Source organism: Pseudomonas sp. TE3552 (assembly GCF_056278945.1).
In genome coordinates this window covers 2,754,900-2,983,436 of record NZ_JBWBQJ010000001.1, presented here as the reverse complement: position 1 = coordinate 2,983,436, position 228,537 = coordinate 2,754,900, and the positions used below count along the sequence as shown (strand labels likewise).

Genomic DNA, 228,537 nt, shown 5'->3' with positions numbered 1-228,537 from the left:
AACCAACAGCTGGTTTTGTCGTCGGCCTGGCCTTCGCGATCCCAGTGGAACAGCACTTTGACGCGGCCGTATTGGTCGCAGTGGATCTCTTCACCTTTGGGCCCGGTGACCACGGCGCTTTGGCTGCCGAGGATCCGTGGTTTGGGGTGGTTCAGCGGCGGGCGGTTCGGGACGTCCCAGGGGGTGGCCTGGAAGCGGTTGCGGTAGCCCTGATGGAAATCGTCTTTCAGGTTGGTGGTGCTGCTGGTGACCGACTCTTCCAGCACTTGCGGCTGTTTGCCTTCGTGGAGGATTTCGGTCAGCAGCCACAGGTCGTTCCACTTGGCCTTGGGGTGTTGGGTCAGGGCCAGGAAGTGGCCGCTGACCAGCAACGGCTGATCGCTTTTGCCTTCGACGAGCTGGAAGTCGCTGCGGTGACGCTCGAGGGCGCGTTTGGCCAGGTGCTTGCCGCGTTCGCGGTCGATGAAGCGACCGGGGTAGTCGTAGTCTTCGAGGTCGGGCAGGGCGTCGCCACGGTGTTCGCTTTCCAGGGTCAGGCGCGGTTTTTCGAAGTCGTAGTCGCGGCGGGTGGTGCGGCTGGTGCGGGTTTCCAGGCGCAGGTCGAAGCGCTTGATCACCGGGTCGTTGGCGACCATGCCGGAGTCTTGCTGATAGGCCACGGGTGCGAGTTTCGGGAACACCGTCTGGTCATCGCCAAACACCAGCTTGTGGGCCGTGGCGCTGTGCTGGAAGTGGTAATGAATACCTTCTTCCTCGCACAGGCGCTGGATGAATTGCAGGTCCGATTCATCGTACTGGACGCAGTAAATGCGCTCGGGATAAATCGCCCCGACTTTGAATTCGTAGGCGTTGCTCTGGATGCCATGCTCTTCAAGGACCATGCCGATGATTTTCGGTACGGTGAGGTTCTGGAAGATGCGTTGGTTGATGCGGTGCGCCAGGTAAGACAGCTGCGGACGCAGGGTCACGGCGTAACGGGTCAGGCGTTTGCCGGAATCGCCCTGGGCGGCGCGGTAGATCTGGCCATGGATGCCGCTGCCGTCAGGCGAGAGCTGCAAAAAGGCCGGTTTGTGCAATAGCGTTTCGAGGTCCAGGGATGGCTGTTCACTCACCAGATCCACCTCAAATACAAAAGGCTGGCTGATGGCTTCCCGACCTTGCAGGGCAAGGACCTGGAGATCGTTTTCCAGACCTTCGACAGTCAGGGCAAAGTGAGTCTGATTGGCCGGCGCGAACATCCCTTGTTCCTCGTGCAGTGCTGCGGCGCACGCCGGCACCCAAACGGGTGCTTGCGGACGCGAAAATTCCTGGAAGGCGCAAATGACATCGACCAGCAGAGCTGGCCGATGTTTGGAACCGTCAGCCGCGATTAAGCGACTGGAACACGCCAGTCATCGGAACCCGAAGTACCGGATACTTCGTGGGTCCAGGTGATTTTGCGGTAGGTGAATTGCACTTCTTCCAGGTGCGTGAAGTGCGAGTTCGACGGATCCTGGCAGTTGTGCATTTTGTTGTTGATGGCGACGATGATCGCGTCTTCCAGTTTGGTGGTGTAGTAGTGCTCTTGGGTACCTTGAGCCGAAGTGCGGTACCACTGGATAACGATTTCGCTCATGCGCTCGCCGGAGGTCAGCGCCGCTTGCAGCAGTGGCGAGGACTTGTCGTAGACCTTGGTGATCACGACTGGCTTGTGTACACGCTGACCGGTCGGTTGGCCGGACTGTGGGTCACGCGGGATGATCACGTCGTGGCTGAAAGCCTGAACCATGACCTGGTCTTCGTGGCCTTCCTGGTAGGTGTTGCCAACGGAGTCGGCGGTGAATGCGCCGGCAGTGATCAGGCCTTGTTTCTCGCCGGTAACGGACATGTACGCTGGTGTAGCCATGGATGTGCTCCTTGCTAAAAGTTAGGGTGCCCGGGAGGCGGTATCGCCCGGTGGGTGCCTGACTGTTATCAAGGAGCGTGCCAGAAATTATTAAAGCTATATAAATCAGGTGGTTGAGGTTATTTTTCCAACGCTGAAGAGATTTTTGGCAAAGATCCGCTGAAAAAGTGCGCAAGAAGTTGCGCACCACTGCGCAACTTCTTGCGCACTCGGCCGGAGGGCTTGATAAACCTGACGTCCAGCCTCGCTCGAGGACTTTTCACCGACACGGTTGCGCAACTTCTTGCGCATCAAGGCCATGAGCCGTCACCCCCGACAATGGGCGCAACGAACAGCGCTGTCCGATGGTCAAACCCAGCGCCGAGATCATTGAATAACCCGGACATCGACTGGAGAACGACATGAAAATCCTGATGGTTTTAACGTCCCACGATCAATTGGGTAACACCGGTAAGAAAACCGGCTTCTGGCTCGAGGAGTTCGCCGCACCGTATTACACCTTCAAGGACGCTGGCGCGCAGCTGACCCTGGTCTCACCCAAGGGTGGCCAGCCACCGCTGGACCCCAAAAGTGATGAGCCAGACGCGCAGACCGCGGCCACCGATCGCTTTCGCAAGGATTCTGCTGCCCAGTCTGCATTAGTGTCTACCGGGTTGCTGAGTACCGTGAGGGCCGAAGATTACGACGCTGTTTTCTATCCAGGCGGGCATGGACCGTTATGGGATCTGGCTGAAGACCCCTTTTCAATTGCGCTGATCGAGTCGTTTTACAAGGCGGGCAAACCGGTGGCGGCGGTCTGTCATGCGCCGGGGGTATTGCGCCACGTCAAGGATGCGGACGGCCAGCCATTGGTCAAAGGCAAGCGAGTGACAGGCTTCACCAACTCCGAAGAAGCCGCTGTGCAGCTGACGGATGTCGTGCCGTTTTTGGTGGAGGATATGCTCAAGGCCAACGGTGGCCTTTACTCCAAGGCCGATGACTGGGCGAGTTACGTGATAGCGGATGGTCTGTTGCTGACCGGTCAGAACCCGGCGTCTTCTGAAGCGACCGCCAAGGCGTTGTTGGCGAAGCTGGGTTAAGCGATGAAGCCTGCGGGTCGACACTTTTTATGTGGCGAGCGAGCTTGCTCGCGCTGGGCTGCGCAGCGGCCCCAAAACTCTGCGTACAAGCGGAGATTTTGTGAGTGCTACGCACTCAAGCGGGAGCAAGCTCCCTCGCCACAAGGTGTGTCTGACTGGTCAAGTCAGACTCGGTAATCCCAATGTCTTGCAGCATTCCTCAACCGACCGCCGCTGCGTCTCGGCATACAGCCCCAATTCATCAATCGTCGAACGCCCCAGCGCTTTTTCAAACGCCTGCTGGTTCGAATGCACGCCATAGTGGGTTTGCGCCGCATCCCCAAGGTTCGACTGAAAAATCCCCGCCGCGCTGACCGGCAAAAAGTCTTCATACACTAGCGGTTCAACCCGCACATAGCCGTCGCGAAGCAAATCCTCCAGCGACAAACCGTTCAGCTCATCCGCCGCCAAGCCTTTTTCGGTCACAAAGTAGCGAAAGTACGCCAGTTCCTGTCGGCGCATATCCTCGACGGTGTCAGGAAATTCGCCGAAATGCTGTGTCATGAGCGCGTTGTAGCGTGCGGCGTTGGCTTCGTTGGGGAAATCCTTGAGTTCATCCCGGGCGGCGTTGAGCAAGCGGTCGTAAAGTGCCCGGCCTTTGGGGGTGAGCGCCGCGCCGCGTTGCTCGATTTCACCGAAGCGGGCGCTGTGGCTGCCACGGGTTTGAGCTTGATCGGTGAAGGCGACAGGTTCGTCCAGCGCCTTGAAGCTGGTTTGACGCAGCAGGATCGGGCATTGGCGGCGAGGCGGGCCTTCGATCACTGCTTTAGGGGTGATGCCATGGGCGGGCATTTGTGCCTGCACGATGTCGATGTCCAGGGTGCGTGGGGTCAGGTGGTTGATGTGCGGGCCTTTGAAGGCCACCACGTCGGCGATCAGTCGATGCTGGGCGCTGAGTTGCTGGTATTGCTCGGCGGTGACGGTGGCGCTGTGGTGCCAGCGGAAGGTCTCCAGGGCTTGTGCGACGAAGTCCTGCGCCTCGTATTCAGTCAGGCCACCCTGGGTTTCAGCGCGTTCAATGAGGGCCAATGCCGCCGGGGTGAAGATCGAGCGCGTATCCAGCACCGACTGGGCAAAGGCCCGCAGTTCGGCGTCTTCGATCAGCTCCAGGCGCAGCAGCGAGGTGAACACCCGGAACGGGCTGATCTGCAACGCTGCTTCATGCACAGCGCGGAACGCGGTGGAATGCACCGGCACGCCGGCCGGGGTCAGGTCGTAATAGCCCACTGGCTGCATGCCCATCACGGCGAACAGGCGGGCGAGGGTCGCCAGTTCAGCGGCAGTGCCGACCCGGATCGCGCCGTGGCGCTCCAGGTCCAGCCGCTGGATTTCACCGGTGCTGGGCAGCTGTCGGGCGATCTGCGGATCGCTGTCCAGCACGTGGCGATTGGTCTGTTCCACCAAGGTCATCAGCGCGCCATACAGCGGCACTTCTTCGCGGTACATGTCGGACATCGCTTTGGAGAAGCGTTGGCGGATCAGGTCAGGGCTGACGAAGTTCGGGTGGCTCATGAAAAAAAATTCCTGGCGCGGTGTGATGGATGCGGGAAAAGATCGCAGTCTTCGGCGGCGCCGACAAACGAAGTTTCTGACGAACTTCATTCTGCCAAGGACTGTTCTTGCGACTCAGGCTATTCGGTTAACGCAGCACTTGGTCCACCAGTTCGATCCAGTGTCTGACTGGCGTTCGTCCGGCGCTGTTGAGGTGGCTCTGGCAGCCGATGTTGGCGGTGGCGATGATTTCGGGATGGCCGCTTTCCAGAGCGTTGAGTTTGTTGTCACGCAGTTGCCGGGCCAGTACTGGTTGGGTAATCGAATAGGTGCCCGCCGAGCCGCAACATAAATGACTGTCGGGAACGGCGGTGAGATTGAAGCCCAACCGCATCAGCACGGCTTCTACCGCGCCGCCGAGTTTCTGTGCGTGCTGCAACGTGCAGGGGCAGTGGAAGGCGATCCGTCGGTCGGTGGCAGCGCAGACCCGTTCCAAAGGTTCATCGGCCAGCACTTGCACCAGGTCCAATGCCCGTTCGCTGACTCGCCGGGCCTTGGCCGCATAGAGCGGGTCGCGCTCCAGCAGGTGCCCGTAATCCTTGATGAACGCGCCGCAGCCGCTAGCGGTTTGCACGATGGCTTCGGCGCCGTTTTCCAGGTGCGGCCACCAGGTGTCGATGTTGTGCCGGGCGCGATTGAGGCCCATGGCCTGGGCGTCGAGGTGATAGTCCAGCGCGCCGCAGCAGCCGGCCTCAGGCACCGCAATCACGCTGATCCCCAACCGATCCAGCACCCGCGCCGTGGCGGCATTGGTATTCGGCGACAGACCGGGCTGTACGCAGCCTTCGAGCATCAGCACCCGGCGGGCGTGCCGAGGGGCAGGGCGCTCGCCCGTGGCGGGGAGGTCGTGGGGCAACTTCGCCGCAACGCCTCGTGGCAACAACGGCTGAAACGTTGCGCCGATCTGCAGCAGGGTTTTGAACAGGTTCGGATTCGGTGCCAATGCCCGCAGCCCCTGACGCAACAACCGCTGACCGGCTGGGCGCGGCACTGCTTGATCGATCACGGCGCGGCCAATGTCCAGCAGGTTGTGATAATCCACCCCGGACGGGCAGGTGGTTTCGCAGTTGCGGCAGGTCAGGCAGCGATCCAGGTGCAATTGGGCTTTGGCCGTGGCGGGGGCGCCTTCGAGCACTTGCTTGATCAGGTAGATGCGCCCGCGCGGCCCGTCCAGTTCATCGCCCAGCAGTTGGTAGGTCGGGCACGTGGCGTTGCAGAACCCGCAATGCACGCAGGTGCGCAGAATCTTGTCCGCTTCTTCGGCGCGGGGCAGTAGTTTGGACTGTTCGCTGAGGTTGGTTTGCATACTAGAGTTCCGCGTACATTCGCCCAGGGTTGAACAGCCCTTGCGGGTCCAGTTGCGCCTTGAGTTGCCGGTGATAGCGCAGCAGCGCCGGGGCCAGCGGCTGGAATGGCGTTTCGCTGACGCCATGGCTGAAACAGGTGGCGTGGCCGCCGAGTTCAAGAGCTCGCGACTGAATGTTGTCGGCTGCGGATTTCAACCAGCGTTGCGCGCCGCCCCAGTCGATCAGTTGCTCACCGGGCAAGTCCAGAGGCCCGAGGTTGTTGGGCAATGACAAGCGCCACAGCGGCAGGCCCTCATTGAAAAAGTCTAGTCGTTGTTCGTTCAGGTCGGCCCAATAACCGGAGTCCAATGGTTCGCCGCCGAGTCGTTGATGGGCGGCCGTCACCGAACCTTCGCCGCCTTCGAGCCGCAGATACAGACGCTGACCATCGTGGCTGGCAGCGCTGATGGGCAGTGGTTGCTGACCCCATTGCGCCAGATTGGCCAAGGCGTGGGCGCAGTCGATGTCCAGGCTGATGCTCAAGCATTGCCGGGGTTTGGGCAGCACTTTGAGCGAGACCTCGGTCAGTATGCCGAGGCAGCCATAACTGCCCACCATCAGGCGCGAGAGGTCGTAGCCGGCGACGTTTTTCATCACTTCACCGCCGAAGCGCAGGTGGGTGCCGAGGCCGCTGATCACCCGCGTACCGAGGACAAAATCGCGCACTGAGCCGGACCATGGGCGCCGCGGCCCGGACAGACCCGCGGCGATCATCCCGCCGACAGTGGCGCCTTCGCCAAACGATGGCGGCTCGCAGGGCAGCATTTGCCCCTTTGCATCCAGTGCGGCAAGCAGTTCGCTCAGCGGCGTGCCGGCGCGAACGCTGATCACCAGTTCTGTCGGGTCGTAGCTGACGATGCCGCGATGGGCGCGGGTATCGAGTATTTCTCCGGCCACTTCACGGCCGAGAAACGCTTTGGTGTTACCGCCCTGAATGCGTAGCGGCGTGGCGTTCTCGCGCGCCTGTTCGACCTGCTCAAGCAGGGTTTCACTGGCATCGAAGTCCGTCATCAGAAACGCTCCAGCTCAGGAAACGGCAGTTGCCCTGCGTGGATGTGCATCGCGCCGAATTCCGCGCAGCGGTGCAGGGTCGGGATGTTCTTGCCGGGGTTGAGCAGGCCCTTTGGGTCGAACGCGGCTTTGACGGCGTGAAACAGCGTTAACTCGTCACTGTTGAACTGCGCGCACATCTGATTGATTTTCTCGCGGCCGACGCCATGTTCGCCGGTGATGCTGCCGCCGACTTTCACGCACAGTTCGAGGATCTTGCCGCCGAGGGCTTCGGCCCGTTCCAGTTCACCGGGCTGGTTGGCGTCGAACAGGATCAACGGGTGCATGTTGCCGTCACCGGCATGGAACACGTTGGCCACGCGCAAGCCATATTCTTGCGCCAGGCTGGCGATGCCCTTGAGCACACCGGGCAGTTCGCAGCGGGGGATGGTGCCGTCCATGCAGTAGTAATCCGGCGAGAGGCGGCCGATCGCCGGGAAGGCGTTCTTGCGCCCGGCCCAGAACCGCACGCGTTCGGCTTCATCCCGAGCCAGGCGCACCTCACTGGCCCCGGCCTGTTGCAAGACCTCGCGGACCCGCTCGCAATCGTCGTGGACATCAGCTTCGACGCCGTCCAGTTCGCACAGCAGGATCGCTTCGGCGTCCACCGGGTAGCCGGCATGGATGAAATCCTCGGCGGCACGGATCGCCAGGTTGTCCATCATCTCCAGGCCTCCGGGGATGATCCCGGCGGCGATGATCTCAGCCACTGCGCGACCGGCCTTTTCCACGGAATCGAAACTCGCCAGCAGGACTTTGGCGACTTGGGGTTTGGGCAACAGTTTGACCGTGACTTCGGTGATGATCCCGAGCAAGCCTTCGGAGCCGGTGAACAGGGCCAGCAAGTCGAATCCCGGTGCGTCCAGCGAATCGGCGCCGAGGGTCAGGTGTTCGCCTTCAAGGGTCAATACTTCGAGTTTCAGCAGATTGTGCACGGTCAGGCCGTATTTGAGGCAATGCACGCCACCGGCGTTCTCCGCGACGTTGCCGCCGATGGAGCAGGCGATTTGCGAGGACGGGTCCGGCGCGTAATACAAACCGAAGGGCGCCGCCGCCTGGGAAATCGCCAGGTTACGCACCCCCGGCTGGACCCGTGCGGTGCGGGCGGCGGGGTCGATGTGCAGGATGTTGTTGAACCGCACCATCACCAGTAGCACGCCTTTGTCCAACGGCAGTGCACCGCCGGACAACCCGGTGCCGGCTCCGCGCGCCACCACCGGCACGTTCCGGGCGTGACAGAGCCTGAGCAGCGCCTGCACCTGTTGCAGATGCCGGGGCAGGGCGACCAGCATTGGCGTGGTGCGATAGGCCGAAAGACCATCGCATTCGTAGGGTTTGAGTTCTTCCTCGCGCCAGAGGATGTCCAGGTCCGGCACTTCCTGTTGCAAGGCCTTGAGCAGCGCGGCTTTGTCTACGTTCGGCAGAGCACCGTCGATGCGTTCGTCGTAAAGAATGTTCATCGTTCGCCACCAAGCACAGATCCCTGTGATGAAGAGTTCTGTGGCGAGGGGGCTTGTCGGAACGCCGCATCGCCCCGTTCGGCTGCGCAGCAGTCGTAAACCGTCGAATGCGGTGCGCCTGAAGAATCGCGATTGCGGGTTTTGGGGCAGCTACGCTGCCCAACGGGGGCAAGCCCCCTCGCCACAGGACCTCTAACCACAGGATCTCTTGCCACAGGCCCCTTTACCACAGGGGATCTCATCAGTTTTTCCTTCCCAGAAACGCCCGGTACAACCGCGCGGTGTTGGCCGGTTGTTCAACCATCGGCATATGCCCGACACCGTCCCAGATCTCCACCTGCAAATCGGCGATGCCCTTGCTCCAGACCGGCACGCTGCTGACGTCGATCAAGCGGTCCTTGCGCCCCCACAAGAGCAGTGCCGGGCACTTGATGTCGGGCAGTTTCGGCTCCATCGGCGGGCTGGCGTGAAAGTCCCTGAAGATTTCTTCCAGCTCGTCGCGCTGCTGTTCATAACGCTGGGCGACGGCGTCCAGCACGATCCCCGGCACCCACGGCGGCGAGACCATGGTCATGGCGTAGAAATGCTGGAACTCTTCGCGCGAATGAATCAAGAACGGGTTGTGGCCGCGCGCCAGGTGTCGCTCCATGTCGCTGGGCTCCGGGGCAGTGACACCGGCCGGGTCGATCAGTGCCAGCGAAGCAATGCGCTCGGGGTAAGTGGCGGCCAGCCACGCCGCGATGTAGCCGCCCATGGAATTACCGATCACATGCACCTTCTCGACTCCGCAGACATCGAGCAACTGGATCAGCCGTTTGGCCTGGACCGCAATGTCATAGCCGCCGCCGGCCTTGAAGCCGGTTTCGCCATGGCCGGCGAGGTCGGGGATGATCACCCGGTAATCGTCGACGAAATGCCGGGCAAAACGCAGCCAGATATTCTTGTCGGCGCTGTAGCCGTGCAACATCAACACACTGCTGGACGCCTCGTAAGGCCCGCCTTGCCAGGTCGAGACGGTCATTTCTGCGATGGGCACGACGATCTTGTGCAACCGATACAGCTTGGCCTCCAGCGCCATACTCAAGTCATAGAGCCAGTGACCGATGGCCGGGTAACTCAACCAGCTCCAGGCCACGAAGACCGCGATAGTGACAACCAACAAAAGCATCAGGCTATTCCTTTGCAGTGACCAGGGCAGGTTGTTTATCGATCCCTCCCTTCATGTATAGACAAACATTGAGTACTCGCCTCCTGTCGATGCCACGCAATTCAGATCGCCAACCGGTGATGGCTATTTGCCGCCGCCCTGATAGACTTCCAGCACACCTTCACCCTGTGCGTTGTCAGGCTCCGTTCAGTAGTACAGAGGCCTCTATGGAAAAAAAGGGAGGAAAGGGACTTTCACTGGCCAGGAGGCTTTACGCGTCGCGAATCCTGGGTTTGGCCCTGGGGTTATTGTGCGTCGGCGCAGGGATGTATCCACTCAACCCCGCGCCATGGGTCTGGGTGGTGATGCTGCTCAACGGGCTGCTCTGGCCCCATGTGGCCTATCAATGGGCACGCCGGGCGGAAATTCCTTTTCACGCCGAACACCGCAATATCCTGGTGGACGCGTTTCTCGGCGGTTTCTGGGTGGCCGCCATGCAGTTCAATCCGCTGCCCAGCGCGGCGACCCTTTCGATGATGGCGATGCACAACGTGGCCATTGGCGGTTTGCGTTTTCTGTTGATGGGCGCCGTCGCGCAGGTGCTTGGGATAGGCCTCGGGCTGCTGGTATTCATGCCGGCTTTTGTCCCGCAAACCAGTCCGTTTCAGCTGTACGCCTGCTTGCCTTTGCTATCGATTTATCCGCTGTCCTTTGGCTGGATCTGCTTCCGTCAGGCCGACACCCTCGGCCGGCACAAGCGCGAACTGCTGGCCCTGAGCCGCACCGACAGCCTGACCGGCCTGCTGAACCACGGTGCCTGGAAAGATCAGCTGGAAATCGAGTTTCAGCGTTGCCAACGCCAGCAGCAGGGCGGGGCGATTGCGCTGATCGACATCGACCATTTCAAAATCATCAATGACACTTATGGGCATGTCGCCGGGGACATTGTCTTGCGTCAACTGAGCAAAATGCTCAAGCAGAACCTGCGTGCAGCCGATGTCGCCGGGCGCTACGGCGGCGACGAATTTTGCGTGCTGCTGCCGGACCTGCCGCTGGACCGCGCGGCCGTGGCGATGGATGCGCTGCGTGATCGTTTCGCCACCCTGGGTTACGAGCAGAGTCCGGCGCTGAAAGTCAGTTTGAGCATCGGTCTGGCAGCCTTCAACCCGGCCTACGACGACGCGACCCTGTGGCTCAACGACGCCGATCAGGCGCTCTACGAAGCCAAGAGCACCGGCCGCAACCGCGTCATCTGTCACGGCGACGGCAAGCCGCATAAGGCGATGCTCGATTCTGTGTAACCGAATCAAATCCCATAGGGGATGTGTGGTCAATCGGGTTTGTCTGTGTCGCATCCGGTGTAGAGCCTTGCGTCGTAGTCAGGTAGGGTATTTTCGACCCCCGACACGAAACAAGGATCGATTCATGACGTTCAAACGCTCGCGTGCCCTCCTGGCCACCAGCCTCGGCCTGACCTTCGCCCTCGGCGCCTTCACCCCCGCAGCCTTCGCCGAACCTCACAAACAAGTCCTCGCCGATGCCGAACAGTACAAGGGTGAAGCCCTGAAACTGCTGGAGCGGCTGGTGAACATCGATTCCGGCTCCGGTTATGAACCAGGCCTGACCCAGGTGAGTGACATCGCCATCGAAGAGTTGAAGAAACTCGGTGCCACCATCGAACTCGTGCCCAACACTCCGGACAAAAGCAACCATGTGCTGGCCACGCTCAAAGGCACCGGCCAGGCGAAAATCCTGCTGATGGCGCACATGGACACCGTGTTCAAGGAAGGCTCCGCCGCCGAGCGCCCGTTCCATATCAAGGACGGCCGCGCTTACGGGCCGGGGGTGATGGACGACAAGGGCGGCATCGTCGCCGGGATCTATGCGCTCAAAGTCCTGAAAAACCTCGACTTCAAGGACTACGCACAAATCACCTTCCTGCTCGATGCCAGCGAAGAGACCGGCTCGGACGTTGCCACTGACCTGATCAAGAAAACCGCCAAGGCCCACGACGTGACCCTCAACCTCGAACCGGGCCGCCCGGCCGATGGCCTGGTGGTATGGCGCAAAGGCAGCGCTACCGCCGTGGTCGAGGTCAAGGGCAAGGCGGCTCACGCCGGTGTTGCGCCGGAATTGGGGCGTAACGCCGCCATGGAAGCCGCGCACCAGATTCTGCAACTCGGCAAGTTGGGTGATGAAGCGAAGAAAACCACCATCAACTTCACCGTACTCAAGGCCGGCGACCGCACCAACGTGATCCCGGACCAGGCCACGGCCAAGGCTGACGTACGCGCAGCGGTGCCGGAAGAATTCGACCGGATCGAGAAGGATCTGGCGCGGGTTTCCAAGGACAAACTGATTCCCGAAACGGAAGTCACCACCACCCTTAAACGCGGATTGCCACCAATGCCGCAAACGGCGGAGTCGGATCGCTTGATGGCCATGGCCCAAGGGATCTACGGCGAAATCGGTCGCAAGTTGACGGAAGAAGGCAGCGGCGGGGCGGCGGATGCCAGCCTTTCAGCCGGGGTGGGCACGCCGACGCTGGATGGTTTCGGGATTGTCGGCGGCAATATTCATACGCCAGAGGAATACGCGGAGGTTGAGAGTGTGGCACCGCGGATTTATCTGTTGTCGCGGATGATTATGGAATTGGCCAAGAAGTAATCGGCCAGATCATTCCTTGGTGTGGGGCAGCTCCCTGTGGCGAGGGGGCTTGCCCCCGTTGGGGCGCGAAGCGGCCCCTGCATTCTTTCAGCCCCACCGAGTCGCCTGGATTACGACTGCTGCGCAGCCGAACGGGGGCGAGCCCCCTCGCCACAGGGGCCAGATGTCACACCATCATTTCAGCCGAACCTCACTCCTTGACGCTCATATATTCCTTCGCCCAAACGATGTATTCCTCAGGCTGCGTGTACGTATGCGTCAGCTCAGTAGCGTTCAGATCTGAAGCCTGAGTGAAGATCTGCCGTTGTTCGCGCAGGCTGTCGTAAGTCGCCTTGATCGCCGCGAAGTACGCACCATGGCCGTCGATAGTGACACGCACGCCTAGTTCGGCAAGGCGTTTGTCGTCGCGCAGCAGCGGGTTGCCGTAGGTGACCAGCATCAGCGGCACGCTCAGGTGTCCGGCGATTTGTTCAAGGTGGTCGAAGTCCCGCACGCCCACCATGCAAATCCCGTCCGCCCCGGCCTGTTGGTATTGCTTGGTGCGACTGATGATTTCCTGAACCGGCAGGATCCCGGCATTGGTCCGCGCAATGATCGCCATTTCTGAGTCGACCCGGGCTTCCAGAGCCGCGCGAATCTTGCCGACGCCTTCCGCGACCCCGATCAGGTCGGTGGACTTACGGCCGAATTGCGCCGGCAACAGGGTGTCTTCGATGGTCAGCGCAGCCACACCGGCGCGTTCGAGTTCGACGATGGTGCGCATGACGTTGAGCGCGTTGCCGTAGCCGTGGTCGGCGTCGGCAATGACCGGCAATTGGGCCACGCGGCCGATGCGGGTGGCCTGTTCAGCGAACTCGCTCAGGGTGATCAACGCAAAGTCGGGGGCGCCCAGCACCTGCAACGACGCGACCGAACCGCCCAGAATCCCCACTTCAAAACCCAGATCGGCAGCGATGCGTGCCGACATGGGGTCGAAGACCGACGCGGTGTGATAGCAGGCGTTGGAAGCGAACAGTTGGCGGAAATTACGGCGCAAATCTTGATGTGACAGCCTGGACATATGAGTTCCACCAATACAAAGGAATGGAAGGGCTTGAGCAAAAGTGTCAACGCCGAAGGAACAAAAGGCTATCACGTGGGCGGGGTGAGAATGATGACGAATTTGCAGGCTATGAGCAGCGTATGTGGATTGATGCTTCGACGCGCAATCACGCCGCCACCGCCTGCTTCTGTAGATTGCGCAGCGGCACGGCACGCACCGAGTTGCCGGGTTGCAGTTGCAGGCGTTTGGCGGTGAGGCGGTCGACGATCAAGCTGTTGCCCACCCGCCGTGCCTGGGCGGCGGTGATGCGGCAGTTTTCCAGGCGGCGATTGTGGATCAGCCATACCGGGGACTGCTCATCGGGCGTGCCGATGGCCAGCACCAAGGGTTGGCTGTCGCGCACCGTGCGGATTTTCGGCACCGGGGCTTCAATCACAGGTCCAGCGTCGAAGATGTCGATGTACCCCTTATGGGCAAACCCCTCGGCGGTGAGGATCTTCAGCGCAGGTTCGGTGTTCGGGTGAGGTTTGCCGATTACCGCTTGGGCCTGTTCGGTGAGCATGCAGGTGTAGAGCGGCTGGCGCGGCATCAGTTCGGCGATGAATGATTTGCTGCCCAGCCCCGACAAGTGATCAGCATGACTGAACTCCATCTTGAAAAAGTGCCGACCCAGGCTGTCCCAGAACGGTGAGCAACCCTGTTCATCGGCACTGCCGCGCAGTTCGGCAATGAGCTTGTCGCCGAACAGATGCGGAAATTCGGCGACAAACAGCAGTCGCCCCAGTGACAGCAATCGACCATTACTGCCATGGCGTTGATCGTGGCGCAGAAACAGCGAACAGATTTCCGATTGCCCGGTCATTTCGTTGTTGAGGAACAACGTGGGGATCTGGCGTTGAATACCCAGGTCCGGCGACGAACTGACCGTAAGGCCGACCCGGTAGTTGTACCAGGGCTCCCGCAGACCGACAGCCCCCGCAAGGGCGCTGACGCCGACCACTTGTTGATCGTCATCTTCGAGCACGAACAGGTAATCGGCGTCCGCGCGCTCGACCTGTTCGGCGAAGGTGCGCTGGGCCCAGCGCACTCGGTGGGCCAGGCGTTCCTCGTTGGCCGGCAAGGTGGTGAACCCCGGGCCGGCCCGTTGCACCAGATCCAGCAAGGCGGGCAGGTCAGTGACTTGAACCGGGCGGACAATCATGATGCAGCTCCTTCTTCGCGCCTGCTCGGGCGCTGTCGTTGGGCACGAGGGCCGTGGCGGCTCACAGGGCGATCAACCGGATCGGACTGGCGTCGGTCACGTTCAGGGCCGCGCACATTTCGGCGCTCAGGGCCACGGGTTGCCCGGCCCGGTAGTCCAGCTCGGCGACGATGGCGCGGTAGCCCTTCAACGAATCGTTGCTCACCAGGTAACGGCCGCGGGCATCGATGGTTGCGCCAGAGTGCACCGTGCCGGTCTGGCTGCGGGCGATGGAGCGAATGTTCGAGATGCGTGCGTATAACGTCGGGCCACCGTCGAACAGGTCGATGTAGCTATTGGTCTCGAAGCCTTCGCGTTCAAGAATGTCGAAGGCCTCCTGGCCATCGGGGTGAACGCGACCGATGCACTCTTGTGCAGCCTTCGGCAGCATCGGCACGTAAATCGGGTATTGCGGCATCAGTTCAGCGAGGAACGACCGGCTCTGCAGACCGCAAAGTCGCTCGGCCTCGACGTAAGGCAGGTCGAAAAAATGTTTACCCAGTGCATCCCAAAAGGGCGACTGCCCCTGTTCGTCGCTGTAACCGACGATTTCGGTAATCACTGCTTCGGCAAAGCGCGCCTTGTGAGCGGCGATGAACAACAGCCGTGCCCGGGACAGCAACTCGGAAAACGGCGTGCATTGCAGCGCTGAATCGATATGGAAGCCGCGCAACAAGGTATGGCCGCTGAGGTCGTGGCACAACGACAGCGCCGGCACCCCGTGCTCGATGTTCAGCTCCCGTGAGGCACTGGTGAAGTGGCGGTTGCGCAAACTGTAGAACGGCTCGCTGAACCCTGCGGTGGCAAGGACTTCCGAGCAGCCGGACAGACGGCCGGTCGTCAGGTTCTCCAGTACGAAGAAATAGTTCTCCGGGCCATGACCCTGCACCTCTTTTTCGAACGAAGCGCAGGAGTCGAGAATTTTCTCGCGCAACCGTTCAGTGTCGTCCGGCAGGGACGTGACGCCCACCAGACTGTCGCGCGCCAGTTGTTGTAGCTGAAGCAGGTCGGTTAACTCCACCGGACGTAAGACCAGCATGGATGCACTCCTGTATCAAAGGGTTCGGCGGTTTGCGCCGAACCTGACTATCACTGTCGGTTTCCACGCTTGAAATCAGCAGTCGCCTGAATTCATGTCAGACGCTGCCCTTTTTCTTGTCAGCCATTGCTCGGGTCGGGGAGTGCCGTGCTGGCACCCAGTTTGTTGAGGAAGAACAGATAGACCAGGCCCAGGGCAATCCAGATCAGGCCGAGTTTCTGGGCATCGACACCCATGTTGTACATGATGGCCGCGACGATGATGAAGCCGATGACCGGGCAGATCAGGTGACGAATTACCTGGCCGGACTTCTGCCGGCGCCAGTAGTAATTGATCACGGTCAGGTGCAGCAGCATGAAGCCGCTCAGGGCGCCGAAGTTCACCAGGGAGGTGAGGGTGTCCACCGAGTTGATGAACAGGTAGCAGATCACCAGCGACAGCACCGCCACCAGGTAGATGCTCAAGTACGGCGTGTTGTGTTTCGGGTGCACCTTGGCCAGCACTTTCGGCAGTTTGCCGTCCCGGGCCATGCCGAACAGCAGGCGCGAAACCGCCGCTTGGGAGGTAATGGCGACCGCCACGCCCCAGGCCAGCGCAGTGGCCACGGCGGTCAGGGTGGCCAGCCAGCTGCCGGCGGCGATTTCGGCGATTTCATAGAACGCGGTGTCGGCGGACTTGAAGCCCAGGCCGGCGGCCAGGTCAGTGGCAAGCCAGGTCTGCACGACGAAGATCACGCCCATCACCAGCAAGGTAATCAACGCAGCCTTGCCGACGCTGCGGCCCGGGTCGCCCTTGATTTCTTCGGCGAGGGTGGAAATGGCATCGAAACCGAGGAACGACAGCACCGCAATCGACACCGCTTGCATCAGCAGGGCGAAATTGAAGGTCTCGGGGTTGTACAGCGGCGCCAGGGTCAACTGACCGTTCCCGCCGCCGTTGTGCAGGGCATTCCAGGCGTAAAACAGGAAGATCCCCAGCACCACCAGTTGCGCCAGTAGAAAGATGATGTTCATCCGCGCGGTGAAGGTGATACCCCGCAGGTTGACGAAGGTGGCGCTGACCAGAAAGGCCAGGATGAAGCCGACTTTCGGGATGTCCGGGTACAAATGATTCAGCGCCATCGCCGCGTACACGTACAGCAACGGTGGAATCAGCAGGTAATCGAGCAGCATCAGCCAGCCCGCGATAAACCCGACATGCGGGTTGAGGCCGCGTTGTGCGTAGGAATACACCGAGCCTGCAACCGGAAAGGCCCGGGCCATGCTGCCGTAACTGAGGGCGGTGAACAGCATCGCCACCATGCCGATGATGTAGGCCAGCGGCACCATCCCCGGCGCTTCGGCGTTGACGTAACCATAAACGCCGAACGGGGCGATGGGGATCATGAAGATCATCCCGTACACCACCAGGTCGGTCAGTGACAGGCTGCGTTTCAACTCTTGCTTGTAGCCCAATTCTTCAATGTCCATGAAGCCGTTCTCCTTGATATGAATGCAGCTGCACGCTGCAGGTTTGACGCTTGTCCTACAGCAGCGGCGCCAGATAGTCGGTCCAGCGGCCGATATCTTCGGGGGTGCGCAGCAGATCGTTGCGCACCTCGATCAACACCGAATCCAGCCCTCGCGCGTCGCCGTGGACCGGCACGGTCATGTCACCCAGCGGATCGATTTTGTACGGTTGATTGCCGGCGACTTTCAAGGGATGTCGGCTCAGCCCGTCGATCACCTGCTGGGCGTACGCCTTGGCCTGCCCGTACAACACGCCGACTTCCAGCGGTCGAGGCTGGCCGTAATATATCGGCGTGAAACTGTGAATCCCCACCACTCGAACCGGCCGACCTTGCGCCACACGGGCATCGATCAAGGTTTGCAAGCGAGCATGAAAGGGCGTGAACAGGCAGTGACGGCGGTATTCACGGGTGGCCTCGTCCAGGTCCCGATTGCCCGGCACCTGATAAATCTCGCTCTGCAACGCAATGCTGTCCGCGGCATGGCGTGGGCGGTTGAGGTCGACCAACAGCCGTGAATAGTTGGCCGCCAACAGGGTTGCGCCCAGTGTTTGGGACAAACCCTCGGCCAGCGCCAGGGCGCCGATGTCCCAGGCGATGTGTTCGCGAGCGGCCTTGTGGCTCAGGCCCAGGTCATTCAGCCCGGCCGGGATAAAACGACTGGCGTGTTCACAGACCAGAATCAGCGGGTGCCCGGAGGCTTCCCGGCTCAGGGTGTACGCGGGCCGGGTGTAGAGCCCCAGTTCGGCGGATTCAGTACAGGCGCGCATAGTGCTCACAAAGTTCGGCGGGCGAGAGCTGTTCCGTCAGCGTCAGTTCCTCGGTTTTAAGGGCGAAGTAGGTGTCCAGCAAGGCGCTCGGCAGGGCTTCGATCAGCCCCTCGCTGTTGCGCAGGCATTCCAGGGCCTGGGACAGGGACGCGGGCAGGGCGACGATGCCGCGCGCCTGGCGTTGCTCTTCGTTCAGCGAATCGGGGACTTCATCGGTGATCGCGTTCAGGGCCAGGCGCTGCTCGATGCCCAGGCGCCCGGCGATCAGTAATGCGGCCATGGCCAAGTGCGGCGAGGCCGTGGCGTCCATGGCACGAAATTCCAGGTTGTACTGCGCCGCCACGGCTTTGCCGCCCAGGCTCACGGTCGGGCAGATCCGCAGCGCCGCTTCACGGTTGCGTTGGCCGAGGCAAGCGTAGGAAGCGCTCCAGTGGTGGGGCTGCAAGCGCTCGTAGGAAATCGGTGTCGGCGCGGTAAAGGCGCACAGCGCAGGCAAATAGCGCAGGACGCCGGCGGCCCAATGCTGACCGAGGGTCGACAGGCCATTGGTGGCGCCAGCGTCGTACATCACCGGCTGGCCGGCCAGGTCCTGTAGGCTCAGGTGCAGATGCACACCATTGCACACCGCCTGCGCGGACGTCTTGGGGGCGAAGCTCAGGCCCAGGCCCATTTGCCGGGCGATCTCACGGCTGATCTCACGCACATTCACCGCGCGGTCGGCGGCGGCGACGCCGAGGGTCGGGCGGCAGGTGATTTCGTATTGGTGCTTGCCGTATTCCGGCAGGAACATCTCCGGCTCCACACCGCCGGCACGCAGTGCGCTGAGCAGCCAGCCGCCGAACTCGGCGCCCTGGCGCTGGGCTTCGAGGGAGAACGCCAGATGCTCGGCCGCGCCGCTGTCGAGGTTGAATTCATGTTCGAACGCGGCGTTGACCTGCAACCCCAATTCGTCGCGATAACGCTGTACCTCGTTGCGCAACAGCGTACGCGGGCAGGCGCCCCACGGGCGGCCATCGGTTTCGCGAATGTCGCCATGAATGAAGTCCAGCGCCGGGGCATTGGCGTCCGGGCCGTTGTTGATGGTCACGCGGCTGCTCAAGTCGGGGATCAGCCGCAAGTCTCCATAAGCACCCCATGGGTTGCTGGCGGCGATGATGTCTTGCGGGGTCAGGGCGCTATTGGCCGGCACCCAGCCGCAACCGGCCACCTGATAGGCATCGAGTTCGTCGGTGGGGAAGGAGCGGCCGCGTGTCACGCCGATCAGGTCGGTGGTGACGATCGTGGTCATGGGCAGTGGCGACAGGCGTGCGCTCATGGTTGCATCTCCTGCAACCGCTTGAGCACGGTTTCGGTGTCGGTGATCCAGCAGTAGCCCTTGATGGCGTTCAGGCAGGCGTGATGCCGTTGTTCGGTGTAGGTGGCGCAGGCATCTTCGACCAGCGTCACCAGATAGCCACGGTCGGCGGCATCGCGCACGGCCATGTCGACGCACTGGTCGGTGACGATGCCGGCGATGATCAGGTGTCGGGTTTCCAGGTTACGCAGCACGTAGTCGATGTTGGTGGAGTTGAAGACCCCGGAAGAGGTCTTGGGCAACACGATTTCGTTTTCGCCCGGCGTCAGGTCATCGATGATTCGCGCTTGCGGGCTGCCCTTGGGCAGGTGCATGTCCGAGAGTTTGTGGTCCAGCGAGCGATCGCGACCATCGGCGGTGAGGCTTTCAATGAGCGTGTGCAGCACGTTTTGTCGTGCATTACGAAAAGCACTGAGCAACCGGCGTTGATTGGGCACCACTTGCATGTGGGCGCGGGTCAGAAAGTATTCGGCATCCGGCCCGTTGAGGTGCGCGTCGAACTGTGGCTCGAGCCAGGCACGCTGCATGTCCACCAGCAACAGCGCGGTGTGGTCGGCGGCAAACGGCAGGTTCCGGGGCGAGTGGTGGGGGAGCGTGAACATCCTTATTTATCCTCCAGCAGGTGAGTGTCGAAGTCGGTCCGCAGGGCGTCGATGCCTTCCAGGCGATCGGCCAGATCGGGGCTGCGCAGGGTCAGGCAGGCAATCAGTGCTTCAACCTGGGCCAGCGCCGGAACCATCGAGTCGAAGGCTGACGCCGATTCCACCGGGGCACTGATGATCAGGTCGGCCATTTCCCGCAGCGGCGACGCATAGATGTCGGTGAACAACACGACCCGCGCATGTCGGTTCTTCACGGCATTGGCGACTCGCAGGGCCTGGGACTGGTAGCGCCGGTAGTCGAACACCAGCACCACGTCCTGACGCTGCACGTCGAACAAGCGATCCGGCAATTGCGCGTTGTCTTCCAGGGCAAAACAGCCGGGCCGCAGCAGGCGCAGGTGGTTGAGCAAACAGTTGGCGAGGAAGCTGCTGAAGCGGCCGCCAAAGCAATGGACCTGATGGCGGGTGTCGAGCAGCCATTCGACCAGAATGCGCACATCTTCGGGTTGGGTCAGGGCCTGGGTGTCTGCCAATGCCTGATGGGTGTTCTCCAGATAGTGGCTCCAGGGGGCATCTTTCTGAAGATGGGCGCGGGGTTGCAACAAGGTACTGGGCGAGCGCAGGCGGTCGTCCATGTCGCTGAGCAATGCTTCCTGAAAGTCGGCATAACCACTGAAACCAAGCTTTTTTACCAGGCGCACGATAGTCGGATCGCTGACACCGGCATGTTCGGCCAAACGCGACATCGGCCCCAGTCCGTTACGCGGGTACTGGTCGAGCAAGGCACGTATGACTTTGCGTTCCGAAGGCGTGAAGTCCAAACCGGAATCGGTGATCAGGTCTCTGAGAGGGGGCATCCGGGCTCCTGCTGGATGAATGTGTCGATTTCATTTCATAAATTGCTAAAACAGTATTTATGTAACTTGCGCTACATGTCTAGTGAATTTTTCCCAGGATTTTCAAGGCCCCAAAATGGGGCGTAAGCCCCGTGCGCCGCGGGCTACATGGATGTTGACTGGCTTTGTAGGACATCACCCATGGTTGTGTGAGACATCGCCATTTCTTGGGGGGAAATTGGAGGCTGCCAGTCGGTTAAGTCGTCACCTACGAGGGATGCGTTCAGAATGCGGTTCTTGCGGCACAATGAGCCGGTTGTTCGGCACCGTGCCGTTTCCATCCCATCGATAGAGTGATTTTCCGTGCAGGCGACCCGCTTGACCCTGATGTGCCACGCTCGAACCGTCGCACAAAAATTGGCGCGTTTTCCTACAAATGAGCCTTTGGAAATGGATTGGCATTCGGCGAAGGGCTCGCGTTGCCGCCAGTTCAAGGGAACCCCGCGATTGCTCTGCGGCCCGGAACTGCGGACCCGCCAAACCGCTGAGCTGTTTGGCGACAATGTGGAGATTGTCGCGGCACTGGCAGATTGCGATTTCGGACGCTGGAAAGGCACGTCGATCGACGACCTGCAAACCTCCGAACCCGAGACGCTGCAGGCCTGGCTCAATGACCTGACGTCGGCGCCCCACGGTGGCGAGTCGGTGGCGCAACTCGGTGAGCGAGTGGCGACGTGGTTGAATAGCCTTGAGGCGACGCCGGGGCACATCGTGGCCATCACCCATCCTTTTGTCATCCGCGCCGCTCTGATGCAGGTGTTGCAGGGGGCAGCGTTCAACCAGATCGACGTCGAACCGTTGTCGGCCATCGAGTTGCGGTTCAACGGTCGCTGGCGACTACGCTTGATGGGCACGGACTCTGAGGGGACACATTGATGAAAAAACTTCTGGTCATCGGAGTCGGCGCCGGCAGCCCCGACTACATCACCATGCAGGCAGTGAAGGCGCTGAACCGGGTCGACGTGTTTTTCCTCATGGACAAGGGCCAGAGCAAAGACAAACTGATCGACCTGCGTCGCGAGATCTGTGAACGCTATATCACCGATCGCGACTACCGCTTCGTCGAAGCCCACAGCCCGGAGCGCGAGCGCGGTGAGGTGGACTACAAGGCCAGCGTCGAAGACCTGAACCGCGCCAAGCAGCAGACCTTCGAGCGCTTGATCAACGAGGAAATGACCGACGAGCAGTGCGCCGGTTTTCTGGTGTGGGGCGATCCGGCGTTGTACGACAGCACCATTCGGATTTTGCAGGCGATTCTGGCTTCAGGTCGTTGTGTGTTCGAGTTCGAGGTGATCCCCGGGATCACCAGCGTGCAGGCGTTGGCGGCGCAACATAAGGTGCCGCTGAATCGCATCGGTCGCTCGATTGAAATCACCACCGGCCGACGGCTGGCGGCGGGGCAGGTGAGTGATGCCGACAGCCTGGTGGTGATGCTGGATGCGCAAGATGCCTACCATCATGTGGCCGATCAGGAGACAGAGATTTTCTGGGGGGCTTACCTGGGGACATCGGATGAAATCCTGATCAGCGGCAAGCTCAAGGACGTCGCGGATGAGATCGAGCGGGTGCGCAAGGCGGCGCGGCTGGCGAATGGGTGGATCATGGATACCTATCTGTTGCGCAAGCCTTGACCTCACGCCCAAACCGCTCCCGATACACCGACGGCGGCACGCCGACCACGCTGCGAAACGCCACCCGGAAACTCTCCACCGAACGATAACCGCAGTGCTGGGCAATCTGCTCAGTGTTCTGGCGGGTACTCTCCAGCAGCTCGCGGGCCCGGGCCAGGCGTTCGTGCTGCAACCATGCCTTGGGCGGAAGGCCGCTGGCTTCGGTGAAACGACGCAGGAACGTGCGCTCACTCATGGCCGCCTCGCTGGCGAGGTCGCGAACCTCCAGCGGTTGGTGCAGGCGTTCCCGTGCCCATTGCATGACCCGCGACAGATCGCTGCGCGGCGTCGGGCTGACCGGTGACGGAATGAACTGCGCCTGGCCGCCGGTGCGTTGCGGCGACATCACCAAGCGCCGCGCCACCGAGTTGGCCACCTGAGTGCCGAAATCCCGTGCGACCAGGTGCAGGCAGGCATCGATGCCGGCGGCGCTGCCGGCCGAGGTGATCAACTGGCCCGAGTCGACGTAGAGCACATCCGGATCTACCTGAATGTTCGGAAATCGTTCGGCCAGTTCCGCGGTGTAGCGCCAATGCGTGGTGGCGCCGTGACCGTCCAGCAAACCGGTGGCCGCCAGTACAAACACCCCGGAACAGATCGACAGTAACCGCGCGCCCCGGGCGTGGGCCTGACGCAAAGCAGCGAGCAAGGGTTCCGGCACCGATGCGCTGCGGTCACGCCAGCCGGGAATAATGATGGTCCGGGCGCTTTCGAGCAGTTCCATCCCGCCGTCGGCCAGTACCTGAATGCCGCCCATGGCGCGCATCGGCCCTTGGTCGACGGCGACGATGCGATGCTCATACCAAGGGAAATCGAACTCCGGCCGCGCTAGGCCGAAGATCTCCACGGCGATGCCGAATTCGAATGTGCAGAGGCCGTCGTAGGCCAGAATCGCGACCAATCCAGGGGTGGGCTGCATTTGGCGGAAAGTTCCCGGTGAGTGTCTTGTGCGCCACTGTAGCGGCAAGCGCGGGGCAGATAAAGTCTTCCCACACCCACCGACACTTTGGAGTACAGCCCATGACCAGCCTGGTTCGCGAGATTCCCGCCGCCCCGTCCGCAATCGCCCTGATGCATTTCAGCAACCGTCTGACCTTCGAGACCGATTGTTCCGACGTCTATGGCAGCCAACAGGCCGGCGAGGTGGATTTTGTCCTGGTGGACGTGCGCGGACCGTTGGCGTTCGAACGCGGGCATGTACCGGGCGCGATCAACATCCCGGGCCGACTGATCACGGCTGACGGCCTGGCGCTTTATCCGAAATCCACATTATTCGTGGTCTATTGCGCCGGGCCTCACTGCAACGGCGCCAACAAGGCCGCGGTGAAACTGGCGGCGCTGGGTTACCCGGTCAAGGAGATGATCGGCGGGGTGACCGGGTGGCTGGATGAAGGGTTTGAATTGAGTGTTGCGGTTGCACACACCGCTACGGCGGTGATTGGTTGCGAATGCTGACGCTCAGGCAAAGGTGATCAAATGTGGCGAGGGAGCTTGCTCCCGTTGGGTCGCGAAGCGGCCCCCAAACCAGTCACCGCGATCCCCAAGGATTTACGACTGCTTCGCAGCCGAGCGGGAGCAAGCTCCCTCGCCACAAAAGTCCATCAGTTTCAGGTTCAGCGATTGGCTGATGACGCTGCCCACCAGCCATCCAGCTTCCCCTGCAACCAGTCATTGACGGCGGCATAGGCGGCGCTGTCCTGTGGCCCTCGAGGCAGCGGCGATTCCTCGGCAAAGTACTCATTAAGGATCGCTACCGATTCGGCATTCCATTCCGGGTGGAACTGCAACCCCACCCGCGTCGGGCCGACGCGGTACATCTGCTGCTCACAAACCTCACTGCTGGCCAGCAACTGCGCGCCCGGCGGTAGATCGATCGCGTCTTCGTGCCATTCCAGCACCTTCAACGTCTGGCCATCGGCAAAGGTCACGGCAGTCCAGCCGGTTTCGCTGTGAGCCATCCGCCGCACATCGCCACCCAGGCCCAACGCCAGCAACTGCGCCCCCAGGCAGATCGCAAACGCCGCCGCGCCCTGATCCAGACTCCCGGCCAGCCACTGACGCTCCGCTTCCAGCCACGTCGGCCCGGCATTGGATTCATAAGGCCCGCCCAACAGGATCACCGGTGCCGCACTCACTGGCGGCAACTGACCGAGGTCGGCGCGAAACACATTCAGCGTAATGTCTCGGGACCGGGCCCATTGAGCAATGGCGCCGGGGCCTTCGGCAGGATGGTGCTGGATCAGGTTCAACGTAGGCATCACGCTTCTCTTTCAGGGACGGGGTGGAGGCAATGTGGCGTAAAAAAATGATCATCGCCAGTGCGATTCTTCAATCGGATCAGCAGCCGAAACCTTGTAGGTTTTATCTGAAACGAGGGATTGTCCTACAGCCCTTGCACCAGCTCGGCGCACGCACCTGAAATGCCCCGGCATGCCTCACAGTGTTAGGCTCTGCCCTGAACCCTGCGCGCTGTGAAGGAAGGCTTATGTTGAAGTTGCTCGCTCTGCTCACGCTCCTGGCGTCCACCGCCGTCCACGCTCAAACCCCGCTGCACACCGATCTGCCGCTCAAATACCTGGAACAGGCCAACGCTGAATCCCGCAACCAGCCCTTGGTCATTTTCCTGCACGGTTACGGCAGCAACGAGCAGGATCTGTTCGGCATCAAGGATGAACTGCCGCCGCAGTACAACTACCTGTCGGTGCGCGCGCCGATGACGATGGAAGAGGGCAGTTACCAGTGGTTTCGCCAGAAGGGCGAGGGCGCCTATAACGGCGAGACGGACGACCTGAAGGCCAGCGGCCAGGTGCTGAGGGATTTTGTCGCACAAGCGGCGAAGAAATATCACACCGAAGCGGACAAGGTATTCCTGGTGGGTTTCAGCCAGGGCGCGATGATGTCCTACGAGGTCGCGTTGCGTCATCCCGACGTAGTGGGAGGAATTGCGGCACTGAGCGGGCGAATTCTGCCGGTGCTCGAATCCGAGCTCAAACCGGATGAAAAACGCCAGCAGCTGGCGATTTTCATCGGTCATGGCACCGCCGACAAACTCCTGCCCTACAACGACGGTACTGAGGCCGACAGCCTGTTGCAGCGCCTGTCACTCAAGCCAGAGTTCCATGCCTACGAAGGTGTCGGCCACAGCATCAGTGCCACTGAGATGCAGGATTTGAGCGCCTGGCTGCAGCGTCTCAATCCCTGAGTGGGTCGGGTTTATTTGCCGATGACGATTTGTTTGACCAGCGTCTCGTGGCCTGTTTTGTCGTTGGGGCGGGAAATGATCTGAACGATGGCCATGCGCGTGCCGGAAGCGGCCATCAGCGTGGTATCGAGGGTCATGCCGCCGCCCTGGGTGGCGGTGCTGTCGATCTGCCGAAGGCCCAGGCCCGTGCCTTTCTGGGTCAGGCTTTTTTCGCTGGTTTTGTTGAAGTCCGGCAAGGCATTGCGTTGCTCCGTGGCGAAGGCGGACACGGTGGAGTCGAGGAATTCACCGTCGTTGTCCTTGACGTTGACGCCGCCGGGGATCGTGTTTTCGGCAGCGATTACCACGGTTTTGGTGGTCTGGTTGGTGTACATCGTGCCAGTCGCCCCAGCGGTACCGGTGGCTGCGTCGCCGGCTGGCAACGGGTTGGCGATAAAACCCTTGGGCAGGGTGAAATTGAACTTGCCGCCGAGCATCGAGACCTTCTGGGTGGGCGCTTTGTCGCCAGCAGTGGTTTTGGCCGCTTGCGCATTCAGGGCGCCGAGACTGGTAGCCGCCATGAGCAGCAGAACAACGGCTTTTTTACTCAACAATGACATTCAAACTCTCCGTGGGATGATCGCGCGATGACGGCGATCATCCCACGGATTGCGATCTGTAGCAGCTGCCGCAGGTTGCGTCCGGGGTAGCAGCTGTCGAGCCCGCGAGGCTGCGTTCGACTGCGAAGCAGTCGTTAAACCTGCGTACACAGTATTCCTTAAAGACCGCAGTGCCGGATTTCACGACTGCTGCGCAGCCGAACGCAGGCTTCGCCAGCTGCTACACAGTGTGTGATCACACCTCGTGGCGAGATGCGGCGATCATCGTCGCCGTTCGTCGAAACTGTTATTTCTAACAGGTAGGCAACGCTTTTGAGGCAGAGAAGAATGGGCTTGAAACTTATCGGTTGTCGATAAAGTGAGAGAGTTACGGATATGGCTGATTCCAAAATTGTCATTACTAAAATTGAAAACTTAGGCTACCCAGTTTTTATTCAGGGCAAAGCGCCTATAAATCAAAAAATAGCGGCCTACTATGAAAAAGCAGGTCAATGGCTCCCTCTAGGAACTTACATGAACCAAGAGACTATTGAGTTCAGCATGCAGGCATCGAATACCCCGTCAAAAGGCCGGTTCGATGTAGTGGTGTGTCTCGCCAGTGACGGGGTACCGCCGAACGCATCTTGCTCCGATCGCTATAGTTATGATTTTCCTGATTTAGATGACAGGGGCCGTCGTTAGCGATTCGGCTTGTGACACTCAAGGCTGTGATGGATGCCTATTAATCTCGCGTTACCGTTAGGCATCCACTTCATTCAATTTGCCGCTGCTTGAGTACAATACCAGCCGTTTTGTGATCAATAACATCCCCAGCGATACTCCGACTCCCGTCGCAAACCCCCACCAACCCCACGCCGGCAGCGCCAGCGCCAGCACCAGACAAAACGCCGCAAACGAATACATCCCGGTCGCCGTCGCCCTGAGCAACGCTGCAGTAAACGCCGGGCCGCGAGTCTGCTGGGAAAACACCGCCATCACACTGCCCAGCACCGGGAATACCGCGAGCAGCCCGCTCCAGCGTTCGCCGACGGTACTGGCCAGCAACGTCACGGCCAGCGTGAGCATTGCGCCGGCCATCATGCGCAGCAACAGTTTGTCGGACTTCGGCGTCGGGCCTGAAACGACAGGTTGCACCGAGGGAAACAGGTACGGCGCGGCCAGTAATGCGGTGGCGGCCGCGATTACCGAGAACACCAGCGAAGACGGGATCAGCGACAGCACACCGGCAGCCAATCCCCAGACCAGCAATGAAATCATCAGTGCCCACGGCCAGCTCAAGCGTTGTGCAACCTGAGCGTAGGTCACGCAGAAGGCAATCATGGCGAACATTGCCGACAGCGCCGCCGTCGCCGCCTGAGCGGCGAACACCTGGCCCTGCTCAATGGCGAGGAAGAACAGAATCGGCCCCACCACCACCGGCAACCCCGACAGCCAACCGGCCACGCTTGGGCCCCAGCGTTTTCCGGCCAGGGAAATCAGCAAGAGAAACCCCGGAATCACCAGCAGTTTGAGCATTAGCACACATGCGTCTCCGATCATGTGGGCCGACCACGTTAGCATTGCGGGCGATGGATTGTTCAGAACGATTACGCGGTCTCCCGCCCAAACGCTTCGACCAGATAATCGATAAACACCCGGGTCTTGGCCGGCATCAGCGTGCGGCTTGGGTAATACAGCGAAATCGGCCCCGCGTCGGCATGCCAGTCCGGTAACAAGCGAACCAGTTCGCCACGCTGGATATTGGCGATGACATCGGGCAACACCAGCAGCGTCACACCGAGGCCGAGCAGGGCCGCTTCGCGCATGGCGGCCGGGTCATTGAGTACGATGTTTTCACTCAGATCGGCGCCTGCTTCATTGCCTGCGCCGTCCTGCATGACCCAGTGGCGAAGTCGCCCGGTGCGAATGCCGCGCATCACAATCCCGTGGTACTGAGCCAGGTCCGCGGGGCTGTCAGGTGGCGTACGTCCGGCCATGTAGGCCGGTGAGGCCACTGCCACCACATGCGCCGCCGCCAATGTCCGGGAGATGACTCCAGGCGTCAATTCGAAACCGCCGCCGATGGCCGCGTCATACCCTTCGGCGATCAGGTCCACCTGGCGGTTTTCGAAGTGCCACTCGGGACGGATCAGCGGGTAGCGCGCCAGAAATGCCGGCAACAACGGCAACACATGGCCGATGCCAAAAGTCGGCGCCAGGCTGACCTTGAGCACGCCCGCCGGCTCCCCGCGATCACTGGATACCGCACTGATCGCTGCCTGCAACCCTTGCAGATTGCCGCTGATACTCGCCAGAAAACGCTCCCCGGCTTCGGTCAGCGACAACTTGCGCGTCGAGCGCTGAAACAGCCGCACACCGAGGTTGCGTTCGAGCATCGCCACGTTGCGGCTGACAGCGGCGGGGGTCAGCGCCAATAACCGTGCAGCGGCGGAAAAGCTGCCGGTTTCGGCGCTGCGCACGAAAGACTCGAGGTTGGCGAGGGTTTCCATCTCAGATACCTGATAGTAATGCTTGAAGATTATTCAAGTTATTACCGTCTAATCAAGTCGCAATGGCAAGTGCAGTATTCACTCCATCAACCCACCACGGAGTGAAACACCATGAGCACAATCGGAATCATCGGCGCCGGCGCCATCGGCACAGCCTTCGCCAAAGCATTGTCCCGTCAGGGCATTGAAATCGTTATCGCCAACAGCCGCGGTCCGCAAACCCTGGCCTCTCTGGTAGAAGAACTCGGGCCGACAGCGCGGGCGGGCACCCGTGAAGAAGCGGCTGCACAGCCGATTGTTTTGGTGGCAGTGAATTGGTCGAAGTTACCGACGGCACTGGCCGGGCTGCCAGATTTCGGCGGGCGGATTGTGATCGATGCGAACAATTCGATCGAGGTGCCATCGTTCAAAGCGGTGGATCTGCAGGGGCGTCCGTCCAGCGAAGTGTTCGCTGAATGGGTGCCTGGCGCACGGGTGGTCAAAGCGTTCAATCACCTGCAGGCGCATCTGCTTGAGAGCGATCCGAAGGCGGAGGGCGGTCGGCGGGTGCTTTTTCTTTCTGGTGATGATGCCGAGGCCAAGGCCCAGGTGGCTGCGTTGATCGAGCGGTTGGGGTTCTTTGGAATCGATCTGGGCGAACTGAGTGTCGGGGCGCGGCTGGTGCAGTTTCCGGGCGGTCCATTGCCAGTCTTGAACCTGGTGAAATTTGCCTGAGGGTCAGACAAAAAGGAACCCGGTTTGTGGCGAGGGAGCTTGCTCCCGCTTGAGTGCGTAGCACTCGCAAAATCTGCGAAAAGTCCCGAGATTTTGGGGCCGCTGCGCAGCCCAGCGGGAGCAAGCTCCCTCGCCACAGGGTATCGGGTGTAGCCAGAGAGGCTTACGCCCTTTCGATGGCCAACGCCACACCCTGACCACCACCGATGCACAGTGTGGCCAGACCTTTCTTCGCGTCACGCTTGATCATTTCATGCAACAAGGTCACCAGCACCCTGCAACCCGAGGCGCCGATCGGATGGCCCAGGGCAATGGCGCCGCCGTTGACGTTGACCTTGTTCAGGTCCCATTCCAGATCCTTGGCCACCGCCAGCGATTGCGCGGCGAAGGCTTCGTTGGCTTCGATCAGGTCCAGTTGATCGATGGACCAACCGGCCTTGTCCAGGCACCGGCGGGTGGCGCTGACCGGGCCGATGCCCATGATCGCCGGGTCGACGCCCGCGTTGGCATAGGCGGCGATTTTTGCCAGCACCGGCAGGCCGAGGGCCTTGGCTTTAGCGGCGCTCATCAGCAAGACTGCAGCAGCGCCATCGTTCAGCGAAGAAGCGTTGCCGGCAGTCACCGAGCCGTCCTTCTTGAAGGCCGCTTTCAGTTTGCCCAGGGAATCGGCGGTGGTGCCGGCCCGAGGCTGTTCGTCGGTGGCGAAGGACAACGGTTCGCCCTTGCGCTGGGGGATCAGGATCGGCGTGATCTCATCGGCAAACCGCCCGGCTTCGAGGGCGGCCACGGCTTTTTGCTGCGAGGCGGCAGCGAAGGCGTCCTGTTGTTCGCGGGTCAGGCTGTATTTCTCAGCCAGATTCTCGGCAGTGATGCCCATGTGGTAATCGTTGAACGCATCCCACAAACCGTCGCTGATCATCGTGTCGACGATCTGGCTGTGGCCCATGCGCAGGCCGGTGCGGGCGCCCGGCATGACGTAATTGGCCAGGCTCATGTTTTCCTGGCCACCGGCGATGATTACCTCGGCATCGCCGCAGCGAATCGCCTGCGCCGCCAGGTGCAGCGCTTTCAGGCCCGAGCCGCAGACCTTGTTCAGGGTCATGGCCGGCACGGCGAAGGGCAGGCCGGCCTTGATCGCGGCCTGCCGCGCAGGGTTCTGCCCGGCGCCGGCGGTCAATACCTGGCCCATGATCACTTCATCGACTTGCGCCGGGTCCAGATCGGTTTGCGCCAGCAACTGGCGGATTACCGCGGCACCGAGATCAACCGCGGACACATTGGCCAACGAACCCTGGAAACTGCCGATGGCAGTGCGAGTGGCGGCAACAATCACAACGTCTTGCATGGAAGAATTCCTCACTGGGCAGCGAACTGCATTTCCGGGACGTGTTCAGGCACGATCAGTTTACCGGCGGTTTTGGCGACGATTTCCTCGACGCTCACGCCCGGCGCACGCTCCTTGAGCACGAACGCACCGTCCCGGATTTCCAGGTAGGCCAGGTCGGTCAGCACGCGTTTGATGCAGCCGGCACCGGTCAGCGGCAGGCTGCAACGCGGCAGCAGTTTCGACTCGCCGTCCTTGGAAGCGTGGGTCATGGTGACGATGATGTTATCTGCACCGGCCACCAGATCCATTGCGCCGCCCATGCCCTTGACCAGTTTGCCGGGGATCATCCAGGAGGCGATGTTGCCTTCGACATCCACTTCGAACGCGCCCAGCACGGTCAGGTCGATGTGGCCGCCGCGAATCATCGCGAACGATTCGGCGGACGAGAAAATCGACGCGCCGATGCGTGCGGTCACGGTTTGCTTACCGGCGTTGATCATGTCGGCGTCGACTTCGGCGTCGGTCGGAAAGGCGCCCATGCCGAGCAGGCCGTTTTCCGATTGCAGCATGACTTCCATGCCTTCAGGGATGTAGTTGGCGACCAGGGTCGGAATGCCGATGCCGAGGTTCACGTAGTAGCCGTCCTGCATTTCGCGGGCGACGCGCTGAGCCATTTGTTCGCGGGAAAGTGCCATTGTTGTTATTCCTTCATTCGGTCCGGGGGCAGGGGATCACTTACGCACGGTGCGCTGTTCGATGCGCTTCTCGAACGTGCCGCAAATGACCCGGTCGACGTAGATGCCAGGGGTGTGGATCTGCGACGGGTCCAGCTCGCCGGGTTCGACGATTTCTTCTACTTCGACCACGGTGATCTTGCCGGCGGTGGCGGCCAGCGGGTTGAAGTTCTGGGCGGTGTGGCGATAGACCACGTTACCGAAATGGTCGGCCTTCCAGCCTTTGACGATGGCGAAGTCACCGGTGATGGACTCTTCCATCAGGTATTTGCGGCCCTTGAATTCACGCACTTCCTTGCCGTCGGCCACCGGGGTGCCGACGCCGGTGGCGGTGAAGAACGCCGGGATGCCGGCACCACCTGCGCGCATTTTCTCGGCGAGGGTGCCTTGAGGTGTCAGGACGACTTCGATTTCGCCGCTCAGCAGTTGTTTCTCGAACAGCGCGTTTTCGCCGACGTAGGAGGCCACTACCTTGCGGATCTGCCGGTCCACCAGCAGCACACCGAGGCCGAAACCGTCGACACCGCAGTTGTTGGACACCACGGTGAGATCACGCGTGCCTCGGTGCTGGATCTCGGCGATGAGGTTTTCCGGAATCCCGCACAGGCCGAAGCCGCCGGAGATCACGGTCATGCCGTCCTCAAGACCTGCCATCGCTTCCTCATAGGAATACACGCGCTTGTCGAACCCTGCCATATGCACCTCTTTTATTCTTTGTGGGCGGCTGGCTAGCCGGATGGGGAAGGAGTGTCGCGCCAGAGGATTTATTTGTTAAGTTGATTTTTAAGGTTGATTGATAGATAAAACTCACCAATCAATCCCGATACGACGTTGGAGACAGTGGCCATGACCGTCAAACAGATCCGCGCGTTCCTGGCCGTGGCCCAGAGTTTGAGTTTTGCCGTGGCTTGCGAGCGCCTGCATCTTTCGCAGTCGGCGTTGAGCCTGACCATCAAGGCACTGGAGGAGGGGCTGGGCGGGCGCCTGTTCACCCGCAATACCCGCAACGTCACCCTGACTGCGGAAGGCGAATCGCTGCTGCCCCTGGCCCGTCGGTTGATCGCGGACTGGGACAATGCCGAGGATGAATTGCGCCAACGTTTCACTCTGCAACGCGGTCGCGTGACCCTGGCGGCGATGCCGTCGTTTGCCGGCAACCTGCTGCCGCCGATCCTCAAGAACTTTCGCGCGCGCTACCCCAAGGTCAACGTCACGGTGAACGACGTGATCAACGAGCAGGTGCTGGAAATGGTTCGCGACCGCCAGGTGGAATTGGGCGTGGCGTTTGAACCAACCCAGAGTTCATCGCTGGCATTCACGCCGTTGTACATCGACCGGTTTGTGGCCGTGGTGCCGTTTGATTCACCGCTGGCAGACTTGGGTGACATCGATTGGCAGACCTTGCTCAAGGAACCGTTCATTACCTTGCAGCGACCGTCGACGGTGCGGGTGATGCTCGAAGAGCATCTGCAAGCGCGGGGCATGAAATTGCCGGTGGAGTTTGAAAGTCATCAACTGGCGACGGTCGGGCGGATGGTGGCCAGCGGACTGGGCGTCAGCGCGGTGCCGGCGTTGTGCGCCGGGCAGATGCGCGAACTGGGCGCGCGTTGCATTACCCTGCGCGACCCAGTGGTGGAACGGGCAATCGGGGTGCTGACGACCGGGCATGAACTGTCGGCGGCGGCGCAGGCATTGTTCGATATTCTCAAGGCCGAAAACCTTGGCGAACGCCTCTCCGCGTGATGATCACCGTCCCCTGTGGGAGTGAGCTTTTGTGGCGAGGGGGCAAGCCCCCTCGCCACAAAAGCCCGCTCCCACAGGATCCGGTTTCGTCAGTTGCATCCGGGCAAACCAACCTGCCCTTATTTACGCGCCTCCAATATCAGGTTGAACGGCGTTTCCGTGGCCCGTCGGAATTGCGTGAACCCCGCTTCGGTGAAGACCTTGCGCAACCGTGCTTCGCCTGCCTGGGCGCCGAGCCCGAGGCCGACTTCCTGGGACAGCGAGTTGGGTGTGCAGATAAAGGTCGAGGCGGCGTAGAACAGCCGTCCCACCGGATTGGTGTTGTCGTCGAGTGTGTCGTTGGCGAAGGGCTCCACCAGCAGCACCGTGCCGTCGGGTTTGAGCGATTCATAGGCATGCCGTGCGGCACCCACCGGATCACCCATGTCGTGCAGGCAGTCGAAGTAGCAGACCAGGTCATAGTCGTCGCCCGGATAGCTCTTGGCGGTGCCTTGGAAGAACCGGGCCCGGCCGGATACGCCACCTTCTTCGGCACGCTGGGTGGCGACGGTGACAGAAGGCGCGTGGTAATCGAAACCGACGAACCGCGAATTCGGAAACGCCTGGGCCATGATCACCGTCGAGGCACCATGGCCGCAGCCGATATCCGCCACCTTCGCGCCAGCCTCCAGTTTGGCGACCACTCCGTCGAGGGCCGGTAGCCATTCGCCGACCAGATGTGCCTTGTACCCTGGCCGGAAGAACCGTTCCGTGCCGCTGAACATGCACGGATGGTGATCGCCCCAGGGCAGGGCGCCGTTGCCGCGCATGGCGTTGACCAGTTTGTCCTTGTCATGGAAAAACGACGCGACCACCCCGATACCGCCAGCCACGTAGACCGGTGAGTCTTCGATCGCCAGCGCCAGGGCTTGCTCTTCGGGCAGGTGGAACTGGCCGTCGTGGTGTTCCATGTAACCAGAGGCAGCGTGGGCGCTGAGCCATTCACGCAGCAGGCGGGTGTTACAGCCGGTTTTCGCGGCGAGTGCTTCGGGGGTCACTGGTTGACTGTCGGCCATGGCCCGGTACAGGCCAAGTTCTTCGCCGAGAATGACGTTGGCGAGCATCGCCGCGCCGCCCATGTCGTTTACCAGTTTGCCCATGAAATCATTGAGTCTGGCCTCGTCCATCAGGTGTTCTCCTTCAGCAGGATCACGCTCCAGAGGCATTGTTTGTCGAGGCGTGCACCTTTGGGCGGTGATCGTGGGAATGAACAGGACGATAACCGCGTCCTGGCTCCCCCGTGGGGGTAATCAACAAGTCTAGTTCGTGTATCCCACTGTATCTGGCTGCCTGTCCGATACAGTGCCCTGTGAAGAAAGGCGTTTGTGCACACAGCCCCGACACATCGCGGCGCTTGACTGGGTCTGCCGGCCGGCACTGAGCTTTCAGATGCTGGAGACCGGTCACACTGGATGAGATCGACACCATGCAGACTCCCCTCACATCAACGAAAGCCACTGTCGGGATAGGTTTGCGCCGCGGTTTGCTGAAGGACCTTCAAGCGGCCCCGGTGGGCGCTTTCGACTTTCTGGAAGTCGCGCCGGAAAACTGGATCGGCATCGGCGGCGCTCATGGCGCGGCGTTTCGTGCCCTGACCGAGCGTTATCCGTTGTCCTGCCACGGCTTGTCGTTGTCGTTGGGCGGGCCGGCGCCGCTGGATGTCGGGTTCCTGCAAGAAGTGCGGGTGTTCCTCGATCACCATCAAGTGCCGCTGTACAGCGAACACCTGAGCTATTGCAGCGATGACGGTCATCTTTACGACCTGCTGCCGTTGCCGTTTACCGAAGAAGCCGTGCAGCACGTTGCCGCGCGAATTCGTCAATCCCAGGACATTCTCGGTCGGCGCCTGGCGGTGGAAAACGTCTCTTACTACGCCGCGCCGCAGCAGGACATGGACGAATTGACGTTCACCAACGCAGTGCTGCGTGAAGCCGATTGCGACCTGTTGCTGGACGTCAACAATGTCTACGTGAATTCGATCAATCACGGCTTTGACCCGCAGACGTTCCTGGCTGGCATCGACGCAACAAGGGTGGTCGCCATGCACGTGGCGGGGCATTTCGATGTATCTGACACGCTGAAAATCGACACCCATGGCGCCTCGGTCAAACCGGTGGTCTGGTCGCTGCTGGCCCAGGCGTATGCGCGGTTCGGTGTGCAGCCGACGCTGCTTGAGCGGGATTTCAACTTTCCGGCGTTCTCTGAATGGGTGAGCGAATTGCAGACTATTCGCCGGTTGCAAGGTGCGGGGGTGAGCCGTGGATAAGCCGACGCTGTATCAGCACCAAGACACATTGACTCGCTACCTGCGCGACCCCGACCACTGTGCGCCGCCGACCGGGATGGATGTGAGCCGGGCGCAGGTTTATCGCGACCTGGTGTTTTCGAATCTGTCGTCGTTGCTCAGCGGCACCTTTCCAGTGCTGGTGAAGACAGTGGGCGACAGTGACTGGCGTTCTCTGCTGAGGATTTTCCTGCGGGACCACCGTGCTCACACGCCAAAATTCGGCGAAATCGCCCAGGAGTTTGTCGAGTTCCTCGCATCGATGCCGCTGGCGTTGAGCGATGGACCGTGGCCACCGTTCATGGTCGAGCTGGCGCATTACGAGTGGGTCGAAATGGCGCTGCAACAATCCGCCGCCGAGCCGTTGCCGCCCAGCGATGCCGGGTTGTTGCTGGGCCGACCCTTGCAGGTTTCACCACTGGCCTGGCCGTTGGCGTATGCCTGGCCGGTGCAAAAGGTGGGGCCGGATTACCAGCCGCAAGTGCCACCGACTCAGCCGACGTTGCTGTTGGTTCGCCGGTCGGAGGACTGGAGTGTGCAGTTTTCCGAACTGAGCCCGTTGGCGTGGCGGTTGTTGCAGCGGATCGAGACGTTTCCTCTGCTCGATGGCCGGGCGCAGCTGCAAGGGCTGGCGGTGGAGGCAGGGATGGTTGGGTCGCCGGCGTTTATCGACAGTGGGTTGGCATTGTTGCAGCAGATGCATGGAGAAGGGGTAATCGGCATAGCTACCTGACCGCACGCAATCCCCCAACCACCCGCTACCACAGGGATTTGTGGCGGTTATTGGGTTGTCGGCAACTTGAGTTCCGCACATAAACCACCGCCCTCGCGATTGCTCAATTTCAGCGATCCACCAATCGCGATGGCCAACTGCTGGGCAATCGCCAACCCCAATCCGGTTCCTCCAGTGCTGCGGTTACGCGAATTCTCTACGCGGTAGAACGGCTCCATCACCTGGGCCAATTGCTCTTCGGCAATTCCCGGTCCACGGTCCATCACTTTCACCGACAAGCTGCCGTCGGCATTCACCTCCACCCACAACTCTGCCGCGCCGGCGAATTTCAGCGCGTTGTCTATCAGGTTCACCAGCACCCGCCGCAAGGCATGGGGCCGGGTGTCGATCACTGCGGCGCTTTTGCCTCCCAATTGCACCGCTTTACCCATGTCCTGATAGTCGAACACCAGGCTGTCGAGGAATGAGTCCAGATCGGTACGGCGGCTTTCCTCGGTGGAGCCGTGGATGCTGCGGGCATAGGCCACGCCTTCGCGCACCAGGTGTTCCATCTCGCCGAGGTCGTTCCACAGTTTGTCTTTCTCACTGGAGTCGTCCATGAATTCGGCACGCAGTTTCATGCGCGTGATCGGGGTTTGCAGGTCGTGGGAAATCGCCGCCAACAACTGCATGCGTTCCTTGAGATAAGCCGCAATGCGCGCCTGCATCGCATTGAACGCCCTGGCGGCGTAGGCGACTTCGGTCGGGCCTTTTTCGTCCAGGTGCACGGCGTGGGTGTTGGGGTCGAGGGTTTCCACCGCTTGGGCGAGGCGGGTGAGGGGACGGATGGCGATTCTCACGGCCAGCCAGGTGCAGGCGATCATCAATGCCAGTTGCCCCAGCAATACCGCCGGCAACCACGGCGACAACGGCACCATCGACGGCCGCACATCAATGGTGACGGGGCTGCCGTCCTTCAGTTTCAGGTGGGCCTGGAAATGTTTCTTCGGGCCAGGGATGTCGGTAAAGGTCAGTGGGTAATCATGGCCAATGGCGTCCTGAATCGAGGTCACTGCAATCGACACATCGCGGGGTGCCATGGGCATGCCCGGCGAACCTTCATTCAGCAGATAGCCATAGTTGGCGCGTTCCAGACGCTGCAGCCAGTTGGCGCGCTCGTTGGCGGGCAAGCGGTCGAGGATGGCGAGGGACGTCGAGACGTCGGTTTCCAGGTTGCCCAGCATGGTGTTTTTCGCGCTTTCATAACGCTCGTAGTACTGGGCGCCAAAAGACAGCGCCTGGGCGAGGATCAGGCCGACCAGAAAAATCAGCGACAGCCGTGAGGCCAGCGTGCGCGGCCAGTGCAGCGCCAGACTCATGACGGCGCACCGAGCACTTCCACCGGCAGGGAAAACACATAGCCTTCACTGCGCACGGTCTTGATGTAGGCCGGTTCCCGGGCATCGTCAAGCAGGCGCTGGCGCAAGCGGCTCACCAGCAAGTCGATGGAGCGGTCGAACAGATCGGCGTCGCGGCCTTGAGTCAGATTGAGCAATTGGTCGCGATTGAGTACCCGCTGAGGATGATCGAGGAACACCCGCAGCAAGCGATATTCCGCGCCGCTGAGGGCGACCATGGTGCCGTCCTGATCCAGCAGATGCCGGGCCGAGGTGTCCAGGCGCCAGCGACCGAACCCCAGCAGGCGACCGCTTTCGGTGATCACCAGATTCGGCGGCAGCATCCGCGTACGGCGCAGCACGGCGTTGATCCGGGCGAGTAATTCACGGGCGGCGAACGGTTTGACCAGGTAATCGTCGGCGCCCATTTCAAGGCCGATGATGCGATCGGTTTCATCGTTGCGCGCGGTGAGCATCAGCACCGGCGTGGCTTTGTGTTTGCCGGCACGCAACTCGCGGCAGAGCAGCAGGCCATCGTCGCCCGGCATCATGATGTCGAGCACGATCAGGTCCACCGGCGTGGTCTCCAGAAACGCGCGCATCTGCCGTCCATCCGCCACCACGGTGGTGCGCAGACCGTTCTTCTTCAGGTAATTGCCTACCAGTTCCCGGATCTCGCGGTCATCGTCCACGATGAGAATGTGATCGACGTGTTCCATGGGGCCAAGCCTCTTGAGTGGAAGTTATCGCGCAGTCTATCGAGCCTTGGCCCGCTCGCCCGCTGCCTTTTGTATTGCAGTGTATCGGGTATATCGGCGGATACACGGGGATGCAAAAACAGCCGATCCCGGGCGTTTTGTATCGCTGTGTATCCCGGGCCGGCGCTGATACGTAGCGATTTACACGGGCCTGTTCCCGACACAGACGAGATACCTCGCGGGCTTCAAATAGGTTCCATCGAGGCAAACCCAACCGCCTCGACCCACTGCACATTGACCTGTCGAGGAACCCGCCATGAACACCAAAGCCGTCTACGCCGCCTGCCTGTTTGCCGCACTGAACCTCTGCACCTTGTCGGCCCGTGCCGAAGCCGACGTCGCCGCCCAAACCTACACCTACGGCACGCACCTGGATATCCAGAAAGTGCTGTCGATGAAACAGGACACTACGCCTGCCTGCGGGATTGTAAATGCGCGGATGACCTACCTGGATTCCCAAGACAAAACCCAGGTGCTGGATTACCGCAAATTCGCGGATGGCTGCAACGAAAACAACTGAGGTCTGTAGAACCTCCTCGCTCCCACATGGAACTCGCATTTCAAGGTGATCCCCATGTTTCTCATCGCATTCCTGGGCGGCATTTTGACCGTCCTCAGCCCCTGCATCCTCCCGGTCGTGCCGTTTCTGTTTGCCGGTGTTGAACGTACGCGTTCCTCGATCCTGCTCACCCTCGGTGGCATGGCCCTGACCTTTGCCCTGATCTCCAGCCTGGCCGTGGTCAGCAGCGACTGGGTGATACAAGCCAACAACACTGGCCGCCATGTGGCGTTGATCGTGATGGTGCTGTTTGCCTTGTCGCTGATATCTGCGCGGATCGGCGGCTGGCTGGCGCGTCCGTTCGTGCTGTTGGGCAATCGCCTCGACCCTGACACCCGCAAAGTCTCTGGCCCGTTGGGCTCGGTGCTGATCGGCGTCGCCACCGGGCTGCTGTGGGCGCCGTGTGCCGGGCCGATCCTGGGGGTGATCCTCACCGGGGCCATGCTGCAAGGCGCCAACGCCCAGACCAGTTTGTTATTGGTGGCGTACGGCCTGGGCAGTGCGTTGTCCCTGGGCACTTTGATCTTCGCCGGTCGCGGCCTGGTCAATCGCTTGAAACCGTCGATTCCAGTCACTGGCTGGCTGCGTCGCGGCACGGGGGTTGCGGTGTTGATCGCGGCGGCAGTGATCTCTACCGGCGCCGACAACAGGCTGCTCGCCGGCACCTCGTCCGAAGGCGTCAGCAGGGTTGAACAGCGGGTGCTGGAAAGCGTACCGAAAGTCATCGATTACTTGGTCAGCAAGGTCAAGGCCGACTCGACCATGGGCACGGCTCAAGGCGCGATGCCGTCACTGTCGGGCGCGGTCCAATGGCTCAACTCGCCAGCGCTGGGCAGCGATTCCCTGCGCGGCAAAGTGGTGCTGGTGGATTTCTGGACGTACGACTGCATCAACTGCCAACACACCTTGCCCTACGTGAAGGACTGGGCGAAGAAATATGAGCAGGACGGCTTGCTCGTGATCGGCGTGCACACCCCTGAATACGGCTACGAACGCATCATCGACAACGTCCGCGATCAAGTGAAGAAGCTCGGCATTACCTACCCGGTGGCGATCGACAACAACTACGCGATCTGGCGCGCCTTCGACAATCAGTACTGGCCCGCTCACTACCTGATCGATGCCAAGGGCCAGGTGCGTTACACCCACTTTGGCGAGGGCGGGTACGAGACTCAGGAGCAGATGATCCGGCAACTGCTGATCGATGCCAAGGCGCCTGCCGCGTAAAGCAATCTCATCTGTTAATACGCCGTTACAGATGGACGACCATGCATCGGAGAGCGGTGTATTTCGTGGGGTTGCCGGACGACCGGACAGGACGGTTACGTATCCGGGAGCGATAGTTTGTGGACGACGGGATCACTGCCGACCCCGTCATCACCCTCAAAAGGAAGTTGCCATGCCTAAATTCATTATCGAACGCGAGCTGCCGGGTGCCGGCGCACTGCCGCAACAGGAACTCAAAGCGATCTCGCAAAAATCCTGCGATGTGTTGCGCGGAATGGGGCCCGAAGTGCAATGGCTGCAAAGTTACGTCACCGGCGACAAGATTTACTGTGTGTACATCGCGCCGAACGAGGACCTCATCAGGGAGCATGCCAAACAGGGTGGTTTTCCGGCCAACAGCGTTGCCCGAGTCATGAACATCATTGATCCCACTACGGCGGAGTAAGCCGGGACGCGTTCCAACCCGCAACGGAGCAGACTTGATGAGCACACCCATTGATCTCACTGCCCTGAAAAACCGTCAGATGACCTCGTGGGCCAGCGGCGACTACGCGGTGATCGGCACCACCTTGCAGATTGTCGGCGAGCAACTGGCCGAAGCCTGCGACCTGCTCTGTGATGAGCGCGTGCTGGACGTCGCCGCCGGCAACGGTAATGCAACGCTCGCCGCCGCGCGACGGGGCTGCAAAGTCACGTCCACCGACTACGTGGCCAGGCTGCTGGAGCGCGGTGAAGACCGGGCTCGGGCGGAACGCCTGGACGTGATCTTTCAGGTGGCCGACGCCGAAGCCTTGCCGTTCGAGGATGCGAGTTTCGATGCCGTGCTCTCGACCTTCGGTGTGATGTTTACGCCAGATCAGCCCAAGGCTGCAGCGGAACTGGCGCGGGTGTGCCGCCCTGGTGGGCGGATCGGTCTCGCCAACTGGACGCCTGAAGGCTTTGTCGGCCAGATGTTCAAGACCCTGGGCCGCCACATGCCACCACCGCAGGGCGTTCAACCGCCTTCAAACTGGGGCACCGAAGCCTGGTTGCACTCGCAGTTCGATCAGCGAGACTTCCTGCTTCAGGTGACACGGCGGTTATTCAATTTCCGCTATCGCTCGGCTGCACATTTCATCGACACCTTCCGCAGTTGGTATGGCCCGATTCACAAGGCTTTCGCAACCCTGCCACCCGAAGGCGCGGCGGCCCTGGAAAACGACCTGACGGAACTGCTCAATCGCCTGAACCGAGCGGGGGAGCGGTCGCTGGTGGTGCCGAGTGAATACCTGGAGGTGGTGATTACACGGCGTTGAATTGAAAACGCAACCCCTTGGGGAACGGGCTTCTGTGGCGAGGGGGCTTGCCCCCGTTCGGCTGCGAAGCAGTCGCAAAGCTTTTGGGGCCGCTTCGCGACCCAACGGGGGCAAGCCCCCTCGCCACAGGGGTCGCGTCCACAAAGGTATGTGCACAATTTGGTATTCAGCCGTTGCAGTCACTCATCCAGTGACTCGGTATACACCACCCACACGCTGCACGGCATTTTGTACAGCACATGCTCAACCGTGCTGCCGATCAACCGGCCCATGCCGCGATGGCCGATCCGGCCCATGACGATCACATCCACATCATGGGTATCGGTGTAGTGGGTCAGCACCTTGGTCGGGTTGCCCATGACCATGTGCCGCTGCTCCGGCGCGATGCCGTTGCGCGCGGCCAGTTCGTTGAAGGCATTCTCCTGGAGGTCGAACAGGGTCTTGACCTGGTCCGAAGAGAAAAGCGCCGAACCGTTATAGAAGTTGAACTCGTCCGCGCTGATGGATGAAAGGTCATAGGCGTAGACCACATCGAGTTCGGCATTGCAGGCGCTCGCCAGTTTTGAGGCTTCGTGAAGGATCCGGTCGTTGAAACTGTTGTATTGATCATCGCGGTGAAACGGGTCGATCGCCGCGACGATCTTGCGCGGCAACGCGCGAGTGGCATGGCTGACGAAATGCAACGGCACCGGGCATTCACGCAACAAATGCACGTCGAGGGGGGTAAACACCAGCCGCGACAGCCGCGATGGATGATCCAGCGCCTTGATCAGTACGTCCATCGGCTGCTCTTTGAGGTGAATCAGGATCTCCTCCAGCGGATTCTCGACCCAGGCCACCTCGGTGGTGACGTGCACACCGATCTTGCGCAAGGGGCGGGCTTGTTCCTCAAGCCACTGGCGATGGCGCTCGACGTAGCCCAGACGCATCTGCTCCAGAGCCTTTTCGTTGACCATGCTGGCAGTCGCCAGGCCTTCCAGGTAGTCGAAGGCCACGATGTGCAGGGCTGCGTCCTCGGCCTTGGCCAGCGCCGCGGCCCGGTCGAAGGCCGGGCTGTGTTCCATCAGGGGCGAGACGACCAGCATGAAACGTGCTTGACCAGACATGACAAACCTCCCGTGGGTAAACGAGCAGACGGTGGTCGTTCAATACATCTCAATCCTTTGATTATTGACCATGATCAGTCTCAGGGGCGCCTGGCCGTTCGAACGGGCCGGCAGCGCAGCACAAAGTTCACGCGATGGGTGTCGCGCCGAAACTCTAATGTGGGAGCGGGCCTGCTCGCGATGCGGTCTCAAGCGTTTTCCAAAGGTCGCGCATCGTCGGGTTTTGATTGGCGATCGAACAATACGAACGTATCTCCAGTCGGGCCTTCCACTCATCGCCGCCGGCCAGCACCAATTGCCCTCGCTCCAGTTCATCGGTCACGGCGCTCAAGGGCAACCAGGCAACGCCATAGCCCTCGATCGCCATTCTCATCAACAGCATGGCCATGTCCGCCTCAAAGCAACGATCAAGCACGCAAGCAGTCGGTGCATTCTTGATGACGATATCGGCCACGCGCCCCAAAAAAGTGGTCGCGGTATACGCCAGGTGCGGCACTGGCTTGGCGGCCGTCCCCGGTAGCCGATGCAACGGTTTGCCGTTCTTGTCCGGCGCGCACAGTGGAACAAACGAATCATGCCCCAGGGTCAAACTGCCGAACTTCTCGGGGTCGAGCTGGATCGGGGCGAGGGGATGATGGTAGACGATCATCAAATCGCAGCTGCCTTCCTCCAGCGCGATGACCGCATCGTGGATATTCGCCGCCACCACGCGAGCATTGAAGGGCTCATTCTGCTGTTGAAACTGGGTCAGCCACTTAGGCAGAAAGGTCATTGAAAGACTGTGCCCGGCGGTGACCTGAATCGAGCGCCCCGGCATTCTTTCTCCTTCGCGAAGAGCCAGTCGCAATTGCAGCAACGCCGACAAAGCCTCGCGCCCCTCTTCACAAAAGCTGCGTCCCGCTTGAGTCAGTTGGACAGGATAGGTGCCGCGATCCACCAGTTCGGCTCCCACCCATTCCTCAAGTGAACGAATGCGCCGAGACAGCGCGGACTGCGTGACGCAACGCACTTCGGCGGCGCGAGAAAAATTCTTCCATTCGGCAATCGCCAAAAGATCGTCCAACCATTTGGTTTGCATGCTGGCTCCTCATCGCGTCTCTGGCGAAGAGTTTACTGCGGTGCAATGGAGCCATTGAGGGAATTTCGCAAACTATTCCAAAAACGCATCACCCTATGGTGATTACTCATCATCCCGCTCCAATGGCGTCCCTAGAATCGGTGCTGTAGCCCCGCTGCCGCAGAGCATCGGGTCATTCCAGTCTTGTCTTCTGCCAAGTAAAAAAAGCTACAACATCACTTGAGGAAAGCACCGTGAAAAAAAGTAATTTACCCCGCCAGATCGCGATCGGCATCGCGATGGGCGTCATCGTAGGTTGGGCTTGCCATCATTTTTCAGCGGATGAGAAAGCCGCCAAAGAAATCGCCTCCTGGTTCTCGATGGTGACGGACATTTTCCTGCGCTTGATCAAGATGATCATCGCACCTTTGGTTTTCGCCACATTGGTCGGTGGTATTGCCAGTATGGGCAACTCCCGATCAGTAGGACGGATCGGGGCGAGGGCGATGGCCTGGTTCGTTTCCGCTTCAGTGATTTCGTTGTTGATCGGCATGTTGCTGGTGAACCTATTCCAGCCAGGCGCAGGCCTGGATCTTCAGGCGACTCAGGCCGGCGCGGCACCGATAGCGGTAAACACGGGGGACTTCAGCCTCAAGGTGTTCATCAGCCACGTATTCCCTCGCAGCATTGCTGAAGCCATGGCCAACAACGAGATTCTGCAAATTGTAGTGTTCTCGCTGTTCTTCGGTTTCGCGTTGGCAGGTGTCAAGCGCGCCGGCTACACAAAGATCACCGACAGCATTGAGGAGCTGGCAAAGGTGATGTTCAAGATCACCGACTACGTCATGGCGCTTGCACCGATCGGTGTCTTTGCCGCCATCGCTTCGGCCATCACCACCCAAGGTCTGGGCTTGCTGGTCGATTACGGAAAACTGATTGCCGAGTTCTATCTGGGCATTGTGATTTTGTGGGGCGTGTTGTTCGCTGCCGGCTACCTGTTTCTGGGGCGTTCGGTATTTACGTTGGGCAAGTTGATCCGAGAACCCGTGCTGTTGGCATTCTCGACGGCCAGTAGTGAGTCCGCCTATCCAAAAACCATGGAGGCCCTGGAGAAGTTCGGCGCACCGAAGCGCGTATCCAGCTTCGTACTTCCACTGGGGTATTCATTCAATCTCGACGGTTCGATGATGTATCAAGCCTTCGCGATCATGTTCATTGCCCAGGCTTACAACGTTGACTTGAGCCTCACACAGCAACTTCTCATCTTGCTGACGCTGATGGTGACCAGTAAGGGCATGGCAGGTGTAGCCCGGGCTTCGGTGGTTGTCGTCGCGGCGACGTTGCCCATGTTCAATCTGCCGGAAGCGGGCATTTTGCTGATCCTGGGCATTGATCAATTCCTCGATATGGCCAGGACTGCCACCAACGTGGTGGGCAATAGCATCGCAACGGCAGTGGTCGCTAAATCGGAGCCTTGCGAGGAGCCGGACGACGTCCCTCAAACCGAGGCATCCCCACGTCCTGTTCGCACTGTAGCCACTGCCTGAGAGCTATCACCATGAAAGCTGAATCGAAGCTGTCCCGTGAGTCGTCGTTTGTACGCAAACTGGGCATCGTTGGCGGACTTGGTTCACTGGCCGGCGGCGATCTGTTCTACAAGTTGGTGAAGTCCAGGGCGGTGCTCGAGGATCAAGGCCGCTATCACTTTCTGTTCGAGCAGCACCCGTTCAAAGATGTCCTGATGCCGTTGGACCGGGGCGCAAGCATGACCTCCAGAAAGTTCTATGTTTTTGAGGTTTGTCAGACCTTCGAGGCCAGTGGGGTCGACGCGATCGTACTGCCTTGTTTCGCCAGCCATTCCTTCCGCGAAGAAATTCAGGAGGAAATAGGCATACCGGTTCTGGACATGATGGCCGCGTTGCGCAGGCACATCGACCATGTCGCTGAACCCGGCAGTGCATTGGGCATTCTCGCCTCAGACTATGTTCGCCACTGCGGCTTGTTCGAGCGCTATTTCGGCAGCGATTTCAAGCTCGTTTACCCAGGTGATGACGAGCAGTCAGGGTTGATGGAGGCGATGTATGGCGTCAACGGTATCAAGGATGGATACCTTGACGGTGTGCCGCTGGAGTGTGTGTATCGGGCCTGCCTTTCGCTTCAGGAACAGGGGGCCGCGATAGTCTTGCCGGGCATGACCGAGCTCTCGTTGGTCTGCGGCGACCTGCAGCGTCGGGGCATCACGGTGCTGGATATCAATGAGATTTATGCCGGCTTCGCGACTGTGGAGAAAGGTCAGTCGAATCGCCCACCCTTCAAGCTCGGGATCGTGGGCGGGGTGGGGCCTGCGGCAACGGTCGATTTCATGGGGAAGGTGGTTGCGTATACACCAGCCGGCCGCGATCAGGAGCACATCAAAATGGTGGTTGAGCAGAACCCCCAGATTCCTGATCGCACCGCCAGCCTGCTGTACGACGAAACAGATCCGACGATGGCGATGTATGCCACCTGCAAGCGGCTTGAAAGCGCTGGAGCCAATGCGATTGCGATCCCGTGCAATACCGCTCACGCGTTCGTCGAGCGTATCCAGTCACACTTGCGTGTGCCCATTGTGAACATGCTTGCCGAGACAGTAGAGGCCATCGTTCAGCGGTATGGCGCCGGGAAAACAGTCGGGCTGCTGGCGACGTCGGGCACGATCAAAAGTCAGGTTTACCACGAGGCGGCCCGGCGAGCCGGGTTGCACATAGTCGCCCCCGGTGTGGACTACCAGGCGTTGGTCATGGATGCGATATATGGGGCGCTTGGGATCAAGGCCGGGTTCACCGAGGGCCTGTGCAAAGATCAGCTGCTGATCGCCGCAGAGCACTTGTGTGAACTGGGCGCCGATGTGCTCATCCTGGGATGTACGGAGTTACCGCTGGTGCTGCAGCATAGCGAGGTCTTCATGATCAAAGGTCATCAAGTGGCGTTGATCGACCCGACCACTATTCTGGCTATGAAATGTATTCAGCTTGCCGGTGAACATTCGCGGGAGCGATCAGATTTGCATCTTGGCTAAACAACCTTTGCGCCCCGTGCCTCCAGTAACTCCCGTAATACGGACCGGTGGCAGTGCGCTTCGTCTTCGCAGTAACACCCCACGGCCAGTGAGGTTTGATGGGAAAGGGCGGCCAGCAGGTCCAGCAACTGACTGGGCGCGGGCTGGTGCATCTCGGCCTTGAACTTGCGCTTGAAAGCCTCCCAGGCTTTGGCATCTTCTGCCGCCTTGGCTTCGGCCACCAACTCGGGGCTGGGAGACAGCAGCGGCTGCCACACATCATAAAAATCCCGGCTGGCGAATTCAGCCTTCGGTACACCGCGGGGCGGGCGGCGTACCGTGCCCAGGCGCAGGCCCTCATGCGCTGTGCGCGGTGAGCCGAGTTGCACGATATGGATGGGCATGATCGCTGTGCCTATTTGAGTCGCGAACTGTCGATCCACTCCAGCGCCGTGCGCCAGAAGCAGATCCCCAGGAAGTACGCCGACATCAGCAGCCACAGGCTCATCACCAACGGGTTGATGACCGGATGGTTGACCACCAGCGACAAGCTGCACAGCAACCAGATGGCCGTCACCGCAATGTTGATCGGCATGAACCGCCGTACGCGGAACGGGTGCAGGAATTTCATCCGGGTCACGGTCAACAGCGCCAGGCCGATGACGGTGAGAAAGGTGATCCACGGCGACGGGTCGATGATGTACAAGCACAACGCGACCACGTTCCACGCGGCGGGAAAGCCCTGGAAGTAGTTGTCCTTGCTCTTCATGTTGACGTTGCAGAAGCAAAACAGCGACGACACCAGAATCAGCGACACGGTCAGCAGCAGGGTGTAGTCCGGCAACGGGATGTAGCGGTAGATGAACAGCGCCGGGATAAACACATACGTCAGGTAATCGATCACCAGATCGAGGATCGAACCGTCGAAACTGGGCAGCACCGATTGCACATTGACCTTGCGCGCCAGTGCCCCGTCCAGCCCGTCGACGATCAGCGCCACGCCCAGCCACAGCAGGCAATTGGTGGGCTGGTTCTCCAGCAAGGCGAGGGTTGCGAGGAAGGCAGTGACCACGCCAGTGGCGGTAAAACCGTGGGCGCCCCAAGCTTTGAGCCTGGCGATGTGTACGGTGGATATCACGGGGGCGTTCTCCAGAAAGTGAAGCAAGCCAGTCATCACCCTCAATTTGAGGGTGTCGGCAAACCGGGTCGGGTTGCAGCTATCGACCGGATTTGCAGGGATAAGGTTCACCACCCTTGAATCTTAGACGCCGCGCAAAAAAATACCCCGGAATTATCCGGGGCACGTATTGAGCGCTGTACACCCGTGCCTGACTGATGTCGAGGCGGGTGCCGGCTCAGCGAGGGCAGAACACACGCAGCCGATGGTTATCCGGGTCAAGCGCGACGAAGGTGCGACCGAAGTCGAGCTCTGTCGGCGCTTGCACCATGGTCAACCCCAGAGCGCTCCACTCGGCAAACTGTGCATCGACCTGTTCGGCGGACTCCGCCGGGAACGCCAGCTCGGTGCCGCCGCCCGTTACATCCACGGCAGGCTCAGCCGTATGCCGTGACCAGAGCCCCAGCTTGTAGCCGCCATCCAGAATAAACAGCGCGAAAGTCGGCGACTCTTCCACGGGCTTGCGCTGCAGCAGAAACTCATAGAACCGTGCACTGACGGCGGGGTTTTCCACGAAAAGCAAAATAAAACGGGGAGTGATCATAGGGCTGCTCCATTTCAAGGTGGACGCAGCATAAAAGCAGGCAGTGTCAGTTTCTGTCAGGAGTGTGAAAGGGCGGGGCAACACTTGCGACGTCAGCCAGACGGAATGGGCTGACGCCTTCGCGGGCAAGCCTCGGTGGATTGCCCCTCGACGGTCACTTCGACCTGCCCGTCGATGACCACGGCGGTGGCCCGTCTGTCCGGGTAACTCCAATAGCGATGGAATTTTTTTCCAGGCCTGTCGCTCTGCTGAGGTAGAACCTGCCGAAGCGTCCTGCAGCGAGCATCAGGTAAGCCATGAACAAGAACCTGGACGATTACAACCGCATGCGCGACTTCGCGGCGAGCCCTGAGCCGGCCGCCGCCAAACGCTCGGGCAAAAAAACGGCGAGCGCCCATGCCTTGCAGTTCTGTATTCAGAAACATGACGCCTCGCACCTGCACTATGACTTTCGCCTGGAGCTCGATGGCACGCTGAAGAGTTGGGCCGTGCCCAAGGGGCCGTCGCTGGACCCCAAGGTCAAACGCCTGGCGATCCACGTCGAAGACCATCCGCTGGAGTACGCCACGTTCGAAGGCACCATTCCCGAAGGGCATTACGGTGCCGGCGACGTGATCGTCTGGGACCGTGGGGTGTGGATTCCCCAGGACGATCCGGCCAAGGCGTACGCCAAGGGTCGGCTGAAATTCGAGCTGCAAGGGGAGAAACTCGGCGGCCTGTGGAACCTCGTGCGCACGCACATGCCGGGCAAGCAGGAGCAATGGTTTCTGATCAAGCATCAAGACAGCGCGGCCAAGCCCGAAAGTGATTACGACGTGGTCGCGGCCCAACCCGACAGTGTGCTCAGTGACCGCACCATCGTGGAAAAAAAGCACGCCGCTGAAAAACCCAAGCCGATCAAAAAGCCAGCAGCGAGGGCGCGTAAAGAGAAGTCGACACCCCTGACGGGCGCTCGCAAAGCCAAACTGCCGGAACTGCTCAAACCCGAGCTGGCGACACTGGTCGAATCCGCGCCGGACGGCAAATGGAGCTATGAGATCAAGTTCGACGGCTACCGGGTCATGGCGCGCATCGACCACGGCGACGTCAAACTCTTCACCCGCAACGGTCATGACTGGACCCATAAGTTGCCAGGACAAGCCAAGGCTATAGCCGCGCTGGGGCTGGAATCGGCCTGGCTCGACGGCGAAATGGTGGTGGCCAACGAGCAGGGCGTTCCGGATTTCCAGGCGCTGCAAAATGCGTTCGATGCCGGGCGAAGTGGCAGCATCGTTTACTACCTGTTCGATTTGCCCTACCTCAATGGCGTAGACCTGCGCGAGGTGCCCGTCGAAGAGCGCAGGGCGGCGCTGGCGACCGTGCTCAAGCTCAATGAAAACCCGCTGCTACGGTTCTCCGATGCGTTCAGCGAATCCCCAGAGGCCTTGCTCAACAGCGCCTGCGAAATGCAGATGGAAGGGTTGATCGGCAAGCGCCTGGGTTCGCCTTATGTGTCCCGGCGCACCAGTGACTGGATCAAACTCAAGTGCAAGCATCGGCAGGAATTCGTCGTGGTCGGCTTCACCGACCCCAAAGGTGCGCGCAGTGCGTTTGGCGCGCTGCTGCTGGGGTTGCATGACCGCGACAGCGGTGAGTTGCGCTATGCCGGCAAGGTCGGCACCGGGTTCAACGAAGCGACCCTCAAGCGCCTTTACGAACAACTCAAACCGTTGCAGACGAAAAAGCCGTCGGTGGTCAATCCGCCTACCGGTTTCGAAGCCAAAGGTGTGCATTGGCTCAAACCCACTTTGTTGGCGGAAGTGGCCTTTGCCGAAATGACCAAGGAAGGCTCGGTGCGCCACGCCGTGTTCCATGGGCTGCGTGACGACAAGCCTGCCGCGGACATCACCGAGGAGCGTCCGAAGACTGTGAAAACATCAGCCTCTGAAAAGAAAACCGCCCAAGCTGCCCCCGCGCCGTCACAAGTCGACCTGGGGCCGGGCAAGGTGCGCATCACGCACCCAGACCGGGTGATCGACGCCAGCAGCGGCACCACCAAGCTGCAACTGGCGGAGTATTACGCCAGCGTCGCCGAATGGATTCTGCCGCAGCTCAAGGACCGCCCGGTGGCGCTGGTGCGTGCGCCGGACGGCATCGCTGGCGAGTTGTTCTTTCAGAAGAACGCAGAGAACCTGGCCATTCCCGGGATTATTGCCCTGGACAAGGCACTGACGGGCCAACCGATCATGATCATCAACAATGCCAAAGCCCTGATCGGCGCGGTGCAGATGAGCACGGTGGAACTGCACACCTGGAACGCCACGTCAGTCGATCTGGACAACCCCGACCGCTTTGTCCTCGACCTCGACCCGGACCCGGCGCTGCCCTGGAAGCGTATGGTCGAAGCGACCCAACTGACCCTCACGGTGCTGGATGAACTGGGGCTCAAGGCATTTCTCAAAACCAGCGGCGGCAAGGGGATTCACCTGATCGTACCGCTGACCCGCAAACACGGCTGGGACGAGGTCAAGGACTTCAGCCACGCGATCGTCCGTCACATGGCCAAGCTGTTGCCGGACCGTTTTTCCGCGGTGTCGGGGCCGAAAAACCGCGTCGGGCGCATTTTCATCGATTACCTGCGCAACGGTCTGGGCGCCACCACCATTTGCGCGTACGCCGTGCGCAGCCGCGAAGGGCTGCCGGTGTCGGTGCCGATCTTTCGCGAGGAGGTGGCCGAGCTCAAGGGCGGCAATCAGTGGAACCTGCACACCGTGCATGAACGCCTGGCCGAGGTGGGCGATGAACCTTGGGCCGACCTGAAGAAAACCCGGCAGACGATTACCGCCGAAATGCGCCGGCGGGTCGGGATGAAAAAGTAGTGACACAAGGGGAAGGCGGCGAAGGGCACTCGCCGCCTCGACAACTATTGCTTGCCGACCGCGGCGGCCAGCAACGGCGCCACCTGTTCATCGGTCAATACTGCGTGCACTTCCATGTTCATGAGATCGCTCCATTCCAGCACCCACTTTTGTATCAACACTGGATCACTGGCTTCTGCAATGCCAAAACCGCTGGAGCCACCGACGGCATGCCAGCGTCCCAGCATGCTGACGCCTGCGGGTGGGGCGCCACCGGTCTTGAGAAAACGTTCGATCGCGCTGTTACGGTTTTGCGAACTGATGGACCACCTGACCATGAATAACATCTGCCACCTCCTGCTACGGATTGGCACCTTTGATCTGCGCGCACCTGGGGCTGGCGCCGGGGCCACGGTCGCTTGTGTTTGCAACTCCAGCCTGCCTGGCCTGAAACCTTTTTCTCCCATGAGAAGGCATAGCAGCGGAGTGCGTTGCACGTACGACCGCTGATCCTCTTTCAGGGCATTTGAAACGAACATATCGGGATAACGAGTCAAACCATCAGGCATCACGCAACAAGTCGTTGGCATTGAGCAGTTCGTAGGCAATCTCCGGACGCTTTTCCAGCCCCCGGCGAATCGCCGCCGGGATCGACTGACGGGTTTTGCGGCACAGCCCCGGCAGTTCGCCCAAAGTGATGTTGATGCCGCGCATGGTGCGCACTTCATTGAAGCCCGGGGCGATCTCGACGCGCAGCCCCAACTGCTCGTACATCCGCCGTTGCAGACGCTCCAGATCACTTAGGCTCTGGAGGTTTTCCAGGCGTTCGACCAGGCGCTTTTCCTCCGACCGGGTCAGGCTGAGGATGCGCAGATCCGCGCCGGGGGTTTCCAGCAGTGGCTCACGCTCGCAGATGCAGGCACCGGGCGGGCAGGGTTGGCGGATCGGAAGAGAGGTCGTCATGGGGTTCAATCATAGAGCGCGATGATCGGGTTTGCCCATGGGGTGCTTGTACCTTCGGGCGCAATGTTTTCCCGATCGATCTTTCGGGATGCGACTTATGTGTTTTTGGTATCAGTTCTATCCGACTTGTGCTGTTTATCTATCAATAGCCGGAGGGTAATTTGTAGCTCTGCGATTTCAAATCGAGAGCCATCCATGACCCCGCATCTCATCCGCAAGTGCATGCCCGCAACCGCCAGGGCAGGCACCCTGTGTTTCGCTCTGTTTAGCTGTGCAGTCGTGAGTGCGAGCGATCGCAGTCCGCTGATCATCAAGGATCAGGGAAGCCTGATTGCCGGCGGTGGGCAGATCACTCAGCCGGGTACTTTTGATCCCTACAAACCTGCCACGCCCGATGGCCAGACCTACCACGGCGACCATGTGTATGCGTTCTACCAGATTCCGGTCGACGCTCGCCCGCTTCCGATCGTCATGTGGCATGGCGCGGGGCAGTCCGCGAAGTCCTGGGAGACAACGGCCGACGGGCGTGAAGGGTTCCAGAACATCTTCCTGCGACGCGGCTTTTCCACTTATCTGATCGACCAGCCGCGCCGTGGCGATGCGGGACGCAGCCTGGTGGAAACGACAATAAAGCCGGTTGCGGACGAGCAGATGTGGTTTAACCAGTTCCGCATCGGTCTGTGGCCAGACACCTTCGAGGGCAGCCAGTTTCCGCGTGGGCAGGAAGCGCTGGAGCAATTCTTCCGTTCGATGACACCCAACACCGGTCCTTACGACATTGAGGTGGTATCCAATGGCGTATCCGCGCTGCTGGAAAAGACTGGCCCCGCCATCCTGTTCACCCATTCGCAGGGGGGCGGGCCTGGTTGGTTGACTGCGATCAAGAACCGCAACGTGCGGGCTATCGTGGCGTTCGAGCCGGGCAGCAGCTTCGTGTTTCCAGAGGACGAGGTGCCCGCGCCGATTCCCAGCGCGTTCGACACGCTCTCGGCACATGTCGTATCGAAGGCGCAGTTCGAAGCGCTGACCCGCATCCCCATCCTCATCTTCTATGGCGACAACATCCCCGCCCAACCGGTTCGTTTGCCTGCACAGGACAGTTGGCGTGCCCGGCTTGAGATGGCGCGGTTATGGCGCGATACCGTGAACCGGCATGGCGGCGACGTAAGGCTGATTCACCTGCCGGAGATCGGGATCAAGGGCAATTCCCACTTCCCATTCTCGGACCTCAACAACGTCGAGATCGCGGATCTGGTTTCGAAGTTTCTCGCAGAGAAAGATCTGGATTGACTATGAGCACGGCAATGGCTGCCGTGCCCTTGAGAAATGGCAGGAGTATTCATATGACGCGAACCACGATAAAGGCCACCCTGCTGGCGGCCATGATCGGGCTATCGGGCACCGAGGTCGAGTCCTCGGACTACAAGCAGAATCCGTTCACATTGGCCTACGATGGCGCGATCACGAAGAACGAGCCGGGCAAGGTCAACATCCATCCGGTCACGTACCAACTCAACGGCCTGGACATTGCCGCCAACGTTTACACCCCGGCGAACTTTGACTCGGGGAAGAAATATCCCGCGGTCGTGGTGGCGCATCCCAATGGCGGGGTGAAGGAACAGGTCGCAGGCCTGTACGCCCAGCGCCTGGCAGATCAGGGCTACATTACGATCACTGCGGATGCGGCGTATCAGGGCGGCAGTGGCGGTCTGCCGCGCAATGTGGACAAGCCCGCGTATCGCATCGAGGACATCCATGGAATGGCGGACTTCATTGCCCGCTACCCAGGTGTCGATAGTGCGCGTTTGGGCTTGCTCGGCCTCTGCGGTGGGGGCGGCTATTCATTGAAGGCGGCGCAAACCGACAAGCGTTTCCAATCGATCGCGACCCTGAGCATGTTCAACTCCGGCCTGGTTCGCCGCAATGGCTACAAGGACTCGCAATTGTCCACGGTACAGGAACGCTTACGGCAGGCTTCGGCTGCCCGCGCCCAGGAAGCGGCGGGCGGGGAAATTCTCTATGCCGGGGATGCCAATCTGACAGATGAGCAGATCGCCAAATTGCCGTTCGATCTGTATCGACAGGGTTACGAGTATTACTGGAAGACGCACGCGCACCCCAACTCGACCTTCAAGTACACCATGAGCAGTTTGCTGGACCTGATGAGTTTCGACGCCACGGATCAGATCGAACTGATCGACAAACCGTTGCTGATGATCGCGGGCAGTAAAGCCGACAGCCTGTACATGTCGGAGCAAGCCTTTGCCAAGGCCACCGGTACGAAGGACAAGGAGTTGTTCAAGATCGATGGCGCAACCCATATCGAAACCTATTGGGTGCCTGAGTATGTGGACGCCGCTGTGGGCAAGTTGACGGCGTTCTACGCCAGAACGCTTTGACTTTATGGACCTGTCATCATGAACAAGACCCTTTTGGGGATCGCGGTATGCGCCGCGACGCCTTTCGCCAGCGCGGCAGAGCAACCTGACAATGCCAGAGAGTCCCTGGCCACCCAGCAGATCAGCCGCGCAGGCACCCAGGCTTCGGCGACGGGCCCGGCGGATTACTTTTCCGGACGGGTGCGCGTCGATCCCTTGTTTCCCGTCAGTAGCCAGATTAATGCGTCCGGCGCCTACGTAACGTTCGAGCCGGGCTCGCGCTCGGCCTGGCACACCCATCCCGCCGGGCAGCGATTGGTGGTGATTTCCGGCATGGGCCTGACGCAGGAATGGGGTAAACCCGTGCAGGAAATCCACCCGGGAGACGTGGTCGTCTGCCCACCAGGCGTCAAGCACTGGCACGGTGCCGCACCGACGAGCGCCATGACCCACCTGGCCATAACTGGCGCGGTGGATGGCAAGAGCGTGCAATGGCTGGAGAAAGTCACCGATGACCAATACGGTCTGGTGGAACCGCAGGCGATGTCCGCCGAATATCCTGTTTCCGAGGTGCTGTCTGCCAAACAGCAGGCGATCCCGTTGATTGCGGCCGCCATGGCCACGAGCAATATGCCCAGGCTCAATGCGGCCTTGAACCAAGGGCTGGAGGTGGGTATGACCGTCAGCGAGGCCAAGGAAATCCTGGTGCAGCTCTACGCCTACGCCGGCTTTCCGCGCAGTCTCAACGCGCTAGGCGAGCTGATGAAAGTGGTGGAGGCACGCAAGCAACGCGGCGTCCACGATGCGCCAGGGCGTGAGCCCGGTCGCGTCATTCCCACCGGCAGCGAACTGTTGGCGGTGGGCAAGGCCAACCAGACCCGCATCGCGGGTGCGCCGGTCCAGGGACCGCTGTTCGACTTCGCACCCACCATCAACCAGTACCTGCAGGCGCATTTGTTCGGCGATATCTTCGAGCGCGACAACCTGGACTGGCAAAGCCGTGAGTTGGCCACCGTCGCCGCGCTGGCCGCCACGCCCGGTGTGGAGCCGCAATTGCGCTCGCACTTGGCCGCCAGCCTGAGGGTCGGTCTGAGCGCTGCGCAATTGCGTCAACTGGAACGGGTGTTGGCCGAAAACGGCGATGCCGATGCCGCCAAGCGTGCCGGCGAGGCGTTGGACAAACATCTGGCCGGACGACCATGAGTTAATGCCAATCAGTTGAACAAACCGCAGCCCCCGTGGGAGCGCAGTGTTAACGACCCGACGAGTACACAGGCAAATCAGCCCGAGTAGCGCAGGGTATCGCGCAACAACGTAAACGCGGGTGAACTCTGGCGCCGGCTGGGGTAGTAAAGGTGATATCCCGAGAACGGTTCGCACCAATCCGCAAGCACGCGAACCAACCGACCCTGGGCGACATGTGTCTGCACCAGGTCTTCTGGCATATAGGCCAGCCCCAGCCCCTTGAGGGCGGCATCCAGGCGCAGGGCGATGTTGTTGAACACCAGTTGGCCCTCGACGCGCACTTTCAGTTCTTGCCCCTTCTTCTCGAACTCCCAGGGGAAGATGCCGCCGTAAGTCGGCATGCGCAGGGTGATGCAGTTGTGCTGCATGAGATCGTTCGGGATTTTTGGTTTCGGATGCCGGCTGAAATACTCCGGGGAGCCGACAACCGCCATGCGCATGTCGGGGCCGATGCGCACCGCGATCATGTCCTTGGCGACTTGCTCACCCAGCCGGACACCGGCATCGAAGCCTTCCGCCACGATATCGGTCAGACCGTAGTCCACAATGATCTCGATGTTGAGATCGGGATTGTCGGGCAGCAGCTTCACGAGTACCGGTTGCAGGATCGTGATCGCACTATGCTCGCCGGCTGTAATGCGCAGTTTGCCTGCCGGCTTGTCGCGGAACTCGCTGAGCATTGCCAGCTCGTTGTTTATTTCTTCGAACCTGGGGGAGACCACCCGCAGCAGATGTTCACCTGCTTGCGTGGGGGACACGCTTCGAGTGGTGCGCGACAGCAACCGGACACCCAGCCGCTCCTCCAACTGACGCATGGCCCGGCTCAATGCGGGTTGCGACATGCCGAGCTTGGCGGCGGCGCGGGTGAAGCTACGCTCCTGCGCCACGGCCGCGAAAATCGCGAGTTGATCGTAGCTTTCAGCGGTCATTTATACGCCCCAGTTATGAACCGCTTGCGATTATGCCAGCTATTGCGATCAATCCTTCAGCTCTGATCAGATCATGACGCCACGGGTCGCTTTAAGAAGTAGTGTAATGCGTACTGCAATGCCGTTCACTTAAGAGAATCTTGAGTCAGAGCGCTTATCAACTACCCACTCAAAGGATGAGCACATGAGCCGCGCCGGTCATATCTGCCTGATGGCGACCTATAACAAATGGATGAACGCAAAGATCTATGAGGCGGCCATGTGCCTGTCCGATGATGAGCTCTCAGCTGATAGAAAAGCATTCTTCAAGTCTATTCTCGGGACGCTAAACCACGTAGCGGCCGGAGACACCGTATGGCTGAAGCGATTCGCCAGGCATCCTGCGAACCACTCGGCGCTGGAGCCGGTGAGGCAACTTTCTGATCCGAAAGGTCTCGACCAATTGTTGTTTTCTACTATTGGAGAGCTGTCCTTACATCGAGAAAAACTTGATCAGATAATCATCGAATGGGCTCACGCTATTACAGAGTCCGACCTAGAGCACACCCTCCATTACGCCAGCTCGAAGGGCGTAGTGTCCGACAAGGATTTTTACAGCCTGGTCATGCATTTCTTCAACCATCAGACCCATCACCGCGGCCAGGTGACTACGCTGCTTTCACAGGCGGGTGTCGACGTAGGTGATACAGATTTAGTCGTCCTCATCCCATCCCGATCCTGATTCACCGCCAAAAAGGGCAGTTCGGTTCGGATTGCACTCATTGCATCGCTATTGCCCTGGCTTAATCCACAATGAACAGCTTCGCACCGGTGGTGGTGAACGAGCGATGCCCCTCGGCGTCGTTGCCCACCTGATAACTCATCCCCGGGGTCAGGGTGAACTGGCGACCATCCTCCAGTTCCGTGTGCAACTCGCCTTCCAGGCACAACAGGATATGGCCTCTCCAGCACCAGTGATCGGCCAGATAGCCGGGACTGTATTCAACCATTCGCACCCGGGTTGAACCAAACTGGCAGGTCCGCCAGTAGGCAGTACCCGTCTGTCCGGCATGCTTGACCGATTCGACAGTCGACCAATCGGTGGTACCAAAGGGAATTGCCGTCAGATCCATCGTTGCCTCGTCGATAAAAGAGCGTCTGTGGACCCTACCTGCGCAGTAGTCCTTTCGATAGACACAGATAACCCGCATTTACAGGATACAGGCGCGGCCAGTTGCCGAAATGGCACGGTTGCCTGCGCTGCTAGAATGCATGTCTCAGTCACCATTTCGGAGAACCAAAATGGTCAGCAAAAACACGATTTGTCTCTGGTACGACGGCACTGCACTGGACGCTGCGAAGTTCTACACCGAGACGTTCCCGGACAGCGCGGTGGGCGCTATCCTTCGCGCGCCTGGCGACTATCCGGCGGGCAAGGAGGGCGATGTCTTGACGGTCGAATTCACCGTGATGGGCATCCCTTGTCTCGGGCTGAACGGCGGGCCGGGGTTCAAGCACAGTGAGGCTTTCTCGTTCCAGGTCGCGACCGACGATCAAGCCGAAACCGACCGCTTGTGGAATGCGATTGTCGGAAACGGCGGCCAGGAAAGCGCTTGCGGCTGGTGCAAGGACAAGTGGGGCCTGTCATGGCAGATCACGCCTCGCGCCCTGACAGCCGCGATAACCCATCCCGATCGAGCGGTGGCCAAGCGCGCATTCGAAGCCATGATGCAGATGAGAAAAATCGACATCGCTGCGATCGAAGCGGCGCTTGAGCGTTAATCAGGGCTGCTTGGGGCGGGGCGCTTCTGCGAAGCACAAAACATCAGATCAATGGCAGCCTGCCTGCGAGGGATCGCAAGAGGTTGCCTAATTGATCTGCACAATGACCGGACCTTCCGTGACGACCGGCGGCTTCGCATTGATGTTCCGGGCGTTTTTCTGAATCCAGTCGCGAGCGACTTTCAAGCTCTCATCGGTACCGGCCTTGTCCGCGCAAACAGTTATCGATGTACCGCCATCACCCGTATTCAGCAGGGTATAGCTTACGAGGCCAGGCACTTTGCGAAGAGTCGCTTCGACGTCGGCGTTGCGTTCTTCCAGAAGCTCAAATAGCTGCTTTGCTTCAGGACCCAGGTAGGTTCTTATGACCGCATACATAGTTGTCTCCTTTGTGAATTACGCCAATCCAGATCCGCGGATGGCCGTAATCACTTAGGTTTCAGTTCACTCCCGATTTATTCAGCTTAGCCAAGCGCCGGCGACAAGCGGAGATGCAACGACCATCGGCAGCGATTGGGGGGCTGGCGGGTTAATTGCACGGACTTGCCCACCCATTTGCATTCGACCTGACCAGTCATTTGCATCGGATTTGACCAGCACGATTCGTGGGCATGACCGGTAGAGAACGACCCACAACGGACGGTCAGCGATTACCGGCTTCATGAGCGAGTTACAGTTGGTCTGTCGACGGAGGGATGGCAAACAGATGCTCGGCAGCAAAGTCCACGAATACGCGGATCTTCGGTGAAAGATGGCGACTGGACGGCCACAACGCCCAGAACTGCCCTTGATCTTCGCTGTGGCCGTCGAGCACCGTTTCCAGGTGCCCCTGGGCGATAGCTTCGCGGGCCAGGAAGTCCGGGACAAATGCGATACCGTGCCCATCCACCACGGCCATCAGCATGGCTTCCATGTTGTTCAATGTCAGGGCGGTTGGCAGGCGTAACTGCGTGAACTGGGGGGCCGAAGACATACTCCAGTCCATTATTTTACCCGTCGTGACAAATCGGTAACGCAAGCACTCGTGATGCTCCAGGTCACTGACAGTGACGGGCCGTCCTTTACGCTGCAAATAGTCAGGCGATGCGCACAGGACAAACTTAAAAGGCCCCAGCTTGCGTGCCATCAGCTTGGAGTCGGCCTGGCCGCCGCTGCGAATCACTACGTCAAAGCCTTCATCGATCACATCCACCAACTGGTCGTTGAAGTCCAGTTCCAGCTCAATCTCCGGATAGGTTTTGCGGAACCGCGCCATATGGGGCAAGAGAAAGCGATAACCGATGGTGGGCAAGCTGACGCGTAATTTTCCACGGGGTTCCTGTGTGGCATGGGAAAGCATTGCCCGGGCATCTTGAAGATCGTCGAGGATCTTGCGGCAGCGTTCATAGAACAACTGTCCCTCCGCGGTCAGGCTGACTTTGCGGGTGCTGCGGTGCAATAACCGCACATTCAGCGAAGCCTCAAGTTTGGCGACGTTTTTGCCCACGGCCGAGGCAGAAATCCCCAACGCCCTGGCAGCGTTGATGAAACTGAGCGCCTCGGCGGTTTTTACGAATGAGATCACTCCACTAAGACTGTCCACAACTCAATTACATCCTTTTGGTTCGCTATAAGTGGAATAGAAGCCCGTTTATCTTCGATTGTATCCTAACTAGAGTGTACGAACGATCGCGCGCCTCGGCCTGGACAGCACGGATACTTCATCGATATGCAGGGAGTCACCTAATGAACTCAGCTACCGAACCGCTGCCGGCCCATGGCCGGCACTCCATCTTGGCTGCAATTTGCCTGGCTGCCTTGGTATTGCCCATGAGCTTTACCGGCGGGGCAGTGGCTACGCCGTTCATTGGTCAAACTTTTGATGCCCTGCCCACGGAACTGGCCTGGATCACCAATGCCTTCATGCTTAGCTTCGGCAGCCTACTGATGGCCGCCGGTACCCTCGCTGACCTCTACGGACGCAAGCGCCTGTTCATGTGCGGCATGGCGTTGTTTGCATTGGTGTCGACCCTGTTGGCGGTGGTTCCCGATATTTTCTGGCTGGACCTGTTGCGCGGCGTGCAGGGCATTGCCGCGGCGGCAGCCCTGGCCAGCGGATCGGCGGCATTGGCACAGGAGTTTGATGGGCATGCCAGGACGCGTGCTTTCAGCCTTCTGGGCACCACTTTCGGGGTTGGCCTGGCCTTCGGTCCGTTGTTATCGGGGTTGCTGATCGAGTACATGGGCTGGCGCGCAGTTTTCCTTTTCACGGCCCTGCTCGCCATCCTTTCCTTGATCTTTGCCCTGCCGAAAATGCGCGAAAGCCGCGACCCGCAAGCACAGCGTCTGGATACGCCCGGCGTGCTGACGTTTTCCGGCCTGTTGATCACCTTCACCACGGCGGTGATCCTCGCACCTGAGCAAGGCTGGGGCTCGCCGGTCATCCATGCACTGCTTGGAACGTCGGCGGTCTTTTTGCTGCTGTTTATCATTGTTGAGAATCGGGCGAAACATCCGATGCTGGAACTGGGGCTATTTCTGTTTCCGCGCTTTGTAGGTGTACAGATCCTGCCGATCGGCACCTGCTATTGCTACATCGTCTTGATCGTATTGCTGCCGTTTCGGTTTATCGGCGTGGAAGGGGCCAGTGCCTTTGAAGCGGGGCTGATGATGTTGGCACTCTCTGCCCCGATGCTGATTGTCCCGATCATTGCCGCGTCACTGACTCGCTGGTTGTCGGCGGGCGTACTCTGCGCAATCGGCTTCGTGATCGCAGCGGCCGGGCTCTACTGGCTGAGTACGATCCCGGTCGGCACGCACGCGCACATCATCGCGGCCATGCTGCTGACCGGTATCGGTACAGGCCTGCCCTGGGGCTTGATGGATGGTTTGTCGATCAGTGTGATCCCCAAGGAACGGGCGGGGATGGCCGCCGGTATTTTCAACACGACGCGAGTGGCCAGCGAAGGTGTCGCCCTGGCAATCACTGTTGCGGTGCTGACGGCCCTGGTCGCACACCATCTGAGCATCAGTACCTCGGTCAAACTGTCCGCCGTTGACTATTCAACTATCGCGCAACGCCTGGTGATGGGTGATATCCAGCACGCGAGCACCGACGCCAGCCAAATCCCGCTGACGGTGCTGCGCTCGGCTTATACCTCAGGGTTCAACACCTTGTTGCAACTGCTGGCGATGTTCACGCTGTTCACTGCCGCCGTGGTCTTTCTATTCCTGGGACGCCAAAGCGAAGTCGGCACTGAATCCACGCCCGATGTCGTCCATCTCTCATCGGATACCTGAAAGCCGCTTTGGAGCCATGCCTGATGTCGCCCAACACACACTTTACGCCGCTGATTCTAGCGGGTATTGGCCGATTACTGCCTGTCACGAAGGACTGAACACGACCCAAAACTGCCGGTGGCGATAGATAGTCAAAAACGGCCAAGTGCGGACTGACATACGGATTCCGTCCATTTGCGGGAACCAATGGGCACTCCGTAACAACCGCTGAACCTAACGACTTTCGTAGAGAGGTTGCCGATGCAGGACACACCAACCATGTATGGTACCCACACGCTACGGAGAACCAAGGTATCGCTAATCTATCGCAGGACGAAGAACCTGAGAGCAGTGCGACTCCTGCTTGGCCGTACGAAGCTTGAATGTACTGTCAGATACCTGGGGATCGAGGTCGGCCAATGCCCCATATGACCAGAAGGAAGGATTTGTTCAAGCATTGCTTGGCGAGGCACCAATCGCTGCAGATCTTCCATCGTGACGTTCCAGCTTTCCAGGCGTCTACAACTTTGTAGCCAAGGTTGGCTCTCATCCTGGAAGAGGGAGAACTTTTATGATCATCAAACCGCGCGTTCGCGGCTTTGTCTGTGTGACTACCCACCCCACTGGCTGCGAAGCCAACGTCAAGAATCAGATCGATTACGTTACTACGAAAGGATTGATCACCGGAGGGCCAAAGAGCGTACTCGTGATCGGTGCATCGACCGGATACGGACTTGCTGCGCGGATAACGGCAGCTTTTGGTTGTGGCGCCAGCACTCTCGGTGTGTTTTTCGAACGTGAAGGCGATGAGGGCAAGCTCGGCACCGCCGGCTGGTACAACACAGCGGCCTTTCACACGTTTGCCGAGTCCGACGGCCTCTACGCCAAGAGCATCAACGGCGATGCTTTTTCCGATGAGATCAAACAGAAGACTATCGACGTTATCAAGCGCGACTTCGGGAAGGTCGACCTGGTTGTTTACAGTCTTGCCGCACCGCGCCGGACACACCCCAAGACGGGTGAAGTATTCAGTTCTACCCTCAAGCCGCTCGACAAGGCCGTGACCTTGCGGGGCCTGGATACTGATAAGGAGGTGGTCAAGGACACCACGCTACAACCCGCGACCCAAAGCGAAATCGATGGCACGGTGGCCGTGATGGGCGGCGAAGATTGGCAGATGTGGATCGATGCTTTGCACGAAGCGGGTGTTCTGGCTGATGGGGCGAAAACGACCGCGTTCACTTACCTGGGCGAAAAGCTGACTCATGACATCTATTGGAACGGCTCCATTGGTGCGGCCAAGAAGGACCTGGATCAGAAAGTCCTTGGTATCCGTGAACAATTGACTGTTCTGGGGGGCGATGCGCGGGTCTCGGTATTGAAAGCGGTGGTTACTCAGGCAAGTTCAGCTATCCCGATCATGCCGCTGTACCTGTCATTGTTGTTCAAAGTCATGAAGGCGCAGGGCACACACGAGGGGTGCATCGAGCAGGTCTACGCGCTCTACAAAGAAAGCTTGTACGGTCATTCTCCAGTGATGGATGAAGAGGGCCGCCTGCGCGCGGACTACAAGGAGCTGGCTCCCGAAGTCCAGGACCGCGTCAAGCAACTTTGGGATCAGGTTAGCAACGATAACCTCTATGAACTAACTGACTTTGTCGGTTACAAAGCGGAGTTCCTGCGTCTCTTCGGTTTCGGGATCGAAGGGGTTGACTACGAGACTGAGGTAGATCCGGACGTCAAGATCTCCAACCTGTTCCAGGCTTAGGTCGTAAGTATGGATAGCTGCCTCGATGCCCCATGCAGAGGCAGCTGCTGCCCAAGAGGGGTTGTAACGGGATGTCCGTTTTTGGGCCGGTTGCTGCCTGTTGCATCCACCGGTTGAATCCACAACCTCTGAGCAGCGGTTCGACCTAAGCAAGAACTGACTGATAGAGTTGAGTACTCCCAGGTTCCACTTCATTGATCCGGATGGCTATGAATTGGCCGTTTAGCGACAGCACAGGCAACCGCTGATCAGCGGTTGATCGGGGTCGCTTTCGAGAAATGTAACCATGACTTCCATCCCCGTTCGGGGGGGCGTAATTTCACAACTCCAATTGGAGGTCCCCCTCAGCCAACAACAACTCTTGTCGTCAAATCTACCTTCGCGGTCCCAAGGGAACTTGACCTTGACCCTTCCGAGGCGCCTATCACTCTGGATCTCCTCGTCTTCCAGAGCGATGACCACAGCGGTGTGGTTGCTTGGTACCTGAGGTTTCTTGTGAGCCAAAGGCGGACGGTAGGACACGTCCCACGGAAGAACGATAAAGCGGTTGCGGTAACCCTGATGAAAGTCATCCTCGTTGTCTGTGTTGCCACTGGCGACGTTCTCGCTCAATACCTGTGGTTGCTTGCCTTCGTGGATGACCTGAGTCAGTAACCATAGGTCGTTCCATTCCTGGCGCGGGTGGCCAGAGATCTCCAGAACATGGCCACTGACTAACCGGGTCTGGTCACCTTGCCCTTCAGCTTGACGATAAGCCGCGTGGCGGCGCTCCATAGCACGCAGACTTATCTGCTTGCCGTGCTCATGGCTTGTGAAAGGCTTCAGCTTGTTATCGTTTTCCATGCCTGGCTGTTGCTCGTTTCTCCCCAGACGTAGGTTGAAGCGCTTGATCAGTGGCTCGTTGGCCACTCTATGGCTCTCTTGTCCATAAGCAGTGGGTTGCCCAATCCTGGGAAAAGCCGCCTGGTCATCGCCAAAGACCAGCACGTGGCCTTGAGCGCTGTGTTGGAAGTGGAAGTGGATACCTTCTTCTTCGCACAAGCGCTGAATAAAGTGCAAATCCGTTTCATCGTACTGGGTACAGTAGTCACGCTCGGGGTAGGTCGACCCCAGATGAAGCCGATAAGCGTCACCCACAATCCCGTGTTCTTCCAGTATCAAGGCGACGATTTTCGGCACCGAGAACTGTTGATAGATCCTCTGGTTGATGCGGTGGCGCAAGTAGGACAGGTGCGGTACGAGGGCCAGATTGTAGCGCGTCAAACGCTGATCATTACCGCTTTGGGCGATGTGATAGACCCGTCCATGGATGCCGTTGCCCTTCGTGTCGAAGGTCAGAAAAGCCTCTACGTCGAAGAGGCTTTCGAGATCCAGGTCAGACCGCTCGCTAACAAGCTCCACGTTGAAGAGGTAAGGCCTGCTGATCGCCTCATCTCCGGTGAATGCGAGTACTTGAAAATCGTGCGCAAAACCGTCGATGGTCAAACTGAAAGGCGTCTGATTGGCTGGGCTGAACATCCACTGTTCTCTTCTTGCATAAGGTGTTGAATCGGCGCTGTCGCAGATGTCAATGTCAGGAAGCCGGGTAAGTCCAGCTCAGGGCAAGAGCTTATAACAGGCACTAACCCACTAATTTGGCGCCCCTGTATATCGGCGTTTGCGTCTTACTTTCCGGACATAAACAGCCTCAACCTGCTGCTCACAGCATGTCTGCGTATAAAACAAGGACATGCATAGAGCAACAGGTGACAAATCAAGTCAGATCACACACCACTCTTCACTTTGGTCCAGATCCGTGTGCGGATTCGCTCCAGCTTCAATGGCAGAGGCTCAAGTGGGACAAGTGTAGCAATAGTCTTTTTGTCTGGATAAATCCAGGGGTTGTCTCGCAACTTCTGTTCGACAAACTCAGCGGCATCTTTATTAGCGTTAGGGTAGAGAGTGTGGTTTGAGGTCTTGGCAATAATTTCTGGTTGCAACATATAATTAATAAACGCCATACCTTCCTTTGGGTGGGGAGCGTCTTTTAGAAGAACCAGATTTTCCGACCAGACCAGCGCTCCTTCGCGAGGAAGGCTGTAGGTAATCTTGCGTCCAGTGTTGGTCTTCTCGTTTATGGCCTGCGCAGCAAGGGCACCATTAGCCCATCCCACTACTGCACAAATGTTGCCGTCAGCCAGGTCGGCGTCAATTCGGGAGGAGTCGAAATAGAGGACGTAGGGACGGATTTTTAACAGTAGGGCTTGAGCCTTCTGGTAATCATCCGGATTCCTGCTGTTGCTGGGGAGCCCAAGGTAATGCAAAGCAATCGAAATGATCTCACTTGGAGAGTCAAGCATTGCCACACCACACGACTGGAGCTTGCTGATATTTTCTTCTTTGAAGATCAAATCCCAGCTATTCACCGGAGCATTATCACCCAATGCCGCTTTGACTTTGTCAACGTCATAGCCAATGCCGGTAGTGCCCCATAAATAGGGCACAGCGTAGCGATTACCAGGATCATTGACTGCGACCTGGGACAAGATGTCAGGATCGATATGGGACAAATTACTCAGTTGATTACGATCCAACGGCTGAAGTACTCCCGCCTGGATCAGGCTTGGCAGCACATCGGAGGTGGCCACAACCACGTCATACCCCGTGCGCCCAGCCATTACCTTGCTCTGCATGATTTCGGCGCTGTCGAAAGCATCCATATGCACTCTGGTGCCGGTTGCCTGCTCAAACTCCTTTGGGGTCTCCGGTGCGAGAAGCCCGAACCAGTTATACAGATACACCCCAGGCTCTACAGCCCCCACTGAAGTGCTCATCCCTGCACAGAGAAGCGAGGCCGAAAAAATGGTTCGCAAACGTGATTTTCTCATGCAACATCCTTGTCAAGACGATGTGCCCTCATGGCCATCGTAAGTCCTGCTAGCGAATATACCGGGCGTTACCAAATAGTAAATACCTACGAATACTTACCTCTGACCTACGAATCCCTAACCCTAAAGGGGTAGAAAATGCCGTTCGACCTTCATAGCCTGGCTTGGCACCGATCGATTGGGAAGCTGATCATGCAGTTGAACCGTCCAGAATTCTGGAGTTCACTTGTTCGTATATTAAATGAATACGTGCAAATCGATAATTGGGTTGTATTGATCTTTAGCAATCAACAAGTGCAAGTTGTTAGCCTTCCTGAGATAGCAGATGTCGAAGAGTTAGATGCGTTCACTCATCGCTATGTGAAGGGGCTTTACCTGCTGGATCCATTTTATATAGCTAATCGAGAAAACCCCCAGAGCGGTTTCTTTCATTTGCTGGATATTGCGCCGGAATACTTTCTTGAGACTGAGTATTATCATCAATATTTTGCACAATATATCTCTGTGGATGAGGCTCAGTACAATGTTCAGCTCGACGCCGATAGAACGTTATGCATTTCCGTTGGTAGCAAAGCCCGTTTTAATCAAGAGCAAATAACAATGCTTGATATTATCAAACCGTGGGTGACTGCATTAATGCATCAGCGCATGTGTTTTGAAAATGATGTAGAGAAAAATCTCACTGAGCCACCTCTATGGCCAGAAACGATTACCCAGCTTGGCACACAAATAACAACGCGCGAAAGTGATGTGCTCAGATTGTTGCTTAGTGGCTTCTCTAATAAAGAGATAGCCGGAAAGCTTTCCCTCTCGGTGGAAACGATAAAGGTTCATCGTCGCAATATTTATGCCAAATTAAATATTAAGTCACAATCCGAACTGTTTGCTCGATTTTTTATGCCAAAACAAGATATTTTCTCTACAAGTTGAAGTTGGTGTTTTAGTCAGGGTATTACCGTTAAATGGGTTCACGGCTTCAGGTACGAACCTGGCCTGACCTCTAATCCTGGCTCGGGATGAGGGCATCACGCTAATTCGCGCGGTAATCGGAGTCATGTTCCTGCAAGCATCAAATCCAGATTCTGCACTGCTGCTCCAGCTGCTCCCTTCCCAAGATTGTCAAACACCGCAGCCAACAAAACCTGCCCCGTCTCATCATTCTCAAACACCGACAGTCGCAAATCATCAGTCCCGTTAAGTGCCTGAGGATCAAGGTACGTCAGCCCTTTAGCCTCCAGCATCGACATCACCTGTACATGGCTCGCATCGACGTAGTGCTGCATCAGACACGCATGCAACTGCACCGCACTCACACCTGGCGCCAACAACCGGGTTTGCAAGGGGATGGTCAGTACGATCCCCTGCCGAAAAGCGCCATAGGCCGGCACAAACATCGGCCGCTCCGTCAGACCGCTTTGTTGCTCAATCTCCGGAATATGTTTGTGTGCCAGCCCCAGCCCATAGACCTGAAACGCCGACGCCTGTGCTGCGCCTTTTCCCTCATGTTCCTCCACACCGACACGCCCTTTCCCGGAATAACCCGACACGGCATGAATGTTCATCGGGTAATCCTTGGGCAGTAATCCCACCTCCAGTAAAGGGCGCAGCAACCCTATCGCCCCCGTTGGATAGCAACCGGGATTGCTGACCCGTCGTGCGGCGGCGATGCGTTGGCTCTGCTGCGGATTCATCTCCGCGAAACCATAGGTCCAGTCTGGATGGGTGCGGTGCGCCGAACTCGCATCGATCACCCGAACGGCGGGGTTTTCGATGGTTGCTACAGCGTCGCGCGCGGCTTGGTCGGGCAAGCAGAGAATCGCGATGTCGCAGTTATTGATGGCTTCGGTGCGACGTTGCGGATCCTTGCGATATTCGGGGCTGAGTGTGATAAGCCGCAGATCGCTCCGGTCGCGTAGGCGTTGATGGATTTGCAACCCGGTGGTGCCTTGGTCGCCATCGATGAATACAAGGGGACTTGCCATGGAATGCTCTCGGACATAGGAAATCAGGAGTTCCAATCTTCAGCGAGGCGCTAAGATAGGAAAAGTTGAATTTATAAACGATGAAATTCAGTTTTTCTGAACGAGGAGTCACTCATGCGCGAAATCAGCCTGGACCGTCTGCGCACGTTGGTGGCGATTGCCGACCTGGGTTCGTTCGCCGAGGCGGCCCGTGTGCTGCACCTTGCGCCACCCACGGTCAGTTTGCATATCGCCGACCTGGAGTCGCGCGTGGGCGGCAAGCTGTTGTCGCGCACGCGTGGGCGCGTTCAGCCTTCGGCGATTGGGAACACACTGGTGGAACGTGCACGGCGCCTGTTGGCGGATGCGGAGCAGGCGCTTGAGGACGTGGAACGTCAGGTACAGGGATTGGCCGGGCGTGTGCGGCTAGGCGCCTCCACAGGGGCCATCGCACAGTTGATGCCGCACGCTTTGGAGACGTTGAGCCAGCGCCATCCCGCTATCGATGTGCAGGTCGCGGTGCTCACGTCGCAGGAAACTTTGAAGAAGCTTGCCGAGGGCTCTTTGGAGATCGGTTTGGTCGCGCTGCCGCAGTCCCCGGTGAAGGGCTTGCGGATCGAGCCGTGGCGACGGGACCCGGTCATGGCCTTCTTGCCGGCTCGCTGGGAATCCCCGGAGGTTGTGACCCCCGACTGGCTGTCCACTCAGCCATTGATTCTGAATGACAACACCACTCGTCTTTCGCGTTTGACTGCGGAGTGGTTCGCCAGTGGTGGGCCGCAGCCTACGCCGCGTATTCAACTGAACTACAACGATGCGATTAAAAGCCTGGTGGCGGCTGGCTATGGTGCGACGTTGTTGCCGCATGAGGCCTCCACGCCATTGCCCGATACCAGGATCGTCATGCGGCCATTGAAGCCCTTATTGTGGCGGCAACTGGGTATTGCCCACCGTAGTCGAGACATCGAACGGCCTACGCAACATGTGCTGGATGTGCTGTGGGAGTTGAGTGCGGGGTAGGGGGATTTTGTCAGGCGAATCAATCGTGGGATTGCTAAACCAACTGGCGGACCCCCAGAGACAAAATCAAACCACCGCACAATCGATCAATTGCTTTTTTCCTCCCTTGATACCCGGCAGCAATCTTGGGTTGCGAAAGAGCGATTGCGACCATTCCATACCAGGTCATTGAAATCACCACGACAACTGCCAGCATCGACAAAAACGTGCCTGGCGAAACGTGGGCGGGGGCTGCGGCTGAAAAGACAGCGGCATAGAAAGCCATGGACTTGGGGTTGCCAATATTGGTAATCACCCCCTGAATAAAAGACTGCCTGCAACTTCCGGCGACGGCATCATTTGGCGAGCCAGGCGCATTCTTCCCTGCGTTGATCAGCAGTCGGAATCCGAACCACATCAGGTAGGCGGCGCCCAGAACCTTTACAACAAGCGCAGCCCAAGGGAGCGCAGCAAATACAACCCCGAGACCTGCAATTGCACAGGTGGACCAGAACAAATTGACCAGTACGATGCCCGCTACCAAGGCCAAAGCTTCTGACCGTGTAGCAGCCACCGCTTTATGGACCACCGCAACGAAATTGGGCCCGGGGATAACGACACCGGCCAAGTAGACCAAAAAGACCGTCAAAACGGCGGAACCATCAATCATGTGTTTCCTCGCGAGTCCTGTGGACGGTGTTCATTACGCAAATGAGTGTTCTAAGAGCAGGGCACTTACCTGAAATGCCAATGGTAGTCAGTTTGTTCTAGATCGATGGCGACTCAGACATCTCCACCAGCAGTTGTCCAAATGCATTGGCCGCGGGCGTCTTTCCCGTGACACTCCATATCATTCTGAAATCGGCATCCAGCAGCGGTGGCAGGCCATGTTGGCCGTCAATGACCACCATGCCAGGCTCTAGATCGCCCAGCGGTAGAGCGGTGACGGCAAGGCCCGCCAATACCGCCGCTCGCAGTCCTTGTTGACTTGGAGAGGTAAAGGCGACCCGCCAATCCACGGTGGAACTCTCCAACGCATCTACGGCCACCTGGCGGTGCAAGCAGGGCGCTGGGGCAAACGCTAGTGGCAAAGGGGCATCGCCGGTAAAGTCGAAACTCTGCGCAGCGGCCCAGACAAACCGGGTTTCGCGCAGCACGGTACCGCCGGCCTGGCTGCCCGGCAATGCCATGACCACGGCCAGATCGAGCCCGTCGGCATCAACCAGCGCGCGCAGATCGAGGTAGGTGCCGACGGTTACATCCAGGCGTACGTCGGGAAATTGTCTGGCGAACCGAGTCAGTAACGGCGGCAGGCCGTCGCCGATAAAGTTTTCTGGCACACCGAAGCGCACGGCTCCGGATACCGACGACGTTTCGAAACGCCGGGAGAGGGCGTCTTGTGCCCTGAGGATTTGTTCGGCATGGCGCAGAAAATCTTCGCCATCTTCTGTCAGCGTCAAACGTCGAGTGGTGCGCATCAGCAGCGCGGTACCGGCCTGTTCTTCCAAACGCCGGATCTGATGACTGATCGCTGACTGGCTCAAGTGCAGCCGCTCTGCAGCACGAGTGAAACTACCGGTCTCCTTGATCGCGACAAAAGCACGCAATAGAGCTGGGTCGAAGTCCATTAAGTCAACTCATGACGAATATTAATAAAACTTACGAAATTAAATCATTTCTGTCATTTTTTAATTACTTCCAGAATGCGGCCGGTCACTTGGACTTGTGCCTGGTGATGCTGGCGAGGCTATCGCGTCTCTACCCCTGACGGCGTTCAGAGCGGTCTTGCCAGTGCCCATCAACTTGATCTGGAAGATCACGATGCAGTTCTCTCCGTCGCAAAAGGATATTTTCACCATCGCTGCCGTGTGCTTGGCGTCGCTGATGTTCGGCCTGGAAATCTCGAGCGTGCCGGCAATCCTGCCCACTCTTGAATCGGTTCTGCACAGCGATTTCAAAGATATGCAGTGGATCATGAATGCCTACACCATCGCCTGCACCACGGTGCTGATGGCCACCGGCACACTGGCGGATCGGTATGGGCGCAAGCGAGTGTTTGTCATCAGCCTGGTGCTTTTCGGCATAACCTCACTGGGCTGTGGATGGGCGCAAAACGCCAGCGTGTTGATCGCAAACCGATTCCTGCAAGGTATGTCCGGTGGTGCCATGCTGATCTGTCAGGTGGCCGTGCTGTCTCACCGATTTCAGACGGGAGCTGCGCGCGGCAAAGCGTTCAGTGCCTGGGGAATCGTGTTCGGTATCGGTTTGGGGTTCGGTCCGATTATCGGCGCAGCTATCGTGGCGTTGTCGAGTTGGGAATGGGTGTTCCTGGTGCATGCACCCATTGCGGTGCTTGCGCTGGTGCTGGTAATCGCCGGTGTCGATGAATCACGCGATCCGCAGCGTCGCAGGCTGGATATGTTGGGCATTATTTCGTTATCGCTGGCAGTGTTAGGTCTTTCCTGGTTCATCACTCAGGGCGCGGGGGAGGGTTTCTCCAGCGGTTCGGCCATCACCTGTCTGGTTGTGGCAATGCTCAGCTTTATCGTCTTTGTCGTTGCGCAGCGACGCTATGTCGATCCCATGTTCGACTTCACTGTATTCCGGATCCGTCGCTTCTCGGGTGCCTTGCTAGGGTCGGCAGGCATGAACTTCAGCTTCTGGCCGTTCATGATTTACCTGCCCCTGTACTTTCAAAATAGCCTGGGCTACGCCAGTGTCGGCACCGGCCTGGCACTGCTGGCCTATACGCTGCCGACGCTGGTTGTCCCCCCGTTAGGCGAACGGCTGGCGCTGCGCTATCGACCTGACGTGGTGATTCCCGCAGGTTTGTTCACCATAGGTTTGGGGTTTCTGCTGATGAAATGGGGCAGCAGTGTCGCGCACGCCAGCTGGCTGACGATGCTTCCAGGCTGCCTGATCGCCGGAATCGGACTGGGGCTGACCAATACGCCTGTTACCAATACCACCACCGGATCGGTGCCCAGTGAGCGTGCTGGCATGGCATCGGGCATCGATATCAGCGCTCGTATGATCAGTCTTGCCATCAACATCGCGCTGATGGGATTCATCTTGGTGGAAGGCATCCTGTCTTCCCTGCGCAGTCAGTTAAATGGCTCGCCCGATGATGTGCAACTGAGATGGCTGGCGGAGAATATTTCGGCCGGCAACTCTGCCGTGCTGGCGCAGACTGGCCAAGGGACTACGATTCCGGTCGATGTCGCCAACGCAGCTTTAGCGCATGGGTTTGGCTGGGTAATGCTGTATGGCGGTATTGCTGCATGGGTGCTGGTGGCGGCAAGTTACCTGGTCTTTCGTTCGAGCAAAGCCGTTCATTCTCAGTAGTGACTGTCATTAGAAGGACTGCTTCTGGCCGTTATCCATCTGTTGCAAAAGCCAGTTGTCCCTGACCACGCAGCCGAGCCGATGCGCTCGATGCTGAACAGTATGGCAGGGCTGCAGGAAGAATGAGTCCAGCTGCTCAGTAGAGGGCAGGAGGGATGGACTATCAGGTTGAGCCAGCGCCTTCGAGCAACCCTGCGGTCGCTCGAAGGCGCTCCGGTTACTTCAGGTTGCCGCTGAGGAATTGCTGCAGGCGCTCGCTTTTGGGGTTGCCCAATACGTCCTCGGGCGCACCTTGCTCTTCGACCCGCCCCTGGTGCAGGAACAGCACCTGGTTCGACACTTTGCGCGCAAAGCTCATTTCGTGGGTCACCATGATCATGGTGCGGCCTTCTTCGGCCAGCCCCTGGATCACCTTGAGCACTTCGCCCACCAATTCCGGGTCCAGGGCCGACGTCGGCTCGTCGAACAGCATGATCTCCGGTTCCATGCTCAGGGCACGGGCAATGGCGACCCGTTGCTGCTGACCACCCGAGAGAAACGCCGGGTATTGATCAGCAACCCGTGCCGGCAAACCGACCTTGTCCAGGTAGCGCCGGGCGCGATCCTCTGCGTCCTTCTTGCTGACACCCAGCACCCGGCGTGGAGCCATGGTGATGTTTTCCAGCACCGTCATGTGGCTCCACAGGTTGAAGTGCTGGAACACCATCGCCAGGCGAGTGCGGATGCGTTGCAGTTCGTTGGCGTCGGCCACGCGCATGCCGTGGCGGTCATGGACCATTTGAATCGGCTGGTTATCCAGACTCATGGCACCGTCGTTGGGTGTTTCCAGGAAGTTGATGCAACGCAGAAAGGTGCTCTTGCCCGAACCGCTGGCGCCGATCAGGCTGATCACATCGCCGGTCCTGGCGTTCAGCGAAACGCCCTTGAGGACTTCATGGTTGCCGTAACTTTTGTGCAGGTTTTCAACGGTCAGTTTGTACATGAACAAGCATCCTGAATTAGTGAGCCGGGCCGAGGAAAGACAACCAACGGCGTTCAGCCAGGCGGAACAGGCCGACCAGGGAGAACGTGACTGCCAGGTAGATCAACGCGGCGAGGCCGAACGATTGGAAGGTCAGGAAGGTCGCCGAGTTGGCGTCCCGCGCGACTTTCAGGATGTCCGGGATGGTCGCGGTGAAGGCTACGGTGGTCGAGTGCAGCATCAGAATCACTTCGTTGCTGTAGTAAGGCAGCGAGCGACGCAGGGCGGAGGGCATGATCACGTAGGTGTACAGCTTCCAGCCGGTCAGCCCGTAGGCTTTGGCCGCTTCGACTTCGCCGTGGTTCATGCTGCGAATCGCCCCGGCGAAGATCTCCGTGGTGTAGGCGCAGGTGTTCAGGGCGAAGGCGAGGATGGTGCAGTTCATCGCATCGCGAAAGAACGCATCCAGTACTGGCTGAGCACGCACCGCGGCCAGGCTGTAAATGCCGGTGTAACAGATCAGCAGTTGAATATAGAGCGGCGTACCGCGAAACAGGTAGGTGTAGAACTGCACCGGCCAGCGCACCCAGACATTGCTCGAGACCCGGGCAATCGACAGTGGGATCGACATCACGAAGCCGAAGAAGATCGACGCACTGAGCAGCCAGAGGGTCATGGCCAGCCCGGTGATGTGATTGCCGTCCTGGAACAGGAAAGGTTTCCAGTATTCCTGCAGTAGCTCGATCATCGCACGGCCTCCCGAGTGCCTGCGGCGTAGAAGATTTCCATCCGGCGCAAGACGTAGTTCGAAGCGGTGGTTATCACCAGATAGATCAAGGCGGCCAGAATCAGGAAGAAGAACAGCTGATAGGTGCTCTTGCCCGCGTCCTGGGCCACCTTGACCAGATCGGCCAAACCGATGATCGACACCAGCGCGGTGGCCTTGAGGATCACCATCCAGTTATTACCGATGCCCGGAAGGGCAAAACGCATCATTTGCGGGAACACCACCAGGCGGAAGCGCTGGGCGCGGGTCAGGCCGTAGGCGGTAGCCGCTTCCATCTGTCCTCGCGGTACGGCAAGGATGGCGCCACGGAAGGTTTCGGTGAAATAAGCCCCGTAGATGAAGCCCAGGGTAATGACCCCGGCGCTAAAGGGGTTGATCTCGATGTATTCCCATTCCATGAAGTCGGTAAACAAGGACAGCCAGGTTTGCAGGCTGTAGAAGATCAGCAGCATCAGCACCAGGTCCGGCACCCCGCGAATCAGCGTGGTGTAGGCCTGCGCAGGGACGCGCAGCAGTGCCGATTTCGAAAGCTTGGCGCTGGCGCCGATCAGGCCCAGGCCAACGCTCACTAGCAAGCACAGAAAGGATAATTTGACAGTCATCCAGGAGCCTTGCAGCAACAGCGGGCCGAAACCCTTAAGGCTAAAGTCTGACAGCCCAAGAATCTGCAATAGGTTTTCTAACATTGAGCAGCCCTACGTCAATCAAAGAAGAGCCCATCCGGAAATGGGCGCAGGGTCATTATTTGTCGCTGTAGAGATTCAGATCGCCAAAGTGCTTCTGCTGGACGGCCGCATAGGTGCCATTGTCGTGCAGTGCCTTGATACCTTTGTTCAGCAAGGCCTGGAGCTCGACGTTGCCTTTGGCCAGACCCACGGCGGTCTTGGCTGGAAGGAGGGGGTTTTCGACTGGCTTGCTGACTTGGAAGTCGGCGCCTGGTGGCGACTTCAGGAAGCCCAGTTCGGCTTGCAGCATGTCCTGGATCGAGGCATCGAGGCGTCCGGAGATCAAGTCAGCGTACACCTGGTCCTGGTTGGCGTAGGCCTGGGTCTCTACCCCGGCCTTGTCCAGCACGGCCTTGGCGTAGGCCTCCTGGATGGTGCCTTGCTCGTAGCCGATTTTCTTGCCCTTGAGGGAGGCCGGATCGGTGCCGATGGCCGCGCCTTTCTTGAATACCAGCGCGGTCGGGCCAGAGAACAGCTCGTTCGAGAAATCGATGACTTTCTCACGCGCCGGCGTGACGGTCATGGAAGAGATCACGCCATCGAACTTGTTGGCCTTGAGGCCGGGAATCATGCCATCGAAGTCGCTTTCAACCCACTTGCACTTGACCTTCAGTTCCGCGCAGATCGCGTTGCCCAGGTCGATGTCGAAGCCCACCAGACCGCCGTCGGCGGCCTTGGATTCGAACGGCGCATATGAGGGGTCGACGCCAAAGCGCAACTCCTTGTACTCCTTGGCCAGCGCAGAACCGGCAGCCACACACAAAGCCAATGCAGAAAGAGTGAGAAATGCTTTTTTCATTATTTTATTCCCAAGGACCATCGAAAGCGCTTGTGCCGCAAGAGCGCGTGTACTGTGCAACAGAATGTCTTCTGCACACGCAAGTACTTGTACAGACAAGCATATGCAATCACCCGGCCAATTCGCCGATTGGGCGTTTGAGAAAGCGCGTACAGCGCTCTGGGATGGGCTTGGCAGGCAGGTGAACGCTGGGGGGAGGCAGCCTGTGAGGCTGTTACCTAAGCAGGTTTTTACACCCGGCTGGGGTATGCGGTAACAAAGTGTGGGTTAAGGGCGCCGACTTTCCTGGCTCAGATATTTCCGTTCAGCGAAAACACTCAGGCCTTGACCCAACGCTGACGGCTCCAGCTACTCAATGTATCGACGGCCAAGACCAGTAACACGTGTTGGTTTGAGCTTCCTGGAACAGGCTGAGGCTGACATACCGGTCAGTCATTATAGAAAACAGAATCCGCATAACCACTACTGCTTCGGTTCAAGGGAGGCGATGGCTCCATATCAGCTTCAGGGGATGTGTTCGCCGGACGCTTAGTGCGTATTTAAGGGGCGTGTTCACGCGACTGCCGATGCAGCGGCCGAGCGAGATTATCGAGTTGCTGCCGCATAGATGGGCGCCCGTTTAACCACACAAGGTCTTTTGGGCGGACGCTTACCGTCCAGAGCCTGGCTACAAGGTTTTAGAAAATGCGTAAGCGATGGGCTTGAAACTGGAGGCAGGCTGCAGCTTCCGTTTCCCAGATGCTGACCGTTCAGTTGGAAGAGTTGTTCAACTGCTGAAGCTCAAGTTGCTTGGCAGCACTGGCTTCGAGGTTTGCACGCTCTTCATCCAGATACCAATAAATGCTTTGGAAGTTGGCGATTTTCTGTTTGATTTCTGCCATCTTCTTTTCAATTAGCTTAGCGCCGTCAGCACAATCGATCAGCTTGTTCCGCTGCGCATCCAGAATCTCGCCTATTTCCCCCAGGGAAAACCCCATGCTTTGCGCGCGCTGGATAAAGTCCAGATCCTGCAGAGTTTGCGCTGTGTAAACGCGATAGTTATTAGTTTGCCGCAGCGGTGAGATCAGGCCGATTTGCTCGTAGTAACGCAGCGTATGGCGGCTGGCGCCGCTGCGGGCCTCGAGTTCGCCGATTTTCATGAAAACACCGCTTGACTGTAGAGTTGGGTCGATAGTTTACGCTTGATTTCTCACCTTCAACAAGGAACAGGGAAATGAGCGTGGAGTGCTTTGTCACGGGGGGTACCGGCTTCGTCGGTCAACATTTGGTGGCGTACCTGAGTGCAAAAGGTCACACCGTTCGGGTGTTGATGCGTCGCCCAGAGCGACTAGCTGCACTGCGGGAGCAAGTCGATAATTTGGGAGGGTGCGCAACCCGGGTATTTGCCGTAGCTGGCGATCTGGAACGGGACAATCTCGGGCTGAGTCTTGCTGACCGAGAAGTGCTAAGGCACGCCAGAGTCATATTCCACCTAGGCGCCCACTTCGCATGGGGGCTTTCAGTGAAGCATTCTCGTGCGGTGAATGTGGAAGGGGCAAAGCGCGTGGCGCTGTTGGCGGCTGAGCAAAAAAGCCGTTTAGTGATGATCGGCGGCTACATGCTGAAAAATCATGAACATCTGCAACGCATCGGAATTGATCCTCGTCATCCGGAGTTGACGAATTGGCCTGCCGTCTACCGACATGTCGGTGGTTACGAGGGAAGCAAGCTGGAGGCGCATTTTGCGACCCTGGAGGTCATGTCCGCCAAGGGCGGGGAGATTACCGTTGTCCACCCTGCGACTGTCTGTGGCCACAGCCGCACGGGGCATATCCTTGACGGTCAGCCGCTGGTGGAGCTGATACGCAACCTTGTGCAGGGAAAACTGACTGCAGTGCCCGGTACCGCCGAGCACTGGCTGCCGCTGGTCACCGTGGATTACCTGGTTGAGCTGGTGGCAGTTTGTGCTTTTGATCCTGCCATGGTGGGCCAGGAACTGCTGGCGCTTGATGACCAAACTCCAAACTTGCGAGAACTCCTGATACAGGTGGCACAACCTTTGGGCTTAAAGTCTCCCAAGCATCACATTTCACTCCGATTGCTGAAGTTGCTACTGAGTATTCCTCCCGTCGCGTGGTTTTTGAATACAAAACCCGAAGCCCTGGACTTTATCCAGACCACTCGTTTTGATACAGCGGGGGTCGAGCAATTTGCCAACAGGCATGGAATAGCCAAACCGGATATACATCAGTCTTTGCAGCACACTGCAACGTTCGTCAACTCATATTGCATAGCCAAGGTCCAGGCCCTCTGACTTCTCCCTTGGCGGCGACAAGAAGGCGAATAGCATCCTACTGGGCGATCCAGCTTATGCCACAATAAATACTGGGGTTGGTGGGATCTTCGTATCCTCAAACTTTGCGCCGTCGATATAGGGCGGCATTCTATCGAACGACAATTCAGCGACAGGGATCGTCATCAATGCAATCTACTTTCAGCAAAGGCGTCATATTTGCACTCTCCGCTGCGGCACTGAATGCAACGATCGGTGTACTCAGCAAAATACTCATGAGTAATGGTTTCACCGCTAGCAGTGTCGCTGTCATCAAGACCGTACTGGGTTGCGTGCTGCTCTCGATCTTATTGTTTTTCCTCAAGCGCCCGGCGGCGTCGACCAAATGGACTCAGGCGGCTATCTGCGCATTCCTTGGCATCTTTGTGCTGTTCCATTTCGAAACGTCCGCCTATCGACACTACGCTGCGGCAGGTGTGGTGGTGGTGCTGATGGCCAGTGCCTCAATTTCCTCGATCATTCTGGGGCGCATTTTCCTCAAGGATGCCATCACCGCGAACGCTACCGTTGGTGCCGCACTGGCTATCGCTGGGATCTCGGTGATCTTCGGCGGCGACCTGCAGCAGGGCTTTACCCTGCAAGGTGCTGCGCTCGCCTCCATGGCTGGCTCCGGCTATGGGGCCTTTTCGGTTGCCATGAAGCGTATGGGGGTGTCGGGGGGGCTGCACTTCACCCGACAATTGTTGTTCTTTGGCAGCCTGTACTTGCTGATGCCGGCTGCGGCCGATGGTTTCGCGATGGGCGAGCTGTCTCCGCTGGCGATCGCCGCGCTGCTGGCGCTGGCCACGCTGCCGACAATCCTGGGCTTCTTCTGCACCACCAAGGCCATCGAGTATCTCAAGCCATCCCAAGTGCAAGCGCTGGAGCTGACCGAGCCACTGTTCGCCGCGCTGCTGGCGTTTGTGGCGCTCAACGAAGTACCGCGCGAAAGCCTGTACGCGGGAGCGGCACTGATCATCGTCGGCCTGTGTTTCTCCAATGAACTAATCCGCTTGGGCAGCAAAGCATCCGTCCCTTCGACCGAGTGAGCTATTTTCGGATCCTGATTACTTTAGCAATCAGTGGTTTTTAAGTGTTTTGAGCGACCGACCGGCCGATATCTGCCCGTCGCGACGGCCAGCAATCGACCAAAGTTGACGGTCAACCAAACAAGCTCAGAGCCAAGGATGCATTCCCAATGGGAATGCATTGCATAAAATTAATGAATTTTTATTATCGCCCTGTATGACCTAACTTGATTCAAGGACATGGAGAAGCGCCTTGAAATCATTACCGCTCAACTCAGCTGAAAAATTTGATACCCATCGGGCCAATGAGTACGGAAGACAGAGTCGTATCGCATTAGCAGGCTATGACGCCTGCCACGATCTTGTTGCGTGCATGCTGGCGGCAAGCCTCGGCGATACAAATTCGGCGAAAGTACTGGTGGTTGGCGCTGGCGGCACTGCGCAGGAAATTGTTGCGATGGCAACGCTGGAGCCTGCCTGGCGCTTCACTGCCGTTGATCCATCCGCGCCCATGTTGGAGGCTGCGAAGCACCAGTTGGAGGCCAACGACTTGCTTGAAAGAACTGACCTGCATCTTGGACATGTTGAAGACCTGGCAACAGACCAGTCCTACGACGCAGCCACCTTGATCGGTGTCCTGCATCATCTCGGGGGTGATGATGCCAAGCACCAGCTTTTACGTTCCATTCGGGCTCGTCTGAAACCCGGTGCGCCACTGATTGTCGCGGGAAATCAGTACGCGTATGCCGGCCAACCGCTATTGCTGTCTGCCTGGGGCCAACGGTGGCGGCAGCACGGAGCCAGCCCGGATGAAGTGAAGATCAAGCTGGGAAAAATCCTCCAGGGCGCTGACCCGCCACATTCTGAGGCGGCGGTTCAAAAACTGTTGAACGACGCCGGGTTCGGGGACGCTACGCGTTTCTTCAGCAGTCTGTTCTGGGGTGCCTGGTTGACGTGCAAAAGGGTTTGAAGCTGGACGCGAGGCCTTGGTACTCGGCCTACCTTGGCAACGCGTTGGGGCTGGCGGTGCAATCACACTGCTTTAACACCCGCCATTAGCCCATTGGTCTATCGCTGCGAACGGCCTGCTCTGGCAAAGTTCGCGGCATGACGTCCTCACCCAACCTCGACCAAATGTCCCCCGACCAACTGCGTGCCCTCGCGGTGAAGTTGCTGTCCCAGGTTGATTCTCTCGGGCAGCAAGTCGACAGGATGGGCAAAAAGAACGATCGCGACCAAACCATCATCGAGCAACTCACCCACGAAATCGCTTGGTTCAAACGGAACAAGTTTGCCAAGCGCAGTGAACAATTGAGCCCTGTCCAAGGCAGCCTGCTCGACGACCTGCTCGACACCGACATCGCGGCCATTGAAGCCGAGCTGAAAGCGTTGAATCCGCCGGCCAAGAGAAAATCTTTGGCCGCGCCGGCCTGGCTATCGCCCGCTCGACACTGGCGCAATGGGTTGGCCAAACCGGTGTGCAGCTCTAGCCCTTGGTCGATGCGCTGCGCGAAACAGTGCTTGCTCAAGGCGTGATCCACGCTGACGAAACGCCGGTGCAGATGTTCGCACCGGGCGAGAGGAAAACCCACCGTGCTTACGTCTGGGCCTACTGCACCACGCCTTTTTCGGCACTCAAAGCTGTGCTTTACGACTTCAGCCCAAGCCGTGCGGGTGAACATGCACGCAACTTTCTTGGCCCGTGGAATGGCAAGCTGGTTTGCGACGATTTCGCCGGCCACAAAGCAAGTTTCCAACAAGGCATCACCGAAATCGGCTGCATGGCCCACGCCCGCCGCAAGTTTTTCGATCTGCACGCGACGAACAAAAGCCAACTGGCCGAGCAGGCGCTGCACTCAATTGGCGGGTTGTACGAAATTGAACGGCAAGCGCGGGAGATGACCGTCGAAGATCGCTGGCGAATACGGCAGGAAAAAGCGGCGCCCGTTATCGACGCACTGCATACCTGGGGAGCGCTACGTCTCGAATAGGGCCATTCCAAGCGATGGGTGAGAGTAGGAATACTACGATAAGAAAAGCTACCTGGGACAGGTAGAATGGCTCCAGCCACTGCTGCTTCAATGCGACGTAAAAAGTGTTATGAGTTACGTCGACCAAAATAATCGCTACCGTAAGCACGATTCCGGCTCTTGGTTTTATGAAAAGTAGCAGTGCTGCAAGCGGGTCAAAAAACGTAAGCGCCCCCCAGAAAATACGGCTCGCCAAGTAAGTGCTAGGCCCGTATCCGTAGTCCCAGAGCAATCCATGCGAAACGTCTGCACGGATGTGATTAGCGGTTGCGATGAAAAGGCAGCATGCGAACAAAATTCTGACGGCGAATGACAATCTTGGCATAGCGTTATCTACATTCGTGATCTACGCCCTGCATGATAGCGGGATCCATCAACGGCGCCAGCAGTTGCAATGGGAAGGTGTGATCGCTGAACGCTTACATTGCACGGACTTGCCCACCCATTTGCATTCGACCTGACCAGTCATTTGCATCGGATTTGACCAGCACGATTCGTGGGCATGACCGGCAGAGAACGACCGACCCTTAGCTGACATTCAGACAAGCACCCAATGGCCGATAGCGGCCTACCTGAAAATCAAGCTTTCAACAGAGTATCCGCGATTACTCCTGAAAAAGTCGTCTCTACCGGCCCGGTGAGAAAGACTGATCCCACGCCATCCCATTGAACCGTTACAGCTCCGCCGTCACATTCAACCTCAACGGAATTGGCTAATAAGCCTCGACGAATTCCGTTAACCGCGGCGCCACAAGAGCAGGAGCCTGAACCCAGCGGAATACCACCCCCACGCTCCCAAATACGCAACCGGATATGCTCTCGGTCAATGATCTGGACGAAATGCACGTTCGTCCTGAGGGGAAACAAGGGGTTGGTTTCAATTGTCGGTCCAATCGTCGCAATCTCAACTGCTGTCAGATCATCCACAAAATAGGTGCAGTGCGGATTTCCCATGCTGCAAGCTGTTGGGGCAGCGGCAAGTGGCAACATTGAAGTATCCATTTCCAGAGCCAGAGGAATATCCGACCAGCCCAAAAGCGGCTTTCCCATGTTTACAGAAATGGCACCGGTTGAAGTTCGTTCGCAAGTCAGCAGGCCACGGTTGGTTCGCAGTGCGACCGAAGTCGTATTCGATTCGCGCATCAGCATATCCGCGGCCCCCCGCGTTGCGCTGCCGCAAGCGTCCAGCGTTGAGCCATCTGCATTCCAGAACATCAAACGCGCATCGGCATCATCGCAATCGAGCACCACCGCGAGTTGATTGAAGCCAACTCCTCGGTTCCGATCTCCCATTCGCCGAGCCATATTGCTTGTGATTGGATTGGGTGAGTTTCGCGAGTCCACGATAACGAAATCATCGCCATTGGCATGCATTTTATGAAAGCTTAGCGGCATAAATAGACCTGGCGGCTAGACAAGTGATGAGTTGACGTTTTAAAGCGATCTATCCCTATTCGCATGACTTTTGCAAACTGTGTGAAAACTCATGAGGCGAATGTGTTTGGCAGACTGGACGCATCGTTGTATTTGATTCGTCACCGGCTGCTTTTGGCCGATGTCTGCCTGTCAGGTCTTGAAACGCACGGTGTCGCACAATCAGTCCGACGCGGTGGCAACAAGTGTTCCGCTTACCAGCAGGCCAGATGTCTCTCGATCAACCTCACCACTTCGGCTGCGTGAGTAAAGCCCAGACTGTGATCGGCGCCAGGGAAAACGTGTAGTTCAGCACGAGGTAACAGTTGAGCAAGGCGCTGGCCGACGCGAACGGGGCTGATCGGATCAGAATCTCCCCAGAGGAGCAGGACTGGCATGCGCAACTCGATCAACCGGAGCGTGAGGTCGGTGCGGTCGTCGAGAAACCAACTCGGCAGTGTCGGGTTGGTGGCAGCAAAATCCGGGCGCCAGTCATGCGCGCCCAGAGCAGACATATCCACCCCGCCAGAGGTGACGGTCAGCGTCAGGTGCGTGATCAGCTCAGGGCGTTCAAGCGCTGCAAGCACAGCGACTATGCCGCCCATGGACTGTGCCACCAGCGCTGTGGGCCGGTCGATCTCGGCCAGCACGCGAGCCACCAGATCATGCATGCCAGTCACGCTAGGCAACGGCGGAGTGTCTCCAAAGCCGGGCCAGCCGATATGGACCTGCTGCGCCGGGTGGGCCAAGCGCTCAGCAACCGGATGCCAAAACCGGGTGTTACCTGAGGCTCCGGGCAGGAAGAGGAGTTTGGCGGGGGATGCGATCACAGGTTCGGTCCTTGAAGGTGGGATTGAAAGAGTCAGCAGGAGGAAAAATGGATGCCACGAGGTTCGATGATCACTTCAGAACGAGAGCCGCCGGTAGTGAAGGGCAACTCGCGACCCAGAGCTGCCGGTGGCGAACGGCTGGAAACGGCCATTACGGGTAAGAGCACGCGCGAACAACTTGGTGGCCCAGTACATATACCTTTAGCGGGATTTTTCGGGTGATGGCCCGCTACATCGAACTGTCCCATCCCGCAACGTAAGCGCCAGTGAATGATCTCGACATGAGGATATCTGGGCCATCCTCGTAAAGCCCCAGATCGCGCAAAAAGTGAAGGTCTTTTCAAGAATCTTTTGCCAGGATATCGCTCATTTTTCGGGCTTGCGTCCGCAGCGCCTCACTGAACAAATCCACCGCCGCCGAGCCTGGCCGGTGGTTAGGGCGAATCATCATCACCTGATAACGAACGCAGACACCTAGCTGGCGAATCGACAGCCCACTCTGCGCGGCTTCCAGCCCACTCAGCGGGTTGATAACCGCCACGCCCAGCCCTTGCCTGACCATAGCGCACACCGATGCCGCGTTGGTGGTCTCGATGACCGTGCGCCTGTTGACTCCGGCGATTCTGAAATGCTGATCCAACTGCTGCCGGTAGGTATCGAGGCTGGATAGGTTGATGAAATCCACCTCGTGAAAATCACTCAGCTCAAGCTGAGTCTTCTGTAACAAGGGGTGCTGGTTCGGCAACACGCAGACCATCCTGGCGCTGAACAACAATTCGCCGGACGTCCCTCGGGGAATCTGCTCGACTTCGGTCAACCCAAGGTCATGTTGTTGGGCGACCAGCGACTCTTCCAGGAATGGTGACTCCTGAGCCGTAATGCCTACGCTCACGCCTGGGTGATGCTGATGGAATTGCCGACATACCTCGGGTAGGAGAGTCTGGGAGAAGAGTGGCAGGCAGGTGATGGCCAGCCTCCCATGTTCGAAGTTGCGAATGGCCTGAGCGTACCGGTCGATACGCTCTAGGCCAATGTAGGAAAGCTCAACTTCCTCGATCAACAGCAACGCCTGCGCCGTTGGCTTCAAGCGGCCACCATCGCGATCGAACAAACGTAGCCCAAGCAGCTGTTCCAACCGTGACAGTTCACGGCTGATGGTGGGTTGTGAGGTGAAGAGAAGACGTGCGGCACCCGTGACGCTTCCGGCTGACATGACGGCTCGAAAGATCTCGATATGGCGAAAGGATAGCTTCACAGCGGCACCAGAAAGAATGGAATGGTCATATCAGATATGAATCTATTCCAGAACAAAAGCTATTTTTATGAATGCTCGTCTTGCTCCATCCTCATGGTCCCCCTGAACGAGGACTATTCATGATCGACTCTGCACCGTTCGAAGTATTGGCCGACGCGGTTCGCCGACACGGCTCGCCCCTATGGGCATACGACGCTAAAACCATCATCGATCGTATCGAAAATCTGCAAGACTTCGACACGGTTCGCTACGCGCAGAAGGCCAATCCAAACGTGCATATCCTGCGCTTGATGCGGGCACGAGGCCTGGTCCTCGATGCCGTCTCAATAGGTGAAATCGAACGGGCCCTGGCTGCGGGGGCATCGTTCGATGGCCACCCAGCGGGGGTGGTGCTGACGTGCGATGTGCTGGACCAGGTGACACTGGCCCGGGTGATCGAGTCAAGGATAGAAGTGAACGCGGGCTCAATTGACATGCTCCGGCAGTTGGGCGAGCGCTCCCCAGGACACCGGGTTTGGATTCGGATCAACCCTGGGTTCGGCCATGGACACAGTCGCAAGACCAACACGGGCGGTGAAAACAGCAAACATGGTATTTGGCACGAACAGCTGGGCGAGGCGCTTGACTGTATCAGGACCTACGATTTGCATCTGGTAGGCGTGCACATGCACATCGGCTCAGGAGTGGATTACGAGCACTTGGAGCAGGTTGCTCGATCGATGATTGAGCTTGTTGGTCAGCTAGATAGGGATATCGAGGCTTTCTCGATTGGTGGAGGGCTGTCTGTTCCGTATAGACGCACCGACACGCCGGTCGATATCCAGCGCTACGCTCGGACATGGGCGGCGGCCCGGAAGGAAATCGAGGAAGTACTTGGCCATTCCGTGCGAATGGAGATAGAGCCGGGCCGGTATCTGATCGCAGAGTCGGGCTACCTGGTGACCGAGGTCCGCGCCGTGAAACAAATGGGCCGCAATACTTTCATCCTGGTTGATGCCGGCTTTAACGACTTGATGCGGCCGGCCTTGTACGGCAGTTACCACCGCATGACGTTGCTAGACGCTAACGGGATTCCGGTGTCTCGCCCTTTGCAACCCACCATGGTAGCTGGGCCGCTGTGCGAGTCCGGCGATGTTTTCACCCAGGATGAACATGCCCTGGCTGCCCAAGACCTGCCGCAGGCCCATGTCGGTGATCTTCTGGTGATCCATGATTCGGGCGCCTATGGTGCTTCGATGTCTTCAAACTACAACAGTCGGCCTTTGTTGCCCGAGGTCCTGATTGAGAACGCAAGTTTTCGGATGATTAGGCGGCGACAAAATATACAGGACCTTCTGAACATGGAGCTGTGCATATGAGGCGTTCCACCCTGGATCATTTGGTCATCGTGGCACCGACCCTTACGTCAGGCGCGCAACTCGTCGAGCAACAACTGGGGGTGCAGTTGCAGCCGGGAGGTAAGCATGCGCGTATGAGTACACATAACTTGCTGCTGCGGTTAGGGGAGTTTTTTTATCTCGAGGTAATTGCCCCCGACGGTATGGCGCCCTTACCCACTAGACCAAGGTGGTTCGGCCTAGATGAGCTGAGTGCACAAGCAGCTCCATATCTAGCCCATTGGGTAGCGCGTACAGAGCATCTAGATGCCGCAGACGAAAGGCTCAAGAAGGCTTTTGGAATGATCGAGCCGATGAGCAGGGGAGCGCTGTCGTGGAATATTTCGATTCAGCCTGACGGCCACTTACCGCTGGGTGGGGTAGTGCCTAGCCTGATCGACTGGGGCGACTCGGAGCATCCAGCACAGAGGCTCGCTGATAAGGGCTGCCAATTGCAACGCTTGGAGATCGTTCATCCCGACCCAGAGGGAGTGGAACACCACCTTGAGACTATCGGCTTTTCCGGCCCGGTCAGTGTCCTGCGGAGTGAGCGATATGGTTTGCAGGCATACATCGAGACTCCCAATGGTCTTAAAGTCCTGTAGCCCTAGCGATGTTCAGGCTGGACCTTACGATTAGGCTCTCCCGGGCGAGACCAACAGCGTCAGCATGTAGTAGAAGCGGACAGGCCAGGGAAGTCCGCTTTGGGTCGAATAGCGACCACCAGCCATTGTGACTGATCCACCCTTGTTCTCCCAACAACGTGGAGGACGAGCCATGAACACTATTGCTAGATACCGCCATCAGCCTTGGAACAAGGGAAAGCTTGTCGGGCAGAAAGCTCCGCTTCGAGTTAGAGATATCTGGGCTATCCGCGTAAGACTTCAGCTGGCTGCGAAGACGCGTGATTTGGCGCTTTTCAACTTAGCCATTGATAGCAAGCTGCGTGCCTGTGATTTAACCAAGTTGCGAGTTCGAGACATTGCCCATGGGGAGCATGTGTCGTCACGGGCCATCGTGATGTAGCAAAAAACTTATCACCCGGTGCAATTTGAAATCACTGAGCAAACCCGAACAGTTCTGGAGGCTTGGATGCACCAGGCGCGTCTGCGCAGCGAGGACTTCTTGTTCCCGAGCCGGTTGCACGCCTCGGACCATCTTTCCACCAGGCAATACGCTCGAATAGTGAAAGCTTGGGTGACAACCATTGGCCTTGATCCAACTATGTACGGAACCCACACGCTAAGGAGAACCAAGGCTTCGTTGATCTATCGCAGGACAAAGAACCTGAGAGCAGTTCAACTCCTACTTGGTCATACGAAGCTTGAAAACACTGTCAGATACCTAGGAATCGAGGTCGATGACGCCCTGGAAATGGCGGAACAAACGGAAATCTGACTATCCATAGTGACGGTCGATGTTTGACCGTCGCTATCCGACCCAAAGCTGACATTGCCCTCAGTCAGCTCCAAGTCTTCTCTCGATCCAGTAGGTTGTGGGTATTCAGCGACGCCACGTTCCCTCGGGCAATTCGACCTGCCGCTGGGCCGCAGCCAATGCAACCTTCAACCCCTCTTTATCCAGCGGTACGCAGTAGGCGGGTTTGGCCCGTTCGAATCGCCAGCTTTCATCAAGGCTGCCCGCATCTACCGCGTCGAATCCAATCTCATCCAGCAACGTGATCACCAGCGCTTTCGCCGCCAGGTCATCCGCCGCAATTGGTAGTGCACGCCGGTCGGGCGCCGCTTTCAGGCGCGAGTCCAGCAGCAGGTCCTGGGCGAGGATTGCATTGAACACCTTGACCACGCTGGAGCGGGGCAGATGCTCGGCGAGCAGGCGGCTGGTGGTGGTTTCGAATCGGTCGAGAGCGGCAATGTGACCGTCGCGTTCCGGGTAGTAATTGTTGGCATCCAGCACGGTTTTGCCCTCTAGCCACTTGGCCGGCACGCTTCGGTAATGCTCAAGAGGAATGGCCACGAGTACAACTTCGCCAAATTGTGCTGCGTCCTCGACAGTGCCGACCTGACTGCCAGGAATGCCGCTGAGCACGCTGCTCATGGTCCGTGGCCCACGTGAATTGCTGAGCATCGCCTCGTGTCCTGCCGCGATGACCAATTGCGCCACTGCACGTCCGATGAAGCCTGCCCCAATAATGCCGATACGCATGTCCTTGCTCCGTTGGTTAGTAAGAAGAAACTATGATGATTGCCAACCAGGAGCAGATAAATAATCATCGGCTACTTAGTCTCGTTACCAGGAGTGTTGAATGATGGATCGCCTGACGAGCATGGGGGCGTTTGTGATGGCGGCGGAATCCGGCTCCTATGCCAGCGCCGCCGAGCGATTGGGCCTGTCGCCGCAAATGGTGGCCAAGCATGTTGCCGCGCTTGAGCAACGTCTAGGTGCGCGGCTGCTGAACCGTACCACCCGACGCCAGAGCCTGACTGAGTTGGGCAGCGCTTACTACGAACGCTGCAAGCACATTTTGAGCGAAGCTCAGGCTGCCGACTCCCTTGCGCAGATCATGAATGACACCCCGCGCGGCAAACTGAAAATCAGCGCGCCCGTAACATTCGGCTCCTATAGCCTCATGCCGTTTGTGACGGAGTTTTTGCGTCAACACCCGGAGGTCGAAATTGATCTGCATTTGACCGATCGCTTCGTCGATCTGGTGGAAGAGGGGTACGAAGTGGCTTTCAGGATCGGCCCGTTGGTTGCGTCCAGTTTGACCGCCAGGCCGTTGGCGCCTTATCGATTGGTAACCTGTGCGGCACCGAGCTATCTCACCGAACGTGGAGTGCCGCAAATTCCGGGTGATCTCAAGAGCCATGAGTGTCTGGGCTATTCCTATTGGTCCCGGCCGGCCGACCGCGAATGGGTATTGTGCAAAGGTTCCGCGGTTGAACGGGTACAGGTCGCCAGTCGGTTGCAGGTCAACGAGAGCAAAGCATTGCTGTCAGCAGCACTGGACGGGTTCGGGATTGTCCTTGGCCCCGAAGACTTTCTTGAGCCGGCATTGCGCAGCGGCGAGTTAGTTCGAGTATTAGCTGATTACCAGGCCCCAAGCCGACAAATGCATTTGCTCTACACGGCCAATCGTCAGAGAACCGCTAAACTGCGACGTTTTATCGACGCTGCGCTCGCCCGCTTTGGTGCTCCTTGAGCAGGTTTTTGAGTTGTCTCAGCCGCATTGACCTGTGATTGATCGTCGCAGGTTACTGCTTCATTCACAGGCTGCTTTTGGCCGTTCTCTGCCGATCATGGTTACAACGCGTGTTGGTCAAATCCGATGCAATCGCTGGTCAGAACGAATGCAAGTGACTGGTCAGGTCGAATGCAAATGAGTGGTCAAGCGGAGCGCAATTTCGCAGCTGGCCGTTGCGAAGGGTAGCAATCGGCCAAAAGCGTCCAGTTAAATGTATCTGGGGAATCCGGATTCAGAGCCGCGAATCGGTTTCGGCTTGAATGAATGGTCAGGCCGCTTCCTCGCGGTACGTGCCGTCGGAATGAATAGCCCAATCAAATGTGTGGATCAGCTATCAGCGGAAATGATTGAGTCCTGACCGGCTTCAGCAGCCAGCTTCAATCGGTCAGCTTTACTAATGTATTTAGTCTTACTTTTCGGTGCCAATTTGGCGCTGGCCTTTTTGGCGTTAGCCTTTAATAACTGATTTATTTTTTTACGACGATTCATGTTTTTTGCTCATTTTGTCAGTGCTTGAATGATACCAGCTTAAATTTCAGGTAAAGAATGATACCGGTTGCGGTGACCTGCGGATTCCACTCCGTCCGCAGCGGCCGTTGCAGCGGGAACTTCAGGGTACTGGCCAGGTCAATGGGGGCCCTGTATCGCAGATGCCGAGCAGCACTGGTGGCCTGTTTTACGACAGTGCCGTCCGAGATCAGCCGAGTCCGCCCCCTGATGCCAACCAAGAATTTTCTGCCGGGTCTCATCCTGGCGTTCTGCGCCGTCGCGTCGCTTTGTTCGGTTGCTGCCGAGCGAAGGGCGCCCTCGCAAAGTAACAGCGCATCAACCACCCTGATCGAAACCGCCTCGCGGCAGTATGGAAATGGCCAGTTGGACCAAGCCGCTGCCACGCTGGAGCGTGCCCTGCATATCCAGCCGAGCAATCCTGCGACGCTGCATTACCTCGGTGTATTGCGTCTTCAGCAGGGGCAATACCAGCAGGCTGAAACGTTGGCGGTGCGCTCGAACATGAGGGTTGGTAGCAACATACAGTTACGCAACCGCAACTTCCAATTGATCCAGGCTGCGCAGCAGGCCAAGGCTTCGAGTACCTCACCCAACGCTAAAGAGGACCAGGTCGCAGTACAGAAGGGGCTTGAAGAGGAGGCCCAAAGGCTCCGCGAAGCAGAAATGGCCGCTGCTGAACAATCCACTCCGGATACTGGGCGCGATGCTGGCAACTTTGCTCGCGCAATGCCCGAAGGAGAATTGCAAGCGGCTTCCGCCGAGCCAGCGCCCGCGTACGATGGAGTTGAGATTCCCCGCGGACATTGGCCGCCTCCGGGTAAGTGCCGAATCTGGTTTCCAGATCGCCCGCCCGGGCATCAGCCTGCACCCGGCCGATGCAAGAAGCTGCGCCATCGGGTCCCGTCTGGAGCCTACCTGGTGCGCGGTTGAGTTTCTGAGTGTCATCATCAACTATATGACCATGCGAGGGGTGTATTGCCGCTTGCCTCACGTAAATTCCCGAGATGGCTCCCCATTAATATGTATGGTTTGAGTGAGGCAGTAGCCACGATTTCTGACTGCGCGAAAGAGATACCTGCCTCCAGCGCTTTTCTTGAACTTTATTTGTAGCCTGCTCAAACTCATTTCCAGGCCACGATAGAGGCCAGGCTCTCTCCCAATACTACTAATTAGCTCAGATCTACTGATGACGCGCTCCTCCTTGAGGAGCATATTCTTTACAATGATGCTCTCAATGTTTGTTAAGTGTATTTGATTGGCGCCGTCGAACAGGATGCGATTGTTTATATCGAACTTCCAGTATTGAGGGTGTTGAAGTGATATCTCTGTAAGGTTTGTCATGGTTTTGATTATAAAATTCATGGATGTAGCAAAAAACAAATCGTAAAAATATTACTTATTTTTGTCTTTCGTAATGTAATTTTAGGAGTGCATTTTTAAAGCGTAAGTTTTATTGGTGCGACTGCATGGCAGATTGTTGGTTTATAGCAATATATTTGTAGGTTTGATAGCTGGCGCTTATAGTGTAATTAGTTTGTTAGAGTTATTAATTGTCCAGATTAAAGGTTTATGAATAATTATTGAATATACCAAGCATGCTAATAGGTAGCTAGCTTATAGTTTGTAATAGTCTGTTGCTGTTTTGGTAACAATGTGCCGTCCAGCCGACAGAGCATCAGTAGGGGAGGACGCAAAAACGTTAAGCCAGATATCTCTGACTCGGAGCGGGGCTTTCTGCCCGACAAGCTTACCCTTGTTCCAAGGCAGATGGCTGTATGTAGCAATAGTGTTCATGGCTCGTCCTCCACGTTGAGGGAGGACAAGGCTGGATCAGTCACAATGAGTGGTGGTCGCTTTTTCGATCCGCACTCTTTGGAGTTGGCTACGGAGTTTATTTTATTGCCCTTTCCATTCATCCATTGCTCTTTCTTGCTCTGCCTCTACGTTGTTTTGAGGTTGATAGAGTCCCGGTGCGGCTGTATACCCGGTACGTGAAGCGGCATTGCCAGTCGCTCCCTGTAACCTTGCTTTTTCCTCTTTCAACCATTCATCCATTGCTCTTTCTTGCTCTGCCGATACCTTGTTTTGAGGTTGATAGAGTCCCGGTGCGGCTGTATACCCGGTACGTGAAGCGGCATTGCCAGTCGCTCCCTGTAACCTTGCTTTTTCCTCTTTCAACCATTCGTCCATTGCTCTTTCTTGCTCTGCTGATACCTTGTTTTGAGGTTGATAGAGTCCCGGTGCGGCTGTATACCCGGTACGTGAAGCGGCATCGCCAGTCGCTTTCTGTAACTTTGCTTTTTCCTCTTTAATCCATGTGTCCATTGCTCTTTCTTGCTCTGCCTCTACCTCATTTTGAGGTTGATAGTGCCCCGGAGTGGCTATGTATCCACTGCCGTCATAACTGGGTTCGTCGTTCTTTTTAGTTTCAGTCGCAGCCTGGCTTGAGTTCTGATTGACAGGGTTTTCACTCGATTTAACGGTGTCTGCGGTGGATGTATCACTAGCAGTGTTAGATTTCAGGGGTGGGGCAGCGGGAGCAGAGACGGCGTCTACTATAACTTTTGATTTGTTCTTTTTTGCCGATTTATTACTATTTTTTTGAATTTTCTTAGCCGTTGAAAAAGCAGAGTTTAGTTCTTTTTTATTTTTGCTAATAAGATTGTCAATTGGAACATAGCTAATAATTGGGCTGGGCCTTCTTTTAATATTCGAATTGTAAAACTTCACTTGCCTCTGTGTTAGCTGAATGTCAGCAATAGGCGGCAGCCGAATGAGACCAATAATCGCCTCGCGAGCAATAGCATATGTAAGTTGATCAAAGCTGTAAAAAAAGCTATTACTGGATTTTGGTATGGCAGGGGGTAGCGCCATTACTTCAATGGCACTTTCATGCTTGGAGAGTATTTTTCCTGCCACTAAATCTTTATATGTGTAAACAACGTTGCACTTCGATCGAATTCCACCCCAAGCGTTGCTTATAGATACAGAAGATACTTCTGCGCTTATTTCAATGCGACCACTGTGATTTCCAAATTCGATAAAACGATCACTGTTATGAATTTCTTTCTGGGTCGCATTCTTGATAGCATTCCCCCAGTTTGAAATTTGTAATTCGCCTGAAAAATTATTGTCTATATCTACGTTTTCTTTGTTTTTTATTTCTGCGGGGAGCACAATAATATCTACATTGTATGCAAGGTCATAATAGTCAATGTCAGGAACAATGCTCTTGTTTCTTTCGCTTGAGATTTCTGAATAATTTCTTATGTCGGCACAACTCGTAACTACGAAAAAGCTAAAAGCCAGCACGAGTAAGGCAGTTCTTTTTTTTATCGACATGTTACTCTCCTATGATTATTGATTAAGGGCGTGCTGTATCGCTGACGTATAACAGTGATTAGATCGAATTCGGCGATAACGAAATAATAGTGGTCTCTAGATAGCTCTGCGCTGCCCATTACATTTTTTTTTAAAATTCCATATAAATCATGGGCCTATATTTCACGCCCCTGAATCGCCAGGCCGCGTCCGAGCGAAATGTTGATTTGCAGGAAAAAATCTGGATTCATCCCTCTATATAAGAGATTCATACGCCGTAACAAGCAGCTATAACAATGAGCGCTAGAAAACAGACCAACTGAACGAAAAAGAAAGTAAACCGAACCGCCACCAACGTATTGGTTTGCACATGGGATACGTGAACCAGAGACTGGCACACGCGAGCGATCAGGACGATGACGGACAAGTAGCTCGCTGCAGGGTCGTCGACACCCAGGGCTGAAATCACCAACACGATGGCGCCAAAGACAGGCAGATTTTCCACACAGTTCGCGTGTGCTCTTATCCCACGCCGATACCAATCCTCGCCTTCGAGCTGATCGCATCGGAAAGAGCCAATCGGAACATTCGAGAACAAGATTCTGACCCAGCGATACACCCCGACGGTTGCCATCAACAGCAGCAAAGTCCAGGTCGCAAATCCAAGCAACATCCACATCGGTATTGTCATGGCTGCCAGCCTCGATAAATCGTTTTCAACACGTCATCCCACAGCCGCGCGGCCGACGCACGGTCGGCCGCCCCCTGTCGATCAATTGCTCATGATTGGCGCCAGTGCGGTCTGAATCGTGGACATCTGTGCGGGTGTTGTCATGTGCGTAAGCAACCGGCCAAAGTGTGGATGCTGCACGCCTGAGATAATGTATTGCCAGCGGTAAGCGCTCAGCACGCAGGCTTTGATTTGCGCTGTCTCATCGACACTGAATGATCGTGGAACATTGCGAATAAAGTAGTCGGCATCGGATGCCGATTGTGCCAGCAGGATTCCATCGACGGCTGCCACCAGCGCAATCAGATCGTTCACTGCCTGGTCGCGCTCGGCTGGCGAGAGTTTCGCGTGTTCTGCCTTCCACTCCAGTTCATCGAGTACGACGTGTCGGCTTTCATCCTTCCAGTGAAATTTGAAAACATCCTTGAATAGTGGGCACAACTCCTCACGGGGGGCGATGCTTTGCGTGTAGTGCGCCTGAACAAACAGCTCGATATGACAGGTCAGCGCCAGCACCGACCAAGTGCTGGCCGCAAGTACCGAGCGCGCCACATCGTTTGGATCGGCAACTTGGCGATATCCCGCTGGCAATTGCGAACTAATCATTGTCTCCATGCGCCGGAACAGCTCCTGGTGCTTGATCTCATCGTTAGAAAAGCGCACCAGCGCTTCGAGTGCGAGCTGATCGTCAAATACATGAGCCCGACCTTGATCGAGCATTTTGGCGCTGATAAAACGCTCGACCAAGCCAAAGATATACGCATAGGTTCGGCCCTGAATCTGACTGAGCAGACGCGCCTCGTCCGCGGCGAGAAAGGTCAGGCGGTCGATCCGCGATAGTCCGTCGGGCAAGAATTTGCGCGAGAAGTCGAAGCTCCGGTCCTGTAGCAAATCACGATCGATCTGCCATTCAGCTTTCTTCGATGATCTGACAAGTTGAGCATAACGGGCGGCGTTGTCCGAATCTGAGCTGGGCATGGTAGCAACGGTGTTCATATCGATCTCCTGCTTGCCTGGTCGAGTTGGAATGGTGCAATTACGGTTAACGTCGGAGCCCATGACCAGCGGTGAAGCATCTGGGGATAGTCTCGATCACTGAGTCCGCGTTGGTGCTAATCTAGGCCTCGCAGTTCAGGCGATGAATGACCAGGTCGCCTGATTACATGCTCCGGACTCCGGAACGGAGGGCTGGCAATTGTTGGATGCGTTTTCTGATGTGTTGCGTGTGATTCGGCTGTCTGGAGGGGTCTTCCTCGAGTCGGAATTCACTGCGCCCTGGTGCATCAAGGGAAGAATCTCTGCGGACGATTGCAAACCGTTCCTGGCGGCACCTCGACATATCATTGCGTCGCATTTTGTAGCCGCGGGGCACATGCAATTACGAATCGATGGTGGTGCCACCATCGACGTGCGGGCAGGTGAACTCGTTTTGCTTCCGCACAATGACCCTCATTCTTTTGGCAGCGACCTGAGCATTGCGCCCATGCCGGCGGGCGAAGTTATTCGGCCGCCAGAAGTCGGCGCTGTTTCACGAATCAAGTACGGCGGGGGCGGCGAGGTCACGCAACTATTGTGCGGATTCCTCGGCTCTGAAACACCCTTCAGTCCGTTGCTTTCGTCGCTGCCATCCTTATTGAAATTAGATTTACGCGCGACGGCTTCGGGAGCCTGGATTGAGAGCTCATTCCGTTTCGCTGTCAGTGAGATTGCGGCGGGGCGCCTCGGCTCGACAACGGTCATCGCCAAGCTGTCCGAATTGCTGTTCGTCGAAGCCGTCAGCCAGTATGTCGCGAGCCTCCCCGCTGAGCGGCGCGGGTGGCTGGCGGGTTTGCGAGATCCGCATATCGGGCGCGCACTGGCGCTGCTCCATGCTCGCCCAACCGAGGGCTGGACTGCAGAAGCCCTGGCTCTTGAAGTGGGCATGTCGCGCTCGGTATTCGCGGAGCGATTCACGGCGTTGGTCGGACAGCCACCAATGCAATACTTGACGCTCTGGCGTATGCACGTGGCGGCTCAACACCTGCGCGAAGGTCGCAGTAATGTGGCGCAAATCGGCTTTGCCGTTGGCTACGAATCCGAAGCCGCGTTCAGTCGCGCATTCAAACGCCAGTTCGGCACATCCCCCGGCACTTGGCGCAGACAATCAGCGTGAGAAGGTCCGGTCTATTTTCACCCTATCCTGCGAAAGCGTAACGTTCGCAGGATAGGGAAGGGCGCTTCATTTTAGTGTTGCGTTGAGGCAGGACTTACTCGACGGCTTTAACCATGTCCTCGATGACCTTCTTGGCGTCGCCGAACACCATCATGGTTTTGTCCAGGTAGAACAGTTCGTTGTCCAGGCCGGCATAGCCGCTGGCCATCGAGCGCTTGTTGACGATGATGGTCTTGGCCTTGAACGCTTCGAGAATTGGCATGCCGGCAATCGGCGATTTCGGATCGTTCTTGGCCGCCGGGTTGACCACGTCGTTGGCACCGAGCACCAGCACCACATCGGCCTGGCCGAACTCGGAGTTGATGTCGTCCATCTCGAACACCTGGTCGTAAGGCACTTCGGCCTCGGCCAGCAACACGTTCATGTGGCCGGGCATACGACCGGCAACCGGGTGAATCGCATACTTCACGGTCACGCCGCGGTGAGTCAGCTTCTCGGTCAGCTCTTTCAATGCGTGTTGCGCGCGGGCCACTGCCAAACCGTAGCCCGGCACGATGATCACGGTGTCGGCGTTGGTCAGCAGGAAGGTCGCGTCGTCAGCCGAACCGGATTTCACCGGACGGGCTTCTTTCGAGCCTGCCGGGCCAGCGGCATCTGCCGTATTGCCGAAGCCACCGAGCAACACGTTGAAGAACGAACGGTTCATCGCCTTGCACATAATGTACGAGAGGATCGCACCGCTTGAGCCCACCAGGGAGCCGGCAATGATCAGCATCGAGTTGTTTAGCGAGAAGCCGATACCTGCCGCAGCCCAGCCGGAGTAACTGTTGAGCATCGACACCACCACCGGCATGTCGGCGCCGCCGATCGGGATGATGATCAGCACGCCCATCACGAACGCCAGCGCCAGCATCAGGACGAATGCGCTGAAGTTGCCAGTCAACATGTAGGTGATGCCCAGCGCCAGCGTCGCCAGACCCAGCACCAGGTTCAGCTTATGTTGGCCGCTGAACTGTACGGGTGCACCCTGGAACAAACGGAACTTGTACTTGCCCGACAGCTTGCCGAAGGCGATCACCGAGCCGGAGAAGGTGATTGCACCGATGGCCGCGCCGAGGAACAGTTCCAGGCGATTACCGGCAGGAATCGAATCGCCCAGTTGTTTGACGATACCCAGCGATTGCGGCTCAACGACAGCCGCGATCGCAATGAACACCGCGGCCATACCGATCATGCTGTGCATGAAGGCGACCAGTTCCGGCATTTTGGTCATTTCAACGCGTTTGGCCATGATCGAACCGGCAGTGCCGCCGATCAGCAGGCCGACGATCACGTAGACGATACCGTCCTGCGCCAGTTCGGAGCCCAACTTGTAGATCAGGCCGACCGTGGTGAGGATCGCCAAGCCCATGCCGAGCATGCCGTAGACATTGCCGCGCCGCGACGTGGTGGGATGCGAAAGGCCCTTGAGCGCCTGGATGAAGCAGACCGAGGCGATCAAATACAGGGAAGTAACCAGGTTCATGCTCATGCTTGCTGCACCTCAGCCTTGGCTGCTGCGGCTTTGGCTGCCGGAGCTTTTACCGGAGCCGCTTTTTTCTTGAACATTTCCAGCATGCGCCGGGTCACCAGGAAGCCACCGAACACGTTAACGGCCGCCAGGGCCACCGCCAGGGTGCCCATGGTCTTGCCCAGCGGGGTCACGGTGAGGGCGGCGGCGAGCATGGCGCCGACGATCACGATCGCCGAGATGGCGTTGGTCACCGCCATCAACGGCGTGTGCAGTGCAGGTGTGACGTTCCAGACCACGTGGTAACCGACATAAATCGCCAGCACGAAGATGATCAGGTTGTAGATACCGTGAGAGATCAGCATGTCTTCCATTGTTTTTATCCTCAGCCGTTCTTGCGCACGATCTGGCCGTCGCGGCACATCAGGCACGCGGCGACGATATCGTCTTCAAGGTTGATCTCGAACTGGCCTTCTTTGGTGAAGATCAGTTTCATGAAGTCCAGCAGGTTGCGTGCGTACAGCGCCGAAGCGTCAGCCGCCACGGCGCTGGCCAGGTTGGTCGGGCCGACGATGGTCACGCCATTCTCGACAACCACCTGATCGGCCACGGTCAGCGGGCAGTTGCCGCCCTGGGCTGCCGCGAGGTCAATGACCACCGAACCCGGTTTCATCTGGGCCACGGTTTCCGCGCTCAACAGCGTCGGTGCCTTGCGGCCGGGGATCAGCGCGGTGGTGATAACGATGTCAGCCTGCTTGGCGCGTTCATGCACGGCCGCGGCCTGGCGCTGCATCCAGCTGGCCGGCATCGGTCGGGCGTAACCGCCGACACCGACGGCGCATTCACGCTCTTCATCGGTCTCGTAAGGCACGTCGACGAACTTGGCGCCGAGGGATTCGATCTGCTCTTTTACCGCAGGACGCACGTCAGACGCTTCGATCACCGCACCCAGACGTTTCGCCGTAGCGATGGCCTGCAAACCGGCCACACCGGCACCGAGGATCAGCACGCGGGCTGCTTTCACGGTACCCGCGGCGGTCATCAGCATCGGCATGAAACGTGGATAGTAGTGAGCGGCCAGCAGCACGGATTTATAACCGGCAATGTTCGCTTGGGAGGACAGCACATCCAGGCTCTGGGCGCGGGAGGTGCGAGGCGCAGCCTCCAGGGCAAAGGCGGTAATCCCGCACTCGGCCAGCTTGGCGATGGTGTCGTTGCTGAACGGGTTGAGCATCCCCACTACAACGGTGCCGCTTTTAATCAGCGCCAGCTCGCTGTCGCTGGGGGCGACCACCTTCAAAATCAGCTCTGCACCAAACGCGTCATTGGCGCTGCCAATGGTTGCGCCTGCCGCTTCATAGGCACTGTCGACAACGCTGGCGTTAACGCCGGCGCCGCTTTGTACAGTGACCTTATGACCCTGGGCGATCAGCTTCTTGATGGTTTCCGGGGTTGCAGCAACCCGTGTTTCACCGGTCTGGGTTTCGAGAGGAACACCAATGTGCACGTCAAATCTCCTGCGTGATCTTATTGAGTAAACCCATGCACTACAGATAAATGGGGACGGCAGGGACGGCCGATCAGCACGATGCCGCCAAGTCAGAACGATCAACCATCCGAACACTGGCAAAAGTCGATTCGTTTCGTGCCTGGTCTAGCGCTGTCAGTTGTTTAGTTGATGACTGCTGCGGGGCTGAACGTATGCCAGCGATACAGCTCTCGCCCCGACAACTGATTGGCCATGCGCAGTGGCTCTACTGCGGACGCCAGGGAAATAAGTGTGAATTTATCCAACAGCAGAAAACCAACGGATTGAGTCGTACCGTCGGACAAGGTGGAGTTCGATGACATCGTGGTCATGTCCTCACAAAGAGCGATTACGGCCTGAGACCCCTTGGCGTAGGGAGTATTAGGTTTGGCGCAAATACCTCTTTGGTTTTATCCCACTGACGTCACCCTCGCAGCCTGCGCAGGGTGACGCGACGTCACAAGGCCGATAAAGGAAATCGCCAGCGCCAGTCCAATGGTTGTGCTGACTTCAGTACGGTGCTCTGGGGTGATCATCATGACTGCCAGCGCTGCGCAAATGAACGCAATCACCAGCCACGTCAGCCATGGAAACAGCCACATGCGAAAGGTCAGCTCAACGTTCTGCCGACGCAACATCCGGCGCATGCGCAACTGCGACACCGCAATGGCCAGGTACACCAGCAAGGCAATCGCGCCGGAGCTGGCCAGCAGGAAGTCAAACAGCCCGGCGGGCATGAAGTAGCTCCACACGGTGATCGCCGCGCCCAGCACGGTGCTGGCGATGACTGCTGCCCGCGGCACGCCTTCGGAGGAGGTCGCCTTCAGCGCCTTCGGCGCATCGCCACGACGGCCCAGCGAGTACAGCATGCGCGAAGCAATGTAGATCGAGGAGTTCATGCAACTGGCCACGGCGATCAGCACTACCACGTCCACCATGAACTTGGCGTGGGGAATGTTCATGATTTCCAGTGCCCGCTGGTAGGAGCCTACCTGGGCGAGCAGTGGATCGTTCCAGGGCACCACGGAGATGACCACGAAAATCGACAACAGGTAGAACACGCCGATGCGCCAAATCACCGAACGCGTGGCTTTGGCAATGTTCTGCGAGGGATTGTCGGATTCGGCGGCGGCGATGGTCACTGCCTCGGTCCCGATGAAGCTGAACATGATGGTGATGAAGGCGCCCACCACCGCCGACAGGCCGTTGGGGGCGAACCCGCCGTGTTCGGCCATCAGGCCGCTCAAGCCGCTGACCTCCCGTTCAGGCACCCAGCCCATCAACACGGCAAAACCCACGCCGATGAAACCGATGATCGCCACCACCTTGGCCATGGCGAACCAGAATTCGAATTCGCCGTACTTGGAGACACTGAACAGATTGGTGATCACCAACACAATGATCGACACCAGGGCGAACAGCCAGGCATCAATCTGGGGGAACCACTGGTTTAACACGTGGCCGGCGGCCAGTGCTTCAATAGGAATCACCAGTACCCAGAACCACCAGTACAGCCAACCGATGGTGAAGCCTGCCCAACGACCTATTGCCTGGTCGGCATAGGTGGAGAACGAGCCAGTGTCCGGATTGGCCACCGCCATTTCACCGAGCATACGCATGACCAGAACGACGAGCAGGCCTGAGAATAGGTACGCCAGTAGGACTGCTGGACCAGCAGCTGCAATGGCATGTCCTGAGCCAACGAATAAACCTGCGCCGATAATCCCGGCGATAGACAGCATTGTTACGTGACGAGGCTTGAAGCCCTGCGCCAATTGGCCACTCGAATCCTTGGAGTTAGGGCTAATCATTGGTTTTTTTCTCTGCTGATCGACATTTAAGCGAATTGATGGGGGCAACGGATCATCATCGTTTCCTGCTGCCGCTTCCTAAAAGTGGCACCCTTCAAACGCTGCAGTTCTTATCAAACCCATCGTCGCGATGTGGTTATTTCTATGAAAAGAAGGCGCCACCTTACCCGGCTTGTTCGACAATTCAGTTACCTGTCCACGCCGCCTCCTTGCCTGATATCGACACGTGCCAATTTAGCGTTCACAGCGAAAACCAATCGGTCACGAAATGGCAAAGTGCAATCATTTTGTTTTTTGTGGATTCTGCTACAGCAGCAACGGATGGGGATCACTTGGAAGGTTTAAGCGGGCGAGAAGGTTTCGGGACAAGGGCCGCGAGATCTCTCTGGGAAGAGCGGATTGGATGATTGCTGCCTGTCGCGACCGGTTGAATCCACAGCCCACAGCGGCCAGTCACGCCAGGCTATCGTCAGCTAGGAATGGAGGGGCGATGGGACTGAGTGAGGGTCAATCCAAGCTAATTAAGGCGCGAGGAAAGGTTGCAGTGAATGTCGTTCCGCTCGTTAGAGAAGACGTTACAGCCACTTCGCCGTAGTGCGCCCTTGCGATCTCACGAACAATGAACAGGCCCAGCCCGACACTTCTAAGTTCAGCATTGTCATGACTGCCACGGATCATCGGTTCGAACAGGTCCTTGAGCAACTCCAGTGGTATGGGTGTGCCAAGGTTGTGCACTGTAATAATGACAGCTTGCTCTTCGAAGCTCGAAGAAACGGTGACTTCGCTATCGGCAGCACCGTAGGCTACTGCATTGGCGACCAGGTTGCCGATGAGCTGATACAGCCGATCACTGTCGGCAGTAAAGTCACCTTGTCCATAACGCAGGTGGATCAACTCATGCCCGGGGAAAGCCAGACCCAGCTCGTCCAGGCAGTCGGCGACCAGTTCGTGTAGATCAACTGGTTTGGGCAGGACCGCGATACCTCGCCCGACCTGCGTCAAGGTGAAATCCAGCAGATCGGCCACCAGACGCTGTGCGCGCTCTGCCGAGTGGGCGATGTGGCCAAGTATTTGTGCTTGTTTAGCATCCATCTCCCTGCGGCCCAGCAGTTCCGTTGCCATTTTTATCGCCGACAAAGGGTTGCGCAGGTCATGACTGACAATCCCGATAAGTTGCTCGGCGAACAGGGCCCTGTCTTCAGCCGCGGCGTAAGTAATGCGCAGTTTGTCTTGGGTAATATCCATTACCCGCTGATCCTTGAGGTGTTTTGCCAAATGTCTTTCGGCAAGCATTCGGGCATTGAGTAGCTCGCGCTCGTACCTTTGCCGATCTTCGACTTTGAACAGCGTCATTTCATGAAATATGCCAGCAGAGTTCTCACAGCGGATGGCGCTGAGCATCATCGGAATTGAATGTCCGTTGTAGTGAACGAGATCGAACTTGACATCAGCGATCACGCCCTGGATTTGCATAAGGGGCGTCCAGTACATCCGATGAAACGTCCTCCCTTCAAGGCTCATCAGGTCTTGGATGTGACGACCGAGCAGCTCTGTCCTGCGATAGCCAATCCAGCGGCAGAAGGTGAGGTTGACCTGTGCGATCTGGCCATTTTCTGCGGTAAGCAGTAAGCCACAATCAGCTTCGTCGAAGAGAATTTCAGAACCGGGCAGCGAGTCGTCATCTGCGGGCATTTGTATTCACTGACCAGTGGGGCCGATATCTGGAAAATTATAGACACCACTCGCGCAAGGACCCTGAAAATTTACCCTTTTCGTAGTGATTGGCCTCGACATTCGGGGGGCTTCACCCGCTATGAATGACCGTTTATGGCCGATTGCTCCCAGTCACGAAGGGCGGCAGGTAGCCTCCCGACCTAACGTAGCCGCCAGTGCTAACAGTGCTAAATGACTTTTTACGATGGCCCGCAGCCTGGATCTGGCCGCCAACTCCATCCGTACTACTGGATGCCTTTGGCGCGTTCAGGTTTGTGGGATGCCAACCACTCTTTCTGCTCAGCGTCGATGAAGCTGCCGAAGATGCGAAACATAGACGTCAGGCATGGCCACTTCTCCTGTGAATTAGGAAAGCGTAGCAGCCAAAAAAATGACCCGCATGCGGGCGGCCAAATGGGAATTCTTCAAAGGAGCAGGGGTAATCTGCGCTCCATTCTGTGAGCACTGCGTGAAAAGCATGTCGCCGAAACGAAAGCATTCGGTCGAAGCAAACACACTACTTTTGCTGATGCAGGTATTTCTGAATTGCATCAATTTCAAGTTTGCTTGGCTTTACACCGTTGTCAGATTTGAAGCTATCGCTAGCCCAATGCGGCATTGGCGCCTTCAGAGGCTTTCCATGGTCGTCGATACCGCTAAGCACGGCTCGCTCAAATACTTTTGATTTCCACTCACTGGCATCTCCGGCCAGCTTAGGTGCCGATCCTCCCGTGCCTCGAGGTCCGTGACAAACAATGCAGTTATCTTGAAAAAGTTTTTCTCCATCTGGCGGTGATGCCATTGCCGATGAGCAGGTGAGTAGGGCTATGAACGTCAGAAATGCGCATTTCATTTTAGGCTCCTGGCGACCCGACGATGACGTGAGCTGCTTAGGGGCGCTAAGTGAGAGCGTAGCAGGAGGCGAATGACGATGGGCGAGAGGACTTCAGGTAGCGAATCCCGACGCTGGGCCGTGTTTGCGCTGCTCCATAGGGCTCTCCGTGTCTTGTTCACTCTAGACAGAACTGCGGCGAGCTCAATGCATTTTCTAAACATAAGCGTGAAAGCCCAGGCTCACCACGGCTGATCCTCTCCTATCGAAAGTTCTCGGCAACGGGGTCAGCCAGCAGTTCGTTCACCAGATTGAATACAGTGCTCTTCACTGGACTGTTCAAATCAACCCAGGCAAGGCCAGTGGTTGCTCGGTAATTCCCCAATTCAAGGGGTTTGGAAATGACATTGGCTGGCAGCGCACGCCCGGCACGAGCGGGCAGTAACCCGACGCCGAGACCCGGCGGAAACCAGCGCGAGCATAGTGGTGAATTCGCCCAGTTCCGATGCGATTTCCAGCTGCGCGCCATGGCCGCTCACGGCCTGCATCAGGCCATCGTAAAATCCGGGGGCATAGCGTCTGCCGAGGACGAAAACGGGTACGTTTACCAGCGCTGTGGGGTGCAGCGTGCCGCACGCTGCCAGAGGATGATCGACGTGCAATGCCACTATGAAGGTCTCCCGCAACACTTCCAGGGTTTGGATTCCCGGGGCCACGGTCGGCAAACGCATCAGGCCGAATTCGAGCTGGCCATTTTTCAGCGCCGCGGTCTGATCCGGGCCCGGCATGTCCTTGAGTTCCAGTTCAATTCGCGGGAATCGCTGATGCAGCGAGCGGATCAAGGTGGGCAGCAGTTCGGGTAATACCGAGGAGACGAAACCCAAACGCACGCGACCTATTTCACCGCGCCCTGACGCTCTGGCCACGTCCGCCGCGTGGGCCGCTTGATGCAAGGTCGCGCGCGCCTCTGGTAGGAAAATCAGTCCCACTTCGGTCAAAGCGACTGAGTGCCGATTGCGCTCGAACAGGCGCACCCCCAGTTCTTCCTCGAGTAGCTTTATCTGCATGCTCAGCGCCGGTTGAACGATCGACAGTTGCTGCGCGGCTCGACCGAAGTGAAGCTCCTGAGCCAAGGTCACAAATGCTCTCAAGTGCTTGATTTCCATTTGAATACTCCGGATTTTCAGAGCCCGTATCACGTTCATCATGAATTTTGATCACGAGATCATTAATGACGATTGGACGTGACCGCCGGGCTGCGATGAAGTGACAGCAAGGCCGAAAATAAAAAATGGCCATTTGTGGAGAACAGCATGTCATTCAATACAAGTAGCTTCCAGCTTAACGGGCGCAGGGCCCTTATCACCGGTTCGGGCAAGGGCATCGGGCTTGAGTTGGCCAGAGGATTGGGAGCTGCGGGCGCCACTGTGGTGATCAATGATCGCAATAGTGACAAAGCGCAACTCATCGCAAGTCAATTGCGGGACGAGGGCGTAGCTACAGAGATCGCGGTGTTCGATGTTACCGATCAGGCTCAGGTATTCGATGTGATCAACCGCTTTGAAGCACAGAGCGGAGCCATCGATATCCTGGTGAACAATGCCGGTATTCAACGGCGCGCACCGCTGGAAGACTTTGCTGCGAACGATTGGCACGACTTGATGCGGGTCAACCTGGACGGCGTTTTCCATGTGTCCCAGGCAGTCGCCCGGCACATGATTGCCCGGCGTCGCGGAAAGATCATCAATATCTGCTCGGTTCAGAGCGAGTTGGCCCGCCCGACGATCGCTCCCTATGCGGCGTCGAAAGGTGCCGTGAAGATGCTCACCAAGGGCATGTGCGCCGAATGGGCGTGCCACGGTATTCAGGCCAATGGGTTGGCACCGGGCTATTTTGCGACGCAGATGAACCAGGCGCTGGTGGACAATCCAGAGTTTTCCCAATGGCTGTGCAAACGCACGCCGGCAGGCCGTTGGGGGCGCGTCGAGGAGTTATGTGGTGCCGCCGTATTTCTCGCATCCGCTGCTTCGGACTTCATCAATGGCCAGACGATCTTCGTCGACGGAGGCCTGACAAGCGTCGTTTGAATGTCACTCCCGCCGCAAAAAAAAACAACAACAGGGGACACCCAATGAGCAATCTCAAAGAGCAGGTAGCGTCGCTGGTCGATATTGACGGGCAGGCTACCGACGACAATCGTCCACAGGTCAAATCCAAAAGCTTTGCACCCAAGCGTTGGCGGTATCTGATTCCGCTAATTTTCATTACCTACAGCCTCGCGTATCTGGATCGCGCCAATTATGGCTTTGCCAGTGCCGCGGGGATCGAGCAGGACCTGGGTATCACCAAAAGCATGTCCTCGTTGATCGGGGCCCTGTTCTTTCTGGGTTACTTTTTCTTTCAGGTTCCGGGCGCTATCTACGCGCAGAAATACAGTGTGCGCAAATTGGTGTTCTGGAGCCTGATCTTGTGGGGCATCTGCGCGATGGCCACGGGACTGGTGACCAATATTCCGATGTTGATGGTGATCAGGGTGTCACTGGGCATCGTCGAGGCTGCGGTGATGCCGGCCATGCTGATCTTCATCAGTAACTGGTTCACCCGCAAGGAACGTTCGCGCGCCAATACATTCCTGGTCCTCGGCAATCCGGTCACCGTGCTCTGGATGTCAGTGGTATCGGGCTATTTGATTCACGCTTGGGGTTGGCGCGAGATGTTCGTGATTGAAGGCGCGCCAGCGGTGTTGTGGGCGTTTGTCTGGTGGCGGATGGCGCGGGACAAACCCGAGCAGGTCGACTGGCTGACTCAGCAGGAAAAAAACCGGCTGGCCGCGACACTGGCGGACGAACAGAAAGGTATGAAGGTGGTTCGTAATTACCGTCAGGCGTTTACCAGCCCGGTGGTGATCCAGCTGTGCTGCGTCCACGCGCTGTGGAGCATCGGGGTCTACGGATTCATCATGTGGCTGCCGACGATCATCAAACAGGCCGCGGCTGCGGATATTGTCACGGTAGGCTGGTTGAGCGCTGTTCCTTATGTCGCGGCCGTGGCTGCCATGCTCGTGGTGTCCTGGGCGTCAGATAAATCACAGCAGCGTAAACATTTTGTCTGGCCGCTTCTGGCGCTGGGTGCGCTGGCATTCTTCTGTTCGTATTTGCTTGGCCCGAGCCATTTCTGGCTGTCGTTTGCTTTGCTGACCATCGCCGGGGCTGCTTTGTACGCACCTTACGGACCTTTTTTTGCGCTGATCCCGGAAATTTTGCCCTCCAACGTTTTCGGTGGTGCGATCGGCTTGATCAACGCTTGCGGGGCATTAGGCGCCTTTGTGGGCTCGTGGATTGTTGGCTACCTGATCGGCCTCACCGGCAACCCCGGAGCGGCCTATATTTTCATGACCGTCGGTGTGCTGTCCTCGGCGTTGCTCATGGCTTGGGTGAAGGTGCGGCGATGAGAAACAAAATTGACCACGCGGTTGTCAGCGATCCCGGTAATGCGTCAGTAGCCGTTGTAGTGATGGGTGTTGCCGGGTGTGGAAAGTCGAGTGTCGCCCGCGCAATCGCCGACGCCCTGGGCGGTATGCTGATCGAGGGGGACACCTTTCACCCGCAAAAAAACATTCGGAAAATGCGCCAGGGCATCGCTTTGACCGACCTTGATCGAGCTGCCTGGCTCGCATCGCTCAACCAAGCGTTGCACGGTGCGATTGCCGCGGGGCTCTTGCCGATACTGGCGTGTTCGGCATTAAAGCAGTGTTATCGCGACATCCTGCAAAACGGTATTCGCAGCGTGGTAACGGTGTTCCTGCGATTGCCGGAGTCAGTCGCCGAAGCGCGGGTATCCTCACGCCCGGATCACTACATGCCGGCAACCCTGGTGGCGAGTCAATTTGCCGACCTGGAACCGCCTGAAGCCGGGAGCAACGTTATTTGTATCGATGCAACGCTGCCGTTGCCCGAGGTGGTTATGCAACTGGAGTCATGGTGGCGACGACGGCAGTGACATAGCTTCGGATCGAGTGTTACCAGTAGCAGGCCACTAGGTCGCCGGGCTTGATCCATTCGATGCCCATCGCACAAAGCAAGTAATAACGGGACAGATTTATTTTTCATGGCCTGAATGCCCGCTTTTGGCCGATTCTGTTGAAAAAGTCGGCTTCGGTTTCCACGGCAGAAAAGTACGCGCCTGAGATTGAAATCTGTGTTTTTGGCAGAAGGTTCAGGACTCGGATTTCACGTAGCAGCGTGCAAAAGAGGTGTTTTCACCCATCAATGTTCGAGCGTTTTGGGAAAACCGACTTTTTCAACAGAATCGGCCGATTTCTGCCTGTGACGTTGAGTCGCCACGAACCATTGGGTGATGCATGGGGATGTGCTTTTCCCGGAGAAAGTACGGAGTTTCAAGTACGGATTATCGGGACGTATGGTCATAAGGATGATCACCTCATCCGCCACTTCCATTCGCAGCGTCCTGGCATTTCGCAAACCAGCGTTCATCTTTGCTCATACCTGTACGCCGAACGGATGGGATCAGGCGGTCACTGACCATGCGGTATGCGGTTGTATGGCTGACACCGAGCATGCCCGCGCTTACTCAACTGAAATAAGGCTCATGGCAATAGCTCTCGGCCCCGGGCATTGCCGGCGGTGCGTGCATGGCCTCGTCGGCGCTGCGGGAGAGGGCGACGATCACGGTGATCTTTTGCATGACCAGGCACATCTTGCGCTCTTCCTGAATACCGGCTGCACCTCGCTTCATCTCTGCGTTGCGTTCCGCTGCGTTCACAACCGATTCGCAGCGCAATAGGGCGATTGTGCGCGGTATTGCAGGTTCGCTGGGACATCAGACGAAAGGCTTACTGAGTCATTCAAATGAATGATGGCTGGGTATTTGCCGCGAATTAGACTTGCACCGTCAAAATGCCATCGACTCTAGAGGAGTGTGCTCATGGCCACTATAAATGGCAATGATTCTGCCAATATCCTGACGGGTAGCGCCAGCAATGACACCCTCAATGGCCTGGGCGGTAACGACACACTCTACGGCAACGGTGGTGACGATACGCTGGACGGCGGCACCGGCAATGACCTACTTGTGGGTGGACGCGGCAGCGATACCTATCGGTTCGGCCTGGGCTATGGCTTCGATGTGATCGACAATTCCGGTGGCGCCAACAACGACGTCGACACCCTCCTGCTGACCAACCTCAACGCCAACCAGATCCGCCTGACCCGCATCGGCAACGACCTGGTGCTCAGCGTTCTGGCCAGTGGCGAGACCCTCACCGTGAGCAAGAACTTTCTCGATGCGGATCATGGGATCGACCGAATCCAGTTCGCTGACGGCAGCCGTTGGAGTGCCAGCGTGATGCTGGCCAATCTCTATTACCCGCCCGTCGTGCCAACCAATGGCGCCGATGTGATCAACGGTAATCCCGACGATGACAGTCTCCTCGGCCTGGGTGGCGACGATACGCTGTATGGCAACAGCGGTAATGACACGCTCGACGGCGGAAGCGGCAACGACCGCATGGAAGGCGGCGTGGGCAATGACACTTATGTGGTTGATGCCGCCGGTGATGTGGTGGTGGAGGCCAACAACGCCGGCGATGATCTGGTCCAGGCCAGTATCAACTACACCTTGGGCAACAACATCGAGCGCCTGACCCTGACCGGCAGCGCCAACATCAACGGCACCGGCAACGCGCTGGCCAACACCCTGATCGGCAATGCCGGAAACAACCTGCTTGACGGCGGTGGCGGTAACGACCTGATCCAGGGCGGCGATGGCAATGACACGCTGCAAGGCGGTGCTGGCAATGACAGCCTGAACGGCGACGCCGGCAACGACCTGCTTGACGGTGGTGCTGGCAACGACAGCATGGCGGGCGGCAGCGGCGACGATATCTACATCGTCGATCAGAGTGGCGACAGCGTTTCCGAACTGGCAGATGGCGGTAATGATACCGTCCGCGTTTCGCTGAACTACAGCCTGGGCGCAAACCTGGAAAATCTCGAACTCACCGGCAGCAGTAATCTCAATGGCACCGGTAATGCTTTGGCCAACCGACTCATCGGCAACGCCGGCAATAACCTCCTCGATGGTGGCGCCGGTGATGACTTTCTGGCTGGCCGCCGCGGCAACGACACCTACCGCTATGGCACGAACTATGGCAATGACGTGATCGATAACAGCGGCGGTGCCAACGCCGACGTCGATACCGTGCAGCTGGTCGGACTCAACAGTAGCAACGTGAGCTTCGTGCACACCGGCAACGACCTGCAGATGGTGGTGCTGGCGACCTCCCAGACCCTGACCCTGAAAAACTTTTATCTGGGCGCCGATTACGAGATCGACCAGCTTCGCTTCGGCAACAACGTGGTCTGGAACACCGCCGCCCTCAAGGCCGCGGCCACCAGCCCGGCCAACGTCGCGCCGACCTCCACCAACGACAGTCAGACCACCCTGGAGGACTCGCTGGTCATCCTCGGTAGCGCCGACTTCGGTACCTACAGCGACCCGGAAAACACTCCGCTGGCCGCAGTGAAAATCACCAGCCTGCCGTTGCTCGGCAGCCTGCAATACAACAACGGCAGTGCCTGGGTCGCGGTGGTTCAGGACCAGGTGATCAGCAAGGCCGACCTCGATGCTGGCAAGCTGCAATTTGTGCCGGCCCTCAATGGTAATGGCAGCGGCTACGTTGGCATCGGCTTCAAGGTCAGCGACGGCACAGCCTTCGCCGTCAATGCCAATACCCTGAGCATCAATGTGACGCCGGTCAATGATGCGCCGACCGTCAGCAGCCCGGTCAGCCTGGCCAATGGTGTCGAAGACACGCCCTATACCTTTACCACTGCACAGCTGTTGGCCAATGCCAGCGACGTGGACGCGGGCACTACGCTGAGTGTGCAGAGCGTCAGCGTCGACTCAGGCCTCGGAGCCTTGACCAATAATGGCAACGGCACTTGGACCTTCACCCCGGCGAGCAACCTCAATGGTCCGGTGAATTTCGCCGTGGTCGTGAGTGACGGCAGTCTTCAGGTCTCCACCTCGGCGCAGCTGAATCTGGCAGCGGTCAATGATGCGCCAGTAGTGAACGGGGTGCCGTGGACCGAGGGCAGCGAGAACGGATTCATCTCGGCGAATGTGAGTACGAGCGTACAGGACCCGGACGGTGATTCGCTGACCTACACTTTTGCTCCTCAAAGCAGCCTGGGCGGCAGCGTTGCAGGATTTGCCGAGTCCCCCGGGGCCTTCTTCTACAGTGCCAACTCGCCGGCCATCGACAGCCTCGGTGCGGGAGCGCAGGCAGTCGATGTGATTTCCTATACCGTGCAGGACGGGCACGGCGGTTCCGCCGCCGGCACCTTCGAGATCCACCTGAGTGGGGTCAACGATGCGCCGATCGTATCCGGGCCGGTTAGTTTGCCGGACGGCGTGGAAGACAGCACCTACACCTTCACTGCTGCCCAGTTGCTGGCCAACGCCAGCGACGTCGATGTCGGCGACAGCCTGAGCGTGCAGAGTGTCAGCGTCGACCCGGCCGATGGCTCGATCACGGCCAACCCCGACGGTAGCTGGACCTTCACCCCGGCGCTGGATCGCAACGGCCAGGTGGATTTTGCGCTGGTGATTGCCGACAGCGCTGGCGCGACGGTCGCAACTTCGGCCAACCTCAGTCTCGCGTCGGTTGACGATGCACCCGCCGCAGTGGCCACGGTGACTGCGCTGAGCGATGACAGCGGCACTGGCGGTGACTTCCTCACCAACATCGCCAGCCAGATCGTGAGCGGCACGTACACCGGCACTCTGAACAGCGGCGAGACCATCCAGGTCTCCGCCGATGGTGGCACCACCTGGGTCAATGCGGCGACCGATAGCGCGACCCATAGTTGGAGCGCCGGCGGCGTCACCTTGATCAGCAGCGGCACCGGCTTGCTGGTCCAGACCATCAATGCCACCGGCAACAGCCGCGCCGGCACCGGCCACAGCTACACTCTGGATACCAGCGCCGATGTCGGTAACGACCTGAGGGTCATGCTCGACGACAGCCGTATCAACAATGCCGAGAAGACCGCGGTCGCCTACACGGTTACTGGCCTCGACGCGGATGCCAGCGCCACCATCACCTTCAGCGATGCGACCAAAAACCACGTGGTCGGCGTTAACGGCAGCGCCGACCTGTCCAGTCTGAGCGATGGCCCGATCAACGTGTCGATCGTCGCCACCGATGTCGCTGGCAACAGCGCCGGCAACAGCCCCAGCAGCCCGACTAAAACTCTGACGTTCGATGATGTTCCATCTGGTTCCTTAACTTCTAATTACGGTGGCGTCAGTTTTTCTGGCGCCAGGGTTGTTCCTTCTTCGCCTGTATTGCCTTCTCACTCAGGTACGCAACTCGCCTATTCTGACGGTTTCATGATCGTCACCTTCAATTCCGGCAATATCCAAACGGTGTCGGCCTATGTTTCGGGTGAAGCGCAGACCGGCTTCTATGCTTTCAACGCCGCGGGCGCGCTTGTAGGGCTAGCGCTGTTGGCGGAGGACGCAGTTAATACCCTGCTGACCGTGACCTCCCCGGGCGACCCGATCGTGCGGCTGGACATCCACGACGGGGGCTCGCCCCTCGCGGTGGATGACCTTACCTTCACGAGCTCCGGCAGCCTGACGCTGGACACTACCGCCGACAGGGGGGGCGACCTGACGGTTACGCTGGCCGATTCCCTTATCAGCAATGCCGAGAAGACGACGGTCGCCTACACGGTTACTGGCCTAGACGCGGACGCCAACGCCACCGTCAGTTTCAGCGATGGCAGCCAAAACGTTGTCGGCGTCAACGGCAGCGCCAACCTGTCCAGCCTGAGCGATGGTCCAATCAGCGTGTCGGTCACGGCCAGCGACACGACCGGCAACACCGCCAACGGCACCGGCAGCACATTCACCCTCGATACCATCGCGCCGCTGGTGAGCGGCCCGGTGACCTTGGCCGGTGGCACTGAAGACTCCGCCTATACCTTCAGCGCCGCGCAACTGTTGGCCAATACCAGCGACATCGGCAATATGCCGAGCTTGAAGAGCGTCAGCGTCAGTCCGAACGATGGCACGCTCACCAACCATGGCGACGGTAGCTGGACCTTTACCCCGGCAGCCAACCGCAATGGTGCAGTGGCGTTCAATGTGGTGGTCACCGACGGCGGCAACGATGTGACGACCTCTGCCAACCTCAGCCTTGCACCGGTCAATGACGCGCCTGTTGTTAGCACCCCGAGCGCTTTGCCTTCGGGTACGGAAGACACGGCCTATAGCATTACCACCGCTCAGTTGCTGGCCAATGCCAGCGACGTGGACGGTGACGCTTTATCCATCGCCAATCTCAGCGCCAACCACGGCACGTTGGCCGATAACGGCGAGGGCAGCTGGATTTTCACGCCGGATGCTAACTACCACGGCGCGGTCACGCTCAACTACCAGGTAATCGATGGTAACGGCGGTTCGGTCAACACCAACCAGGGCTTCAGTCTGACGGCGATTAATGACGCACCGACAGGCGCGGTTGCAATCAGCGGCAACGCTACCGCAGGGCAGACACTGAGCGTGAGTAATTCGCTGGCCGATGTCGATGGGCTGGGAATCATCGGCTATCAGTGGCAACACTCGAGTGACGGCAACAGCTGGAGCTCCATTGCCAGCGCCACTGGCAACATCTACACGCTGAGCGCTGCTGAAGTCGGTCAGCAGGTTCGCGTCGAGGCGCGCTACATTGATGACGGTGGTACGGCTGAGGTGGTGGCGAGCGCTGCCACCACGGCGGTGGCCGCGCAGTTCAATCTGATCGAAGGCGGTGTCGGCGACGATCTACTGACCGGCACGGCGTCGGCCGACCGCCTGCTCGGTCACGGTGGTAACGACACGTTGTTTGGCCTCGCAGGCGATGACGAACTCGATGGCGGTGCCGGCAACGATCGGCTCGACGGTGGGGCGGGCAACGACAGCGCGGTCTACAGCGCCAACATGAACCAGTACACCGTTACCTTCGACCCGCATGGCTATCTGGCAGTCGAGGCGGGTGCAGGGAGTGGCGAGGCCGGGCGAGATCAGCTCAGCACTGTCGAGCAACTGCATTTTGCCAATGGCACTATCACGGTTAACGGCTCCCCGGGGGCGGAGGTGCTGGTCAACACCACCACGGCCAACGATCAATTGAGCCCGAGCATAACGGCGCTCGCCGGTGGCGATTATGTGGTGATCTGGCATGCGGCGAACTTGATTGGCGAAGGCTACGACATCTACGCGCAGCGCTATGACGCTAATGGCAACGCGCTCGGCGGCGAAGCATTGGTCAACGGCTTCCTCGCTAATAATCAGTCTAACCCCAGCGTGGCGGGGCTGGCCGGTGGCGGATACGTGGTGACTTGGCAATCGTTCGGTCAGGACGGCAACCTCTCGGGTATCTATGCGCAGCGTTACGACGCCGGTGGTGTGGCGCAGGGTGGCGAAGTGCGGGTCAACACTTTCATCAGCAATGACCAGGTAAGCTCGAGCGTGGCGGCTCTGACCAACGGCGGCTATGTAGTGAGCTGGATGTCCATGGGCCAGGACGGCAACAGCTGGGGTGTTTATGTGCAGCGCTACGCGGCCAGCGGCGCAGCCGTGGGCGGCGAAGTGCGGGTTAACAGCAATACTTTCGGCAGCCAGGAGCAACCGGCGATTGCCGCGCTCAGCGACGGCGGTTATGTGGTGACATGGATGTCTAGCGGGGACGGTAGCGGCTGGGGCATCTATTCACAGCGCTACAATGCCAGCGGTGTAGCCACGAGCGGCGAAGTGCCCGTCAATACCTTCACCACGAATGACCAGGCTTACCCGAGCGTGGCGGCGCTGGTCAACGGTGGCTATGTGGTGAGTTGGATGTCCTTGGGCCAGGACGGCAGCGGCTACGGCGTGTACGCGCAGCGCTATGATGCCAGCGGCGCAACTGCGGGGGGCGAGGTACGGGTCAATAGCACCACGTTCGACAGTCAGCAACAACCAGTGATCGCTGCGCTCAGCAGCGGTGGTTATGTGGTGAGCTGGATGTCCAACGGGCAGGATGGCAGCGGCTGGGGTATCTACGCACAGCACTATGACGCCAGCGGCGTAGCTGTCGGTGGCGAGGTACAGGTCAACAGCGCCACGTTCATCAGTCAGCAGCAGCCGACGATTGCTGCGCTCAGCGACGGTGGTTATGTGATGAGCTGGATGTCCGGCGATCAGGACGGCAGCGGCTGGGGTATCTACGCACAGCGCTACGATGCCAGCGGCCAGGCGGTCGCCAATACGCTGACACTGACGGGTGATACTGGCGACAACCTAGTCCAGCTGGGCAGCGGCGACGAGCGCATTGCCGGAGGTGGTGGCAACGATACCTTGTTCGGTGGAGAAGGCCACGATACGGCGCTGTACCAAGGCAGCCAGCATGACTTTGCCATTGGTGCGCAGAGGGTTGACCAGATCAGCGTCACCGATCTGAATCCTGCTGACGGTAACGAAGGTGTCGATACCTTGCACAACTTCGAAACTCTGCAGTTTGGCGATGGTGTGCGGCTGCAGGCACTGGGCGGCGAAGTGCGGGTCAACAGCACCGCTCTCGGCATTCAGGAGCAACCGGCGATCGGCGCGCTCAGCGACGGCGGCTATGTGGTCAGCTGGATGTCCTACGGTCAGGACGGCAGCAGCTCCGGCATTTACGCGCAGCGCTACAGCGCCAGCGGCGCAGCTGTGGGGGGCGAAGTGCGGGTCAACAGCACCACATTTGACAGTCAGATGTCACCGACGATCGATGGGCTCAGCGACGGAGGTTATGTGGTGAGCTGGATGTCCTATGCGCAGGACGGTAGCAATTGGGGCATCTACGCGCAGCGCTACGGTGCCAGCGGCGCAGCTGTGGGGGGCGAAGTGCGGGTCAACAGCACCACTTTCGACACCCAGCAGCAACCGACGATCGGCTCGCTCAGCGACGGCGGTTATGTGGTGTGTTGGAGTTCCATCGGCCAGGACGGCAGCGGCAACGGCGTGTATGCACAGCGCTACGGCGCCAGCGGCGCAGCCGTGGGCGGCGAAGTGCGAGTCAACAGCACCACGCTTGACCATCAGCAATCACCGGTGATCGACGGGCTCAGCGACGGCGGTTATGTGGTGAGTTGGATGTCCAATGTGCAGGACGGCAGCAGTTTTGGCATCTACGCGCAGCGTTACGATGCCAGCGGCGCAGCCGTGGGCGGCGAGGTGCGGGTCAACAGCACCACGCTTGACAGTCAGCAGGGACCTGCGATCGGCGCGCTAAGCGACGGCGGTTATGTGGTGAGCTGGATGTCCAATGCGCAGGACGGCAGCGGTTGGGGCATCTATGCACAGCGCTACAATGCCAGCGGCGCAGCCGTGGGCGGCGAAGTGCGGGTCAATGGCACCACGCTCGACAGTCAGCAGGAACCAGCGATCGGAGCGCTCAGCGACGGCGGCTATGTGGTGAGTTGGATGTCCTACGGGCAGGACGGCAGCGGCCCCGGCATCTACAGCCAGCGCTATGATACCAGCGGTGCCGCAGCGGGGGGGGAGGTGCGGGTCAATAGCACCACTTTCGACAGTCAGTATCAACCGGCGATCAGCGCTCTCAGCGACGGCGGTTATGTGGTGAGTTGGACGTCCAACGGCCAGGACGGCAGCAGCTCCGGCATCTACAGCCAACGCTACGACGCCAACGGCAACCCCGTCACCGATCACCTCGAATGGACCGGCGACTCCTCGGCCAACCTGATCCGCAGTACCCTCGAAACCGACTGGTTCAACGGCGGCACCGGTGCCGACACCTTCCAGTTCGCCCAATTGCCGGGCGATCGTGCCGATCTGATCACCGACTTCAGCCTGGGCAGCGACGTGCTGGCGCTCAACAGTGGGCTATTCAACCTGCAAGGCCAGACTGTCGCCGAGGCGTTGGCCAATGTCAGTGGTGCACAAAACGAGGTGGCGGGCGCGCATCTGGTGTTCAACCAGAATGACCACACTCTCTATTACGATGCCGACGGTGCAGCCAACGGCAACGCCGTCGCGGTGGTGACCCTGGTTGGGGTGGCGAGTTTGGCTGCGAGCGATGTGCAGCTCTTTGGCTAGACGCGCAGTCCGAGCTTGGGTTCTCGAACCCAGGCTCGGCTCGGCTTGTCGCCAGGAGCGCCAGACGGGCAGGCCGGTCGCCCGGATTCGGCGCTGTGCCGGCAGCAGCTTGAACGCGGCGGTTGGTTCAACTGTGCAGGCGGCCGATCAGGCTGGCCAGTTCGGCTTGGCGGCTGGTGTCGGTCTTACGGAACAGGGCGCGCAGTTGGCTGCGCACGGTATTGAGGGAAACATGCAGGCGCTCGGCGCAGGCTTCCGGGCTGAGTTGCTGGGCCAGTAGTTCGGCCAGGCGCCGTTCGGCCGGGGTGAGCTGGAAGAGCTCGGCCAGCAGGCCCATCTGCGGCTGGTTCTCCAGCAGCGCCAGCAGCACCAGCGGCTTCTGGAAGTGCTGGTTGAAGCTGGCTTGGGCCGGTACCGGGGTGACCAGCAGCTCCTGATGCATTGCGTTGAGGCGCAGCCAGCCGGCGTGGCGCTTGCCGTCCTTGCCGGCGGCGCGACGGATCAGCGCTAGCAGGTGGGTGTCCTGACTCTTGCTGTGCAGCCTAGTGAAGTGTTCATAGAGCGGGAAGCCACTCTGGCTCATGTGTCGCGCCGCCGCTCGGTTGCAATAGAGTACATGACCGTCGCCGTCCAGCAGCCAGAGCGGGGTGGGGTGGTGGTCCAGCAGCAGGTCGCGCGTGGCTAGCTCTAGTTCCATGCGGTTGACCTTGTTGGACAGTTTGGCGGCCTTGAGCAGGTGCGGGCTAACCCGCTGCAGCAGGGCATGCTGTTGGGCGGTTGGCAAGGGCGCGCCGACCTCGTTGAGTACGGTCAGGTAGATGCCCGAATCGGCCTGTTCCTCCAGCTTGACGCAGGAGAGGTTATGCAGCCCGAAGGGAATGTAGAACTCCTGATAATAAGGGTCGCGCCGGATGCGTTCGGGACCGAAATCTATGAGGTCGTTGTACCAGTGACCCACGCCGCGGGAGCGGACGAAATCAAGTCCCGGATCCAGATTGCAGTAGTGGCGGTTGTAGACGTCGATCCCGGCGGGGTCGCACAAGTTGAGGGTGGTGGAGGCGTGAGTGCCGTTCTTGCGGTAATCCGCGAACAGCAACAGGCCCTGCTGTCGCCCGCTGGCCGCAACCAGTAGTTTGAGCAGTGGCCGCCAGGCGGAGTCGTCCAGCACGCACTCATAACAGAGGCCGACCAATTCGTCGTAGACCTTCTGTTCATCCAGACGTGGCATGTCAAGCCTCTCTGCTAGCGGTTGGTATCGTGCCGTCGAACTTGCGGGCGTTACGCTTTCATATGGCTCATGGCCGACCTTCCTGCAATGCCGGTGGTCGGTGAAGGAGCTGTGCTGGGGGTGAAAAAAACTCCTGCGCCCAGGCCTGGCGTGGCGTGTTGCCAGCAACCCTTGCCCGGCAGCCCTGGCTGCAAGCCGGCTTTTCCGATGGATGGCCATTGGTGGATGCTGCTGAAATTTTCCCACTCGGCTGGCGCCGTCTGTTGCTGTCGCTCGGGGGAAGTACACGCACACGAGCTTGCCGGTATCGGTTTAGCAGCCTGCGACTTCTTTGCCTCCTGTCTTTTGCCACGGACAAGGGTGGGTTGCGATATGTGCTGTATGTATATGCAGTATTTGTCGCAGCGTTGGCTTCGCGGACAAAGCTGACTAGCTGCAATAGTTCGCTGTCAGCATCCTCGGCCGCCTAAAGTTACACGCCTCTTTTTTGCTATCACCTTGCCTACTGACTGCTTCTGGCCGATTCTGTTGAAAAAGTCGGTTTTCCCAAAACGCTCGAACATTGATGGGTGAAAACACCTCTTTTGCACGCTGCTACGTGAAATCCGAGTCCTGAACCTTCTGCCAAAAACACAGATTTCAATCTCAGGCGCGTACTTTTCTGCCGTGGAAACCGAAGCCGACTTTTTCAACAGAATCGGCCGGCTGCTGCCTGTCAGCAAGATTGAAATGATCGTTGATCCAGGATCAGACACCGCGACGGCGATCAGACCGCCGTCACGGCGTTAGTGCTCAATCGCGAATGAACGCCAACAAATCGGCGTTGATCCGATCCGCGTTGGTAGTCGGCATACCGTGAGGAAAGCCCGGGTACGTCTTGAGCGTGGAATGCTTCAATAGTTTGGCCGAAAGCGGCGCAGAGTCGGCAATCGGCACAATTTGATCATCCTCTCCGTGCAAGACCAGTGTTGGCACCTGAATCGCTTTCAGATCTTCGGTGAAGTCGGTCTCGGAAAACGCTTTGATGCAGTCGTAATGAGCTTTTGCACCGCCCATCATGCCTTGACGCCACCAGTTGTCGATTGCGCCTTGCGAAACCTTGGCCCCGGGTCGATTGAAGCCGTAGAACGGCCCCGACGCCACGTCCATGTAAAACTGCGCGCGGCTGGCGACCAGTGCCGAACGGAACCCGTCGAACACGTCCAGCGGTAAACCGCCAGGGTTTTTCTGCGACTTGACCATGATTGGAGGAACCGCGCTGATAAGTACGGCCTTGGCAACGCGTCCCGGTTTGGCTCGAGCGGTGTAGCGCGCTACTTCACCCCCACCGGTCGAATGGCCGACATGGATCGCACCTTTAAGGTCGAGCGCATCGGTCAACTCGATGACGTCAGCGGTATAGGTGTCCATATCGTTGCCCACCCACGTTTGGGTCGAGCGCCCGTGACCGCGGCGGTCGTGCGCTATCACCCGATAGCCTTTGAGCAAGAAAAACATCATCTGGTTGTCCCAGTCGTCCGCGCTCAATGGCCAGCCGTGGTGAAACACGATGGGCGTCGCGTCTTTCGGACCCCAGTCCTTGAAGAAAATCCGGGTACCGTCTTTGGTCGTAATGGAGTTCATGGTGTGCATCTCCTTTTGATCTGGTTTGTGTTGGGTTGTAGAGGGCTTGTTAGCGGCCTGCGTCAACCCGGAAAAACTGGAAAGCGGAACCAACAAACTGGCGGCCACTACTGCTGAACTTGTCAATATGGCCCGACGCTGGAGATCTATCTCTCGATTGGAGTCTTTCATTGGCGGTCTCTCGATCTATTTTGTTGCTCAGGGAGATTCGCGCCTCCGCCCATCCTCTGCACTCCCGTGCGAGCGGGCTGACTTGGCTTGGACGCAGGCGCAAACCCAACAAGCGATCAGTAGTCCCAGAAGGCCGCTACCCAGCGAAAAGCGTCACCGTCCACCGCCACCCGGCCAACGGAGGGGAACGGCAGGTGAGTAGCCACGAACAGCTCACCGCTCGCCGCCGCCTCTTGCATAAGGCGGACACGGACGCGAATCGATTCCTCAGGGTCATGTTCAAAGCCGTTATGCCAGTCGGGGTGTTCGAAGGCGACCGGGAACAGGGCGTCGCCCGCGAAGGTCAACCGCTCGCCGCCGGATGTCACGTAGACCACGCTGTGTCCTGGGGTGTGGCCACCGGTGAGCTTGACGACCACGCCTGGTGCCACCTCATACTCATCCTCGAACGTGCGCACCTTGCTGCGGTATTCGCTAATGAACTGATTGGCCGTTGCCCGCAGCACGTCCGGCACCGGCGACGGCATGGCGGTGAGGGAGAAATCGGGCGACTCCCAGAACGCGACCTCGGTGGCTGAAACGTGGATACGCAGATCCGGACGCAGTTGGCTCTTCACCTCATCGACAAGCAGCCCGCCAATATGGTCCATGTGCATGTGGGTGATCACCACGTCGGTCACGGACGCAAGATCGATACCGGCGGCCTTCAGTCGTTTGGGGAACTGCCCGGCCCGCGGAAATCCGGGGAATTGCCCGCCCAGTCCAGCGTCGACGAGGATGAGCTTGTCCCCACTGCGCACCACCAGTACGTTCAGCGCCCAATCAAATGCGTCCGGCCCCAGGAACATGTCCTTGAACCAGGCCGCGCGGGCGGCTGGGTCGGCATTGGTGGACATCGTCTCGGTCGGCAGCGGCAGCACTCCATCGCTGACCACCAGCACGTCAATCTCGCCGATCCGCAACGCATAGCGTGAAGGAACCAGCTCCTCGGAGCTCATGTTTGACTCCAGCTGACGGTTGCTTTTCTGATGCGCTCCATCTTTTTGGGTGAGGTAGTTCAGATGCTTTGTCATGGTCGTTCTCCTATTGCTTGGGTCAAGAACTTCAGGCGAAAGCCGCTCTCGTCGTGAGAGCGACGGATTTCCTCGAGAGGTACAGCGATGCCCTGCGGCGCCCGCGGTGCTGGCACGAGCGACACGTTCAGGCGGGGTCTTCAGGCCACCGGAATCATCGGGTCAGCTGCTGCCAGGGCGGTGGCCCGATCAGCTGCAGGCGGGTAGATCCACAGGCTGTTGATCTGCGTCTTGAGTTCTTTGGCCGGTTCCTTGACCAGCTTGAGCTGGCGATCCCAGCCTTCGGTATACACCGCGCCCCAGGCGCCCAGATCGAGGCAGGTCACGTACTTGGGCTGACGGTAGGGGGTGGGCGCGACACCCAGCAGGTCCGCAACGACGTTATTTCCGGCGTGACGGCCTAGAGAGATCGCATGCTGGCAGGACATTGCTGCGAAGTTGCCGAGGTCGTCGGTGGCGGCATAAGCGACGTCTCCAGCCGCGTAGACATGCTCCTGGCCAAGCACCTTCAGGTTCTCATCGACGTGCAAGCGTCCCTGAGCATCACGGACGCTGGACATCTGTTCGGTGAGCGGGCTCGCGCGAAAACCGACAGTCCAGATCACGGTATGGCTTTCAATGCGACGACCATCGGCGAGGGTAGCGCCGTTGGCATCTACCGCCGCCACACTGGTGTCGAGTACCCATTCGATACCCAGGTGTTCAGAGGCCTCGACGATCGACGGGCGAATCCCATCCCCCATGGCAGCTGCGATCCGGGTACCTCGGTCGACGATGACCACGCGGATGTCCTGATCGTCACCGAGTATTGACCGCAGGCGTGCCGGCATCTCGGTGCCGGTCTCGATGCCGGTAAAACCTCCGCCTGCGACGACTACAGTGTTGCGGGCAATGCTGACGGGTCGGTTCTTGAGGGATTTCAGGTGGTTCTCCAGACGCACCGCCGATTCGATCTGATCAACATCAAAGGCATGGGAGCCGAGACCTGGCACCGCCGGGCGGGATAATTGGCTGCCAGCCGCCAGTACCAGACGGTCGTAGATCAACGTGCTCCAACGGCCAGCCTCATCGCGGTAACCAACGGTCCTTGCCAGTTCATCAATGTGCTCGGCGGTGCCTTTGATGAAACGTACACCTACCGAGTCGAACAACCCGTCCAGGGGAGCGAACATTTTGTGTACGTCGCTTTCGTAGAAACGGGGACGTATGCGCAATTGCGCCTGGGGCGCCAGCAGTGTGATTTCCACGTCGCTACGACTGTGTTTATCCAGTAGACGGGCGGCGCTTAATGCACTCCATACACCACCGAACCCCGCACCAATAACCAGAATATGCTGTTTCATCAGTTGTTCCTCAAAAAGGTTTTCAATGTTCTTGAAGTTATTTTTCAAGTTTGGTGGAGCGATACACGGGCGCCGAAAGTCAAGGCGTCTATGTTGAATGCAGCAGGTCGCCCGCTGTGGATTTATGTTATGGCCGGATTGTTTTCAGCGCACTTCTACATCGGTTCAGAAAAACTATACGTCAGGGGTATGGGTATATACGAAGGTTTGTATTGGATGCAAAAGAGAACGTTCAGAGCGCTCTCAATTCTGCTGGAGGAGGGCTGTTTCGATGTAGTTCAGAAGCTTATTGGCATCACAAGGTTTTGGCAGGTAGGCAATCAGCGCAGGCGTATCGGTGCTAAGGGGGGAGAGGGCTTCAGGATAAGCCGTGATGAATAGAGTGGGAATGTGAAAGCCCATCGTGACGAGCTGCTTATGAAGCTCCAAACCGCTCATTCCCGGCATCTGGATATCGGAAACAAGGCAATGTGTTTGAGCGGGGCCGTTCGTGTTGAGAAAGTCCAGAGCGCTGCAATAAGTTTTAACTTTGTAACCGCTGGATCGCAGCAAGCTTTCAAGCGCTGCCCGAACCGAGTCATCATCATCGATGATTGCGATAATCATTGAGTTGCGTATTTGCGTATCTTGCTTCATATGGGCGCTCGTGACAGCTTCTGCCGTTACTACAACATACGCCAACTTATAAGGCATAGAAGTATACCAATGTATGATCCGTTAAGACCAAAGTGTAGATGTTCTACTTGAACGTTCGATGAAATCACCCAGGTGAGTCTTGCGCTACGGGGGCGCGATTCATTTTAGAAAAAATCGCGTGTCCGGTTTTGCAAGAGGTCCGGGTATACCCATGTACAAGTCGGCACAACCAAGGGATGCATCGGTTGAACCCAGGTACAAGTGACGTCTTGCCGTTGGCCTGCATAAGCTTGAACCACCTCGCTGGCCTCCGGCAAAACGGGTTGTGCAGCGACCTGTTGTCGGATGTCCCCTTACCCATGCAGCCTTGTGCCTAGGCGGTGAACGTGATGAACAGAAATGATCTGCGGCGTGCTGACATCAATCTGTTGATTGTCTTTGAAACAGTGATGCGCGAACGCAACGTCACCCGGGCCGCAGAGAGACTTTTCCTGTGTCAGGCCACTATCAGCAGCGCCCTCGGGCGACTGCGTTCTTTGTTCAATGATCCGCTGTTCATCCGCACTGGCAGGGTGATGGAGCCGACTGCGCGTGCAGAAGAAATTCATGCGCGGCTGACGCCAGCGCTGGATGGCATCGCTATCGCCTTGAGTTGTGCCCAGACGTTCGATCCACTGACCAGTGACGAGACCTTTCATATCGGACTCTCTGACGATGTCGAGTACGCGCTGCTTCCACGTTTGATCAAGCACCTGCGCGATGAGGCACCAAACATCACGCTGGTGGTGCGCAGAGTGGACCATCGGCAATTACCCCAATTGCTGACCTCGGGAGAGATTTCCGTGGGTATCAGCTTTGCGCAAGAACTGCCGGCCAGTGCCCATTGCAAGAGCCTGCGGCCGATGCAACCCATGCTATTGCGCGCCGATTCGGCACCCGGCGCCCTCGAGCTGGATGACTTTTGCAGACGGCCTCATGTGGTTGTCTCTTCGATGGGAAATGTCATCGACGATGCCGACCATGCCCTGAGTCTGGTCGGTCGGCAGCGCAGGGTAGTACTGGCTGTTCCGCAGTTCAGTGCCTTGCCCGCTTTGCTCGCCGGCAGCGACATGATTGCGATCGTACCGGACTACGTCGCCCGGGCCATGGAGCGAATGGAAGGGATGCGCGCCGACTTTGCGCCGTTGGTGCTACCGGCGCCGGACTTGTCCATGGCCTGGCGCGGCGCGGCCCACAACGACCCTCGGGAACGTTGGCTGCGCTCCTGCTTCTGTCGCTATCTCGGTCAACATCAAGAGCAGCCCGTGCCGCTGGCCGTAGCGTGAATTGAGGCTACCTTTGTGCTGACGGCGGGCTGGGCCAGATCTGGGTTCTAATGGTGCTGGAAGTTGTTGTAGGCTCTACCAATTGGGGGGCGTCCGTCAAAAAACTAAAATCCGGGCATCCAGCCGCAGCCATGCAAGCCTGCTCCGACGGATAACAACATGCAGATACTATGGAACGATGGTGAGCGCACCTTCTGTCGGGAACGACGTTCGGGTGTGAAAGGCGACCGCAGTGTTCTCGTTGCACGACCTGCTGCTGAACAACCGCTTCCGGATTGTCTTGGCCGTTTCGCCCACGAGTTTGGCCTGAAGGACCAACTGGACGGCTCTTGGGCGGTGCGTCCGCTTGAGATGGTGCGGGAAAGTGGGCAGATGTATCTGCTGCTGGAAGATACGGGTGGCACGCCGCTTGTGCAGCTGCTGGTTGCCCCCATGGAAACGCCAACGTTCCTGCGTCTTGCGATCAGCATCGCGCAGGCATTGGGAAAGCTCCACCAGCGCGGACTCGTCCATAAAGACATCAAGCCCTCTCATATTTTGGTGAATTGCTCCGACGGTCAGGCTCGGCTTACAGGGTTCGGCCTCGCCTCGTGGTTACCGCGTGAGCGACAGGCGCCTGATACCATCGCCGGCACGCTCGCCTACATGGCACCTGAGCAGACCGGCAGGATGAATCGCTCGATCGATTTGCGCAGCGACCTCTATTCCTTCGGCGTCACGCTTTACCAGATGCTGACGGGCTCGCTGCCGTTTACGGCATCTGACCCGATAGAGTGGGTGCACTGCCATATCGCCAAAAAACCGCAGCCACCGAGCGTGCGGGTCGAAACCGTCCCCGATATGCTTTCCCGGATTGTCATGAAGCTGCTCGCCAAGACCGCTGAGGAGCGCTACCAGACGGCTGCGAGTGTTGAACATGATCTGCGGCAATGCCTGGCAGACTGGCAGTCCTTGGGCTACATCAATGCCTTCGCGTTGGGCGAGCAAGGGACATCCGATCGGCTGATGATTCCCGAGAAACTCTACGGGCGCGAGCATGAGGTCAGTACCTTGATCGCCGCGTTCGATCGGATCATCGCCAGCAGCGCGCCGGAACTCATGTTGGTCACCGGCTATTCCGGTATTGGCAAATCCTCTGTGGTCAATGAACTGCACAAAGCGCTGGTCCCGCCGCGAGGACTCTTCGCTGCCGGCAAGTTCGATCAATACCGGCGCGATATTCCCTATTCGACGCTGGTGCAGGCATTTCAAAGCCTGGTGCGCACGCTGCTTGGCAAGAGCGACACAGAACTGGCGCAATGGCGTGACGCATTACAGAACGCACTGGATGCCAACGCGGGGCTCATGACTGACCTCATTCCCGAACTGAAACTCATCATTGGTGAGCCGCCACCGCTGCAGACACTTGAGCCTCAACAGGCGCAACGCCGTTTCCTTCTGGTGTTCCGGCGCTTTATCGGTGTATTTGCCCGGGCGGAGCATCCGCTTGCGCTGTTTCTGGACGATCTGCAGTGGATCGACGCGGCAACGCTCGACCTGCTGGAGGATCTGTTGACCAGCTCGGATGTGCGGCATCTGATGCTGGTGGGTGCCTACCGCAGCAATGAAGTGAGTGTTGCGCACCCGCTAACGGGCAAACTTCAGGCCATTCGGGACGCGGGGGGCAGGGTAGATGAAATCACTCTGGCACCGCTCGCGAAGGGACACATTGAGCAGTTGATTGCGGATGCGCTGCATGACGAGCTTGCGCACATTGAGCCCCTGGCGCAGTTGGTGCTGGACAAAACCGCCGGCAACCCGTTCTTCGTGATCCAGTTTCTGCAAACCCTCGCTGACGAACAGCTGCTGACCTTCGATCATCAAGCAAGGCAGTGGTGCTGGAGTGCGGATCGCATCCATGCCAAGGGTTACACCGACAACATCGTGGACCTGATGGTCGGCAAGCTGACCCGCTTGCCGGCTGAAACGCAACTGGCATTACAGCAGCTTGCCTGTCTGGGGAACGTTGCCGGGACCACGGCACTTTCGACCGTTCTGGGCATCCCCCAGGCAAAGATCCACTCGGTATTGTGGGAAGCCATACGCCAGGAGTTGGTCCAGCGGCTGGAAGGCGCTTATGGTTTTGTTCATGACCGTATTCATGAAGCGGCCTATTCACTGATCCCCAAGGGGGCTCGCGCCGAGGCTCATCTGCGAATCGGCCGGCTGCTTGCAGCGCAGACGTCCCTGCAAGGGCGGGAGGAGGCGATTTTTGACATCGTCGGCCAGCTCAATAGCGGCGCTGTGCTGCTCACCGATCAGGCCGAGCGGGAGCAATTGGCAGAGCTCAACCTGATAGCCGGCCAGCGCGCCAAGGCGTCAACGGCCTATGCTTCGGCGCTCAACTACCTCACCACGGGCGCGCAGCTGTTGGACGACAACGGTTGGACGCGTCTGCATGAGTTGATCTTCGCGCTGGAGTTGAACCGGGCCGAATGTGAGCTGCTGACTGGGCAGTTATCGGTCGCGGACAAGCGTCTGGCGGCGCTGTCGGATCGCGCCACGACTACGATCGAACGAGCCAATGTCGTGTGTCTGCAAATGGATGTCTACCTGCTCATGGATCGCAGCGATGGCGCGGTCGCTGTCTGTCTCGCCTATCTGCGGCATGTGGGCATCGAGTGGTCGGCCCATCCGAGCGACGATGAAGTGCGCCAGGAGTACGACCATATCTGGTCGTTACTGGGCGATCGGGAGATCGAGGAACTCATTGATTTGCCGCTGATGGAGGATGCGGGCTCCCTCATGACCGTCAGCGCTCTGAGCAAGCTCTTCCCGCCTGCCTTGCAGACGGATGCGAACCTGACGGACCTGTTGATCTGCAAGGCTATCAGCCTGAGCCTCGAAGGGGGCAACTGCGATGCTTCATGTGTGCATTACGCCAATGCATTCAGAGTCGCCGGACGGCGTTTCGGCGACTACCAGGCTGGATTTCGATTCGGCCAGCTCGGCTGCGAACTCGTTGAACAACGAGGCCTGAAGCGATTCGAAGCCAGTACCTATCTTTGCTTCTCGAATTTTGCCGTGCGCTGGATGAAGCCCGTAGGGCAATGCCGCGACCTGCTGCACCGCTCATTTGTTGCGGCGAACCGGATCGGTGACCTGCCGTATGGTGCTTATGCGGGCAACAGCCTCACCTCTGACTCTCTCTTCGCCGGTGAGCCATTGTCCGAGGTACAAGACGAAGCCGAACGTGGCCTGGATTACGCCAGAAAGGTGCGTTTCGGGCTGGTCACCGATTTCATTGGCACACAACTGGCGCTGATCCGGATGCTCCGGGGTTCGACGTCAATATTTGGTTGTTTTGATGATGGACAGTTTGACGAGAGAGTTACCGAAGCTCACCTGTCCAGCAATCCGGACCTGGCATTGGCCGAGTGCTGGTATTGGGTTCGCAAATTACAAGCCTGCTACCTGGCCGACGACCCCGGGGCAGCCATGCAAGCCGCGGCAAAGGCACAGCAGTTGCTATGGACGTCATATCTGTTCTTCGAGGAGGCTGAGTTTTACTTCTATGACGCGCTGGCTCGTGCTCGATGGTGCGACAGTGTCCCGGTGGACGAGCGTGCGCAGCACTTGATCGCAATGGCGACGGATCACCGGCAACTCCAGATCTGGGCTCAACAGTGCCCAGAGAATTTCGCGAGCCGGGCCGCGCTGGTCGACGCCGAGATCGCCCGCGTCGAAGGGCGCTTGATCGAGGCCGAGTTGCTTTACGAACAAGCCGTCCACTCGGCGCAGAAGAGCGGCTTTGTCCATATCGAAGCGCTTGCCAACGAACTGGCGTCTCGCTTCTACGCGGCCCGTGGTCTTGGGAAAGTAGCCCGCGTTTACTTGCAAGACGCCCGCTACGGCTACCTGCGTTGGGGCGCTGATGGCAAGGTGCGACAGCTTGAGGCGCGGTATCCGTTGCTGAGGACCGAAGAGCAAACGCTCGGCCCGACAACGACGATGGTCGCACCGGTCGAACACCTCGATCTGGCCACCGTGATAAAGGTCTCGCAGGCCGTGTCGGGAGAAATCGTCCTGGAAAAACTCATCGACATGATCATGCGCACGGCCATCGAACAGGCCGGTGCCGAACGAGGCGTGTTGATTCTGTCGGACACGGGTGAGCACCGCATAGCCGCGCAAGTGACCACTGGCAGCCATTCGATGCAGCTGCGCGATGAGCCGATGACTTCGGCGCTGCTGCCAGAGTCACTTCTCTACCATGTCCTGCGCACCGGTGAGAGTGTTTTTCTTGATGATGCCCTGACCGAGGCCCCGTTTGCCGAAGACCCTTATATACGTCAGCATCACGTCCGATCGGTTCTCTGCCTGCCGTTGATGAACCAGGCCAAACTGACCGGTGCGCTCTACCTCGAAAACAATCTGACCGCCCGTGTGTTCAGCCCATCCCGGATTGCCGTGTTGAAACTGGTGGCCTCACAGGCTGCTATTTCGCTGGAAAATGCCCGTTTGTACCGCGAGGTCGCCGAGCGCGAAGGGAAGATTCGGCGTCTGGTAGACGCCAACATCATCGGGATCCTCGTCTGGAACGCCGACGGTGACATCGTCGAGGCCAATGATGCATTTCTTCGCATGCTGGGATACGAGCGGGATGATCTTGTCTCGGGCTGTCTGCGCTGGAGAGATCTGACAACACCGGAATTTCGTGAACTCAGTGAGCACTTTTTGGCACAAGCCGTGCGGACCGGCTACGCCCAACCTCACGAGAAGGAATACTTCAGAAAGGATGGTAGTCGCCTGCCGGTGATTGTCGGTTTGGCGATGTTCGAAGCCAGCAGCAAGGAAGGGGTCGCTTTCGTGTTGGATCTGACCGAGCGCAAACAGGCAGAAGAAAAAATCCGCGAAAGCGAACGACGCTATCGCGAGGTGCAAACGGAGTTGGCCCACGCGAACCGCGTCGCGACCATGGGGCAGCTTGTCGCCTCGATTGCTCATGAAGTCAATCAACCGATTGCAGCGGCCATCCTCAATGCCAACGCCGCGCTGCGCTGGCTGAACAGCCAGCCGCCGGAGATCGATGAGGTCCACAAAGTACTTGGCAGTCTGATCATGGATGCCAATCGGGCAGCCGATGTATTGGGTCGGATTCGTCGGCATATCCGCAAGGCACCACCGCAAAAGGGGGCGGTGGACATCAACGCGGCGATTCGCGAGATGATCGAGTTCACCCGTGGCCAGATCATGAAGAGTGGGACCTTGATTCGGACTCAACTCAAAGACGGTTTGCCATCTATTGAAGGCGACCGTGTTGAACTGCAACAGGTGCTGCTCAACTTGATCATGAATGCGCTCGAGGCCATGAATGGTGTGAGTGAGGGGGAACGCCAATTGCACATCAGCGCTCTGTTAAATGACGCCGGTTGTGTGCTCGTCAGTGTGAGCGATTCGGGGCCAGGATTCGCCTCGGAAAACACCGAGCAGATTTTCGCTTCTTTCTACACCACCAAGCCCACCGGATTGGGGATGGGGTTATCAATCTGTCGCTCGATCATCGAGGCACATGGCGGCCACTTGTGGGCAAGCATCAACCGACCCCGCGGTGCTACCGTTCAATTCACGATTCCTGTCGAGCATGGTTGAATTGGCTGCACTCTGTCGCCTGCAGCCAAGTGTTCTGTTTAATACTTAGGTTTAGGGGAGGTATATGAATGGTTGCTTAAATTAATCATGTGTACAAATGAAGCTTCGCAGTCCTGGCGATATATTACATATCAAGGGTCTGTGGAGAATGTGTCGTGAATACTCTAACTATTAAGTTGATAAGTGGATCTTCATCGCTTCGATCAGCAATCGTTTTATGCTTGACGATAATAGCAATAGATCTTGCTGGGTATGTGAAGGCGCTGATGTTTGAAAGTTGTCTGTTTGTCGAGCGCTGCAATAGTAGTAAGTTGCCAAGAAAATCCTTCATGTTTCCATTGGGGTTAGTGCATGTCGAAAAATGTGCGGGTTATTTGCCAATAGGCTCGCACTTGATTAGTCCGCGCAAATTTTATTTGCATCATGGAATATATCTTGGGTGTGGAAACGTAGCTCATTACTCTGGATTTAGCAGTTCACTCAAACCAGGCCCCATTGAAGTGACTGACCTCGAAAGCTTCGCAAACGGCAAGCCAGTCTGGTTGATACGGGAATCGTGTGAATATTCAAGCGATGAAATTGTCAGTCGTGCGCGTTCAAGAATGGGTGAAAGTCAATACAGGATTCTGTCCAATAACTGCGAGCATTTTTGCAACTGGTGCATTAGTGGGAGAAGCTGTAGTGTCCAAGTCAAGGCGTTTCTCCATTGCCCACGTTATCTGCTTTCTTTTATTTCAGCGTTGGAACTGTATTTTATTGCATGATTCTTCCCAGTGTTTTCGGGTGGTTATAACCATGTTTGTGTGCACGCTTACGCAACATAAAGTGTTGTGCTAGAATTTTTCCCTCAACCAACCAAAGAGGGCTGTGCATGAACGGAAATCCACCATCCAATGAGCAAAGCAGTAAAGGTTCTATGGTGTTCGTGGTGGATGACGACGCTTCCATGCGCAACGCATTAAGCAATCTTTTACGCTCCGCCGGTATACAAGTCGAGACGTTCGCATCCACTGCGGAATTTCTTCAGCAGCCAAAGACAGAGGGTGCAAGCTGTTTGATCCTTGATGTACGACTTCAAGGTAACAGTGGTCTTGAGTTTCAAAGCCAGTTGGCTAAGTCCAATGCCAATATTCCAATTATTTTCATCACTGGGCACGGGGACATCGAAATGTCCGTTAAGGCGATGAAAGCCGGCGCGGTGGATTTTTTGGCAAAACCGTTCCGTGAACAGGACCTTTTGGACGCGGTGTCTGCCGCACTGCAGGCAGATGTCAGACGTCGGCAAATTGAGCAGCAGTTTTCAGATCTGCATGCCCATTATCAGACGCTGACAGCTCGTGAGAAAGAGGTAATGGCCCTTGCAGTCAAAGGTCTGATGAATAAACAGATTGCAGGGCAGATGAATCTGAGCGAGATCACCGTGAAAATTCACCGCGGGCATGCAATGAAAAAAATGCACGCAAAGTCGTTTGCTGATTTGGTTCGGATGGCAGAGTCATTAGGGGATAGATGACTGAAGAAACTCTGCTATCAGCGATGTAATCTGCTGTTGAATCACCTCACGCGGGCGAGCGCTGTCGCCATCCCGGCAAATGATGCCATCGCCTGGTACATCTTCTTCGAGCATTACTTGCGCACCAGGTTTGCACACCGACAAGAAGCTGAAATGGCTTGCGTCGCTGATTTCGACGTAACGGCTTGATGCCGCAGGCAGGCGTTTGGCCAGGTTGGCAGACTCCAACTCAGCGGGAAGCTCGAGCGACGGTACGCCGGCAGCGATCACCAGCGCTGGTACCGGCAGCGCGGCCAGGCTTTCATCGGTCAGGCCCCGTGAAAGGCCCAGGTCCAATGTAACCACAGCAGTGACGCGTTTATCGCGCAAATCGGCGGCCAACGCGGCCTTCGATTCTGAGGTGCTTGCGGGGTTCATCTTTCCATAGACGGTGCAGCTTGATAACTGCGGGTGGGCTTTGCAGTCATGGGCGAAGCGGTCTGGATCGAAACGAGCACCGGCGATCTCCAGGGCGGTCCAGCCGCCGAGTGAATGGCCCACTACTGCAATTCGGCCATTGGCGACCAAGCCGAATTTTTCAGGTTGAGTCGTGACCCTATCAATGGCTCGGCGCAAATCAACGGGCCGCTGCCATAACTGCGCCGCTGCTTGAAGGCTACGGTCGTGAGTGGTGGTGCCAGGGTGATTGATTGCGGCAACGATGTAACCCCTATGGGCCAGAGCACTGGCAAGCCAGATCTGGTTGCTCCAGTTTCCCTTGTATCCGTGGGAGAGCACCAGCAATGGATGCTTGCCAGCAGCTGGCGGCGCGTTACGAACGGCAGAAGCACCGACAAACACCGCATCATCGCCGATCAATTGCGTGGCTGCGGTCGTTGCACTGGGGTACCAGACGACCATCTCCAGTGAGCGGTCATTGTGGGAGTCCGGCAGTGTGGAAGATTGGAAGCCGACAGGGTTCTAGTCAGCGAGTGCGATGGTAGTCAGCCAAGTCAACAACAGGGCGCCGAAAGCTATTTTCAATGTCGTTTCTTCCTTGAATAGATAAGTGCATAGCCACCTGAACCCGCCATTAGGCGCATCCACTTTCGGCTGCATAAAAGCATGGACATTAAAGCCCACATTCGAACCGCCGCGCATAAATTTAATCGTTAACTCTGTTCGCGGTCTTAGGGCTATCTCAACCGCATTCAATCCAGTCGGCGGCTGGAACGAGAAGCGCAGCGCAACGTCGAGTTGAGCCTGTGGTGAGGGCGCTTGCCCCCGAAGAGCGCACCGCGGTTTTTCAGGTATTACGCGTCATCGCTCTTCGCGGGCCACGTTCCCACAGGTTCTGCGTCTAGGGCTTGTTCCCACAGGTTGCGCTACATTTTGTGGCGCTGCGGCCCTTCCAGATTGCCCGCGATATCACTGGCCATGACACTCGCCGAGACCATCGATTCACAGGCGTGAGCCAGCAGGCTTGCCGTGTCGACACCGGGCGTGACGATAAACATCGTGCTTGGTTTATGGGCGGCAGCGGATTCTTTGGTCATTTACCGGATACGGATTTTCGGTGTCACGGACATGCCGACTCGCAGCTTCGCCGCCGCGGGCTGATCGGGATCGATGCGAATGCGCACCGGCAAGCGCTGGACGATTTTCGTGAAGTTGCCAGTGGCGTTGTGTGGCGCAACGGCGGAGTAGCTGACTCCGCTGGCCGGTCCCAGGCTGTCCACCGTTCCTTGCAGCATCTCGCCCGGCAAGGCATCCACTTCGATATCCACGGCTTGACCCGTTTGTACGCGCGCCAGTTGCGTCTCCCGGAAGTTGGCCGTGACGTAGACGGCATCGAGCGGAACAATCGCCAGCAAGGGTTTTCCGGCATTGACGAAAGCACCGATACGTACCGATTTCTGTCCGATCGTGCCGCCGATCGGCGCCGTGATGCGGGTATAGGAAAGTTTCAGCTCTGCGGTGGCTTGTGCGGCTTGCGCGTGGGCAAGAGCCGCCCTGGCTTTCTCCAGATCAGCTTTCAGGATATCCACTTGTTGCCGAGCAGCCTGTAATCCCGCCTGGCTCTTTTCCCCTCGGGCCAGTTGAATGCTCAATTGCGCTTCGGCCTGTTGCCGTGCTTGTACCGTTCCCGAGCCGTCGGTGGCCAGGTTGCGATAACGCGCCTGATTGACTCTGGCCAGCTTGAGCGCAGCGTCGTCTGCGGCAACTGCCGCTTGGGCCTGGCGTATGGCGGTTTCCTGTTGAATCAGGTGCGCTTGCAGGCTGGCGATGCTGGCCTGGGCACTGGCGACCTGGGCCTTGGCCGCATTCACGGCAACCACAAAATCACGATCGTCAATGATCGCTAGCAAATCCCCTTTTTTTACCGGCTGGTTATCTTCGATCAACACCCTATCAACCGTTCCCGACACCTGCGGTGCGACTGTGGTGAAGTCAGCGTGGACGTAGGCATCGTCCGTGGACTGGATCGATGCGCTGGATTCGGGGCGATTGAGATAGAGAACACCGCCGATCGCCACTGCAAGCAGCAGCACCACGCTGATGATTCTGGCTTTCTTTGGTAAGGCCATGATGGGTTATCCGTGTGAGGAAGATGAAGGAGAGGAAGAGGGCGAGGCCACGCGCACGTCGGGTGCGGGGATGTAGGTCAGCCGCAGCACCAGAGGAATCAACACAAGTGCCAGGATGCCCAGCACGCGATAGGCGTCGGCGATCGACAGCACCAGCGACTGCTGACCGATGAGGCCCATCAGTTGCGAAGGCTCAAGCGCCAGGGCGTTATCTGTCAGGGCCGCATGGTCCAGCAGCATTTCCCCATGGAAACGACCGCGCACGGTCATCAGCTGTCCGACCACCGCAGCACCCACCAGCGACCCGAAGGCGCGCAGCGTGTTGATGGTGCCGGACACATAAGGTCCTTCTTGGGGCTGCACAACGCTGGTGACCAGAAACAGCATCGACACCACGGCCATCGGTTGGCCGAACGCTTGCAGCGTTTGCACCACGACGAACTGCTCGCGGTTCCAGTCGGAGGTCAATTGCGCGCCGCAAAAGCACGCCAGCGCGATCAACAACAACCCCAACGCGAACACGATGCGCGCATCCACCCACTTCTGGTACAGCAGCAGCGCCACTACAGGCCCCAGGACCAGTTGCGGCAAGGCGACGATCAGGCCGATCGACGCCATTTGCAGGGGCCGGTAGTTCTGCAAAGGGCCGAGATAACTGGCCGGCAAGAGTGAGCTGGACATCAGCACCACCAGCAGGCAGACGAACAGAATGCAGCCCAGTCCCAGGTTGCGGCGTCCGAGAATCTGCAATTTGATGAACGGCGAGGGGTGATACCACTCGGTCAGCAGGTAGACGGCCAGCAGGGCTAGCCCTGCCACCAGCGATAATGTGATCAAAGGCGAATGAAACCAGTCCAGCCGCACGCCTTGATCCAATGCGACGGTGATCAAGCCGAGCGCCGGTACACCGCAGACCATGCCGGACCAATTGGCCAGCCCAAAGCGTGCGGTCTGGATGGGCTCCCGTGGCAACCCCCATCCGATCAACAATCCGGCGATGATGGTCAGGGGAACGATCTGCCAGTACACCCAGCGCCAGTCGAACAGCCCATCCGTCCAGTACCCGGCCAGCCAGATCGAGAGATTGGGTGCGAAGGTCGCGGTCATCGCATACAGCGCCAGCCCATACAGCCGTATGGGTGGGGGCAGGAATTTCAGCGCCGCCATCATCAGCAGCGGAATCGTCGTACCGCAGGCAATGCCTTGCACAAAACGCATGGTCAGTAGCAGGTTCAGATCGTGGATGAAGGGCAGGATCACCGCCAGCAGCGCACACGTACCGAGCATCCACAGTTCGAAACGACGCAGCGAAAGGGTAATGGCAAACCATGCCGAAAACGGCATGGCAATCAATTCTCCGGCACTGTAAGCCGTGGTCAGCCAGGAGGCGTCGTCAAGGCCAAACCCGAGTGCGCCGCGTACATCGGCCAGCGCCAATGCGCCGACACGGGTGTTCAACCCCGCCATCATGGCCGCAATGAAAATCCCGACCAGACCTGCCATGGGGCGTTTCGAGGGCTTGGCCAAGGACGCACCGGTAGCCGGGACGTCCGCTGGCGACAACGCGACGCCGTTCATTGCTCGGCCTTCGAGGGTGAAGCGACCGGAAACGCGAGGGCAACCGATGGAGGCGCCGTCGAATGATCGATGCCAGCCTGCGGGTCCCAACCGCCACCCAGCGACTTGTAGAGGTTGACTACGGTGAGCGTGGCGTTGGTCGCGCTGTCATTAAGACTGGTTTGGCTGGCAAGCACGTTGAGTTGCGCCGTCAGTACGCTCAGATAGTCCGTAGCGCCTTGCTGATAGCCGCGTTCGGCAGCCTGCAGTGCCTGCTTGTTCTGTTCATACGAAACCAACAACTCACCGTGCCGGCGCTGTTGGGCAGCCCAGGCATCCAGGGCATTGTCCACTTCATGCCAGGCTCGCAATACCGTTTGCCGATAAGCCAGTGCGGCGGTTTTTTGCCGTGATTCGTTCAGGGCCAGGCGCTGCGTCAACCGCCCCCCCTGGAAGATCGGGAGGTAAACCGTCGGGCCGACGGAAAAGAAGCGCGAGTCCCAACTAGCAAGATCGCCGCCGTCGAAGGCTTCCACGCCGACTCTTCCTTTCAAGCCTATACGTGGGTAGAAATCGGCCTTGGCCACACCGATGGCTGCTGTCGCGGCATGCAGCTGCGCTTCGGCGCGCAGGATGTCGGGTCGCCGGTGAGCCAATTCAGAAGAGACGCCGACCGGTACGCGGGTCGGCAGTGAAGGCAAGGGCATGGCTTGACGCAGTTGCGCATCGAGTGTGCGTGGCTGTTCTCCCATTAACAACGCCAGAGCATTCATCAGGGCGTTGCGGCGCTGGGTCAGTTCGGGAACCAAGGCTTTGATCGTCGCCAATTGCGCGCGAGCGGACGAGGTTTCGAAGCGCGTCGCGACGCCGTTACGCTCGCGGCTTTCGGCCAGGCCGAGGGTGCGTTCGGCAATCCTCAGATTTTGCTGCGCAATGTCCAGTTGTGCCTGCGTTCCGCGCAACTGCAAATAGGTGCGTGCCACTTCGGCGGACAAGGCCACCCGTGCAGCTTCGCGGTCATACACCGTGGCTTCCAGGGTCGCCTCCGCGCCCTCGCGCGCACGTTGTGCACGGCCCCACAGATCGATTTCCCAACTGGCATCGAATCCAAGCTGCCAGAAGTTGTTGGGATCAGTAGGCGCTCCCAGGGCGGCGAATTTGCCATGTTCGCTGAGCCCCTCACGCGCATAGCTGGCGTTGGCTGCCACGCTGGGCAGCAACTGCGAGGAGGCAATACCCAGTTGCGCCCGGCTTTGTTCGATGCGTTCGGAGGCTATGTGCAGATCGAGGTTGCCGGCCTGCGCACGTGATTGCAGCTCGGCGAGCACGGCGTCATTGAACAACAACCACCACTGGGAGGGCACTGCGGCGTCGGAAGTCAGGGGGACGCTTGGGTGGTCCTGTCTGGACGCTAGCACCACTTCGCGAAGACCGTTCTCAGGTTTCACGAAGTCGGGGCCGACCATGCAGCCGGCCAGCGAGACTGCGCCTAGCGTTGCGATTGCGCACTGTCGTAATTGTGAAAGCAGCCGTTGTGAGGTCATTGCAGCGTCCTGTCGAGGAAGGGAGCGCCCCAGGCCGATATCGTTGAACGGATAATGTCGGCCGAGTAGGGCGTCACCGAGCACGCAGCTGGCCGCGTGTGCGGGCGGTGCTGTCAGTGCACCGGTGTAAAAATGGGCTCGCTCTTGTCCTTCAGCAGCACGACCAGAAACTTGGCGGGCTTGGTGAGGCTGGCGTTGCGCCCGACCGTGTGGATGTCGTCCGGGCCTTCGTAGAAGGTCTGGCCAGGTGTCAGCGTGACGGATTCGCCGCCGCGCACACCCATCACAATCGAACCCTCCAGCACATAGATGAATCCGTGTGCATTGTGCCGATGCACGGGATCTCCTCCACCCGGTGGAAACTCCACGGTGATCATCACCGCTTCCTTGCCGGGATAATCCGCCAGCGCTTTGGTCATCAGCGGTGTCACCTGTGCCTGTGGCAGTGCTTCCTGTGCGCCGGCGGTGCCGGTGGTCAACAGAAGCCCTAGGGCGAAGGTTCTGAAAATGGACATGGCGTGTTCCTCGTTGTCGATTCGGTAAGGGTTAATGCCGGTCAGTTACTGTGGCGAGGGGGCTTGTCGGAACGCCGCACCGCCCCGTTGGGCTGCGAAGCCGCCCCAAAATCTCTGATGTATCAAAAAACTTGTGAGTGCTGCGCACTCAAACGGGGCGATGCGGCGTTCCGACAAGCCCCCTCGCCACACCCGGTCAGGACAGGCCGGACTTGTCTACGCCGAATGCCTTGTCGTACGAGCCGGGCACGACCTGGAAGCCCACGTTGATGCGATTCCAGGCATTGATCGACATCACCAGGAAGGTCAGGTCGGACAATTCCTTCTCGGACAGTTGTGTGCGAACACGCTCATAGACCTCATCAGGTACGCCATGGGCGGGAATCTGGGTGAGGATTTCGGTCCATGCCAAGGCCGCGCGTTCGCGTGGGCTGAACAGCGTTGACTCACGCCAGATGGCGACATGGTGGATCCTGAGCGGCCGCTCGCCATGGATCGTGGCTTCCTTCACGTGCATGTCCACGCAGAAGGCGCAGCCGTTGAGTTGCGATGCCCTGATATCCACGAGATCGCGCAGCGACTCCTCGATGGCGCATTGCTTGAAGGCAAGGCTGAACTCGACGAACTTCTTGAACAGCTCGGGGGATTGCTTCTGGTAATCGATGCGCTGAGTCATGGTGAATCCTCTGTGTGAGAAGTACGTAGGTGGAGACTCGATGGCGTCCTGCCTGGCTAGTTGGCTAGCTGGCTGGCGCGGTCCTTAAGCCGAGGTGCGGCTGAGCCAGTTCAGGAAGCGCGTCGGACCGATGTGCGCGTCGTCGCCCGCGACCAGGGATCGATCATTCAACTCATCGCCGAAGTAGCGCGCATGCACGTCGGCGATGACCTGCCGTTTGTCGTGGTGCGCGGCAAGAAACTTGCGCGCCAGTTCGTCGAGAGGGAAACGATCAGGTCCGCCCACTTCGACGATGCCATTGACCGGTGCCCCGACCGCGAGATCGGCCAGCACCGCCGAGACGTCATCCGCTGCGATGGGCTGGATAAGGGCGGGCGAAAGGCGAATCGTGTCGCCGTCGGCACCCGAGTTGACAATGCCTTCGATGAACTCGAAGAACTGCGTCGAGCGCAGGATGGTGTAGGGGATCTTCGACGCCTTGATCAGCTCTTCCTGGGCGACTTTTGCCCGGAAGTAACCGCTTTGCGGAAGACGATCGGGGCCTACGACAGAGAGCGCGACATGGTGCTCTACGCCAGCGACAGCTTCGGCTGCAAGCAGGTTTCGACCGGACGTTTGAAAGAATTCCATGACGGCCCGGTCTTCAAACGAGGGAGAGTTCGCCACATCGACGACGACCTGAGCACCGGCAAGCGCTTCGGCCAGCCCCTCACCAGTGAGGGTGTTCACGCCCGTGCGTGGCGAGGCCGCCACCGTCTCATGTCCATTGAGACGTAACCTGCTGACAATGTTCGACCCGATCAGTCCGCTACCGCCAATAACGACAATTTTCATGTCCCGCTCCTCGGTTGGGTGTCGATCAAATTCGTTGCAGTGATCGATGTAGGGAGCATGCTCGCCAGCCGGGCGCAATACTTTGCCGAAGCCTTGGGTTTCCATTGAATTTGGCTTGGCTATTTGTCCAGGAACCCGTGTTATAAATCACCTCGCCCGGCCACCAATCGTCGGCCGGTAACCACGGGCATGTGCCCGGCGCGTGAGTACGGGACAGGAGCCCTGAATGCTATTGGTGTTTGATGACTGCGTGCTCGACCTGGACCGGCGAGAACTCCTTCGGGCCTCCCAGGTCGTTGCCACTGCGCCCCAGGTTTTCGACCTGCTGGTCTACCTGGCGCAGAACCGCGAGCACGTCGTCAGCAAGGACGATCTGATCAATGCGATATGGACCGGCCGAATCGTCTCGGAGTCGACCCTGGCCAGCCACATCAATGCGGTGCGCAAGGCGGTCGGCGATAACGGTCAGCAGCAGTGTGTGATTCGGACGGTGGCCCGCAAGGGATTCCGGTTCGTCGCCGACGTCAAGTCGGTGGAGGGCGTTGGCCTTCCCGGCACCGAGCCCACCCCCTCGGTCCAGGCTTCTGCACCCGAGCCGGCCCTGCCTGCCAAACCGTCCATCGCGGTCTTGCCGTTCGTGAACTTGAGCGGGGACGAGGAGCAGGACTACCTGGCCGACGGCGTGGTAGGGGACATCATCGCGGCGCTGTCGCAGTATCGCTGGCTGTTTGTCGTCGCGCGCAACTCGAGCTTTACCTACAAGACCCGTACGGTGGACGTGAAACAAATCGGTCGCGAATTGGGCGTTCGCTATGTGCTGGAGGGCAGTTGGCGCAAAGCCAATAATCGTGTGCGCATCACGGCCCAGCTGATTGATGCGACAACCGGGGCCCACCATTGGGCGGGCCGTTTCGAAGGTGTGCTGGGAGACATTTTCGAACTGCAGGACCAGATTACCGAAAGCGTGGTCGGCGCGATCGCGCCACAGCTTGAGCGCGCGGAGATCGAACGTGCGAGGTACAAGCCCACCGAAAGCCTCGACGCCTACGATTATTATCTGCGTGCAATGGCCAATCTTCATCATGGCACCAGGGAGGCCATCGACCAGGCGCTGCCGCTCTTCCATAAGGCCATAGAATTCGACCCGGATTTTGCATCGGCCTATGCGATGGCGGCCTGGTGTCATAGTTGGCGCAAAGCCAATCGCTGGATGACTGATCGCCCACGGGAGGTCGCGGAGGGTATTCGACTCGCTCGCCGAGCGGTGGAGTTGGACAAGGGCGATGCGGTCGCTCTCACCAGAAGCGGCCATACGCTTGGCTATCTTGCTGGCGACCTCCGGGGTGGCATCGCATTGCTGGACAAGGCACTCATGCTCAATCCGAACCTCGCAGCAGCGTGGTTCCTCGGCGCGTTCCTCAGGCTCTGGCACGGCGAAACCGATGCAGCCATCGAGTACTTTACGCACGCCATGCGCTTCAGCCCCCTCGACCCGGAGCTGTATCGAATGCAAGCCGGAATGGCGGTTGCGCATCTCTTCGTGGGGCGCTTTGATGCGGCATCGTCATGGGCGGAGAAAGCACTTCGGGACTTGCCAGGTTTTCTGTTGGCCGTCGCCATTCTCGCTGCGAGCCATGCGCTGGCCGGACGGATGGCCGAAGCGCGCTATGCGATGGACCATTTGCGTAAACTCGATCCTACGTTGCGCCTGTGCAATATCTCTGATTGGCTACCGATCCACCGGCCGGAGAATCTCGCCACGTTGGTGGACGGTCTACGCAGAGCGGGGCTGCCGGAATAAAGGAGAAATCATTCAAATGTTATCGAGAGCATTGAGTGTTGCAGTGGCAACTCCGGGCTTTGCTCTCGATTCAGATCTGATTTATACAACAAGGCCACATGAAAAATTAAAATGAAAATATTGTTCATCGCTTCGCTAGGGTTTTTATCGCTAATTCAAACATCACTATCCTTCGCGGATAATGTCAATGGGAAAAATCTCTATTTACAGAGATGTGCCATGTGCCACGGAACAGATCTCGAAGGAACAGGACCATTGGCTAATAAAAGCAATCCTCCTACACCTGACCTTACGACATCCGCTTTCAAAAAACGGCTAAATGATTATCCGGGCGTTATTGTATCGTCGATAATACTTCGTCCAAATGGAGACTTGATTCCAAAAACGTTGCGAGAGAATGGTGTAAAGCTATCGCCGCACTCTTGGAGTGTTAAGGATCTGCGCGATTTAAATCAATACATGAGTGGTGTGATTTCAAAAAGTCGATGATTTTGAGATGAGCGGTGGGCACAGAAATCCAAGCGCCATTTCAGGGTTGGAGCAACCCACTGGATGGCCAGATCAAGCAGACTCCACTTACCTCGCCTAAGCTAGAAAGGAACAAGGGTGAAGGCGTAGCTTTCATCCAGCGTACGGACACACCTTCACCACGCAAAGGAAGCGATGAATATTTTTGTGATGCTCCAGCCGCTGTTCGACATGCTGAAGTGGCTGCTGCCATTGTTGGTCCTGGTCATCATCATCAAGACACCCTGGTTCTAGGGCTGGTTCGGTGAGCTGTTGGTGCGGACATTCGCCCACTTTCAAGACCGGGCGATCCAGCAGCAGTGCCTCAAGGCCCGGACACAACACTATTTTTGTCGATGATAAAGACCCGCTGCGTCACGGCTTTCAGCTGGCATGATCGTGCGTGCGGGAATGCTTTTTTTTACTTGCGGCGATTTGCGTTACGCTTGATCAATGCACCAGTTCGTTAACGTAACCGAGTGGGTCCAATATTGATCGAACGACGCCAATTTAGCGGAGGCATGAAGGGGAAAAATCTTCGCTATCTGAATGAGAACCCCAGCGAGCCTGCTCGAATGGTACGAGCAGGCTTTTTGCTGCTCGAGCATTTCTCGCTGCCTGCATTCACGCAAGCGCTGGATACGATTGTCACCGCGAATCTTCTACGCCCCGGGTTGTTCTCTTCGCGGACGTTCGGCTTGAATGACGGGGAGGTCATCAGCGACCTGGGCCTGGTCATTCGACCGGATGCGCGCATCGATTCTTCAGCCATTCAAAACCTGGACCTGCTGGTTATTTGCGGTGGCTACAGGACAGAGCTGAAGGCGACCGAGGAATTCATCAGCCTGTTGCGAATGGCGGCAGACCTGGGTGTCAGCCTGGCCGGGTTGTGGAATGGCGCATGGTTCCTGGGTAGCGCAGGCTTGCTCGATGGATACCGTTGCGCCATTCACCCCGAACATCGTCCGGCACTCGCGGAAATTTCCAAGGCGACGCATGTCACCAGTGAACCCTATGTCATCGATCGAGACCGGCTCACGGCTTCCAGTCCCTCTGGGGCATTCCACATGGCGCTGGACTGGATCAAGGGACTGCACGATAAGGCACTGGTCGAGGGTATCGAGGACATTCTGGCGTTCGAAGAGTCTCGCTACCGGCGGATAAAGCCGGCTGAAAACATTTGTGTGAGCGCGCCATTAAGAGAAGTGGTCAAGCTGATGGACGCCAACCTCGAAGAGCCTCTGGAGTTGGAACAACTGGCGGTCTACGCTGGCCGTTCCCGGCGACAACTCGAGCGCTTGTTCAAGGAACAGCTTGGCACAACGCCGCAGCGCTATTACATGGAGCTGCGCATCACCGAGGCGCGGCGGTTGCTCCAACATACAGAACTGTCCCAGGTCGATGTGCTGGTGGCCTGTGGCTTTGTTTCGCCCAGCCATTTCAGCAAGTGCTATAGCTCGTATTTTGGATACCGGCCTTCCAAGGAAAAACGGCTGGTGAAGTAAAAGGTATCGACGATTTTCTCGGGAACAATCACGGATCTGGCGATTGGCTCTAGATAGAACTGGGTAACCTGTCCTGTTCGGCCTGGCACGCCAGCCATGTGCAGAACAGGTCCAGTATCTTGCTGCGCAATTAGCTTGCGTGTCCCAAAACAGCTCCACAACTCAGCACACCGTTGCAAGTTCAGCAGTGACAGAGTTGCGCAAGATGGGGGCCGTGGGGGGCGCTGTTCACAAAAGTGGCGGCACATGCACCCCCGTTTGAATCATCCCAACTCTCGCTAAGGAGATATCGCATGAGTACATTCACGACCCGAGATGGCACCGAGATTTACTACAAGGATTGGGGCACCGGTCAGCCGATCGTCTTTAGCCACGGCTGGCCGTTGAACGCCGACAGTTGGGAGTCGCAGATGATCTTCCTGGCCTCCCAAGGCTACCGGGTCATCGCCCATGACCGCCGTGGCCACGGTCGTTCGAGCCAGCCATGGTTCGGCAACGAAATGGACACCTACGCCGATGACCTGGCGCAGCTGATCGAGCATCTGGATTTGCAGAACGCCGTGCTGTTCGGTTTCTCTACCGGCGGTGGCGAAGTGGCGCGTTACATCGGTCGCCACGGCACCGCTCGCGTGGCCAAGGCCGGGCTGATTTCCTCGGTGCCGCCGCAGATGCTCAAGACCGAGGCCAACCCTGGCGGCCTGCCAATGGAAGTGTTCGACGGTATTCGTCAGGCGTCTTTGGTCGACCGTTCGCAGCTGTACAAGGATCTGGCCAGCGGTCCGTTCTTCGGCTTCAACCGGCCGGGCGCCAAACCTTCGCAAGGTATGATCGATTGGTTCTGGCTGCAGGGCATGATGTCCGGCCACAAGAACGCGTACGACTGCATCAAGGCGTTTTCTGAAACTGACTTCACCGAAGACTTGAAGAAGTTCGACGTGCCGACCCTGGTGGTGCATGGCGACGATGACCAGGTGGTGCCGATCGAGGCCGCTGGCATCGCTGCGGCGAAACTGGTCAAGGGCTCTACATTGAAAGTCTATCCGGGAGCGCCCCACGGCCTGACCGACACCCACAAGGATCAACTCAACGCTGACCTGCTCGCGTTCCTCAAAGGTTGATGTACCCAGGCGCGGACGCAGATCCGCGCCGGTTTGCTCGATCCCTTGGGAGCGAGCTGCTCGCGAAACACCTGAACGTCGTCGGTTCCTTATCTGACATGACAACTCAGCACACCCTTGCAAGTGGAGGGGCAACGCAGCCGGGCAAGATCGGTGCTGTGGGCGGGCCATGGTGGCCCGCTGCTCTCGACTCAATCAACGGTGGACAGATGAAACATCCCTTACAGGCGGCGCTCAGTGCACTCGGCCTGACATTGGCGCTGACCTCGGCCAGCGCATTGGCGCAGGCACCCGCACAAGTCGGAACGCAAGTACCCGGTTATTTCCGCTTGGCGCTGGGCGATTATGAAGTGACCGCGTTGTTCGACGGCTATAACGACCTGTCGCCGAAACTCTTGAAAGGCTTGAGCCAGAGTCAGATCCGCGCCCAGTTGGCGCGTCGTTCGATCGAAACACCAGGCGTGCAGAAATAGTCGCGCCAAGGTGTTCAGTGCCGCGGCGGCCAGCAAGACCTGGGTGACGGCGGCGCATCTGCCGTTCCCGGGCATTGGCCACATCAGCGCCGAGGGCAAGCACTTCCAGTGGGTTCCAGTGGAGTACGGACCGTACAAACGAGCGGCGAACGTGCCGCTGATCGAGTAAAGCCCGTTGCCCCGGCCTGAAACAGTGTTCTGGATTCAGTGCCGGGGTTGAATCGCCATCTCGACAGCAGTCAACAGCGCGTCGCCGCTGAAGGGTTTGCGCAGACATTCGATGGCGCCGTAATGGCTGGATTCAGTCCGTGTCGCTTGATCCCAGTATGCCGACATGCATATCACCGGAAACTTTCTGTCTAGCAGTGCAAGCGCTTGCAGGACCTCTATTCCCGAAAGACCCTTCATTTTCAGATCCAGCAGCAGACAGGCGACGTCATCGAAGTTTTCGAGAGCCAGGAATTCCTCTCCCGAGGCGAATACCCGAGAGCGGTAGCCAGCCGACCGGAGCAGGTTGGCCAGGCTTTTGCGCACGGACGCATCGTCGTCCACGATGCAGACGATGATCATGGCATTGGTGGACAATCCGGGGGCGGCGCAGCCAGTGCCGATAGTCATGAAGACCCCTGCATGACTGACGCAGGCTCCGTGCTGATCAAACCATACAGGCTGACCAGACTGACCAGCGAGCGCGTCTGCATCTTCTCCATGATGTGTTTGCGGTGGACCTTGGCGGTGACTTCACTGGTGCCTAACCGGTTGGCGATATGCTTGTTGGACAGCCCCGCGACGATCAGCGGCAGCACTTCGCGCTCACGGGGTGTCAACAGGGCGGCCCTTTGACGAACGCTCTGAATACGTTGCCATTGCTCGAACGCCGTCGCTGCACGCTGACGGGTGGTACGCAGGATGTCCAGCAACTGGTCGTCATTAAAAGGTTTGGTCAGGAATTCCACCGCTCCCGCTTTCATGGCTTGCACCGACATTGGGATGGTGCCGAAACCGGTCATGAAAATGACCGGCCACGGATGCCCGCGTTGTCCGAGCGTCGATTGCAGTTCCAGTCCTGTCGCCTCGGGCAGGCTTATGTCCAGCAACAGGCAAGCGGGGCCGATGTCGAGGGCAGCGCCAAGCAACTCCTCCGCCGAGGCGAATATCTGATGCGCGATGCCTTCCGCCCGCAGCAATCGGCTGAGCGCTGTGCGCACGGAGGCTTCATCGTCCACGATGAACACCGGCACACTGTCAGGATCGATCGTCTCCTGATCTTTGGACGCCAAGGGGCCCGGAACCATCGGATGGAACAGGGGCAGGGGTGGTTCACGTTCTTTCAATAATCGGTAACCTCGGCGCGGGACCGTCTGGATAAGTTGTTTTTCTCCAAGCAACTTGCGCAGTGAAGAAATCTGCACCTGCAGATTATTTTCTTCAACGATGGTGTCGGGCCAGACCTGGGTGATCAATTCGTCTTTACTGACGATCCGGCCATCGGCCTGCATCAGCACCGAGAGGATTTCGAACGCTCGGCCCCCGACACGCAATGGCCGTCCATCACGAAAGGCTTCGCGCCGTTCCAGGGAAATAGTGGCTTCGCCGAGTCGGATCATGCGTTCCTCTGCACTGCGTTGGGGAAAAGTGACGGGGAAGCGTCGAATCATCAGGTCTACACGCTAGGGGACGGCCCGACATATTGCAATTATCCCGAGGGATAACACGCGTGATTTTCAGGTGCGAAAACCACCGGCAGTGGAGTCTCTCAACAGCCATCATGGTGCCGATTACGGACAAGATCCTTCGCCCGCAGTTATCTGGGCAGAGCGGTGCGTGTACTCTCGAGGCTCAGCCTGAAACGAATCTTTAGCGGTGATTTTTCATGCCCGGCAGCGCTCCCTCATCATCCAGCTCCCACAAACTTGAAGTCGTCCACGATGAAGCCTGGCTGGAGCGTTGTACCTTCGCAATGCTGCGCCGGGAAAACGATCTGACCTGGTTCACGCTTCAGGACCTGCAATCGGGGACATGCTGGATCGCCGCCCGGGCACCGATTCAGCGGCCTGCCACATGCCAGCGGCTGGAGCGCGATTTTCACCTGTGCCTGGATCCGGCCTGGGCGATTGCCCCTATCGCATTCATCCGCTCGGCCGAGGGCCCCTTGTTGCTCTATCCCTCGTCGCAGACGCCGCTGATGGATCTGATCAGTGATACCGGGCTGCCACTGGGGCGCTTTCTGGCCATCGCCGTCGCGGCGGCCAATGCGCTTTCCTGTGCGCAGAAAGTGGGCGTGCGACATGCCAGTCTGCAACCCCACCACCTGATGGTGGATGCTGCCAATTCGGTCAAGCTCCTGGGTTTTCACAGCCATTGTGGGGAGGCGCCCGTCGCTGAATTGCCTGGCCTGGAACAATGGCCGTATCTGGCCCCCGAGCAGCTACGGCGCGATGACGCCAGTTTTGACGCGCGCAGTGATGTCTACGCTCTGTCGACGATTCTTTATCAAGCGCTGACCGGCAACCTGCCGCTCACTGCCCGAGACCCATCCCAATGGCTGCACGTGCAAGCTGCCGTCCAACCGGAATCACCGGTGATACATGTCGCTGATCTGCCGGAAGGTATCTGCCGAGTGCTGCTCAAAGGCTTGGCGAAAGAGCCGGGTGCCCGCTATCAGAGCGCCGCATCGATGGCTGCGGATCTGGCCTGGTGCCAACAGCAATGGCAGGAGCATGAGCGCATCGACGCGTTTCGGCTGGGCGCTTTCGATGCATTGCCTTCCGTGGCTCGCGGCGGTGCTCTGTTCGGTCGAGAGACCGAGCGCGTGCAGCTGATTGAACTGTTGCATCAGGTACGCAGCGATGGCGTCGCTCGGGTCCTGCTGGTCGGCGGCGCGCCGGGCGCCGGCAAGTCGACGCTGATCCATCAGGGTATCCGCCCCCTGGCGCCCGGCTACTGGGCAAGCGGCAAAAGCAATCTGCTGCAGCAGGAAATTCCCTACGCACCATTATCGGAAATTATCAGATCGCTAATGACCCAGTTGCTGGGCAAGCCAGCTTTGGAGCTGGAGACTCTTGGTGAGCAACTGGTCGAACGGCTAAAGGGGCGAGGCAGGGTCCTGGTGGAGCTGGCGCCCGAGGCTGAGCTGGTCATCGGTGTCACGCCTGAGCTGCCGAACATGCCGGCCCGGCATGCGCTCGATCGCGCCAACCGCACCCTGCTCGATGTACTGGAAGTCTTCGCTCAGCCAGGAAGACCCTTGGTGCTGTTTGTGGATGATGTGCAGTGGGCGGACGATTCGACCCTCTCGTTCCTTCAGGCCTTCGTCGAACGGCGGCCCAGGCATCTGGTCCTCTTCCTGGCATACCGCGAGGCCGAGTCGCAGACTCTCGAGCGTGAGGGCGGATTGCTCGAGGTACTCGGCCGTGAGCAATCGGTGCCCTGTACACGCGTCATGCTGGGTCCATTGTCGGTGTCCGCGGTCGCAGAACTGATCGCCGCTGAACTGGACACTGACACCGCGGGTATTGAAGCGCTCGCACACGTCGTGCACTACAAGACGGCCGGCAACCCGCTTTTCGTGAGCCAGGTGTTGCGGGCGTTGATCGATGAGCGTCTGGTGCGCTTTGACGCGCAGAGTCGCCGCTGGGTCTGGAGCCAGGGGGAGGTGGACGGTTATCGCTATGCGGACAATGTCGCCGACTTGATGGTGCAGCGACTCGAACGGCTGTCTTCGATGGAGCGCGAGGTGATGCGCACGGCCGGATATATCGGTGGGCGCTGTGACGAATCGCTGCTGCACCAGCTAGTGCCGTGTGATCCAGAACAGATCACACGCGATGTGCAAAGCCTGGTCGATACGGGATTTCTGCTGCGCGAGCGCGAGCAACTGGTGTTTCCCCACGACCGTGTACTAGAGGCAGCCTGCCAGCTTCCTGCACAATCGGGACGCGCTGCCGAGCATGCCCGTATCGCCAGCGCCATGTTGGATCAGTGGGGCGAGCAGATACATGAGCGTGTTTTCGAAGTTGCCAGCCAGGTCCAGCGTATTGATGTCGATACACTGGAGGCACATCGCCGTGCCGCGTTCGTTGAACTGTTGGTCGAAGCCGCCGAACGCGCCAGGGACACTGCCGCCGTCGAGCAGGCCGTGGGTTTTCTGCGCACTGCCGAGAATTTGCTCGGCCAGACGGGTTGGTCCAGCCTCTACACCCAAGCGTTCGCCACCCAATGGCTGGCTGCCGAGTGCGACATGCTCCTGGCCGATCTGGCCGGCGCCCAACGACGCCTCGACGATTGCCTGACCCACGCCACCACAGTACTCGACCGCGCGAAGACCTATCGGTTACGGGCCACCTTGCGCACGCTGCACTCCGATTACGAGGGCGCGATAACCGAGGCCCTGAGCGGTCTGACCCTGTTGGACATTCCCCTGCAGCGCAAACCCTCGCAAGAACAGCTGACCTTGGCGTTTTTCCAGGTGCGCGCACTCGTCGGTACACGTCAGATCGCTGATCTGGTGCATTTACCCAAAGCGAATGACCCGCCTGTCGAAGCAGCCATGGAGTTGCTCAGCACGCTGATTTCCTCGTTCTTCGTCAACGACGATATTCGTTTGCTGCATCTGGCGAAAATGGTCGAACTCACGCTGATGCATGGCACCACGCCGAGCTGCGGTTATGGGTTTGCCTGGTTTGGCGTAATGATTGCCGAGCGCTATGGGGAATATGTGGACGGCCTGGCCTATGCCGAAGTGGCCCTTGAACTCACCAACAAGCATGGCTATGAAGCAGGGCGCACAGGTACGTTGGTAGCGCTCGATCAGGTCTGCCCGTGGACCCGGCCGATGGCCTACGCCCGACAGACAGCTTTCGCTGCATTCGAATGTGGCCAGGCTGGCGGCGACCTCGGCATGTCCTGCTATGCCTGCAACCACATCGGCTCCGACCTGCTGTTCATGGGCGAACCCTTGCAAGAGGTGTTGAGCCAACTGGATCAGGGCCTGGCCTGGGTACGTCAATTCCATTACATCGACATCGAGCGCATCCTGCTGGCGCAACAGGCATTCGCTACCGATCTGCGAGAAGGGCGTACGCACCGGCCGTTGTCCGAACTGGACGGCACGGAATATGACAGGTTCGGCCCCATCGATCGCCGTAGCGTGTCACAAACGACCCTGTTCTGTTCGTGGCTGTATTCCGGCATGTCGGCATTTCACTTCGGTGATATCCCTTACGCATTGCGACGTTTTGAAGAAGCCGCGGTGCTGGCCTGGTCCATTCCGGCGCATATCAATCTCGCCGATTACTACCTGTTCTACAGTCTGGCGCTGGGCAGTGCGCAGGCGCCCGGCGAGGTGGTCGAAAAGCTGCAAAAGCTCGAGCAGCAACGTCAGCGGTTTCTGTCATGGGTTGAGCTCAACCCGACGACCTTTCGCAGCAAACTGCTGCTGATCGAAGGGGTGATTGCCCGTTTGCGCGGTCAGGAACTGGTGGCCATTCGTTGCTTCGATCAGTCGCAGATCGCCGCGGCGGCGGCCGGTTTCATTCATGAGCAGGCGCTGGCCCACGAACAACTGGCCGATATCTGCTTACCTAACGGACTGGTGTCCGGCGCCAACCACCATCTGCGCGTCGCGCGAGACTGCTACAACCTGTGGGGCGCCGGTGGCAAGGCACGTCAGCTGGAGACCTTGCATCCGTTTCTGAGGGCTGAGCAGTCGTTCGAGTCGGCCCGGCCCGTGACCCAGGTCCGGCTCGATCTTGAAGTAGGGATTGAGGCGGCGCGTGCGCTTTCGCAAGAAGTGCTGCTCGACCGTCTGGTCGAAACCTTGATGAATCACCTTATGATTCAGGCCGGTGCCGACAATGGCGTTCTGATGATCGCCAGCGGTGCCGAACTGCAACTGGCAGCGACGGCTTCTGTCGAGGCCGGCAACGTGCGAGTCGCACTGGACGCCCGGCAACCGCTCGAACAGTTGGCGCCGGCCTCGGTACTCAACGCGACCATGCGCACCCGCATACCTCTGGTGATTGATGATGCCCGGGCTGATTGTCCCGAGGCCTACAGCGCCGATCTGCAACGGCGCCAGACGCGCTCCATGTTGTGCCTGCCGTTACTCAAACAGAATATGTTGATCGGTCTGGTCTATCTGGAGAACAGTCTCGTCCCCCATCTGTTCAGCGCCGAGCGCCTGACCATGTTGGAAATTCTCGCCTCCCAGGCTGCCGTGTCACTGCAAACCGCCCAGCTGTATGCACGGCTGGTCGAGGACAACCAGCTGCGCGCGCAGATGGAAGCGGACTTGCGTAGCTCCCGGGCTGAACTGGCGCGTAGCTCGCACCTCAAGGTCATGGGGGAGCTTTCGGCTTCGATTGCCCATGAAATCAGCCAGCCGCTGCTGGGCATTTTGTCCAACGCCTCGGCCAGCCTGCGCTGGCTCAAGCGTGATCAGCCCGATCTGGAAGAAGCCATTCAAGGGCTCGAAGACATTCGCTCGGACAGCGCCCGCGCCGCCGACATTGTCCAGGCCCTTCGCGCACTTGCCAAACAGGCGCCATTGCAACGGTTGCCGGTGCAGATCGATAACTTGATCACTGACGTCTTGCGTCTGACCGCCACCGACCTGGCCAAGCGTAACGTGCGACTGGAAACACGGCTCGATGCACAATGCCTGGTATTGGCCGATGCAGTGCAGATCCAGCAGGTAGTGTTCAACCTGATCACCAATGCGCTGGAAGCTATCGCCGGAGCCGCAATTACAAATGGGTGCCTCATCATCAGCTCAGCGGTCAAGGACGATCATGTTCATGTCTGCTTTCAGGACAACGGGCCGGGGATTGGGGCACAAAAGCGCGAGCAGATCTTCGATGCGTTCTACACCACCAAAGGCAGTGGTATGGGCATGGGGTTGGCCATCTGCAGGTCAGTGATCGGTGCGCACGGCGGGACGCTCGAAATACAGGACAGCGAGCAAGGCGCACGGATCTGTTTCAGTCTTGCGCTCGCACCGGCCAACGCCGGATAAAAAATGGTCGCGTGAGCGACCAAAGGGCAGGAGTTCGTTCTGTCGACGTCGATCAGATCATGCTCGCAGCTCCTGCACGCTAGCCTGCCGCAGGCCGTCGACCGCGTTATCGCGGATTCGCCGGTTAAGCATGTGTAGATCAATCGCCGGGGTCTGGGGAGCAGAGGGCGCGATGGCATGATCAAAGGCTCGCCGCCATGCCTTGGGTGTCATACCCTCCAGGCGGCTGAAGGTGCGGGTGAAATGTGAGTGGTCCGCGAAACCGCACTCATAGACCACATCGGTGATCGGTATCGAGGTGATTAGCAGGCTTTTGGCTTTTTCGATTTTCATCCTCACTAGCCAGTTTTGCGGCGAGTAGCCGGTAACCTTTTTGAACGCCCGGGAAAAATGGCTGCGGGACAGGTTGCAGTGTTCGGCAATCTCACTGATGCGAACACAGCTGCCCATGCCACGCAGCATCAGTTCCTTGGCGCGGCGTTCCTGCCAGCCGGACAGGGCACCCAATGGTCGCACAAGGGCGCATGGAGGGTTTGTATTCACCGATTGTGGGTTCATGGTTGCTCTCCTGATCGTTCAGGAAAGTCTGTCCGCCGGTGACATTTAAAGTCCTTAAGCAAACCTTAAGAGTTCTGAAATCCAGTGCCTGTTGCAGTGTGTTCTTCCATGCGTACCGTTCAGCTCTGCACGGCCGGCAACTATTGCTTGAAGTAATAGTGACCATTACGAAACACAAGTTCTGCTTTGTCGGCAATCGTCGCAAAATCGCCTCCATCGAACACACGGTTCCAGAAATTTGCGCGATGTGACGCAGTTCCGTTGCGGGATGAACCGAACCTTTTATTTCCAGGATGAAACCGATGCGCCCTTTATTCGTGCCTGCCATGGCGTTTGCCTCTTTGTTGCTCGCCGGTTGTGCCTCCGCGCCGAACGATCCGAGCCTGACCTTGCAGACCAACAAGACCCCAGCCCAATACGCCGACTGCGTCGTACCGAAATTGCAGGGCAGTGCGTTGAACCCGACTGTCTCGCAGACCCAGCGCAGCTACCGGATTGTGGTGCCGAGCAAAGTCTCTGCGGACAATGTGCTGGAAGCCTACAAGGCCGGGAACGGCGGCAAGGTGTTCATCTACGAGCGGCATTTGCTGGCCTCGAACTTCCTGCCTTCGAGTTTTGAACGCGCCGCACAGGATTGCATCTGACTCCGCCCGTAAACGCTTTTCATCGAGCTCCTTTGGTTGGCCGCAACCAACCAATTCTTTGCCCCGCACCGCATTCGGTCGCGGGGCTTTTTTTGTCGGTCTCCATGGCTCTGGTCGCAGGGATTTGACATGCGCGGCGTTGCTCGACAGAGTTGCGCCCCGATCCGGCCAAGGTGCCGGACGTTCGTGGTGAAAAGGGGCTGGGGTTGAACGAACAGACATTGTCCATGCGCCTGGAGCGTGTGGCGGCGCATGTGCCAGCAGGTGCGCGCCTGGCCGATATCGGCTCGGATCATGGCTACCTGCCGGTGGCGTTGATGCGCCGTGGCGCCATCGCGGCGGCGGTGGCCGGCGAAGTGGCATTGACGCCATTTTGCGCGGCCGAACGCACCGTGCGCGAGAACGGCCAAGACCAGCGGATCACCGTGCGCCTGGCCGATGGTCTGGCGGCGATCGAGCCGGCAGATGAGATCTCGGCAATCAGCATTTGCGGCATGGGCGGCGAGACCATCCGTGACATTCTCGACCGCGGCAAGGCGCGTCTGAGTGGCCAGGAACGCCTGATCCTGCAGCCCAACGGCGGCGAGCAGCCACTGCGCCAATGGCTGATGGAAAATGGTTACCGCATCCTTTGCGAAGAGGTGCTGCGGGAAAACCGCTTCGACTACGAGATCATCGTCGCCGAGCGCGCCGGGCCGGTGAAATACACCGCTGAGGAGTTGTACTTCGGCCCGCTGCAAATGCAGGCACGCAGTCCGGCATTCCTGGTCAAGTGGCAGCGTATTCTGCGCCTGAAGCAGCGGACCCTGACCCACTTCACCCGGGCGCGGCAGGCCGTGCCCGAGGAGAAGGTGCAAGACGTTGCCCGGCAGGTTCGGTGGATCAGCGAGCTGCTGGCCGTTACTTAGAACGAGCCATTGTTGTGACGGTGCTTTTATCGGAGGCAGTGCCAGATCGCTTCATAGGTGATCCGCATCAATCACAGCTTTGGCGAACGCCTGCGGATCTTCCTGCGGCAAGTTATGGCCGATGCCGCCGCTGATCAGCCGGAACTCGTATTTGCCGGTGAAACGCTTGGCGTAGTCTTCGGGGGCAGGGTGCGGTGCGCCGTTGGCATCGCCTTCAAGGGTGATGGTCGGCACACTAATGGAAGGCGCCGTGGCCAATTTCTGCTCTAGAGCTTCGTATTGAGTCTCGCCTTGAACCAGGCCCAGGCGCCAGCGGTAGTTGAACACGGTAATGTCGACATGGTCCGGGTTCTCCAGAGCCTTGGCGCTGCGGTCGAAAGTGGCATCATCGAACGCCCATTTCGGCGACGCCAGTTGCCATATCAACTTGGCAAAGTCGTGGGTGTTTTTCTCATACCCTGCGCGACCGCGGTCAGTGGCGAAGTAAAACTGATACCACCACTGCAATTCAGCCTTGGGCGGCAGCGGGTTCTTGCCGACTGCCTGGTTACCGATCAGATAGCCGCTGACCGATACCAGTGCCTTGACCCGTTCTGGCCACAGCGCCGAAACGATGTCAGCCGAACGCGCGCCCCAATCATAGCCACCGAGCACGGCTTGTTTGATCTTCAGCGCATCCATAAAGTCGATGACGTCACTCGCCAGCGCGGCGGGTTGGCCATTGCGAACGGTATTCCCGGACAGAAAATGCGTATCACCGTAGCCACGCGCATACGGCATCAGCACTCGATAACCCTTTGCTGCAAGCAAGGGTGCGACTTCGTCATAACTGTGAATGTCGTACGGCCAGCCATGCAGAAGAATCACCACCGCTCCATCCGCCGGCCCCGTTTCGGCGTACGCCACCCTAAGCTGTCCGGCGTTGACATACTTCAGCGGGCCGAACGGGGAGGGTGCCGCTTGAGTGGCACCGGCATTGATCGCGGCGGGTTGCGCGGCGGCAGTCGTTTGCGCGTGGGCCGCACCGAAAATGCCAAACAGGGTGAGCGCAAGAATCGACGAGCCGACCAGACGGCGGCGAGTCTTGCCGGTTTTGTTGTTCTGCAGTGCCATCTTCATGGTGATGTCTCCATTGCAAGCCGTCGGCCAAGGAACCTGGTTGATCCCTTTCAAACCTTGGTTGCATTTGAAAACACCGACGTATCTGGCCTGTGTCGAAACGCGGGCCAGATGAAAGGTTATGTACCGTGATGTCCTTCAGACACACTGTGATACACAGCGGAAGATGACCCCGACATTCGTAATGAAAGTGGGGCTTCCGGGAAGGGCGCTTTCTTTGTGACGACTTTGATGGGGGCGTTTTACGTGAATCAGGAATGGCTGTTTTTGCGCCCAAGCATCCGCTTCAAACATTCACGTTCCTGCGCACCGGACAACATGCCCGTTGTCGTCGCTTCCAACACGGTAATTCCCTCTTCGTTGAGTACCCTGACTTCGGCTTTCGCATGACCGCGTTCATCAATGTCAGCGATGAGCCAATGGCAGGTGATTTGTTCTCCTGGGTACACAGGACGCTTGAACTCAAAACTCATACCAGTGGCCAACCAGCCGATCTGCCCGCCGATCTCGGTAATCAGGCTTGCCGTCAGCAGGCCGTGGGCAATGGGTGCCTTGAACTTGCGAAGTTGCGCGTAATGCGCGTCGCAGTGAACCGGGTTGTAGTCCCGAGAGATTTTAGCGAATTGCCGGATATCGTCCTGCGAAAAACAGCGGACAATGGTGAATCGGTCTCCCACGTTCAGTCCTATGGCGGCACGTTCTCTCGGGCTTTTCATAAAGTTTTCCTGGTAGCGGTGGGGCGGCCGTTAAAAAGTATGCTCGGGGCCTGGAAATGTTCCTGCTTCGACATCCTGGGCAAAGTCTCTTGCGGCGGTATGAAGTACCGAGCGCAGGTCGGCGTACTGTTTGACGAAGCGCGGCATACGGCCGTGACGCAGACCGGCCATGTCCTGCCAGACCAGTACCTGAGCATCGCATTGATTGCCAGCGCCGATCCCGACCGTTGGAATTGAAACCGCGTTGGTGATCGCTGCTCCGACCTCACCTGGCACCATCTCGATCAAAATGGCGAAGGCACCGGCTGCTTCCAGCGCTTTGGCGCTGCTTATCAAGCGCTGCGCATCTTCGCCCCGGCCCTGTACACGATAGCCACCCAGTTGATGTTCCATCTGTGGGGTGAACCCGATGTGCGCCATAACGGGGATGCCCGAGCGGGTGAGTTTTTCGATTTGGGGCAGAACCTCGATTCCGCCCTCCAGTTTGACCGCATGGGCACCAGCCTCCTTCATGAATCTCACGGCGGTATGCAGGCATTGTTCTGGCGAAGCCTGATAAGAGCCGAAAGGCAGATCGGCAATGACGAGTGCCCGTTGTGTCGAGCGGGTGACTGCTCGAACCAGCGGGATAAGTTCGTCGACGGTGACCGACAGCGTTGATTCATTACCGTAGACATTGTTGGAGGCAGAGTCGCCTACCAACAGGACAGGTATGCCGGCATCCTCGAAAATGGCGCCGCTGTACATGTCATACGCCGTCAGCATCGCCCATTTGCGACCTTCCACTTTCATCTGTTTGAGGTGCGGAATCCGAACGCGTGTCGCAGGTTCTACTTGAGGGGAACGGTCGTAGGGCGAAGTTTGCTCGCTCATCGGGGGGGCTCGCTGACAGGGTAAATTAGGCGCGCAACTGCTCAATCAGCAGCACCAGCGCGATGATGATCATGATCACTCCGGACAATCGGCTGACCAGTCGTGCAACGGCAGGACGTGCCCGAAGTACGACTTGTGAGCCAAATCCGACCAGCAGATAGATCACGCCACAACTGACGGTATGGACCAGCCCGAGTGCAATCATCTGCAGGGACACGGGCCATGGCGCGGTGGTGTCGGTGAATTGCGGCAACAGCGCCAGAAACAGTAGAAACACTTTCGGATTCAACCCGCTTACGCAAAGCCCTTTGAACGCCCAGCGCGCCCATGAGTCGGTCGTCTGGCTTTCATCAGCAAGCGGTGTGGAAGGGCGGGCAAGCATATTGCCCCCCAACCAAAACAAGTAACCCGCGCCGGCCACCGTCAGTACGGACATGGCCAACGGGTGGTTGGCGACCAGCGTGCCGACGCCTGCGGCGACGATCAGCGTGGCAATCAAGTGGCCGGATAGCAGTCCGCCTACGGCAGGTAGGACGACCCGATGCTTCAAGCCTGCGGATATCGCGTAGGCCCAATCTGCGCCCGGTGTGATGACGAACAGAATCGACACCGCCCAGAACGCGATGAACACACTGAGGGTCATGGCTTCACCCATGCCCGTTGATACAACGTTGTCTTTTTCATCATCGCTTCCCGTCAATCAAAGATCGCGCCCCTTTGGAAGGGGGCGGTTGTTTATGGCTGAAGGAAGAATAATAAAACTCGGCTAGAATCTTCTTTCAAAGATTGTCGTCATGAGCTTTCTGATTGGAAGGTTTTACTGCGTGGACAGAATTGATCGGAAGATTCTTGCTGAGTTGCAAAAAGATGGTCGCCTGTCGGTCACTGAACTGGCCGAGCGGGTGGGTTTGAGCCTCTCACCTTGTCATCGTCGAGTGCGGGCATTGGAAGAGTCCGGTGTGCTGCTGGGCTATCGCGCGCAACTGGATCCAGCCGCGCTTGGGCTTAACTTCTCCGCCATGGTGTTTGCCACCCTGCGAGAAGGCGATCGGCAAGCGGTCGAGGCATTCGAGACGGCACTGGTGGAGATCCCCCAGGTGGTGGATGCGCAAAGATTATTTGGGGAGCCGGATTACTTGCTGCACGTCATCACCCAGGATCTGCCGGCATTTCAGCGTCTATACGACGAGAGCCTTTCAACACTGCCCAATGTTCAACGGTTGACCTCGACACTGGTGATGAAACGGGTCGTTCAGGATCGGCCACTGCCGTTGTGAGCTTGCGAGAGTTGCTGTGTAGTTGAAGGGCTGTTTCTGGCCGAGAGCTTCCTCTTATCGAGGGTAGTAGTCGACCCAAAACTGCCTGTTATGATAGGCAGAAAACGGCCAGAAGTCGCCATTCAGCTCGACTCGATAATACTCAGCCGACCGTGCATCATGATGCTCGCCACCTTCTCCTGTGCCTCCAGTAGCTTATCAACGCCCAGAAGACGGATTCGCTTACCTCGATTCGAACGGTACTCAAGTAATGCTTGAGCAGGTTGACCCGGACCAGCCGAGGTGCATGACCGCAATGGACCATCCGTTGCGTTTACCCCACCCTTGCAGGGATCTGCAGGCTTTTTCCACCTCACATTCGCGTACACAGCCCCCAGACTGGGCCGATTTGAGCTAGGTGCAGGTATACAGAAAAAACGACACATTTAGCCCGCAGGCGTGGCGGGGGGACGACGGCACGCGCTAGGCGATGCCATACCTAGATCAGTGGCCAGCGCTCCACATTGGTACGGTCGTCGAGGTCGGCCATCCAAACGTGGGCTCTATTGAATTATCCATAGGGTGTGCTGAACTGAATGGCAGGAATCAACGCATCGGAGCTAAACGGAGAGTCAAAATGCGCGTAATTAGAGCGACTTAAGTCGTTAGCTCCATTTGTGCTTCGCACCCAGGTGTCATTTGCCTTGGGCGTTACGCCGAAATCAAATAAAGGGGCATTATGAAAACTTACGTTCCAGATGCTAATGCAAATAAGCACATAAACTTAATTGCTTCCTTTGTGAAAGGTGGGTATTCCGATTTCGATATAGCAATGAAAATGACTGAGCGCGGGTATAAGAACCTTGCGTCAAAAGATGGGGGTTGGGGGCGGGAAGACATAAAGAAAATCAGAGAGTCTTTTAAGCTGGATATGTCGGATAAAATCGTCGTAAAAACATATCAGGGAGACCAACAACAGGCGTTAGTAGCCTTTCAAGTTGATGCTGGCAAGATGGCAGCGTGTGGCTACTTCCCAACGGCCCAAACTTGGACTACGGGATCCTATGGTGCTGGAGCATTTCTATGCGCCATTCTTTTGTGCTTTATTTTTGTCGGTTTTTTGGTATTTATTTATATGCTAGTTGTCAAGCCGGACGGAGCGCTGTCTGTGACTTATGAACTTCGTTCAGTATCTGAAGGGGTGGCCTCAGGAGCGTCTGGAAACGGGAAAAACTGTCCTAAATGTGCAGAGCAGGTGAAGGCTGCAGCAATAATTTGCAGGTACTGCGGCCATAGCTTCGCGTAGGTTAGCTTAAACAAAGTGCTGAACCGACACTGGACGTAACGGGGCATTCGTTCAATCTCCCCCCACACCAAGCGCTGGTGTGGGGGCCTTTTCATCGAACACGGACACCGGTGGCACCTACCCTGATCAACCAGGACCCGCGTCACTGGTTTGAGGCCGTGACTGCGACAGGTAGCTACCGGCCAAAAGCAGTCGGTGGACAGGCTAGTGCCAAATCGGTAGCGTCGACTTGCTACGCTCGTTCACTTAGGACGTTAGCCAAGCCGAATCAGCTCGCTGAGGTACAGGATGAAAGAGATAATCCGAAGAACGCTAATTGTTTTCTGGCTGGTAGCCATCGCAGGTTTTGCTTCCAATATATTTCGTTGGGGGTATTCAATTTGGAAACATGGCAGATTTCGGCATTGTTCACAATACCTATCTGGGCACTCCAGTTCATACTGACCGGAATTATTAATCCATTTGCACTCACATGCAGAAAACTTGAAACCATCAGTCAGGGAAGGAATCATGCCGAATAATTCAGAGTTTCTCGATAAGGCTAGAAACGAAGCGAATGCAGCCTTCGATGATCACTGTAAACAATGGGATTTGCTGCAAAAACTAGCGTCCCCTACCATTGAAGATCTTACCGCATGGCTGGCTGCACGGGACTCCTTCTTCAAAGCACAAGAGAAGTTTGAGAACATTGTTCGCCAAGTTTCAGCAAGATAATTGGCTAACAAGTTATTCAGCGTTACTAGTGTCCGCAAAGGGTCGGTTTCATCCAGAAGTCGGCCGGGAGCGGTCATTGGAATTTCCTCCTCGCTATGAGACAAAGACCGGGAGTCCTGCGGAGTACCAACACATTCAAGGAGAGTTGCACATCATGGATGAAGTCATTACGTACCGAACGGCAACCGTAGAGGATGCACTGACCATTTGTGAGTTGGGCCAGTTGCTTAACGCGGTACATCACGCTGCCCGTCCCGATATTTATGCAGCCGCCACCCAAGATTTTTCACGTGACCTTCCTCACTGGATGAGTTTTTTCGAGAAGCCGGGTCAGGTTGTATTCATTGCGAATGTCGGTCACCAGGCCGCAGCCTTCATTTCTGCCAGCCTGTCGATCAGCTCCGGGCCGCTGATGCAACCACTGGCTATTGTTCGTATCGGATCGGTGTGTGTAGCCGAGCATTTTTGGGGGAAAGGCATTGGTCGAAACCTGGTACAACTCGTTCAAAACTGGGCAATCGAGAACAACGCCCAAGACATAAGGCTGTCTGTGTGGACGTTCAATGCACGTGCCACGCGTCTGTACACAGAGTTGGGGTTTGAGACACGTGCACTCGAGATGGGAATGCGCGTGTAGGGGGGATTCCCTTCATAGTGAACAGAAGTTTTGAGCGACCGTTATGGGTCGACAGTTGCCGGTCGCGAAGGACTGCAATTGACCCATAGCTGACGGTGAAGCAGAGCCAGCTAATGGTACGTACTTGGACGCAAGCGTAATGTTCCATGCGCTGTACCTCCCTTGGAGATCTTCAAAAAAGGATGACTTACATGGATGTTGAAATGGCATATCAGATTGAGGCCGCAGAAAGCGAGTATTTGCGTTCGCGTGTTCAGAACTTGGCAGGGGTAAGCGGAAATCCTTATGGTGCACGTGTTTTTTCCAACGGAGACTTTCCGTGTTTTCAGGTGAGCGCATCACCTAGCCCAATGTTCAACCGCATCTACGGCGACAGCGCCCGTGATCCCCAGGCAGTGTTGAAGTTGCTCAAAGATTCAGCGGAACATTCGGCCGTAACCCCCCTTATCGGGAAACCTTCCGCGTTGGGGCAGTACTCACTTGTGGGCGAAGCGCAGCTTGAGCGTGTGAGGGGCTGGACTCACTTGCAATTCGCGTGTGCCATCGAGAAGGTGATCTTGAGTCGCCACTCATTCGAAATCGAGGAAGTCACGTCAAAAACTCTTGCTCAGTTCGCAGATGTGCATGCGGGCGGTTTTCATACCAAACCAGAATACCGATTGCTGAATCAAGCATCCTTCACAGAGCAGACGTCGAGCGGACGTCTGAAAATCTGTGTCCTGAAAGCTGATGGGAAAGTCGTGGCAGGAGCCTCAATGTATTTGGCCAGTAATGGCATTGCCTACCTTGGAACGGCTGCCACCCGAAAGGATGCCCGGGGCCTTGGCTACCATGGAGCACTGATATCTCATCGAATTGAGCAAGCGAAGAAGCATGGCTGCCACTTGATCGCCGCAACCGCGCTGGCCAGCTCCCAAAGCCGCCGAAATCTGCAACGTGCCGGGTTGACGACATCTCATGCCCAAGCACTGTACCGCCTCGCAGATAACTAAAACGGCTGAATACGACCGTCCGCTTTTGGCCGCTTACTGCCCTCCACGACGGGCAGTAATTGGGCCAGAAACGGACACTCGAACACATCACCTGATCGGCTATCTTTGTAGGGCGAGGCGGTTATCCGTGTTCCGCTGCCAACAATGACCTGAACTGCGAAACGATCTCTGAAGATAGTCCGGCAGCTTCGAACACTGCGCAGGTAAAGCTAACGGGTGCAGGGCCTGGAGCGGTTATGATGCGGTCGGCAACCACAGCCACTTGACTGCTTCGATAAAGTGCGGCGCCTTCATAACCTACGGCATTCTGTTGTAAGAAGTCAGCGCTGTTCGAGGTATGAGAAACCGAGTCGAGAAGCCCGGCCCTCGCAAGTGCCAGCGTTCCCCCACAGATACCGGCAATTGTCGCTCCATTTGAACGACTAGCATGAAGAAAGTCTCGAATGTCCGGTGCATCAGCATGCTCCCAGATCATTCCACCGATGACGACAACAACGTCCGGCTTCCAGTCCAGGCATTGTTGCAAGTTGCTATCCACAGTTACAGCCAGTCCCCCCTGCGAGCGGAACTGCCCCGTAGCAGAGGCGAAAAACCTGACGTCGATCCCATAAAACGGGGATGCGGTTCCTGCAATAAAAGCGTATTCCCAGTCTGCAAAACCGGGTGTCAGTATCAAGCCCACGCGTGCCATCAGTCAGAATCCTCCATGAAAACGACCAACATAAAGCGATAACAAATAGATCTCAATGGCTGCTTCAGGTCGGATAGCGATGGTCTAGCATCGACCGTCACTATGGATGGTCAGACTTCCGTCTGTTCCGCCATTTCCAGGGCATTATCGACCTCGATTCCAAGGGATCTGACAGTGCTTTCAAGTTTCGTATGACCAAGAAGGAGCTGGACAGCTCTCAGGTTTTTCGTCCTGCGATAGATCAGTGATGCCTTGGTTCGCCGTAGCGTGTGAGTACCATACATGGTTGGGGCAAGGCCAATAGCTGTCACCCACGCTTTGACTATTCGAGCGTATTGCCTGGTGGATAGATGGTCTGAGTCGTGCAACCGGGTCGGAAACAAGAAGTCCTCGCTGTGGAGGCGGGCCTGGTGCATCCAAGCCTCCAGAATCATTCGGGTTTGTTCAGTGATTTCAAGTTGCACTAACCAACATCAACCCTTTGTCGCCTCTCGCCTGTTCCCACCGTTTAGAGTCTCTACTTCTACTAAAGCCCTGTGCACATACAGAGAGGAGCGCCCAATGAGCAACGAACAGATGGCACCCGAGACGAAAGGTGTTGCAGTGAAGTTACTTGCAACCGTTGACCTTGGCCCTGAGATCGAGGGCATGGCGGGGCGCCAACTCAGAATGCGGATGGTGACCATCGAGCCTGGAGGCGTCTTTGGGCCGGTTCACAATCATAAAGACAGGCCAGGCACCGTCTACATACTGCAAGGAACGATCACTGACCATCGAGATGGAGTTGCTACGGATTATGGGCCGGGAGTGGGCTGGCCCGAGGACAGGAATACCACGCACTGGCTTGAGAACAGAGGCGCGATTGCGGCGGTGGAGATCTCGGTTGATATTGTCAGGCAAGAGTAGGCTCAGGCCCGACATCAATACGGTTGAGCGGGGCGGCGCCGCTTGCTGCCCTTCAAGCGTCGGCACGCGGGATCATCTTCCTTGTTCTTATTGATCATCAGGCAGTGAACCGATTCCCGGAGAATCAGTTCCTGCGCGACGGGCCGAACCAGGCGGCCCTGCTGCACAAAATGCCTGACCAGATGATCCCAACCCAAAGCGAGAGAGAGGGTTGGCGGCAGGGATGGCAGCGCTGTGGGCGTTCAAGTTTACAGGCTCATAAAACGCCATCAGTGCAATGGATGCGGGCGTCGCTGCACGCTCATTTTTTACCACTCGACAAGGGTGGGGTTCGAGGCGGGACCAATCGCTTGGAGCCCATCGACTCAAACGCCGAAGCCAGGCGAAGCAGGGTCGAATCGTCGTAGGCACGACCGGCGAATGTCAGCCCGACAGGCATGCCGATGTCCGGCATGACACCCATCGGCACCGTTACCGTCGGTACACCCAAGTGGCGGATGGCGAGATTGCCGTTGGCGACCCAGATACCGTTACTCCACGCGATATCCGCAGACTTCGGATCGACATCGGCATTCGCCGGCCCAACGTCGGCTACCGTTGGGAATAGCACCGCATCGAGCCCCAGCCGATCCATCCAGTCCTCGAGGTCGATTCGGCGCGTCTGTTCCAGCCCCCGTAGTCCGTCAGCAAGCGTGGTGATCTTGTCCCACGGCGTAATGCCGCGCTCGGCCATCCGCACATACTCGTCCATGCCAGCGGCGAGGTCGCCCTCCCGGTTGGGTAGCGTGCCCGGGTCGTGGGGGAAGATCAGCGCTCCGTCCACGTCCACCAGACGGTTCAATCGGGGATCGCCGTTGGCCCGAAGAAAATCATCGAACGCCCATGCCGTCAGGTCCCACAACTCATGATGAAGAAACTCTTTGGAAACGATCCCGCGATTGAACACCGTCGGCGCACCCGGACGGTCACCCTCGCAATTGGAGACGAGCGGGAAGTCGACCTCGACCACTTCGGCGCCAGCGGCCTGGAGTGCCTGGCGAGCCTCTTCCCAGAGCCCGATCACGCTAGGGCGGGTGTTGATTCGCTGGCCCGTTGGCCCACCGATGCCGGGCGCTTCGCTCGTGCCCGCATCGGGATCAGCGTTGATGTACATGCGAGGAATGCCGAAGCGTTTTCCAGCGAGCGCATCGCTAGTGGCGGCAAGCGACAAATAGGAGGCGGGACGCACCGAGGCGACACTGGGAATCGGCACCCAGGGTTGCATCCGCCACAGATCGCCCCGCGTGTCGGGATCCGCCGCCACCACCACGTCGAGTATTTCGAGCAGGTCTGCCATCGTTCTGGCAAACGGTACGACAACGTCCATCGTCGGCGTCAACGGCCAGTTGCCGCGCACCGAGATCACTCCGCGCGACGGTGTATAGGCGCACAGACCATTGTTCGAGGCAGGGCCGCGTCCGCTCGACCAGGTTTCTTCAGCCAGTCCGAATGCCGCGAAACTGGCGGCGGTTGCAGCGCCTGCGCCGTTCGATGAGCCCGATGCGAAGGGCGCGGTGAGATAGTCAGCGTTGTACGGGCTCTCCGCCCGGCCGTACACCCCACGCTGCATGCCGCCATTGGCCATGGGCGGCATATTGGTCTTGCCCAGGCAGATCGCGCCGGCGGCGCGTAGCCGTTCGACGGTAAACGCATCGCGATAAGCGATCAGGTTCGCGAAGGCGGGACTTCCAGACGCAGCGGTCAGCCCCTTCACCAGATAACTGTCCTTGGCGGTATAGGGAATGCCATCGAGCGGGCCCAGCGCCTGGCCCTTGGCCCGACGGGCATCGGACGCCTGTGCCTCTTTGAGCGCATCGGGGTTGCGAACCACCACCGCGTTGAGAGCAGTGGGTGTGTCGGCGCCGTCGTAGGCATCGATCCTGGCGAGATAGGCCTGGACAAGTTCAACCGCCGTGGTCTGGCCAGATTCGAGCGCAGCACGCAGTTGGGCCATGGAAACCTCGGTGACCTCGATCATGCTGCTACCGTCGGCTGCTGATGGATGACGCGGTGAATGTTTCCATCACGCTGGATCGGGTACTCCGGGACATCGCTTATCTCAAAATGGGCTTTCATATCGGTTCTCATTGCACTGCAGTACGCGACAGGGTCGGGACATTCAACCTGAGCGTTCTATTTTGCACCAGGACGGGGGCAGGGGAATCGGTGTCAGGGATGTTATGGTAATCGCAATCCACATCTTGTTCAGCAAAACGGAGTCACTGGCATGGAAGTCATCAATCAGTTGCAGCCCGAAGAGTGTGCAGGGATGGAGGACATCCGACACGAAATCGATGCCCTTGATCAGGCCGTTATCAAATTGTTGGGCAAGCGCTTTCGCTACGTGCTGGCGGCCTCGAAGTTCAAGACCTCGGCGACCTCGGTGCGTGCTCCGGAGCGTTTCAATGCCATGCTGGCGACACGTCGTGAGTGGGCCGAGGCCGAAGGCCTGAGCCCGGATGCAATCGAGAAAATGTACAGCGACCTGGTGAATCACTTCATTGCCGAAGAGATGAAGCACTGGGCGGCTCACCAATCCGAAACCTGATTCTGATGTCCGGGTTACGCAGCATTCAATTCAAACGAACACTGCATCCGGCAGCGTCTAATCTGAATAGAGCACCACCACGAACACGCCTCTAGCCTCTTTATTCAGGGGAAACGGGATGACCGGAAAAACAGCGCGCCAATATTTGTCATGGGTCCTATCCTCCCTGCTCGCCGTCAACCTGGCGCTGACAGCGGGATGTGCAGGCAAAGCTGCCACGGCTCGAGGCTCAAGCTGCTACTCAAAAGCGCTACCCACTTCCGGCGAGGGCGGCCTGGCCTGGGGCGCCACCCTGGACGTGGCTCAAAAAGAATCCATGGATAATTGCATGCGCTATGCCGGCCGATCCGGTGGCAAGCCGAATACCTGCCATGTGGTGGTATCGGAGTGCAAAAACTAAAAAACATGCCGCGTGTATACATCACCACGCGGCATGTTTTTGTACGGCATGACCGCGCAGTCAGCTTCCCGCTTGTTTATTCAACGCCTCTTCGGCCGCGGCGATTTCAGCCTGACGCTTGATGATCATCTCGCCCACGGGCGGGCCCTGGAAGCGCCGGTTTTCAAAGGCGAACCAGATGAGGGCGGTCAGAATCAGAAAACCGAGCGTGATGTACAGCGCCCACTCGTTCGGCGGCTGGATACCGATGACAAAGATCAACACCATTGAGAGGATCGAGAGGATGGCGAACAACGAGTACAACGCGCGCCCCATGTTCCACGGTCCCATGGTCGGCCACTTCGAGGTCCCGTAGGTAAATAGGCCGAGTACGATGGGAATGATGAAAGAGAAAAACAGGAAGATCACCGTGCAGGAGACCACAATCGTGTACACCGGCGTTTCGCCGATCGATACCAGGGACGATCCCCAGACGAACAGCACCGCCAGCGTGGCACCGGTCCAGATCGCCGCCACCGGGCTGCGATGGGTCGGTGAGACCGAGGCCAATGCTTTGGAGAAGGGCAGGCCGCCGTCACGGGAGAACGCGAAGATCATGCGTGAGACCGAGGTCACGGTCGCCAATCCGCAGAGCACCTGCGAGATGAAAATCGCCAGGTAAAGCGCCATCTTGATCGCCGGGTTCACTTGGGTGTTCATCGCCCAGAAAAACACGTTCCAACCCTGCTTGGCCGCTTCGTCCATGCTCGGCAGCATCAGGACAAACGAGCAGAGCATGACCCAGCCGAACAGCAACGACCAGGCCACCGAACTGACCATCCCGACCGGTACCGACAGGGTTGCATGCTGGGTCTCTTCGGAGGTATGCGCGGAGGCGTCATAGCCGGTGATGGTGTAGATCGGCAGGAGTAGGCCGAGCATGAAAATCCAGCCGTTCGACACCTGTGGCCAGACGTTGCCGCCGGCTTCGCCGGAATAGTTGCCGAAGGTCACCAACCGGACGAACTCAAAGCTGGGTGCGGCGATCAGGCAGACGATGGTCAGCGCGATGGCCGTGGCGAAGATCAGATAGCCCGAGAAGTCGGTGAGTCTGGCGGTCAGGCCGATGCCGAAGTGGTTACACAAGGCCTGGATGCCGGTCAGGATCGCCAGGAAAATGATCCGCGTGGTGATGGTGTCTGCCATTCCCAGTGCCGGTCCGAAGGCCCCGAAAAAGAAGTAATAGGTACCGACGTTGATCGCGCCGAGTACGGTGATCAGCCCCAACAGGTTGAACCAGGCCGTCAGCCAGCCGGTGAAGCGATTGCCGAGAATCGAGCCCCAGTGATAGAGGCCGCCAGCAGTTGGGAAGGCCGAGGAAATCTGTGCCATGGCCAAGGCGAAAACCCCGGAGATCAGGCAGCCCAGTGGCCAGCCGATGCCGATGGAGGCGCCACCCGCACCCGATGTGCCCTGTGCCAGCGAGTTGATGCCACCCGAGAGGATGCAAATGATCGAAAAGGAAATGGCGAAGTTGGAGAAAGCGCCCATTCGTCGCGAGAGTTGCTGGGCATAGCCCATGCTGTGCAACACCTTGAGGTCGTCGTCTTGTGGCGCGGTGGCGCCGGGTTGGCTTACTGGAGTCATAACGTGTGCTCTTGTTCAGGTTTTGATACACATCCATCCGCGTGGTGCGTTGCGCGATGGGTTTGTCTTCAGCCCCCTGTCGTACTGCTCCTGCCTCTAACGGTTGAAATCCATCCAGGTTGCGTGCTCACACGTTGGCCATGGACAAATGATTGCTCTAGAGGCGGCCATGGAAAGCCGCGTCGAAAATTTCCGCTGCACCGTTGCGCGTCAACGGCAGTGGGTTGCCGCCAGCGCAGGGGTCGACAATCGCCATGTCCGCGATCAGATCGGCCTGGCGGTCATCTACCCCCAGCTCAAACAGCGTATGCGGTACGCCGATGTCCTTGCGCAGCTTGAGGACGAAGGCCAGAAAGCTGTCGAAGCCCGGGGAGGGCAGGCGCAGGTATGCCGCCAAACGCGTGATGCGTTCCTCGATCGCCGGACGATTGAACTTCAGTACATAGGGCATGAAGGTGGCGTTGGTCATGCCGTGGTGGGTGTCGTACAGGGCGCCCACCGGATGCGAGAGGGCGTGCATTCCCCCCAGACCTTTCTGGAAGGCAGTGGCGCCCATCGCGGCCGCCGCGAGCATTTGCGAACGGGCGTCGAGGTCCGAGGGGGTGTGTACCGCCCGTACCAGGGCGTTGGCCACCAGGCGCATGCCTTCCACCGCGATACCTTCGGCCATGGGATGAAACCCGGGGGCGCAGTACGATTCCAGGCAATGGGAAAACGCATCCATGCCGGTGCCGGCGGTGACTTTTGCCGGCATGCCGACGGTGAGGGCCGGATCGCTGATGACCACCCGCGGCATCATTTTGGGGTGGAAAATGATGCGTTTGGTGTGGGTACGCTCGTCGATGATCACCGCCGCACGACCCACCTCGGAACCCGTGCCCGCGGTGGTCGGCACCGCGATGACCGGGGCGATGCTGCTTTCGTCGGCGCGCGTCCAGTAATCGCCGATGTCTTCGAAATCCCAGACCGGTCGAGTCTGGCCGCTCATGAACGCGATGAGCTTGCCCATGTCCAGGCCGCTGCCACCGCCGAAGGCGACCACGCCATCGTGCTTGCCGGCGCGCCAGGCATCGAGCCCACCCGCCAGGTTGGCTTCGACCGGATTGGGTTTGAGCTCGCAAAACAGCGCTACGCCCAGGCCGGCGGAGCGCAAGGACTCCAGCGCCGCCGTGGTGATCGGTGTACGCGCCAGGCCGCTGTCGGTGACCAGCAACGGTCGCTGGATACCTTGGCTGCGGCAGACTTCGGCCAGCTCGGCGATGCGGCCGACGCCGAAGCGGATGTTCGTCGGGTAGTTCCAGTTCGCAGTCAGGCTCATGGCTCAGACCTCGTGGCGCAAATGGAAGGATTTCGCCCGGGTCAGGTGTTCATAGCCAAGGCGCGATAGCGTGACGCCGCGCCCGCTATGCTTCACCCCGGTCCAGGCGAGGGCCGGGTCCAGGTAATCACAGCGGTTCATGAACACGGTGCCGGTGGCGATTTCGTCGCCGATGCGTTCGGCGGCGGCCAGATCCTGGGTCCAGATGGACGCGCTGAGCCCGAACTCACTGTCGTTCATCAAGGCGATGGCTTCTTCGTCGCTGGCCACCGGCATGATGCCCACCACCGGGCCGAAGCTTTCCTCGCGCATCACCGACATCTTATGGGTGACGTCCACCAACACCTGTGGCGCAAGGTAAGCGCTGCCCGGCGCGTCGGCGGGAAAGTCCTTTGGATCGATCAACGCCCTGGCCCCTTGTGCCAGCGCATCGGCGATCTGCCCGCGAACGAATTCAGCGGCGCTCGGCGTGACCAGCGGGCCGAGCGTGGTGGCTTCGTCCAGCGGGTTGCCCAACACGTATTGGCGAGTCAAGGCGACGAAGCGCTCGACAAAGGCCGGGTAAATTTTTTCATCGACATAGAGGCGTTCGACGGCACAACAACTTTGCCCGGAATTGAAGAAGCTGCCGTCCACCAGGTTTTCCACGGCGTGTTCGAGGTTGGCGTCTGCCCGGACGTAAGCCGGGTCTTTGCCGCCGAGCTCCAGACCGATGCCGAGGAAACCTCCGACGCCAGCGTGTTCCATGGCCTTGCCGGCGTTGACCGAGCCAGTGAAGTTCACCTGCTGCACGCGTCCAGAGGCAATGATCGCCCCGGTAGAGACATGATCGAGCAGCAGGTTCTGGAACAGACCTTCGGGCAGATTGGCGCGGCGAAAGGCTTCGGCGAACCGTTCGCCGACCAGCAGCGTTTGCGAGGCGTGTTTGAGGATCACGCTGTTGCCGGCCATCAGCGCCGGAATAATCGTATTCACCGCCGTCAGGTACGGGTAGTTCCACGGCGCGATGACCAGCACCGTACCCAGCGGCTCGCGTTTGATATGACGCCGAAAGCCGGCGACAGGTGTAGGTTCAATCGCTGCCAACGCCTCAGGCGCAATAGCGATCATGTGCCGGGCACGCTCTTCGAAGCCGCGCAGCTCACCGGCGCCGAAGCGAACCGGGCGGCCCATCTGCCAGGCCAGTTCCGGCACGATCTCGACCTTCATCGCCTGCATCGCGTCCACGGCGGCGCTGCAAAAGGCGGCGCGTTCGTTCAGTGGCCGGCGCTTCCATTGCGCCTGGGCGGTTGCGGCAGCCGTCAGGGCTTGCTCGATCTGTACCGCATCGGCACAGCGGCGTTCGGCATAGACCCGGCCATCGACCGGTGAGATGAGCTGAACGGTCTTAGTCATGGTGTACTCAATAGCGCTCGAAGCCGCGCTGCAGTTCCCAGTCGGTTATCCGTCGGTCGTACTCTTTTTGTTCCCAGTCGGCGGTGTGCACGTAATGGTCGATCACTTCATCGCCGAACGCCTCACGCAACATGCTCGAGGCCCGGAGTGCGGCGCTGGCTTCGCGCAGGGTTTTCGACACTTCAGGCAAATGCTCATCGACGTAGGCATCGCCCTCGAAGGGCGGCGCGAGCTCAAGCTTCTCGTCGATACCGGCCAGGCCTGCGGCGATCAAGGCGGCGAAGGCCAGATAGGGGTTGAGGTCGGCGCCGCCGATGCGGCATTCGATGCGGATGGCCTTGCTGCCTTCTGCGCACAAACGAAAGCCTGCGGTGCGGTTGTCCCGGCTCCAGACGGCCCGCGTCGGCGCGAAAGTGCCGGCCTGAAAGCGCTTGTATGAATTGATGTAGGGCGCGAGAAAACAGGTGATGTCGTTGGCGTATTTGAGCTGCCCGGCCACCCAGGAGCGCATCAGTTTCGACATGCCGAACTCAGCCTTGGAATCAAAGAACAGCGGCTTTTTGGCATTTTTATCCCACAGCGAATTGTGGATATGGCTGCTGGAACCGGCGGCGTCATAGCGCCACTTGGCCATGAACGTGATCGCCTTGCCCTGCAGTTGCGCGATCTCTTTGCAGGCGTGCTTGATGATGACGTGGTGGTCGGCCATGGTCATGGCATCGGCATAACGGATGTTGATCTCTTCCTGCCCCGGCCCCCATTCACCCTTGGAGTTTTCCACGGGAATGCCGGATGCCTGCAGATGTTTGCGAATCGCCCGCAGCACTGGCTCCTCGCGGGTGGTCTGGAGGATGTTGTAATCCTCGATGTAATGGCCGGCAGTCTTCGGCTGGTGGTAGTTACGCTCGTGGATCGCCTGGTAACTCTCGTCGAACAGATAGAACTCCAGCTCAGAGGCGAACATGCCGGTATAGCCGCGCTCGCGCAGGCGCTCGACCTGCTTTTTCAGGATCGCCCGCGGGCTGTGCGGCAGGTCGCGCCGATGGTGATGATCGAGCACGTCGCAGAGCACCAGCGCCGTGCACTCGAGCCAGGGCACGCGGCGCAAGGTGGCCATGTCCGGTTTGAGCACGAAATCGCCATAGCCTTTGCTCCAGCTGGCAGCGGCGTAACCCGGCACCGGTTCCATGTCGATGTCGTCGGCCAGCAGGTAATTGCAGCAATGGGTTTCTTCGTGGCCGCTGTCGATGAAAAACTCGACCTGGAAGCGCTTGCCGACCAGTCGTCCCTGCATGTCGACCATGCAGACCAGTACGGTATCGATCTCGCCAGCGGCAGCGGCGCGCTTGAGTGCTTCGAAGCTGAGAAGGGGCTCGGTCATCACGTCAGTCCTGCGTGAGATGTTTAGGCCTTTCTGAAATAGCTGTTGCAGACGCTCTTCAGAAAAATCCCAAACCTGCAGAAGCGAGCATCGTGAGCAATGAGCTGCTGAAAGCTTAGCCTACTGTGGCTGTGCGCAAGTCTCGGCGATCGGAGACTGCTGAATCGGGCCGGGCATTGCGCCGGATAACAGGGAGAAGAGGGCGGCGGCGACCTCTGGCGGTACGGCGAGCGCGGAGTTGAAACTTCGCGCTCGCCGGTGACTCAGTGGGGCGCGCGAGGGATGGTCTTGAGCAGGTCCTCGGGACTGATGTGGCCCACGACCTGCTGCACTCCGCTGCCCGGTTGCGGTAGGTCAAGGATGTGGCCCTTGATCTTGCCGACCACATGCATCTCGCAGGGTTTGCAGTCGAACTTCAGCGTCAGCACCTCGTCACCGTGCACCAGCTGCATCGGCGCGACCTTGGTGCGCACACCGGTGACGCCCTTGGCCTGCTTGGGGCAGAGGTTGAAGGAGAAGCGCAGGCAGTGCTTGGTGATCATCACCGGCACCTCGCCGGTTTCCTCGTGGGCCTCGAACGCCGCGTCGATCAGCTTGACGCCGTGACGGTGATAGAAGTCGCGGGCCTTCTGGTTGTAGACGTTGGCCAGGAACGACAGATGCGATTCCGGGTATACCGGTGGCGGTGTGGTCTCGGCCTTGCGCCCGCCCCGTGGGTGAGCCGCAACGCGAGCTTCGGTCAGCGCTTCAATGACTTCGCGGCGCAACGCCTTGAGCTGCGAGTTGGGAATGAAGAACGCCTGTGGCGCATCCAGCTCAATTGCCGTGGCGTGGTATTGAGTGGTGCCCAGTTGGCCGAGCAGGTCGTGCAATTGTTCCAGGGCCTGTTCCGGTTTGTTGGCCAGTCCGAATGGACCGTCCAGGGCAACGCTGGCGCTGACGCCTTCCTCACTGGTGGCGGTCAGTTCCAGGCGCTCTTCGCGCAGGCGAGCGACCCAGGCAAGGCCTATCCGGCGCTCGGCGGAGGTCTTGAGCAGGGCCTGCTGCCAGTTGTGGTCGAGGTTGCGGCTCAGCGGATGGTTCGGTCGCAGGCGATGCATCCCTTCCGGCATCTCGTTGGGTTCGACGCGATAGCGGTAGCGTTTTTCGCCATCCTCTTCGAACTCGCCGCGAGGCTCGGCGATGTTGGCGCGAAAGCCCACCACTTCGCGCTTGATCTGCACGTTGAGTCCGTCGCCGTTGGACAGCGGTTCGTGTGTCACCACCTGCAGATCGCGCTTGCCGGCTTTCTCCACTACACCCACCGGCAAACCGGTGAAGGTGGGGGTGTCGAAGGCGCCGATGTCGATCTTGCGCTCACTGACGAAGTAGTCAGTGCTGCCACGGTGGAAGGTCTTTTCCGGATCGGGCAAGAAGAAGTGCGCAGTGCGGCCGCTGGACGCGCGGGCCAGGTCCGGGCGGTCTTCGAGGACATCGTCCAGGCGCTGGCGGTAGTAGGCCGTGATGTTCTTCACATAGCCCATGTCCTTGTAGCGCCCCTCGATCTTGAACGAGCGTACGCCGGCCTCTACCAGGGCGCGGATGTTGGCGCTCTGGTTGTTGTCCTTCATCGACAGCAGGTGTTTTTCGAAAGCGACCACGCGACCCTGGTCGTCTTTGAGGGTGTAGGGCAGGCGGCAGGCCTGGGAGCAGTCGCCACGGTTGGCGCTGCGGCCGTTCTGCGCGTGAGAGATATTGCACTGGCCGGAGAACGCCACGCACAGCGCGCCGTGGATGAAGAACTCGATCGCCGCGTCGGTTTCGTCGGCGATGGCGCGGATCTCCTGGAGGTTCAGCTCGCGGGCCAGTACCAGTTGGGAGAAACCGGCCTGGTCGAGGAACTTCGCCCGCGCCAGGGTGCGGATGTCGGTCTGGGTGCTGGCGTGCAGCTCGATCGGCGGAATGTCCAGCTCCATCACGCCCAGGTCCTGGACGATCAACGCGTCGACGCCGGCATCGTACAACTGGTGGATCAGCTTGCGGGCCGGCTCCAGCTCGTTGTCGTGCAGGATCGTATTGATCGTGGTGAACACACGGGCGTGGTAACGACGGGCGAACTCCACCAATTGGGCGATGTCGCTCACTTCGTTGCAGGCATTGTGGCGGGCGCCGAAGCTCGGGCCACCGATGTACACGGCGTCGGCGCCATGCAGGATAGCCTCGCGGGCAATCGTCACGTCGCGGGCGGGGCTGAGCAATTCCAGGTGATGTTTGGGCAGGGACATGTTTTTTTAGTCAGGCTTGTCACGGTCGAGGCGCGCATTGTAGCCGTGAAACGCCCGACCGGCACCCGTGTGCTGCCCGATGGCGGCTGCTCGTCGAGCAGGGCCGCCGGAAAACTCACGGAACAAGCCCGCAGATTCAGCCTTTGGCCGCCATCGCGGTGACTTCCACGCGCATGCCTTCGACCGCCAGGGCTGCTACGCCAACGGCGGCGCGTACCGGCCAGGGCTTGGCGAAGAAGCGCTGGTAGACGACGTTGAAGGCGGCGCGGTCGGCCATGTCGGTGAGGTAGATGGTCAGGTGCAGAACCCGGTCCATGGAACTGCCGGCATGCTCCAGCGCTACCTTGAGTGCCTGCAGGGTGCATTCGCTCTGCAGGGTGATATCGCCCAGCTCCAGGCTGCCGTCGGCGCGGGTGGGAATTTGAGTGGAGACCAGCAGGCCGGCGAAACCGGCGACGTCGGAGGAAATGGATTCCGGGTCGGGATCGGGAAGGAACGTGAGGTCGTGGTTTGCCATGGGGATCTCTTTGTTTGAGGTAGTAAAGGGGCGGTTGTGCAGGGGGCCGCCGGCCCGACATCGTCGCCTGAATCTGAGCGAACTTCCAGACGATGGCAGCTTCGAAACAGGTATCAGTGGCGATGGCGAGTGGATAACTGCGCGAAGGTGATTATGCTTCAAGAAACCTTGCAGCGATGCGAGGGCCGTCAGCCTGTTTCCATGCTTTGCGCAATTGGCAATCCGATGTCATCAGCCCCAGGGCCTGGGTGCGGTAATGGCGGTGAGGTACTCCGGCCTACAACAAGAGCAAGACGGAGAAGACTCATGGCTGCAATCGACAATACAACCACGGGCAGTGCGCCCAACCGCGGGATCACCAAGGAGGAGCGTAAAGTCATTTTCGCCTCGTCCCTGGGCACCGTGTTCGAGTGGTACGACTTTTACCTTTATGGCTCCCTCGCCGCGATTATCGCGAAGCACTTTTTCGCCGGCGTCAATGAGACAACGTCCTTCATCTTCGCTCTGCTCGCGTTTGCCGCGGGCTTCGCCGTACGACCCTTCGGCGCCATTGTATTCGGCCGACTGGGCGACATGATCGGGCGCAAACACACCTTCCTCATCACCATTGTCATCATGGGTATCTCCACCGCCGTAGTGGGCTTGCTGCCCGGCTACGCGAGCATCGGCGTGGCGGCACCGATCATCCTGATCAGCCTGCGCCTGCTGCAAGGCCTGGCGCTGGGCGGTGAGTACGGCGGCGCGGCGACCTACGTGGCCGAACATGCGCCCAAAGGCAAGCGCGGCTACTTCACCTCGTGGATCCAGACTACCGCCACCCTCGGCCTGTTCCTTTCGCTGCTGGTGATCCTCGCCTGTCGTACCGTCCTTGGCACCGAAGCCTTCGAGGCCTGGGGCTGGCGGATACCCTTCCTGCTGTCGATCCTGCTGCTGATCATCTCGGTGTACATCCGCCTGCAACTCAGCGAGTCGCCGGTGTTCATGAAAATGAAGGCCGAAGGCAAGTCCTCCAAGGCGCCGCTGACCGAATCCTTCGCCCGCTGGGACAACCTCAAAATTGTGATCATGGCCCTGCTCGGCGGTACTGCCGGCCAGGCTGTGGTCTGGTACACCGGGCAGTTCTATGCGCTGTTCTTCCTGTTGCAAACGCTCAAGATCGACCCGCAGACTGCCAACTTTCTGATTGCCGGTTCGCTGCTGATCGGTACGCCGTTCTTCGTCGTGTTCGGCAGTCTGTCCGACCGCATCGGCCGCAAGGGAATCATCATGGCCGGCTGCATCATCGCCGCGCTGACCTACTTTCCGATCTTCCACGCGTTGACCCAATACGGTAACCCCGACGTGTTCGTCGCGCAGGAGAAGAATCCGGTGACTGTGATCGCCAACCCCGGTCAGTGCTCGTTCCAGTTCGACCCGGTGGGCAAGGCCAAATTCACCAGTTCCTGCGACCTCGCCAAGACCGTGTTGGCGAAAAGGGCCATCCCCTATAAGAACGAGAAGGCCGAGCCTGGCGCCATCGCGCAGGTTCGCATCGGCGACAAGGTGATCCAGAGCTTCGAGGGCACCGGTATGCCAGCCGCCGACTTCAAGGCCCGCAACGACGCCTTCACCGCCACCCTCGGCACCGCGCTCAAGGAGGCCGGCTACCCCGAGAAGGCCGACCCGGCCAAGACCAACTATCCGATGGTGTTGCTGCTCCTGACCATCCTGGTGATCTACGTGACCATGGTCTACGGCCCGATTGCCGCCTGGCTGGTGGAACTCTTCCCGGCGCGCATCCGCTACACCTCGATGTCGCTGCCGTACCACATCGGCAATGGCTGGTTCGGCGGCTTCCTGCCCACGGTGGCATTCGCCATGGTCGCGGCCACGGGTGATATCTACTACGGGCTGTGGTACCCGATCGTCATCGCCGTGATGACGGCCATCCTTGGCACATTCTTCCTGCCGGAAACCAAGGACCGGGAAATTCATCATACGTAAGGCTGGCACTTGCCCTCTCCCGCGCAGGGAGAGGGCGGATTCACGCTGATGGCGCTGTGGAATATCAGAGATAGACTGATCTGCGGGCATCGGACGGTGGGGTGACAGGTGGCGCGATTCAGATGGATTCGCTGATCACGGCAGCAGCGCGTGCGCTGGCGGCGGGTGATCCGCTGGGGGCGCTGAATCGCGTTGCCTTGCGCGACGATGCGCCCGCGCTCGCGCTTCGAGGCATTGCCATGGCGCAGCTTGGCGACCTTGTGCGAGCGAAGGCGCTGGTGCGCAGGGCGGCGCGTGCCTTCGGTCCGAAGGAGGCCTTGGCCCACGCGCGGTGTGTCGTCGCCGAGGCAGAGATCGCGTTCGCCTCGCGGGACCTGAACTGGCCACCGAAGGCGCTCGACACTGCGCGGGTGACGCTTCAGGCACATGGCGATTGGGTTAACGCCGCCCATGCACGATACCTCGAGATCCGCCGCTTGCTCCTGATCGGGCACCTCGACGAGGCCGAACAGCGGCTCACCGAGCTTGATCCGACGCCGTTACCGCCCGCATCGAGGGCGGCCTACGAACTGGTGCTGGCGGGCATCGCAATGCGTCGTCTGCAAACCAGGGCCGCGCGCGCGGCACTCGAACGGGCCAGTTCTGTCGCGCAGCACGCGGGCATCCCGGCGCTGACCGCAGAGGTCGAAAGCGCCTTTCGCATCCTCGACACGCCGGCGGCGCGGCTGATTGTCGGCGGCCAGCAACGGCCGCTGCTGCTCGACGACATTGAAGCGTTATTGGCATCCTCCTCGCTGGTCGTGGACGCGTGCCGGTATGTCGTGCGCGACGCAGGCTCGTCGGTTTCCCTCGCCAGGCGTCCGGTGTTGTTCGCGCTCGTCCGGGTGCTGGGCGAAGCGTGGCCCGGCGACGTACCGAGAGAGACACTTATTGCGCGAGCCTTTCGGTTGAAGTGTGCGGATGAATCCCATCGCGTGCGGTTGCGCGTTGAACTCGGGCGGCTGCGCGAAGCACTGCGCCTGATCGCAGGCGTGGTTGCGACCCCGCGAGGGTTTGCGATGGTGCCGCGGGTTGCGCGAGAAGTGGTGGTGCTGGCGCGGCCTGTCGAAGAACAGCATGCGACGCTGCTGGCCTTCCTCGCTGACGGTGAGTCGTGGTCGAGTTCGGCCCTGGCAGTGGCGCTTGGCGCCAGTCAGCGCACGGTGCAGCGAGCCCTCGACACGCTGGCGGCGGGCGGCAAGGTGCAGGCGTTCGGTCACGGCCGCGCCCGTCGCTGGATGACCCCGCCGGTACCGGGATTCGCGACGGTTTTGTTACTCACGGGGCTGCTGCCGAATGACTAGCATCCACTTCACCACTTAGTGAACGAGGAACAAAACATGAAACAGTCAACTGCCGAAATCATCCGTGAATACGGGCCTTTTCCGGGCATCGACAGTGTGCACGGCGTCACCCATGACGGTCAGCGCGTGTGGTTTGCCTCTGGCGACAAACTCAACGCCCTGGACCCGGCGAGCGGCAAGACGCTGCGCTCGATCGATGTCGCCGCCCACGCTGGTACCGCCTTCGATGGCCAGCACTTGTTCCAGATCGCCGAAGATCGCATCCAGAAAATCGACCCGCAGACCGGCCGGGTACTCTCCACCATCCCCGCACCCGGCGGCGGTAGTGACTCAGGGCTCGCGTGGGCCGAAGGGACGCTTTGGGTGGGCGAGTATCGCGAGCGCAAGATTCATCAGGTCGATCCCCAGACCGGGGCGGTGCTGCGCACCCTCGAGTCCAACCGTTTCGTCACCGGGGTGACCTGGGTCGAGGGCGATCTGTGGCACGGCACCTGGGAAGGAGAGGAGAGCGAATTGCGCAGAGTCGACCCGGCAACGGGCGAAGTTCTGGAGAGCATCCACATGCCGCCTGGCGTCGGCGTGTCGGGCCTTGAATTCGATGGCCACGACCGGTTTTTCTGTGGCGGCGGCAACAGCGGCAAGGTGAGGGCGGTACGCCGACCTGAATGAGTCTGCGCGACAGCGGTCGGGTCGTATCTGCGGTACGCGAGTGCAACTAACCTGAAATGGCCGAGCGAGCCTTTGAGGGGCTCAAGCCATGCAACCGAAGGAACATCCGCGATACGACCTGGCGCTGTTGATCGGGTTTCTATTGATCGTCGCAGCGCTGGGGATTTCACCCCGTAGCCGAATGGATTGGATCCTGGAAAACCTGCTGGCCCTGCTGCTGGTGTTGGTCTTGCGATCCCTTGTGGCGAGGGAGCTTGCTCCCGCTCGGCTGCGAAGCAGTCGTCAAAACAGGCGCCTGCGTTCTATCTGAACAATTGCGGCGGCAGGTTTGGGGGCCGCTACGCGCCCCAGCGGGGGCAAGCTCCCTCGCCACGAGTGCGATGTTTCCTCTAGAAAGCGGCGTATCCGATGAAGTTTTCGAAGGCGCCACCACGCTTCCTGACGGACGGCCCCCGCCCCGACCTATACTCAAATCAACATGCTATTGATCGCCGAACACACCGCTCGGCGAAGACTGTAGGACACCGCGATCTTGAACCTGCGTTCGCTGATCGTCGCTGTGTTGCTAGTATTGGCGGGATGCGTCACGCCTGCGCGTCCTCCGGTAGCCGTAGCGCCGGTGGTGGTTTCCCAGAGCACCTGGCAGCAGGTGGACCGGGAGATTGTTGCCGCTTCGCAGCAGGCGACTGAACAGGCCAGGGTCTACGCCCGCGGGTCCATGGAGCACTGGCGCACGCGGGTTTACCAGCAGACCGAAGAAGTCTTCATTCCGTGGTTCAGCAGCTACTGGACCCAGGAATGGCTGTCGATAAAGGTCAGCTGGTACGCCATCAATGCCGGGGACGAGCAGGACGAGTCGTCCAAACGCCTGGCGGCCTATCTGCTTGAGCAATACCACAAGCAAGTGCTGGAACCGGTGGCGGTGGAGATCGATCCCGACGAAATCCTCGGACAGGCAACGGCGTTCTACGTGCAACTGCTCGGTAAGCAACTTCAGATCATCTCCCAGCGTCATGGCGTGCCGATGGCGCAGCTCAACGAGCGCATCCAGAAAATTCCGGCGATTTCACTGGGGCCGCCACCCGCCCGTGACGCTACGTTGTATCAGGTGGTGCATACCGAATTGAGCGCATTACCGGCCTACCAGGCGCTGATCGAAAAGATCCACACCGCGGGCGGCGAGAAGGGTATCGCCTCGACGGACGCTGGCATGACGCCGGTGGCCAAGCGTGCCAGCAAGCGCATGGAAGCCGAAATGGCCCCGCGAGGGGCGGCCGGCGCGGTGGCGGCAATGGCGGGGAAGGTGGCCGGGGCGTTGATTTCCGTGGGAGTGGCGGGAGTGCGCGCGATTATCCAGGCTAACGACCGGCCCGATAGCGAAGCGCTGATCCGCAGCAGCCTGGGCAACTCGTTCGACAAGGCGTGGTTGAAACTGGTGGACAACCCCGCCACGGGCGTCATGGCCGGAACGCTGTACATGGCCAGGCAAATCGAGGGCAGCCTGGCGGAAACCGTCGAACCGTCGGTCGGTTTGGACGCGGGAGCTGTCGATTGGAGCCACGCTGGATCGACTACTCCGCAGATCAACCCATAACCCGAGGAGAACGATCATGGCTTACGTTGATGGTTTCGTGGCTGCAGTCCCCACCGCCAACCGCGAAAAATTCAAGCAACACGCAGAATCCGCCGCCGCGATTTTCAAGGAAAACGGCGCGCTGAGCCTCGCCGAATGCTGGGGCGACGACGTGCCTGATGGCAAAGTGACCTCGTTCCCCATGGCGGTAAAACGCAAGGAAGACGAGACTGTGGTGTTTTCCTGGATCGTCTGGCCTGACAAGGCCACCCGTGACGCCGGCATGGCGAAACTCATGAGCGATCCGCGCATGCAACCGGACGTCAATCCAATGCCGTTCGACGGCCAGCGAGCGATTTTTGGTGGTTTCGAGATGCTCGTCAAAGCCTGAACACAACGCCAGGATCACTCCGGCGTCGGGGTGGTCCTGCAACTTTTGCGATTACGAATCTCGCTGTCCGTCGGCCGCTCCTTGATGAACTCGAAGCGCGGCTCGCCTTCGTTGTAATGAACCAGCCAACCCCATTCCAGCTCGGACTCATCCTGGCCGGGCTTGGGTGGCACAGCCCACCATGGCTCTTTGCTGATGACCTGACGCATGGCGCCCTCCCGTCGATTCGGTTGCTTCAACTATAACGCGCATGCCGGCAGGTGCCAGAAATGCACTTGCTGGCGTGGTATCCCTTTGTAAACTCAGAGAGTCCCCAAGCGTTGAGGTGCCAGACATGAGCGATGAATCCCGTGAGCCGTTCAAACGGCTGTTCTTCGCCCTCAACTGCGCCCCTGAACAACGCCGGGCTATCGCGCAATGGCGCGGCGCGCTGGGGCTCAATGTCGGACGCCCGGTGCCAGTGGAGAATTTTCATCTGACACTGCTGTTTCTCGGGACGGTCGGCATGGCGCAGATCGCGGACATCTGCAGGGCCGCCGCCAGTATCCGGATACCCGGCGTGCCGTTGACGGTCGCGCTGGATCGACTGGAAGTCTGGCGTCGCTCCGGGGTTCTGTTGCTGGCCCCCGCGCAGGCCGCGCCGGAGTTGCTGCGGTTGGTGTATGCGCTGGAGCAGGCGATGTTGCCGTTTGGCTTTGAAGATACCCGGCGGGAATTTCGTCCGCACCTGACCCTGATGCGCGACTACCGGGCGCCGGTCCCTGAATCCGCGACACCACCAGAATTTTTCCTGCGTGCCGATCGCTTCACCCTGTTCGAATCCCATAAAGGCCGCTATCGGGCGCTGGCCGAGTGGCCACTGGTCGCTTCATGAGCGCATAAAAAAGGCGCCGCGAGGGCGCCGAATTCACCTTAACCGAGGAAGCCAGGTGAAGCCGTTCTTCTTCAGAGGAGTGCAGCGGTGGTAAGGCGCTGCGTGAACGGAAAAGTGGGAGAACACCTTGAATCACTGACCGAGCTTCACCCGCGTCCACCCTCGGGTCATCACCCGCTGCGTGGCGATCGGCATGTCAGGAATGGCATACAGCGTCGCCATCACCGCTTGCGGCGGGTAGGAGCCGGGGTCGTCGCGAATCGCTTCATCCACCAGCGGCGTGGCCGCCGCGTTGGCGTTGCTGTAGCCGATGTTGTTGGTGACCTCGGCGATGATGTCCGGGCGCATCAGGAAGTTCATGAACAGGTAGGCGTTGTCGACGTTCGCTGCGTCCTGAGGGATGGCGACCATGTCGTAAAAGCTGCCGGCGCCTTCTTTCGGGATGCTGTATTCGATCCTGACCTTGTCGCCGGCTTCCTTGGCGCGGGCCTTGGCTTGCAGCACGTCGCCGGAGTAACCGACGGCGACGCAGATGTTGCCGTTGGCCAGGTCGGAGATGTACTTCGACGAATGGAAATAAGCCACCGACGGGCGAATCTTCATGAACAGCGCTTCGGCTTCGGCGATCTGCTGTTTGTCCCGGGAATTCACCGGGTAGCCCAGATAGTGCAGGGCGGCCGGGAGCATTTCCGTGGGCGAATCGAGGAAACTGATACCGCAGGCCTTGAGCTTCGCGGCGTTTTCCGGTTTGAACAGCAAGTCCCAGGAGTTCACTGGTGCATCAGTGCCCAACACTTGCTTGACCTTGGCCGGGTTGAAACCGATGCCGATCGAACCCCACATGTACGGGAAGGCGTGACCGTTGTCGGGGTCACTGGCAGAGGCGTTTTTCAGCAGCACCGGGTTGAGGTTTTTCCAGTTCGGCAGCTTCGACTTGTCCAGTTCCTGATACACGCCGGCCTTGATCTGCTTGGCCAGGAAACTGTTGGACGGCACCACGATGTCATAGCCGGACTTGCCAGCCAGCAACCGTGCCTCAAGGGTTTCGTTACTGTCGAACACATCGTAGGTCACGCGGATGCCGGTCTCGTCCTCGAACTTTTTGACGGTGTCCGGGGCGATGTAATCCGACCAGTTGTAGACGCGCAGCACCTTGTCATTGGCCTGGGCGCCGGTGGCCATTGCGCCCAATAAGGACAGTGTCAGCAGGGTCCTGCCAAACATTTTCATCGGTACAACTCCATTTTCTTTTTTATTCAAATACGCAAAGCAAAAGTGCAGTGAACACAAAAACTGTGGCTAGGGGTTTGTTGTGGCGAGGGGGTTTACCCCCGTTGGGTCGCGAAGCGGCCCCCAAACCTACAACCGAGGTGTATCAAGCACACCGAATTCGCTGGTTTTACGACTGCTTCGCAGCCGAACGGGGGCAAGCCCCCTCGCCACAACAAGCCCCTAGCCACAGGGTTTGTGTTCACTTCATTTAACTCAACAGCACTAGGCCGTCGCTTCGACCAGTTGCTTTTTCGGTTGCTGCCACGATTCGCTGGCAGTCTGGTCCATGGCTTCCTGGATCGCCCGTTTGCGCGTGGCTTCGGCACGACGGCTGAAGTACCAGACCATGAATGTGACGATCGACACTGCCAGCAGAATCAGGCTGGCCACGGCATTGATCTCAGGCTTCACGCCCAGGCGCACCGCCGAGAACACTTCCATCGGCAAGGTCGTGGAACCTGGCCCCGACACGAAACTCGCCAACACCAGGTCATCCAGCGACAGGGCAAACGACATCATGCCGCCGGCCGCCAGTGACGGCGCGATCATCGGGATGGTGATCAAGAAGAACACCTTGAACGGCCGCGCGCCGAGGTCCATGGCGGCTTCTTCAATCGACAGGTCCAACTCACGCAAGCGCGCGGAAACAACCACCGCCACATAAGCTGCACAAAACGTGGTGTGGGCGATCCAGATCGTCAGCAGGCCACGCTCCTGCGGCCAGCCGATCATCTGCGCCATGGCCACGAACAGCAGCAACAGCGACAGACCGGTGATCACTTCCGGCATCACCAGTGGCGCCGTTACCAAACCACCAAACAGCGTACGACCCTTGAAGCGCGTCACGCGGGTCAGCACGAACGCCGCCAGCGTGCCCAGCGCCACCGCCGCAATCGCGGTGTAGCAGGCGATTTCCAGCGAGCGCATCACCGAGCCCATCAGTTGCGAATTGTCGAGCAGACCGACGTACCACTTCACCGACCAGCCGCCCCACACCGTCACCAATTTGGAGGCGTTGAACGAGTAGATCACCAGGATCAGCATCGGCAGGTAGATAAACGACAGGCCGAGCACCAGCATCAATCGTGAAAATCCGAAACGGTTCATCCCCGTCCCTCCATCTCTTTGGCCTGGCTACGGTTGAACAACAGAATCGGCACAATCAGGATCGCCAGCATCACCACCGCCAGGGCAGACGCCACCGGCCAGTCGCGGTTGTTGAAGAACTCTTGCCACAACACGCGAGCCGATCATCAGGGTTTCCGGGCCGCCCAACAGTTCCGGAATCACGAACTCACCAACCACCGGAATGAACACCAGCATGCAGCCCGCAATGATGCCGTTCTTGGCCAGCGGCACCGTGATTTTCCAGAAGTTGTTGAAGTTGCTCGAACCCAGGTCCGACGCTGCTTCCAGCAGGCTGTGATCGTGCTTGACCAGGTTGGCGTACAGCGGCAGCACCATGAACGGCAGGTAGGCGTAAACCACGCCGATATAGACCGCGGTGTTGGTGTTGAGGATCTCGATCGGCTGCGACGTGAGCCCGGTCCACATCAGGAACGCGTTGAGCAAACCGTTGTTGCTGAGAATGCCCATCCACGCGTAGACGCGGATCAGGATCGCGGTCCAGGTCGGCATCATGATCAACAGCAACAAGACGTTTTGCGCTTCCTTGCTGGCCTTGGTAATCGCGTAGGCCATCGGGAAACCGATCACCAGGCACATCAAGGTGCTGAACAGCGCGACCTTCAACGAACCGAGGTACGCCGAGATGTACAGCTCATCCTCGGCCAGCAAGCCGTAGTTGCCGACGTTCAGCAGCAGCTGGAATTTCTGCTCGGCGAAGGTGTAAATCTCGGAGTAGGGTGGAATGGCCAGCGCTGCTTCCGAGAAGCTGATCTTCATCACCAGGAAGAACGGCAACAGGAAAAACAGGCACAGCCACAGGAACGGAATACCGATGACCAGTTTGCGGCCGCTGGGCACCAGGCGCAGGAACTGCTGATTGAAGGTTCTCATGAGCGCAGTACCACGCCGCTGTCGTCTTCCCACCACACGTAGACCTGATCTTCCCAGGTCGGACGCGCGCCACGGCGTTCGGCGTTGGCCATGAACGACTGGACGATCTTGCCGCCGGGCAGTTCCACGTAGAAAACCGAGTGGCCGCCGAGGTAGGCGATGTCATGTACCTTGCCTTCGGACCAGTTGTAGCGGGTCTCGGGCTTGAGGGTGCTGACCAGCATTTTTTCCGGGCGGATGGCGTAGGTGATCGACTTGTCCTGCACCGAGGTACTCACGCCGTGGCCGACGTAAATTTTCTGCGCAAGGTCCGGGCTGTGAATGATCGCGTGACCTTCCAGATCCTCGACCACGGTGCCGTCGAAGGCGTTCACGTTGCCGATGAATTCGCAAACCATGCGGCTGACCGGCGCTTCATAAATGTCTACCGGGCTACCGATCTGGGCGATCCAGCCCAAGTGCATGATCGCGATGCGTTCAGCCATGGTCATGGCCTCTTCCTGGTCGTGGGTTACCATCACGCAGGTCACGCCGACGCGCTCGATGATCTCGACCAGTTCAAGCTGCATCTGCGAACGTAGCTTTTTATCCAGTGCGCCCATCGGCTCATCGAGCAACAACAGCTTCGGCCGCTTGGCCAACGAACGCGCCAACGCCACACGCTGACGCTGACCGCCGGACAACTGATGCGGCTTGCGCTTGGCGTACTGGGTCATGTGCACCAGCCGCAGCATTTCTTCGACGCGGGCGTCGATTTCGCTGGCGGGCAAACGGTCCTGCTTGAGGCCGAAGGCGATGTTCTGCGCCACAGTCATGTGCGGGAACAAGGCGTAGGACTGGAACATCATGTTGATCGGCCGTTCGTACGGCGGCATGTCAGTGATGTCGACCCCGTCGAGCAGAATCCGCCCTTCGGTCGGGCGCTCGAAGCCGGCGAGCATGCGCAGCAGCGTCGATTTACCCGAGCCGGAACCGCCGAGCAGGGCGAAGATTTCGCCTTGATGGATCTCCAGGGACACATCGTCCACGGCGGTGGTTTCGTCGAATTTCTTGGTAACGCGGTCGACTTTCACCAACACCTTTTTCGGTGCCTGGTGACCTTCAAGAGCCTTCCTGTAGATGCTGGAGGCGTTTGCCATATGAAACTCCCAACAGGTTTCAGTCGTCGGGCCAACACGGCCTGACTTAAGAGTGGATTGCAAACCCAAGCCGTACGGTGCCAGTCATAACGCGCCCCTCTGTAGGAGCGAGGCTTGTGTGGCGAGGGGGCTTGCCCCCGTTGGGGTGCGAAGCGCCCCTGAATCAGTCGCCGCGATCTTGAATCAGAAAGCGGTGACCGATTTACGATTGCTTCGCAATCGAACGGGGGCAAGCCCCCTCGCCACACAAGTCCGCTCCCACAGGGATTTGCATTTGAATCACTGGCCCGTACCCGTCGGGCTTATTCGGCACCGCCATCCTGGCTGCCTGGTCGTACTTGTTGTTATTGCGGTTCATCTATTACGTGAGCGACCGGCGCGCAAAGGCACGCCCGCCAGACTCACGGGGGCAGTTAAATCGTTGAATGCTTTTTGAAGTCAGCGCGTATTACGCAGCGCCGCCCGTTGCCGGCATGCGTCGCCAAACGCCTGGAAAATACTCAGGTAGGGAGGGTTGTTCAGCACCTGCCATTCCGGGTGCCACTGCACACCGACGGCGAAGGCCTTGCTGTGCTCGACCGAAATCGCCTCGATCAAACCGTCCGGCGCAATCGCCTCGGCGCGCAGGCCGGGCGCCAGTCGGTCGATGCCCTGGCTGTGAATCGAATTGACCTGGAACACCTGTGGCAGGTCCAGCGCTTCGAACACGCCGCCCGGCTGCACGTTCACCGCATGGGCCGGTGCGTATTGCACGGCCAGATCCGGGTGATCCGCTTCGCGGTGATCCAGCATGCCAGGCAGTTCGTGGACCTTCTGGTGCAAACTGCCACCGAACGCCACGTTCATTTCCTGAAAGCCCCGGCAGATGCCGAGTACCGGTACGCCAGCCGCAATGGCTGCGCGCAATAAGGGCAGGGTGGTGGCGTCCCGCGCCGGATCGTGATCCGTACCGGGAGCGCTGGTCGGGCCTTGGTAGTGGAAGGGTTCCACATTCGACGGCGAACCGGTCAGCAGCAGACCGTCGAGCTGCGCGAGCAGGTCATCGATTTCGGTCAGTTCGCCTAAGGAAGGAATAACGACGGGCAACCCCAAAGCCGCGACGCTGACAGCACGCAAGTACTTGTCACCGCTGACATGGTAGGGGTGCAGGCCAATCTGTTTGACGCACGCAGTAACACCGATCAATGGCTTGAGTGCCATTTTTATCACCTCGAAGTTTCACACTTGAACGAGCTTTTCCGGAGCTTAGCCTTGTTGATTTTAATTAACAACTCTCATGTAAAAAATTCTAAACGCCAAACGGCCGAGGCTCAGGATTTGCGCGTGTTTGAAGACTGCTCTGGCACTCTCATGCCCTGAAAAGGCCCTAAAAATAACGCTTGAAGGCCAGGTGTTCGCTATTGACTTCACTTTGCCTTTCGGATTGACTGGCTGCGTGAAAGGGCGGTGAACATAATAATTAACAGCTAATAGGTGCATCATGTCGGTCCCTCTGCGTACCGTTCAACTCAACGAAGCAAACGCATTCCTTAAGAAATATCCTGAGGTTTTGTACGTCGACCTTCTGATTGCGGATATGAACGGTGTGGTGCGCGGCAAGCGCATCGAGCGCACCAGTCTTCATAAGGTCTACGAAAAAGGCATCAACCTGCCGGCGTCTCTGTTTGCACTGGACATCAACGGCTCCACGGTGGAAAGCACCGGCCTGGGGCTGGACATCGGTGACTCCGACCGCATCTGCTACCCGATCCCCGGCACGCTCAGCATCGAACCATGGCAGAAGCGCCCGACCGCGCAACTGTTGATGACCATGCATGAACTGGAAGGGCAGCCGTTCTTCGCCGACCCGCGTGAAGTGCTGGCCAATGTGGTGCGCAAGTTCGACGCCATGGGCCTGACCATTTGCGCGGCGTTCGAACTGGAGTTCTACCTGATCGACCAGGACAACGTGAACGGCCGTCCGCAGTCGCCACGTTCGCCGGTTTCGGGCAAACGTCCGATGTCGACCCAGGTGTATTTGATCGACGATCTGGACGAATACGTCGACTGCCTGCAAGACATTCTCGAAGGCGCGAAAGAGCAGGGCATTCCTGCCGACGCCATCGTCAAGGAAAGCGCCCCGGCGCAGTTCGAAGTGAACCTGCATCACGTCAACGACCCTATAAAGGCCTGCGACTACGCGGTGTTGCTCAAGCGTCTGGTGAAGAACATCGCCTACGACCACGAGATGGACACCACCTTCATGGCCAAGCCGTATCCGGGCCAGGCGGGCAACGGCCTGCACGTGCACATTTCGATTCTCGATAAAGAAGGCAACAACATCTTTGCCAGCGAGGATCCCGAGCAGAACGCCGCGCTGCGACACGCGATCGGCGGTGTGCTCGAGACCCTGCCGGCGCAGATGGCGTTCCTGTGCCCGAACGTCAACTCGTACCGGCGTTTCGGTGCGCAGTTCTACGTACCGAACTCGCCGAGCTGGGGCATCGACAACCGCACCGTCGCGGTGCGCGTGCCAACCGGTTCGGCGGATGCCGTGCGTATCGAACACCGCGTGGCCGGTGCCGATGCCAACCCGTACCTGCTGATGGCGTCGGTGCTGGCCGGTATTCACCACGGCCTGACCAATGAAATCGAGCCGGGCCCACCGGTCGAAGGCAACAGCTACGAGCAGAATGAACAAAGCCTGCCGAACAACCTGCGTGATGCCCTGCGCGAGCTGGACGACAGCGAAGTCATGGCGCGCTACATCGACCCGCTGTACATCGACGTGTTCGTGGCGTGCAAGGAAAGTGAGCTGGCCGAGTTCGAGAACTCCATCTCCGACCTTGAGTACAACTGGTACTTGCACACGGTTTGATGGGTTAGAAACCGTCAGTCAAGGATGAAAGGTGGGCGTACACAGATCATGTGTACACCGCCAATCCCTGTGGGAGCGACCTGTGGCGAGGGGGCTTGCCCCCGTTGGGCTGCGAAGCAGTCCTTTAGTCTCTGGTGTACCAAAGATTTTGTGAGTGCTACGCACTCAAACGGGGGCAAGCCCCCTCGCCACAGGTCGCTCCCACAGGGAATTGCGGTGTTTTGATCCTTTGCTGGTTGGCTTCAATCCAGCAACAACATATTCCTCTGCGTCGAGTCACAACCATGACAAACACCCGCAGCGACTGGGAACAACGCTTCCAGTCCCTCACTTTAGAAGGCCGGGCATTCATCGACGGCCAATACCGCCCGGCACTCAGCGGCGACACCTTTGAATGCACCAGCCCGGTCGACGGCCGCTTCCTGGCGAACATCGCCAGCACCGACGAAGCCGATGCAAACGCGGCAGTTGCGGTTGCACGGCAGACCTTCGAGTCCGGCATCTGGGCGCGGTTGGCACCCGCAGAACGCAAGCGCATTTTGATTCGTTTCGCGGACTTGATCCTGGCCAACCAGGAAGAACTGGCGCTGCTGGAAACCCTCGACATGGGCAAACCCATCAGCGATTCCATGGCCATCGACATTCCAGCGACCGCCAACGCGATCCGCTGGAGCGCCGAGGCGATCGACAAGATCTACGACGAAGTCGCCGCCACACCGCACGATCAACTCGGCCTCATCACCCGCGAACCCGCAGGCGTGGTCGCGGCCATCGTGCCGTGGAATTTCCCGCTGATCATGGCCAGTTGGAAATTCGCCCCGGCGCTGGCGGCGGGCAACTCGTTCATCCTCAAGCCTTCGGAAAAGTCACCGCTGACCGCCATCCGCATCGCGCAATTGGCGCTGGACGCTGGCATCCCCAAAGGCGTGTTCAACGTCTTGCCGGGTTTCGGTCACACCGTCGGCAAGGCGCTGGCGTTGCACATGGACGTCGACGTGCTGGCCTTCACCGGCTCCACCGCGATAGCCAAGCAACTGCTGATCTACGCCGGGCAAAGCAACATGAAACGCGTCTGGCTGGAGGCGGGCGGCAAGAGCCCGAACGTGGTGTTTGCCGACGCGCCGGACCTGCGCGCAGCCGCTCAGGCAGCGGTCAGCGCGATTGCCTTCAACCAGGGCGAAGTCTGCACCGCCGGTTCGCGTTTGCTGGTGGAGCGTTCGATCCGCGAGCAGTTCATTCCACTGCTGCTGGAAGCGTTGCAAGCCTGGCAACCGGGGCATGCCCTGGACCCGGAAACCACGGTCGGCGCGGTCGTCGATCAGCGCCAACTGGAATCGATCCTGCGCTACATCGAAATCGGCAAAGACCAGGGCGCGCAACTGATCGCCGGCGGCAAATGCACCCTCCAAGACTCCGGTGGCTTGTACGTGGAACCGGCGATTTTCGATGGCGTGACCAATGCCATGACCATCGCCCGGGAAGAAATCTTCGGTCCGGTGCTGTCGCTGATCACCTTCGACACCCCTGAAGAAGCGCTGCAGATCGCCAACGACAGCCTCTTCGGTCTGGCCGCCGGCGTGTGGACCAGCAACCTCAGCAAGGCCCACACCTTCGCCCGTGGTTTGCGCGCCGGCAGCGTCTGGGTCAACCAGTACGACGGCGGCGACATGACCGCGCCGTTCGGCGGGTTCAAGCAGTCGGGTAACGGTCGGGACAAATCGCTGCATGCGTTCGACAAATACACCGAGCTCAAAGCGACCTGGATCAAGCTCTAACACTTTTACAGCGACGGTCGCGGGCACATGCCCGCGGCCCTCGGAGAAACTTATGAAACACACTCATGTAAACAGCTACTACGCCGCCACCCGCAATCAGACTGGCGATTACCCGATTCTTGAAGAACTGGTGGAGTGCGACGTCTGTGTAATCGGCGCCGGCTACACCGGTTTGTCCTCGGCGTTGTTCCTCAGCGAAGCGGGCTATAGCGTAACGGTACTGGAAGCCGCCAAAGTCGGCTTCGGCGCCAGCGGTCGCAACGGCGGCCAACTGGTCAACTCCTACAGCCGCGATGTCGATGTGATCGAAGAACGCTACGGCGACAAAACCGCTGAAGTCCTCGGCAGCATGATCTTCGAGGGCGCCGACATCATCCGTTCGCGCATCAAAGACTACGACATCAAATGCGACTACCGCCCTGGTGGCATTTTTGCGGCGCTGAACAAAAAGCAACTCAACGGTTTGGCCGAGCAGAAGAGCAACTGGGAGCGCTATGGCAACCGCAACCTGAAAATGCTCGACGCCTCGGACATCCAGCGCGAAGTCGGTTGCGACAACTACGTCGGCGGCCTGCTCGACATGCAGGGCGGCCACATTCACCCGCTGAACCTGGCCCTCGGTGAAGCTGCCGCGATCATTCGCCTGGGCGGCAAAATCTACGAACAATCCGCCGCCGTGGAAATTACCTATGGCGAGCCGATCACTGTGCGCACCGCCAAAGGCGTGGTGCGGGCCAAGTACCTGCTGATCGCCGGCAACGCCTACTTGCCTCAAGACCTCGACAACCGCGTCACGCGCAAAAGCATGCCCTGCGGTTCACAAATCGTCGTCACCGAACCGCTGTCCGAAAAAGTCGCCCGCAGCCTGATCACCAACAACTACTGCGTGGAAGACTGCAACTACCTGCTCGACTACTACCGCCTCACCGCCGACAACCGCCTGTTGTACGGCGGCGGCGTGGTCTACGGCGCTCGCGAGCCCGACGACATCGATCAACTGATCCGACCGAAAATCCTCAAGACCTTCCCGCAACTCAAGGACGTGAAAATCGACTACCGCTGGACCGGCAACTTCCTGCTGACCATGTCCCGCATGCCGCAATTCGGCCGCATCGAGAAAAACGCCTACTACATGCAAGGCTACAGCGGCCACGGCGTCACCTGCTCGCACCTGGCCGGCAAGCTCATCTCGGAAATGATCCGCGGTGACGCCGAACGCTTCGACGCCTTCGCCTCCCTGCCACACATGCCCATGCTCGGCGGCCGCACCTTCCAGGCCCCACTCACCGCCATGGGCGCCGCGTATTACGCGCTACGCGACCGTTTCGGCATCTAAGTTGAACCTGCCGGCGTCCCCCCAAAAGGTGCCGCCGGCCAATGCCACACCACAATCCCTGTGGGAGCGGGCTTGCCCGCGATGAGGCCATATCAGCCACCATCGATGCCGCCTGACCCACCGCCATCGCGGGCAAGCCCGCTCCCACAGATTTCGTACATGGGCGGACAGCTATCATTCACCTATTTGATTTATCTGCCATTTATCGAACCTGCTGAGCAACACCAACAAACGTGATTTAATAGCCGCCTTCCACGGTTCCGGGACGGGAAACGGCGTAACCCGCGGCCACCAGTCGCCCGCCACCCACCCCCATTACCCCTTAAGTAGTTCTCACATAAGGCTGTCATGGACACGGGCTCACGACTCAAATTAGTACGCGAAAGCTACAAACTGTCCCAGCGCGAGCTGGCCCGGCGTAGCGGCGTCACCAATGCCACCATCTCCCTGATCGAACAGAATCGCGTCAGTCCCTCCGTCAGTTCCCTTAAAAAACTGCTCGAAGGCATTCCCATGTCTTTGGCGGACTTCTTCACCTTCGACCAACCGCCGCGTGAGCATCAATACGTGTTCCGCGCCAATGAACAGCCGGATCTGGGGCGCCATGGGCTGCGGTTGTTGCTGATCGGCGCTTCGGTGCCGAGTCGGCAGATGCGGCTGTTGCGCGAGCAGTACGCGCCAGGCGCGAGCTCTGGGGAAGAGCCCATCGTGCATGCTGAAGGGGAGGAGTGTGGGCTTGTAACCCGTGGCACGGTTGAATTGACTGTGGATGGGCAGATCAGTGTGTTGAATGCCGGGGATGGGTATTACTTTCCGACGACGCTGCCGCATCGGTTTCGCAATATTGGGGCGGATGAGGCTGAAATCATCAGCGCCAACACCCCGGCGAACTTCTGATATCTAGAGCAGACATTAAAGCTGTAACGACCTTCGAAGGGGCGACCACTACTTGTGGTCGCCCCTTCATGCCATCAGCTGATGGCATCTACGACGCCGTTCAAAGGGACTTCAAGTAGTCGAGAAGCTGTGACCTTTGCACATCACTTAGGCGGCTCACGCCATAGTCATGGCCGGCGTTGCTGTTGCCCTCAAGCCTGGTGTCGAACAGAAACCAATTCTTGTCCGATTTCTCGGTCTTGAATCCCACCCTTTGGTTATCGAATTCATTTGTCCCTGTATAAAAAGTCGAGGGACGCTGACGGGGTGGCAGGAGAAGGTCGTTCAGGGTCGGCACAGAGCCGTTATGCAAATAGGGAGCTGTGGCCCAGATGCCGTTGAGGGGTCTTGCTTTATAGGCGAGAAGAGCAACCTTTGGGCTGTCACGGTAGCAGTTGATTAGTCGTAGTGCTTTTTCATCAACTTCGCTGAACAAGGCACGGTCCTTGAAGCCAGGGACTTTTTGAGGTTTGGTATCTATTCCAAGCAATCCATCGAAAGCCAGTTCGGCGACATCGCGTCCTTTGCCCAGTAATGTCTCCAGGACGGTCACACCCAGCATGTTGTAGAGAAGGTCATTTGATTGAATGGGTGCTTTTGATTTATCGACTCTGGGATAACCCGCCAACACTCCAGCATCCGCTTTAAATTGATAGGCATTGCACGCCATCCAGGGGTCCGTGCTAATGGTCCTGTCATTTGGGCCCCGAGGATTTAAGTTTTCATTCGCAGAGATTGGAACCATGACCGCTTCAATGGGTGTGGCGAGATCGTTTCTAGGAAGAGTGGCGTGGCAGCCGACACAATTGTCCGCAAATAATTTGGCACCCGGCGTGAGGTCTTTTGGCAATTGCCCAGGCCACCGTGGAGGCTTCAAGGTATAAAGAGAACGTTCTAGAACATCCAGATTTTTCACGTTCACACTAGAGACAAATCCTGCCTTGGCCGGATTTTCTTTAACCGGTCGAATGTCGGCGAACACACCGATGGCTTCTCCAGCATTACGCCCCAGACCTCCAGCATCCAGGCCGCCGTCATTTTTAATCGAAGGGAGTTGGTGTTTACTGACCATTCCGTTCCATTGGAGGACGTTGTGTTGATGCGTATTCCAGAGAAATGGATAACTCACCGGCGCATCAGAGGGGTTAGGGGTAGGCGGTGTCGCTTGGGTGACTTGACTGATTTTGTTGAGAATGTGGCCCACTGCATCAAGGCGACCTGGGCCATATTGCAGATCTGTGGCATTCAATGTCTCGTTTTGTGCATAAAACGCATTCAAGCTATCCAGCGATTTTTTCAGCCGTTGGCGATTCCCTTTTGACAGGTCATCTCCCAGGACACTCTTGGCAAAGCGCTCAAATTTTTCAGGATCGGAAGCCGTTGTGTTTAAAGCTGCTCTCAACGCCTTGAAAAAATTCTGAAAGTCGGCGTTCGTTGGCCCGCCATTGATGACAAGATTCTGTCCTTCAAAATTGATTTGGGCCGTGTGACAAGCAGAGCAGTTCATCCCCACCCATGGCTCTTTCGTCCCTTGTCCAAAAAACCAACGCAGTTTTGTGAAAGACAGTTTGCTGTCGTGACTGTCATCCAAAACGAAACCCATCGGCAACGTAAGACGCTTACCTTTATAAGACGGATTATAAGGCGTGTAACCGTAGGCTGAGATCGTTTTGTCACTCATGAACTTCTCCTCTGAACCTGGCTCTTCCAATGCAACCGCCCAGGAGAGAGGGAGAATTCTCGATCCTTGTGAAAGTTCAAGCCAATTGGACTGGGTGGTGTCACTCCATCCCTGATCCAGAATGTCGGCAGCCTGAGTCATTGAATGACAGCCGAAAAACAACAGTGCAGCGCAGGCAAACGGGGGGGCTTTTAGTTTGCTCATGAGATTCCCTTCTATTTGTAATTCCTGTTGGAGCCAATCAGGTGGGTAGCCAAAAGCTACCAGTCATGAGTGTAGCCACAAAAAAAACACTGCTTTAATTTTGTTCCACGGCATGCGTGTGGCCGCAGGATGGCTTTGCCAATTTGGACGTTGCATGAGCCTGTGTGAGGGTTTTTCGATGATTTTGGTGCCGTAATATTCCGGATTGCCACGATTGACAGCCCTCACGACTTGTAGGAATTTAGCCGCCCGCAGGTAAGGGATATCTGCTGATGGCCAAAAGATGGCCGTTGTTCACCACACAAAGGATTGTCTATGCAAGGTTCAAACACCGTTGCTCAACAGGTGTGCGGTCAGCTGGTGCACGAGCATCAGAACACCCCACACATGAACATTGCCGAGCAAATCCTCGAATGCCTGTTTCGCCGTCGTAGCCTCGCCCCGGGGCAGGATCACGAACTTTCGTCGCAGGTGCTGGAACCCCATCTGACCAAGGTCATGCAGGCGGTCGAGAGCGGTCGCAAGATTGAAATGGTCTTGCCAGCCTTTCCCGGCAAATCGCCCAGCCGCAAGAAAACCCTGAGTCATCTGCCCGATCTTGCTGAACATCATGCTATCGATGAGTTAAATCGCCTGTGCACAGAGATCCAGGAGATCTACGCACCGGGCGCGCTGATTCATATCTGCTCCGATGGCTATGTGTTCTCTGACTTGGTGCATGTTCCCGATTCCGACGTCAAGGCCTACACCGACGCTATCCAGCACTACGCCGAGCAGCACTATCGCGGTACGTTTGCCCATTTCGACCTCCGGGATGCCTACCCTCAGCTGGATTGTCTGGACGCCATGCGTGAAGAGATGATGATCGAGCACGGTCAGTCATTGATCTTGTTGCAGCAGCGCTTCAAGGATGATCCGCACATGATGTTGATGTACTGCGGCATCCATCGCTTTCTTTCCGAGGATTACTCGGGACTGAAAGTATTCGCCGGCATGAGCCTTAATGCGGTGAAGAAGGTCGCCAAACCGGCCTCGCAGCGGGTGATCCAGCGCAGCGAAGCCTGGGGTGCGCTGTTGCAGGCGCGCTACCCGCATTGCCTGCGCCTGTCGATTCACCCGCAACTGGCGGTCTCGACGAAGATCGGTATCCGGTTGGTGCCAACCAGTGACCTATGGCGTACACCTTGGCATTCGGTGGCCATCAAGCGACGGGGTGTGGTCACGCTCGAAAAACGCAGCAATGTCGATGAGCGCTATCACCGCCTGGTGTTCCGCAAGGGGCGTCCTTGTCACTACGCCAGTGCCCAATGATGACGTCTCGGTTACGGGTCGAAGCCGTACTCTTCGATTTGGACGGGACTCTGGTCGACACCTTGCCCGACATCACCTGGTGCTTGAACCAAGTGCTGCTCGAACACGGTTGCCCGGCGCTGACCTCGGAAACAGTGCGCGGGTATATCGGCGGCGGCACCACGGCGATGATCGAGCGGGTGGCCACGCAGTTCGGCATCGCTGATGCGCTCGCCATGCACCAGCGCTATGTGACGCTCTATCAGCACAACCTGGTTCAATTCTCCCGTCCATTCAGCGGTGTCTTGGAATTGCTCGAAGGCTGCCGACAGTTGGAGCTACCGCTGGCTATCGTGACCAACAAGGCCGAGGAAATGGCTTTGCAGGTTTCCAGAACGTTGCTACCGCAGAATGCTTTCGGGCCAATTCTGGGGCATCGCGCAGGCAGGTCGCTCAAACCGCAACCGGAGGTGGCATGGGAAGCCGCCCGGCGGTTGTCGGTTGATCCGCAACGCTGCTTGTTCGTCGGTGACACGGAGATCGATCTGCAAACGGCCCGTGCTGCAGGCATGTATTCGGCGGCAGTCACTTGGGGCTATGGCCTGACACCTGACTTGCAGGCCCAGGCCCCGAACTTGTGCTGTGAACACCCGGCCGAATTGCTGCGCATTTTGCAGCAAGCCTGCGGGGCTGCACATGCGTTCGCCGAGCATGGCGACACCGTCAAATCCTATTGATACACACACCCTCAAGGAAATTGTTCTATGGAACATAGAGACGCCTGGATCGCTGCCGTCAGCGATTTGCTGGCCGGTTATCTGCTCAAAGGCACGGATGATTGTTTCGACACACAAGGCAGGGCGCATCTGGCGCTTCGATTGGGGCACTGCTTCGATCAGGGCCTGCCAGTGCGTCTGGTTCTGCCAGGCTTTCCCTGCAAGTCGCCAAACGCCAGCGACCAGACCTTCGGCGTGCTGCCGGACTACGGCGAGGTCATGGCTATCGAGCGCCTCGACCAACTCGGCCAGGCCATCGCCGCGTTGCACGCACCGGGCTGCGTGGTGTCGATCCTCAGCGACGGCACGACCTTCAATGACATCGTCGGCGTGGCTGACGACGTTCGAGCCGCCTACAACCGGGCGTTGCGTGAACTGTGCACCACCCACACGATTGAGTGGGTCAGCATGGAAGACCTGTTTCCCCAGGCCCAAAGTGCCGAGTCGGTTCGCGCCAGCCTGATCAAGCAGGCCCGTCTACCGTGGAAAAACCTTGGTGAGCTGATCGAGCAGAGCCACGAGGATGAATCCCTCAGCCGGGCGCATGACAACCTCTGCAGTCACCTCTACAACGACCTGCGTCTGTGTCGCGAAGAAGGGCAGAGCGAGGACGAGTACCTGCAACAAATCAACTTCAAAGCCTACCAAATGATGTATCGCGGGCACGCATTGAACGCGGCAGTGGACCGTTTCTTCGGCGATGACATTCGCTTGTCGGTCCATCAATACAGCAATGCCGGACCCAAATTCACCTTCGGTCTGGCCGAAGGGCTGACCCGTGTGGACAGCCCTTGGCATGCCGTGCCGGTGTGCAACCTGGATGGCAGCCAAACCCTTCGCGCCCGCGCCCAGGTCGACCTCGACCACCATGTGCTGGTCACCTATGAGGGGCGGCCATGGCTCTACCATCAAACAGAAAACCCGCAGGCCCAAGGCTTCGAGTACGAACTGCAAAAACTTCCGCTGTTTGGCCTGGTGGTGCGAGACCCGTTGGGGCTGGGTTTCGAACGACTGTCCACCGGCCTGTTGGAAGCACTGGTGGAAACCTTCGGTTTCGTCTGCCTCAAAGGCTGCCGTTTCAACGACCAGGATAGCTTTGCTCGCAGCTGCGAACGCTTCGGCACGCTCTACGAATGGGCTTTCGGTGCCGTCCACGTGGTTAAGCCTGCGGACAAACCCCAAGGCGTGGTGCACTCGCTGGAGAAAACACCGTTGCACTGGGACCTGAACATGCTGCCCGACAGCGACGCACAAGTTCAACGCAACCCGAAATTCTGCGCCAGCAAATTCATGCTGTACTGCAAGACCGCGCCGCAGCCGGGCGAGGGCCAGACCACCATTGTCGACAGCCGCAACGTACTGCGCAAAGTCGGGCAGCAAGTCGCCCGACAATGGCAGGGCGTGAACATCACCTACTACACCAAAATGACCTACTTCGGCGGCTCGCCGCGCATGTACAGCCTGGTGGACCACCACCCCCGCAGCGGCGAGCTCATCCTGCGCTACCAAGAGGGCACCGACTCGACATTGCAGACCTTGAGCCAGTCGGTGCAGGACCATGACGAGCAGGCTCAGCAGGCGTTGCTGGAACAGGTCAATGCGCTGGTTTATGACCCGGATTGCCTGATTGCTCATCAATGGAGTGAGGGGGATTTGGTGCTGATCGATAACTATCGGACGTTGCATGGGCGGCTGCCGATGTCGGCGGGTTCTTCGTCGCGGGAGTTGTGGCGGGTGCAGGTTTATTGATTGTTGGTGTCAGAGTCGGAGCAGGAAGCAGAAAAACCGCAGTAATGCGGTTTTTCTACGACTGAAATTTAATCACTGCCCCTTGGGCGTATCGAACCCACGTTGCTCAATCACCCGAAACACATCACTCACATCCTGAACCATGATTCGGGCGATGTTGGTGACGGTGTTGATGTCGTGTTCGGCGTAGTCGGGGAGGCTGGTGCAGGCCATCAGGTTGAGGTATTTGAGGACGGCGTTGAGGCGTTCGCTGAGGCAGCTGTGGAGTTCGTGCAGTGGGGCGTCGGCGTCGATGAGGAGGACGGGGTGGTCGGTGGCGAAATGGGACATGGGGGTGTAGTGGCGGAGCGGGTTTTGAGTCGTCATGGTGTTAATCCTAATAAAAGTAGAATTGCCACCGTTCTGCTGCGAAACAAAATGGGTGGCAGCTATGCGCGGGTTCGCAGACCGGAGGATTAACACCAAGACCCGGCAGACCCGAAGGTCTCCCACGCACAACCGCCATAAAACGATACGCAGCCGGGAGTCGGCCGTGCCTGACGGAACAAGGTGTCAATCTTAAGGGCTGCGAAACCCTATCGCCAACTGATGTCAGCGACAGACCCACTCTAGGCAGCGATTTTGATAGCCGCAACCGGGGTGTAGGACGCTCGGATGGGCATTTCGCAAAGTGGCTTTTCCCCACTCTATGGCGCAAACGCAGTAAAACCGGGCATCGCAGTGTGTCTGAGGAAACGGGCTAGCAGGGTTTGGGGCCGCTTCGCAGCCCAGCGGGAGCAAGCTCCCTCGCCACAACGGGCAGATTCCTACATATTTTGCAGACTTCAAAATCCTGGCCGCGCCGTTACGGCATTTAACCCGAGGAAAATCCCATGAGTCAGACACTGGAACGCGCCATTGCCATCGCCGCTGCGGCGCATGAGGGGCAGGTGGACAAGGGCGGCGTGCCTTACATCCTGCATCCGCTGAAAGTCATGCTGCGGGTGAACACGCTGGAAGAGCGCATCGTCGCGGTGCTACATGACGTGGTCGAGGACTGCGGCATCAGCTTCGACGATCTGCGCAAGGAAGGCTTCAGCGAAACGGTGCTGTCGGCAATTGCGTCGGTGACCAAAGTGCCGGGCGAGTCCTACGAGGCGTTCGTCGAGCGCGCGGCGCAGCACCCGATCGGGCGGGTGGTGAAACTGGCGGACCTGGAGGAAAATAGCGACTTGTCGCGGATCGCCCAGCCGTCCTGGGAGGATCTGGAGCGCGTTGAGAAGTATCGACGGGCGATTGGGGTGCTGCGCTCGTAGGGTGTATGAGTTCGGATTCCATCACCATTGTTGTTTCAGCGTCGCTTCCTGGCGTACATGCAGCAGAATCTTACCGCAAGCATGTCGGTGAATTAGGCCGTGACTTTACGACTGCTGCGCAGCCGAACGCAGCCTCGCGAGCTCGGCAGCTGCTACAGGGCGTTGGCTATTATTATTTTTCCATCCTGCCGCCGTTTCCTTGGTAGAGAATCGGTCTAAAAAGCCCGACCCAGGCCTGGATCGGTTTGCTATTCTGAACCTGTAGGTGAAGACGCAGACTGATGCGCAAAGGGATAGCGAGGAGGCGTGGGGCGCGCTCCCAAGGGTACACGGTTAGAAAGATCTCCGCGCTGAGATCCAGCCCTTATGCCGTGTGAGGCAGAACAGCCCAAAGAGCAAAATAACTGTTCTGTGAGAGGCCTGATAAACCTTGTAAGCCAGAGACCAGCACTGGCCACCTACTCGATTTCCAAAACCCGCCTTGTGCGGGTTTTTTCTTGGGCACGCTCTTTGTAGCAACCGCCGAACTGTAGCCGCCGTAGCCGCTGTAGCAACTGCCGAGCTCGCGAGGCTGCGTTCGGCTGCGAAGCAGTCGTGAATCCGGCTAACGCGGTCTGTCTGATGTAACGCAATTCCCGATTTTACGATTGCTTCGAAGCCCGAACAGGACGACGCGTCGTTCCGACAAGCCCCCTCGCCACAATGAGTTACGCTGATAGCAACGACGGGAGGAATGCAGTCATGACTGAGCGCCATATGATCCACTCGGAAACGCTGTCGAATGGATGCGGCATCGAGGTTAAATCCAAAATATTGAGAGACGGTTCGTTGGATATGTTCATGGGCGTCTATTGGCCGGACGGCTCGGTCATCGTTGAGGACAACCACCCCTCGCCGCATCTGCTGGACATGGAAGCGGCGATGGAGTGGGCCATCGAGAAAGCCAAGACCATCGGTAACAGCCAAAGAACGCTGTAAGGCCCGGCGATAACGGAATCATTGATCGGCTGGAAGGTCGTATCTATGGGTTTGAACGCACTGCGATTGAATTCGCCGCTAGCGTCACCTCATCCCCGTAGTTCTGACCTTTTAGGACGTTCAAATGAAGCGCACCGTGATAATGACCCTGGCCATTGCAAGCACCCTCCTGCTGGGAGGTTGCTTTCCTTACTGGGAAGAGGGAGACAGGTACGATCGGGATCACCATGAATACCGTCGTGACCATGACCGTGGCTATTATTACCGTGATGATCGAGGGTATGACCGGGACTATGATCGTCGTGATGATCGCCGTCGGCACCGCGATCGTGACGACCGAGACGACGATTGACCTGTCCCTGCCCAGCTCCAGAGCGGCCATCACCGCTCTGATTTCCTGAGGAGTAACCATGCGAATGCTGACTGCACCTCTCACTCAATGGCTGATGGCGGCGGTTATTGGGCTGACCGCCATGGCGCTCGATGCACAGGCACAACCCACACCTCAAGCCACTCAGGAAATAAACAGCTTGCTGGACTTTGTCGAGCACAGTGAATGCCGGTTTGTGCGCAACGGGAGCGAATACCAAGGCCCTCAGGCCCGGGCGCATCTGGAGAAGAAACTGGAGTATCTCGAAGAGAATGACAGGGTGAACAGCGCAGAAGACTTCATTGAGCTGGCGGCCACTCGAAGCAGCATGAGTGGCCTCGACTATGAAGTGCGCTGTCCGGCAGGCATACAACCGGCCAGTCTCTGGTTGAAAACCGAACTACAGCGACAACGGCAACTTCATTGATTGCCTTGTCGGGCGCTAGCGCAGCAGATGCACCGCCAACCCGATCAGCCCGCACCCCATCAACACCTCGATCACACCCCGCTTGAAGCGGAACAAGGCAATGGCCGCTGCAATGGCGAGCAGCGCCGAAGGCCAGTCGAGTTGGCCGCCGAAACCTTTGGGCCACAGAACGTGGTAGCCGAAGAAACACGCCAAATTAAGAATCACGCCGACCACCGCCGCGGTAATCGCGGTCAGCGGCGCGGTGAGCCTGAGTTCGTTGTGCGTCGACTCCACCAACGGGCCGCCGGCGAGGATGAACAGGAACGACGGCAGGAAAGTGAACCAGGTCACTAGCGTGGCGGCGAGGGCGCCAGCCAGGAACACTTGATCGGGGCCGAACACCTGACTCACATAGGCGCCGATAAAACCGACGAAGGCCACCACCATGATCAGCGGACCGGGGGTGGTTTCGCCGAGCGCCAGGCCATCGATCATTTGTGTGGGCGTCAGCCAGCCATAGTGGCCGACGGCACCCTGATACACATAGGGCAGCACGGCATACGCGCCGCCGAATGTCAGTAATGCCGCTTTGGTAAAGAACCAGCCCATCTGGGTCAGAGTGCCTTCCCAGCCGAACAGTGCGGTGAGAAGTCCCATCGGCAACGCCCACAAGACCGCACCCGCCAGCAACAGGCGCAGCAGTTTAAAGCTGCTGAAACGGGCGTGTTCGGGAGGCGGGGTGTCGTCGTCGATCAAGGCCGGCCCGAAGGACTTTTTCGCCGCGCCGTGGCCCCCGGTCCGGAACCTTTCAGGCGCCAGACGCCCACCGACATAACCGATGATCGCGGCGCCCAGCACAATCAACGGGAATGGCACGTTGAAGACGAAGATGGCCATGAATGAAGCCGCGGCGATCCCCCATAGCCAGTTGTTCTTCAATGCCCGCGAGCCGATCCGATGGGCCGCCTGCACCACAATGGCGGTCACGGCAGGCTTGATACCATAAAAGAGGCCGGCCACCGCCGGCACTTCGCCAAAGGCGATGTACACCCACGACAACCCGATCAGGATGAACAGCGACGGCAGCACAAACAGCGCGCCGGCAATCAGGCCGCCCCATGTCCGGTGCATCAGCCAACCAATGTAGGTCGCCAGTTGCTGAGCCTCAGGCCCGGGCAGCAACATGCAGTAGTTGAGGGCATGCAGAAAGCGCCGTTCCGAGATCCAGCGCCGCCGCTCCACCAACTCCTGATGCATGATCGAGATCTGTCCAGCCGGCCCGCCAAAACTGATGAAACCGAGCTTCAGCCAGAACAGGAAGGCTTCTCGCAGGCTGATCGCCTCAGGCTTCGACAGCTCCTGTTCGACGGTCGAAGAGGGGGCTTTATTCAAGTGCCGATTCCTTTTTAAAGTGGTAATTCAGGTTTTCACGGCGTACCAAACATCGCCGTCCAGTAAATGCCCGCGTCACTCTTCGGGTCCACCGCATAGGCCGCACCCAGTTCACGATATTGTGGGTTCATCAGGTTGGCGCAATGGCCCGGGCTGGCCAGCCAGCCATCGACCACCTTGCGCACGGTGTCCTGGCCGGCGGAAATATTCTCACCGACCTGCTGACCGGCGTAACCGGCCAGTTCAGCGCGATCACCCGGCGTGCGGCCGTCGCGGTCCTTGTGGTCGAAAAAGTTATGGTTGGCCATGGCCCGGCTGTGGGTCTCGGCCGCGCTCCCCAGCGTGGCGTTCCAGGCCAGTGGCGTCGTCGCGGCAAAGGATTGGCTGCCGCACTGGCGCGCCTGTGTGCGGGCACTGTTCATCGCTTCGAGCAGTTTCTGTCCCTCCGCTTGCCAGTCGCCCAGCCGCCCGCTCAACAGGGGGCGTGCCAATACGATGCGCCACACACGGGCGTCCCGGCTGACGCCGATGTCGACGAATTGCGGGTCCAGTACCACCTGGCAGAAGCTCTCCTGAATCGCCTTCATGGCGGACGGTGCATCACGTGGACCGGACAAGCTGATCGCCTGCACGTTAACCATCGGATAAGCCGCGCGGGCCAGCGCCTGCTGCAAATCGCCGATGCTATTGGCGGACAGTACCAGGCGCGGATCGCTCGCCAGCGGTGGCAGTTCCGCCGACGCCTGGCCGGCACAGCGCTGCACCTGGCTGCGGTAAACGTTGATCGACTCGACCAGCTGCGTTTCCTCGGTCGCCGACGCGGCGACGCTGAATACCAGCCCGAATGACAACACGCCAAGATGCAAAACGGATGACAGGCTGCGCATGGAAATCTCCCTTGAACGGACTGTGTTTATGATGCGCGATTTCACCCCTGTCGACGCAATGCATTTTTGTGCCGAAACGCAGATAGTTGTCAGCCTGTTGGAATGAGTTCTGAGGACTACAATCAAGCCAGGTCAGCGCTGTTTCTCTGCCGGAAGGGTCGGATTATGCGATTAAAAGGGGTAGGCACCTGCTTCGCAATCATCCTTCTGTGCGGCCAGGTGTTGGCAACTGATCAGGAGCAAAAACAGGAAGTGGCTGAAGAGAAGGCGCAGGTCCTGGAACAGAAGGCAGCAGAGAAGGGCACCGAACAGCCGGTACCCAAGTCCGAAGCCATCACCACCTCCGAGGCGCAGGCGGTCGATCCGGCGGGTGCAGCGCCACTGGACGATGCCATTACTTGCTTTGCACGCAGCATTTATTGGGAATCCAAGGGCGTGGCAGATGCCGATATGGAAGCCGTCGCCAATGTGGTCATGAACCGGCTGGGCCATGAGGGTTTTCCGGATACGGTGTGCGCCGTGGTCAAGCAGGGTTCTGAAAAGCATGCCTGCCAGTTTTCGTGGTGGTGCGACGGGCGTCCGGATCAGGCAAAGGAAGACGACCAATATGCCCTCGCCAAGGAGATCGCGCGCAAGGCACTCAACAAGCAACTCACGGACCAAACCCATGGTGCTTTGTATTTTCACGACAGAACGGTGAAACCCGACTGGGCGAAGAAGTACATCAAGACGGCCGAGACCCGAAAATTTCTGTTCTATAAGCCTCGTGGCGAGACGGCGCGGTAGATGTGGGTGTCATGATTGTGGGCTGCTGTTCGTACAAATTTACGGTTTTTTTACGGTGGGTATTTTTCCGCGCGCGGATACTTCGCCGCGTTTTTTGATCATCGATATGCCTGCAATCCTTCGTCCTTCCCGGTTGATCTGAGGCATGCAATTTCTTTCCTTTAACCAGAGAAGCTACCCGTGACCGAAACAACGATCCATGCCCCTGAAGAATCTCACTCCAGAACATCCGGAGTGGGTTTGCTTGTCGCCGCGGTGGGCGTGGTTTATGGGGATATCGGCACCAGTCCTCTTTACACCCTCAAAGAAGTGTTCGGCGGTCATTACGGAGTCCAGGCCAATCACGACGGTGTACTGGGCATTCTGTCGTTGATCTTCTGGTCTTTGATCTGGGTCGTCTCGTTCAAGTACGTGCTGTTTATCCTTCGCGCCGACAACCAGGGCGAGGGGGGCATCATGGCCTTGACGGCACTGGCACGTCGGGCCGCGGCGCCATATCCAAAAATGAGCAGGGTCCTGGTATTGCTTGGGCTGTTTGGTGCGGCACTGTTTTACGGTGACAGCATGATCACCCCGGCCATCTCCGTGCTTTCTGCGGTTGAAGGGCTGCAGCTGGCGTTCGATGGCATTGAGCATTGGGTGGTGCCGCTGTCCGTTGTCGTCCTGGTAGGGCTTTTTTTGATACAGAAACATGGCACGGCCCGTATCGGCATCCTGTTCGGTCCGGTCATGGTGTTGTGGTTTATGGTGTTGGGTGCGCTCGGTATTTACGGCATCCTGCAACGTCCGGAAGTTCTGCAAGCGCTCAATCCGGCATGGGCCGTGCAATTTTTCGTGGTTCATCCGGGGATTGGCGTCGCCATTTTGGGCGCCGTGGTGTTGGCATTGACCGGTGCCGAAGCACTGTATGCCGATATGGGGCATTTTGGTCGCAAACCCATTGCTCGTGCCTGGTTCATCCTGGTGCTGCCCGGTTTGGTACTCAATTACTTCGGCCAGGGCGCGTTGATTCTCGGGAACCCGGAAGCGGTGCGTAATCCGTTCTATCTATTGGCACCGGGCTGGGCCCTGCTGCCGATGGTTGCGCTCTCGACACTGGCCACCATCATCGCCTCCCAAGCGGTGATTTCCGGGGCGTTCTCCCTGACTCGCCAGGCCATTCAGCTGGGTTATGTGCCTCGTATGTTTATCCAGCACACCTCCAGTCAGGAGCAGGGGCAGATTTACATCGGCATGGTGAACTGGGCGCTGATGGTCGGCGTCGTGTTGCTGGTCATCGGCTTTGAATCGTCCAGTGCGCTGGCGGCGGCGTATGGCGTGGCGGTGACGGGGACCATGCTGATTACCACTGTTCTGTCCTCGGCCGTCGTGTTGCTGCTTTGGAAAACCCCGCGCTGGTTGGCGATTCCGATGCTGTTGGGCTTTTTCATGGTGGACAGCCTGTATTTCGCCGCCAACGCACCGAAGATTTTCCAGGGCGGTGCGTTCCCGGTGATTGCGGGTATTGCCCTGTTCATCTTGATGACCACCTGGAAGCGGGGCCGAAAGATCATTGTCGAGCGACTCGATGAAACATCTCTGCCCCTGCCGTTGTTCATCAGCAGCATCCGCTCGCAACCACCCCATCGTGTGCAGGGTACCGCTGTGTTTCTGACGGCCAGGGCGGATGCCGTCCCTCATGCCCTCTTGCACAACCTGTTGCATAACCAGGTTCTGCACGAGCAGGTGGTGTTACTTACCGTGGTGTCTGAAGACCGCCCGCGGGTGGCCGCGGATCAGCGGTTTGAGGTCGAGTCCTATGGTGAAGGGTTCTTCCGGGTCAGTCTGCACTTTGGTTTTATCGAGGAGCCCGACGTACCTCTGGCCTTGAGCCTTTGCCATTTGAAAGAGCTGGATTTCAGCCCGATGCGCACCACTTACTTCCTTAGCCGAGAGACTGTCGTTCCAACCAAACGTATCGGGATGGCGCGCTGGCGCGAAGGCCTGTTCGCGTTTTTGCTGAAGAACGCAAACAGCAACCTCAAATACTTCAAGTTACCGCTCAACCGCGTGATAGAGCTGGGCACGCAGGTGGAGATGTAGACGGCGCCAGTCAGCCAAACGCAAAACCTGTGGGAGCGTTCAATGGACTGAATGTTTTTAGCCTTGAAGCGCTTCCATCAATACCTGCACCAACTGACCCCCCTGTGGCGTTGCCCAGCTTCCAGCGAGTTCCGCAATCAGCTGGTTGGTAGTGGTCAGCGTCACGCCGCCTTTATCCATCCGCCGCAGGGCGATGTCATCGGCCATGACGCTCGGTGAGCCTCCGCCATCGGCCACTACCTGAACCTCATACCCCTCGCGCACCAGGCTCAGCGCCGGATAGACCGTGCAGACGTCATTGGTGACACCGGCAATGATGAGTTTTTTGCGGCCAGTCGCTTTAACGGCAGCGGCGAAGTGTTCATCGTCCATGGCGTTGACGATGCCCAGGCGTTTGATGCGGGAAGCGAATTCGGCAGGGAGGATCTGCTCCAGTTCACTCAGCAACGGTCCCTGAGCGTACTCTTCCATGCTGGAGGTCAGGACCACCGGAAGCTTCAGGATGGCAGCCGCTTTGGCGAGCGTCAGCGCGTTGCGTTTGAGCTCTTCGAACGGAATGGATTTCACCCAGCCCATGGTCCCTACCTGGTGATCGATCAACAGCAGGGCGGCGTTGTCGGCACTGAATTTTTCGTAACTCATGATGATTCTCCTGGCTGTAAGGAAGGGGTTTCGATGGGAGCGCGAGCGAGTCATCGGGGCCATGAACATGCGGTTGGACAGGGTATGACGACCGATCTGGACTTGAGAAAAAAGCGAGTCCATTGCGGTGCTCCTCAGTAAACGATGTCGCTATCATTGATCAATCCGTATCCGGGATAAACCGGGTAAAATTGAAATGACTGATCCACTGATGGAGCAATAGCATTGGAGTTTCTCAACGACATGGCGTTGTTCGTCGAGGTTGTGAAGGCGCGCAGTTTCCGCCGGGCAGCGCAGGCGATGGGGATGCCCAACTCGACGCTCTCTCGCCGGATCAGTGGCCTCGAGAAGGAAATCGGGCTAAGGTTGCTGCATCGCACAACCCGCAAGATCGAGCTGACCGAGGCGGGGCAGTTGTACTTCGATCGCTGCAAACGCATCGTCGACGAAGCCCGACTGGCCCATGAGCAGCTTGGGGAAATGCTTGCCCGACCCAGCGGGGTACTGCGGGCTTCGCTGCCGGTGGATTTCGCCAATATCTACCTGGCACCGCTGATTGCGGAGTTTGCCCGGTTGTATCCCGGTATCAGCTTCGAGTTCGACCTGACCCCGCGTCAGGTCGATCTGGTGAGTGAGCCGGTTGATGTGGTCATTCGCATGGGCGAGCCCGCGAGTTCGAACCTGATCGCCCGTAAACTCGCCAGTTTGCGCCGCTGTCTTTACGCCTCACCCCGATATCTCGAACTGTACGGTGATCCGGTTCATCCAACGGATCTGACCCGCCACGAATGCCTGCGACTGCGCGGAACGGGTGCTGACCGCTGGACACTCTCGGGCAGTGAAGGGGAGGTGGACGTTGAGGTTGGCGGTCGATTCGGACTCAACAGCGTGGGAATGATTCGACGTCTGGCGACGCTGGATCTGGGTATCGCGTTACTGGCCGAAGGTATCGTTACGCAAGACCTTGCCAATGGCACGCTGCGCAGAGTCTTGCCACAGTGGCAGGCCTCACCCATCTCGGTTTACGCCCTCACCGAGACGCGGCTATTGCCTGCGAAAACCCAACGGTTCATCGAGTTTTTGCGTGAGCAGCTTCAGGATGCCTGACGCCTGCGTCCGGTTCGGCTTGCCGGGCGAACCATTGCATGATCAACGAGCACGCCGGATGAGAGGCGGCCCGGTCACTGGACAAGCACGATGGCGTGATTGGGCCAATGGGCTTGTCGCGGCATCCCTAGTTACCGTCTGCCACTTTGCGTTCGATCTCGGCTATTTTGCGCCTGAGTTCTTCGGCTTCCTGCTCGTTGGCTTGTTCCACGCTCCTGGCGTCATTGTCTTTGTCCTCGAGGTCTTTTTCGATCTCATCGACCGGTTTTCCAGCGGTGTCGGTGGATGGGGCGTTTGATGTCGATTCTGACTCGACGCGATCTGTACGGTCATCATTGTTCATGGCGTCAACCTCCATTGGCATACCCATTGGATACGGCGGCATGGCCTGGAGTTCGAGATTTTCAATGAGCACGCTCGATTAACCCTGCCGCCGTTTGACGCTATTTGTAATGTTGCTCGAAGACGGCCACTTGATCCGGCGTGATCAGTTGAAAGGGCACCCAGACATCCGCTTCGACCGGTTCCCCTTTGATCATCTGGATGGCCGCTTGCAGCGCGCTGCTCGCCTGGGCCTTGGGGTCTTGAAACACGGAGGCTACGAGCATCCCGCGCTTGATGGCCGCGAGGCCGTCAGGCAGGCCGTCGATGCCGACGATCGCAATCTCGCCCTTGGCTTTGCCGGCTTGCTGCAGTGCCATGGCGGCGCCGATGGCCATCTCGTCATTGTTGGCAACGATGGCATCAAAGCGGGTGCCGGCCAGGAGCCAATTGCTGGTCAGGTCCATCCCTTTGTTGCGCTGCCACTCGGCACTTTGTTGTTCGACGATGGTGATCCCGGGATAGTCCTTGAGTATCTGTTTGACCCCTTCAGTACGGTCGTGCGTGGAGTTTTGCGCGAGGTCGCCCATGATGATCGCGATGTTGCCTTTGCCCCCCAGCTTGTCGGCCAGGTAGCGCATCTGCAGTTGCCCGGCCTCAATGTCATTGGACGCTACCGTGACCACGCCTTTGGGCAAGACGCGTTCGTCCGGGTGGCGGTTGACGTAGATCAGCGGTGTCTTCGCCTCGACGGCGGCGCGGGTCATGTTGGCGGTGGCGGCGGTGTCCACGGGCAGGACGATAACCGCATCCACCTTCTGGCTGAGAAAGCCCTGGATCTGATTGAGCTGGCGAACCACATCGCCCTGGGCATCCTCGAACTGGATCTGGACGTTATCCTTCCTGGCGGCATCTTCCAGGCCGCTGCGCACATAGGTCATGAAGTTGTCGTCAACTCTGGCAATGCTGACGCCGATGCGATAGTTGGCGGCGGCCCATTGGCTGAAGAGGAATAACAGCGTGGCAAAAAGCAGTGTGCAGCGACGCATGATGGTTTTTCCTTTTTTGTTATGAGTTGAAATTCATCAAGATCAAAAAAATGCGTAAGGCGATCTGCTACAAGGAGAGCCTCGTAGCTGAAATGGCTTTACTGACCGGCATTTCAATCAAGCGTGAAGGCTTGCCGAAAGCGTTCAAGTGCCGCTTCGCTGTCGCCGCTGGCCCATCCCTCGAGCCCGACGACACCGGTGTATCCCATGCGGAACAAGGCTTTGGCAATGGCCGGATAATGGATTTCGCCGGTGCCCGGTTCCATGCGGCCGGGAACATCGGCGACCTGGATCTCACCAATGGCGCTGCCGGCACGCTGGATCAGTTCGATCAGGTTTCCTTCGCCAATCTGGGCATGGTAAAGGTCCAGGTTCATCTTCAAATGCGGGCTGCCCACGGCCTCGATCAGCGCCAGGGTATCGTCGGCGCGCGCGAACGGCGTGCCGGGGTGGTCAACCTCGGTATTGAGGTTTTCCAGCAGGAATACCCGACTGGCGTCTTCGCCCAGGCGAGCGATTTTTTCCAGGGTCTTGCAGGCACTCAACCACATGCGTCCAGTGGTGTGGGCCACGGGTTTGACCGGCAAGCCTCGGTCGCCCAGGCCTGTGCCATGCAGGTTGAGGCTCGGGCAATTGAGTTGTGCGGCGACGGCCAGCGATTCCCGTGCGCTGTCGAGCAGGTGCTGGATGTCTTCGGGGTCGGTCAGGTTGCCCGAGATATAGCCGGTCATGGAGGTGAAGTCAGCGCCGGTGGCGACCAGGGCTGGAATGTCTTTCTGCGTCCAGTCCCAGATTTCGGCGCTGAAGCCTAGTGCGTGAATGCGTTTGACGCGCTCTGTGAACGGCAAGTCGAGGAAGACCATCTCGGCACTGATCGCCAGTTTGAACGGTGTGAAACTCATGAATGGGCTCCTTGCACGCGCACAGCTTTGCCCTGCTGGAAGGACTCGATACACGCGCGGGCAATGGCCAGTGCCGCCCGGGCATCTTCACCGCTGGCGAGGGGTTTTTCGCCGGTGCGCAGGCAGTCGACAAAGTGGTTGAGTTCGGCCACATAGGCATCACGCAGCAGGTCGGTGTCCATGCGCTGGGTGTCGGCCTGGATGCCATTGGCCAGATAGCGCACCAGGTCGGAGTCGTTGATGCTGCCCATGGTCAGCATGCCGGCGCTGCCGAAGACTTCCCCTCGAACATCGTAGCCATAAACGGCCTGGAAATTGGCCTCGGCGGTGGCGATGGCGCCGTTGTCGAAACGGATGGTGACCACCGCAGTGTCCAGCAGCCCCTTGTCCTTGTAGTCCGGTGCGATCAGGGCATCGGCCATGACAAAAACCTCAACCGCTTCGGCACCGGGATTGAGGTAGCGCAGGGTATCGAAGTCATGAATCAGGGTTTCGAGGAAAATCACCCACTGTGGCGAGGCGGCCGGATTGTTCAGCGCCGGGTCGCGGGTCAGCGAGCGCAGCAGTTGCGGCGCACCGATACGGCCGGCGACCACGTCCAGGTGAGCCGCCCGGAAGCTTTTGGCGAAGCGGCGGTTGAAGCCGACTTGCAGCGTCACCTGTGCATCGGCGGCCGCGGCGATGGCGCGGTCGGCCTCGTCGAGGGTGATGGCCATGGGTTTCTCACAAAACACCCCTTTGCCGGCCCGAGCCGCACTGATCACCAGTTCGGCATGGCTGCGGGCGGGGGCGGCGATCAACACACCGTCTATTTCCGGGTCATCGAGCAGTTGCTGTGGATCGGTATAAACCCGCTGCACCCCCAACTCCGCCGCCAGGCGGGCGGCTTGGCCGGGGGTAGGGTCGGCGATGGCGGCCAGGCAGGCGCCGGGAATGTGTCGGGCGGCCGTCTGGCCGTGAAAACTGCCCATGCGGCCGGCGCCGATCAGACCCAGGCGGATGATCTTGGATGCACTCATGAAATGACTCCCTTTTATTGTTGTTCAATGACTGGGCAGCAGGAATGTCCTCGCTGGTACAAGGCATGGAGCAAGGGCTGTGCCAATATTTAAGTAATTGATATTTAAGGAGTTATAAAAGAGTTGTTGAAATAAATGTTCATATCGATGACATGTCTACACTGACATGTTGAAAATATGAACATAGGAGAAAAGGGTGAACCCACAGCCCATGGCCTTCAGCACACAAGACCTCGATTACATCACCGCGCTCGGTCCGGCATCGTTGAACGAAGGACCGATCGCCGAGCTGGATCAGGCATGGCTGGATTGTTTGAACGGCCGCACCGATCGACCGGCCGGGGTCAGGCAAGTGATCTGGGACTCCTGGCTGCGCAGCGTCAATGCCGGCCTCGATCCTGATGATGGCCAATACCGCTTTGTCGCCTCCAACGTGCTGACTGCAACGCTGGCGGCCAATCGCGCCTTGATCGCAGCGGCGGCAGAGGTCATGCGGGGTTTGCTGGCGTACAACCCCAGGGGGCATATCAATTTGACCGATGCCGAAGGCACGACGCTGTATTTCTGCGGCCTGGACCTCACGCCTGTGGGTAGCCGGCTGCTGGAGTCGGTGCAGGGCACCAACTGCACGGGGCTGGCGCTTGCCGAAGATCGATTGGTGTATGTGCTGGCCGAGGAAAATTTCGGCACCGGCCTGCGTCGGCGGCGCATGCATTGTGCCGCTGCGCCGATCAAGGATGCGCAGGGCAGGACGCTGGCCATGTTGACCCTGACCGCCGAGCCGGGCTGGTTTCATTTCCATACGCTGGGCACCGTCCAGGCAGCGGCTGAAGCGGTCTCGCGACAGATGGCGTTGCAGACCCTGCTGGAAGAACAACAAACCGTCCTCGAAGTGCTCAACGAGGGACTTGTGGTGCTGGATGAGCGGGGCTGTATCAAGGCGCTCAACCGTTATGCCCGCCAATTGTTCCGCGTGGGGCGGGATCTGCTGGGCAGCCCGTTCCAGCGCCTGGGCCAGAGCGAGCTGACCGATGAGATTCTGCTACGCGGCGGGGAAGGACAGCAGTATGAAGGGATAAGAGATCTGGATTGCACGTTTGAGCTGCATGATCGCAGTCACCTGGCGTGCCTGGTGTCGGTGTGCCCACTGGAGCAGGGTGGGCGCATTGTTTCGTTGCGCGAGAACAGGCGCATCCGCGAAATTACCCGGCGGATCATCGGCACTCAAGCCAGCTACACCTTCGACACCATTCTGGGCAGTTCGCGCGCCATCCAGGACGCGTTGCACCTGGGACGGATTGCCAGTCGCAGTGACTCGACCACATTGATCCTGGGGGAAAGCGGTACCGGCAAGGAGCTGTTCGCCCAGGCGATCCATAACGCCAGTGACCGTTGCAGCGGTCCTTTTGTGGCCGTCAATTGTGGGGCCATTCCGCGAGATCTGGTGCAGAGCGAACTGTTTGGTCATGTTGAGGGCGCCTTCACCGGATCGGCCCGCGGAGGCTCTGCCGGGAAGTTCGAATTGGCCGATGGCGGCACGATCTTCCTCGACGAAATCGGTGACATGTCTTTTGACGCCCAGGTCAGCCTGCTGCGCGTCTTGCAAGAAGGCGAGGTGACGCGCGTTGGGGCGAAGAAATCGCAGCAGGTGAATGTCCGCATCATCGCCGCCACCCACCGCAACCTCAGTCAGGCGGTGGCCGAGGGGGCGTTCCGTGAGGATCTTTACTACCGGCTCAACGTGCTGAATCTGACAGTCCCGCCGCTGAGGATGCGCCAGGAGGATGTGCCATTGCTGGCGCGACATTTTCTCAGTCGTTGCGCCCGGTCGTTGCGTAAATCCGTGCAGGACATCTCGCCCGAGGCGTTGGATATTCTGTCGGCCTACCACTGGCCGGGCAATGTTCGCGAGTTGGAAAACACCATTGAACGCGCGACCAATCTGGCGGTAACCGAACTGATCCAGCCGGGCGATCTACCGCTTGAAATCAAGCAAAAGCTGCGTCAGTCGGCACCGGGAAGTTTGCCCGAACCCCGGGCTGCCCTGGACCTTGGCGCCCATGAAATGAATGCGATCATCGCGGCTCTCAGGGATACCCGCGGCAACATCCGCCTGGCCGCCAGGCAGCTGAACGTTTCTCGTGGCGGGTTGTACAACAAGATGAATCGGTTCGGACTGAGTGCCGATGCTTTTCGTTCGGACCCCAACCTCTGACTGAAAAACGACCTTGTGGCGAGGGAGCTTGCTCCCGCTGGGTCGCGCAGCGACCCCAATAGGGCTTGTCTCAGTCTTTCAGAAGAAACTCAGTGATCGGTTTTGGGGCTGCTACGCAGCCCAGCGGGAGCAAGCTCCCTCGCCACAGGTTCGGTGTGGCTGAGAAATGTATGGATATTCTCAACACTGCTCACAGCATCAGTGTCGGGTGTTCTCTGAGGTCATGATCTGCAACGGAATATGGACCCGGTGCCGGGCGGGATCGAAGTCCGGCGTGGTCTGCAGCTCCACCAGCAAATCGATCAGCGCTGCCGCCAGTAATCGTGGTTGGGAATCGATGACCAGGCTGATCAATCCCTGATCCAGGGCTTGTCGCGACAGCTCGGTCGACTCCTGCAGGATGCAGCACAGCGACGGCCGCTTCGGCAGCTGCGACAGGGCGCTGATGATGCCGTCGCCGCCACCGCCGACCACGCACAGCCCACGCAAGTCGTCGTGACGCGCCAGTAGATCCAGAGTTGCCTCTTCGGTGATGTCGCAATTGTCCAGATTGATCACCGCTTCCAGCAGTCGCAACCCTGGGGCGCGCTCCGCCAGGTAACTGCGCAACCCCTCGACCCGCGCCTGATGGCCAAGAAAACGGTGGCCGCCGAGCAATACCCCGACGCTGCCTTTGCGGGCACCACAGGTGTGAGCCATCAGCCAACCCATGGTACGCCCGACCTCATGATTATCCTGGCCGACGTAAGGCTCATCCGCTGCCTCGTGGATGTCGGACAGCAGGGCGATCACCGGCACGCCTGCCTCTCTGATCTGAGCGATGGCTGCATTGATCAACGGATGGGAGAAGCTGACCACCGCGAGGCCGTCGCACTGCACCGCCAGTTGTTCGATCTGGGCAATGATGGCGCTGGGGGTGCGATCGAAAACGTACTCGAATTGAATGCTCAGGTTGGCGCCGGCCTGACGCTGCGCCGCCTCGGTGATGGCGGCGGCGACGTTGCCATAGAACGCCTGGGCGGTACCAAGTAACAGGATGCCGAAACGATAGCTGGGACGACGTTCGCGGATGCGCTGACCGATCAGCCTGGCGGCGAAATAACCGACGGCTTCGGCGGCCTGGAAGACCTGTTCGGCGGTGGCCGGGCTGACCGGAGCCCTGGCGTTGAGCACCCGGTCCACGGTGGCGACACTCAAGCGAGCGTGCTCGGCGACGGTGGCAATGGTTGGGCGTTTATTGTTGTTCATGGCGGCCCCCGCAAGCGCTTTGATAGAAAACTATCAAGCTTCAATGGGTCTGGATGATAGCTTGATAGGGAATGTATTCAAGGGCTTGAGGGTGATTTCTGCGCTCTCTATATTTTCCCCAGCGATGTGATCCCGCATCGAAGCAAATGCCTAAAACAATCAAGCTTGCGGAGAACAATAAAATGCCCGAACAAAACGCAGCCTTTGAAAACCCCGGCAAACCCATGCCCCGGGACTATCGATTGATCGGCCCCGAAGCCGCCCGAGCGGCGCAAAAAGGCCTGGTATCGGCAAGCTGGTACCAATCCCCCATTTCTCGTAAACGCATGAAGGAATTGATGCAGCGCCGCGATGGCCCGGCCTTGCTGGATATCGCGATCTGGCTATCGGCGATGGTCGTGACCGGGTTCGGTGGCTACTGGTTCTGGGGCTCCTGGGCCTGCGCTCCGTTCTTCTTCGTCTACGGCTTGCTCTACGGCACGGCGTCCAATGCCCGTTGGCACGAAGCGGGTCACGGTACAGCGTTCAAAACCCGCTGGATGAATGATGCGGTCTATCAGCTGTCGAGCTTCATGTTCATGTTCGAGCCCCAAGTCTGGCGCTGGAGCCACGCACGGCACCACACCGACACCATCATCGTCGGTCGCGATCCGGAGATCGTCGAACCACGTCCGCCAAGCCTGATCAATATGCTGCTGAGCCTGTTCAGAATGCCTTATGCGTTGAAGACGATGGGGGCAGTCTGCCGCCATGCAGTCGGGCGAATGGATGAGGAAGAGCAAACGTTCATCCCCGAATCCGAGTGGCCCAAGGTTGTGAGGGACGCACGCGTCTGGCTGGTGATTTATGGGCTTACCGTAGGCGCTGCGTTGTACATGCAGAGCTGGCTGCCGCTGATGTTCATTGGTCTGCCGACGCTCTATGGCGGTTGGCTGTCCTACCTGTTCGGCCTGTCGCAGCATGTCGGCCTAGCTGAGGACGTACTCGATCACCGCAGCAACTGCCGCACCATCTACATGAACCCGCTGCTGCGCTTCATGTACCTCAACATGAACTATCACCTTGAGCACCACATGTATCCGATGGTGCCGTTTCACGCGCTGGCACAACTTCACGAGGAGATCCGCCGTGACTGCCCGCCGCCTTACACCAGCCTGTTCGAGGCCTTCAAGGAAATCCTCCCGACCATCTGGAAGCAGCGCAAAGACCCGACGTATTTCGTCAGTCGCCCTTTGCCACAACGCGCAGCGCCGGCCGCTAACGTCCAGGCAGCACCTGAAGTAACGACGGCCTGACACCTTCCTGTCTGTACCACTACAAGAGAAAGCACCATGACCGATCAATGGATCGATGTATGTGCCGTGGGCGATATCAATGAAGAAGACGTCATTCGTTTCGACCATGGCCAGCACACCTACGCCGTCTACCGCTCCGCCGACAGCGAGTTTTTCGCCACGGCGGGCCTGTGCACCCACGAGTCCATCCACCTGGCCGATGGCCTGGTGATGGAGCATGTCATCGAGTGCCCCAAGCACAACGGGCGTTTCGACTACCGCTCCGGCAAAGCCCTGGGCGCACCGGTGTGCGTCAACCTCAAGACCTATGAAGTCCGGGTCGAGGCGGGGCGTGTGCTGCTCGCCATCACCGTTTAATCGCAAGGAGTCTGCGCCATGAGTTCTGCCAATGCTCCACTGGTCATTGTTGGCGCCGGGCATGCGGGTGGCCGCGCGGCCCTGACCTTGCGCGGCGAAGGTTATAGCGGTCGGCTGATTCTGATAGGCGACGAGCCCCACCTTCCTTATGAACGTCCGCCACTGTCCAAGGGCGTGTTGCAGGGCTCGGTGGATCTGGCGGGGTGCAGCTTGTGCGATAGCGCTCGGCTCGCCGAACTGGACATTGAACACGTGGCCGGCAACCCGGTGAAAGGCCTGGATCCGCAGCAGCATCGTCTGCAGTTGGCCGACGGCAGCTGGCTGCATTACGCCCGTCTGTTGCTGGCCACGGGAGGGCGGTCGCGGCGACTCGCCTGTGTACCCGAGCATCTGCTCAATGTGCTTTATCTGCGGACCCATGACGAGGCCCTGGCACTGCGCGCTTCATTGCGGCCCGATGCCCGGTTGGTGATCATCGGTGGCGGCTTCATCGGACTTGAAGTCGCAGCAACGGCCCGCGCCTTGGGTTGCGCCGTGACCTTGCTCGAGGCCGGACCGCGTCTTGCGGGGCGGGTGTTGCCTGAGCGGTTGTCCAGGGTTCTGCTGGAACTGCATCGCAGTCAGGGCGTGGATGTGCGGCTGAATGTGGCGATTGAGGCGGTGCAGGGCACTACTCATGTTGAGTCCGTGCAGCTGGTCGACGGCCAATTGCTGTCTTGCGATTTGGTGGTGGTGGGCATCGGCATGCAGCCCAACATGGAGTTGGCCATGGCCGCCGGGCTTGAGGTCGGGCAGGGCATCCGCGTTGATGCCCAGCTGCGCACCAGTGCGCCGGACATCTTTGCGGCGGGCGATGTCTGTGAGTTTCGACTGCACCCGCAAGGGGTTTTCCAGCGTCAGGAAACCTGGCGCAACGCCGAGACTCAGGGTCGTCACGCCGCCCTGAATCTGTTGGGCGGCGAGCAGCCCTTCGAGGTCATTCCCGGTTTTTGGTCCGATCAATACGACTGGGGGCTGCAGACCGTGGGCGTGATCGCAAACACAGAACCCACGGCGAGCCGGACAACCGCCGGTGGCGGCTTCCTGTTGTTCTACCTCGATGCCGAGCAACGCCTGCAAGGCGCATGCGGCTGGGGCCAGGGCAATAGCGTCGCCAAGGACATCAAATTGTGCGAACGGCTGATCGCTCACCATAACCCGCTCTCGGTGGCCGCTCTGGCCGACGCCGACGTGCCGCTCAAACAACTGCTGCGGAGCTGACATGCGTGAATTCCTGGTATTTCAATCCCTTTGGGCCATGCAGGATTACCGCGGCCAATGCGATCATCCCCTGGAAGCGCAGCTGGAGAAAATCGCCGCCGCGGGCTTTGACGGGATCACCGACCATTTCTGGGTCGCGCACCACGCCGCACGCCTGCATGCCGCCGCCAAGGCGCAGGGCCTGCAAATCGAAGGGCAGGTGTTCCCCCGCACCGTGGATGATCTGGCGGCAGCGATCGATGTCGCGTCCCGCTATGGCTGCCACCACCTCACGCTGCAAGCAGACGTGCGGCCGCGCACGCTGAAACAAGCTATCGAACTGATCGAAGGCTGGCAGCGTCTGGCCGAGCAAGTGGACTTCCCCATTCTTCTGGAAACCCATCGTTATCGCCTGACCAGCGACCTGTTGTTCACCCTCGACATTCTCGCGCAAATGCCCGATCTAAAGCTGTTGGCCGACTTGTCCCACTATGTCGTGGGCCGCGAACTGCCAGAGTCGGCCGCCGCCGAGGACGACGAACAGATCCACACCATCCTGCGCCACAGTTGGGGTTTTCATGGTCGTGTTGCCAACGGCGAACAGGTCCAGGTGCCCCTGAGCTTTGCTCAGCATCGACCCTGGCTGGAGCGTTTCCTGGGCTGGTGGCGATATGGGATCGAAGATTGGCTGGCCCGACCGGACACGCCCGATAGCCTGTCTTTCACCTGTGAACTCGGCCCACCACCCTATGCCATCACGGGGGCCGATGGACGCGACATCACTGATCGCTGGGCGGAGGCATTGATGCTCAAGGATTTGATGCGTGGGGTTTGGAGCGACTGCCAGGTGCGGCTTCACGATGGTCGTTGATTTTGAAGCGCCTCCAGAGCCTCCTGGCAATCTCACAGAGTCATCTACCGATACGGATCTGCGGTGTTACCGACGCGGATCTGATAACGGACGGTTGAGCACCCCTTCAGGCGGGAGGCGACGCTGTTGATTAACCGGGAAACCGACTCTCACTCGCTGCCAAACGCAGTTGGCGGTAAGCGCCAACCAGTTGATCCAGCGAGAACGCACGATTTCGCCCACTGGGATTGGGTAAAACCCATACCGAGGCATTGCCAAAGGTTTGTGACTGAAGTCCCCACGTGATTTCTCGTTGGCCGGATAACGCGCAATACGCAGTTTTACCGAGAAACGCCACAAAGCGTGGCGCATAGCGCGTGATCTTGTGTTCAAAATCCGCAGCGGCGGCAATGAACTCATGTGAGGACAGTTGATCCGCCCGTGCCGTAGGCCGTTCAACCACTGCCGTTAATCCACACTGATACTGCAAGATCGCCCGATCGTTTTCCGGGCGAATTTCTTCCGGCGTAAAGCCGGCAAGGTGGAGCGTGCGCCAGAAGCGATTGCCCCTGCCCGCAAAGTGATGACCTTGGGCGGCGGCAGTCATTCCTGGATTAATCCCGCAAAAAATCACGGCAAGATGTTCTGTCAGAATATCTTCGAGTCCTTCACCCACCATAAAACCTCTCAACCGCAGATTACGTTGACCGCATTGCGTGCAAGCTCGGTCAATTCAGCGCGGGATTTGCCCGCGCGCGCACGTATCGAAATGCTGTGCAGCAGGGATGACGCGAGTACGGCGAGGGCCGCCGGGTCGACATCGCTTTTCAACTCGCCGGAATCGATTGCCGCTCGCAGACGCGTTTCGAGATCGGCATCGAGCCTGCTGAGCCGATCCGAAAGAACCTCACGTATTTCAGAATCCTCGACGGCCTCGGTCGTCGCCGTGCCGATCGCAAAGCAGCCACGCGGTTGGCCGTCACCCGAGAAGTAGATCGACAGCTGACCCTCGTAGAAACGCATCAACGCCTGGCTCAAAGATAGCTCCTTGTCCGTCAGAGCCTCCTGCATGGCTGCGGCGGCAAACTCCCAATACTGCTCAAGCGCCTTGAGGTAGAGCGCGTGCTTGTCACCGAATGCCGCATAGAGGCTAGGGCGATTCATACCGGCCGCCGTGGCGATGCTATCCAGAGAAGCGCCGGAATATCCGGTGTTCCAGAAAACACCAAGTGCCTGCTGCAGCGCAGTTTGCGGGTCGTACGCGCGGGGGCGGCCGCGGCCTTTCCCCTCGGTGATCTTTTTTTGTGCCATGTTGTATAAAAAAGCCTTGAGTGAAGGTGAATGCAGGGATATTCTTACATCATCGCACAAAATTAAGGAGCCAAAAGTTCCTGAAAGTAAGGTTTGTTGTAGCTGAGCTCGAACTGGGTATTGCGGCGACGAAACAGGTGCGGCGGAGCGATCCTCCTGACCGCACAGGGCATGGCTGTTTTCGTGGGCGTTAGCCCGATTTCCCGGTTAAAGGTGCATTCGATCATGACCAAACAGTTCGACATCTCAGCGACACAGACCTTCGAGCATCCAGGACCGAACCAGACTGGCGCGCCCGGCAAGAAACCGTTTAAACAGAAATTACGACCACTCCTTATGGTGGGTTTCCCCGTCCTCTTCGCTGCGGTTGGGTACGCACACTATCTGGCGGGCGTGCCTTTTGTATCGACCGATAACGCCTACGCCCGGGTGGCGAAGGCATCGATCAACGCTCGCATTTCCGGGCAAGTCGTCGAAATTGCGGTCGAGGACAATCAGCCTGTTCGCAAGGGGCAGGTGCTGTTTCGGATCAACCCGGAACCGTTCCAGATCGCGGTTAACCGTGCACAAGCGCAGCTGAGTGTCGCGCGGCTTCGCATCGATGGCCTCAAGGCAAGCTACCGCCAGCAACAGGCTGAACTGCAATCGGCCAAGGAGTCGGCCGATTTCGATCAAAGGGAATTTGCCCGCAAGAAGGCGCTGGTCGCTACCGAGTTCGTCTCTCGCGCCATTTATGAGCGCGCAGACACGGACCTTAAAGTTGCACGGCAACGAATAGCCTCTATCGAACAGCAGATCGCCAGTACCGTCGTTGCCTTGAATGGCAATCCAGACATCGAAGCCGATAGCCACCCGGCGGTTCATGAGGCCAAGGCTCAACTTGATGAGGCGCAGCTGTACCTCTCGTACGCGACGGTGTATGCGCCTGACGATGGCATCGTGGCCAAGGTCGATGATTTGCAGGTTGGCAACTATGTGAACAACGGTGCCCCAGCCTTTGCTCTGTTATCCGATCGCCAGATTTGGGTTGAGGCCAACTTCCGCGAAACGGAGGTGACCCATATGCGTCCAGGGCAGGAAGCAACCATCAGTATCGATACTTATCCTGATCACGTCTTCAAGGCCCATGTGACCAGCATGAGCCCGGGTGCCGGATCGGACTTCGCGCTGCTGCCGCCCGAAAATGCCACCGGCAACTGGGTCAAGGTTGTCCAGCGGGTACCGGTGCGACTCGAACTGGATGTGGTGGATCCTGCGCTGCCGTTTTTCTCTGGCACCAGTGCCACGGTCAAGGTTGATACCGGGTATCGCACGCCTTGGTGGCACCCGCTCAAGGCGCTGTTAACCGCAGGTAACTTCTGATGAACGCCAACGCTGTTGGAGCCCCAGGCGCAGAGGGCGCGCGCTCGCTGAGGTTCGCTGCTCTGCTGGCGACCTATATGCAGTCGGCGAACCTGCCTCTGCCGAACGCGGTACTCAGGCTCATTCAAGGCAGCTTGTCGATGACCGACGACCAGGCTGGCTGGATATTCACCTCGTACCTCGCGGCGAGCGCCATCACCATGCCGATTGCGCAGTGGCTCGCCGGGCGTTATGGCCTGAAGCTTGTTTATCAAGCCGCGTTAGCCTTCTTCGTCCTTGGCTTGCTGCTCGCTACGCAGGCAACGACTCCGCTGGAGTTTGTCGGTGCGCGCATTATTCAAGGCCTCGCCAGTGGCGTGCTGGCACCTCTCTCGATGGCGATTTCAATGGAGACATTGCCACTCGAGAAGCGTGTGAAATTTGGCGCGACGTGGACGGCAATTGTGCTTTTGGGCATCGTCAGCGGCCCGAGCATCGGTGGTTGGATCAGTGAACATTTCGGATGGCGGCCGATCTTCTACATCAGCCTACCGTTATCGGCGTTTATCTTCCTCGTGGTGGCGCTTTTGCTTACCGAGAAAAAGGCCGAGAACAGTCCGTCGTTCGACTTCTTCGGCTTCGGTAGCTTCACGCTGGGATTGATCAGCCTGCAAATGCTGCTCGATCGCGGTGAACGCCTGGACTGGTTTTCCTCGACCGAGATCTGGCTGGAAGCGCTGGCCTGTGCACTGGGGCTGTACCTGTTCGTTGTGCATGTGCTGACCGCGAAGGTGCATTTCCTCAACAAGGGTTTGTTCAAAGACCGCAACTTCGTGTTGTCGACGATCATCTTTTTCGCCGTTGGTTTCGTGTTGTTGTCGACCATGGCGCTGACGTCTCCAATGCTGGACGAGATTCTCGGCTACCCGCCTGACACCACGGGCTCCCTGACCATACCGCGCGGTGTGGGGCTTGTAGGTGCGTTCATCCTGATGGGCCGGGTTCCCGAGCGTTTCGACCGTCGTCTGTTCATTGCGGCAGGCATAGCCATGGTGATTTATGCCAACGGGTTGATGCTCGGCTATTCGCCTTTGATGGACTGGTCGCCCGTGGCGGTGGCCGGTGCAATCCAGGGGGTCGGCATCGGTGTCTTGATGCCGTCGCTCACCAAGGTCGCGTTCAGCACGCTCGACCCCAGGTTGCGCCCGGAAGGGACCGGTCTTTTCAATCTGTCACGTGTCTACGGAAGCACCATTGGCGTTGCGATTGTGCAGATTTTCTTCTTCAACAATACGCAAGCGATGCACATGGCGTTGGTCAGCAATCTGACGCCCTATCGCGCTGCTGCGGATTCGCCGTCGACGTCCCTGCAAGCACTGGCGGGGCTCAACGAAATGATCACCGGCCAAGCGGCTTTTATCGCGGTGATCGACCAGTTCAAGATTTTGATGCTGGCGATGCTAGTGGTGAGCCCACTGGTTCTGTTTCTTCGCAAGCCCGTTGCGACCAACTAGTTTTCGTGGAGTTTGCCAAATGAAATCCAATGCGCTCTTCATCAATAGACAGATGTTCAAAACCACGTTCGGTGCGGTATCGGCTCTTGTGTTCCTGACCGCCTGTACCGTCGGCCCTGACTATCAAATGCCTCCACCGAGCCTGTCGCAGCACTATGATCAACAGGCGGAGCAACGTCTTGGCGAGAAGGGTAACAAGCTCGGAGAACAGCACATTGAGCTTGGCAAAAAGGTCAGCGGTGAATGGTGGTCCGCCTTTCATTCGCAAAAGCTCGACCAGATTGTACGTCGGGCAATCGACGGCAATCTTGAGCTCGTGGCTGCAGACGCAACGATCCGGCAAGCGGCTTCCTCCGTTGCCGCGGCGCAGGGTGCTCTTTATCCGCAGGTCGATTTTGGCGCTCAGGCGGGCCGTCAGCGGGTACATAACGGGCCCGAGCCATCGATCTCCAATTTCTATGCGATCGGGCCGCGAGTCGGCTTCGACCTTGACGCTTTCGGCAGTAACAAGCGGCTTGTCGAACAGCAAGAAGCTTTTGCCGATCTTCAGAAGCATCGATACGAAGCTGCGTACCTGACCCTGACTGGCGATGTCGCTAGCCAGGCGTTATTGGTGGCCTCTGCAAACGCGCAGATGGAAGCCGTCGAGAAGCTGCTCGCCAATGACGCAAAGAATCTCGAGCTCGTCCGTATGGCGCACCTCAATGGCACTACCACGCAGATCGATGTTTCCCTGGCCCAGACGCGGCTCGCGCAGGACCGCACACTGTTGCCGCCCCTCGCACAGCAGCGTGATTCGGCACGACATGCTCTCTCGATTCTTACGGGAAAAGGCCCCGGTGACTGGATCGCGCCTGAGTTCACCCTTGCCGAGTTTGTCTTACCGTTAAACGTGCCAGTCAGTTTGCCCTCGGAAATGGCTCACGACCGGCCGGATGTACTGCAAGCAGAAGCTGAACTGCACATGGCCAGCGCCGCCGTGGGTATCGCGACAGCGAACCTTTATCCCCACGTAACGCTGTCCGCGTCTCTGGTACAGGCCGCTTCAGGCAATGGCGGCGCCGCGCTCTGGGGCTTCGCAGCGGGGCTCGCGGGTCCGGTTTTCGATGGCGGAACGCTCAAAGCTGAACGTCAGGCAGCGGTCGACGGCTACAAGGCGACTCTCGCCGGTTACCAGCAGACCGTTATCAAATCGTTCGGTCAGGTCGCAGACACACTGCAGGCAATCAACCATGACGCAGAGGAAAACCTGGCGCAGGAGGATGCGTTACGAGCGGCCGAAACAAGTTTTCGGTTAAACCAACAAGCCTACGCGCAGGGCGAGAACAGCATTCTCCAAGTGCTGGAGACGGAACGTGCCTATGAACAAGCGTTACTGGGTCAAATCAGGGGGAGGACCGCGCAGTATCTCGACACGGTGCGACTGTTTGTGGCGCTCGGCGGTAATTCCGTTGGTGTCTTTGAACAACGGGTTGCCAGTCGCGAAGAACGCAGAACGTCATATCAATAAAGCTGTGTTTTTACATATTTCCTGACTGCGTTAGATCATTGAAAAAGTTTGTTATCTGTCCACGTGTAATTTATGAGAGGCCACTTTCGCTGTTGTGGGAGTGATCTCGCAATGGAGTAAAGACATGTCATACGAAGCCTTTCACGATGAGCTGCGCGATACAAAATTTTCTCTTGTACACGGTTCTGGCGAGATGCCGGCCGTTGGCTTTGGCACTCTGTTCCGGGATCCAGCCGTTACAACGCAAGCAGTTAAGCACGCGTTGGAAACAGGATTTCGCCATTTCGATTGCGCCGAACGCTATCGAAATGAGGACAGGGTAGGCGTAGCGATAAAGGAAGTGCTGGAGACGGGTAAGGTACGGCGGGAAGATGTGTTCATTACTACAAAACTGTGGAACACCAATCATCGTCCCGAGCGGGTCGAACCTGCCTTTGAGGCCAGTTGCCGACGACTTCAAGTTGATTATATCGATTGCTACCTGATCCATACTCCCTTTGCCTTCCAGCCCGGCGAAGACCAGGATCCAAGAGATGAGCAGGGTCGAGTCATCTACGACTCGAGCGTGACACTGATAGAAACCTGGAGGGCACTTGAACGCCTCGTGGATGAAGGTCGGTGCAAGTCCATCGGTTTGTCTGATATCACCCTGGAGGCTTTACAAGAGATTGTGGCAGTGGCCCGGATAAAACCTGCCGTTGTGCAAGTTGAATCCCACCCATATTTGCCTGAATGGGAACTGTTTGAGTTTTGCCGGCAGCATGGAATTATTGTCCTTGCGTTTGCGCCACTCGGGCATGGCATGGAACCGAAAGTACTGGAAGAACCTGTGATTACAGGGATCGCTCAGCGCCTGCGGAAAACCCCAGCTCAAGTTGCATTGGCCTGGTCTGTACAGCGGGGAGTTGCTTTTCTGACCACTTCTGCAACACCGAGTCATATCCAGGAAAACTTTGATATTTCTACCTTGCCTCACAGGGCCATGCGTGAAATCAAGGAAGATATTACGACCAGGGTACGATTCAACTCGGTAGTGGAAACCGGAGTGCCCGGGTTTATTGCGCGGAAAAAGTGATACGCGAGGAGAGGGCGGCTTTTGCAGGGTCGCCCCTTTCCCCACGCAAATAATTGTTCAGGCCAGGCCTATAATTTTTTGACTGATTTGCGGAGATGAAAACGATGGATGTTTTCCAAACCATGCGCTTTTTCGTTGCTGTCGCTCAGAGTGGCAGCTTTACCGCGGCGGCCGAGATCCTGGACACCACCACAACGAATGTCTCTAAAGCAGTCTCCAGTCTCGAGGCCAGACTTCAGACACGGCTGATTAACCGAACAACCCGACGTCTGGCATTAACCGAGGCGGGGATACGCTATTTACAACGATGCGAGAAAATTCTTGATGAGGTACGTGAAGCGGAAGAGGAAGCGGGGACTGCTCAAGTCATGCCCGTTGGCAGGCTCAAAATTCATGCTATGTCAGCCATTGGTAATCATTATGTGATCGAAGCCATTGCCAAGTATAGAGAGAATCATCCCTCGGTAATGTTTGATTTGACACTGACCAATCGGCTGCCTGACTTATTGGAGGAAGGCTATGACATGTCAATTGTTTTGGCACGGGATTTACCCGACTCAGGGTTTGTCGCTCAGCGGCTTGGCATGACTTACAGTATTCTTTGTGCCTCGCCAGCATATCTAAAGAAACGTGGAATGCCCGATTCTCCGGGTTCTCTTGGTTCACATGATTGCTTGAGAATTGTTAACACTGTAATGCCGGTAGACAATTGGGTGTTTGAGGGACCGCAAGGCATGGAGACAATCAACATTCCATTGTCTCCCTTTCACATCAATACCGCGGATGGCATGACTATCGCTATAAAAAACGGGATGGGTATTGGAATACAGCCTATCGCTTCTGCGGTCGATGGGCTCAGGGCGGGTACATTGGTGCGTGTTCTGCCCACGTATCATTTCGAATCGTTGAATATATTTGCAATATACCCGTCCCGAAAATTTGTGGATGCAAAAATAAAGACATGGGTTGAGTTTCTTAAAGAATCAATTCCGGGTTTGTTGGCGTCCGATGAAAAAACAGCAGGTTCATAAAAAAGAGTTCGCCAAGCGCTGTCGGCATGGAGTGTCGACCCTCCATCAGCCATAAAAAGTACTCAGCCGTTTGAACATCCTGTTCCCATTACTTGATACTGCAGGATGTGTCGTTGACCGTGAGAGTCTTCATAGGTCATTTGAACCGGAACCGGCCCGCATTCATCCGCAATATCTGAAATGGTAATGACTTTTCCGATATCAAGTTTCGTCGCGTAAGTGTAGGTTTCAACGGGTATCTGGCTGGTCGCTGCAGTTGAATGGCTCTCGTCTGCAAATGCGTGTGCACCTACACTACCCAGCACAAGAAGAAGCGCAATTTTTGAGATATTCATCATAGTCACCGTATGGTCCAGGAGCGTTACTCTGCGATCGGGATGATCGTAAAGCTAACATCGGTTTAGCTACTCGATTTGCTCACTTGGTAGAGACGATGCTAGATGTTTATCCCTTCCCCATATAGCGATCTACTGGACAAACACTGTTGACAGATTCTGCATGAATAGAGGGTTTCAAAAAGCTGACCCGTACTTGCCCGGATCTTCACCAGCAAGCTGAATACACTTGATTGCCAGAAGGGTGTCGGGTCGATCAACGCCACGTTGTGACCGTTGATCATGAAGACCTCGCAGTCCAGATCGACCCCGCCTCGGGCCGATCTGTCGATGCTGGTTAGAAACACCAGTCCTCAGCGTGAATGACACGGCAGAATGGTCCCGCCAGGGTCGCGTTGTGATGCGCAATAATTTGTTCGGCCTTCAGCGCAGGGGGGGCGGTGCAGGTATGGCCATCGGCGATCAGCACGGTATCGAATCCAAGATCTCGTGCGGCGCGGCAGGTGCTGTCGACACAATACTGGGTCTTCATTCCGGCAATGACCACGCCCTTGGATCCGCAAGCCTGTAGCCGATCGGCCAGGTCAGTCATGACGAAGGCGTTGGGTCGGGTTTTTTCGAAGACCACTTCGTCGCCTTGTAGCACCAGTTCCTGAACCAGTTGCGTCAGCGGGCTTCCTGGCTCGATAGGCGAGCCAGGCGGACCTATATGGCGAGCCAGGAAAATGGGCGCACCTGCCCTCCGGGCTTTGCTCAACAGACTATTCAACGTGTTTAGCAGCGCTTCGCCAGCCCATGGTTTATCGGGGCCATGAAACAATCCGACCTGCATATCGAGAATCAACAGTGCGTACATAGTGCTTTCCTTGCGTTTTGGCCAGCGACACAAGGGCAAAGAAAAGGCCCTATCCATCGCTGGCGGGGCCTTTGAAGTTCGTGCGTTATTGGCTCACGACACCTCTCACGACCCGCCTCGGGCGGTCGTGGTAGTGGTGGTCGAGGCAATACGGGGCTGAGTCATGAAGCTGACAATATCTGCACGGTATGTGGTTGGCAAGTGTGCGGACCTGCGTGAAGGCTACTTCATGTATCGATCGCTGATATCCGCTTCCGGGCCAAAAGCTGTCGCCCGCCGCACTGTTCAATCCAGCGTAGATTCGTGCTCATCCAGGTGATCGATATGCTTGAAGCGCTCCACCAGGAAATCGATCAGGCTGCATACTCGCGCCGGCGATTGGAGGCGATCTTGCGGGCGTGGAAGCCACGTCCGGCAGGGTGCCGAAACGAATGCCCAGGTCAAATCCATGAGTCGTCAGATCGAGTGGGTGATCGCTGATGGCCATTGCCAAATGGGTGGGGGCGCTGGACACCGTCAAGATGCACAAGGCGCTTAACGGGGAGGCCGCAGAGGCGAAGCCCGAAACGGCTCAAGCGGACATTGTAGCTGTGCCTTCAGCGACGCCAGCCAAAAGCCTGTTGCCGGACTTCAAAAGCGTCTCGCAGGGGTGATATTTCTGGTGGTGCCAGCACAGCCTGCCAGGTGACAGGCTGCACTGGGTGCCCTGGTTAAACCAGATTGATCGCGACGTCGATGTTGCCACGGGTCGCCTTGGAGTACGGGCAGGTCTGGTGTGCGGCATCCACCACCGCCCGTGCGACATCAGGGGCCAGGCCTGGCAGGCTTACATTGAGGCGCGCCTGGAGAAAATAGGCGTTTTCGGTCTTGCCCAGATCCACTTCGGCATCGACGGCGGTGTCGTTCGGCAGGGTCACCTTCAACGCGGTCGCCGCTTTACCCATGGCGCCGATGAAACAGGCCGACCAACCGGCCGCCAGCAGTTGTTCGGGGTTGGTGCCGTGCCCTGAAGTGCCAGGAGCGCAGAGCTTGATGTCCAAACGTCCATCGGGACTGCGCGACTCGCCGTCGCGGCCTCCGGTGGTGTGGGTCTTGCCGGTATAAAGCACGGTGTCGATTGCATTGATCATGGCGGGTTCCTGCTATGGTTTATGTCGCTGGATACA

At 58.5% G+C, this 228,537-nt stretch carries 199 protein-coding genes and 16 pseudogenes (1 of these 215 cut by a window edge); 98 read left to right on the top strand and 117 right to left on the bottom strand.

Annotated elements, in window-relative coordinates:
• Positions 1-1,238, bottom strand: the 5' portion of a protein-coding gene (locus tag ACZ9BB_RS13235; RefSeq protein WP_476214169.1) for a type VI secretion system Vgr family protein. Its footprint begins 805 nt before the window's first position; only the first 1,238 of its 2,043 coding nucleotides appear in the window; it begins with the start codon at positions 1,236-1,238; the stop codon falls past the left edge of the window.
• Between the two features lie 131 nt (positions 1,239-1,369).
• The gene (locus ACZ9BB_RS13230) at positions 1,370-1,885 is read right to left on the bottom strand and encodes an Hcp family type VI secretion system effector (protein WP_007900657.1); all 516 of its coding nucleotides are present in this window, start codon (positions 1,883-1,885) and stop codon (positions 1,370-1,372) included.
• A 401-nt stretch (positions 1,886-2,286) separates the two neighbouring features.
• On the opposite strand from ACZ9BB_RS13230, the gene ACZ9BB_RS13225 reads away from it, so the two are divergent.
• Complete coding sequence (locus tag ACZ9BB_RS13225) at positions 2,287-2,964, top strand: type 1 glutamine amidotransferase domain-containing protein (protein ID WP_476214168.1); 678 nt, start codon at positions 2,287-2,289, stop codon at positions 2,962-2,964.
• A 159-nt stretch (positions 2,965-3,123) separates the two neighbouring features.
• Here the strand turns inward: ACZ9BB_RS13225 and hglS are convergent, their stop codons facing one another.
• The 5 genes from hglS to ACZ9BB_RS13200 form a co-directional block, all read right to left on the bottom strand.
• Entirely contained in the window at positions 3,124-4,515 is a 1,392-nt protein-coding gene (gene hglS, locus ACZ9BB_RS13220) for a 2-oxoadipate dioxygenase/decarboxylase HglS (protein ID WP_476214167.1), read from the bottom strand.
• Positions 4,516-4,642: 127 nt separating this feature from the next.
• On the bottom strand, positions 4,643-5,860 hold the full coding sequence (gene glcF, locus ACZ9BB_RS13215; RefSeq protein WP_476214166.1) for a glycolate oxidase subunit GlcF: 1,218 nt from the start codon (positions 5,858-5,860) through the stop codon (positions 4,643-4,645).
• A gap of 1 nt (position 5,861) precedes the next feature.
• A complete protein-coding gene (gene glcE / locus ACZ9BB_RS13210) occupies positions 5,862-6,911 on the bottom strand; it encodes a glycolate oxidase subunit GlcE (RefSeq protein WP_476214165.1) in 1,050 nt (349 codons plus the stop codon).
• On the bottom strand, positions 6,911-8,410 hold the full coding sequence (gene glcD / locus ACZ9BB_RS13205; protein WP_476214164.1) for a glycolate oxidase subunit GlcD: 1,500 nt from the start codon (positions 8,408-8,410) through the stop codon (positions 6,911-6,913). The genes glcE and glcD overlap by 1 nt, the downstream gene beginning before the upstream one ends.
• Positions 8,411-8,651: 241 nt before the next feature.
• A complete protein-coding gene (locus ACZ9BB_RS13200; protein WP_476214163.1) occupies positions 8,652-9,578 on the bottom strand; it encodes an alpha/beta fold hydrolase in 927 nt (308 codons plus the stop codon).
• A gap of 206 nt (positions 9,579-9,784) precedes the next feature.
• Between ACZ9BB_RS13200 and ACZ9BB_RS13195 the strand changes: the two genes are divergently transcribed.
• Entirely contained in the window at positions 9,785-10,858 is a 1,074-nt protein-coding gene (locus ACZ9BB_RS13195) for a diguanylate cyclase (RefSeq protein ID WP_476214162.1), read from the top strand.
• A 124-nt stretch (positions 10,859-10,982) separates the two neighbouring features.
• Positions 10,983-12,224 carry a M20/M25/M40 family metallo-hydrolase gene (locus ACZ9BB_RS13190; RefSeq protein WP_476214161.1) on the top strand — a complete coding sequence of 414 codons (1,242 nt, stop codon included), beginning with the start codon at positions 10,983-10,985 and terminating at the stop codon, positions 12,222-12,224.
• A gap of 190 nt (positions 12,225-12,414) precedes the next feature.
• Here the strand turns inward: ACZ9BB_RS13190 and ACZ9BB_RS13185 are convergent, their stop codons facing one another.
• From ACZ9BB_RS13185 to ACZ9BB_RS13150, 8 genes are all read right to left on the bottom strand, one after another.
• On the bottom strand, positions 12,415-13,284 hold the full coding sequence (locus ACZ9BB_RS13185; RefSeq protein WP_476214160.1) for an isocitrate lyase/PEP mutase family protein: 870 nt from the start codon (positions 13,282-13,284) through the stop codon (positions 12,415-12,417).
• A 148-nt stretch (positions 13,285-13,432) separates the two neighbouring features.
• On the bottom strand, positions 13,433-14,467 hold the full coding sequence (gene astA / locus ACZ9BB_RS13180) for an arginine N-succinyltransferase (protein ID WP_476214159.1): 1,035 nt from the start codon (positions 14,465-14,467) through the stop codon (positions 13,433-13,435).
• A gap of 61 nt (positions 14,468-14,528) precedes the next feature.
• A complete protein-coding gene (locus ACZ9BB_RS13175) occupies positions 14,529-15,545 on the bottom strand; it encodes an arginine N-succinyltransferase (protein WP_476214158.1) in 1,017 nt (338 codons plus the stop codon).
• 119 nt (positions 15,546-15,664) lie between these two features.
• Positions 15,665-17,014, bottom strand: coding sequence for an APC family permease (locus ACZ9BB_RS13170; RefSeq protein WP_476214157.1), 1,350 nt, complete (start codon positions 17,012-17,014; stop codon positions 15,665-15,667).
• Between the two features lie 55 nt (positions 17,015-17,069).
• A complete protein-coding gene (locus tag ACZ9BB_RS13165) occupies positions 17,070-17,822 on the bottom strand; it encodes an N-formylglutamate amidohydrolase (protein ID WP_476214156.1) in 753 nt (250 codons plus the stop codon).
• Positions 17,806-19,137: a type I glutamate--ammonia ligase gene (locus ACZ9BB_RS13160; RefSeq protein ID WP_476214155.1), complete on the bottom strand. Its 1,332-nt coding sequence runs from the start codon at positions 19,135-19,137 to the stop codon at positions 17,806-17,808. Before ACZ9BB_RS13160 ends, ACZ9BB_RS13165 begins: the two co-directional genes overlap by 17 nt.
• A complete protein-coding gene (locus ACZ9BB_RS13155) occupies positions 19,134-19,778 on the bottom strand; it encodes a cysteine hydrolase family protein (RefSeq protein WP_476214154.1) in 645 nt (214 codons plus the stop codon). The genes ACZ9BB_RS13160 and ACZ9BB_RS13155 overlap by 4 nt, the downstream gene beginning before the upstream one ends.
• Before the next feature lie 2 nt (positions 19,779-19,780).
• Positions 19,781-20,635, bottom strand: coding sequence for a MurR/RpiR family transcriptional regulator (locus ACZ9BB_RS13150; protein ID WP_476214153.1), 855 nt, complete (start codon positions 20,633-20,635; stop codon positions 19,781-19,783).
• Positions 20,636-20,977: 342 nt separating this feature from the next.
• Here ACZ9BB_RS13150 and ACZ9BB_RS13145 point away from each other — a divergent pair, with 342 nt between their 5' ends.
• A complete protein-coding gene (locus ACZ9BB_RS13145; RefSeq protein ID WP_476214152.1) occupies positions 20,978-21,550 on the top strand; it encodes a histidine phosphatase family protein in 573 nt (190 codons plus the stop codon).
• A complete protein-coding gene (gene cobF, locus ACZ9BB_RS13140) occupies positions 21,550-22,305 on the top strand; it encodes a precorrin-6A synthase (deacetylating) (protein WP_476214151.1) in 756 nt (251 codons plus the stop codon). The genes ACZ9BB_RS13145 and cobF overlap by 1 nt, the downstream gene beginning before the upstream one ends.
• Here cobF and ftrA read toward each other — a convergent pair.
• Positions 22,274-23,263, bottom strand: coding sequence for a transcriptional regulator FtrA (ftrA, locus tag ACZ9BB_RS13135; RefSeq protein ID WP_476214150.1), 990 nt, complete (start codon positions 23,261-23,263; stop codon positions 22,274-22,276). The genes cobF and ftrA overlap by 32 nt on opposite strands.
• A gap of 101 nt (positions 23,264-23,364) precedes the next feature.
• On the opposite strand from ftrA, the gene ACZ9BB_RS13130 reads away from it, so the two are divergent.
• A complete protein-coding gene (locus ACZ9BB_RS13130) occupies positions 23,365-23,799 on the top strand; it encodes a rhodanese-like domain-containing protein (RefSeq protein WP_476214149.1) in 435 nt (144 codons plus the stop codon).
• Positions 23,800-23,957: 158 nt separating this feature from the next.
• Here the strand turns inward: ACZ9BB_RS13130 and ACZ9BB_RS13125 are convergent, their stop codons facing one another.
• Complete coding sequence (locus tag ACZ9BB_RS13125) at positions 23,958-24,602, bottom strand: type 1 glutamine amidotransferase (protein WP_476214148.1); 645 nt, start codon at positions 24,600-24,602, stop codon at positions 23,958-23,960.
• A 227-nt stretch (positions 24,603-24,829) separates the two neighbouring features.
• Between ACZ9BB_RS13125 and ACZ9BB_RS13120 the strand changes: the two genes are divergently transcribed.
• The gene (locus ACZ9BB_RS13120; RefSeq protein WP_476214147.1) at positions 24,830-25,546 is read left to right on the top strand and encodes an alpha/beta hydrolase; all 717 of its coding nucleotides are present in this window, start codon (positions 24,830-24,832) and stop codon (positions 25,544-25,546) included.
• Between the two features lie 11 nt (positions 25,547-25,557).
• Here ACZ9BB_RS13120 and ACZ9BB_RS13115 read toward each other — a convergent pair whose 3' ends face one another.
• Positions 25,558-26,145, bottom strand: a complete 588-nt coding sequence (locus ACZ9BB_RS13115) for a DcrB/PsbP domain-containing protein (protein ID WP_476214146.1) — start codon at positions 26,143-26,145, stop codon at positions 25,558-25,560.
• A gap of 375 nt (positions 26,146-26,520) precedes the next feature.
• Here ACZ9BB_RS13115 and ACZ9BB_RS13110 point away from each other — a divergent pair, with 375 nt between their 5' ends.
• Entirely contained in the window at positions 26,521-26,826 is a 306-nt protein-coding gene (locus ACZ9BB_RS13110; protein WP_476214145.1) for a hypothetical protein, read from the top strand.
• 57 nt (positions 26,827-26,883) lie between these two features.
• Here ACZ9BB_RS13110 and ACZ9BB_RS13105 read toward each other — a convergent pair whose 3' ends face one another.
• Together ACZ9BB_RS13105 and ACZ9BB_RS13100 are read right to left on the bottom strand one after the other, a co-directional pair.
• Positions 26,884-27,666, bottom strand: a complete 783-nt coding sequence (locus tag ACZ9BB_RS13105) for a hypothetical protein (protein WP_476214144.1) — start codon at positions 27,664-27,666, stop codon at positions 26,884-26,886.
• Between the two features lie 65 nt (positions 27,667-27,731).
• The gene (locus ACZ9BB_RS13100) at positions 27,732-28,634 is read right to left on the bottom strand and encodes a LysR substrate-binding domain-containing protein (RefSeq protein WP_476214143.1); all 903 of its coding nucleotides are present in this window, start codon (positions 28,632-28,634) and stop codon (positions 27,732-27,734) included.
• 111 nt (positions 28,635-28,745) lie between these two features.
• Here ACZ9BB_RS13100 and ACZ9BB_RS13095 point away from each other — a divergent pair, with 111 nt between their 5' ends.
• Complete coding sequence (locus ACZ9BB_RS13095; protein WP_476214142.1) at positions 28,746-29,348, top strand: NADPH-dependent F420 reductase; 603 nt, start codon at positions 28,746-28,748, stop codon at positions 29,346-29,348.
• A gap of 163 nt (positions 29,349-29,511) precedes the next feature.
• Here ACZ9BB_RS13095 and ACZ9BB_RS13090 read toward each other — a convergent pair whose 3' ends face one another.
• The 3 genes from ACZ9BB_RS13090 to ACZ9BB_RS13080 are packed head-to-tail and all read right to left on the bottom strand — an operon-like array spanning position 29,512 to position 32,105.
• Positions 29,512-30,693: an acetyl-CoA C-acetyltransferase gene (locus ACZ9BB_RS13090; RefSeq protein ID WP_476214141.1), complete on the bottom strand. Its 1,182-nt coding sequence runs from the start codon at positions 30,691-30,693 to the stop codon at positions 29,512-29,514.
• A gap of 11 nt (positions 30,694-30,704) precedes the next feature.
• A complete protein-coding gene (locus tag ACZ9BB_RS13085; RefSeq protein WP_476214140.1) occupies positions 30,705-31,370 on the bottom strand; it encodes a CoA transferase subunit B in 666 nt (221 codons plus the stop codon).
• Positions 31,371-31,406: 36 nt separating this feature from the next.
• Positions 31,407-32,105 (bottom strand): CoA transferase subunit A, encoded by a 699-nt coding sequence (locus ACZ9BB_RS13080; protein WP_217858550.1) that lies wholly within the window; start codon positions 32,103-32,105, stop codon positions 31,407-31,409.
• 150 nt (positions 32,106-32,255) lie between these two features.
• On the opposite strand from ACZ9BB_RS13080, the gene ACZ9BB_RS13075 reads away from it, so the two are divergent.
• Positions 32,256-33,152: a LysR substrate-binding domain-containing protein gene (locus ACZ9BB_RS13075; RefSeq protein ID WP_476214139.1), complete on the top strand. Its 897-nt coding sequence runs from the start codon at positions 32,256-32,258 to the stop codon at positions 33,150-33,152.
• Positions 33,153-33,271: 119 nt separating this feature from the next.
• Here the strand turns inward: ACZ9BB_RS13075 and ACZ9BB_RS13070 are convergent, their stop codons facing one another.
• Positions 33,272-34,318 carry a class I SAM-dependent methyltransferase gene (locus ACZ9BB_RS13070; RefSeq protein WP_476214138.1) on the bottom strand — a complete coding sequence of 349 codons (1,047 nt, stop codon included), beginning with the start codon at positions 34,316-34,318 and terminating at the stop codon, positions 33,272-33,274.
• Positions 34,319-34,617: 299 nt separating this feature from the next.
• Between ACZ9BB_RS13070 and ACZ9BB_RS13065 the strand changes: the two genes are divergently transcribed.
• Positions 34,618-35,457, top strand: coding sequence for an HvfB family MNIO-type RiPP peptide maturase (locus ACZ9BB_RS13065; protein WP_476214137.1), 840 nt, complete (start codon positions 34,618-34,620; stop codon positions 35,455-35,457).
• Positions 35,450-36,208: an HvfC family RiPP maturation protein gene (locus tag ACZ9BB_RS13060; protein ID WP_476214136.1), complete on the top strand. Its 759-nt coding sequence runs from the start codon at positions 35,450-35,452 to the stop codon at positions 36,206-36,208. Before ACZ9BB_RS13065 ends, ACZ9BB_RS13060 begins: the two co-directional genes overlap by 8 nt.
• A gap of 47 nt (positions 36,209-36,255) precedes the next feature.
• Here the strand turns inward: ACZ9BB_RS13060 and ACZ9BB_RS13055 are convergent, their stop codons facing one another.
• The gene (locus ACZ9BB_RS13055; protein ID WP_476214135.1) at positions 36,256-37,566 is read right to left on the bottom strand and encodes an ATP-binding protein; all 1,311 of its coding nucleotides are present in this window, start codon (positions 37,564-37,566) and stop codon (positions 36,256-36,258) included.
• Positions 37,563-38,303 carry a response regulator gene (locus tag ACZ9BB_RS13050; protein WP_026345826.1) on the bottom strand — a complete coding sequence of 247 codons (741 nt, stop codon included), beginning with the start codon at positions 38,301-38,303 and terminating at the stop codon, positions 37,563-37,565. Before ACZ9BB_RS13050 ends, ACZ9BB_RS13055 begins: the two co-directional genes overlap by 4 nt.
• Before the next feature lie 295 nt (positions 38,304-38,598).
• Between ACZ9BB_RS13050 and ACZ9BB_RS13045 the strand changes: the two genes are divergently transcribed.
• The 4 genes from ACZ9BB_RS13045 (at position 38,599) to ACZ9BB_RS13030 (ending at position 41,423) form a co-directional block, all read left to right on the top strand.
• Positions 38,599-38,862: a DUF2790 domain-containing protein gene (locus ACZ9BB_RS13045; RefSeq protein WP_476214134.1), complete on the top strand. Its 264-nt coding sequence runs from the start codon at positions 38,599-38,601 to the stop codon at positions 38,860-38,862.
• A gap of 54 nt (positions 38,863-38,916) precedes the next feature.
• Complete coding sequence (locus ACZ9BB_RS13040) at positions 38,917-40,128, top strand: cytochrome c biogenesis protein DipZ (RefSeq protein ID WP_476214133.1); 1,212 nt, start codon at positions 38,917-38,919, stop codon at positions 40,126-40,128.
• A gap of 172 nt (positions 40,129-40,300) precedes the next feature.
• Complete coding sequence (locus tag ACZ9BB_RS13035) at positions 40,301-40,573, top strand: DUF4242 domain-containing protein (RefSeq protein ID WP_476214132.1); 273 nt, start codon at positions 40,301-40,303, stop codon at positions 40,571-40,573.
• Between the two features lie 37 nt (positions 40,574-40,610).
• Positions 40,611-41,423, top strand: a complete 813-nt coding sequence (locus ACZ9BB_RS13030) for a class I SAM-dependent methyltransferase (RefSeq protein WP_476214131.1) — start codon at positions 40,611-40,613, stop codon at positions 41,421-41,423.
• Between the two features lie 179 nt (positions 41,424-41,602).
• Here the strand turns inward: ACZ9BB_RS13030 and ACZ9BB_RS13025 are convergent, their stop codons facing one another.
• Both ACZ9BB_RS13025 and ACZ9BB_RS13020 read right to left on the bottom strand, forming a co-directional pair.
• A complete protein-coding gene (locus ACZ9BB_RS13025; protein WP_476214130.1) occupies positions 41,603-42,529 on the bottom strand; it encodes a universal stress protein in 927 nt (308 codons plus the stop codon).
• 154 nt (positions 42,530-42,683) lie between these two features.
• Positions 42,684-43,607 carry a LysR substrate-binding domain-containing protein gene (locus ACZ9BB_RS13020; protein ID WP_476214129.1) on the bottom strand — a complete coding sequence of 308 codons (924 nt, stop codon included), beginning with the start codon at positions 43,605-43,607 and terminating at the stop codon, positions 42,684-42,686.
• Positions 43,608-43,840: 233 nt separating this feature from the next.
• Between ACZ9BB_RS13020 and ACZ9BB_RS13015 the strand changes: the two genes are divergently transcribed.
• Together ACZ9BB_RS13015 and cuyB are read left to right on the top strand one after the other, a co-directional pair.
• Positions 43,841-45,133, top strand: coding sequence for a dicarboxylate/amino acid:cation symporter (locus tag ACZ9BB_RS13015; protein WP_007939231.1), 1,293 nt, complete (start codon positions 43,841-43,843; stop codon positions 45,131-45,133).
• A gap of 11 nt (positions 45,134-45,144) precedes the next feature.
• Positions 45,145-46,644 (top strand): cysteate racemase, encoded by a 1,500-nt coding sequence (gene cuyB / locus ACZ9BB_RS13010; protein WP_476214128.1) that lies wholly within the window; start codon positions 45,145-45,147, stop codon positions 46,642-46,644.
• On the opposite strand, the gene ACZ9BB_RS13005 is transcribed toward cuyB, so the two are convergent.
• The 3 genes from ACZ9BB_RS13005 to ACZ9BB_RS12995 form a co-directional block, all read right to left on the bottom strand.
• Positions 46,641-47,027, bottom strand: coding sequence for a DUF488 domain-containing protein (locus ACZ9BB_RS13005; RefSeq protein ID WP_476214127.1), 387 nt, complete (start codon positions 47,025-47,027; stop codon positions 46,641-46,643). The two genes, cuyB and ACZ9BB_RS13005, sit on opposite strands and share 4 nt — an antisense overlap.
• An 11-nt stretch (positions 47,028-47,038) precedes the next feature.
• The gene (gene pcsA, locus ACZ9BB_RS13000; protein WP_476218301.1) at positions 47,039-47,761 is read right to left on the bottom strand and encodes a phosphatidylcholine synthase; all 723 of its coding nucleotides are present in this window, start codon (positions 47,759-47,761) and stop codon (positions 47,039-47,041) included.
• Positions 47,762-47,978: 217 nt separating this feature from the next.
• Positions 47,979-48,344, bottom strand: a complete 366-nt coding sequence (locus tag ACZ9BB_RS12995; RefSeq protein ID WP_476214126.1) for a VOC family protein — start codon at positions 48,342-48,344, stop codon at positions 47,979-47,981.
• A 296-nt stretch (positions 48,345-48,640) separates the two neighbouring features.
• Between ACZ9BB_RS12995 and ligD the strand changes: the two genes are divergently transcribed.
• On the top strand, positions 48,641-51,202 hold the full coding sequence (gene ligD / locus ACZ9BB_RS12990; protein WP_476214125.1) for a DNA ligase D: 2,562 nt from the start codon (positions 48,641-48,643) through the stop codon (positions 51,200-51,202).
• Between the two features lie 44 nt (positions 51,203-51,246).
• Here ligD and ACZ9BB_RS12985 read toward each other — a convergent pair whose 3' ends face one another.
• Entirely contained in the window at positions 51,247-51,528 is a 282-nt protein-coding gene (locus ACZ9BB_RS12985) for a DUF3303 domain-containing protein (protein WP_476214124.1), read from the bottom strand.
• 214 nt (positions 51,529-51,742) lie between these two features.
• A complete protein-coding gene (locus ACZ9BB_RS12980; protein WP_476214123.1) occupies positions 51,743-52,144 on the bottom strand; it encodes a hypothetical protein in 402 nt (133 codons plus the stop codon).
• Positions 52,145-52,339: 195 nt separating this feature from the next.
• On the opposite strand from ACZ9BB_RS12980, the gene ACZ9BB_RS12975 reads away from it, so the two are divergent.
• Genes ACZ9BB_RS12975 through ACZ9BB_RS12965 form a run of 3 tightly spaced genes read left to right on the top strand, consistent with a single transcriptional unit; the run spans position 52,340 to position 55,725 of the window.
• The gene (locus tag ACZ9BB_RS12975; protein ID WP_476214122.1) at positions 52,340-53,434 is read left to right on the top strand and encodes an alpha/beta hydrolase; all 1,095 of its coding nucleotides are present in this window, start codon (positions 52,340-52,342) and stop codon (positions 53,432-53,434) included.
• 53 nt (positions 53,435-53,487) lie between these two features.
• On the top strand, positions 53,488-54,543 hold the full coding sequence (locus tag ACZ9BB_RS12970; RefSeq protein ID WP_476214121.1) for an alpha/beta hydrolase: 1,056 nt from the start codon (positions 53,488-53,490) through the stop codon (positions 54,541-54,543).
• A gap of 18 nt (positions 54,544-54,561) precedes the next feature.
• Positions 54,562-55,725 (top strand): (R)-mandelonitrile lyase, encoded by a 1,164-nt coding sequence (locus tag ACZ9BB_RS12965; RefSeq protein WP_476214120.1) that lies wholly within the window; start codon positions 54,562-54,564, stop codon positions 55,723-55,725.
• 77 nt (positions 55,726-55,802) lie between these two features.
• Here the strand turns inward: ACZ9BB_RS12965 and ACZ9BB_RS12960 are convergent, their stop codons facing one another.
• Positions 55,803-56,696 (bottom strand): LysR family transcriptional regulator, encoded by an 894-nt coding sequence (locus tag ACZ9BB_RS12960; protein ID WP_476214119.1) that lies wholly within the window; start codon positions 56,694-56,696, stop codon positions 55,803-55,805.
• Positions 56,697-56,880: 184 nt separating this feature from the next.
• Between ACZ9BB_RS12960 and ACZ9BB_RS12955 the strand changes: the two genes are divergently transcribed.
• On the top strand, positions 56,881-57,417 hold the full coding sequence (locus tag ACZ9BB_RS12955) for a DinB family protein (protein ID WP_476214118.1): 537 nt from the start codon (positions 56,881-56,883) through the stop codon (positions 57,415-57,417).
• A 61-nt stretch (positions 57,418-57,478) separates the two neighbouring features.
• On the opposite strand, the gene ACZ9BB_RS12950 is transcribed toward ACZ9BB_RS12955, so the two are convergent.
• Positions 57,479-57,808: a DHCW motif cupin fold protein gene (locus tag ACZ9BB_RS12950; protein WP_476214117.1), complete on the bottom strand. Its 330-nt coding sequence runs from the start codon at positions 57,806-57,808 to the stop codon at positions 57,479-57,481.
• Between the two features lie 169 nt (positions 57,809-57,977).
• Here ACZ9BB_RS12950 and ACZ9BB_RS12945 point away from each other — a divergent pair, with 169 nt between their 5' ends.
• Entirely contained in the window at positions 57,978-58,457 is a 480-nt protein-coding gene (locus ACZ9BB_RS12945) for a VOC family protein (protein WP_476214116.1), read from the top strand.
• Between the two features lie 87 nt (positions 58,458-58,544).
• Here the strand turns inward: ACZ9BB_RS12945 and ACZ9BB_RS12940 are convergent, their stop codons facing one another.
• Together ACZ9BB_RS12940 and ACZ9BB_RS12935 are read right to left on the bottom strand one after the other, a co-directional pair.
• Positions 58,545-58,835, bottom strand: a complete 291-nt coding sequence (locus ACZ9BB_RS12940) for a hypothetical protein (protein WP_476214115.1) — start codon at positions 58,833-58,835, stop codon at positions 58,545-58,547.
• Between the two features lie 292 nt (positions 58,836-59,127).
• Complete coding sequence (locus tag ACZ9BB_RS12935) at positions 59,128-60,039, bottom strand: LysR family transcriptional regulator (protein WP_476214114.1); 912 nt, start codon at positions 60,037-60,039, stop codon at positions 59,128-59,130.
• 143 nt (positions 60,040-60,182) lie between these two features.
• Between ACZ9BB_RS12935 and ACZ9BB_RS12930 the strand changes: the two genes are divergently transcribed.
• The 3 genes and pseudogenes from ACZ9BB_RS12930 to fabV all read left to right on the top strand — a co-directional run bounded on the left by ACZ9BB_RS12930 (position 60,183) and on the right by fabV (position 63,483).
• Positions 60,183-61,736, top strand: coding sequence for an MFS transporter (locus tag ACZ9BB_RS12930; protein ID WP_476214113.1), 1,554 nt, complete (start codon positions 60,183-60,185; stop codon positions 61,734-61,736).
• A 252-nt stretch (positions 61,737-61,988) separates the two neighbouring features.
• Positions 61,989-62,147, top strand: a pseudogene (locus ACZ9BB_RS12925) (integrase); the annotation flags it as partial.
• A 139-nt stretch (positions 62,148-62,286) separates the two neighbouring features.
• Positions 62,287-63,483: an enoyl-ACP reductase FabV gene (gene fabV / locus ACZ9BB_RS12920; protein ID WP_476214112.1), complete on the top strand. Its 1,197-nt coding sequence runs from the start codon at positions 62,287-62,289 to the stop codon at positions 63,481-63,483.
• Between the two features lie 222 nt (positions 63,484-63,705).
• Here fabV and tssI read toward each other — a convergent pair whose 3' ends face one another.
• Both tssI and ACZ9BB_RS12910 read right to left on the bottom strand, forming a co-directional pair.
• On the bottom strand, positions 63,706-65,001 hold the full coding sequence (gene tssI, locus ACZ9BB_RS12915) for a type VI secretion system tip protein TssI/VgrG (RefSeq protein WP_476214111.1): 1,296 nt from the start codon (positions 64,999-65,001) through the stop codon (positions 63,706-63,708).
• A 245-nt stretch (positions 65,002-65,246) separates the two neighbouring features.
• Positions 65,247-66,350 carry a polyamine ABC transporter substrate-binding protein gene (locus ACZ9BB_RS12910; protein WP_476214110.1) on the bottom strand — a complete coding sequence of 368 codons (1,104 nt, stop codon included), beginning with the start codon at positions 66,348-66,350 and terminating at the stop codon, positions 65,247-65,249.
• Positions 66,351-66,488: 138 nt separating this feature from the next.
• Here ACZ9BB_RS12910 and ACZ9BB_RS12905 point away from each other — a divergent pair, with 138 nt between their 5' ends.
• Positions 66,489-67,280 carry a response regulator transcription factor gene (locus tag ACZ9BB_RS12905; protein ID WP_476214109.1) on the top strand — a complete coding sequence of 264 codons (792 nt, stop codon included), beginning with the start codon at positions 66,489-66,491 and terminating at the stop codon, positions 67,278-67,280.
• A 122-nt stretch (positions 67,281-67,402) separates the two neighbouring features.
• Here the strand turns inward: ACZ9BB_RS12905 and argC are convergent, their stop codons facing one another.
• Positions 67,403-68,332: an N-acetyl-gamma-glutamyl-phosphate reductase gene (gene argC / locus ACZ9BB_RS12900; protein ID WP_476214108.1), complete on the bottom strand. Its 930-nt coding sequence runs from the start codon at positions 68,330-68,332 to the stop codon at positions 67,403-67,405.
• 114 nt (positions 68,333-68,446) lie between these two features.
• On the opposite strand from argC, the gene ACZ9BB_RS12895 reads away from it, so the two are divergent.
• Positions 68,447-69,331: a LysR family transcriptional regulator gene (locus ACZ9BB_RS12895; RefSeq protein ID WP_476214107.1), complete on the top strand. Its 885-nt coding sequence runs from the start codon at positions 68,447-68,449 to the stop codon at positions 69,329-69,331.
• Between the two features lie 34 nt (positions 69,332-69,365).
• Here ACZ9BB_RS12895 and ACZ9BB_RS12890 read toward each other — a convergent pair whose 3' ends face one another.
• Entirely contained in the window at positions 69,366-69,980 is a 615-nt protein-coding gene (locus tag ACZ9BB_RS12890; protein WP_476214106.1) for a LysE family translocator, read from the bottom strand.
• A gap of 97 nt (positions 69,981-70,077) precedes the next feature.
• Positions 70,078-70,938 carry a LysR family transcriptional regulator gene (locus tag ACZ9BB_RS12885; protein ID WP_476214105.1) on the bottom strand — a complete coding sequence of 287 codons (861 nt, stop codon included), beginning with the start codon at positions 70,936-70,938 and terminating at the stop codon, positions 70,078-70,080.
• 193 nt (positions 70,939-71,131) lie between these two features.
• Here ACZ9BB_RS12885 and ACZ9BB_RS12880 point away from each other — a divergent pair, with 193 nt between their 5' ends.
• On the top strand, positions 71,132-72,655 hold the full coding sequence (locus tag ACZ9BB_RS12880; RefSeq protein WP_476214104.1) for an MFS transporter: 1,524 nt from the start codon (positions 71,132-71,134) through the stop codon (positions 72,653-72,655).
• A gap of 217 nt (positions 72,656-72,872) precedes the next feature.
• Here ACZ9BB_RS12880 and ACZ9BB_RS12875 read toward each other — a convergent pair whose 3' ends face one another.
• The 6 genes and pseudogenes from ACZ9BB_RS12875 to ACZ9BB_RS12850 all read right to left on the bottom strand — a co-directional run bounded on the left by ACZ9BB_RS12875 (position 72,873) and on the right by ACZ9BB_RS12850 (position 77,066).
• Entirely contained in the window at positions 72,873-73,637 is a 765-nt protein-coding gene (locus ACZ9BB_RS12875) for an ABC transporter ATP-binding protein (protein WP_007936956.1), read from the bottom strand.
• A 16-nt stretch (positions 73,638-73,653) separates the two neighbouring features.
• Complete coding sequence (locus ACZ9BB_RS12870; RefSeq protein WP_064618600.1) at positions 73,654-74,364, bottom strand: ABC transporter permease; 711 nt, start codon at positions 74,362-74,364, stop codon at positions 73,654-73,656.
• Positions 74,361-75,089 (bottom strand): ABC transporter permease, encoded by a 729-nt coding sequence (locus tag ACZ9BB_RS12865; protein ID WP_476214103.1) that lies wholly within the window; start codon positions 75,087-75,089, stop codon positions 74,361-74,363. The genes ACZ9BB_RS12870 and ACZ9BB_RS12865 overlap by 4 nt, the downstream gene beginning before the upstream one ends.
• Before the next feature lie 55 nt (positions 75,090-75,144).
• On the bottom strand, positions 75,145-75,927 hold the full coding sequence (locus ACZ9BB_RS12860) for a transporter substrate-binding domain-containing protein (protein WP_476214102.1): 783 nt from the start codon (positions 75,925-75,927) through the stop codon (positions 75,145-75,147).
• Between the two features lie 317 nt (positions 75,928-76,244).
• Positions 76,245-76,351 (bottom strand): annotated as a pseudogene (locus ACZ9BB_RS12855) (phosphonate ABC transporter, permease protein PhnE); the annotation flags it as partial.
• Positions 76,352-76,676: 325 nt separating this feature from the next.
• Positions 76,677-77,066 (bottom strand): MerR family transcriptional regulator, encoded by a 390-nt coding sequence (locus ACZ9BB_RS12850; protein ID WP_007994665.1) that lies wholly within the window; start codon positions 77,064-77,066, stop codon positions 76,677-76,679.
• Between the two features lie 74 nt (positions 77,067-77,140).
• On the opposite strand from ACZ9BB_RS12850, the gene ACZ9BB_RS12845 reads away from it, so the two are divergent.
• The 4 genes and pseudogenes from ACZ9BB_RS12845 to tnpC all read left to right on the top strand — a co-directional run.
• The gene (locus ACZ9BB_RS12845; RefSeq protein WP_476214101.1) at positions 77,141-78,220 is read left to right on the top strand and encodes an SDR family oxidoreductase; all 1,080 of its coding nucleotides are present in this window, start codon (positions 77,141-77,143) and stop codon (positions 78,218-78,220) included.
• A gap of 167 nt (positions 78,221-78,387) precedes the next feature.
• Positions 78,388-79,287, top strand: coding sequence for a DMT family transporter (locus ACZ9BB_RS12840; protein WP_008075485.1), 900 nt, complete (start codon positions 78,388-78,390; stop codon positions 79,285-79,287).
• A 232-nt stretch (positions 79,288-79,519) separates the two neighbouring features.
• Entirely contained in the window at positions 79,520-80,236 is a 717-nt protein-coding gene (locus ACZ9BB_RS12835) for a class I SAM-dependent methyltransferase (RefSeq protein ID WP_476214100.1), read from the top strand.
• Between the two features lie 137 nt (positions 80,237-80,373).
• A pseudogene (gene tnpC / locus ACZ9BB_RS12830) lies at positions 80,374-81,236 on the top strand (IS66 family transposase); the annotation flags it as partial.
• Positions 81,237-81,875: 639 nt separating this feature from the next.
• On the opposite strand, the gene dapF reads toward tnpC, so the two are convergent.
• From dapF to ACZ9BB_RS12815, 3 genes are all read right to left on the bottom strand, one after another.
• Positions 81,876-82,691 carry a diaminopimelate epimerase gene (dapF, locus tag ACZ9BB_RS12825; RefSeq protein WP_476214099.1) on the bottom strand — a complete coding sequence of 272 codons (816 nt, stop codon included), beginning with the start codon at positions 82,689-82,691 and terminating at the stop codon, positions 81,876-81,878.
• Positions 82,692-82,924: 233 nt separating this feature from the next.
• Positions 82,925-83,539 (bottom strand): alpha/beta fold hydrolase, encoded by a 615-nt coding sequence (locus ACZ9BB_RS12820; protein ID WP_476214098.1) that lies wholly within the window; start codon positions 83,537-83,539, stop codon positions 82,925-82,927.
• Between the two features lie 340 nt (positions 83,540-83,879).
• Positions 83,880-84,794 carry a LysR family transcriptional regulator gene (locus tag ACZ9BB_RS12815; protein WP_476214097.1) on the bottom strand — a complete coding sequence of 305 codons (915 nt, stop codon included), beginning with the start codon at positions 84,792-84,794 and terminating at the stop codon, positions 83,880-83,882.
• 119 nt (positions 84,795-84,913) lie between these two features.
• On the opposite strand from ACZ9BB_RS12815, the gene lysA reads away from it, so the two are divergent.
• The 3 genes and pseudogenes from lysA to ACZ9BB_RS12800 all read left to right on the top strand — a co-directional run bounded on the left by lysA (position 84,914) and on the right by ACZ9BB_RS12800 (position 87,568).
• A complete protein-coding gene (gene lysA, locus ACZ9BB_RS12810; RefSeq protein WP_476214096.1) occupies positions 84,914-86,152 on the top strand; it encodes a diaminopimelate decarboxylase in 1,239 nt (412 codons plus the stop codon).
• Positions 86,149-86,775 (top strand): VOC family protein, encoded by a 627-nt coding sequence (locus ACZ9BB_RS12805; RefSeq protein ID WP_476214095.1) that lies wholly within the window; start codon positions 86,149-86,151, stop codon positions 86,773-86,775. Before lysA ends, ACZ9BB_RS12805 begins: the two co-directional genes overlap by 4 nt.
• 172 nt (positions 86,776-86,947) lie before the next feature.
• Positions 86,948-87,568 (top strand): annotated as a pseudogene (locus ACZ9BB_RS12800) (tyrosine-type recombinase/integrase).
• Positions 87,569-87,673: 105 nt separating this feature from the next.
• On the opposite strand, the gene ACZ9BB_RS12795 reads toward ACZ9BB_RS12800, so the two are convergent.
• Positions 87,674-88,336, bottom strand: a complete 663-nt coding sequence (locus tag ACZ9BB_RS12795) for an NADPH-dependent F420 reductase (protein ID WP_476214094.1) — start codon at positions 88,334-88,336, stop codon at positions 87,674-87,676.
• Positions 88,337-88,436: 100 nt separating this feature from the next.
• On the opposite strand from ACZ9BB_RS12795, the gene ACZ9BB_RS12790 reads away from it, so the two are divergent.
• The gene (locus ACZ9BB_RS12790) at positions 88,437-89,333 is read left to right on the top strand and encodes a LysR family transcriptional regulator (RefSeq protein WP_429580949.1); all 897 of its coding nucleotides are present in this window, start codon (positions 88,437-88,439) and stop codon (positions 89,331-89,333) included.
• Positions 89,334-89,702: 369 nt separating this feature from the next.
• Here ACZ9BB_RS12790 and ACZ9BB_RS12785 read toward each other — a convergent pair whose 3' ends face one another.
• The gene (locus tag ACZ9BB_RS12785; RefSeq protein ID WP_476214093.1) at positions 89,703-89,864 is read right to left on the bottom strand and encodes a DUF2986 domain-containing protein; all 162 of its coding nucleotides are present in this window, start codon (positions 89,862-89,864) and stop codon (positions 89,703-89,705) included.
• 228 nt (positions 89,865-90,092) lie between these two features.
• Between ACZ9BB_RS12785 and ACZ9BB_RS12780 the strand changes: the two genes are divergently transcribed.
• On the top strand, positions 90,093-90,815 hold the full coding sequence (locus tag ACZ9BB_RS12780) for a tetratricopeptide repeat protein (RefSeq protein WP_476214092.1): 723 nt from the start codon (positions 90,093-90,095) through the stop codon (positions 90,813-90,815).
• A 774-nt stretch (positions 90,816-91,589) separates the two neighbouring features.
• Here ACZ9BB_RS12780 and ACZ9BB_RS12775 read toward each other — a convergent pair.
• The 4 genes and pseudogenes from ACZ9BB_RS12775 to ACZ9BB_RS12760 form a co-directional block, all read right to left on the bottom strand.
• Positions 91,590-91,679: pseudogene (locus ACZ9BB_RS12775) on the bottom strand (integrase); the annotation flags it as partial.
• Positions 91,680-91,781: 102 nt separating this feature from the next.
• Positions 91,782-93,227, bottom strand: coding sequence for a hypothetical protein (locus ACZ9BB_RS12770; protein WP_476214091.1), 1,446 nt, complete (start codon positions 93,225-93,227; stop codon positions 91,782-91,784).
• A 247-nt stretch (positions 93,228-93,474) separates the two neighbouring features.
• Positions 93,475-93,897 (bottom strand): MAPEG family protein, encoded by a 423-nt coding sequence (locus ACZ9BB_RS12765; RefSeq protein WP_476214090.1) that lies wholly within the window; start codon positions 93,895-93,897, stop codon positions 93,475-93,477.
• Between the two features lie 81 nt (positions 93,898-93,978).
• The gene (locus ACZ9BB_RS12760; protein ID WP_476214089.1) at positions 93,979-94,932 is read right to left on the bottom strand and encodes a diiron oxygenase; all 954 of its coding nucleotides are present in this window, start codon (positions 94,930-94,932) and stop codon (positions 93,979-93,981) included.
• Positions 94,933-95,131: 199 nt separating this feature from the next.
• Between ACZ9BB_RS12760 and ACZ9BB_RS12755 the strand changes: the two genes are divergently transcribed.
• On the top strand, positions 95,132-96,088 hold the full coding sequence (locus ACZ9BB_RS12755; RefSeq protein ID WP_476214088.1) for an AraC family transcriptional regulator: 957 nt from the start codon (positions 95,132-95,134) through the stop codon (positions 96,086-96,088).
• 94 nt (positions 96,089-96,182) lie between these two features.
• On the opposite strand, the gene ACZ9BB_RS12750 is transcribed toward ACZ9BB_RS12755, so the two are convergent.
• The 8 genes and pseudogenes from ACZ9BB_RS12750 to ACZ9BB_RS12715 all read right to left on the bottom strand — a co-directional run bounded on the left by ACZ9BB_RS12750 (position 96,183) and on the right by ACZ9BB_RS12715 (position 104,648).
• Positions 96,183-97,619: an NAD(P)(+) transhydrogenase (Re/Si-specific) subunit beta gene (locus ACZ9BB_RS12750; protein ID WP_476214087.1), complete on the bottom strand. Its 1,437-nt coding sequence runs from the start codon at positions 97,617-97,619 to the stop codon at positions 96,183-96,185.
• Positions 97,616-97,972: an NAD(P) transhydrogenase subunit alpha part 2 gene (locus ACZ9BB_RS12745; RefSeq protein WP_476214086.1), complete on the bottom strand. Its 357-nt coding sequence runs from the start codon at positions 97,970-97,972 to the stop codon at positions 97,616-97,618. The genes ACZ9BB_RS12750 and ACZ9BB_RS12745 overlap by 4 nt, the downstream gene beginning before the upstream one ends.
• Before the next feature lie 11 nt (positions 97,973-97,983).
• Positions 97,984-99,105, bottom strand: coding sequence for a Re/Si-specific NAD(P)(+) transhydrogenase subunit alpha (locus ACZ9BB_RS12740; protein WP_476214085.1), 1,122 nt, complete (start codon positions 99,103-99,105; stop codon positions 97,984-97,986).
• A gap of 185 nt (positions 99,106-99,290) precedes the next feature.
• Positions 99,291-99,458 (bottom strand): annotated as a pseudogene (locus ACZ9BB_RS12735) (GlxA family transcriptional regulator); the annotation flags it as partial.
• 78 nt (positions 99,459-99,536) lie between these two features.
• Entirely contained in the window at positions 99,537-100,937 is a 1,401-nt protein-coding gene (gabP, locus tag ACZ9BB_RS12730; RefSeq protein ID WP_476214084.1) for a GABA permease, read from the bottom strand.
• A 507-nt stretch (positions 100,938-101,444) separates the two neighbouring features.
• Positions 101,445-102,629 carry a PAS domain-containing sensor histidine kinase gene (locus ACZ9BB_RS12725; protein ID WP_476214083.1) on the bottom strand — a complete coding sequence of 395 codons (1,185 nt, stop codon included), beginning with the start codon at positions 102,627-102,629 and terminating at the stop codon, positions 101,445-101,447.
• Between the two features lie 538 nt (positions 102,630-103,167).
• Positions 103,168-103,503 carry a c-type cytochrome gene (locus tag ACZ9BB_RS12720; RefSeq protein WP_476214082.1) on the bottom strand — a complete coding sequence of 112 codons (336 nt, stop codon included), beginning with the start codon at positions 103,501-103,503 and terminating at the stop codon, positions 103,168-103,170.
• A 241-nt stretch (positions 103,504-103,744) separates the two neighbouring features.
• Positions 103,745-104,648: pseudogene (locus ACZ9BB_RS12715) on the bottom strand (LysR family transcriptional regulator).
• 147 nt (positions 104,649-104,795) lie between these two features.
• On the opposite strand from ACZ9BB_RS12715, the gene ACZ9BB_RS12710 reads away from it, so the two are divergent.
• From ACZ9BB_RS12710 to ACZ9BB_RS12700, 3 genes are read left to right on the top strand one after another with little or no spacing between them, the layout of a single operon-like run.
• A complete protein-coding gene (locus tag ACZ9BB_RS12710; RefSeq protein WP_476214081.1) occupies positions 104,796-105,569 on the top strand; it encodes an SDR family NAD(P)-dependent oxidoreductase in 774 nt (257 codons plus the stop codon).
• Between the two features lie 44 nt (positions 105,570-105,613).
• The gene (locus ACZ9BB_RS12705) at positions 105,614-106,933 is read left to right on the top strand and encodes an MFS transporter (RefSeq protein ID WP_476218299.1); all 1,320 of its coding nucleotides are present in this window, start codon (positions 105,614-105,616) and stop codon (positions 106,931-106,933) included.
• Positions 106,930-107,481, top strand: a complete 552-nt coding sequence (locus tag ACZ9BB_RS12700; protein WP_476214080.1) for a gluconokinase — start codon at positions 106,930-106,932, stop codon at positions 107,479-107,481. The genes ACZ9BB_RS12705 and ACZ9BB_RS12700 overlap by 4 nt, the downstream gene beginning before the upstream one ends.
• A gap of 591 nt (positions 107,482-108,072) precedes the next feature.
• On the opposite strand, the gene ACZ9BB_RS12695 is transcribed toward ACZ9BB_RS12700, so the two are convergent.
• Entirely contained in the window at positions 108,073-108,237 is a 165-nt protein-coding gene (locus tag ACZ9BB_RS12695; protein WP_476214079.1) for a hypothetical protein, read from the bottom strand.
• 189 nt (positions 108,238-108,426) lie between these two features.
• Here ACZ9BB_RS12695 and ACZ9BB_RS12690 point away from each other — a divergent pair, with 189 nt between their 5' ends.
• Positions 108,427-116,625: a beta strand repeat-containing protein gene (locus tag ACZ9BB_RS12690; RefSeq protein WP_476214078.1), complete on the top strand. Its 8,199-nt coding sequence runs from the start codon at positions 108,427-108,429 to the stop codon at positions 116,623-116,625.
• 127 nt (positions 116,626-116,752) lie between these two features.
• On the opposite strand, the gene ACZ9BB_RS12685 is transcribed toward ACZ9BB_RS12690, so the two are convergent.
• From ACZ9BB_RS12685 to ACZ9BB_RS12665, 5 genes are all read right to left on the bottom strand, one after another.
• Complete coding sequence (locus ACZ9BB_RS12685) at positions 116,753-117,853, bottom strand: helix-turn-helix transcriptional regulator (RefSeq protein WP_476214077.1); 1,101 nt, start codon at positions 117,851-117,853, stop codon at positions 116,753-116,755.
• 792 nt (positions 117,854-118,645) lie between these two features.
• Complete coding sequence (locus tag ACZ9BB_RS12680) at positions 118,646-119,476, bottom strand: alpha/beta fold hydrolase (protein WP_476218297.1); 831 nt, start codon at positions 119,474-119,476, stop codon at positions 118,646-118,648.
• Between the two features lie 287 nt (positions 119,477-119,763).
• Positions 119,764-120,720: an MBL fold metallo-hydrolase gene (locus ACZ9BB_RS12675; protein WP_476214076.1), complete on the bottom strand. Its 957-nt coding sequence runs from the start codon at positions 120,718-120,720 to the stop codon at positions 119,764-119,766.
• Between the two features lie 140 nt (positions 120,721-120,860).
• A complete protein-coding gene (locus ACZ9BB_RS12670) occupies positions 120,861-122,063 on the bottom strand; it encodes an NAD(P)/FAD-dependent oxidoreductase (RefSeq protein WP_476214075.1) in 1,203 nt (400 codons plus the stop codon).
• Between the two features lie 243 nt (positions 122,064-122,306).
• Complete coding sequence (locus ACZ9BB_RS12665; RefSeq protein WP_476214074.1) at positions 122,307-122,699, bottom strand: response regulator transcription factor; 393 nt, start codon at positions 122,697-122,699, stop codon at positions 122,307-122,309.
• Between the two features lie 389 nt (positions 122,700-123,088).
• Here ACZ9BB_RS12665 and ACZ9BB_RS12660 point away from each other — a divergent pair, with 389 nt between their 5' ends.
• From ACZ9BB_RS12660 to ACZ9BB_RS12645, 4 genes are all read left to right on the top strand, one after another.
• Complete coding sequence (locus tag ACZ9BB_RS12660) at positions 123,089-124,024, top strand: LysR family transcriptional regulator (protein WP_476214073.1); 936 nt, start codon at positions 123,089-123,091, stop codon at positions 124,022-124,024.
• A 159-nt stretch (positions 124,025-124,183) separates the two neighbouring features.
• Positions 124,184-129,655, top strand: coding sequence for a trifunctional serine/threonine-protein kinase/ATP-binding protein/sensor histidine kinase (locus ACZ9BB_RS12655; RefSeq protein WP_476214072.1), 5,472 nt, complete (start codon positions 124,184-124,186; stop codon positions 129,653-129,655).
• A gap of 155 nt (positions 129,656-129,810) precedes the next feature.
• Complete coding sequence (locus tag ACZ9BB_RS12650; RefSeq protein ID WP_476214071.1) at positions 129,811-130,419, top strand: lecithin retinol acyltransferase family protein; 609 nt, start codon at positions 129,811-129,813, stop codon at positions 130,417-130,419.
• 107 nt (positions 130,420-130,526) lie between these two features.
• Positions 130,527-131,168, top strand: coding sequence for a response regulator transcription factor (locus ACZ9BB_RS12645; RefSeq protein ID WP_476214070.1), 642 nt, complete (start codon positions 130,527-130,529; stop codon positions 131,166-131,168).
• On the opposite strand, the pseudogene ACZ9BB_RS12640 reads toward ACZ9BB_RS12645, so the two are convergent.
• Positions 131,154-132,191, bottom strand: a pseudogene (locus ACZ9BB_RS12640) (alpha/beta hydrolase family protein). The gene ACZ9BB_RS12645 and the pseudogene ACZ9BB_RS12640 sit on opposite strands and share 15 nt — an antisense overlap.
• Before the next feature lie 150 nt (positions 132,192-132,341).
• Between ACZ9BB_RS12640 and ACZ9BB_RS12635 the strand changes: the two are divergent.
• Positions 132,342-132,416, top strand: a pseudogene (locus ACZ9BB_RS12635) (hypothetical protein); the annotation flags it as partial.
• A 119-nt stretch (positions 132,417-132,535) separates the two neighbouring features.
• Here ACZ9BB_RS12635 and ACZ9BB_RS12630 read toward each other — a convergent pair.
• The 7 genes and pseudogenes from ACZ9BB_RS12630 to ACZ9BB_RS12600 all read right to left on the bottom strand — a co-directional run.
• Positions 132,536-132,703 (bottom strand): annotated as a pseudogene (locus ACZ9BB_RS12630) (DUF6124 family protein); the annotation flags it as partial.
• Positions 132,704-133,735 (bottom strand): HlyD family secretion protein, encoded by a 1,032-nt coding sequence (locus ACZ9BB_RS12625; protein ID WP_476214069.1) that lies wholly within the window; start codon positions 133,733-133,735, stop codon positions 132,704-132,706.
• A 6-nt stretch (positions 133,736-133,741) separates the two neighbouring features.
• On the bottom strand, positions 133,742-135,313 hold the full coding sequence (locus ACZ9BB_RS12620; RefSeq protein WP_476214068.1) for an MFS transporter: 1,572 nt from the start codon (positions 135,311-135,313) through the stop codon (positions 133,742-133,744).
• Positions 135,310-136,836 carry an efflux transporter outer membrane subunit gene (locus ACZ9BB_RS12615; protein WP_476214067.1) on the bottom strand — a complete coding sequence of 509 codons (1,527 nt, stop codon included), beginning with the start codon at positions 136,834-136,836 and terminating at the stop codon, positions 135,310-135,312. Before ACZ9BB_RS12615 ends, ACZ9BB_RS12620 begins: the two co-directional genes overlap by 4 nt.
• Positions 136,837-136,949: 113 nt before the next feature.
• Positions 136,950-137,351 (bottom strand): cupin domain-containing protein, encoded by a 402-nt coding sequence (locus tag ACZ9BB_RS12610; protein ID WP_476214066.1) that lies wholly within the window; start codon positions 137,349-137,351, stop codon positions 136,950-136,952.
• Between the two features lie 196 nt (positions 137,352-137,547).
• Positions 137,548-138,027 (bottom strand): carboxymuconolactone decarboxylase family protein, encoded by a 480-nt coding sequence (locus ACZ9BB_RS12605; RefSeq protein ID WP_476214065.1) that lies wholly within the window; start codon positions 138,025-138,027, stop codon positions 137,548-137,550.
• An 84-nt stretch (positions 138,028-138,111) separates the two neighbouring features.
• Positions 138,112-138,861: an SDR family oxidoreductase gene (locus tag ACZ9BB_RS12600; protein WP_476214064.1), complete on the bottom strand. Its 750-nt coding sequence runs from the start codon at positions 138,859-138,861 to the stop codon at positions 138,112-138,114.
• A 226-nt stretch (positions 138,862-139,087) separates the two neighbouring features.
• On the opposite strand from ACZ9BB_RS12600, the gene ACZ9BB_RS12595 reads away from it, so the two are divergent.
• From ACZ9BB_RS12595 to ACZ9BB_RS12575, 5 genes and pseudogenes are all read left to right on the top strand, one after another.
• Positions 139,088-140,662 carry a winged helix-turn-helix domain-containing tetratricopeptide repeat protein gene (locus ACZ9BB_RS12595; protein ID WP_476214063.1) on the top strand — a complete coding sequence of 525 codons (1,575 nt, stop codon included), beginning with the start codon at positions 139,088-139,090 and terminating at the stop codon, positions 140,660-140,662.
• A gap of 111 nt (positions 140,663-140,773) precedes the next feature.
• Positions 140,774-141,151: a c-type cytochrome gene (locus ACZ9BB_RS12590; RefSeq protein WP_476214062.1), complete on the top strand. Its 378-nt coding sequence runs from the start codon at positions 140,774-140,776 to the stop codon at positions 141,149-141,151.
• A 509-nt stretch (positions 141,152-141,660) separates the two neighbouring features.
• A complete protein-coding gene (locus tag ACZ9BB_RS12585) occupies positions 141,661-142,674 on the top strand; it encodes a GlxA family transcriptional regulator (RefSeq protein ID WP_476214061.1) in 1,014 nt (337 codons plus the stop codon).
• 293 nt (positions 142,675-142,967) lie between these two features.
• Entirely contained in the window at positions 142,968-143,792 is an 825-nt protein-coding gene (locus ACZ9BB_RS12580) for an alpha/beta fold hydrolase (RefSeq protein ID WP_476214060.1), read from the top strand.
• A gap of 209 nt (positions 143,793-144,001) precedes the next feature.
• Positions 144,002-144,434, top strand: a pseudogene (locus ACZ9BB_RS12575) (hypothetical protein).
• Between the two features lie 35 nt (positions 144,435-144,469).
• Here the strand turns inward: ACZ9BB_RS12575 and ACZ9BB_RS12570 are convergent.
• Entirely contained in the window at positions 144,470-144,835 is a 366-nt protein-coding gene (locus tag ACZ9BB_RS12570) for a response regulator transcription factor (RefSeq protein WP_476218295.1), read from the bottom strand.
• A 44-nt stretch (positions 144,836-144,879) separates the two neighbouring features.
• A complete protein-coding gene (locus ACZ9BB_RS12565; RefSeq protein WP_476214059.1) occupies positions 144,880-145,872 on the bottom strand; it encodes a response regulator in 993 nt (330 codons plus the stop codon).
• Between the two features lie 353 nt (positions 145,873-146,225).
• Here ACZ9BB_RS12565 and ACZ9BB_RS12560 point away from each other — a divergent pair, with 353 nt between their 5' ends.
• On the top strand, positions 146,226-151,280 hold the full coding sequence (locus ACZ9BB_RS12560) for a trifunctional serine/threonine-protein kinase/ATP-binding protein/sensor histidine kinase (protein ID WP_476218293.1): 5,055 nt from the start codon (positions 146,226-146,228) through the stop codon (positions 151,278-151,280).
• 57 nt (positions 151,281-151,337) lie between these two features.
• On the opposite strand, the gene ACZ9BB_RS12555 is transcribed toward ACZ9BB_RS12560, so the two are convergent.
• The gene (locus ACZ9BB_RS12555; RefSeq protein ID WP_476214058.1) at positions 151,338-151,838 is read right to left on the bottom strand and encodes a helix-turn-helix domain-containing protein; all 501 of its coding nucleotides are present in this window, start codon (positions 151,836-151,838) and stop codon (positions 151,338-151,340) included.
• Between the two features lie 302 nt (positions 151,839-152,140).
• Between ACZ9BB_RS12555 and ACZ9BB_RS12550 the strand changes: the two genes are divergently transcribed.
• Together ACZ9BB_RS12550 and ACZ9BB_RS12545 are read left to right on the top strand one after the other, a co-directional pair.
• Positions 152,141-152,482: a hypothetical protein gene (locus ACZ9BB_RS12550; RefSeq protein ID WP_476214057.1), complete on the top strand. Its 342-nt coding sequence runs from the start codon at positions 152,141-152,143 to the stop codon at positions 152,480-152,482.
• 206 nt (positions 152,483-152,688) lie between these two features.
• The gene (locus ACZ9BB_RS12545; RefSeq protein ID WP_476214056.1) at positions 152,689-153,390 is read left to right on the top strand and encodes a tRNA (adenine(22)-N(1))-methyltransferase; all 702 of its coding nucleotides are present in this window, start codon (positions 152,689-152,691) and stop codon (positions 153,388-153,390) included.
• 51 nt (positions 153,391-153,441) lie between these two features.
• Here the strand turns inward: ACZ9BB_RS12545 and ACZ9BB_RS12540 are convergent, their stop codons facing one another.
• From ACZ9BB_RS12540 to ACZ9BB_RS12525, 4 genes are all read right to left on the bottom strand, one after another.
• Positions 153,442-154,509, bottom strand: a complete 1,068-nt coding sequence (locus tag ACZ9BB_RS12540; RefSeq protein ID WP_476214055.1) for an alpha/beta fold hydrolase — start codon at positions 154,507-154,509, stop codon at positions 153,442-153,444.
• A gap of 251 nt (positions 154,510-154,760) precedes the next feature.
• Positions 154,761-155,225 (bottom strand): MaoC family dehydratase, encoded by a 465-nt coding sequence (locus ACZ9BB_RS12535; RefSeq protein WP_476214054.1) that lies wholly within the window; start codon positions 155,223-155,225, stop codon positions 154,761-154,763.
• Between the two features lie 30 nt (positions 155,226-155,255).
• On the bottom strand, positions 155,256-156,098 hold the full coding sequence (gene panB / locus ACZ9BB_RS12530; RefSeq protein WP_476214053.1) for a 3-methyl-2-oxobutanoate hydroxymethyltransferase: 843 nt from the start codon (positions 156,096-156,098) through the stop codon (positions 155,256-155,258).
• A gap of 25 nt (positions 156,099-156,123) precedes the next feature.
• Complete coding sequence (locus ACZ9BB_RS12525) at positions 156,124-156,741, bottom strand: LysE family translocator (RefSeq protein WP_476218291.1); 618 nt, start codon at positions 156,739-156,741, stop codon at positions 156,124-156,126.
• Positions 156,742-156,922: 181 nt separating this feature from the next.
• Between ACZ9BB_RS12525 and ACZ9BB_RS12520 the strand changes: the two genes are divergently transcribed.
• The 6 genes and pseudogenes from ACZ9BB_RS12520 to ACZ9BB_RS12495 all read left to right on the top strand — a co-directional run bounded on the left by ACZ9BB_RS12520 (position 156,923) and on the right by ACZ9BB_RS12495 (position 161,003).
• Positions 156,923-157,375, top strand: coding sequence for an Lrp/AsnC family transcriptional regulator (locus tag ACZ9BB_RS12520; protein WP_476218289.1), 453 nt, complete (start codon positions 156,923-156,925; stop codon positions 157,373-157,375).
• A 190-nt stretch (positions 157,376-157,565) separates the two neighbouring features.
• Positions 157,566-157,694, top strand: a pseudogene (locus ACZ9BB_RS12515) (VOC family protein); the annotation flags it as partial.
• A 399-nt stretch (positions 157,695-158,093) separates the two neighbouring features.
• Positions 158,094-158,660 (top strand): zinc ribbon domain-containing protein, encoded by a 567-nt coding sequence (locus ACZ9BB_RS12510; protein ID WP_476214052.1) that lies wholly within the window; start codon positions 158,094-158,096, stop codon positions 158,658-158,660.
• Positions 158,661-159,170: 510 nt separating this feature from the next.
• A complete protein-coding gene (locus tag ACZ9BB_RS12505) occupies positions 159,171-159,374 on the top strand; it encodes a hypothetical protein (protein WP_476214051.1) in 204 nt (67 codons plus the stop codon).
• Between the two features lie 154 nt (positions 159,375-159,528).
• Positions 159,529-160,011, top strand: a complete 483-nt coding sequence (locus tag ACZ9BB_RS12500) for a GNAT family N-acetyltransferase (protein ID WP_476214050.1) — start codon at positions 159,529-159,531, stop codon at positions 160,009-160,011.
• Positions 160,012-160,202: 191 nt separating this feature from the next.
• Entirely contained in the window at positions 160,203-161,003 is an 801-nt protein-coding gene (locus ACZ9BB_RS12495) for a GNAT family N-acetyltransferase (RefSeq protein ID WP_476214049.1), read from the top strand.
• A 121-nt stretch (positions 161,004-161,124) separates the two neighbouring features.
• Here ACZ9BB_RS12495 and ACZ9BB_RS12490 read toward each other — a convergent pair whose 3' ends face one another.
• Positions 161,125-161,694 (bottom strand): DJ-1/PfpI family protein, encoded by a 570-nt coding sequence (locus tag ACZ9BB_RS12490; RefSeq protein ID WP_476214048.1) that lies wholly within the window; start codon positions 161,692-161,694, stop codon positions 161,125-161,127.
• Between the two features lie 110 nt (positions 161,695-161,804).
• A pseudogene (locus ACZ9BB_RS12485) lies at positions 161,805-162,158 on the bottom strand (tyrosine-type recombinase/integrase); the annotation flags it as partial.
• Between the two features lie 97 nt (positions 162,159-162,255).
• Between ACZ9BB_RS12485 and ACZ9BB_RS12480 the strand changes: the two are divergent.
• The gene (locus ACZ9BB_RS12480; RefSeq protein ID WP_476214047.1) at positions 162,256-162,600 is read left to right on the top strand and encodes a cupin domain-containing protein; all 345 of its coding nucleotides are present in this window, start codon (positions 162,256-162,258) and stop codon (positions 162,598-162,600) included.
• Between the two features lie 301 nt (positions 162,601-162,901).
• Here ACZ9BB_RS12480 and ACZ9BB_RS12475 read toward each other — a convergent pair whose 3' ends face one another.
• A complete protein-coding gene (locus ACZ9BB_RS12475) occupies positions 162,902-164,617 on the bottom strand; it encodes an amidase (protein WP_476214046.1) in 1,716 nt (571 codons plus the stop codon).
• A gap of 249 nt (positions 164,618-164,866) precedes the next feature.
• Here ACZ9BB_RS12475 and ACZ9BB_RS12470 point away from each other — a divergent pair, with 249 nt between their 5' ends.
• Together ACZ9BB_RS12470 and ACZ9BB_RS12465 are read left to right on the top strand one after the other, a co-directional pair.
• A complete protein-coding gene (locus ACZ9BB_RS12470) occupies positions 164,867-165,187 on the top strand; it encodes an isochorismate lyase (RefSeq protein WP_476214045.1) in 321 nt (106 codons plus the stop codon).
• A gap of 118 nt (positions 165,188-165,305) precedes the next feature.
• Positions 165,306-165,587 (top strand): hypothetical protein, encoded by a 282-nt coding sequence (locus ACZ9BB_RS12465; protein ID WP_476214044.1) that lies wholly within the window; start codon positions 165,306-165,308, stop codon positions 165,585-165,587.
• Positions 165,588-165,647: 60 nt separating this feature from the next.
• Here the strand turns inward: ACZ9BB_RS12465 and ACZ9BB_RS12460 are convergent, their stop codons facing one another.
• From ACZ9BB_RS12460 to ACZ9BB_RS12435, 6 genes are all read right to left on the bottom strand, one after another.
• Positions 165,648-167,213 (bottom strand): amino acid permease, encoded by a 1,566-nt coding sequence (locus ACZ9BB_RS12460; protein ID WP_476214043.1) that lies wholly within the window; start codon positions 167,211-167,213, stop codon positions 165,648-165,650.
• A gap of 157 nt (positions 167,214-167,370) precedes the next feature.
• On the bottom strand, positions 167,371-168,531 hold the full coding sequence (locus ACZ9BB_RS12455) for an iron-containing alcohol dehydrogenase (RefSeq protein ID WP_476214042.1): 1,161 nt from the start codon (positions 168,529-168,531) through the stop codon (positions 167,371-167,373).
• A 3-nt stretch (positions 168,532-168,534) separates the two neighbouring features.
• Positions 168,535-169,926 (bottom strand): aldehyde dehydrogenase family protein, encoded by a 1,392-nt coding sequence (locus tag ACZ9BB_RS12450; protein ID WP_476214041.1) that lies wholly within the window; start codon positions 169,924-169,926, stop codon positions 168,535-168,537.
• 7 nt (positions 169,927-169,933) lie between these two features.
• On the bottom strand, positions 169,934-171,307 hold the full coding sequence (locus ACZ9BB_RS12445) for a glutamine synthetase family protein (RefSeq protein ID WP_476214040.1): 1,374 nt from the start codon (positions 171,305-171,307) through the stop codon (positions 169,934-169,936).
• Positions 171,308-171,570: 263 nt separating this feature from the next.
• The gene (locus tag ACZ9BB_RS12440) at positions 171,571-173,571 is read right to left on the bottom strand and encodes a peptidase U32 family protein (protein WP_476214039.1); all 2,001 of its coding nucleotides are present in this window, start codon (positions 173,569-173,571) and stop codon (positions 171,571-171,573) included.
• 136 nt (positions 173,572-173,707) lie between these two features.
• Positions 173,708-174,088, bottom strand: coding sequence for a RidA family protein (locus ACZ9BB_RS12435; protein WP_476214038.1), 381 nt, complete (start codon positions 174,086-174,088; stop codon positions 173,708-173,710).
• A gap of 306 nt (positions 174,089-174,394) precedes the next feature.
• Here ACZ9BB_RS12435 and ACZ9BB_RS12430 point away from each other — a divergent pair, with 306 nt between their 5' ends.
• The 6 genes from ACZ9BB_RS12430 (at position 174,395) to ACZ9BB_RS12405 (ending at position 180,047) form a co-directional block, all read left to right on the top strand.
• On the top strand, positions 174,395-176,071 hold the full coding sequence (locus tag ACZ9BB_RS12430) for an MFS transporter (protein WP_476214037.1): 1,677 nt from the start codon (positions 174,395-174,397) through the stop codon (positions 176,069-176,071).
• 122 nt (positions 176,072-176,193) lie between these two features.
• The gene (locus ACZ9BB_RS12425; RefSeq protein WP_476214036.1) at positions 176,194-177,414 is read left to right on the top strand and encodes a helix-turn-helix domain-containing protein; all 1,221 of its coding nucleotides are present in this window, start codon (positions 176,194-176,196) and stop codon (positions 177,412-177,414) included.
• Positions 177,415-177,450: 36 nt separating this feature from the next.
• Positions 177,451-178,083, top strand: coding sequence for a Vgb family protein (locus ACZ9BB_RS12420; RefSeq protein ID WP_476214035.1), 633 nt, complete (start codon positions 177,451-177,453; stop codon positions 178,081-178,083).
• An 88-nt stretch (positions 178,084-178,171) separates the two neighbouring features.
• Positions 178,172-178,393: a hypothetical protein gene (locus tag ACZ9BB_RS12415; protein ID WP_476214034.1), complete on the top strand. Its 222-nt coding sequence runs from the start codon at positions 178,172-178,174 to the stop codon at positions 178,391-178,393.
• A 222-nt stretch (positions 178,394-178,615) separates the two neighbouring features.
• Complete coding sequence (locus ACZ9BB_RS12410) at positions 178,616-179,677, top strand: hypothetical protein (protein ID WP_476214033.1); 1,062 nt, start codon at positions 178,616-178,618, stop codon at positions 179,675-179,677.
• 16 nt (positions 179,678-179,693) lie between these two features.
• Positions 179,694-180,047, top strand: a complete 354-nt coding sequence (locus ACZ9BB_RS12405) for a DUF1428 domain-containing protein (protein WP_476214032.1) — start codon at positions 179,694-179,696, stop codon at positions 180,045-180,047.
• A gap of 14 nt (positions 180,048-180,061) precedes the next feature.
• Here ACZ9BB_RS12405 and ACZ9BB_RS12400 read toward each other — a convergent pair whose 3' ends face one another.
• The gene (locus ACZ9BB_RS12400; protein ID WP_476214031.1) at positions 180,062-180,256 is read right to left on the bottom strand and encodes a hypothetical protein; all 195 of its coding nucleotides are present in this window, start codon (positions 180,254-180,256) and stop codon (positions 180,062-180,064) included.
• 125 nt (positions 180,257-180,381) lie between these two features.
• Here ACZ9BB_RS12400 and thpR point away from each other — a divergent pair, with 125 nt between their 5' ends.
• On the top strand, positions 180,382-180,921 hold the full coding sequence (thpR, locus tag ACZ9BB_RS12395; RefSeq protein WP_476214030.1) for an RNA 2',3'-cyclic phosphodiesterase: 540 nt from the start codon (positions 180,382-180,384) through the stop codon (positions 180,919-180,921).
• 132 nt (positions 180,922-181,053) lie between these two features.
• On the opposite strand, the gene ACZ9BB_RS12390 is transcribed toward thpR, so the two are convergent.
• The 5 genes and pseudogenes from ACZ9BB_RS12390 to ACZ9BB_RS12370 form a co-directional block, all read right to left on the bottom strand.
• Positions 181,054-182,151, bottom strand: a complete 1,098-nt coding sequence (locus tag ACZ9BB_RS12390) for a polyamine ABC transporter substrate-binding protein (RefSeq protein ID WP_476214029.1) — start codon at positions 182,149-182,151, stop codon at positions 181,054-181,056.
• Positions 182,152-182,415: 264 nt separating this feature from the next.
• On the bottom strand, positions 182,416-183,300 hold the full coding sequence (locus ACZ9BB_RS12385) for an ABC transporter permease subunit (RefSeq protein WP_476214028.1): 885 nt from the start codon (positions 183,298-183,300) through the stop codon (positions 182,416-182,418).
• A pseudogene (locus ACZ9BB_RS12380) lies at positions 183,297-184,179 on the bottom strand (ABC transporter permease subunit). Before ACZ9BB_RS12380 ends, ACZ9BB_RS12385 begins: the two are co-directional and overlap by 4 nt.
• A gap of 29 nt (positions 184,180-184,208) precedes the next feature.
• Complete coding sequence (gene potA, locus ACZ9BB_RS12375; protein ID WP_476214027.1) at positions 184,209-185,351, bottom strand: polyamine ABC transporter ATP-binding protein; 1,143 nt, start codon at positions 185,349-185,351, stop codon at positions 184,209-184,211.
• A 438-nt stretch (positions 185,352-185,789) separates the two neighbouring features.
• Positions 185,790-186,551: a gamma-glutamyl-gamma-aminobutyrate hydrolase family protein gene (locus ACZ9BB_RS12370; protein ID WP_476214026.1), complete on the bottom strand. Its 762-nt coding sequence runs from the start codon at positions 186,549-186,551 to the stop codon at positions 185,790-185,792.
• A gap of 280 nt (positions 186,552-186,831) precedes the next feature.
• Here ACZ9BB_RS12370 and ACZ9BB_RS12365 point away from each other — a divergent pair, with 280 nt between their 5' ends.
• The 4 genes from ACZ9BB_RS12365 to ACZ9BB_RS12350 all read left to right on the top strand — a co-directional run bounded on the left by ACZ9BB_RS12365 (position 186,832) and on the right by ACZ9BB_RS12350 (position 192,216).
• Positions 186,832-188,208 carry a glutamine synthetase family protein gene (locus ACZ9BB_RS12365; RefSeq protein ID WP_476214025.1) on the top strand — a complete coding sequence of 459 codons (1,377 nt, stop codon included), beginning with the start codon at positions 186,832-186,834 and terminating at the stop codon, positions 188,206-188,208.
• A 284-nt stretch (positions 188,209-188,492) separates the two neighbouring features.
• Positions 188,493-189,983 (top strand): aldehyde dehydrogenase, encoded by a 1,491-nt coding sequence (locus ACZ9BB_RS12360; RefSeq protein WP_476214024.1) that lies wholly within the window; start codon positions 188,493-188,495, stop codon positions 189,981-189,983.
• 52 nt (positions 189,984-190,035) lie between these two features.
• Complete coding sequence (locus ACZ9BB_RS12355) at positions 190,036-191,319, top strand: NAD(P)/FAD-dependent oxidoreductase (protein WP_476214023.1); 1,284 nt, start codon at positions 190,036-190,038, stop codon at positions 191,317-191,319.
• A 348-nt stretch (positions 191,320-191,667) separates the two neighbouring features.
• A complete protein-coding gene (locus ACZ9BB_RS12350; protein ID WP_008011722.1) occupies positions 191,668-192,216 on the top strand; it encodes a cupin domain-containing protein in 549 nt (182 codons plus the stop codon).
• Between the two features lie 100 nt (positions 192,217-192,316).
• Here ACZ9BB_RS12350 and ACZ9BB_RS12345 read toward each other — a convergent pair whose 3' ends face one another.
• Positions 192,317-194,140 carry a di-heme-cytochrome C peroxidase gene (locus ACZ9BB_RS12345; RefSeq protein ID WP_476214022.1) on the bottom strand — a complete coding sequence of 608 codons (1,824 nt, stop codon included), beginning with the start codon at positions 194,138-194,140 and terminating at the stop codon, positions 192,317-192,319.
• Between the two features lie 315 nt (positions 194,141-194,455).
• On the opposite strand from ACZ9BB_RS12345, the gene ACZ9BB_RS12340 reads away from it, so the two are divergent.
• From ACZ9BB_RS12340 to ACZ9BB_RS12330, 3 genes are read left to right on the top strand one after another with little or no spacing between them, the layout of a single operon-like run.
• The gene (locus tag ACZ9BB_RS12340; protein WP_019648646.1) at positions 194,456-195,451 is read left to right on the top strand and encodes an isocyanide synthase family protein; all 996 of its coding nucleotides are present in this window, start codon (positions 194,456-194,458) and stop codon (positions 195,449-195,451) included.
• Complete coding sequence (locus ACZ9BB_RS12335) at positions 195,451-196,167, top strand: HAD family hydrolase (RefSeq protein WP_476214021.1); 717 nt, start codon at positions 195,451-195,453, stop codon at positions 196,165-196,167. Before ACZ9BB_RS12340 ends, ACZ9BB_RS12335 begins: the two co-directional genes overlap by 1 nt.
• Positions 196,168-196,194: 27 nt before the next feature.
• The gene (locus tag ACZ9BB_RS12330) at positions 196,195-197,955 is read left to right on the top strand and encodes an isocyanide synthase family protein (protein ID WP_476214020.1); all 1,761 of its coding nucleotides are present in this window, start codon (positions 196,195-196,197) and stop codon (positions 197,953-197,955) included.
• Between the two features lie 72 nt (positions 197,956-198,027).
• Here the strand turns inward: ACZ9BB_RS12330 and ACZ9BB_RS12325 are convergent, their stop codons facing one another.
• Positions 198,028-198,321 (bottom strand): fructose-bisphosphate aldolase, encoded by a 294-nt coding sequence (locus ACZ9BB_RS12325; RefSeq protein WP_476214019.1) that lies wholly within the window; start codon positions 198,319-198,321, stop codon positions 198,028-198,030.
• 506 nt (positions 198,322-198,827) lie between these two features.
• Between ACZ9BB_RS12325 and ACZ9BB_RS12320 the strand changes: the two genes are divergently transcribed.
• The 4 genes from ACZ9BB_RS12320 (at position 198,828) to ACZ9BB_RS12305 (ending at position 201,025) form a co-directional block, all read left to right on the top strand.
• Positions 198,828-199,250 (top strand): HD domain-containing protein, encoded by a 423-nt coding sequence (locus ACZ9BB_RS12320; protein WP_476214018.1) that lies wholly within the window; start codon positions 198,828-198,830, stop codon positions 199,248-199,250.
• A 741-nt stretch (positions 199,251-199,991) separates the two neighbouring features.
• A complete protein-coding gene (locus tag ACZ9BB_RS12315; protein WP_476214017.1) occupies positions 199,992-200,228 on the top strand; it encodes a hypothetical protein in 237 nt (78 codons plus the stop codon).
• A gap of 124 nt (positions 200,229-200,352) precedes the next feature.
• Entirely contained in the window at positions 200,353-200,580 is a 228-nt protein-coding gene (locus ACZ9BB_RS12310) for a hypothetical protein (RefSeq protein ID WP_476214016.1), read from the top strand.
• 58 nt (positions 200,581-200,638) lie between these two features.
• The gene (locus ACZ9BB_RS12305; protein ID WP_476214015.1) at positions 200,639-201,025 is read left to right on the top strand and encodes a YfeK family protein; all 387 of its coding nucleotides are present in this window, start codon (positions 200,639-200,641) and stop codon (positions 201,023-201,025) included.
• 15 nt (positions 201,026-201,040) lie between these two features.
• On the opposite strand, the gene chrA is transcribed toward ACZ9BB_RS12305, so the two are convergent.
• Together chrA and ACZ9BB_RS12295 are read right to left on the bottom strand one after the other, a co-directional pair.
• Positions 201,041-202,399 (bottom strand): chromate efflux transporter, encoded by a 1,359-nt coding sequence (gene chrA / locus ACZ9BB_RS12300; protein ID WP_476214014.1) that lies wholly within the window; start codon positions 202,397-202,399, stop codon positions 201,041-201,043.
• 35 nt (positions 202,400-202,434) lie between these two features.
• On the bottom strand, positions 202,435-203,286 hold the full coding sequence (locus ACZ9BB_RS12295; RefSeq protein ID WP_476214013.1) for a CAP domain-containing protein: 852 nt from the start codon (positions 203,284-203,286) through the stop codon (positions 202,435-202,437).
• A gap of 165 nt (positions 203,287-203,451) precedes the next feature.
• Here ACZ9BB_RS12295 and ACZ9BB_RS12290 point away from each other — a divergent pair, with 165 nt between their 5' ends.
• Positions 203,452-204,072: a cell wall hydrolase gene (locus ACZ9BB_RS12290; RefSeq protein WP_476214012.1), complete on the top strand. Its 621-nt coding sequence runs from the start codon at positions 203,452-203,454 to the stop codon at positions 204,070-204,072.
• Positions 204,073-204,252: 180 nt separating this feature from the next.
• Positions 204,253-206,154, top strand: coding sequence for a potassium transporter Kup (locus ACZ9BB_RS12285; protein WP_476214011.1), 1,902 nt, complete (start codon positions 204,253-204,255; stop codon positions 206,152-206,154).
• 57 nt (positions 206,155-206,211) lie between these two features.
• Here the strand turns inward: ACZ9BB_RS12285 and ACZ9BB_RS12280 are convergent, their stop codons facing one another.
• On the bottom strand, positions 206,212-206,796 hold the full coding sequence (locus tag ACZ9BB_RS12280) for an isochorismatase family protein (protein ID WP_476214010.1): 585 nt from the start codon (positions 206,794-206,796) through the stop codon (positions 206,212-206,214).
• A gap of 225 nt (positions 206,797-207,021) precedes the next feature.
• Between ACZ9BB_RS12280 and ACZ9BB_RS12275 the strand changes: the two genes are divergently transcribed.
• On the top strand, positions 207,022-207,903 hold the full coding sequence (locus tag ACZ9BB_RS12275) for a LysR family transcriptional regulator (RefSeq protein WP_476214009.1): 882 nt from the start codon (positions 207,022-207,024) through the stop codon (positions 207,901-207,903).
• 127 nt (positions 207,904-208,030) lie between these two features.
• Here ACZ9BB_RS12275 and ACZ9BB_RS12270 read toward each other — a convergent pair whose 3' ends face one another.
• The 4 genes from ACZ9BB_RS12270 to ACZ9BB_RS12255 form a co-directional block, all read right to left on the bottom strand.
• On the bottom strand, positions 208,031-208,246 hold the full coding sequence (locus ACZ9BB_RS12270; RefSeq protein WP_476214008.1) for a hypothetical protein: 216 nt from the start codon (positions 208,244-208,246) through the stop codon (positions 208,031-208,033).
• A gap of 100 nt (positions 208,247-208,346) precedes the next feature.
• A complete protein-coding gene (locus ACZ9BB_RS12265) occupies positions 208,347-209,273 on the bottom strand; it encodes a sugar ABC transporter substrate-binding protein (protein ID WP_476214007.1) in 927 nt (308 codons plus the stop codon).
• Between the two features lie 113 nt (positions 209,274-209,386).
• On the bottom strand, positions 209,387-210,175 hold the full coding sequence (locus ACZ9BB_RS12260; protein WP_476214006.1) for a TIM barrel protein: 789 nt from the start codon (positions 210,173-210,175) through the stop codon (positions 209,387-209,389).
• Positions 210,172-211,194: a Gfo/Idh/MocA family oxidoreductase gene (locus ACZ9BB_RS12255; RefSeq protein WP_476214005.1), complete on the bottom strand. Its 1,023-nt coding sequence runs from the start codon at positions 211,192-211,194 to the stop codon at positions 210,172-210,174. Before ACZ9BB_RS12255 ends, ACZ9BB_RS12260 begins: the two co-directional genes overlap by 4 nt.
• 211 nt (positions 211,195-211,405) lie before the next feature.
• On the opposite strand from ACZ9BB_RS12255, the gene ACZ9BB_RS12250 reads away from it, so the two are divergent.
• Positions 211,406-213,409 carry a sigma-54 interaction domain-containing protein gene (locus ACZ9BB_RS12250; RefSeq protein ID WP_476218287.1) on the top strand — a complete coding sequence of 668 codons (2,004 nt, stop codon included), beginning with the start codon at positions 211,406-211,408 and terminating at the stop codon, positions 213,407-213,409.
• 198 nt (positions 213,410-213,607) lie between these two features.
• On the opposite strand, the gene ACZ9BB_RS12245 is transcribed toward ACZ9BB_RS12250, so the two are convergent.
• Entirely contained in the window at positions 213,608-214,657 is a 1,050-nt protein-coding gene (locus ACZ9BB_RS12245) for a LacI family DNA-binding transcriptional regulator (RefSeq protein WP_476214004.1), read from the bottom strand.
• 182 nt (positions 214,658-214,839) lie between these two features.
• On the opposite strand from ACZ9BB_RS12245, the gene ACZ9BB_RS12240 reads away from it, so the two are divergent.
• From ACZ9BB_RS12240 to ACZ9BB_RS12225, 4 genes are read left to right on the top strand one after another with little or no spacing between them, the layout of a single operon-like run.
• On the top strand, positions 214,840-215,952 hold the full coding sequence (locus ACZ9BB_RS12240; RefSeq protein WP_476214003.1) for a fatty acid desaturase family protein: 1,113 nt from the start codon (positions 214,840-214,842) through the stop codon (positions 215,950-215,952).
• 36 nt (positions 215,953-215,988) lie between these two features.
• Positions 215,989-216,309 (top strand): MocE family 2Fe-2S type ferredoxin, encoded by a 321-nt coding sequence (locus ACZ9BB_RS12235; RefSeq protein WP_081361822.1) that lies wholly within the window; start codon positions 215,989-215,991, stop codon positions 216,307-216,309.
• Positions 216,310-216,327: 18 nt separating this feature from the next.
• Positions 216,328-217,569, top strand: a complete 1,242-nt coding sequence (locus ACZ9BB_RS12230) for an NAD(P)/FAD-dependent oxidoreductase (RefSeq protein ID WP_476214002.1) — start codon at positions 216,328-216,330, stop codon at positions 217,567-217,569.
• Between the two features lies 1 nt (position 217,570).
• Entirely contained in the window at positions 217,571-218,419 is an 849-nt protein-coding gene (locus ACZ9BB_RS12225) for a sugar phosphate isomerase/epimerase family protein (protein WP_476214001.1), read from the top strand.
• A 130-nt stretch (positions 218,420-218,549) separates the two neighbouring features.
• Here ACZ9BB_RS12225 and mug read toward each other — a convergent pair whose 3' ends face one another.
• On the bottom strand, positions 218,550-219,074 hold the full coding sequence (gene mug / locus ACZ9BB_RS12220; RefSeq protein WP_476218285.1) for a G/U mismatch-specific DNA glycosylase: 525 nt from the start codon (positions 219,072-219,074) through the stop codon (positions 218,550-218,552).
• Positions 219,075-219,085: 11 nt separating this feature from the next.
• The gene (locus tag ACZ9BB_RS12215) at positions 219,086-219,709 is read right to left on the bottom strand and encodes a TetR/AcrR family transcriptional regulator (RefSeq protein ID WP_476214000.1); all 624 of its coding nucleotides are present in this window, start codon (positions 219,707-219,709) and stop codon (positions 219,086-219,088) included.
• Positions 219,710-219,934: 225 nt separating this feature from the next.
• Between ACZ9BB_RS12215 and ACZ9BB_RS12210 the strand changes: the two genes are divergently transcribed.
• The 5 genes from ACZ9BB_RS12210 (at position 219,935) to ACZ9BB_RS12190 (ending at position 226,180) form a co-directional block, all read left to right on the top strand.
• Complete coding sequence (locus tag ACZ9BB_RS12210; protein WP_476213999.1) at positions 219,935-221,071, top strand: HlyD family secretion protein; 1,137 nt, start codon at positions 219,935-219,937, stop codon at positions 221,069-221,071.
• Complete coding sequence (locus ACZ9BB_RS12205; protein WP_476213998.1) at positions 221,071-222,564, top strand: DHA2 family efflux MFS transporter permease subunit; 1,494 nt, start codon at positions 221,071-221,073, stop codon at positions 222,562-222,564. The genes ACZ9BB_RS12210 and ACZ9BB_RS12205 overlap by 1 nt, the downstream gene beginning before the upstream one ends.
• Before the next feature lie 19 nt (positions 222,565-222,583).
• Positions 222,584-224,074, top strand: a complete 1,491-nt coding sequence (locus tag ACZ9BB_RS12200; RefSeq protein WP_476213997.1) for an efflux transporter outer membrane subunit — start codon at positions 222,584-222,586, stop codon at positions 224,072-224,074.
• Between the two features lie 124 nt (positions 224,075-224,198).
• A complete protein-coding gene (locus tag ACZ9BB_RS12195) occupies positions 224,199-225,149 on the top strand; it encodes an aldo/keto reductase (protein ID WP_476213996.1) in 951 nt (316 codons plus the stop codon).
• Positions 225,150-225,253: 104 nt separating this feature from the next.
• Positions 225,254-226,180 (top strand): LysR family transcriptional regulator, encoded by a 927-nt coding sequence (locus ACZ9BB_RS12190; protein WP_476213995.1) that lies wholly within the window; start codon positions 225,254-225,256, stop codon positions 226,178-226,180.
• A gap of 62 nt (positions 226,181-226,242) precedes the next feature.
• Here ACZ9BB_RS12190 and ACZ9BB_RS12185 read toward each other — a convergent pair whose 3' ends face one another.
• From ACZ9BB_RS12185 to ACZ9BB_RS12175, 3 genes and pseudogenes are all read right to left on the bottom strand, one after another.
• Positions 226,243-226,515 carry a DUF2790 domain-containing protein gene (locus ACZ9BB_RS12185; protein WP_476213994.1) on the bottom strand — a complete coding sequence of 91 codons (273 nt, stop codon included), beginning with the start codon at positions 226,513-226,515 and terminating at the stop codon, positions 226,243-226,245.
• A 337-nt stretch (positions 226,516-226,852) separates the two neighbouring features.
• Positions 226,853-227,371: a cysteine hydrolase family protein gene (locus tag ACZ9BB_RS12180; RefSeq protein ID WP_476213993.1), complete on the bottom strand. Its 519-nt coding sequence runs from the start codon at positions 227,369-227,371 to the stop codon at positions 226,853-226,855.
• A 371-nt stretch (positions 227,372-227,742) separates the two neighbouring features.
• A pseudogene (locus ACZ9BB_RS12175) lies at positions 227,743-227,864 on the bottom strand (LysR family transcriptional regulator); the annotation flags it as partial.
• On the opposite strand from ACZ9BB_RS12175, the pseudogene ACZ9BB_RS12170 reads away from it, so the two are divergent.
• Positions 227,851-228,024, top strand: a pseudogene (locus tag ACZ9BB_RS12170) (C4-dicarboxylate transporter DctA); the annotation flags it as partial. The pseudogenes ACZ9BB_RS12175 and ACZ9BB_RS12170 sit on opposite strands and share 14 nt — an antisense overlap.
• Positions 228,025-228,081: 57 nt before the next feature.
• Here the strand turns inward: ACZ9BB_RS12170 and ACZ9BB_RS12165 are convergent.
• Positions 228,082-228,501 carry an organic hydroperoxide resistance protein gene (locus ACZ9BB_RS12165; protein ID WP_476213992.1) on the bottom strand — a complete coding sequence of 140 codons (420 nt, stop codon included), beginning with the start codon at positions 228,499-228,501 and terminating at the stop codon, positions 228,082-228,084.
• Positions 228,502-228,537 lie beyond the last annotated feature (36 nt).

Coding starts and splice junctions, on each gene's coding strand:
- ACZ9BB_RS13230 (WP_007900657.1), bottom strand. CDS start 1,885: ATGGCTACACCAGCGTACATGTCCGTTACCGGCGAGAAACAAGGCCTG.
- ACZ9BB_RS13225 (WP_476214168.1), top strand. CDS start 2,287: ATGAAAATCCTGATGGTTTTAACGTCCCACGATCAATTGGGTAACACC.
- hglS (WP_476214167.1), bottom strand. CDS start 4,515: ATGAGCCACCCGAACTTCGTCAGCCCTGACCTGATCCGCCAACGCTTC.
- glcF (WP_476214166.1), bottom strand. CDS start 5,860: ATGCAAACCAACCTCAGCGAACAGTCCAAACTACTGCCCCGCGCCGAA.
- glcE (WP_476214165.1), bottom strand. CDS start 6,911: ATGACGGACTTCGATGCCAGTGAAACCCTGCTTGAGCAGGTCGAACAG.
- glcD (WP_476214164.1), bottom strand. CDS start 8,410: ATGAACATTCTTTACGACGAACGCATCGACGGTGCTCTGCCGAACGTA.
- ACZ9BB_RS13200 (WP_476214163.1), bottom strand. CDS start 9,578: ATGCTTTTGTTGGTTGTCACTATCGCGGTCTTCGTGGCCTGGAGCTGG.
- ACZ9BB_RS13195 (WP_476214162.1), top strand. CDS start 9,785: ATGGAAAAAAAGGGAGGAAAGGGACTTTCACTGGCCAGGAGGCTTTAC.
- ACZ9BB_RS13190 (WP_476214161.1), top strand. CDS start 10,983: ATGACGTTCAAACGCTCGCGTGCCCTCCTGGCCACCAGCCTCGGCCTG.
- ACZ9BB_RS13185 (WP_476214160.1), bottom strand. CDS start 13,284: ATGTCCAGGCTGTCACATCAAGATTTGCGCCGTAATTTCCGCCAACTG.
- astA (WP_476214159.1), bottom strand. CDS start 14,467: ATGATTGTCCGCCCGGTTCAAGTCACTGACCTGCCCGCCTTGCTGGAT.
- ACZ9BB_RS13175 (WP_476214158.1), bottom strand. CDS start 15,545: ATGCTGGTCTTACGTCCGGTGGAGTTAACCGACCTGCTTCAGCTACAA.
- ACZ9BB_RS13170 (WP_476214157.1), bottom strand. CDS start 17,014: ATGGACATTGAAGAATTGGGCTACAAGCAAGAGTTGAAACGCAGCCTG.
- ACZ9BB_RS13165 (WP_476214156.1), bottom strand. CDS start 17,822: ATGCGCGCCTGTACTGAATCCGCCGAACTGGGGCTCTACACCCGGCCC.
- ACZ9BB_RS13160 (WP_476214155.1), bottom strand. CDS start 19,137: ATGAGCGCACGCCTGTCGCCACTGCCCATGACCACGATCGTCACCACC.
- ACZ9BB_RS13155 (WP_476214154.1), bottom strand. CDS start 19,778: ATGTTCACGCTCCCCCACCACTCGCCCCGGAACCTGCCGTTTGCCGCC.
- ACZ9BB_RS13150 (WP_476214153.1), bottom strand. CDS start 20,635: ATGCCCCCTCTCAGAGACCTGATCACCGATTCCGGTTTGGACTTCACG.
- cobF (WP_476214151.1), top strand. CDS start 21,550: ATGAAAAAACTTCTGGTCATCGGAGTCGGCGCCGGCAGCCCCGACTAC.
- ftrA (WP_476214150.1), bottom strand. CDS start 23,263: ATGCAGCCCACCCCTGGATTGGTCGCGATTCTGGCCTACGACGGCCTC.
- ACZ9BB_RS13130 (WP_476214149.1), top strand. CDS start 23,365: ATGACCAGCCTGGTTCGCGAGATTCCCGCCGCCCCGTCCGCAATCGCC.
- ACZ9BB_RS13125 (WP_476214148.1), bottom strand. CDS start 24,602: ATGCCTACGTTGAACCTGATCCAGCACCATCCTGCCGAAGGCCCCGGC.
- ACZ9BB_RS13120 (WP_476214147.1), top strand. CDS start 24,830: ATGTTGAAGTTGCTCGCTCTGCTCACGCTCCTGGCGTCCACCGCCGTC.
- ACZ9BB_RS13115 (WP_476214146.1), bottom strand. CDS start 26,145: ATGTCATTGTTGAGTAAAAAAGCCGTTGTTCTGCTGCTCATGGCGGCT.
- ACZ9BB_RS13110 (WP_476214145.1), top strand. CDS start 26,521: ATGGCTGATTCCAAAATTGTCATTACTAAAATTGAAAACTTAGGCTAC.
- ACZ9BB_RS13100 (WP_476214143.1), bottom strand. CDS start 28,634: ATGGAAACCCTCGCCAACCTCGAGTCTTTCGTGCGCAGCGCCGAAACC.
- ACZ9BB_RS13095 (WP_476214142.1), top strand. CDS start 28,746: ATGAGCACAATCGGAATCATCGGCGCCGGCGCCATCGGCACAGCCTTC.
- ACZ9BB_RS13090 (WP_476214141.1), bottom strand. CDS start 30,693: ATGCAAGACGTTGTGATTGTTGCCGCCACTCGCACTGCCATCGGCAGT.
- ACZ9BB_RS13085 (WP_476214140.1), bottom strand. CDS start 31,370: ATGGCACTTTCCCGCGAACAAATGGCTCAGCGCGTCGCCCGCGAAATG.
- ACZ9BB_RS13080 (WP_217858550.1), bottom strand. CDS start 32,105: ATGGCAGGGTTCGACAAGCGCGTGTATTCCTATGAGGAAGCGATGGCA.
- ACZ9BB_RS13075 (WP_476214139.1), top strand. CDS start 32,256: ATGACCGTCAAACAGATCCGCGCGTTCCTGGCCGTGGCCCAGAGTTTG.
- ACZ9BB_RS13070 (WP_476214138.1), bottom strand. CDS start 34,318: ATGGACGAGGCCAGACTCAATGATTTCATGGGCAAACTGGTAAACGAC.
- ACZ9BB_RS13065 (WP_476214137.1), top strand. CDS start 34,618: ATGCAGACTCCCCTCACATCAACGAAAGCCACTGTCGGGATAGGTTTG.
- ACZ9BB_RS13055 (WP_476214135.1), bottom strand. CDS start 37,566: ATGAGTCTGGCGCTGCACTGGCCGCGCACGCTGGCCTCACGGCTGTCG.
- ACZ9BB_RS13050 (WP_026345826.1), bottom strand. CDS start 38,303: ATGGAACACGTCGATCACATTCTCATCGTGGACGATGACCGCGAGATC.
- ACZ9BB_RS13045 (WP_476214134.1), top strand. CDS start 38,599: ATGAACACCAAAGCCGTCTACGCCGCCTGCCTGTTTGCCGCACTGAAC.
- ACZ9BB_RS13040 (WP_476214133.1), top strand. CDS start 38,917: ATGTTTCTCATCGCATTCCTGGGCGGCATTTTGACCGTCCTCAGCCCC.
- ACZ9BB_RS13035 (WP_476214132.1), top strand. CDS start 40,301: ATGCCTAAATTCATTATCGAACGCGAGCTGCCGGGTGCCGGCGCACTG.
- ACZ9BB_RS13030 (WP_476214131.1), top strand. CDS start 40,611: ATGAGCACACCCATTGATCTCACTGCCCTGAAAAACCGTCAGATGACC.
- ACZ9BB_RS13025 (WP_476214130.1), bottom strand. CDS start 42,529: ATGTCTGGTCAAGCACGTTTCATGCTGGTCGTCTCGCCCCTGATGGAA.
- ACZ9BB_RS13020 (WP_476214129.1), bottom strand. CDS start 43,607: ATGCAAACCAAATGGTTGGACGATCTTTTGGCGATTGCCGAATGGAAG.
- cuyB (WP_476214128.1), top strand. CDS start 45,145: ATGAAAGCTGAATCGAAGCTGTCCCGTGAGTCGTCGTTTGTACGCAAA.
- ACZ9BB_RS13005 (WP_476214127.1), bottom strand. CDS start 47,027: ATGCCCATCCATATCGTGCAACTCGGCTCACCGCGCACAGCGCATGAG.
- ACZ9BB_RS12995 (WP_476214126.1), bottom strand. CDS start 48,344: ATGATCACTCCCCGTTTTATTTTGCTTTTCGTGGAAAACCCCGCCGTC.
- ligD (WP_476214125.1), top strand. CDS start 48,641: ATGAACAAGAACCTGGACGATTACAACCGCATGCGCGACTTCGCGGCG.
- ACZ9BB_RS12985 (WP_476214124.1), bottom strand. CDS start 51,528: ATGTTATTCATGGTCAGGTGGTCCATCAGTTCGCAAAACCGTAACAGC.
- ACZ9BB_RS12980 (WP_476214123.1), bottom strand. CDS start 52,144: ATGACGACCTCTCTTCCGATCCGCCAACCCTGCCCGCCCGGTGCCTGC.
- ACZ9BB_RS12975 (WP_476214122.1), top strand. CDS start 52,340: ATGACCCCGCATCTCATCCGCAAGTGCATGCCCGCAACCGCCAGGGCA.
- ACZ9BB_RS12970 (WP_476214121.1), top strand. CDS start 53,488: ATGACGCGAACCACGATAAAGGCCACCCTGCTGGCGGCCATGATCGGG.
- ACZ9BB_RS12965 (WP_476214120.1), top strand. CDS start 54,562: ATGAACAAGACCCTTTTGGGGATCGCGGTATGCGCCGCGACGCCTTTC.
- ACZ9BB_RS12960 (WP_476214119.1), bottom strand. CDS start 56,696: ATGACCGCTGAAAGCTACGATCAACTCGCGATTTTCGCGGCCGTGGCG.
- ACZ9BB_RS12955 (WP_476214118.1), top strand. CDS start 56,881: ATGAGCCGCGCCGGTCATATCTGCCTGATGGCGACCTATAACAAATGG.
- ACZ9BB_RS12950 (WP_476214117.1), bottom strand. CDS start 57,808: ATGGATCTGACGGCAATTCCCTTTGGTACCACCGATTGGTCGACTGTC.
- ACZ9BB_RS12945 (WP_476214116.1), top strand. CDS start 57,978: ATGGTCAGCAAAAACACGATTTGTCTCTGGTACGACGGCACTGCACTG.
- ACZ9BB_RS12940 (WP_476214115.1), bottom strand. CDS start 58,835: ATGTATGCGGTCATAAGAACCTACCTGGGTCCTGAAGCAAAGCAGCTA.
- ACZ9BB_RS12930 (WP_476214113.1), top strand. CDS start 60,183: ATGAACTCAGCTACCGAACCGCTGCCGGCCCATGGCCGGCACTCCATC.
- fabV (WP_476214112.1), top strand. CDS start 62,287: ATGATCATCAAACCGCGCGTTCGCGGCTTTGTCTGTGTGACTACCCAC.
- tssI (WP_476214111.1), bottom strand. CDS start 65,001: ATGTTCAGCCCAGCCAATCAGACGCCTTTCAGTTTGACCATCGACGGT.
- ACZ9BB_RS12910 (WP_476214110.1), bottom strand. CDS start 66,350: ATGAGAAAATCACGTTTGCGAACCATTTTTTCGGCCTCGCTTCTCTGT.
- ACZ9BB_RS12905 (WP_476214109.1), top strand. CDS start 66,489: ATGCCGTTCGACCTTCATAGCCTGGCTTGGCACCGATCGATTGGGAAG.
- argC (WP_476214108.1), bottom strand. CDS start 68,332: ATGGCAAGTCCCCTTGTATTCATCGATGGCGACCAAGGCACCACCGGG.
- ACZ9BB_RS12895 (WP_476214107.1), top strand. CDS start 68,447: ATGCGCGAAATCAGCCTGGACCGTCTGCGCACGTTGGTGGCGATTGCC.
- ACZ9BB_RS12890 (WP_476214106.1), bottom strand. CDS start 69,980: ATGATTGATGGTTCCGCCGTTTTGACGGTCTTTTTGGTCTACTTGGCC.
- ACZ9BB_RS12885 (WP_476214105.1), bottom strand. CDS start 70,938: ATGGACTTCGACCCAGCTCTATTGCGTGCTTTTGTCGCGATCAAGGAG.
- ACZ9BB_RS12880 (WP_476214104.1), top strand. CDS start 71,132: ATGCAGTTCTCTCCGTCGCAAAAGGATATTTTCACCATCGCTGCCGTG.
- ACZ9BB_RS12875 (WP_007936956.1), bottom strand. CDS start 73,637: ATGTACAAACTGACCGTTGAAAACCTGCACAAAAGTTACGGCAACCAT.
- ACZ9BB_RS12870 (WP_064618600.1), bottom strand. CDS start 74,364: ATGATCGAGCTACTGCAGGAATACTGGAAACCTTTCCTGTTCCAGGAC.
- ACZ9BB_RS12865 (WP_476214103.1), bottom strand. CDS start 75,089: ATGTTAGAAAACCTATTGCAGATTCTTGGGCTGTCAGACTTTAGCCTT.
- ACZ9BB_RS12860 (WP_476214102.1), bottom strand. CDS start 75,927: ATGAAAAAAGCATTTCTCACTCTTTCTGCATTGGCTTTGTGTGTGGCT.
- ACZ9BB_RS12850 (WP_007994665.1), bottom strand. CDS start 77,066: ATGAAAATCGGCGAACTCGAGGCCCGCAGCGGCGCCAGCCGCCATACG.
- ACZ9BB_RS12845 (WP_476214101.1), top strand. CDS start 77,141: ATGAGCGTGGAGTGCTTTGTCACGGGGGGTACCGGCTTCGTCGGTCAA.
- ACZ9BB_RS12840 (WP_008075485.1), top strand. CDS start 78,388: ATGCAATCTACTTTCAGCAAAGGCGTCATATTTGCACTCTCCGCTGCG.
- dapF (WP_476214099.1), bottom strand. CDS start 82,691: ATGCCGCTAAGCTTTCATAAAATGCATGCCAATGGCGATGATTTCGTT.
- lysA (WP_476214096.1), top strand. CDS start 84,914: ATGATCGACTCTGCACCGTTCGAAGTATTGGCCGACGCGGTTCGCCGA.
- ACZ9BB_RS12805 (WP_476214095.1), top strand. CDS start 86,149: ATGAGGCGTTCCACCCTGGATCATTTGGTCATCGTGGCACCGACCCTT.
- ACZ9BB_RS12795 (WP_476214094.1), bottom strand. CDS start 88,336: ATGCGTATCGGCATTATTGGGGCAGGCTTCATCGGACGTGCAGTGGCG.
- ACZ9BB_RS12790 (WP_429580949.1), top strand. CDS start 88,437: ATGATGGATCGCCTGACGAGCATGGGGGCGTTTGTGATGGCGGCGGAA.
- ACZ9BB_RS12785 (WP_476214093.1), bottom strand. CDS start 89,864: ATGAATCGTCGTAAAAAAATAAATCAGTTATTAAAGGCTAACGCCAAA.
- ACZ9BB_RS12780 (WP_476214092.1), top strand. CDS start 90,093: ATGCCAACCAAGAATTTTCTGCCGGGTCTCATCCTGGCGTTCTGCGCC.
- ACZ9BB_RS12770 (WP_476214091.1), bottom strand. CDS start 93,227: ATGTCGATAAAAAAAAGAACTGCCTTACTCGTGCTGGCTTTTAGCTTT.
- ACZ9BB_RS12765 (WP_476214090.1), bottom strand. CDS start 93,897: ATGACAATACCGATGTGGATGTTGCTTGGATTTGCGACCTGGACTTTG.
- ACZ9BB_RS12760 (WP_476214089.1), bottom strand. CDS start 94,932: ATGAACACCGTTGCTACCATGCCCAGCTCAGATTCGGACAACGCCGCC.
- ACZ9BB_RS12750 (WP_476214087.1), bottom strand. CDS start 97,619: ATGAGCATGAACCTGGTTACTTCCCTGTATTTGATCGCCTCGGTCTGC.
- ACZ9BB_RS12745 (WP_476214086.1), bottom strand. CDS start 97,972: ATGGAAGACATGCTGATCTCTCACGGTATCTACAACCTGATCATCTTC.
- gabP (WP_476214084.1), bottom strand. CDS start 100,937: ATGATTAGCCCTAACTCCAAGGATTCGAGTGGCCAATTGGCGCAGGGC.
- ACZ9BB_RS12725 (WP_476214083.1), bottom strand. CDS start 102,629: ATGCCCGCAGATGACGACTCGCTGCCCGGTTCTGAAATTCTCTTCGAC.
- ACZ9BB_RS12720 (WP_476214082.1), bottom strand. CDS start 103,503: ATGAAATGCGCATTTCTGACGTTCATAGCCCTACTCACCTGCTCATCG.
- ACZ9BB_RS12710 (WP_476214081.1), top strand. CDS start 104,796: ATGTCATTCAATACAAGTAGCTTCCAGCTTAACGGGCGCAGGGCCCTT.
- ACZ9BB_RS12705 (WP_476218299.1), top strand. CDS start 105,614: ATGAGCAATCTCAAAGAGCAGGTAGCGTCGCTGGTCGATATTGACGGG.
- ACZ9BB_RS12700 (WP_476214080.1), top strand. CDS start 106,930: ATGAGAAACAAAATTGACCACGCGGTTGTCAGCGATCCCGGTAATGCG.
- ACZ9BB_RS12695 (WP_476214079.1), bottom strand. CDS start 108,237: ATGAAGCGAGGTGCAGCCGGTATTCAGGAAGAGCGCAAGATGTGCCTG.
- ACZ9BB_RS12690 (WP_476214078.1), top strand. CDS start 108,427: ATGGCCACTATAAATGGCAATGATTCTGCCAATATCCTGACGGGTAGC.
- ACZ9BB_RS12685 (WP_476214077.1), bottom strand. CDS start 117,853: ATGCCACGTCTGGATGAACAGAAGGTCTACGACGAATTGGTCGGCCTC.
- ACZ9BB_RS12680 (WP_476218297.1), bottom strand. CDS start 119,476: ATGAACTCCATTACGACCAAAGACGGTACCCGGATTTTCTTCAAGGAC.
- ACZ9BB_RS12675 (WP_476214076.1), bottom strand. CDS start 120,720: ATGACAAAGCATCTGAACTACCTCACCCAAAAAGATGGAGCGCATCAG.
- ACZ9BB_RS12670 (WP_476214075.1), bottom strand. CDS start 122,063: ATGAAACAGCATATTCTGGTTATTGGTGCGGGGTTCGGTGGTGTATGG.
- ACZ9BB_RS12665 (WP_476214074.1), bottom strand. CDS start 122,699: ATGAAGCAAGATACGCAAATACGCAACTCAATGATTATCGCAATCATC.
- ACZ9BB_RS12660 (WP_476214073.1), top strand. CDS start 123,089: ATGAACAGAAATGATCTGCGGCGTGCTGACATCAATCTGTTGATTGTC.
- ACZ9BB_RS12655 (WP_476214072.1), top strand. CDS start 124,184: ATGCAGATACTATGGAACGATGGTGAGCGCACCTTCTGTCGGGAACGA.
- ACZ9BB_RS12645 (WP_476214070.1), top strand. CDS start 130,527: ATGAACGGAAATCCACCATCCAATGAGCAAAGCAGTAAAGGTTCTATG.
- ACZ9BB_RS12625 (WP_476214069.1), bottom strand. CDS start 133,735: ATGGCCTTACCAAAGAAAGCCAGAATCATCAGCGTGGTGCTGCTGCTT.
- ACZ9BB_RS12620 (WP_476214068.1), bottom strand. CDS start 135,313: ATGAACGGCGTCGCGTTGTCGCCAGCGGACGTCCCGGCTACCGGTGCG.
- ACZ9BB_RS12615 (WP_476214067.1), bottom strand. CDS start 136,836: ATGACCTCACAACGGCTGCTTTCACAATTACGACAGTGCGCAATCGCA.
- ACZ9BB_RS12610 (WP_476214066.1), bottom strand. CDS start 137,351: ATGTCCATTTTCAGAACCTTCGCCCTAGGGCTTCTGTTGACCACCGGC.
- ACZ9BB_RS12605 (WP_476214065.1), bottom strand. CDS start 138,027: ATGACTCAGCGCATCGATTACCAGAAGCAATCCCCCGAGCTGTTCAAG.
- ACZ9BB_RS12600 (WP_476214064.1), bottom strand. CDS start 138,861: ATGAAAATTGTCGTTATTGGCGGTAGCGGACTGATCGGGTCGAACATT.
- ACZ9BB_RS12595 (WP_476214063.1), top strand. CDS start 139,088: ATGCTATTGGTGTTTGATGACTGCGTGCTCGACCTGGACCGGCGAGAA.
- ACZ9BB_RS12590 (WP_476214062.1), top strand. CDS start 140,774: ATGAAAATATTGTTCATCGCTTCGCTAGGGTTTTTATCGCTAATTCAA.
- ACZ9BB_RS12580 (WP_476214060.1), top strand. CDS start 142,968: ATGAGTACATTCACGACCCGAGATGGCACCGAGATTTACTACAAGGAT.
- ACZ9BB_RS12570 (WP_476218295.1), bottom strand. CDS start 144,835: ATGATCATCGTCTGCATCGTGGACGACGATGCGTCCGTGCGCAAAAGC.
- ACZ9BB_RS12565 (WP_476214059.1), bottom strand. CDS start 145,872: ATGATCCGACTCGGCGAAGCCACTATTTCCCTGGAACGGCGCGAAGCC.
- ACZ9BB_RS12560 (WP_476218293.1), top strand. CDS start 146,226: ATGCTGCGCCGGGAAAACGATCTGACCTGGTTCACGCTTCAGGACCTG.
- ACZ9BB_RS12555 (WP_476214058.1), bottom strand. CDS start 151,838: ATGAACCCACAATCGGTGAATACAAACCCTCCATGCGCCCTTGTGCGA.
- ACZ9BB_RS12550 (WP_476214057.1), top strand. CDS start 152,141: ATGCGCCCTTTATTCGTGCCTGCCATGGCGTTTGCCTCTTTGTTGCTC.
- ACZ9BB_RS12540 (WP_476214055.1), bottom strand. CDS start 154,509: ATGAAGATGGCACTGCAGAACAACAAAACCGGCAAGACTCGCCGCCGT.
- ACZ9BB_RS12535 (WP_476214054.1), bottom strand. CDS start 155,225: ATGAAAAGCCCGAGAGAACGTGCCGCCATAGGACTGAACGTGGGAGAC.
- panB (WP_476214053.1), bottom strand. CDS start 156,098: ATGAGCGAGCAAACTTCGCCCTACGACCGTTCCCCTCAAGTAGAACCT.
- ACZ9BB_RS12525 (WP_476218291.1), bottom strand. CDS start 156,741: ATGACCCTCAGTGTGTTCATCGCGTTCTGGGCGGTGTCGATTCTGTTC.
- ACZ9BB_RS12510 (WP_476214052.1), top strand. CDS start 158,094: ATGAAAACTTACGTTCCAGATGCTAATGCAAATAAGCACATAAACTTA.
- ACZ9BB_RS12505 (WP_476214051.1), top strand. CDS start 159,171: ATGCCGAATAATTCAGAGTTTCTCGATAAGGCTAGAAACGAAGCGAAT.
- ACZ9BB_RS12500 (WP_476214050.1), top strand. CDS start 159,529: ATGGATGAAGTCATTACGTACCGAACGGCAACCGTAGAGGATGCACTG.
- ACZ9BB_RS12495 (WP_476214049.1), top strand. CDS start 160,203: ATGGATGTTGAAATGGCATATCAGATTGAGGCCGCAGAAAGCGAGTAT.
- ACZ9BB_RS12490 (WP_476214048.1), bottom strand. CDS start 161,694: ATGGCACGCGTGGGCTTGATACTGACACCCGGTTTTGCAGACTGGGAA.
- ACZ9BB_RS12480 (WP_476214047.1), top strand. CDS start 162,256: ATGAGCAACGAACAGATGGCACCCGAGACGAAAGGTGTTGCAGTGAAG.
- ACZ9BB_RS12475 (WP_476214046.1), bottom strand. CDS start 164,617: ATGATCGAGGTCACCGAGGTTTCCATGGCCCAACTGCGTGCTGCGCTC.
- ACZ9BB_RS12470 (WP_476214045.1), top strand. CDS start 164,867: ATGGAAGTCATCAATCAGTTGCAGCCCGAAGAGTGTGCAGGGATGGAG.
- ACZ9BB_RS12465 (WP_476214044.1), top strand. CDS start 165,306: ATGACCGGAAAAACAGCGCGCCAATATTTGTCATGGGTCCTATCCTCC.
- ACZ9BB_RS12460 (WP_476214043.1), bottom strand. CDS start 167,213: ATGACTCCAGTAAGCCAACCCGGCGCCACCGCGCCACAAGACGACGAC.
- ACZ9BB_RS12455 (WP_476214042.1), bottom strand. CDS start 168,531: ATGAGCCTGACTGCGAACTGGAACTACCCGACGAACATCCGCTTCGGC.
- ACZ9BB_RS12450 (WP_476214041.1), bottom strand. CDS start 169,926: ATGACTAAGACCGTTCAGCTCATCTCACCGGTCGATGGCCGGGTCTAT.
- ACZ9BB_RS12445 (WP_476214040.1), bottom strand. CDS start 171,307: ATGACCGAGCCCCTTCTCAGCTTCGAAGCACTCAAGCGCGCCGCTGCC.
- ACZ9BB_RS12440 (WP_476214039.1), bottom strand. CDS start 173,571: ATGTCCCTGCCCAAACATCACCTGGAATTGCTCAGCCCCGCCCGCGAC.
- ACZ9BB_RS12435 (WP_476214038.1), bottom strand. CDS start 174,088: ATGGCAAACCACGACCTCACGTTCCTTCCCGATCCCGACCCGGAATCC.
- ACZ9BB_RS12430 (WP_476214037.1), top strand. CDS start 174,395: ATGGCTGCAATCGACAATACAACCACGGGCAGTGCGCCCAACCGCGGG.
- ACZ9BB_RS12425 (WP_476214036.1), top strand. CDS start 176,194: ATGGATTCGCTGATCACGGCAGCAGCGCGTGCGCTGGCGGCGGGTGAT.
- ACZ9BB_RS12420 (WP_476214035.1), top strand. CDS start 177,451: ATGAAACAGTCAACTGCCGAAATCATCCGTGAATACGGGCCTTTTCCG.
- ACZ9BB_RS12415 (WP_476214034.1), top strand. CDS start 178,172: ATGCAACCGAAGGAACATCCGCGATACGACCTGGCGCTGTTGATCGGG.
- ACZ9BB_RS12405 (WP_476214032.1), top strand. CDS start 179,694: ATGGCTTACGTTGATGGTTTCGTGGCTGCAGTCCCCACCGCCAACCGC.
- ACZ9BB_RS12400 (WP_476214031.1), bottom strand. CDS start 180,256: ATGCGTCAGGTCATCAGCAAAGAGCCATGGTGGGCTGTGCCACCCAAG.
- thpR (WP_476214030.1), top strand. CDS start 180,382: ATGAGCGATGAATCCCGTGAGCCGTTCAAACGGCTGTTCTTCGCCCTC.
- ACZ9BB_RS12390 (WP_476214029.1), bottom strand. CDS start 182,151: ATGAAAATGTTTGGCAGGACCCTGCTGACACTGTCCTTATTGGGCGCA.
- ACZ9BB_RS12385 (WP_476214028.1), bottom strand. CDS start 183,300: ATGAACCGTTTCGGATTTTCACGATTGATGCTGGTGCTCGGCCTGTCG.
- potA (WP_476214027.1), bottom strand. CDS start 185,351: ATGGCAAACGCCTCCAGCATCTACAGGAAGGCTCTTGAAGGTCACCAG.
- ACZ9BB_RS12370 (WP_476214026.1), bottom strand. CDS start 186,551: ATGGCACTCAAGCCATTGATCGGTGTTACTGCGTGCGTCAAACAGATT.
- ACZ9BB_RS12365 (WP_476214025.1), top strand. CDS start 186,832: ATGTCGGTCCCTCTGCGTACCGTTCAACTCAACGAAGCAAACGCATTC.
- ACZ9BB_RS12360 (WP_476214024.1), top strand. CDS start 188,493: ATGACAAACACCCGCAGCGACTGGGAACAACGCTTCCAGTCCCTCACT.
- ACZ9BB_RS12355 (WP_476214023.1), top strand. CDS start 190,036: ATGAAACACACTCATGTAAACAGCTACTACGCCGCCACCCGCAATCAG.
- ACZ9BB_RS12350 (WP_008011722.1), top strand. CDS start 191,668: ATGGACACGGGCTCACGACTCAAATTAGTACGCGAAAGCTACAAACTG.
- ACZ9BB_RS12345 (WP_476214022.1), bottom strand. CDS start 194,140: ATGAGCAAACTAAAAGCCCCCCCGTTTGCCTGCGCTGCACTGTTGTTT.
- ACZ9BB_RS12340 (WP_019648646.1), top strand. CDS start 194,456: ATGCAAGGTTCAAACACCGTTGCTCAACAGGTGTGCGGTCAGCTGGTG.
- ACZ9BB_RS12335 (WP_476214021.1), top strand. CDS start 195,451: ATGACGTCTCGGTTACGGGTCGAAGCCGTACTCTTCGATTTGGACGGG.
- ACZ9BB_RS12330 (WP_476214020.1), top strand. CDS start 196,195: ATGGAACATAGAGACGCCTGGATCGCTGCCGTCAGCGATTTGCTGGCC.
- ACZ9BB_RS12325 (WP_476214019.1), bottom strand. CDS start 198,321: ATGACGACTCAAAACCCGCTCCGCCACTACACCCCCATGTCCCATTTC.
- ACZ9BB_RS12320 (WP_476214018.1), top strand. CDS start 198,828: ATGAGTCAGACACTGGAACGCGCCATTGCCATCGCCGCTGCGGCGCAT.
- ACZ9BB_RS12315 (WP_476214017.1), top strand. CDS start 199,992: ATGACTGAGCGCCATATGATCCACTCGGAAACGCTGTCGAATGGATGC.
- ACZ9BB_RS12310 (WP_476214016.1), top strand. CDS start 200,353: ATGAAGCGCACCGTGATAATGACCCTGGCCATTGCAAGCACCCTCCTG.
- ACZ9BB_RS12305 (WP_476214015.1), top strand. CDS start 200,639: ATGCGAATGCTGACTGCACCTCTCACTCAATGGCTGATGGCGGCGGTT.
- ACZ9BB_RS12295 (WP_476214013.1), bottom strand. CDS start 203,286: ATGCGCAGCCTGTCATCCGTTTTGCATCTTGGCGTGTTGTCATTCGGG.
- ACZ9BB_RS12290 (WP_476214012.1), top strand. CDS start 203,452: ATGCGATTAAAAGGGGTAGGCACCTGCTTCGCAATCATCCTTCTGTGC.
- ACZ9BB_RS12280 (WP_476214010.1), bottom strand. CDS start 206,796: ATGAGTTACGAAAAATTCAGTGCCGACAACGCCGCCCTGCTGTTGATC.
- ACZ9BB_RS12270 (WP_476214008.1), bottom strand. CDS start 208,246: ATGAACAATGATGACCGTACAGATCGCGTCGAGTCAGAATCGACATCA.
- ACZ9BB_RS12265 (WP_476214007.1), bottom strand. CDS start 209,273: ATGCGTCGCTGCACACTGCTTTTTGCCACGCTGTTATTCCTCTTCAGC.
- ACZ9BB_RS12260 (WP_476214006.1), bottom strand. CDS start 210,175: ATGAGTTTCACACCGTTCAAACTGGCGATCAGTGCCGAGATGGTCTTC.
- ACZ9BB_RS12255 (WP_476214005.1), bottom strand. CDS start 211,194: ATGAGTGCATCCAAGATCATCCGCCTGGGTCTGATCGGCGCCGGCCGC.
- ACZ9BB_RS12250 (WP_476218287.1), top strand. CDS start 211,406: ATGGCCTTCAGCACACAAGACCTCGATTACATCACCGCGCTCGGTCCG.
- ACZ9BB_RS12245 (WP_476214004.1), bottom strand. CDS start 214,657: ATGAACAACAATAAACGCCCAACCATTGCCACCGTCGCCGAGCACGCT.
- ACZ9BB_RS12240 (WP_476214003.1), top strand. CDS start 214,840: ATGCCCGAACAAAACGCAGCCTTTGAAAACCCCGGCAAACCCATGCCC.
- ACZ9BB_RS12235 (WP_081361822.1), top strand. CDS start 215,989: ATGACCGATCAATGGATCGATGTATGTGCCGTGGGCGATATCAATGAA.
- ACZ9BB_RS12230 (WP_476214002.1), top strand. CDS start 216,328: ATGAGTTCTGCCAATGCTCCACTGGTCATTGTTGGCGCCGGGCATGCG.
- ACZ9BB_RS12225 (WP_476214001.1), top strand. CDS start 217,571: ATGCGTGAATTCCTGGTATTTCAATCCCTTTGGGCCATGCAGGATTAC.
- ACZ9BB_RS12215 (WP_476214000.1), bottom strand. CDS start 219,709: ATGGCACAAAAAAAGATCACCGAGGGGAAAGGCCGCGGCCGCCCCCGC.
- ACZ9BB_RS12210 (WP_476213999.1), top strand. CDS start 219,935: ATGACCAAACAGTTCGACATCTCAGCGACACAGACCTTCGAGCATCCA.
- ACZ9BB_RS12205 (WP_476213998.1), top strand. CDS start 221,071: ATGAACGCCAACGCTGTTGGAGCCCCAGGCGCAGAGGGCGCGCGCTCG.
- ACZ9BB_RS12200 (WP_476213997.1), top strand. CDS start 222,584: ATGAAATCCAATGCGCTCTTCATCAATAGACAGATGTTCAAAACCACG.
- ACZ9BB_RS12195 (WP_476213996.1), top strand. CDS start 224,199: ATGTCATACGAAGCCTTTCACGATGAGCTGCGCGATACAAAATTTTCT.
- ACZ9BB_RS12190 (WP_476213995.1), top strand. CDS start 225,254: ATGGATGTTTTCCAAACCATGCGCTTTTTCGTTGCTGTCGCTCAGAGT.
- ACZ9BB_RS12185 (WP_476213994.1), bottom strand. CDS start 226,515: ATGAATATCTCAAAAATTGCGCTTCTTCTTGTGCTGGGTAGTGTAGGT.
- ACZ9BB_RS12180 (WP_476213993.1), bottom strand. CDS start 227,371: ATGTACGCACTGTTGATTCTCGATATGCAGGTCGGATTGTTTCATGGC.
- ACZ9BB_RS12165 (WP_476213992.1), bottom strand. CDS start 228,501: ATGATCAATGCAATCGACACCGTGCTTTATACCGGCAAGACCCACACC.